The following is a 230,686-nucleotide window of genomic DNA, read 5'->3' as shown; positions in this document are numbered from 1 at the left end:
TTGAACATTCCCGAAAATCCGCTGTGTTCGGTTATGGCATACAGCATACCGCCTGTCAGTATGCCTACAAAAAGCGATGAATAGACCTCTTTGGTCATCAGCGCAAGTCCGATGGCAACGATGGGCGGAAGCAGTGACCAAAGGGAGCCCACCGCATCGCTGATGGGTGCTTGTACCATACATAATATGACAAACACCACAACGATCAGCGCAAAACTGATCTTACTGACGTATTTGTTTTTCATATGAAATTTGTCCTTCCTTTGAATTTTAGGGCAGAGGGTATCTGCCGATCGTTATACTTTTTAATTATAGCACTTTTGTAAGCGCTATAATATTTTATTTTTTAAACTTTTTCTTGCTTTTAGTCAAATTTTATGGTTCCTCAAAACTGGAAGCTTTTGGTTGCTTGCTTTTATATTATTATAGCGCACTTTTGCTTGGTTTTCAATGGCTTTTGCCAATCCGGGATAATGCTGGGGCATATTATATAGTCATCTGCATTTTTTTGAAAATAAAAAGAGCCGCATTTCTGCGGCGGATAAATCAATTCGATTTTAAGTTTATAGTATCCGTATATGACAGACGCTCATCTCCGTTTTTTCTGGTGTGAAGAAATAAATGTATAGAAATTATTATCAGGTTAATGTACATCAATTCGATTCATAAATGATTAATTGTTTGGTTGTTATGTACAGATGAATAAATGCATATCATGCAACTTGGGAGAAAATAGCATCAGGTTTACAAAAATGGATAAAAATTTTATAAAAGTGAAAAAACTATTGATTTTTCTGATAATATGATATATAATATATAATATATCAATCTAGCATATGTAAAAAATAAGATATTATGTATAGTTAATTGATTGATACAGAGGGGTGTTATAATGAAAATCGCAGTTTGTGATGACGAAAAAGTGTATCGGAATGAGATCATAGAGTTACTTAATATATATTCAACGGAGAATAATATTATTCTTGATATAACCGAATTTGATGACGGTGGGAAGCTGGTGACTTCCAAGACTGTTTTTGATATGATCTTTCTTGATCATCAGATGAATGATCTGAACGGATTGGATACCATAAAAAGTATCAGGCAAAAAAATATAGAGACAAAAGTGGTTTTTGTAAGCAGTTATTCTGAGATAGTTTTTGACAGCATGAAGTATAATGCGTTCCGGTTCATAGTAAAGCCTGTTAGCAAGGAAAAGCTTTATGAAGCTATGGATTCTGCTTTGGAGATAAGCAGCAGCGAACGCAAGCTTATAGTCAAGGACGATATGTATAACGAGAGCATAGTGGTCTACGAAAAAGACGTTATATATGCGCAGGCGGACAATGTTTATACCTATATAATAACTAAAAAAGGCTCGTACAGATATCCGTATAATCTTTCGGCTCTTGAAGAGGAACTGGATTCGGGCGGATTTTTCAGGACGAACAGATCGTATATAGTAAATCTTGAACACATAAATTCATACGATAAGACGGGTATAATCTTATCAAACGGACATAAGGCGGTGATATCAAGAGGAAAATACAAAGATTTCAATAATTGTTATCTGAACTATTTAAAGAGATCAACTTCGAGATGATGGTGTGATACATAGTGGATAATTATTTATTGAAAGTATTATTAGGGGAGTGTAAAAATGGGTACCATATTGAGAAGTTTATACATAGTTTTTATAATTGCCGTGCAAATACTGTATTATGTTAATATACATGGAACAGTCAAGTTGCTTTCGGACAATAAAAATTTTAAGAAGATAAGCTATGTTTTGGCGGTAACGAATATTGTTTTGCAGGCAGTCGTGCTGGTTTTCTTTAGAAATTTTGAATTGATAGTAACAAGGAGCGGAATATTTTTTATTATTTTAGCTGTGTTTCTGTCGCACAGAACACAGCTTTTGAAAATAGTGTATGTATCGTTGCTTTATTTTTCAGTTGAAGCTTGTCCGTGTGCAACGATAAATCTTTTGGCAAATCTTGTTGTTCCTGCTGATCATCAGTTATTAAGTGGACAAATTGTCTATTTTATTTATAATCTTACGTATTATATTGTACTTACTAAAATAATGATACCAAGAAAGGAAGATCTTAAACTTAGTCTGGAGTTTATAAACAGAAAGACATATCTTTTCATTCTTGCGTACGCGACGGTCCTTTCATTTATGGTAGCTTACATAAGCGTTGCTTCATGGGACAATACTGATATAGATACGGTTTTTTGTTATCTTAGGATATTTGTTATCCCGATCTGTATACTATCATTCTTTATCATAACAATGCTTATAATGAACAGTATGTCCAAATTCTACTATAAAAGGTCTGCCGAACTTCTGGATAAACAGCTGGATATGCAGGCTAGGTATTATGAAAAGATCGATGAGATGACTACTGATATCAGGAAGTTCAGGCACGATTACAAAAATCATATGCATTGTCTGAAGTCATTGCTGGGCAATCAGAAGGTAGATGACGCACTGAAATATCTGGATTCCATATCCAGCAATCCGACGATGAACAAAACATCTTTCAAAAGCGGCAATACCATCGCTGATGCAATACTCAATGATAAGGCAGCTATAGCAGCGCAGGAGAATTTCAGGCTGAATTTCTCGGGCGTGATCTCGGAAAATGTATCGGCATTCGATATATGCACCATACTTTCAAATGCACTGGATAATTCCCTGGAAGCCTGCCGCAGGTTAAAGCAGGGCGAAGAAAGATACATAGATGTAAACTGTGTGCTTAAAAATGATATGCAGATGATATGTATATCAAATCCGTCAGATACCGAAAATCCCGATCTGAAAACTTCAAAGGAAAACAAGAATGAGCATGGATTCGGTCTTTATAATATAAGGAAGACCGTTGACGCACTGGATGGAACGGTGAATATCTCGCAGACCTCACCTGTGTTCGTTCTTGATGTAATGTTCAGGATAAAAATGCCGGAAACGGCGTGAAATCAATAATTTTACAGCAAACAGCAGTATGCAGAAGTACTGCTGTTTTTTTATTTTTCGACCCAAATTACCATTCACAAAAAAAAACGGGGGCTTTACAAGAGATTTGTTGTTTTATCCTGTATGATACGCTATACTATGACTGTACCAAGACGAAGGGAGGTAAACAAAATGTGGGAACGCATTTGGGGCAAGGGTGGCGGTCACTAATAACCGATAACATGAAACAATGTAAATTATAATTAATGGAGCTTTTAAATATGAGGAAATTTACTAAGAACCTGCTGTTCCTGCAGAATAGGGAACAGGTAATAGTCGGTAACAAATGCGAATGCACTTTTCTGAAAATGAGCAGAGAGTGCTATGATATACTCAATGGCTTTGTTAACAAAGGTATAGGAAAGCATGAGTATGAAAACATCTTTGAAGATAAAGACGACAAGGAGTATTTCAGCGAGCTTCATGACAAGCTGGTGGAGAAAAAGATACTTGTTGATGAGAACGACAAGGAACTCCTTACAGATTTTGATATACAGTGGGAGGTAACGAACCAGTGCAATCTGCACTGCAAGCACTGCATAGCAGATGCGGTTACCACCAAGACGCTGATAGCTGACAGAGATGAGATCTATGCTATAGCCGATAAGATACTCGGTGTTAAGCCAAGACTGATAACTGTCACGGGCGGTGAGCCCATGGTACTGCCGTTCTTTTTTGAACTCAGCGAATACCTGAGAAAGAATACTGACGGCGAAATGAACCTGATGACCAACGGCACTTACATCAACGAAGAGAACGCAGCGAGGATAAAGGAACTCTATGATGCGGTCTTCATAAGCGTTGACGGTTCGGACGAAAAGTCCTGCAGTGAGATAAGAGGCGCGGGAGTTTTCGCAAAGGTAATGAATGCCATCAGGTGCCTGAAGGCGGTGGGAGTTAAGAATATTTCCCTCTCCTTCGTACTTACAGCACAGAACAGAGAGCATGAAAAGCCTTTCCTGAAGCTGTGCAAAGAGCTGGAAGTCAGCCCCATGGTCAGGACCTTCTCTCCGGTAGGAAGAGGCAAGGATCATAAGGACTGGTACATTCAGGACGAATCGGTTGAGGACAACGATCCTGTTGATCCCGAGTTTGTCAAGAAGACCAGAGAGAACCAGCCTTACATCGAGTTTGGTGCCTGCGGCGGACGCTACGGTTCCTTTACAGTGAATTCCAAGGGAAATATGTTCCTGTGCGCACCTTATGAATGTTCCGAGAAACCTATCGGAAATATCCTTGAGGTAGATGATATAAGAAAGTATTTCTACGAAGAGGAATTCAGAAAAACAGAAAGCTATCTGAACTTTGAGAAGAAAATGCCCGAAAACTTTAAGAGATGTAAGGAGTGCAGCGTAAAGTACTTCTGCTGGCATTGTCCTTTCCTGTTCGAGCAGTCGCTGAAAAACGAGAAGTCGTTTGATAACTACTGCAAGCTCAGGAAAAAAGAGATCGGCTTTTCGCTTTGGGGTGAGATCTGATGCACGTTGTATTTTGGACTACGAATGACTGCAACCTGAACTGCAGCTACTGCTACAACAGGATAGGCAATAATATAAAGAAAGAATATATGACAAAAGAGATCGCAGATGCAGCGATAGATATGCTGACAAAACTGGATTGCTGGGAAACTGCAGATGAGATCGCAGTACAGTTCCACGGCGGTGAACCTCTGATGAACTGCGATATAATAGAGTATATCATGGAGCGTTTTGAAGCTCTGGTGCCTGCATCAAAGCTATACTACGGTATGACTACCAACGGTACGCTCTATGACGAAAGAAGAAAAAAGATAATCAATAAAATAAACGAACTTTCCCTGAGCCTTGACGGCAAGGCGGAGATACATGACCTGAACAGAAAGTTCATAAACGGCAAGGGTTCATTTGAGCAGGTCATGGCAACAGCAAAGGATATCAGCAATAAAAAAGATGTCCGGCTGAGAATGACTGTTACAAGAGATACTATCGGTGATCTTTGCGATACGGTCTGCTATTTCCTGGAGGAGGGTTTCAGACGGATAATACCCGTGCTGGATATGTATGACTCTCACTGGAAGGACGAGGACGAGCCGATAATATTCGAGCAGTTCCGTAAGATAAAAGAGTATATAGAAGAAAAAGAGTATGGAGATGCCGTTATCTCGTACGTTACCGAGTCGGAATTTGTCCGCAAGGCTAAATGTACGGGCGGTGTGGAAAGCTTCCACTTCCTGCCTGACGGCAGTATCTACCCGTGTTCGCTTACTGTCGGTGACAAAGACTGGTATCTGGGCAACGTGAGCACAGGGCTTGACAAAGCTAAGGTAGAGGAGCTCCAGATGATAAATAACAAGGAAACATCAAGCTGCAGCGGCTGTGAGATGTATCACTACTGCGCAAGCTCAAGATGTAAACTTATAAATAAAAAGATAACAGGCGATTATTATACTGCCAGCAGTATAGCTTGTTTATGCAGCAGACTTGAATACGAGTTTGCTTAACAACTGATATTTATACGCCGAAGCAGTCGATTTAGGAGGATTTAATTATGGAAATCAAGAAGATCGACAATAAGGTAAAGCTCAACGACCAGAATGTTAAGGCTGAGAGAGACGAGTACGCTTGTCACCACGACTGCATCGAGTACTACTATTCCGGAAGCACAGGCGCTAAGGGTTGCCGCAGAGGAAGCACTGTGACCGCTAAGACAACCCGCGCTTGGTAATTTTAGATCTTTTGAATACAAAATCATAAGAAAACTATACGCACTAATACATTTTACATTTAAATTAGGAGGATTTTTACTATGGAAATCAAGAAGATCAATGACAAGGTTAAGCTGAACGAAGAGAACGTAAAGGCAGAGAGAGACGAGTACGCTTGCCACCACGACTGCATCGAGTACTACTATTCCGGAAGCACAGGCGCTAAGGGCTGCACCAGAAGAAGCACTATAACCGCTAAGACGACCCGCGCTTGGTAATCTTAGATCTTTGAATACAGAATCATAAGAATACTATTCTAAAAATTCATAAGAATAATATACGTACCAATACGATCTACTACTAGTATCAAACAGGTAATAATATAAAAAACAGGAGGATTTTACCATGGAAATCAAAAAGATCAATGACAAGATTAAGCTGAACGAAGAGAATGTAAAGGCAGAGAGAGACGAGTACGCTTGCCACCACGACTGCATCGAGTACTACTATACCGGCAGCACAGGTGCTAAGGGATGCCGCAGAGGAAGCACTGTTTCAGCTAAGACAACACGTGCTTGGTAATAAGCAGTCTGACTTAATGATGCGATAATATCGTATTATAGCAGCAACAAGGTTACACTACAGTTTTACTACTCTGACACAGCAATGAAGTAATAACAACATAATCAGAATTCACAAACCGAAAAACAACAATTTAAACAAGACTGCTTCGGTGTATTAAATATAAATATGGTTGCAAACCAATACCCAATTTTATGATAAGGAGATGTTTTTATGAAGGTACAGAAGGTAACCGAGAAGATCAAGCTCGGGCAGGAAAATGTAAAGGCTGAAAGCAAAGACTGTCTGCATGACTGTGCAGAGCTGCAGTATATCGGCAAAACTTCGACCAAGGGCTGCACTAAACGTACAGTATATACAGCAAAATACACTAATTTGTTTTAATGCTGAACAGTGAAACGGAGAAAATATCATGGTGATCAAGAAGATCAAAGACAAGATAAAGCTAAGGGAAACGGTCAAGGCTGAAAGAATGGACCTTCAGGCTGATTTTATGCAGGACTGTGCTGAACAGACTTATGCGGGCTATACCGCCAGGACAGGCTGCAGAAGAAGAATGAATTACAGCGCAAAGCTGTATTCAAGACTGTAAACCTAACACAATTATCAGATAATCTCTACAGGAGGGAAAAAGCATGAACATAAAGAAGCTTCTGAACAAAGTGTTCGTTAAAGAGAATGTCAAGGCAGAAGGCATCTTTTCGGATTTCAACTATGATTATGTCGGATTTGATTCTTGCAATAAGACAAACAAGATCAATCATAGTAAAAAGATCACAGGGAAAAATACCAAGAAAATTTGATTTGAGATTAAATAAGGATCCGGTGTATCAATATGAGAAAAGTTAAAGTTGCGATCATTGACAGCGGGATCGACTACAACATAGTTAATGACGATGTCAGAAACTGCATAAAGACCGGATATTTAGTTCATGATGATGAAGCCAATACTGTTCAGGAGGTGTCACCTTCCAAACTGTCTGATTTCAACGGGCATGGTACGGTATGCGCTTCCATAGTAAACAGGATAGCACCGGAAGCGGAAATAATTCCTGTTTGTATACTGGGTCAGAACGGCCGATGCACTCCGGGCAAACTGGTAGCTGCGCTGGAACTGGCCAAACGGCTCGATGTCCAGATCATCAATATGAGTCTCAGCTCAAATGATCTATTTATACGGCATAAACTGAAAAAGCTGACAAAGGAGCTTGAAGCGCAGGGAAAGATCTGTGTAGCTTCAAAGTCCAATGACAGGCATATAAGTTTTCCGGCAGATTTTAAAAACGTTATAGGTGTTGTAGGCAGAATCGACGTTTTTAACGATGGTTTTGAATACGACAGTCAGAAGAAGATACAGGTAACAGCCAGCGGCGCTACGGAACTTATGGAATTCCATATGCCCGGTGCGAACTTCTTCAGAGGCAACAGCAGAGCGGCAGCGATATTCTCGGGCGTTCTTGCAGATGCTTACGCAAAAGGAAAGTTCAACACAAAGGCAGAGGCGGAAGAGTACATGAGATCTGAGTCCTGGTGCAATGAAAAGTTTTACAGGTCTCCCGAAGACGATGTGAGCGATGAAAAGATCGTTGACAGGATACTGGGTATGGTCAAGAAGATGATATCCGAAGAGAAGATACGTGTGAAGCTTGTATCTGATCTTGAACTGGAGTATACCAATTCTACCATCTATGATTATTACAAGATAATCTATATGCTCGAAAATGAATTTTCGTGCAGAATATTCGGCAAAGTCCCTGTTTACAGGGTATATTTTCAGAAAGTAAATTATCTCGGCAAACTGGTAAAGGAAGCACTCAATGAATAATGAAATAAGGAAACTGCTCAGGATATGGAAACTTGACAGAATGAAGAAAGGTGTTTTCTTTACCCTGATGCTGATCTCGGTGTTCTTATCGATAGCCGTGCCAATGGTATTCGTTGACTTCGTAGATGTGGTCACGAAAGCGGCATCGATAAGCTCACTGATAAAATTGATAACGATCTATTTTATACTTAACATTACGCAGATGTTCGTTGAATTCGCATTTGATTACTATTCATCTGTAAAGGAATTCGAGTTCGCACAGCATCTGAAACTGACAGCGCTGGACAGACTTTTCAAGAAGGACGGAAAGTTCTTTGCAAATGAAAAGACAGGCGATCTGATGACGGTAGTAAATGATGATGCGGCAAAGCTGGCATCGTTCATATACAAGGCGTACAAGGTGATCGTTTCACTGGTCCAGGCGATAGGCATAATGGGCGTTATGTTCTATTATGATGTGAAACTCACGCTGCTGCTGATAGTTATGATACCCATAACACTTGCGGCACAGCAGAAGTTCGGTAATAAGCTCAGGTATCTGGCGCTTGAAAACAGAAGAGATTACGGAGAGCAGAATGCTCTGACAGAGGAGTTCATATCCAATGCACCTGCAATGATAACATACGGTTTCCGCAGGAGCTTTCTTAACAAGTATGAACTGGCAGCAGATGTGCTGAAAAGGAGCTTCAAAAAGCTCACACTTACAAATGGTTTTTCAAATCAGGCGATAGATATGATATCTACCATCAGCCTGATAGCGATAACTGCATTCGGCGGTTATCAGGTCTTTCAAAAGCAGATCTCGATGGGTGTTATGGTAATATTCCTGCAGTACTGCACAAGGTTCATTGCACCGTTTGAGAACCTTGTATTCATGAAAGTAAGCTTAAATATGGTCGTTCCTTCGCTTAACAATGTAGATGAAGTTCTGGGCGGAGAAATGGGCGCAGATGATTCGGAAGGCAAGCAGATAGTTGAGATCGACAATATCAAGATCGAAAATCTGACATTCGGATACACCCGCGGAAAGAACATTCTTAACGGGCTGGATCTGGATTTTGAGAAGAACAAAAAATATTTGATTTGCGGAAAAAGCGGTGCAGGCAAGACTACTATATTCAATCTGATACTTGGATTGTGGCGGGCATCGTCGGGTAATATCTATATCAACGACGATGAGATAGGCGATATAGATCTGGAGTCCTTCAGGGACAGGATCTCGCTGGTGTCGCAGAAAACATTCTTCCTGCATGATACGATATACAATAATCTTACTAACGGAAGAGATATCCCCGAGGAAAAGGTATGGGAGGCACTCCGGTGCGTTGAGCTTGACGATTTTGTCAGGGGCATGGAAAACGGACTGCATACCATGCTGGGTGATGACGGTATGACTATGTCGGGCGGACAGCGTCAGAGACTGGCGATAGCCCGTTCGATGCTGAAAAGATCAGATGTGGTCATATTCGATGAGCCGACTTCGGCACTGGATAAGAATACCGAGAAGATAATTGCACGTTCTATAATGGGTATAAAGGATAAAATAATAATCATCGTATCCCACAGCAATTGTTTTTCGGATCAGGTGGATCAGATATACAAGATTGGATAATATTCGATTTACGTGCGTAAATACGCTGTTATTTGGTTGACTTTATCAATAGTATGTGCTATGATATATAATGTCTGCCATGACATGATACAATATATGATAAGGAACGGTGATAGTAATGGTAATTCAAACTCACGATCTGTGTAAGTATTACGGTGACGAAAGCAACCTGGTGAAGGCTCTGGATAAGGTGAACCTGAGCGTTGACAAGGGTGAGCTCATAGGCATAATCGGCAAGTCCGGCAGCGGTAAGTCAACGCTGCTGAATATGCTGGGAGCCCTTGATCATCCCACAGGAGGAAGCATCGTTATCGGAGGAGAGGATATCTCCAAAATGAACGATGAGCAGCTGACAAAGATGCGCCGCTCAAAGATCGGCTTCATTTTTCAGAACTATAATCTGATACCCGTACTGAATGTATACGAAAACATAGTTCTTCCCATACAGCTTGACGGAAAGAAGCCAAATAACAAGTATATCGACACTATACTCGATGCGCTGGAGATCTCACACAAGAAAAATTCTCTGCCTTCCTCCATGTCGGGCGGACAGCAGCAGAGAGTTGCCATAGCAAGAGCCCTGGCAAACAAGCCTGAGATAGTTCTGGCAGATGAGCCTACGGGAAATCTTGATGAAGCTATGGGTGCAGAGGTAGTGGATATGCTCAAATTCATGAATAAGGAGTTTGACCAGACTATCATCGTTGTAACTCACGATCAGGAAGTTGCATCTCAGATGAAGAGAGTAATTAGAGTTGTTGACGGGAGAGTGCAGTAAATGATTAGAAAACTAGCATTCAGATCACTTCTTGCGGAGAAGTTCAGATGTGTCTGTACGATAATCGCAATGATACTGACAGCACTTCTGTTCTCCACATTGTTCACCACGGCAGCGGGACTGAACAGTGCCAATGATTACTACGAATTCAAAAAGCTCGGCACAACAGCACACGTTGTTGTCAAGGAATGGGATAAAGATTTTAATAAGGTAGATGCCATAAGAGAAAACGTGAATGTTGATAAAGTCGGCTGCCGCAGATTCTTTGGCTATGCTGTAAATTCTGAACTGAACTATAATGTTGAGATAAGCTTTATGGACGAGGCTGAATCAAGCCTTGATTTTTACACCCCTACAGGCGGTAAAATGCCGGCTGAGGTAAACGAGGTCGCGATGGATACAACCACCATGGCGGCTCTCGGTATACCTCAGAAAGTTGGTGCACCTGTTGATATCGACATGGAAGTTAACGGCGAGACCGTTACCGAAAGTTTTGTACTGGCGGGCTGGTTCGATATCAACAAGGCTTACCCCGTAAAGGTAGGTCAGATAATGACATCGGAAAAGTACGGCGATGTCTGGGACGGCAAATTTGAAAGCGGCACTGTTTACGGAAAGTGCGACATAGCAATACTGCTGAAGGACGCATATGATATCGAGGGTCAGACCGAGGAGATCTTCAATGAAGCAGGTCTTGAGTTTTCTCAGGATATGATCTCGGTAAACCCCGGTTATAATGTAAGCAGTGAGGCGATGTCATCTGAGACATTGATGACACTGGTAGTCGGTATACTTGTTATCGTTCTTATCTGTTACCTTATCATCAACAATATTTTCTATATTTCAGCCAGAAAAGATGCAAAGCAGTTCGGCAGACTGAAAACCATCGGTATGTCCAACAAGCATCTGGCTGCTTTTGTAAGATTCCAGGCTTTCATAATGCTCAGTGTAGCGATCCCTCTCGGAATAGTCGGAGGATACTTCATGGGACGGCTTATCCTGCCTGCTATCCTGAGACAGACGGCTTATGATTCTGTAGCAGATGATACAGTTATTTCAGGCGGAACTATAGCCCTGATACTTGCAGCGGCAGCATTGTTCGTTGTAATAACTACACTGATAAGCATAAACGGTCCTATAAGAATGATAAAGAAGCTTTCGCCGATCGAATCATCAAGGATCGAGCTTAAAGGCTACAAGAGCACCAGAAAGTCCAATGACGGAAGTAAGGCCCATAAGTTTGCAAGATATAATATCCTTCGCAACAAGAAGAGTCTTGCGATGCTGCTGGTCAGCATATCTCTTCCTATCCTGCTGGTCATAGTATCTTATGATGCTTTCAGCAGTTTCGATATGGATAAGTACCTGTCTACAATGCTGGTGACCGATTATACTTTTGCAACATCAGATTATTACAAGAATGATTATGTCGATACCGATAATAACGTCAGGGCACTTGACAGGCAAATAGTTGATGAGATCCAGAACAGCGGATTTGTTGAGGACGGCTCGATCGTGTACGGTGATATCGCCAACGATTATGCAAGCGTTAAGGAGATAAATCTCCCCGAGGGTGAGGAATACGTACTTGACCTTTACGGAACAAAAGAATTTGCCCTTGATGAGTCACTTATCATTGAGGATAATATTGACATGGAAGCATTCAATAACGGTACAGGCATCGTTGAGGGCTGCTGGCTGACTTCAGATGGTGATATATACCCCGGTACAAGCCAGTTTGCGACCGGCGATACTGTAACGATCACAAGCAATGACGGAACGGAGCGAAGCTACACTGTACTTGGTCATATAAATGTGGCGCTCGGTGCATTGAAGACAGGCATAACAAGAGGTTCATTTGCCTGCGAGCTTTATATGAATCCTGAACAGTACGAAAGCATAACAGGCAACCGGAACATAATGTCCTACGAATTCAACGTAAAGAAAGGCATGGAAAAGGATGCGGAAAAATTCATCAAGAGCATGACTGCGGCTGACAACTCTTTAAATTATCAGTCTAAATATTCTCTTGCCGATGATTTTGCCTCAATGAAGCTTCTGGTAAAACTGATATGCACTCTGCTGTGCGTAGTGCTTACATTTATTGCGATAATGAACCTTATCAATGTGTTCGTATCAAGTATAATGGTAAGAGAAAAGGAGATAGCTACACTGAAGAGCATAGGCATGACAAGAGGTCAGCTGAGAAAGATGCTCCTCTGGGAGATATTCTACTACAATGGTATAGCATTTGTAATAGCTGCTGTGCTTTCGCTGATATTCTCGCCTACAGTATTAAAAAGCATATTCAACGAATTCCCGTTCCTGACATTCCGTGTGAACTGGACTTCGTATCCTGCGATAATACTGGTTATAATGTTCGTTGGTATCATGACTGTGCTTTTGGTTGAGAAAAAGGTATCAAAAATGAATATCCCCGAAGAATTAAAGACCGCATAACATATTCTACCCCCTATACTGTATAAACCTCCGAAGCAGTGAATGACAGAAAGTACACCGCTTCGGAGGTTTTCATTTTTCAGGAATCCGACATGATAAAACGCCCTGTACGTATCTATCGTACAGGACGTTTTCGATATTCCGCGGTCAGATGCCGGGGAACTGTATTTTCTTGTATTTTTCCAGCTTTTCAGCAACGGTGGCACGCTTCTGGGGATCCATGAAGAATCCGCCCTGGGTATCTGCGATCTCGTCACAGTGAACGCCGCGTCCCTCCTCAGAGGTACGGTCGCGCTCCAGACCGTTTGCTGCGATAACGAACTTCCACTTGCCGTCATCGGTCTTGACCAGATCACCGCCTGCGCCGCATACTGCGCACTCGATAGGATACTGGAGACCTTTCCACTGGGGTTCACCCAGACACAGGCAGTTGCTGTGGCAGTTGGGGCACCAGCCTGCATCAGGCTCGCCCAGCCACTTGCGCTCTGCGGCAGGGGTGTTCAGTGACTTCATGATATTTGCACCGATCTCTCTTGCGCGGGCAAGCTTTTCCTCGTGCAGAAGTACCTGTGCGGGAGCGGGCACCATTGTTGCCATGTACATATCAATGATCTTGAAGCTGTTGGAGAAAGTAGATGCCTGCATACACTCCAGAGCCATAGACTGCCATGAACGAGTGGAACCGCCCACTGCGATCAGTGCGCCGATACGGTCGCGGGGCTTGATAGCGCCTATCTTGGTCAGGAATGCGGTCTCATAAGCGAGGTTGCGGTGCATAAATTTCAAAAACAGTGAAGACGGCATCAGTGCATAGGTAGGTGCCGAGAAAATAACAGCATCCTGATCCAGCAGTACTTCCATGATCTTCTTCTTGTCGTCCTTGTTATCAAGAGAACAGCCTGTATGCTTGCCCATCGACATACCCATTGTACATGATGTGCAGCCTGTGCAGTCCAGCAGGTCGTAGTCCTTGAGGTTGATCATCGAAACTTCTGCGCCCTGTTCCTGACAGACAAGCAGTGCTTCCTTGGTCAGGATCTCGCAGTTGCTGTCCTTGCGTCCTGCGGTTACGCCCATTACTTTAAAAGCCATAGTTTACTCCTTTATTAATAGTTTTCCGGTTGTGCAGATCTTTCTGTCTGCGGTAGTTATAGTATACAGCAGCTCTCAGCAAATGTCAAGAGGTCACGGCAGTAGCTGCACTGATTTATAACATTATAGTAATTATTTAAACGTATTGATAAAATCATTGGAAGACGTTATAATTCAATCACATTAAAGTCTTTTACCGAGCGCGTACTGTGGTCGGCAAACTTTTAATATGGAGGTATCATATGAAAAAACAGATCTGTAAAAAAGTTATGGCGGGAGGCCTTGCCTTTATGATGTTTTTCGGGGGACTTTCCGTGCTGCCGGCTGCTAATATTTTCAAGATCAATGCCATAAATGCAGAAGCGGCAAAAGAGCCTTATGAGTATATGAAGCTTGATTATACACCGCCAACCATCACCTACAAAAAGGGCGAGGGCTGTGTAAAGCTTGAATGGAACGAGATAGAGGGTGCAGAACGCTACGGCGTTGCACTTTATATGGAAGATATGGGTGGTATCTGGATGATCATAACTATGAAGACCAAACCTTCCTTCGTGCTGAACAGGCTGACTCCCGGTAAAAAGTACCGTGTTGCTGTTTATTCGATGTTCGATAGCGAATGGATTCTGGATACTTCCAACGCCATCACCGTTACTCCAAATCCCCCACACGGCTATCCCGAAGTTACTTCGATAGAATACAATGAGAAGTACCATCAGTTCAGACTCAACTGGAAAAAAGTCGAAAAGGCTGAACAGTACGGCATAGCAGTAAAGATAGCGGGCAAGTGGAAAGTTCAGGCATACACCGATACCACCAACATAAACAGCCGTGCTTTTACAGTCACCGTTAAATAACGGATAATATAACAAATTAAGCAGAAGGATCGGGTGTTGCGTTTGCAGCACCCGATTTTCGTCATATCCTGGGGCTGCTGTGGTGAGAGATATAGTCACAGGAGAACGCCTTTCTTCTGTAAAGTATATTAAAAATTTAACTTGCATTCATGTTAAAAAATTAAACTTGACAAAAAGCAATTCTTATGTTATAATATTTAACAATGATATATGCATAGCTCGACGGTTAATGGTAAAATTTGGTGTAAAATACTATAAAGCCGCAGATTCGGCAGCTGGTGTGCTGCAAGCCTGCACTATATCAGAACAGGAAGATCAGTTCAAAACAGAATGATCGTTTCTGTAAGGTGGTGTTATACTAAAGTATTACTAAATCAGATTGGAGGAATTTGAAATGTCAAAATCAAAAATGATAGGAAAGAAATTCTTATCAGTACTGTCATCAACAGCGATGGCAGCGTCATGTCTGGCTCTTGTTCCTGCAGCTCCTGCGCTTACTGTTGAAGCGGCTGATACAAGCAGCTACATTTTCTATGATACTTTTGAGAGCGGAACAGATAACTGGTCTGCAAGAGGCAGCTGTACAGCAGCTACAAGCACATCTGCAAAGTATATGGGCTCCAGATCGCTGAGCCTTTCGGGAAGAAGCGCTGCATGGAACGGCGGACAGAAATCGCTCAGTTCAAGCACTTTCGTACCAGGCAACAGCTACGCTTTCAGCGCCTGCTTCACAAACATTACGGGTTCTGACCCTACCGAGTTCAAGCTCACACTTCAGTATAACCTGAACGGCACTGCAAACTATGACAAGATCGCTCAGGCGGCAGCAAACCGCGGCGAGTTCGTTCAGCTCTACAATGCTAATTATACTATCCCCTCAGGCGCAGAAGACCTTGTTCTTGTTGTTGAGACCACAGAGGAGACCTGCGATTTCTATGTCGATGAGATCATTGCTGCCCCCGCAGGAACAAAGATCGACGGACCCAAGTCTAATGCAGTTATCCCAAGAGGTGCAAGAAGAGGTGACATTGACCTTGACGGCAGTATCACTGTATTTGACCTTATCGAACTCAAGAGAGGCATGAGCAGAGGTATCGACAACGAAACTGCAAAGAAGAATGCTGATATCGACCAGAGCGGCGCTATAGATGATAAGGACGTAAGCGCTCTCGAATCCTTTATTAAGGGTGAGATAACAGAGTTCCCTGTGGCTGAACCCGAGAAGAAGCCCTACAATTACAACGGATATCTTCAGTATAAAGAAGCTCCCGGCTACTATTTCAGACAGCCTTCAAATCACGGTACGGTTGTAAAGGAATACTACAACGGCATCAACGGCAACAACGTGATGAACGTTTATCTGCCTTACGGCTATGACAAGTCGAAGAAATACAATGTCTTCTATCTGATGCACGGCGGCGGAGAAAATGAGAACACCTGCTTCAACGATACTTCCATCGAGATCGACCTTATGCTGGATAATATGATCGCAAACGGCGATATCGAACCCATGATCGTTGTAACTCCTAACTTCAACAAGGCTCCCAGTGCTGATGGCGTATGGGATGAAATGCGCAGAAGCATAATACCTTTTGTTGAAGGCAAGTATTCGACTTATGCAAACGGCAATACCAGCATCGACAGCCTGAGAGCTTCCAGATACCACCGTGCATACGGCGGATTCTCAATGGGCGGCGGTTCAACATGGGCAAACTTCAATAACAACCTGGATATCATCGCATACTTCATGCCTCTGTCAGGTCACTGCTGGGACGGTGCAGGAAAAGTACTGAGTGCGGCAAGAAATTCAGGATTCAAGCAGAATGAGTATTTTGTTCTTGCGGCAACAGGTACCAAGGATATCGCATACGGCAACATGGTTCCAATGATAAACGAACTGAAGAAGAACACAGATGTATTTACTTACACAAGTGACTTCTCAAAGGGTAATCTGTACTTCCTCGAAGCTCCCAACAATACTCACTGGTGGGGTTATGTAAGACACTACATCTATGATGCACTGCCTTACTTCTTCCATGAAGGACAGTAAAAAGTCCAGTGATCTGAACCGATCTGCAAAAAACGTACAATGACAAAAGAGACCTCCTGTGGTTTGAAAGAGACCACAGGAGGTTTTTATATTGAAAATACCCGTCAATTTATGATTTTTTTATGAAGAATATACCATTCACTCCGATTTACTGACAGTTCATTCCGATTCGATTGCTGACTATGACCTTGTGTGCTATACTGCAAGTACAGTCAAACAACGAAATGAAAAAACAAAATTCAGTAACGGCTGCGCAGCCAATTCGGACGATAAGTTCGATCAGAAAAAGTAAAAAAATCTGAATTCTGTCAACGGCATTTCGGTCTGAATCAAAGTAATTTAAAATCGAAAGGAATTAAACAAAATGAAAAACACAACATTTACAAGCGCAAAGAAGAAGGTCATCACAACTCTGACAGCAGCAAGCTGCATTCTCTCGGTATCCGCTCCTGCACTGGGCAGCACCGCGATCGGCAATGCGATCTTTGGCAATTCGATCGTAGCAAGCGCAGCAAGTGCAGGGACAGTTGTTGATGCAAAGAACGGCAACGCAGATCTGGTACCCGGAAGATTCTACAAATCTCCTAATCAGAATTATGTACTCGTGTTCCAGGGCGACGGAAATCTGGTTGTATATCACTACAACAAGTCAACCGGTAAGGCATACTCACCTACATGGAGCTCTCAGACCGAGAACAGAGGCGGTACAAAGTGCGTTCTTCAGGGCGACGGTAACTTTGTTATCTATAGAAAAGACGGAAAGGCTATCTGGAATACCAGAACCAACGGCAAAAAGGGTGCATATCTTACATTCAGCGATGATGGCGAGATAAGAGTGGTTTCCAGAAATGCTAATTATGCTACCACATGGTCAAGCAGAAATAACCACGGTTACGCTATCGAGGTCGCTGACAGACCGTTTATCTGGCCTGTTCCTGATTGCAAGGCGATTTCCTCAGCATTCAATGACGGCAGAAATCATGGTGCGATCGATATTGCGGCAGCGTCAGGTACATCTGTTAAAGCAGCTGCAGGAGGAACTGTACAGACCTATTACGGCTATAACGGCGGTGCTGGTAATTACGTTGTGATCACTCATAATATTAACGGAGCAACTTACCTGACTGTTTATATGCATTTAAGCAGCATCACTGTTGCCAACGGTGCAACCGTTTCCGCGGGAACAGAAATCGGTAAAGTTGGAAGCACCGGCAACAGCACCGGTCCTCACCTCGATTTTTCGATCCGTGAAGGCAGTTACTATGGTACAAGACTTGATCCCGGCTACTACACCAACCTTCCCGCCGGTCTTTACAACTGCACAAACTGTGCGAATTACGTAAACGAGATCAATGCAAACAGGAATAAATCATATACACTGTCCTCGCACACACATTCTAATTATTAATTTCGGTCACACACATACAGTGCAGCAGAAGAAAATCTATCTTTAAAACAAATACTAAATGCCCCGAAGCGACAAAATACTTCGGGGCATTACTTTTATATCCTGTAAAACTCAGCAACTTTATGTTTTAAGTATGGTGTTTGTTTTTTTGATTCTCTTATACATTATCGGATACGATCATGCATGAAAAATCTAACTGATTCAAGCAATTGTGATTATTCCATATCTTCACTCGCTGTAATAAATATACAATAATAATTTTTTATATTATTGACAATTGACAAATAATTAAGCGAGTATGTCAAAAATATTGACAGTAGAATTTGCGCGTGTTATAATATATTATATTTTATTGATATAATATTATATCAAACTTTATTGGTCGGGAGGGCATAATTATGCAGATGAAAAAAATTTTAGCAGTAGTGATGTCGCTTTGTATGACAGCAGGAGTTGTAAGCTATGGTGCGCCTGTTATCACACAGACTATCACAGCACAGGCAGAAGCTGCTGCTGAGGCAGATTGTTATTCTTTTAATCAAACAACAGGATTGCTGACTCTCAAAGGCGAGATAGACCGTGGCGCTTTACGGACTTTTAACACTAAATATGGTAAACAGGTAACATCTGTTATAGCTGAAGCCGGCACAGTTTTTCCGGAAGACAGTTCTGAGCTGTTGAGGGGTTATTACAATTGTACTTCTATGGACATTTCAAATGTTGATACAAGCAATGTTACAAATATGGACGCTATGTTCAATTGCTGTTATAACCTGACCTCACTTGATGTTAGTTCATTTGATACAAGCAACGTAACAGATATGAGCTATATGTTCTCTTATTGCGAAAAACTTAAAATACTCGATGTAAGTAACTTTGATACAAGCAATGTTACTGATATGTATGGTATGTTCCGTGGCTGTTATGACCTGACCTCACTTGATGTAAGTAACTTTGATACGAGCAATGTCACGAATATGCCAGTTATGTTCGGTGAATGTTATTCATTAAAATCGCTTAATGTCAGCGGTTTTAATACAAGCAATGTTACAGATATGGGTGCAATGTTCTATGACTGTAAAAAGCTGGAAACACTTGATTTAAGTGGATTTGATACAAGCAGTGTTACATTTATGTCTGGTATGTTCCAAGGCTGTTATGATCTGACCTCACTTGATATAAGCAGTTTTGATACAAGTAAAGTCACCGTCATGGGCGATATGTTCAGCGATTGTACCAGCCTGACAACTCTTGATCTGAGCAACTTTGATATAAGCAATGTTAAAGATACGTATGATATGTTTTCCTCTTGTGATAATCTTAAAACACTTATCCTCGGTACATATTGTGAAGGTATATTAAAAAAAGCCCATCTCCCCAATGGCGATGGCTGGGTAAACGCTAAAGAACCCAAAACTATAATCAGCGGTGACGGTGAATATGCAGTCATCGAAAACAAAGGTAAGAATACCTACAAGCGCTTACCTTTCAAGATTACTTACCCCACAAACATCAATGTTGAATACAGTGAGAAATACCGTCAGGTGAGATTTACATGGGATAAGGTAGAAGGTGCTGACAAATACGGCATAGCTGTATATCTTGCAGGCAAGTGGAAAGTTCAGGCACAGAACATAACTGATACAGTCTACACTTCTCCCAAGAATCTCACAACCGGCATTACCTATAAAGTAGCTATCGCCGCAAGAGTAAACGGAAAATGGGACACTGCAAACGCTATCAATAATGCTGTGACCTGTACCATAGGCTCCTATGTTAAACCTGACAGAGAGGTCATATATGGTTCGGACTTATATGTTATTGCCGATGAGATCACTATGTATCTCGGACCAGATACAAGCTACGGTAAAGTTACAACGATCCCCGGAAGAACTTACCTTAAGGAACTCGGCGATATGAAAAATAACAATAACTGGGCATTTACAAAGTATAATGGACAGTACGGCTGGGTGCAGATCGTGAATGAATCGGGCGAAAAACAGATCCGAATTTCATATTCATATCCTATAGTTGCTAAGCCAGTTATCTACCTCTATCCCGAAAATGAGACAGACGTCCATGTTGAGGTCGAGCTGACCGAAGCAGATCTTGCCACTACCTATCCTAAGTATAACAACGGCTGGGATGTAGTCGCTAAGCCAGACGGATCACTTGTGAACAAGGCTGACGGCTCTCATCACAGATACCTGTTCTGGGACGCTGTAAACTGCCGTACAGAATTTGATTTTTCAAAGGGATTCTGTGTAGCGGGCAGTGATACCGAGAATTTCCTCAAAGAAAAACTCAGCTATATGGGTCTGACCGAAGATGAGATGAATGAGTTCATCGTATATTGGCTACCCAAAATGGAGCATAACAAGTATAATCTCATTTCCTTCCAGAGTGATAAATATACAGATTCCGCAAAGCTTAACATCACCCCTGAACCCGACAGTATGCTGCGCGTATTCATGACATATACATCTCTTGAAGATGCTGTGGACATTGAACCGCAGGAGCTTTCCACATTTGAAAGAAAAGGCTTCACAGTTGTTGAATGGGGCGGTTCCGAAGTAAAATAAGAGAGTAAATAATAGAGTTTTTTCAGGGCTGTGTCAGCCGTGTGAGAGATCATAATCTCATGCGGCTGTTCACAGTCCATGTTTTTTATTTCGGTACTTCGTGAGATTAATGATTATGCCCCTATTTTTTATTCGCAGTCAAATTATACATTAATATGGTCTTCTAATATGAATAAGCAACGAATGATTAAGAAAATATATCAAAATTATTGACATTGATAATTATCTGTGCTATCATATCTTGGGAAATATTGATATATATTACCATTTTCAACATGATAATTCAGGAGGTCATTAAAATGCAGGTAAAAAAATATTTAGCAGTAATAATGTCACTATGTATGGTAGCAGGTGTTGTCAGCTATGGTGCACCTATCATCACACAAAGTATAACAGCAGAGGCAGCAGAGGCTGATGCAAGCTGTTATTCATTCGATGAAACAACAGGTGTACTTACATTAAAAGGCAATGTTGATGGTGATTTGTTAAGGGGATTCAGCAATAGTTTTAAGCGAAAGGTAAAATCCATTGTAGCTGAAAAAGGAACGGTTTTCCCCGAAGACAGCAGCAGGTTGTTATATCATTATTCTAATTGTACTTCTATCGACCTTTCAAATGCAGATACAAGCAGGGTCACAAATATGAGTGGTATATTTAGTTACTGTTCTTATTTGACAGAACTAGACATAAGCAGCTTTGATACAAGCAAAGTTACAAATATGAGTGAAATGTTCATTAGCTGTTATAATTTATCTGCAATTGATGTTAGTGGATTTGATACAAGCAAAGTTACAGATATGAGTGAAATGTTCAGTGGCTGTAATAATTTGTCTGCAATTGATGTTAGTGGATTTGATACGAGCAATGTCACTAATATGAGTTATATGTTCAATTGTTGTACGAGTTTTACTACACTTGATATTAAAGGATTTGATACTTGCAAAGTCACTGATATGAGTGGAATGTTTTTAGGTTGCTCCAATCTTACAACAATTGATGTAAGTGGATTTGATACGAGCAATGTCACTAATATGAGTAGTATGTTCAATAATTGTGTGAATTTTACTACACTTGATATTACGGGATTTGATACTAGCAAAGTCACTGATATGAGTAAAATGTTCTGGGCTTGCTCTAATCTTACAGCAATTGATGTAAGTGGATTTGATACTGGCAAAGTTACAGATATGAGTGAAATGTTCAGTGACTGTAATAATTTGTCTGCAGTTGATGTTAGTGGATTTGATACGAGCAATGTCATTAAGATGAGTTCTATGTTCTATAATTGTTTGAGTTTTACTACACTTGATATTAAGGGGTTTGATACAAGCAAAGTTACAGATATTAGTGGAATGTTCAATGGCTGTAATAATTTGTCTACAATTGATGTTAGTGGATTTAACACAAGCAAAGTTAAACATATGACTGCATTGTTTCAGGGCTGTTCCGGATTGACAACACTTGATGTAAGCAACTTTGATACAAGCAATGTAATGTATATGACTGCTATGTTCGAGGGTTGTTCTAAACTTAGAACGCTTGATTTAAGCAATTTTGATACAAGAAACCTCGTTGCTGTTGAATTGATGTTCAAAGACTGTACTAACCTGACCTCATTAAATCTGAGTGGATGGGTCACAAGCAATGTTGAGGATTCTTTGGGCGCAACAGCTATGACGGGTATGTTCTGGGGCTGTACCAGCCTTACTGAACTTGATCTGAGTAGTTTTGATACAAGCAATATCAAAGGTTATGGTATGGGTTATACCTTTGCTGATTGTATTAATTTGAGAACAATTACTCTCGGTGAAAATTTCAAAAACATAAAAGATACCGTCAAACTCCCCAACGGTGAAGGCTGGGTAAATACTAATGATCCCAGAACTGTTATAAGCGGTAACGGAGAATTTGCGGTTATCAAAAACAACGGCAAGAACACCTACAAGCGCTTACCTATCTATGAAGAAACAAAGATCACATACCCCACAAACATCAAAGTCGAATACAGTGAAAAATATCATCAGGTAAGATTTACATGGGATAAAGTAGAGGGTGCTGACAGGTACGGCATAGCAGTATATCTGGCAGGCAAGTGGAGAGTACAGGCACAGAACATCACCGGTACTACATACACTTCTCCCAAGAACCTTACTCCCGGAAAGTCCTACAGAGTCGCTATCGCTGCAAGAGTAAACGGCAAGTGGGATACTGCAAATGCTATCAAGCATTCAGGTGTTGTTACTATAAAGTGATAAACTTAAACTGATATGATTTGATATATGCAAAACGGATAGACCGTCTTTATATGGCGGCTATCCGTTTTTATATGGATGCTCTATAGATGATTAAGAAAATATGTCTGAAATATTGACAAAAATATTATTGAGTGCTATAATATATATCTGTGGAAATTTATAATATGCAATGTAATATATTTAGGAGGGCATAATTTATGCAGATAAAAAAAGTTTTAGCAGTAGTAATGTCACTTTGTATGGCGGCAGGCGCAGTAAGCTATGGTGCGCCGGTCATCTCACAGAGTATAACAGCACAGGCAGCTGATGCCGAGTCAGATTGCTGCACTCTTGATGAGAAAACAGGTGTGCTTACGCTCAGGGGTCAGGTCAACGCTTCAGATGTAAGTAAATATGGCAATACTAAGAAGGTAAAATCTGTTATAGCCGAAGAGAGAACGGTTTTCCCCGAAGACTGCGGCGGTCTGTTTAAAGAATTTAAAGTTTGTACTTATATGGATCTATCGAAAGTAGATACAAGTAATGTTACAAATATGAACAGTATGTTCGACTTTTGTACCGAATTGGAACACCTTGATATCAGCGGTTTCGATACTAGCAAAGTTACGAATATGTGTGGTATGTTCTCGCAGTGTACTAATCTTACATCTCTTGACGTAAGTGGATTTGATACAAGTAACGTTACGAATATGGCTGCTATGTTCCGTTGGTGTTGTAATGTGAAATCACTTGATGTAAGTGGATTTGATACAAGTAATGTCACAGACATGGGCGGCATGTTTTCGACCTGCAGAGAATTGAAATCACTTGATGTGACAGGATTTGATACAAGAAAGGTTACGAAAATGTACGATATGTTCTTAGCTTGTATCGGATTAACATCACTTGATGTAAGCAGTTTTGATACAAGCAATGTCGATAACATGTCACAAATGTTCAGCGCATGTAATGGTCTGACCAAGCTTGATGTGAGCGGATTTGATACAAGTAATGTCGAGGATATGGGTAATATGTTCTGTAATTGTCCAGCTTTAACTTCACTTGATCTGAGTAATTTTGATACAAGAAATGTTGATAATATGCATAGCATGTTCGGTAAATGTTCCGGTTTGACCGAGCTTGATCTTAGCGTTTTTGATACAAGCAAAGTTAAAAATATGGACTTTATGTTCTCCGGCTGTTCAGGTCTGAAAACACTTGATCTGAGTAATTTCGACACAAGCAATGTTTACGTAGGCAACTTTAGCTTCAGCAGAATGACATCTATGTTTGATAGTTGTTCTGAACTGAACACCATTATTCTTGGTGAGAAGTATGCCATCATTCCTGCAGTAGCTAAACTCCCCAAGGGTGATGGATGGGTAAACACAAAATCTCCTTCAACCATTATCAGCGGTGACGAAAAGTTTGCCTCTATCGTAAACGAAGGCAAGAACACCTACAAGCAGTATGCAGCGATTACATATCCTACAAACATAAAAGTCGCATACAGTGAAAAATATCACCAGGTAAGATTTACATGGGATAAGGTAGATGGCGCTGACAGATATGGTATAGCTGTATATCTGGCAGGAAAGTGGAGAATACAGACACAGAACATTACCGACACTACCTACACTTCACCCAAGAACCTTACTCCCGGTAAGACCTATAAAGTAGCTATCGCTGCAAGAGTGAATGGCAAATGGGATACAAAAAACGCTATCAAAAATGCTGTTACTGTTACTATAAAGTAATTGACCGAAATTGCTTCAATTAATAAATGCAAAACGGATAGACCGTCTTTATATGGCGGCTATCCGTTTTTATTTGCAGTCAAAATATAACATTAATATATTTTATGGCTATCCCGCTGACACACCTGACTTAACAGCGAACGAAGGAATATAATGAGAGTATGGCAGTTATCTTTTCCCCCGCCTGCGGCGGGGGAAAAGATAACGTCAACATAATATATCCCTGTCGATACAGCATTTTAAGTGGTGTGGTAAAGGGATAGTCAGAATATATTTTGCTATTATGGATAAACAACGAACGATCAAAAAAATATGAAGATATCGATGATCTGTCAATAAAAAATAGAAAAGGCAAGCTGCAAACTTGCCTTTTAAATATCACTTCTTTTTCTTGATAAGATGGATTACATATATGATACTTATGATAATGATTATGGGTAAGAGAATCTTTAGGATCATTGAAAGCGTAAATACAAGAATCTTTAAAATTGACGAAGCCGCAAGCACCATGACGATTGCTGACACTACCTTAACGGCTTTACTTTTGCTCGCTGCAAAAAAGAAAAGTGCAACAAGAAATACGCCTATTAATACAGGAACATTAAATATAATCGCTAACATGATAATTTTTCCTCCTTTCTTTTTATTGTTCTTTTTAATTTTATACATTATACCACAAACAAATGATAAATGTCAATACGCAGAAAATACGATAAACGGTGATTATCATTGTCTGATGTATTCTCTTGATTTAAGTGGTTTTGATACATGCAATGATTATGATATCAGGGGAAAGGTAGATCATTAACTGCCTCAATACTCTGGAACAGCTGATACAGAACTTGCGTGATGTAATTTAAACTAATAAAAGCGTCTTCTGTGATATTCCGCAGAAGACGCTTTGGTCTGTATTATTTAGTATATTGATCTCGGGTTGAAAGTATGGCTGAAATACTTTTTAAAACATCATTGAATTTATCCGCGTGGCAATTCACGGTCGAATGCTGCTAAGTAATCCTGCCAGTCAACTTTGCCGTCGAAGTTTGCATCTGCGAGAACAAGATCGATGGAGTCGATATCTCCGTTGCAGTAATACCAGATGAGGTCGGCATCGTCAACGTTGATCTTACCGTCAAGGTTTACATCGCCTACCGAATAGAGGCATTCGGGCTTTTCAGCAGGAACAGTGTATTTGTAGCGGCTTGTAGGAGCATCGATAGACCATGATGTATGACCTCCGGAGCATTTTCTGATATCGGTGTCTGATATAAGGAAATGATCATAACCTATGGCTTTGTCGGGATAATCCAGATCATCATGGGTTGCATCAACATGGAAATAATGATCGCCTACTCTGACTATGCACCATGCGTGTGTTGCGCTATTCACATAATACGCCTCTACACCTGCTTCATTAAGGAGAAGTGTAAGAGCCCTTGCATATCCGTCACATACTGTTGAATCCTTTAAAAATGCGGATGCGTCTACATGATTAGTATGTGAAGGGTCCGGAACATTCTTACCGTTTTTCACGGTATATGCATATGTGACCTTATTGCAGAGCCAGTCATGAAGAGTTTTTATTTTCTCCATATCGGACATATCATCGTTTACATTAGTAGATACAACGTACTTTATCTCTGCATTGAGGAAGTCGTTGAAGAAGCCGATCTCGCTGTCGTCAATGGCATCAAAATTTTCAATTATCACACTTCTGTACTTTTCAACAAACTCAGGCTCGGCAGAATTTTCGTTATCAATAACGACAGCCTCATTGTTTACTGTACGAAGTTCCTTACAATCTGCAAACACTCTTACATTGAATAGTTTTGTCAGGATATCAAGGTCGGAAACATTGATATTCTCCAGTGCAGCACAGTTCTGGAAGCAGTTGGATCCAAACTTAGTATCTGTATTACAATTGAGATCTGCCGATATGATGCCTGTACAATCTCTGAATGCATATGAGCCGATCTTTTTAACTGATTCGGGGATCGATATAGACCCCAGCTTTTCACAGCCTGCAAATGCTGAGATACCTATTTCAGCAACAGAGTCTGAAAATGTTACTTCTTCAAGATCTTTACAGTTTTTAAATGCAGAGTTGCATATCGTAACAGTAGAATCAGAGCAGGGTACATTTTTGAGACTTGTACAATCCAGGAAAGCGCTGTCTTTTATTGTAACAAGAGATCCGGGAGTATTTATCTCTGCAAGGTTTGTACAGTTTCTGAAAGCGTACTTTTCGATAGTTGTCAAGTCATCGGGAAGTACAATGGAGCATAGGTTTGTGCAGTTATCAAATGCGCTGATGGGAAGTGTGTTTAAACCTGAATAGAGTGTTACCTCTTTGAGGTCTGTACAGTTTCTGCAAATACCTTCTCCCATATTTTTGACATCTCTCATGTTTATGGAAGTCAGTGCTGAACCATCAAAGGCATAAGATTCAATTGTATCCACCGAAAGAGGCAGTGCTATCGATTTAAGATTTATTGTTCTTGCAAAAGCGCCGCTCTTGATATTGGTTACGCCAAGGGGGATCGCCACCGATTCCAGATTTGAAGCATTGCCGAAACAGTAAGAAGGTATGCTCTGTATACCTCTGGGGATCTTGACGGATTTTACGGCAGTATTATTGAAGAACAGCTTTTCGCCAAGTTCGGTGATGGAATAGCCGTCTATTCCCTGGGGGATACTGATCTCTGCATCTTTGCCGTTATATTTCACAAGCTTTGCAGTGTGGTCACCAGTGATCTCATATTCCCAGTCACCGTAAACAGTTGCAGCGCTTGCTGAAATTGAATTTGATAAAATTAACTTGCCTATCACGCTTGGCTCAGATGCAATTGCACCAGAAGATACGAGCGAAAGTGCCATTATGGATGCAACTATCCTTTTAGATTTCATGTTTATATTCACGGTTAATATTCTCCTTAATAAATAGTGTTTGTCGCGACAATATTAAGTTTAGCACACCCGGAAATGAAAGTCAACCTATCAAAATGTCGTTTTGCATCAGCAGAATGGGGTTTTTACCGAAATTGTCCGATTGCTGAGCTTCTGATAATTTTTTGCGAATTGTGTAATTCATAAAATTATAAGTGTTAAAATTGTGCAATTAATATAATTAAAAATCACAATAAAGTTATACTTTCACATCTTGATGAAAATGTTCAATTCGATAATTTATCAAATAAATTCAACAGAAGCTAAGGTACAGATAGGTATTTTAGGGAACAGCGGAATCACGTTAAAATGAGAAAGGCTTCTGCAAAATAATGCAGAAGCCTGTTGTATTTTTGTATCAATGATATATCATTTGCGCAGCATGATCTGCTATCATCAGCGGCTGAATGATACGGGCTCATAAACAGGATTATCTTCGGTGATAAGCACTACCTGCTGACCTGCTGTTCTGAGCTCAAATGGAACGTACCAAAGTCCGCCGTTGTCATCGAGGAAGTTGTACTTTTCAACGCCGTCCCTGATCTCGATACGAATATTGCCCGATGAAGTTCTGCCGTCATTATATTTGAAGGTATATGTGCTGTCGTTATTTACAACAAGTGTGAAATCCATCGTGGGGTCATTTGGGAGCCATTCGCCTGCTATCTTGTCGATAGCGCCAGAAGAACTTGCGGTGGAGGGCGAACGTCCGAAGGATACCGCACCTTCAAGAGCGTTTGAGGGGCTGTAGAGCTGCTGGTCCTCGCCTTCGCCGATAACACAGAATGAGTACCACAGACCTCCGTCATCGCAGAAATCATAGTAATTATCATCATACGCATTCACAGTAACATTACCGCTTACCGAGCTTCCGCCCTGGAAAGTTACTATGTATGTTCCGTCATCGTTTACCGTGATGGTCCTGCCTATTGCCATATCCTCTTCAAACCATGTGCCCAGAATAGCTGAAAAGTCTGCGTGATCGATTTCAACATTTTCGGGATCGCCGATATTTCTTGCAAAGCGTATAGTCTCGTATACCGAATTTTCCTCGGTCTGCAAGAAGTCTGTGCCTGCGACGGGAGCATATACAAAGGGAACATACCAGAGCCCTTTTTCACTGTCGTTGAAAGAGTATTTCTTGGTGCCGTTCTCGGTGTTTACCGATATCGTGCCCGAAGCGATAAGACTGCCTGTATCGGACTTGACTTCAAAGCCTGCATCGCTGTTTATAGTAAGGAAGCGTGTGGCCGCTCCGCCATATTCAGCCCATTCGCCTACTATTTCGGATACGTCAACCGCAGAAACTTTTTTGTTTTCTGTCTTATCATCTTTCTTATCGGACTTGCTGTCAGTATCGCTGTTGATTTCGGAACTTTCTGTAGTGTTTTCAGCCTGAGAGCTTGTTTCTTCTGCTGATGAGGTCTCTGAAACTGTGGACTTTTCGGTAGTACTTCCGTTATTTACCTTATCCTTGTCATTTACCGCACCGCATCCTGCGAGTGTTACGATCAAACTCATCATTGCTATAACGATCATCTGCTTTTTCATAGTTGTATTCCTCCCAAAAATAAATAGTAATTATTTGATATACGGGGTTCTCTGTTCCCCTGTTGACAATGTCATTATAGCATAAAAATCTGCGGCGTGCTACATAATTACAGAATTGTAATCCAATTACAATTTTGTAATTCAGGACATCATCTGCAATCAGAATATTACCCGCCTCAGAACGTATTCTCCGTCGGAGGTCGAAGCTATCTCATAGGTGCTCATGTCGTCCATTTGGATATGCTTTTTCAGTCGGGATATATTTACTCTTATAGTATTGCGGCTGTCTTCGACATCACAGCCGTATATGGTTTTATAAATGTCATGGTAGCTGATGCGTGAACCGATGCGCGATGCCAGAAGATAGAGTATCTGTAATTCGCGCTGAGGTATTGAAAACTCGTTGCCGTCAAGAGTGACAGTGCCCGAGAACAGGTCTATAGAAAGATAGGGGAGTTCTATCTTCGGGTGCTGAGAAGTCTGTGCCTGATCTCTGCGCAGCCTTGCTTCTATACGGGCTTTCAGTACATTCAGGTCATAGGGTTTGGTGATATAGTCATCTCCGCCGCTGCGAAATCCCATTACTATGCTTTCGTTATCATCGCGGGCAGTCAGGAATATTACAGGTGCCTGAGTCTTCTGACGAAGTATTTTGCAGAAGTCCATTCCGTCGCCGTCGGGCAGCATCATATCCAGCAGAACAAGGTCGGGGACACATTCCTCCAGCATGAAAGATGCCGACTTGACCGAGTCCGCACAGTGTACGGTATAGCCCTCCTTTTCTAGAAAAGATTGATTTATTTGCATTATATCGCTGTCGTCTTCAACCAGTAAAATATGTGACATTTAAAAGACCTCCTTGGCAATTACAATTTCGTAATAATAGTTGAAATCTCAGAGAGATATGGTATAATGGATATACCAAAAGGGGGGTATCTCATGAAGAAAGAAATATCCAAAAGCCATTCGCTGAAACGTCGGCTTCTTATTGCGCTGATAACCTGTCTGCTGACAGTCATGATAATATGTACCGCCTTGTTTGAGGCGGTTTACCGCCGTACCACCGATACGGTAGATGATCATTTCGGAAAACTCACCGATATAGCATATGATGAGGTAACAGACACACTATGCGCTGATGACCTTGAATGTATGAGGGGAATTCTGAACTGCTACTGTCGTGAGATGAGTTACGAAATGAATCAGGGATTCGGCGGTGTGACGGAAGATGATATTTCCACCTATCTCGCCACCAGAGCCGGATCGTATTTTGATGATATATATATTACAAAGGATATTTTCTTCGTTATAGATAACGATGGCATCACAGCGGTAGATCTCTTTGACGGACGCCATGGCACTGATGCCGATACGGTGGTGAAGAATGCCTTTGAAACTTTTGAAAAAACCGAATGTGACGATCTGGACGGACTCAGCTTTGAAGAATACCTGTTATCCAACAAAGACCTTGCAGATGCCCGATACACAAAGGAAGGCGATGGATATATAATAGTATGGAAAAATATGTCCGAATTTTCAGGGCACAGTCAATGCGTAGGTCTGTTATCCAATGCCTGCGTCCACTGGAAAGGTCAGATGAAGTCTGCGTCCGATATGGAGATAGGAGAACTTCACGATAATATGGATCTGCTGTTCAGAAAATACACCATCGTGATGCTTTCTGCGGTGGGGGGAGTGCTTGTGTTATTTATCATCATAGCCGCTGTGCTTTCCAAAAAGCTTTCTGATCCTGTTGTGAGCGAACATGATATGCTGGTGGAGATAAACGAGATGAAGACCACATTTCTCTCCGATGCTTCTCACGAACTGAAGACACCGCTGGCGGCTATGTCGGGATACGCACAGAATGCGGAGTATGATCTTGAAAACGGCAGTACCGATGCTGTAAAGGAAAAGCTCAAACGCATATCCTCTGAAGCAAACAGAATGGCGCTGATGGTCACACAGATACTTGACGCTACTCGCATAGAGGAAGGCAGGCTTGTGCTGGACCCCTCTCCCTGCGATCTTGATGCGCTGGTACGCGAAACGGTGGAAACGTATTTCGTGGTACTCAACAAGAACAACAACCGCCTTGCACTGAGGATACCTCTTGACCTGCCAAAAGTTCAGGCTGACAGTGCCCGTATGCAGAGAGTGTTCGTGAACCTGATATCAAATTCCCTGAAACATACCCATAACGGCACGATCCTTATCAGAGCCGAAGAAGAGGGAAGTGAGATTAAGGTGACCGTAAAAGATACGGGCTGCGGTATATCGGAAGAAGACCTGCCTCATATCTGGGAGAGATACTACAAAGGCAAACATTCGGAAACGGGTACGGGTCTTGGACTGTTTATATGCAGATTCATCGTTGAGTCTCACGGCGGCAAGATATGGGTCGAAAGTGAAGTCGGAAAAGGTACATCATTTATGCTGACTTTGCCTGTCAGTCCCGGTCAGACTGTTTGACAGATCTATTTTTTATATAGTCATCAGCCTGTTTGAGAAATTCTTTTTCATGTTCCATTATTTTGAGAGCATCTTCAAGCCGCAGACTTATCAAAGCTCTGACCTCATTTGGTCGTACCACACGTGGTTTTTGACCTGAATATTTTGCCAGAAAATATATTACCTGCTTGGTCACTCCGGGTTTTTCCGCGGGATCATATTGTTCGCTCACTCTGAAAGCAGTAAACAGCTCAACTTCAAGATCCGTCTCTTCTCTGATCTCACGAAGTGCCGTTTCTTCTTCGGTCTCTTCATTTTCCATATGCCCTTTGGGAAAGCTGTGAGAACCGCTTATCTCCTCTACAATAAGATATTCTATTTCTTCATTCTCTATTGTATAAACTATTGCTCCGCAGGATTTTTCAAGCACCATATTTTCGCCCCGATATATTCCGAACTATTTTGTAGCAACACAAATGAAAAAGTTTTTAATAATTATAACATAAAGTAAATATTTTATCAAGTACTATTCGCCCGGCAAAGAGATGGTCATTGCAGTTCGAGCATATTACATTGTCAGGTGAATAAAAGGCGGTGCTATCTGATAAAGCTGATGCTAAAATGAAAGCCGTGCAGACGAACGCAGTCTGCACGGCTTTTTCTTCATGTTTTTTTATGCTGAATATACCATTCACTCCGATTTACTGACAGTTCATTCCGAATCAATTGCTGATGTTGACCTTGTGTGCTATACTGCAAGTACAGTCAAACAACGAAATGAAAAAACAAAATTCAGTAACGGCTGCGCAGCCATTTCGGACGATAAGTTCGATCAGAAAAAGTAAAAAAATCTGAATTATGTCAAAGGCATTTCGGTATGATCAAAAGAAATTCAAAATTGAAAGGAATTAAACAAAATGAAAAACACAACATTTACAAGCGCAAAGAAGAAGGTTATCACAACTCTGACAGCAGCAAGCTGTATTCTCTCAGTATCCGCTCCTGCACTGGGCAGCACCACGATAGGCAATGCGATCTTTGGAAATTCGATCGTAGCTAGTGCGTTAGCATATAATGAGATCAAGACAGAAATCCCGGTAGGATCTCGAGTAATGATTTGGCCGCTTCCTACAAGCAATAATACAATCACAGGTTGTTTTTCTGATAGTCGTCAGCACGGTGCAATAGATATCTCTGCTGCAAAAGGTACATCGGTATATGCTGTTGCAGATGGTACAGTTGTTGACTGCAAATATGGTAATGGCTATGGTAACCGTATCGTAATTAAGCATAATATTAATGGAAATACTATCTACACGCAGTATTCCCATCTTAGTTCAATCAAAGTTAGTTTAAACCAGACAGTAAAACAAAAAGATATAATCGGCTTGACCGGTGATACTGATTCCCCCGGAAGTTACCATCTCGATTTCCAGGTTAAACGTGTAGCTGGATTCCCGGGCCCAAGCGAGCGTATGTCCAGAAACATTGACCCATGTAAGGTACTTCAGCTGCCTTCCACTCTGAAGGATGGTGCTACTACCAATTATCAGGAAGTTAAAGAATATATCCAAGATATGACACACAACGATCGTTGTCCTAACCAGTTCAGAAAATTTCAGCCCGGTTCGTTACAGAGAACACTTCAGTGTGAACTGAGTCCGCACAAACTTGGTCGTCGCGACGGCGATGCATGGCATGCTAATGTTAGTATGGCGGAGGGCTGGATGGTATACGGTCCTTATGAAAAGTATTCCACTGGTCAGAAAGCAGTAGTTTTCAGACTTAAAACCGATTTCAATACAGATAAAGTTTATACAAATCTGAATAATAGGTTTATGGACGAGGTTGTATGTACAATTCAAGTTGCTGATAATTCAAATAACGGAAAAGAACTTGCAAAAATGGATATTCGCCGAAGCGATTTCTTCCAGTCAGAGACATGGCAGGATTTCAATATTTACTTCAACAACACTAATTCCAGTCACAAACTTGAATTCCGTATTTACTATCATAAAAAAGCTGCAATCTGGGCTGACAAAGTTGACCTTCGTCAGATTTAATACGGTACAGTGATCTAAATCATACATAATAAACGCAGATCTGTCATACAAACAGATTTGCGTTTTTTATATGACAACAACTTTGATCTTGTTATGCCTACATATGCATGCCTGTTCCTTTGTCAGGAGACGCAGAAGGTTTGACGGATACTTTAAAACAAAAATTAAATGCCCTGAAGCGATAAAATACTTCGGGGTATTACATTTATATCTGGTAAAACTCAGCAACTTTATGTTTGAAGTATGGTGTTTGTTTTTTGATACTCTTATACATTATCGGATACGATCATGCATGAAAAATCTAACTGATTGATGATCAAAAAATGCTTTGACCAAAATATACAATAATAATATTTTCTCTTATAGACAATTGACAAATGATTAAGCGAATATGTCAAAAATATTGACAATAGAATTTGTGCGTGTTATAATATTCTATATTATATTGATCGGGAGGGCATAATTATGCAGATGAAAAAAATTTTAGCAGTAGTGATGTCGCTTTGTATGACAGCAGGTGTTGTAAGCTATGGTGCGCCTGTTATCACACAGACTATCACAGCACAGGCAGAAGCTGCTGCCGAGGCAGAGTGTTATTCTTTTGATGAAGAAACAGGTGTGCTTACACTTAGCGGCGAAGTTGACGGTAATGCTTTACGTGGATTAGATCATAGTTACAAATTTAATGTAAGATCCATTGTAGCTGAAAAAGGAACTGTTTTACCGGAAGACAGTCACTGTCTGTTTATGGACTTTATTAATTGTACTTCCATAGACCTTTCAAATGCGGATACCAGCAATGTTAAAAATATGTCTGATATGTTTGTGTTTTGTGAAAGTTTGAATGAACTTGATCTTAGCAATTTTAACACATACAATGTTACATATATGAACGGTATGTTCTACGACTGTGAAAGCTTGACTTCGCTTGACCTGAGCAGTTTTTATACAAGAAAAGTCACATATATGAACAATATGTTCAGTGGCTGTAAAGGTTTGACCACGCTTGATATAAGCAATTTTAATACAAGTAACGTCACAAGTATGAGAAATATGTTCAGTGATTGTACCAACCTGACAACTCTTGACCTGAGCAATTTTGATACAAGCATAGTTAGAGATATGAGCGGAATGTTCGAGGGTTGTTCAGGCTTTACCTCACTTGATGTAAGAGGTTTTGATACAAAAAATGTTAGGTATTTATATTCCATGTTTGAGGGTTGTTCAAGTTTGATATCGATCGATCTAAGCGGATTTGACACAAGCAATATCACAGATATCAGCCGGATGTTCAAGGATTGTTTTGAACTTAAAACGATTGATATAAGCACTTTTGATACAAGTAAGGTCACTGATATGGACAAACTGTTCGATAATTGTACCGAGCTAAAAACCCTTTCTCTGGGTGAAAATTTCAAGAACATAAGAAATAACGCAAAGCTTCCCAACGGCGAAGGCTGGGTAAATTCTAATGATCCCGAAACTGTTGTAAGCGGTATCGGTGGATATGCAGTTATAGAAAACAGTGGCAAGAACACCTACAAGCGCTTACCTATCGAAGAAGAAACATACCCCACAAGCATCAAGGTTGAATACAGCGAGAAATACCATCAGGTGAGATTTAAATGGAACAAAGTTGAAGGTGCAGACAGATACGGTATAGCTGTATATCTTGCAGGCAAGTGGAAAGTTCAGGCACAGAACATAACTGATACTGTTTACACTTCTCCCAAGAATCTCACCACAGGCATGACCTACAAAGTAGCTATTGCTGCAAGAGTGAACGGCAAATGGGATACTGCAAACGCTATCAAAAATGCTGTGACCTGTACCATCAAAAATTCCTATGTCAAGCCTGACAGAGAAGTCAAATATAGTCCGGACTTATATGTTATCGCCGATGAGATCACTATGTATCTCGGACCCGATACAAGCTACGGTAAAGTTACAACGATCCCCGGAAAAACTTACCTTCAGGAACTCGGCGTTATGAATAATAACAATAATTGGGCATTTACAGAGTATAAGGGAAAGTGCGGCTGGGTACAGGTCGTGAATGAATTTGGCGAAAGACAGATCCAAATTAGATCTCAATATGTTGCTAAGCCTGTTATCTACCTCTATCCCGAAAATGAGACAGACGTTCATGTTGAAGTCGAGCTAACTGAGGCAGATCTTTCTACTACCTATCCTAAGTACAACAACGGATGGGATGTAGTTGCTAAGCCTGACGGTTCACTTGTGAACAAGGCTGACGGCACTCATCACAGATACCTGTTCTGGGATGCTGTAAACTGCCGTACAGAATTTGATTTTTCAAAGGGATTCTGTGTAGCGGGCAGTGATACCGAGAATTTCCTCAAAGAAAAACTCAGCTATATGGGTCTGACCGAAGATGAGATGAATGAGTTCATCGTATATTGGCTACCCAAAATGGAGCATAACAAGTATAATCTCATTTCCTTCCAGAGTGATAAATATACAGATTCCGCAAAGCTTAACATCACCCCTGAACCCGACAGTATGCTGCGCGTATTCATGACATATACATCTCTTGAAGATGCTGTGGACATTGAACCGCAGGAGCTTTCCACATTTGAAAGAAAAGGCTTCACAGTTGTTGAATGGGGCGGTTCCGAAGTAAAATAAGAGTGTTATATTAATCAATATTGAAATTGCTGCTTTGCGAACCTCGCAAAAGCATATATCAAACTTTTACTTGTTCCCAAAGTGCAATTTCTTATATCGTTTACTATACATGATGCATTTTTTAACGGCTGTGTCAGCCGTGTGAGAGATCATAATCTCATGCGGCTGTTCGCTTGTTGGATGGCTATCCGTTTTTGGGGGTGTGGGAATTTATACACTCACTATCTATCCGTCATAACAAGTAATGCAGAATACGTAGTTCTCTATAAGAATATGAACATTGGCAAAATCTTAAATATGGCTTTTCAGATGTTATTTAATGTGATATGTTCAACTATAAATTAAACTAATGGTTAATCGCGCAAAAACATTTAGCATTAAAAAGTGCCTAAATGCCCACCTGAACAGACAGCAAAAAAGTCTCTGAATGCCCGATTTTTCATGTGCTTTTGAAGTAAGATAAAAATTGCCGTGCAGGTCGTGATGACTTGCGCGGCTTTATGTATCCGCCCGCTTGGGGCGGGGTAGATCAGTTCCTGCTGCCTGTCTTGTAGGCATCGATCATCTTCTTGCTGATGGGTCCTGAACGACGTGCATACCTTTCCCCAGTGCGGACATAGGTGATGTCCTCGGAAAGCCCTGTTTTCAGCTTTATTTCGAGTTTCATGCTGTTTTTGTTCGTGGGAACTACGTCTATCCTGTCGATGATCGTGCGGGCAAGTTCGTCAACTTGTTCCTTTGTCATATCTCCTTCTGGACAGTACATAGTATTAAAATATTCTTCTATTTTTTTAAGCTCAGAAACATAGTCAACTTTCTCAGCGGCTGATTTTTCAAGCTCGGAGATGTCCTCTTCCAGCTGAGATATCAGCACGTTGGCATTGTCATTGCGCTTTTTGAATTCATCGCGGCTGATAGCGTCCTCGGTGTAAAGGTCAAGGAGTTTTTCACGCTTGGCTTTTTCCTTTTCAAGCTGAACTTTCAGCTCGTTTATCTGCTTCACGGTGTTCTTCTCGGCATTGGTCTCTTTGTAGATCTTCAGGAAGTCTGCCACATATTCTTCGATATGCTCAGCCACCAGTTTGAAATGATCGGAGAGCATCAGGTAAAGGTCTTTTTCCATGATTGAGAATGATGAACATGACTTCGCACCCGAGCGCTTTTTCTCAGAGCATATCCACTGATATACAGGTTCGCCCTTTTCCACCGAGTTTGAATAACTTGTCCGCCAGTAGGGGACATTGTGAGCCCTGCACCATATCAGTCCCGTGAACACGCTTTTATCCTTGAAAGAACGAGTTCGGCTTTTTATCGCCTGACTTCTCTCACGAAGAATAACGTTGCACTTTTCCCATATCTCTTCGCTGACGATGGCAGGCACGACCTCACCCGTTTCATCCTTGTACATCACCCATTCATCCTCAGGCAGAAAGCGCTGTTCCCTTGTGCGGTAGTCCGTGACTTTTACCTTGTTGCCGCAGTACCAGCCCTTGTATTTCGGGTTGGATATTATGCCCGTTATCGTGTTGTGGTGTATCTCTGTGCCGTTTCGTCCGCGGTAGCCTTTATCATAAAGCAGTTTCTGTATCTTTCGCGAGCTGTACTTTCCTGTGGAGTAAAGCTCAAATATCAGCCTGACCATTTCAGCTTCTTTTTCGTTGATGACCAGCTTGCAGTCGTCCTTGTCATAACCGAATATCCTGTTGTTGCCCAGAACATTTCCGCTCTCGATTGACCGCTTGTGTCCCCAGCGCACTCTCTCACTCAGCTTGCGGACTTCGTCTGCCGCTATACTTGACATTATCGTAAGGCGAAGTTCAGAGTCAGTGTCGATAGTGCAGATGTTGTCATTCTGGAAGAATACGCCCACGCCTGCCCGCAGAAGTTCGCGGGTATAGGTTAGGCTGTCAACGGTATTTCTGGCAAAACGGCTGACTTCCTTAGTCAGCACAAGGTCGAAGACCCCTGCCTTGCCGTCCTCTATCATGCGCATAAAGTTCGCACGGTTTTCAGCAGATTCGCCGCGCACACGGTCAACATAGCCCTCAACATAAGTCCAGTGAGGGTTGTTCTTTATCATGTCGGTGAAGAAGTTTATCTGGTTCTCGATAGAGTTTTCCTGCTCATCGCGGGTGGTTGAAACTCGCGCATAGAAAGTTACTTTTATATCCAGGTCAAAGATGGTCTTGCGCTCCATCTTCATTTTGTTTGCAGCGGAATAAATATCCATTGTATCACCTCGGTAAATTTAAAAAATAATGATTTATCCGTACCAATATTATTTTAGCACAGACTTGCAAAAAAGTCAAGACTTGTATTATACCGGTCTTTATGATATAATACACAGTAATAAGGACGGTGGAGAATATGAAAGAAAATGAACTGATCTTGTTCGAGACCCCGGATCATTGTGTTACACTTAATGTGAATATGGACGGAGAAACGGTGTGGCTGTCCCTCGAACAGCTTACCGAACTTTTCGGACGTGATAAATCAACGATATCAAGGCACATTAAAAATGTTTTTAACGAAGGTGAGCTTGAACGAGATGCAACTGTTGCAAAATTTGCAACAGTTCAAACCGAGGGTGAACGTGAGGTTTCGAGAGATATCGAATACTATAATCTCGACGTGATAATCTCCGTAGGCTACCGTGTAAAATCCAAGCGGGGCGTTGAATTCCGCAAATGGGCGAACAAGGTGCTGAAGGATTACATAATGCGTGGCTATGCTGTAAACAATAAGCGTATAGAACAGATAGGTGAGGTCATACGCATTATGAAACGTGCAGAAAATCAGCTGGATGCAAAGCAGGTGCTGTCTGTTATCGAGAAGTTCAACAAGGCACTCGATCTGCTTGATGATTACGATCACCAGACATTGAAGAAGCCCTCGGGCAACAAAGCGGTGTATGTTCTCGGTTATGATGAGTGCAGAAAGGTCATAAACGAGATGAAGTTTGCATCAGACAGCGAGCTCTTCGGCAACGAAAAGGACGATTCATTCAAGGGAAGTATTGCCAATATCTATCAGGAATTTGCGGGAGTTGAGATATATCCCACCCTTGAAGAAAAAGCGGCGAACCTGCTGTACTTTGTCACCAAGAACCATTCCTTTTCCGATGGAAACAAGCGTATAGCCGCAGCAATGTTTTTGTATTTTCTAGACAAGAACCATGCATTATTTCTGGACGATGAAAAAACGGAAAAGGCTATATCCGATCAGACGCTTGCAGCTCTCACCATAATGATAGCCGAATCCAAGCCCTCGGAAAAGGAAATGATGATAAACGTTGTAATGAACTGCATGGTAAAATGATCTCAGTACCGCACATCAAAAACAGAATCATCATAGTAAAATGACCGCCGGATAACAGCGGTCATTTTCTTTTATGCTTTCAGCTTGCCGATCGCTTCCACCATGCGGCTGCACCGCTCAATGTCGATCATACCCTCCTTGTACAGCAGGTTAGCCCATGCTTCAAGAGTCTGCTTTTTCAGTGCAAGCTCAGCTTTTTTGTCTTTCTTTTCTCTCATATCACCGACTCCTTTTCTAGTATTATTGGAAAGGGTGTCAGTTTTATTCGATGTATTTTCGTTCCTTTTGTTCTCGTAGTTTGTATTCAAATCATTTTCTCCTTTCGGTTTGAAAGGAGGTGAAGTGCTGTTTCGGCTGGTGGCAATTCCGCTGAATCAGCTCCTGCCGTCAAGGCATTACGGCAGGTATGCACGGAGATGATATTTTAGTGCAAAATATAAGGAGTTTTATCTGCCGAAGCTGGCAAAACTTCGGATCATGATTTCGGGTCAGCAGTAACATTTTCACCCGGACAAGGCGAACTACCGGGAGTATTTTTAGCGTCGATGTTCTGCTTGACCTGCTCGTTTTTGAGTTTATCCCGCTCAGCCTGATCGTGTTTCAGCTGCTCGATAAAACCTCGGTTTCGGTTGTCGTTCATTATCCTGTCGAACTTTTTGATGAAATCTTCGGAAGAAAGTGAGTACCCGAAAAGTGACATTACGTGCTCGTAGATCTTGTTCTTTTCTTTTTGCTTGATCTCTTCAAGCTCAGCATTGATCTCTTTTTCGAGCTTTTCATAGGCTTTGTAGGTCGGCTTCATATCTTCAAGGTTCTTGTCGATACGAGCTTTCAGCTTGTTGCGCTTCTCCATCTTTTCTTCGAGTGTGATCTTTTTAGACATAGCATCTTCCTTTCATTCTGAACTTTTGGTCGGTACGGTGTTCGGAAAATCTGCCCGAACAGCAGGTACTAAAACATAGAAATCACCCCTTGACCGAAGTACGATCATATCATTTTTTAATTTTGGTATTACTCATTATCATGGCATTAAGTAACATCTGCTGAATATTACGCGGATTTCATATATTTACGTTTGCATTAGAGTATTGTTAAGGGTCACGGGTCCCCCTTAACAGCCGGATCGCGGTGGGAGGAATGCGATCTGGAAGAAAGTGGTAAAGTATGCACCTCTTTCTATACTTGCTTTGCAAATAGCAAATACTGCCAGCAGATTATACCTATAAACAGCTGCTTTCGGAACAATATGATACACCAAAACGCTTCTGCCGATCAGGCGTGAACTCGGCGTAATATTCTTGGTTAAAATATTTGCATCATGATGCTGAAGATTACCGAACTGTTGTTCGATGATTAAATTATATCATATCGAACATAAGTTTGTCAATAGAGCGAAAGAACATTTGTTTGAGAATCTAAAAAAGCGCATTTCGGACTTTTGGGTTTCGTTGATTTTATCAATTTTGATAAGCGCGCGAACAAAAAAGGATTATGATTAAAAATAAGTCCTGCACATGGGCTGCAGTGAATTGTGGCATAGAGTAACAGCTACTATGCAGGAAAATTCATTCCTGCACAGCAGCTGTTATACTTTATTTATTACATCTTCGAGATATCCCTCAGAGCACTATATCACACGAACACCTTGCTCAGCTGGTACATTATCTCGCTGAAATATCTGTCACTGAGCTCATTAATGGTAATGCTCTCATTACCAGGAAGTTTGTAGAAATAGAGTCCTTCTATGGTAACATCATCTTCTTTGTTCCTGTATATCTCAACACTCATGCCCGAATTCATCAGACTCGCCTTTATGCCATTGTTTCTCGCAAAAATATCCTCACGTAGAAATTCATCGATCATTGCGCCGTCACCTGCAGTACCCTTGCTCCAGCCTATTTTGCTCATTGCACCTGCAAGCTCGATTGTCTTCATTACCCGACCATTGAAACGTTCAATACATTCACTGCTTTTTTCCTCGTCTGTCGGCTTGAATATGTTCCTGCCGAGCTGCGGGAACGGCTGTATGATATCGTAGTCTTTGAGCTGCTGCTTCCATGCTGAAAGTTCCTCATCAGTGAGTTCAACAGGGTGAACGAGCCCTATCTTTGCATTTTCGGGTATGGTGAATTCTTCGTCATCAACGGTAGTGAAGCTGCCGTCATCAAGATATCGGAAGCACTTTTCAAGTTTATCATCTTTATAAGTTCCCCAGATAAGACCAATTGCAAAACGGTGCATTATAGGATTTGCAACGAAAAGCTTTTTCCAGTTCTGAGAAGACCAGCTGCGTGCGGTGCGCATGGTATCTTCCAGTCGCACTAGCTGTGCCGCAACTAAGGTTTTCATCTGCTTTTTCATGGCTGTAAATTCCTTGTATGCGTCATCTGCAAGAGATTTTTCGTCGTCAGCTGTCGGCTTCGGAATGGTTTTTAGTTTCTTTTCGTCACAGTATATCTCGAGTTCAAGTTTAGGAGAGATATACACCTTGAAACGCCTGCTGCCGTAGTCAAAAGTGCGGCACATATTCTCATCGAAGTCCAGGTCGGGTATCATAAGGTCAGCAAATTCTTCCTTGCTTATGCCCAGCTTTTCTGCAGCACATAACAAAGCGTCCGCAGATGCCTTGCGTATCGAATTGAACCTGTGCTTGCGGGACATTTTTTCAACTTTCATGATATACTCGCTGCTGCCATTTAGGGTTATCGCATGGGGTATCTCCTTGGCGAGAGCGCCCTTCTGCCACAGTGGCCAAAAATCCATAAGCTCGTCAAATATTATAAGTGCCTGTTTGCCACCGTAAACGCTTGCAAAATATAGAACCCATTTGTATTTCGCCTGAGCCAACAGTGTAGGGGAATACTCATATTCCAGTTCCTCAAAAGCCTCCAGCCACTGAGGTTTTACCTCCGGTGGGGTAATAAGCCACCTGTTCAGGACTTCATTCGCGAGATTGCAAACGTCATTGGGTACAAGTTCGGATACTATGATATCTGCATTCGGGTCTTTCAATCCCACGGAATTTGCAAAGCACAGCATGAGGGCTTTTAGATAGCTTTCGTCTGCAACCGTGCCGTTCTTTTTGTGTACAGGCGAAAGGGGTTCTTTAAATAACCAGTCCAACTTCGAAGTCTTCTTACCCTTGGTCATTTCTTTTACTATGTCCTCGGCAGAAACCTTTTCATTGGAGCTGTCATCTCCCGATACCACCGCAAGCATACTGCCTATACGTGCTTTCAGCTTGTCGGTCTTCTCGGTGGAAAGTGCTTTTTTTAGCTCAGGGATATATGCCTTTGCGCCTTGCCTTTCGATCAGGGTAAGTGCGAGATCTCTTGCCGATGATTTTTTAGATTTAAGCAGGGTTTTTATTTCATCAGTCCAGTCGGGGTGATTGGTGATGATATCGGATACGGTATCGCGTACAGATTTTGCTGTATCTTCCGCCAGTGCAACTATCTGCCTGCGGTACTTGTTTTCGTCTTTCCTGAAAAGTGCCAGTGCGATACCCTTAGCCGCCGATGTGCATTTTGTGATATCTGCGGAAGCTATCTCGTCTATATGGGCAGAAAAGCAGTTTATGTAATCTTCCACCGCTGAATTGTAATGCTCCGAAATATTTCCGCAAATATCAAGTGCCTGAGCGATATTCGCACCCACAGCCAATAATTTGTCTGCTATACCTGTGATATCTCTGCCGCTGTATCCTGTCACTTTATACAGATGATTGCTGTATCTACCGATACTACTGCCAAGTACTGCGATACAGCGTATAATGAAATCGTCCTCGCCAAATATATCGAAATATTTACATTTTGCCGGAGCATCATATCCCAGTTTTGTACCTTTAATTATTGCCCATACCTTATCAAATGAGATCTCACCATTGAGATAGGCTTTGATCTTGTCCTTTTCCTTATAGCATGAAGCTGCAACATCGGCTGTTTTTTCCCTTGCGATGTTCCTTATCTCATCATCGTTTATGCTCTCATCAGGCTTCACCGCTTTCAGGGCAATATTCATCGTCATCATATTCTCAACACCTTGCTGTTCCAGCATTAGTTTTTTGAATGGTCCGGTCTGCATTTTTGCGGCGGAATGCATAGGTATTTCGGGATCACGATGGAGCGTCAGTAAGTTATTGAGTATCTCCTTGTTGAATGTACCATCAACCGCAAAAAGCGCATCAAATGCCCGATAGGGATTTTTATTATATTCCCAGATGCAGTTGTAAATGGCACTTGCTTTTTCAGAGGCATATTTGTTGAAATGTGCCTTTATATGTTCATCGAAAAAGATAGCAGGCGCAAGTGCCGTAAGAAGATATACATCGTCCTTTGCAATATCACTATTCATTATATCATTGATCACGGCTATCGCCCTCTGCGCTTCATCGGAAATCTTTTCGCCCTCGGGCAGCGGCATATATTCCAGAGCGTTTGCGCACAGCATCAGCTTTATGGCATAAGCATTTTCCGAAGTCAGTTCAGCCGCTTTAATATACATTTCGGGCTCCTTCGGGAAATCATCGCGGATAAATCCCCTATGGTAATAAAACGCCGAAAAGTGTACCGAAAATGACCTTGCCTCAGCCTCATCGCCCCAGACCTCTTTCATGGTTTCTATTGCCATACTTCTGAAACTTGAATCATTTATGGTTGTCATATCCCATTTCAGCGGCATTGTCAACCTATGAGCCTCACAATCGAGCAGCCTGTAGCTTAGGAGTATGATCCTGCGGTAAAGTTCCTCGCTGCCAAGAGGTATCACATCTTGCCTGAAAGCATGACGATAGTCACCTATATCATTATCCCCTATATCTATATCCTGCACCGTCAGTGAATCCAAAATAGACATATCACGTTCCTTGCTGATATCCAGCCATTCAAGCGCAGTTGCAGTTATATCCCTGCCAAAACCCGATCTCAGCATTCTCTGTTCAAGATTTGGAAACTTCATCGCCATTTGTATCAATTCCTTTCATTTGGTAACATGATCTGTATTGCTAATGAGTGAGATGATTTTCAATATATGCCGTCACAGAACGACCTGAATCATATTTTCTGAATTAATGATTTTTTCCATATAAACCAATTATATCATTTTTCAGCACATAAGTCAATTTTTACCTTGATATGTAGCCTTTTCGCAATATCCCTCATAGAATTATATGATATTATGATCTGATGTTTCATTAACATAGTTTATGCCGCTTTCAAGATACTGTACTATTTGTATATTTCATATGCCCTAACATGGAGTTGAAGGTTATTGACCTCAACATCGGTTCATTCGCAAAATTACATATTTGTACTTCTCGCCGAGATGTGATAATAGCTGAATGCACAATTGTCAGAAGATATTTTTGTGTGATTTTTTTCTTTCAAAAAGGGAAAAGTCCGAAAATAGTTACCACAAACTTAGAAATGTGTGATATAATAGGAGAAACAAATCGTATTTGAAAAGGGGTGTCGGTATGATAAATCTGTTTTCAGATGAGTTTATTGCAGGCATAGCATGTTCAAAGGAAAGAAAACTGTGTTTGGATAGAAGAACAATATTAAGTGTACATCTTCAGCTTTATGCAGGTGATATAAGAACACCCTTTTCTGTCAGTTCAAGGCGTGAGATATATGGTGCGTATTTTGAAGAACTTGTTGATAGTGTGGCGGAAAGTATCCGCAGACTGAAAAAGGCATTAAAGGAAGACAACAGCGTGTGTATCTGGTATTCCGAAAAGGAAGCTGATGAATATCTTGCTATGCTGGCTTTTGTCGAGTGGCTGACTGATAAAGGGGCTGTTATCTACCTTTGTGATTACACAGAGGCTTGCCCTGATATGTATACAAATTGCGATTGTGAATTTCTGTTTCGTCCCGAAATGCATCTGCTGACGAATGAAGAAAGAAGCAAATATCTCGCTGAACTTGAACGTCTGAAAAAGGAGAATACCAAACTCAGAATGTATTCAAATGGCAGGATCGTGAGTCTGCCTGAGGATAGCTACGATGAACGGATACTCGAAGTTATAGGCGATAAAGAAATGCAGACAATAATGGTCTATCCCGAACTTTGGGACGAAATGCCGCTTATGCTGACATTTATTCTGTATAGGATACGCTGCATGATAGCATCGGGTGTGCTTGAAGTTGTCAAGGACGGAAAGATCGAAAGCGGTATGTATGGCACAGGCGATGATTTCGGAAAAACGATAGTCAGGAAAAAGCGAAAGGAGTAAAAACCATGAAAGTATACATTCAATCAAAACCAAACGGTATCCCTCACAGCCATAATTTCTACAGTGCCTACGAAGGCTTTTTTCAGATGGGCTTTGAGATAGTACCGTTTTCAAAACAGTCAGAACTGAAAAACAGCAATAAAGAAGATATCATCGTGGGGTATGTAAACAATGTCCGCGACCGTTTGTACGATATCGGTATTATAACCCCCGAGATAGATCATCCCGAGTCTATAAAGAAATATCTGGGTAGGAAGATATGGACTTCGACGATAAACACCATCAACACTCACCCCGAACTTTGGCCTGTTTTCGTGAAGCCTGTTGAGGATAAAAAGTTCACGGGAGTTGTGGTCAGAAGTCCGAAAGACCTTATCGGCTGCGGCACATATGGCACAGATGTCCCAGTGACTTGCAGCGAGATACTTGATCTTCGTGCGGAATGGCGCGTGTTCGTTAGGTACGGGAATATACTGGATGTGCGCAGGTACAAGGGCGACTGGCGGCTGCATTACGACCCTGCGGTGATAGAAAATGCGATCAAAGAATTCACAGATGCCCCTGCGGGATATGCGATTGACTTCGGTGTGACAGCGGACGGAAAGACTGTTCTCATCGAAGTGAATGACGGCTATTCGCTGGGAAGCTACGGTCTGATGGAGAACTATTATGCCAAACTCCTCTCCGCCCGCTGGGCTGAACTTACGGGGACGGATGACGAGTGTGCGTTTGATTTGAAGTGAAAAAGGAGCTAATACCATGCTCGACAACTTCGACCTTTACATACGCTCCCTCAGCATCGACTGGGGTTCGATCTATGAAAACAGCTACCTGCGTAAGATACCGTCTATTGCTGCGCTTACCGAACTCGAATTCCACAATGCCGTGACATTTTTTGTGGGCGAAAACGGCAGCGGTAAGTCAACTTTGCTGGAAGCTATCGCTGTGGGTTATGGGTTCAATCCCGAGGGCGGTACCAAGAATTACAACTTTTCGACTTTTGATTCGCACTCGGAACTTTGCGATGCGCTGACGCTTTCAAAGGGATATAAGAAAGCAAACTGGGGATATTTTCTGCGGGCGGAGAGCTTCTACAATGTTGCTACTGCTGAGGAGGAGTATGGCAGGCTGAGTAAATATCCTCAGCATTTCCACGAACATTCCCACGGCGAGAGCTTTTTGCAGCTGGCACAGACGAACTTCAAGCCAAACGGGCTGTATATCCTGGACGAGCCCGAAGCTGCCCTATCTCCCCAAAGACAGCTGACGCTTCTGCTGGAGATAGCCCGCTGTGTTAATGAGGGCTCGCAGTTTATCATAGCGACCCACTCGCCGATACTGCTGGGTTTTCCCGATGTGGAGATACTGAATTTTGACGATGAACTGCGTCCGTGCAGATATGAGGACACCGAGAGCTATATCATAACTAAGATGTTCGTGAATGACAGGGGGAGGGTTTTAAGGCAGCTGATGGAATGAAAGAAATCACAGGGATAACAAATTATAGTGTAGATTAGAACAGTAATAAATAAAAATAGGTATGCATTTTAGATGTGGATCAGGCATGAAAAATCTGACCGATGATACCGGAATGAATCCTTTGACCAAAATATACATTAATATGATCTTCTAATATAGATAAGTAACGAATGATTAAGAAATTGTATCGCAATTATTGACATTAATAATGATGTGTGCTATCATATCTTTGGAAAACATTGATATATTGCCGTTTCGGCACTAGAATTCAGGAGGACATAAATATGAAGTTAAAAAAAGTTTTAGCAGTAGTGATGTCACTTTGTATGGTGGCAGGAACTGTCAGTTATGGTGCGCCTGTTATAACACAGAGCATAACTGCGCAGGCAGCCGATTCAGCAACAAACGGTTTTTCATTTAACCAAACAACAGGCAGGCTTACGCTTAGCGGTACGGTTGATGGTGATGTTTTGCGTAAATTTAACAATAAGTATGGCTATCGTGTTAAATCTGTCACAGCTGAAAAAGGAACAGTTCTTCCTGAAGACAGCAAAAATCTTTTTTATAATTATACAAATTGTACTTCTATCGACCTTTCAAATGCGGATACAAGTAATGTTAAAAATATGAGCGGTATGTTCTTTTATTGTTCTAGCCTAACTAAACTTGATGTAAGCGGATTTGATACAAGCAGGGTTACAAATATGAGTGATATGTTCAGTGGCTGTAACGAATTGACATCACTTGATGTAAGCAAATTTAACACAAGCAAAGTTACAGATATGAGTTTCATGTTTGGCTGTTTCAAATTGACTTCACTTGATGTTACTGCATTTGATACAAGCAGGGTTACAAATATGTATGCTATGTTCAGTTGCTGTAAAAGCTTGACATCGCTTGATTTAAGTGGTTTTGATACGAGCAGAGTTACAACTATGGGCAATATGTTCCATTACTGTGAAAGCTTGACATCGCTTGATTTAAGTAGTTTTGATACAAGTAAAGTCACAGATATGTACCAAATGTTTGGTAAGTGTTCAAAACTAACCACACTAAATTTAAGCTCTTTTGATACAAGCAATGTTAAAAATATTAGTTATATGTTTTATGGCTGCGGTGAATTGACATCACTTGATTTAAGTGGTTTTGATACAAGCAAGGTTACAGAAAAGTCTGATTTGTACTGTTCTAGTTGTATGTTTAGTTCTTGTAATAAACTGGAGTCCCTTACTCTTGGTGAGAATTTCAAAAATGTTCTCAAAAAAGCACAACTTCCCAACAGCAAAGTCTGGGTAAATATGAAAGCTCCTACAAGAATAGTAAGCGGTGACGATAAATTTGCAGTTATCAAAAATAACGGAAAGAATACCTATATAACCTATACTCCCACCTATCCTACCAACATCAAAGTCGAATACAGCCAAGACTATAACCTGAAATCTCACCAGGTAAGATTCTCATGGAAAGAAGTCGAAGGCGCTGACAGATACGCTATAGCTGTATATCTCGCCGGCAAGTGGAAGGTTCAGGATAAGGGCATTACCGATACTTCTTACACTACTCCCAAAAGCATGACCCCCGACACGACTTACAAAGTTGCTATCGCCGCCAGAGTTGACGGAAAATGGGATACAGCAAATGCTATCAAAAATGCTGTGACTGTTACTATAAAGTGATAGCTTTCTAGGCAAAATATTTTTAAATATCAAAACGGATAGACCGTCATTATCTGGCGGCTATCCGTTTTTGTTGTTTAATGAATTGTGCGGCTTTATGTATGACGCGGGGAGGTATACGCTTACATTCCGAAATCTAATGAAGTATAATAAGCTTCAAGCAAAACCATGCAGTAAATTGGATACTCCAATTTGATAAATGTAGTTTATTGGAGTACATAAGACAGTGGCTAAGTGTATTCTTGCGCATTTTGGGTGTATGATCGAGAAAAAAAGGCAATATTGCTATTGACAGCTAAATAATTGTATGCTACAATAACCGAGATAGTTAAATATATTAATATATTTAACTTGGTTAATTAAGGAGGGCATAATTATGCAGATCAAAAAATTTTTAGCAGTAGTAATGTCATTATGTATGGTAGCGGGAACCGTCAGTTATGGTGCGCCTGTTATAACACAAAGTATTACAGCACAGGCAGATGAACTTGAGACTGATTGTTATTCTTTTGATGAAGAAACAGGTGTACTTATGCTCAGGGGTGAGGTATACGGTACAGTTTTAGGTGAATTTAAATTTAAATATGGATACGGAAATAAAGTAAAATCCATTGTAGCTGAAGATGGTACGATCTTACCTGGAAATAGCAGTAGTCTCTTTTCAGGTTTTAATAATTGTATTTCAATTGACCTTTCAAAAGCTGATGCAAGCCGCGTTGGAACTATGAATACAATGTTCTCCGGCTGTAAAAGTTTGACTACACTCGATCTTAGCGGTTTGGATACCAGCAACGTTTCTGATATGAGCTGGATGTTCTATGAATGTGCAAGTCTGACCTCACTTGATCTGAGTGGGTTCAATACCGGCAAAGTCGGAACTATGGAGAGTATGTTCTATGAATGTAACAATCTGACTACACTTGATATAAGCGGATTTGATACAAGAAATGTTATAACTATGGAAAAAATGTTCAGCGGCTGTTCTAAACTGACATCGCTGGATGTAAGTGGATTTAAAACAACAAGTCTTGTATATATGAACAGTATGTTTAATGAGTGTTCCAGCCTGACTGCACTCGATATGGGTGGTTTTAATACAAGCTATGTTAAGGATATGACTAAGATCTTCAATGGATGCTCTAATCTTACCTCACTTAATGTAAGCAGTTTTGATGGAAGCAGTTCCAAGAATATGTATAGCATGTTCAATGGATGTTCCAAATTGACTAAGATCGATCTGAGTAACTTTACTACAAATAATCCCGGTAATATGACGTATATGTTTGCTGACTGCAGCAGTTTGACCGAACTTGATCTGGGTAAATTCAGCATAAGCAGCATAACTTCTATCGGTGAAATGTTCCTTAATTGTAATAGCCTGAAAAAGCTTACTCTTGGCGAGAATTTTGAAAAAGTAAAAGAAATAGCTGATCTGCCTAACGGAGACGGCTGGGTAAACGTAAACGACCCCTCAACTGTAGTAAGCGGCGACTATAAGATCGCAGTTATAGTAAACGAAGGCAAGAACACCTACAAGCGCTTACCTATCGAAGAAGAAACAAAGATCACCTACCCCACAAACATAAAAGTTGAATACAGCGAGAAATATCATCAGGTAAGATTCACCTGGGATAAGGTCGATGGTGCTGACAGATACGGCATAGCTGTATACTTGGCTGGCAAGTGGAGAGTACAGGCTCAGAATATAACCGACACAGTATATACTTCACCCAAAAACCTTACTCCCGGCAAGGCATACAAAGTAGCAATTGCGGCAAGAGTGAACGGCGAATGGGACACAGCAAACGCTATCAAAAATGCTGTGAATGTTATTATAAAGTGATAGGCTGAAATTGGTTTAATTTGATATACACAAATGGGGTGCTGCGGTTGCAACACCCCATTAAAATTTCACTTCTTTTTCCTGATAAGATGGACTACATATATGATAATTATTATGGGTAAGAGAATCCCTTATCCTATAAAATTACACTACTCTCAAACTAGCCACCAAATCCGCTTGTTAGGGAGTGAGTTTTACTACCCTATAAAATTACACTACTCTCAAACACTGAATTAAAATTTTTAAGTCTGTAATTTGTTTTATGGTTATCCCCTTAACACACCACAAGTAAGATCACTGCACCAAAGCAGCCAAAAGCCTTAAATACGCACTGTTTCCCAGCTTACGACGGTTGAATTTGTAACAAGTATTCGGCAGCATATAACGCTGTGTGGATCTTTTCGTTTCCGTGGTTAGTTCCCATGATCATTGCTTTGAAGTTTGATATAACTTTATGCATCCAATTCAGCTGACCACTTGTCGGATCATATGTCTCAAAAACATGGAAGTATTTCTGTGCCAGCGGTTTCTTGTAACTTCGAGCATTATCACTCTCGATCTTCGAGCCTGCGCGGATATTATCCCTGGCAAATCTACCCACAGTTATGCCCTTTAAATTCGGCACATCGCTCATTTTAACGTACTCGGGATTTCCTGCTGCGTTCTTCGATAAAGCTACGATCATCTTGACTTTTTCAGTACCTCTGCCGCGCTTTTTACCGTGAGTCGGAGCACCGAGATACGTGTCATCAAGTTCAACGATCCCGTTGAGCAAATAGCGTTCTTCACAGCATTTCATAGCTTTTCTGATGCGATGAAGGATGTACCAGGCTGTCTTGTAGGTCACACCTAAAGACCTCATCAGCGTAACAGCAGAAGCGCTTCATTTGTTGCTCATAATGAGGAATGCGGTGACTATCCACAGTCTGAGCGGAATATGTGTTCTGTGCATAAAAGTTCCGTTTGTGGCGGATATATCTGCTTTACAGAACTTGCAGCGCAGCAGATGGCGTGACCTTATCCTGCGGTACTCAGAGCCACCGCAAAACGGGCAGGCAAAGCCCTTTTCAAAGCGGATATCAAGCAGAAAACCCTTACAAAAACTTTCATCTGCGAACTTTGAGTATATCCCATCAAGTGTGATCTCAGGTTTCGGAAATCTTTTTGACATAGCGACAGTTCCCTTCGGTTTCTGTCACTATTATACTATATTTTCCAATTTTTGAGGTCTGTTTATTTGGACAGCATTGTAAATTATCTGTAGTGTATTAAAGGGATAACCATGACTAAAAATGGTTATCCCCCAAGTACATATAGTTTCGATATAAAACCAATTAATTTGGTGTGTTGGCGGGATAACCATAAAAAGCAATATTCGACTTTATCGGATAATTTCATACGGATTAGCTATGCATCGCGAGATCAGTACGCACTGTTAGCCGCCGAATCCATTCGGTACGCTTTGGGTGATATACCGCACTTGCGCAGAAATACTCTGCTGAAATAGCTGCTGTCGGTATAACCGCACCGCCCAGCGATTTCCGCCACAGACAGCTCTGTCTCGCGTAACAGACGGCAGGCGGTATGTAAACGCAGTTTTGTTATGTACTGCATCGGACGGCAGCCTGTCGCTTCCTTGAACAACCTCAGAAACTGACGTTCTGAATAATGAGTAAGCGCAGCAAGTTCGGTAATGGTCATTTCTTCCTGAAAATTTCGTTCGATATACGCAAGGGCAGGCGCAAGCTTTACAATGCCTGCGTCGTTTTCGATGCGGTTCGTATCATACATTCGTGAAAGCTCGACAACAAGTCGGATAAATCCCGCGCGAACCATTGTCTGCCAACCTGCCGCCCTGACGGTATATTCGGTATGAAGTGCCGCGATCATTTCCTCTATATTAAGCTGTTCATCGGGGAGCAGTTTAAGATAGCTCGTAAAGCCTTTGGTTCTTGACTGCTGTGGTTCAAGAACGAACAGAGCCTGAAACCCGGGCGCACCTGCTATGTCAAAAGAACTTAGATCAAGGAACCTCTTGCGGAACATTATGTTGCATATGTGAAAATCCTGCGGATCATCATAGCCGTGTTCGATATCCTCGGCGATGACGAAAACGCTTCCTTTCTGAATAGGATATTTCTCACCGTCAACGATATGCACGGCACTCCCCGACAGTACGATCACCAGTTCGATATAGGAATCGTGGGCGTGCAGATAAAGGGGCTCGTCATGTTCTCCGTACTGTATAAAAAACGGAAAATTTTCATCTTGCGTAAAAGCTTCCAAGGGCATACGAAACATAAATATCACCTGATTTTCACTTAAAAGTCTCGTGTCGGTTTTGTCCTGTTTTGTGGCAGTAATTTACTTGAAATCGGATAAGATAGGTGCTATTATTACTATAACATAGTTCATAACAAAAATCAACTGTAATGCAATTGTTGTTTATGGTTCTTACTCTGACACATCGCATTATACAACCGTTTAATGGGTATTAATAGTTAATGTTATTAGTATACAGAATATAGCGGTGTGCTGAAGGAATATACATATCTGTAAGGAAGAAGAAAACGGAGGGTCTACAATGAAAAGCAAACTGACAGCAGCTTTTCTGTCATGCGTGATGGTATGCAGCATGGCAGGAAACATTCAGGCAAGTGCTCTGCCGAGTAAAAACGGCACGATGCGAAATGTATCGACAGCGGAGATCGTGGGTGAAATGGGTATCGGCATCAATCTCGGAAACACGATGGAAGCTTGCGGTGACTGGATCGAAGAAGTAGATACAAAATGGGGCGACGGTGTACTCGAACCAAAGGAATATGAGACCGCATGGGGCAGCCCGATCATTACAAAGGAAATGATTGAGGGCATGGCAAACGAGGGTTTCGGAGTTGTACGTGTTCCCGTGGCTTGGTCAAATATGATGGATAAGAGCACCTATACTATCTCCCCTGCTTATACTGCCCGTGTAAAGCAGATAGTTGACTGGGTGATTGACGCAGATATGTATTGCATAATCAATATCCATTATGACAACGGATGGGTAAACAATTTCCCCTATGATGAAGAAGGCTCCATGAAACGTTATGAGACTATGTGGAAGCAGATCGCTTATGCATTCAAGGATTATGACGATCATCTTATATTTGAGTCGCAGAACGAGGAACTTGGCTGGGAGTCTATCTGGAACCCCTGGAGCGGGACGCAGTCGCAGAAAGAAAAGTCCTATGCGCTGTGCAACCGCATAAATCAGAAATTTGTAGATGTCATCCGTGCGTCTGGCGGCAATAATCCCAAGCGCCATCTGCTAATTTCGGGATATAATACCGGTATTGACCGAACCTGTGATTCGCTGTTCCGGATGCCTTACGACCCTGTGAACCGTATGGCGATATCGGTGCATTATTATACACCTGTGGGCTTTGCTATTCTTGAAGACAAGGACGAATCCTGGGCAAAGGCGCGTTCAACATGGGGTACAGACGAGGACTACCGTGAACTTAATGCCAACATGGACATGATGAAGACTAATTTTACAGACAAGGGTATCCCTGTGATAATCGGCGAGTACGGCTGTCCCACTAAGGGAAAGGAAACAGAGTCGGTCGTTCGTTTCCTGAGTGCTGTATGCAAAGCTGCATATGACCGTCAGATGTGTCCCGTCCTCTGGGCAACACCGAAGGGCGAAAATGATGGTGAATACGGCGGTCACTATGACAGAAACGCCTGCAGGATCAGTAACCCCGATCTAAAAAAAGCCTTTGACGAGATCACAGGTTTTAACGGCAAAACTCCCGTTGACCCATCTGCTGACTATCCCGTTGTCAGCAAAGTTGAATACAGCGAGAAATATCATCAGATCAGAATTACATGGTCGCCTGTTGAGGGTGCTTCAAATTACGGCATAGCAGTATATCTTGCAGGAAAATGGAGGGTACAGACTCAGAACATCCCTGCTTCTGCTACAAGCTATACAACGCCTAAGAATCTAACTCCCGGAAAGAGCTACAAGGTAGCTGTTGCAGCTAAGGCAGGCAGTGTATGGACTGCAAATGAAGCTATCAGGCACGCTTTGACAGTCACCGTTAAGTAACCGGCATATCAGCATACCTCAAAATTTTCAATACTATACTATTATAAAAGATCTAATCAGAATAGGTATCGCTTTCTTTTCTTCATAGGCGATTCCTTCTCTCAAACAATACTCTCCGACAAATATCCATCTGTCGGAGAGTATTGTTTTTATTGTAGTAAACGACATACTATATTATCGAACTAATAAAGAACAGTACACCCCCGAACGCTTTTGAAACCGCACGGCTGTATGTTTTACTACCCTATAAAATTACACTACTCTCAAACAGCAGGTGATGTTGTTCAGGTGGGCGGAGAGTTTTACTACCCTATAAAATTACACTACTCTCAAACTGATGTGGCGTACATCATACGCTCCAAGTTGTTTTACTACCCTATAAAATTACACTACTCTCAAACCGTCGCCATGTATATCTTCGGCTGCGCGCTGTTTTACTACCCTATAAAATTACACTACTCTCAAACTACTGTTCTGAGCCGAGTACTCTGTGGTGGGTTTTACTACCCTATAAAATTACACTACTCTCAAACCTCAAATCTGAGATAATGACACTACTCATTAGTGTAATTTTATGGGTTTATACTTTTATTATACTACCGATTTCATTGAAAGTCAACAAATTTATATAACACACATATCTTCATCTATTATGATTACCTTTTCTGTATCAAGACGCGAATATTCTTTGTTTTCGATGCATATCAGGTTGATCTTATGCAGCAGAACACTTTTGAAAAGCTGCTCGATTTTTTCATCAGTAATATAGCTTCTCATATTTACAGTGACAAATACCTTCGTACCTTTAAGCTTTTCTGAGATCAGCATATACTCCATTATTTTTTCAGGCAGAGTCATCTCTCTGTCATTCAACCTGACATTAAATGCTTTAAGTATCCCGTTGATATCATCGGGAAAGTCAAATATAAGATCATCGTCTGCTGAGTGCGTGTAAAGCCTTTCCCGAACAAAGCGTTGAAATACACCTTTGCGGCGTGACCTTCCCGGTTTGTGACATCGGCATATTTCATATTACTTATATAATCCGCCAGCATAGCTGATTCGTTGTTGTGACCTGATTCAAGAAGAAGCTCTGATTGTTTTCTTATTTTTTCAGCAACTATCTTCGTCCAAACACTGCTCTTAATTTCATCATTCCACCTTATCTGTTCTCTAAGCTTTGCAGAAGTGTCATGACTGCCATAGTACGATACGAGTTCGCACGAAGGATCACGTTTCTCGTCGCAAAATATGACCTTTATCTTTTTTTCTGAAAGTGCAGCTATAAGACAGCCTGTTATAGAAACAGCAGTATTCTCGATGATGAGGACAGCGATCTCATCAAGATGTATCTTTTTGACATCATCTTCACACCTCACCACGAGATACCCTGTTTTAAGATCCATTTTTGCTCTTTTGGTTATGACTACAGTTCTCCAGCTCATAAGTCAAGCAGATTTTCAGATTTCTTTTCAAATAGACCGGTCGGTGATTGATCTATGATATTTATTGATTTTCTGCCAGATATTTTTGTAATATCTGAATTGATTGTAATTACACCTGCCTGTCCGCTTTCGCCTAGCAATTTAAGATCACATCCGGTAGAGCGCCCTGTTTTAAGAAGCTTTATCATATTAATCAAAAGCAAGACCTGCTCCGTCAAAGATAATTTTATGAATACATCTCTTTTAGCGGAGATCTTTTTTTCGATTTTTGAAAGGAAAAGGTTATACGGCTTGTTTTTCATCTTATCTACTAATGTATCAAAAAGTGAGATGTTGCTTTCGTGAGAGATCCCACTGTATACACTCGGTTCAAATTTTTTGCCCTTTTCACTTTTCTCTAAGTATGCAGAGATTTTCTTTACATAATTATAACTCGTTGGATCTATTATAAGCGATTCAGCCGAAGATACTACAATTTGTCTTCCTTTATTTGATTTCTGGACGATATTGCATCGGAAACCATCGATCTCCAACAATGTATTGATTTTAAGAATACGCTGTTTTAGAGGGAATGACACCATATCTTCGGTAATGTTTTTTGATAGGATATCTGACAGCTGTTCGGCTACGTACTTGCAGGCAAATGAAAGATCATCTTCGATTGCTTTAATTACCATCAGCTCTATAGGAACAATTACAATAGATCCGCCGAGACATTTAACCAGTGAAAAATAAGCAGCAGATGTATTGTTATAGCCGCCATACTTCACAGCGACCAAATCCTGCTTTCTCGGGACAAGACCTTCCTTTTTACGTTCGGGCATCTGGTTGAACAATCCACCCTTGCGTTTATAGGTATAACGTACATATCTTATGCTATTTTTTGCCATCATCTTTTTGACAGTATCAAAGGAGTTTGACGGATCCCATGCGACTTCGCCGTTTCTCTCAATCTTTTTTGATATGAGGGTCGTCAGTTTGATAGAATAATTTCTTTCCTTGCTAACGAAATTCCGTGGATCTTTTGTAAAACGTGTATTGTAAATATTGCCCATCACAATATTAAGATATGCATCCTTAGCATGATGAAGATCGTTGACTTCACGACATTTGAGCATATCCATTTCCTGTCTGAATTCAGACACAAGCCCTGCTTTTACATAAACTATATCTGTCTCAGGCAGAAGTTCTTTCAAAACAGCTGCAACTGCCTTGGTGGACTGTCTTGTTTCAACTAACTGCCGAGCAATAAAACCGGATAACTCATCTTCTGTGAAAGCGGTATTCCTCATTAATCTGTTAAACTTTTTATCGCCCATCATTTTCTTTTCATGCAGGCTTTTCCAGAATGGTGACATCTTTTTGCGTATCTCGGGATCAATAGGATATCTATCACCCTTTGAACCGTTGGCATTTGAATCAACAAGGACCTTGTTTTCAAGACTGTCATCCTTTATCTTAGCCTGCGGCCAGATATGGTCTATATTCCATTTCTGGTTGTCTTCAAGCTCTTCGAAGCTTATAGTTTTACCCGTGTAGGCACACTTGCCTAGCTGCATAAAATAAAGGAAATACTTTTCACTGCGCAGTTTGCCGTCCTCACAGTTATCAAGACGGTTTTGAAGCGCATCACGATCATTTGCGTCGATTTCGGCAAGAAAGGCATTAAGCTGTTCTCTTCTGGAAATTGTACGTTTTCCCTTGGGAGTTTCACCTTCGCCTCTTGCCATCTCAATAAAGACCTTGTCAGGAGATCTTTTCAGGATCGCTTTAAGTTCATTTACAATATCAAGGGTACGAGTAACAGAACATCGAACAGCAGGAGCAAGATAAATTTCTTTCAAGCGCTCATCTAAACTCTTTTTATTTTCAGGCTGATCATAATAATCACAGTTATATGATTCAAGTGAATCCGAATATTTGTATTTAGAACTTAGCAGCTGCATCAGATTATCATTCGTTTCCCAAAGCCTTGATATGATATTGCTTTCGCTTAACATCTCGCCACTGTCAGGGTCAACATCATACAATTCCTCCAGAAATCTCCTTGACAGTCTTCCGTAGTCTTTGTATTTCAGCTTGGATAAATAGGATATATCATCGTTGCTGAGCTGAACGAAATTTTCTTTCAACCATTTTTTCAGACGCTTGGTATCAGTTGTAACAGTTATACGCTCTATTATTCTTTCAGCATCATTTTCAGAAATGATTCCTTGCTCAAGTATTCTTTTAAAATCATGATACGAGCTGAGAGAAGACTTTACATTATCATCTATGCCCGTTATCTCGATTTTGCCTGAGAATTCTCCAATAGACATTAAATACTCAGCGATACGTTTCTTGGTTACCTTAGCCCTTGAAGACACAAACTTATCCTGATACAGTTTTTGCTTTATTTCTACTGAAATAGGCTCACCATTAACTTTGATATTATTGATCTCATTCAGTACGTTGAATTTGGAATAAAGCAGGGAATATTTAGGTAAAACATCTTCACCTGCCATGTAAGTTCATTTGCAGGTCATTTTGCGGATAAATTTATTCTCTGATGCATCTTCATCGATCATCTCACTGAAATTCCAAGGATATATTTTGCCATCTTTTTTTCTTATCATCCATGCAAATCTGCTCTTCTTCTCATTCACTAAAGGACCCACATAATACGGAACTTTGAATTCCATTATAGACAGAATTTTATCCGCTACAGTTCCATAGCTGTCGCTCTTGTTCAAGAACGGTAGGTATTTGCTTGCGTTTTCAAGTATTTTTTTGAGTTCGGCATAATAAAGCTGATAGGGTATAACGCGGTTGTCGGTCGTTACCTGTTTAGGGCACAGATCCGCGTTTTCGCATTTTTTGTATAAGTCATCATAACATTCTTTATCTTCATCAGCAGAAACGATCTTATCAAGATACTTTTTAATGAATTTACAAAAAGCAGTTTGGCTCTTTCTATCATTTGATGAATCATTTTTACTAAAATTTACACTTACTTTTTCATCAGAAACATTTTTCCGGTTGTATACATATGAAGCATAATTGGCTTTATCTGATGCGTAGCGGAATATTTCATTATAATCATTTCTGTTCAAATATTTTTTAACTAAGTATTTTAATGATTTCAGATCAGCTTTATGCTGTTCGTAAATCTCGACCTTGGACTTAGATATCATCTTATGCCCGTTTAAAATATCCACAAGCAGAAACCAGTCATACATAGCTTTGACTTTGACCAAAAGTTCAAGATGCAGTTCATCTATCTGTCCGGTAAGCATTTCAAGTGTATCTGATAGATCAGTGTTCTTTACGCAAATTGAATTCTTTTCAAGATCTTTATACTCTTCTTTGCAGAACATATCAGAAAGCTTGACGATCCCGCCGCTTATGAAAGAAACAAGTTTATCATACGCAATTACATCACCCTCATCAGCTTTGGGTGCTTTTTTACCAAACAACAGCTGTTCGATCTCTTTTGTTTTCTCTTTGACCGAAATATGTTTTTTAAGTATTTCAGACATTCCTGCAGCATCTTTATCAAATGCGGGGACATCGCATAGCTCCGACAGTGCAGTATAATAACCATCATAGATATCTTCAAATTCGGTTATTTTATCTATGTTGTCCTTGCTTACAGAAAACAGGAAGTGACCTCTGTGCGCAAGAATATATGCGCAGGCATAATAAACCAGCCTGATGTCATGCGGAGAATCATTAGTCATAAGCTCGCATATCAGGTGATGTATTGTTGGGTATTCTTTGAAATATTCTTTATCTCCGTAGTTTTTATCATCAAAGAAGATATTATGTTCTCTATGTTCGGAATCTTCGGGTAAAAGGGCACTTTCTTTGAGTCTCATAAAAAATATGGGATCCGTTTTCAGTATATCAGCGGCAAATAATTCCTGTAAGAGACAAACACGCTGCTTACGTCTGTCAAGTCTGCGACGAGCTGTTCTGAATGAGCGCCTTATAGATGACAATGATTGCTGTGATTTCTGAGATTTCTCAAAAAGGTTAACGCCCCACATAAGATTGCTTTTAAACTTTTTGAGCGTGTAGTTCGCATCTGTAACCGCCCAACCCACGGAATTTGTTCCTATATCAAGTCCCAGATATATTTTTCCATTTGCCACTTGACAAATCTCCCTTTTTGTGATAGTATAAATACATAGGAATTACTACCCTATAAAATTACACTACGAGTTCAAATAAAGAATTATCCAAATCGTTCGACGCAAGTCGTTCGCACAAGTGTTGTGCATTTATCCTTGTCTTTGACAAGGATTTTTTCTTTATATGGTAAAAAAATTATATCACATTATTTGTGCAAAGTCAAAATATTTCGATTGAATATTAATTAAATTCGCGATTATAGTGACAATTAATGTCAACTGAGAGTATTAACAATAGTTTTTATCAATAAGGGAAATTAGTGACCGATAAAGCATCAGCTTAAGTGCATATATTATGCACATCAAAAAAGAGATCCTGACGGAATGTTGATGATCCAGTCAGGGTCTCTTTTTAGTTTTCTACGCTTTATCCATCAATCATAAAGAGTTATGGATAAAACGTAATTTTCTATAAGAATATGAATATCAGCAAATTTACTAATGTGACATTTAGAATGTTATTTGATGTAATATATTTTACAATAAGGCAAATAATAAGTTAATTGCATAAAAACATTTAGCATTAAAAAGTGCCTAAATGCCAACTTGAACGGACAGTGAAAAAGTCTCTGAATGCCCGATCTTTCGGGCATTTTTACGTGTAAAAGACCATTGTTGTTCTGTGCTCATCATATTGACCATCTGACCACCAACGGAACCTGCTTCTCTGGAGGTGAGATCGCCGTTGTAGCCCTGCTTCAGGTCTACACCTACCTCGTTTGCTGCCTCCATCTTGAACTTGTTGAGAGTTTCTCTACCCTGCTGAGTTGTTACACCTTTCATTTTGTTTCTCCTTTTGTTTTATTCGGGCTTGCGATAATATTGTACACCGATACAGTCGTGATATTACAGGGAATTTTTGGTGTGTTGAATTTTAAAATATCGACCGAAAAAAATAAATCTGACTATCCCTTTACCACACTACTTAAAATGCCGGAATAATAGGTATATATTATGCTGACGTTATCTTTCCGCGCCGCAGGCGGTGGAAAAGATAACCGCCAAACTCTCATTATATTCCTTTGATCGATTTTAAGTCAGGTGTGTCAGCGGGATAACCATATAAAAAATAAATACCCGTCATGCCAAAAAGCTGACGGGTATTGCTATGCAAAAGAAAAACGTCTTACAGATTTCTGTAAGACGTTTCTGGTGGGAGAAGATGGATTCGAACCATCGAAGCTAGAAGCAACAGATTTACAGTCTGCCCCCTTTGGCCGCTCGGGAATTCTCCCATTTATTCACCCGGAATATTTCCCGAATGAATATAACTGGAGCTGGTGGACGGACTTGAACCCCCGACCTGCTGATTACAAATCAGCTGCTCTACCAACTGAGCTACACCAGCCAATCTTCATTAGCGGTATTCCGAGTTGTCGTCTCTCTCCTGACGACTTAATTATTATATCACAACTTTAGCTCGATGTCAATAGGATTTTTTAATGTTTTCAAATTATTCACATTTCGCTTTTTTGTGAAAATCGAGACGACAGGATTCGAACCTGCGGCATCTTGCTCCCAAAGCAAGCACTCTACCAAGCTGAGTTACGTCTCGTTCTGCGCTGTATTTCGTGCAGCTTTAATATTATATCACTCTATGGTGCGATTGTCAAGAGGTCAAAACGAAAATTTTCAGGCTTTTTATAATTCGGTAATGATTATAGCGCTTCTTTGAGCGTTTCTCTGACCTTTTCGATGTTGCTTGAAGTCAGTAGAGGGATAAGACTGTTGATCTCCTCGATGCTTTTATCCCACCACCTGAAAGCCAGCAGCAAGCTGATAAGTTCGTCATCGAAACGCTTGCGCAGTACCTTTGCGGGATCACCTGCCACGATGGTATATGGTTCAACATCGCTGCCCACAACGCTGTTTGCACCGATTATCGCTCCGTCGCCTATGTGTACCCCGGGGAGTATCACCGCGTTCTGACCAATCCATACATCGTTTCCGACCACGGTATCGCCTTTAAAGGGCAGGTCTTCTACGGCGGGAGGTGCCATATCCCAGCCTTCGAGGGTATAGAAGGGGAAGGTCGAAACAGCATTCATCTGATGGTTGGCGCCGTTCATGACGAATTCCACACCAGCCGCTATCTGGCAGAATTTGCCGATGATAAGCTTGTCCCCCAGCCACTCGTAATGGTGGGTGACATGGCTTTCAAAATCGCTGTCGGCAATGTAGGAAAAATCACCGACGATGATATTTTTTGAAGTGACCGCGGGTTTTATGTAGATCTCTTTATCGTAGCCCTTTATGGGGTGAAGTACATTTGGGTCGGGGATGATTCCGTTTTTCATGCGACCGCTCCTTTTGGTATTTATTCGCATTCCTCTCGCAGTGCTTTGGAAAGCGCTTGCATATCGTTGGCAGTACTGTTGTCGCCCGATGCCTGTTTGCCCTTGGCGCAGGCTTCAAGGCGAACTGCTTGCCTTTGCAGATATTCTCTGCCGTCGTCATCGTCAGCTTTTACTCTTCCGCAGAAAAGATATCTCAGGTCACAGGGATAGTCGGGCGTTTTGCCTGTGTACACCGCCTGCATGACGGAGTATACGAAACGTCCGCTGATACAGGGTTTTTCGGCTGTTACCTCGAATCCGTTTGAATAAAGCCATTGGCGGAGGGTGTCCCATTTTGTCATGGGCTGTAAAACAAGGTTTATGGCGGGCTCGGCTGATGTCAGCCACCGGCAGTCTTCAAGTATGCGTACTATCAGTTCGCCCCCCATGCCCGCGATGACTATATCCGTAAGCCCATCATTCGGGATTTTTTCAAGCCCGCAGGAAAGTATGGGCGTGACTTTGCTTTCAAGACCGTTCTCGGCGATATGCGCAGCGGCGCTTTCAAGGGGCTTCTCAGCCACGTCGCAGGCATAGGCTTTATCGCAGAGACCCTCAGCCGCCATATAGCAGGGGAGATATCCGTGGTCGGTGCCGATATCGGCGATAACACGCCCTTTGCACAGCGAAACACAGGTCAGCAGACGTTTATCCATCATCTTCCTCCTGAGTCAGCGCTTTGCCGTTTATGAATTTATTGTACATACGCTCTATCTTCACAGCTATCACAAGGGGGGGATATCCGCCTGATACGGTGAAGTGGGAATGAGCCTGATATTTCGGCTTTCTGTCGTCGAAACGCGCTTTCAGCTGTTCGCGGGTGGAACTTGCGGCAATGGGGCGGTGAGGGTCGTCCTTGATGCGGTCGTAGCAGACATCAAAATCGGTGTCGATAAAAACAGTCATTCCCGAATTTTTAGCGGTCTCGCCGTTCTTATCGGACAAAAGCGCGCCGCCGCCTGTTGCCACAACTCCGCCGATATTGCCGAAAGCCGCCAGTGCTTCGGTCTCTTTTTCTCTGAAATAGGGCTCGCCTTTCTGTGCGAATATCTCGGGGATAGTCATGCCCTCTTGTTCTTCGATATAGTCGTCAAGGTCGATACAGCGGCATTTCAGCCGTTTTGCAAGTATCTTTCCGACGGTGCTTTTACCGCAGCCCATAAAGCCGCACAAAAATATTGGTTTCATTATATGACCTCCCGGGGAATATATTTGATCAATGGGTGCCGCCGATATCAGAGCCTTCTGCCTGATCTTACGGTGACTTTTTCGCCGCTTTCGGGCGAAACGAAGCTTATCTCACTGCACATCAGTGCCTGTCCTTTTCTTTCCGAACAGTCGCCGCCGTACATCTCATCGCCTATCAGCGGCAGACCTATATGCGCCATATGCACCCGTATCTGGTGGGTACGTCCCGTTTCAAGCAGGAATTTGCACAGTGCACAGTTTTCACGTCTTTCAATGACATGCCAGCAGGTGGCGGAGTATTTGCCGTCCTCCCTGACACAGCGCAGTATCACGGATTCACGCTCTCTTGCGATGGGTGCGCATACCCGTCCGCCGCTGAGATTAGTGGGCGGTATCAGTCCGCAGTAGACCTTGCTTATACTGCCTGCCAGGGCGTTCGCGGCATAGCGCGTCTTCGCCACGCAGACACAGCCTGCGGTATCGCGGTCAAGGCGGTTAACGGTGCGGAATGTCAGTCCTTTGCAGCGGTGGGCGAAATAGTTGGCAAGGGTATCGCCGCGGTGGTTTATGGATTCGTGTACGGGCATATCCGCTGGTTTGTCAAATACTATAACGTCCCCGTCTTCATAAAGCACGGGGACTTCGAGCAGGGGATTAGGGTCGGGGACAGTCTGGGCTGGTTCGGTGACTGTTATCTTCTGTCCCGCAGAAACGGTCACTGTCACTCTCACCTTTTCGCCGTCAAGGCATATGCCCTGAGAGTTTTTCAGCCTTGTCAGCAGTCGGCGGGAAAAGCCCCTGCCACGCAGTATATCCTTTACCGTCGCGCCGTCTTCCTCCTGCGTGACGGTTAATGTTCTTACATATACTTCTTCCATCTTTTTATCATACCGGGGAGCTTATCCTGATTTCTTTCACCGAGAAGTTCGCGGACGAACATTGAATAGCTCACCTTGAAATAGGGATATATCGCCAGATATGGATACACCAGCAGCATGGCGGGGATAAACTTTATGAAATGCGCCATGAAGGAGATATAACGTCCGTGTTTGCCATCCATAAGCCTTATGGAAAGGTCGCAGGCGTCGTAGACGTTGGAACGGGGATTCAGCGCCATTATATATGGCGTAAGTGCCAGGGATATATAATAGCGTATCGCCAGAAACAGCCATACCGCTGTCATGCTGAGAGATGCCATCAGCGACAGCAGTGCTCCCGAGGTCAGCTCGCTGAGTCTTATGATCTGTACCCAGTAGTGGGCGCTGTATGCTGTTATAAACGCAGGTGTTATAGCTATCAGCTTTAGCATCAGCTGTATAAAAGACGCATAGAAAGAGTTGCTGTAATACTTCACGGAATGTGCCGCGACATATTTCCTTGTTTCTGTGAGATCGCTCCCCATGGCTATATCAAGGTAAAGCCTTCTTACCAGGTTGAAAAACGGCGATGCCAGCGTGAATTCAAACATGGACTTGCTTATCCAGAAAAGCCAGGTGGTCCCCCTTAATTCAAGCAGTTCTTTGATGCTGTACAGCCAGGTATATCCCACACTGCGCAGCAGAAGATAAAGCGTAGCTTCGCAGAGAAGTATCAGTGCTACTATCGAGAATTGGTAGATCATCAGCGATATGCTGTCGCCGCTGCGTCTTGCTATCCTGCGGGCGGCGAAGTGCCTTATCTCGGCGTTTGACAGGGGAGCGCCGTCATCGGCGGGTAAAACGGGAACATCTGCGATATCGTTTTCGATATCCATTACATTTGCAGTATCCAAATTATTCGCCTTCCTCTTCATCATAGAAGCTTCCGTAGTTTTCGTCGGGGTCGCGGTCGGGATATCTTCCCAGTACCTCAAATGCCTCCGATCTCTGCCACATGGAAGCGGTAACAAGCACTTCAAAACCCTCGCCGAAATCACAGGCATAATCCATGGGACGGCGCTTGGGTACACCGAAACAGCTGAGCATATTCATTATTATGCCACCGTGGGTTACTACTGCCGCGGATGTAAGACCCTCGTACATCATATCCGAAATGATGATCTTGATAGCTTCATAGCAGCGGTTCACCATATCTCTTGCGGATTCTCCTCCGGGAGGAGGATTGTCAAGTCCGCCCTTGATATACTGTTTATATTCGGGCGTATCCATAAGCTCCTCGGCTTTTTTGTTTTCAAACTTGCCGAAATCCATCTCGCGAAGTTCGGGAAGTTCGACGGTATAGCAGTTGGGATAAATTATACCCGCGGTCTGCTTGCATCGCTTTAAGGGCGATATATATACTTTCTGCGGATTGGGATAATCCAGCTTTTCAAGCTTGTCAAAAAGTTCCTGCGCACCCGCACTGCTCAGCGGCAGGTCGGTGGTGCCGATATATCTGCCGTCCTCGTTGGCTTCTGTAATGCCATGACGTATAAATGCTATCCTGTAACCCTTCATGGAAATTCTCCTTAAATAAATCTTTATTTTCACTTTACAAACAGTGAAAATTGTTGTATAATGGAAGTGCGGTCGGTTCGTATAATTTTACTATACTGACCGTTGTCACACTATTTGTCTTGATATACCAGACGCTGCGGCAGACAGATACTGTCTGTTTCCCTGATCGCGCTGGGTATTAAATTCTCGGGAGTAGGTCTTGGTATGAAAACAGACAAAACTCAGCAGTATCTTCAGCAGGTCGGCGAAAGGCTCAGAGGAGCGCGTCTGCTGATGGGTATAACGCAAAAGCAGGCTGCGGAAGCAACGGGTATGTCGCAGTCGTTTTTGTCCTTGGTCGAACGCGGACGCAAAAGTGTCTGTACGGCGCAGATCATATCACTTATAAGGTACTACAAGGTGCCTTACGAGATGATATTCGGCAGCGAGGAGAATGACTATAATCTCAGTGATTTTCCAAAGGGCTGCAGCGCTGATATCTCATTTGAGCTGCTGAGTATGCTGGTGGGAAACGGCAACAGCGACAGGCTGCTGACGGGTACCAACAATTGTCTGAAACTTGTGATATATATGATCTTCAGGACGATATACCGTGAAAACCCTAAAAACAGCGAAAAGCTTTTCTCTATGGATTTTGATGATGCTCTTCAGCGGGCTAACTGCTTGCTTTCAGCGGCGCCCGGCAACATCTCCTCTTTCATACAGAAGAGCCGTGATGTCAAGGTCAACGGTTTTGAGATACCGACCGAAAAGAATCCCGAGCTAAGGGCATTCATCGCGGAATGCGAATTCATGCTCAGGAATGCAAAGGATTCAGGTCCGATAGAAGCACCGGACTAGATACACAGACATTATATCATATTATTTGGCAAAAGTAAAGACAAAGTGAGACAGTTCGGACAAATTTCTTCCACGGGTTAAGGAGTGATAATTTGAAAATCAGAGGTATTTTTCTCGAAAGGGAAAAGAACACCGACAGAAGCCTTACGATAGCGCTGCCGACTCCCGAAAGGGTAGCGGTGCCGCTTCCTGTTGGCTGTAAGGCAGCGGTAAAGGCGGGGCAGTGGGTGCTCCGCGGAAACAGTATATGTGACGGCGAAACGCCTGTTTATGCGTCTGTTTCAGGTAAAGTCGAAGAGATCAGAATGATCGCAGACCCTGATGGCAGCTATGAGGCTGTGGTCATCAAGGCTGATGAAAATCAGAAGGACGCGGCTGTAAAGTTACCGCGTGCTGAAGACAGAGAGAGCTTCATAGCGGCTGTAAAGGCTTCGGGCAGCCCTGCGGGCAACAAGCTCGAAAAGGCAAAGGATGCTGATATACTGATAATCAACGGCATCGAAAGTGAGCAGTATCTTACTGCTGAAAACAGGTGTATGCTTGATGACGGCGAGCTGATAACCGCGGGCATAGCGCTGAACGAAAAGCTTATGGGCATCGAAAAAGCTTATATAGCGGTGGCATCGGACTGCAAAGAGGCTTTAGCGGCAATGGAAAAGGTGGCTGTAAAGGCACCAAATACCACATTAGTAAAACTCAGGGGCGATCATCCCGGCGGATCAGACCTGATGCTTGTAAACAATGTCACGGGACGTGATATCAAGCCGGCGGAAACAGCGGCGGATAAAAATGTTCTGATACTGCTGCCGTCGGAGGTCGCTTTCATAGCATCGTACTTTGAAACCGGTATGCCGTTTGTGGAGAGAAGGGTGACAGTTGACGGGGATCTGGTAAAGACTCCCTGTATAATGAAAGCTCCCATTGGCACTCCGCTTTCGGATTTACTTGCATTTGCTGATGCTAATACCAAGCCTGCTGAAAAGCTGATAATCGGCGGTATGATGACAGGAAGATCGGTGACGGATACGGAACTGCCGCTTGGAGCTGAAGACAGCGCAGTACTGATATTTATGAAGCCTATCGATGCGGGCAAAGGTTCGCTCAAAGTCTCAAACAAAGCTACAAACTGTATAAAATGCGGCAGATGCGCACAGGCTTGTCCTGTAAAGCTGATGCCCATGAGGATAGAAAAAGCTCTTAAAAAGAGGAACAAGGCGGCACTTGAAAGACTGCGTCCCGATCTATGCATCGGCTGCGGTTCGTGTACGTATGTATGTCCTGCAAAGCGCGAACTGAATGAGGTCATGCGACAGGCTGCGGAGGTATTCGGCGGCAAGGGAGGTGAACAGTCATGACGGATTTCAGACCTGAGGTGGCGGATTTCAAAAAGCTTTCCGCGCCTTATATCAAAGATGATGCTTCGGTATCGAAGATAATGACACATATGCTGATAGGACTGATGCCTTCACTGGTGCTTTCGGGTATACTCTTCGGAGGAAGGGCACTGATGCTGACAGCGTTCTGTATACTTACATCTATGCTGTGGGAATGGCTGTTCTGCTTTATTACAAAAAAGAAGAGCAGCACGGAAGATCTTTCTGCTGCGGTAACAGGCGTGATCTTCGCTTTCATGCTGCCGTCGAACTTCCCCTTTTGGTGGGCGGCAGTCGGCACGCTTATGGCGATAGTCGTGTTCAAGCAGCTTTTTGGCGGACTGGGCAGGAATATTTTAAATCCTGCGGTGGCATCAAGGCTTGTATGCTGGCTGCTGTTCCGCTCAGACTTCAGTAAATATCTTGAGCCCGATGTAAATTCGGCAGATATCGAAACCTTCGGCGAGATATCGTTGCTGTCCGGTGCTGATGCCTACGGCGATATGTTCCTCGGCAGAGTATGCGGAGGTCTTGGTGAGGTATCTGTATTGGCACTGCTGACAGGTGCGTTCTATCTGCTTTCAACAAGGGTGATATCTCTTTATGAGCCTATCGCTTTTCTGGGAACGGTATTTATCTTCTCGTCAGTTGCGGGCAAGGACGGTGTCTACCAGATACTTGCAGGCGGAACAGTGCTTGCAGCGTTCTTCCTTTGCTGTGACACCGTGACTACTCCTGTCACTGCACTTGGCAAGATAATATTCGGTGTGCTTGCGGGCGGACTGACCTGTGTGTTCAGATTCTTTGCCGGTATGCATCAGGAGAGTATGCTGATAGCTATACTTATATGCAATGTTCTGACGATAGTTATCGACAGAGTAACAGAGACCAGACCCGATAAACAGTAAAACTAAAGAAATACCGACCTGCACGATGCGGGTCGGTATTTTTATGTTATGAGATCCTGTGGATTTTTGCGTAAGTTTTCAACATCAAGTCAAATCGCTCGTTGAAAAAATGGTGTCCAATGCAGAGGCGTTACAGACTGTCGAGGAAATCTTTGACATACGTCTTATAACTTTCGGGGTCGATGAGTACAGACTCTGCATGACCTGCGCCTGTTATAAGATGTACCTCGCTCCTGCCCTTGGTGCGGGCTGCCATATCCTCTGAATTTTTCGGCAGTATAAAGCTGTCATCGGCGCCGTGGATAAAGAGTATTGGCACTTCGTTATCGTCAAGAGAGTCTACGGGGCGCATATCTTTAAGCGCATAGCCGTACCTTACCCTTGCGCCTATATCGGCAAGATCAACGAGGAAAACAGGCACATGATATTGCTTGTACGCCCCGCGCAGTACGTTGTCGATATCCGAAAATCCGCAGTCGGCAACGGCGAAATCAACCTCGGGGTGATATTTCATGGAAGTTACGGTGGAAGCCGCCCCCAGAGATTCACCGTGGAGACCCAGCCGGGATATATTGCTGTACCGTGAGCGGGTATCCTTTACAAGCTCGGAGATATCCTTGCCCTCACGTATGCCGTAGGTGGTGAATGTTGGCTCGTTCTCGCCGTGGCCGCGCAGGTCGTAGATGATACAGTTGTATCCAAGCTCGAGGTACATGGGTACGTATTTGAGCGACCCCATGCGGTTGTCGGTGTAGCCGTGGGACAGCAGCATATACTTATCCGTAGGAGTAGGGTTTTTCAGGAACTGTACGTGGAGTTCGTAGCCGTCGAAACTTTTGACGGTATAATCGGTCTTTTCAAGGCTTTCGTAGAATGAGGTGTCATAGTGTTCGGACTGCCACTGCATAGCTTCATCGATGGTCTGTCTTTTGCCTGTCATTACGAACGAAGCAAGCCAGAGCATCAGCGCGAATACCAGCAGAGGTACAGCGGCGGCTATTATTATCAGCAGTTTTCGTAATTTTTTGTTCATTGTACCGACCTCCTTTGTATTTTGATATCGTTTTGCACAGTGATACTGCGAAAAACGGCACACGGAGAGCGTATCTCCGCGTGCCGATGTATAAGCCTTTTGAACTTTTGCGGTTCACAGATTGAGTATCGTGACCGCTGTGAATATCAGCAGTACTGCGGCGATAATGAGTATGATGCCTGTCCTTTGTAGACGCTTTGTGCGTTCTGCCCTATCATGTTTTATCTTTTCAAGCTGAGTTGCTGCGTGTTCTTCTGCCTGTTTCATAAGGTCATTATTATCGGTCGAACTCATTATCATCACCCCGTTCCTGCGGTCTTGTTGATCTGATGACTATACAAGTAGCTTTTTGCCCTTTACGTGCGCGGCTATCTTAATGACATCGGAAGTATTTACCGAACCGTCGCCGTTGACATCTGCTCTCTTTTTCTGTTCGGGATTGAGCATTCTTCTGCCCTTTACATGTGCGGCGGTCAGGGTGACATCGGTGGTATTTATATAACCGTCGCCGTTGACATCGCCCAGTCTGTAACCTGTTTTTTTAGTCTGTTTTATCTTTACATAATCCGCCTTTTCATAGGAGCTGTCATAGATCGTATCAGTACCCACCGTAGCAGGCATCGGTTCGGTGATCATGCTGTCAGTAAGGCTGAATCCTCCGCCTGTGAAGGCTATCGCCTGCTCTTTACCTGTTGCTGTGATATCCGAGTTGACAACTTCTATCGTGCCTGTGGGCGAGCCTATGCCAATTTTGCCGTTAGCAGAGACCCGAATGTTATCGAAGGTCAGTTTGCAGCGTTCATTGCGTATGCAGGACTCATTATTTGTGCCTATGGTCAGTGAGCCGTCACCTGTTATGACGGTGTCGCCGTAAAGGACGATATATCCGGGTATCTCGATGTTGTTGACGAAATCTATGGTGAAATCGGGAACCATACTGTATATCAGTTCCTCGTCGGGGTCGTGTTTGATACTTCCCGATACGCCAAGCACCCTGTGGTCGGGGTCATAGTAGAATTTTCCGTTGCCCAGGATATCATCGTGGTTATCGGCTGTTACCAGTGTGCTGTCTATCCAGAGATCGTAGGAGGGGATTATCCGGACATTCTTGGCGTATGTGTCGGTATCGTGCTCGAATATCCCTCCTCCGCCGTATAATACGTCAGTAGGTTTTGTTATGACGCATTTGAAAAGCGATACGAAGTCGAAGCCCTGCACTGCCGATTCTGTGCCGCGGACAGTGAGGAAAGAATTGTTCACGTTAATATCTTTTGTACCTGATTCATAGCCGATGATGGCGTATATACCGCTGATATCAACATTGGCATTTTCGATGGTCAGGGAAGATTCGTGATGTACCGATATAGCGTAGTATGAATCGTAGCATTCAAGCGATAGTTTGCCTGCACCGGTTATTGTCGTATCAGCATAAAAAGCGAAGTTTCCCTTTAAATTTGAATCTCCGATAACGTTTACGGTAAGTCCGTCTATCTCGCTGTCTATGATGGGTGTGTTCTTTTCGCCGTAATCACCGTTTATGATCAGTGTTTGCGTACTCGGTTCATACCTGAAAACGCCGTTTCCGAGTATGTCCCTGCAGTTTGCCGAATTGACCCGAACATAATCTATTATAAGGTCATAGACGGCCGCTGCGTCAGCTTTCAGTACAACTGCGGGAAGTCCCGAAAATGCGTAGGCTAACATTATTACAGCTGTTGAAAAAGAGACTATCCGCTTCTTTAAAATACTCATATCAGACACTCCTTTTTGGATCGTTCATAAATTTACTATATCGTTTACTTTGATTTTTTCAACGTCTGATCTATGGAAAATTATGTTTACAAATATTTTAACATATTTTTGAATAAATGTCAATAATATTTGTGCGTTTTGTTTTTGCCTGCAGAAAGCCGACAGAAAAAATGGTTTTAAAAACATTTTGTCAGGAAATATATGGCAAAATCATTAGTGAATATGGTATAAAATTAAATTATTTCCGCTTAACGAACTAATGTTTTCGTAAACGTTTAAGTTTCGTTGTAAAGTTGTTCAAAACAGGGGGGGTGAAATTATTAAAATGTGCAAAAATAATTAAAAGCACTTGAATAATCATACCAAGTGTGATATAATGATTGCTATATGAGGTCACAAGAGGGTAAATGCGCCCTCTGACGCAAAGTGAGGAGAGTAAGAAGTGAATAAGATCGACTTGAATTATACGTTCAAGGGCAAAGACTGCGTAAAGATGCAGTCGGGGAAATACACCGCTGTTATCGCCCCTTCAGTGGGTTCTTCGGTGTTGAGATTCAGAGATGACGAAAACGATTTGGAAATATTCAAATTCCGTAAATTCATACCAATGAAAACGATTGAGGAACAGCGCGAGATATGGGGTCTGCCCACGCTTTATCTTCCTAACCGCTTTGATAAGGGCGTTATCAAGACTTCCGATGCTGTTTACGAACTGCCGATAAATGAACCCCTGTTTGATAATTTCATCCACGGCTGGGTACATAAGCGCGAACATGAGATAGAATGTTATACCGAAGAAAACGGCAAATGCGTTCTGATAACCTCCTATGTTTTCGATAAGAATGACGAGATGTATCAGTACTTCCCGCTGGATTTCAAGATATCCTACACATTCACCCTCTCTCCCGAAGGGCTGAGACAGGATATATATCTTACTTCAAATGCTGATAAGGCTCTGCCTGTTTCGATATGCACTCACACTTGTATAAATGCTCCGCTGAAAGACGGCGGAGATGAGGCTGATCTGAGACTCTGTGTTCCTGTGGGCGAAAAATGCGAGCTGAACAGGAGATGTCTGCCTACCGAGAAGCTGCTGTCTCTGGCAGACTGGGACAAGGAGTACAAGAACGGCGAGAAAGTGCCAGTAGGTCAGCCCCTGGACAACGATATGTACACAGCTGTGATGAACAGCTACAAAAACAAGCCTTTCAACGGCGTCATCGTAAAGGATACTAAGAGCGGTCATACTCTGCTAAATGAAGTATCCGAGGAATTCAGGTTCTGGAATATGTGGAACGACAGCGGCGACAAGGGTTATTTCTGCCCCGAGCCCATGACTGCCATGATAAACTCCGCGAACCTTTCGCTTGATGATGACATCACAGGTTACTGTGAGCTGAAAAAAGGCGAAACGTTCAAATGCTGGCAGAGGTTCTATACCGAGTAAAAAAGCTTTTTACGGCAGCAGCTGCGGCAGTTTTTGCGCTGTCGGCATCAGGATGTGAGTGGGACGATGCGGAGATACCTGACACGATATCTTCGGCAGATGCAGATAAAGTGACCACGGACGATGAGATACTTACGGATGAGGAGATCTTCACGGAAGAGGGATCACAAACGCACGAAAAGGACGACGTGATAGCTATCGCGAAAGCTGTTTTTGAAAAATGGCTGGAAGTCCTTGCGGAGGGTAAATGCGATGCCGCCGATGAGATGTTATCCGAAAACCTGAGATATGTTTCACCGAGGTCAAGGCTGTTCAATGAATACTATCCCGGCAAGGCGCAGACAGAATACTACGCCCCTGCCATAGTATCCGTAAATGACGGCTTGACAAGTGTCACACTGCGGGTAAAGGTATCCCCCGAAACTCTGCCATTCGGCAAGGTTAATGCTGAGGTCACGGTCGTGATAACGGCTGATGACATAGGTAAGATCGACAAAGTTCGTGAGATAGGCGCAGATGCCGCTGACGAAAAAACGCTCTACCGCAACGCCTATATCGCTTATGAAGCGGCTGCAGAGGTCTTTGATGAACTCGATCCTGTGCCGTCAGAGGGTATGCACCATATGGGTGAAGGCTCTGACCTGACGGCGGCTGTCAGAAAAAAGATGCGTCCTACCGGTGCTGAAAGTTTCAGCATTGCGGTGCGGGACAAAAAATTAATGTATGTATGCTGGAGCAGCGGGTCATATTCACAGATATACCCGAAACCACAGCGAGAATGATATCATAGGATCTGTCCCCATGGGGCGGTGACTTAGTATAAAAATAATGGAAAGGTGGAAAAACCAATGAAATTCGGAAAATTCGACGACGTGAACAAGGAATACGTCATCACCGAACCAAGAACTCCTTACCCTTGGATAAACTATCTGGGCTCTCAGGCGTTCTTCTCCCTCATATCCAACACAGCAGGCGGATACAGCTTCTACAAGGACGCAAGACTGAGAAGGATCACACGTTACCGTTACAACAACGTGCCGATCGATATGGGCGGCAGATATTTCTATATCAACGATAACGGTACTGTATGGAACCCCGGCTGGTCACCTGTAAAGACCGAACTTGATGCTTACACCTGCCGTCACGGTATGGGCTACACTATCATCAAGGGTGAAAAGAACGGTCTGGAGGCTGAGGTTACATTCTTCGTACCTAACAACTACAACGGTGAGGTACAGAAGGTCGTTCTGACCAACAAGAGCGGCGCTGAAAAGTCTTTTAAGCTGTTCTCTTTTGCAGAGTGGTGTCTGTGGGACGCTCAGGATGACTGCACAAACTTCCAGAGAAACTTCTCAACAGGCCGTGTAGAGGTAGACGGCTCTGTTATCTATCATAAGACCGAGTACAGAGACAGACGCGATCACTACGCTTTCTACTCTGTAAACGACAGCATCGACGGCTACGATACCGACCGTGATTCTTTCATCGGTCTGTACAACGGCTTCAATGATCCTCAGGCCGTAATGGCAGGCAAGGCTACCGATTCCTTTGCTGACGGCTGGTCGCCTATCGCTTCTCACTACAAGGAGATCACCCTTGCAGCTGGCGAGAGCAAGACACTGATATTCGTTCTGGGTTATGTTGAGATGCCCGCAGATCAGAAGTTCGAGGCTGACGGCAAGACCATCAACAAGGTTAAGGCAAAGGCTATGATCGAGCAGTTCAACACTCCCGAAAAGGTTGACGCTGGTCTGGCTGAGCTGAAGGCTTCATGGGATGCTCTTCTCGGCATACTCAACGTTAATACTCCCGATGACAAGGTTGACCGTATGGTCAACATCTGGAACCAGTATCAGTGCATGGTCACATTCAACCTTTCACGTTCTGCTTCCTACTTCGAGTCAGGTATCGGCAGAGGCATGGGCTTCCGTGATTCCAACCAGGACGTTCTGGGCTTCGTTCACCAGATACCCGACAGAGCAAGAGAGCGTATCATCGATATCGCTTCCACTCAGCTTCCTGACGGCGGCTGCTATCACCAGTATCAGCCCCTCACCAAGAAGGGCAACTCCGATATCGGCGGCGACTTCTCCGATGACCCGCTGTGGATGATCCTTTCTGTTTCCGCATACATCAAGGAGACAGGCGACTGGGGCATCCTCGATGAGATGGTTCCTTACGATAACGATGAATCCAAGGCACAGCCTATGCTGGATCACCTGAAGGTTTCCTTCTACCACATCGTAAACAACCTTGGTCCTCACGGTCTGCCTCTCGCAATGCGTGCTGACTGGAACGACTGCATCAACCTGTCCTGCTACTCCGATACTCCCGGTGAGAGCTTCCAGACTTATACCAATCCAAAGTTCGCAGCTGAGGGCGGTTATTCCAAGGTAGCTGAGTCTGTAATGGTTGCAACTCTGTTCACATATGCAGGTCCTAACTACGTATCTATCCTCAAGCATCTGGGCAAGGACGACGAAGCTGCCGCAGCTCAGGCTGAGATCGACAAGATGAAGAAGTGCGTTATGGAATCTGCTTGGGACGGCAACTGGTTCCTCAGAGCTTATGACGCTAACGGCGAGAAGATGGGCTCCAAGGAGTGCGAAGAGGGTCAGATATTCATCGAGCCCCAGGGCTTCGCTATCATGTCCGAGATCGGTAAGGAGCAGGGTGCTGACAAGAAGACTCTTGCTGCTATCGATGAAAGACTCAACACCAAGTTCGGTCTTGTACTCAACAACCCCGCATTCTCCAAGTACTATATCCAGTACGGTGAGATCTCCACATATCCCGGCGGATACAAGGAGAACGCAGGTATCTTCACACACAACAACGCATGGATAATCTGTGCTGCTGCTTACGCAGGTGAGGGTGATCAGGCATTCAAGTACTATTCCGAGATCGCTCCTGCTTTCACTGAGGAGACTTCTGATATCCACAAGACCGAGCCTTACGTATACGGTCAGATGATCGGCGGTAAGGACGCTGGTTCCGATATCGGCAGACCCGGCAAGAACTTCGGTCAGGGCAAGAACTCTTGGCTGACAGGTACAGCTGCATGGAATATGGTTGCTATTTCTCAGTACATCCTCGGTGTACAGCCTGACTTCGATGGTCTGAAGATCGATCCTTCCATTCCTTCGGCTTGGGACGGCTTCAATATCACCAGAAAGTTCCGCGGCAACACCTACAACATCACCGTTAAGAACCCCGATCACGTATGCAAGGGTATCAAGTCGGTAACTGTTGACGGTACTAAGATCAACGGCAACGTAATGCCTGTATTCGAGGCTGATACTACTCACGAAGTTGAAGTAGTAATGGGCTGATCCCAATAACATAAGAAAAAGAGCGGTTTTGTGCCGCTCTTTTTTTGTGGGCAATAGCAGAGAAAGTGATAAGATATGCCAAGGAAACAAAGCGCGCGGTCAAGCCTCGCGCCAGCAGGCTTGCGGAGAGCTCGAGAGGCAGAGCCTCTCGGTCAAGGCGCAAAAGCGACGCGGCAACAGTGCTTCAAATAAAGAAGCTTACTTCCGACCACACGGCGCGGGCAATCCCAAAAATTTTGAGCGTGAGCAAAAACTTTAACACAAGCACAAACTACGTGCGTAAAAATTGCCCGCGCCCGCCGTCAAACAGCGAAGCGCCTTTGACGGCTCGACCCGAACGAAGTGAGGGGCGACTAATCCGCAGTACGTTCTAAAAAGCAAGTACGCATTTAATGGACGTGCTGAGAATACCCCGTTCTTATCAGAGGGACTGCGGTTGACAATGTCGCCCCTTGCGGGTCGAAAAATCGGATTCGCTTCGCTGTCCGATTTCATGCGCGGGCATTATTCACGCATACCAAATGATACGGTCGTATACTTTGGTACACGCTCATATGTTCTGGCATGCCCGCGCATTGTTCGGTATGAGTTCGTATCGCTCTTGTAGTATGTCGTACATTTTGGTATTGCTCCTTGGTGATTGAGGGCTCTGCCCTCAAACTCCCGCAAGCTTTTCGCGAAAAGCTTGACCAAATGTTCACTAGCGATAAAGCGCTAATAACGCCTATGCGGCCTTTTTGCGTCTGTCGAAATCTCTGCCGTCAAGGACAATCCTCGACTTTACAACATTGAATCTGAAAATGATCTCGATCTCCTGCATCCTGTGACCGCTGGATTTATCGGGTTCATGGACTATTATCCTTTCGATCATTTCACGCAGGTTCTTTGGCGTCAGCTCGTCGATGTGCTTTATCTTCTTGACAAGCTCGATGAAATCATGTATATCCGAGCATTTCTGCTCCTTATCCTCGATGAATTTGGTAAGCTCTGCGACTTTCACTTTAAGCTGTTCCTGCTCATTCTCATAGTTCTTCGACATCACTTCAAATCGTGCATCGCTGATTTTACCCGAAACGTTATCCTCGTAAAGCCTTGTAAAAAGCCTGTCCAGTTCGGATATTCGCTTTTCGGATTTTGTTAGCACCTTTTTTGCTGACTTTACCTCGCTCAGATACTCGGCATTTCTGCTGTCAATAGTTGTGCTAACAAACTCTTCTTCGTTCTTGGTGACTGTGTCGAGAATGCTGTTCATCTCAGCAAGAACGACCTGTTCAAGCACCACCGTCCTTATATAATGCGCGGAGCAAACTTTGCTGTCATACGAATAACTTCCGCATTTGAAATGCTCGGTGCTTTTGCCCTCTTTCGAGTGTCGGCAGATGTACATCAGCTTGCCGCAGTCGGCACAATAAACGATGCCCGAAAATGGGTTTATTTGATTAGTCTTCTGCTTGCGCCTTCTGTTTTGGCGTATTTCCTGAACTACGTCAAAATCCTGTTGGCTGATTATCGGTTCATGGGTGTTCTCGAAAATCATTCGGTCTTCCACGGGATTTGTCAGCGTTTTGTGGCACTTGTAGGACTTCTGTCTGGTCTTGAAGTTGACCGTTTTGCCCAGATATTCCTGCCTTTCCAGTATGCCCACCACCGATTTGCAGTTCCAGCGGTAAGGCTTTTCGCAGGTGATCTGACCGGTTGATTTCAGCTCGTTGTAGGCTGTCGGTCTGAGAATTTGCTCGTCTGTCAGGATATTTGCGATTTTACTCGGACCGTATCCCTCGATGCACAAGTGAAATATCTTCCTGACAATAGGTGCAGTTTCCTCATCGATCACCCATTGATCTTTGTCCTGTTCGGACTTTTTGTAACCGTAAGGTGCGATCGGAGAAAGCGGTTTGCCCGACATTCCTTTCGCCTTAAATACTGCTTTGATTTTCTTAGAAGTGTCACGAGCATAAAAGTCATTAAACACGTTGCGGAACACCATCATGTCATTTTCGGATTTCTGCGTGTCCACATTGTCATTGATGGCTATGTAGCGCACGTTATGGTCAGGGAAAATCATTTCAATATATTGACCTGTGATCAGATAATCTCGACCCAAACGGCTCAAATCCTTAGTTATTACCGTGCCTATTTTTCCATTCTCCATATCTCTGACCATTCGCTGAAAATCGGGTCTGTCGAAGTTAGTCCCCGACCAGCCATCATCGACATAGAACTCGGTGTTATAGAAACCATTTTTCTTTGCAAAGTCCAAAAGAATGGACTTCTGATTTGTTATACTGTTGCTCTCGCCCTGCAAATCGTCATCATTGCTGAGGCGGCAATACAATGCTGTGATCTTGTCTTTCATTCATTCCTCTCTTTCCGACGATCACAGCGGATCATGTATATTATAGCACAAACGTTCGTGGTTGTCAATACCAAATGTGCAATGACCCGCTGTTCCTTCGGTTATTTATGCCGTTATGACGACATCGCTTTGCATATCTCTTTTGTTACCAAACGCTGGAGCAGATCTTCCAGTGATTCCCCGCATTCGAGGTCGAAGTACGTTTTGACGATATAGGTCGTGTGACCGATCTTGTACTCCCTCACCGAATTCAGCTCGTAGCGTGGGTTCTTCTGTTCTTCTTTTGTAAATGTTGTTTTCAAATTCATTCTCCTCTCGTTTAAGGAGAAGATGTTTTTGAAGTGGATAAGTTTTCCTGCCGTAAGGAGTGACGGCAGGTATTTGAAGATTTTACAAATAATTTTCGGGGCTGATGAGACCCCTGTTATTTCCCGAAACACTGTCAGCAAAAGCGTTCACGGTCTACTCCTGCCGACAGCGGTTAATTGTGCATAGGTATCACCAGACCTTTCCTTTACTCTTTTATTTACGCTGATTCGCTGCCTGCATCTGAATGAACGACTTCGTCCGCAGGTGCAGTTTCAGTTTTTTTCTTCAATATTGTCGCTGTCATCAGCGAGGACAGATTCAGCTGCCTCACCATTTTCTTCAATGGACTGTTCTTCCTGATTTTTAGCCTTAGCCGCTTCCTGTTCATGCCTGTACTTAGCTATTACTTCATCGATAAACTCCACACAGTCCTCATGCATGAACATGAAATCGATGATCTCACTATACTTGTCCAGCGGCAGAGCGATACTCATTTTACTTCTGAACTTTTTGCCGACCGCTTGATCAGTCACAATTTCGGCTTTTTCCAGTTCGTCGGCAATCTCAGCATCGAGCTTCTTTTTCGCTGCCCGCATGGTTTTCATTTTATTTTGCAGCCGCGACATCTCATCTTCATACTCTTTTGATTTCTCGATCTTTTCTTCTGTTGTCAGCTTCTTGTTACTCAATGGCATTCTCCTTTCCCAGAGGGCAATTCTGCCCCTGCTGCATACGCAGCTATTCGCATACGCGAAAGTTTGACATGGCGGTTAGTTTTGCGTTTTTATCCCTCGATCGCCATTATCCACCATAACCCCGTAGGGCGCACTTATACAAACTCTTCGAGTTTGAAGTGCGCCAAAGAGGGAAAACTCCCTCTCTGGACTCTCCCTTATGCAAGCGATACCGCTTTAGTGCCATACAGCACGTGTTTGAATATGCAGCTATAATTACCGCTTCGGCTTTTTGGACGGTGCAGATTTCTGTTGCGTATTGCTCCGGTCGTCCCTTTCAGGGTTCTGTTTCCGAAACTGGGTAAAGCAGACCAATAGCCTTTTCCTTTTCGGTCTTCGGTATGAACAATTCGTACTTGTCCTTATTGTAGAAAATAAACTCACACGGCACACCTCGCTCCTGCAAGTATTTCTCATATTTTTCCAGCACAGGCATTTTGTCATGTATCGCGAAAGCATCTGACACTCTGCACCCTATATTTGCTTCGATATAGTCAATCGTCTCCTGTTTATGCTCAGCGCGAATAGCCTGCATCTCTTTTTCAAGCTCAGCGATCTCAGTTTCAAGATTGCGCTTGCGTATCCTACGGTTCTTGTTGCCCTTATCGGTCTTGAAGCCCTTGCGCTCAACGGCACAGACCTCTACACCTAGATGTATCTGCGGTATTCGATCTATGCCCTGATCCTTGTAACTTCGGTGATCGACCCGAGCGTCCGAAACGAAATATAATTTGTGGTTACACCAATCCGCCCAACGCTCCCGCCACTCCAACAAAAGCTTACGGTCATTCCACGCTCGTTCCTTTTGTGTGAAACCGGACTTGTCAACCTTACGGGTGGTCAGCAGAATATGCACATGAGGATTCCCGTCGTCCTTGTCGTGAATGGCAAAATCACAGCACATTCCCTTGCTGACAAAACACTGCTCGCAGAACTGTCTGACCAGATCAATCTGGTCTTCTCTTGACAACTCTCGTGGCAAAGCAGCGTTGATGCTCCGAGCAGTTTGGGAATTCTTTCGCTTTTCCGCGCACTCGGCAGCGTTCCATAGTTTGGTTCTGTTGCTGTATTCGGGCGGAGCATTTGCAGGCAGCAATACCTCCTTGTGGACAACTTCGTGTTTATTACGGTAGTCGTGGATCTTGCCGTCACGCTCATTCTTTATCTTTTCACCTGCTATGTACGCAGCACTTGCCACGCATGACCCTCCACTTGTTCGAGTGACCATTTTGACGTTGAAATGATATATTGCTGGTATCAGTCCTCCTTTCGGTTTGGATCAATCTCGATATGTACATACGTTCGATTGTATAATAGATTATAGCACGGATGTTCTGATTTGTCAATAGTTTTTTGGAACATTTGTTTGAGATTTACAATTTCAATTCTGTATGAATGCTACTAATTAGGAGCCGATATTATCGTTCTTGTGGTATAACAAAAGTGCAGCAGATTAGACTCTGCTGCACTTGCATTTCCATGTAAAAAAGACTTGCTTTGTTAAATCACTGTAAACTGTCTGAAATTATCTTTCCATCGCTTATCTCTATTATCCTATCACACTGATGTGCTACATTTATGTCATGTGTCACAATGATAATTGTTTTACCTTGGCTGTGCAACTGTCTAAACAAGTCCATTATTTCAGCGGAGGTTTTTGTATCAAGGGCTCCTGTAGGTTCATCAGCAAGGATAACTGAGGGGTCATTAACTATCGCCCTTGCAATGGCTACTCGTTGCTTTTGACCTCCAGAGATTTTGTTGCAATTCTTTTTCGCTAATTCTTCGATACCTACCGACTTTAATGCCTGCAAAGCCTTTTCTTTTTTCTTTACATCCTTTTTCCTGAGAAAATTAAGGGGAATCATAACATTTTCAAGAGCAGTAAAATCTTCTACGAGCGCAAAGTCTTGCATAACCATTCCAATTTTCTCATTACGTATCTTTGCGTATTTTCTTTCAGGCAAGTTTTTTACAACAATTCCATCGATTTTGTATTCGCCGCTCTGATAGTTGTCGATGCAGGCGAGAATGTGCAGCAACGTTGATTTTCCTGCACCCGATTTACCGATTATCGCCACAAGTTCTCCATCGTGTATTTCACAGGAAACTTCGTGTAATGCCTCGAATGCGTTATTCTTCCGTGGATTGTATATCTTGGTTATATTATTGAGCTCGATCATAAAAAATCAATCCTTTCCGTATCTGACGCTGAATGCACAAAGCATTGTCGAAAACAACATGATTAGCGCAGTAAGTACAAATATAATAATTACTGCACCAAAGTTGATATGAACATAATCTGACAAAGAGTACCATGATGATATCGTGTTCTCGGATATACCATTCTTTCGTGCCGCAGCAATTACACTGCGATATTTTATCACACCCGATGATATATATATGCCAAATGCCAATATCATAGCGGTTGTAGATATAAACAACGAGTACAGCATCTGAATAACTACCTCTTTGCCTTTTTCCATGCCACAGTAATAGTATATCTGATATTTCCTGTTCATGTACTGCATCTGAAATATCGATATTGCGATTATGGAGAATATCGAAAAAATGCCTGCTGCGAGAGTGGGAATTAAAGAATTACTGAACTCATTGCGTTCTAGATCTACAGTGTTACTGTATATCCTTTCCATGTCAACACCGGCCATTCGCTTCTTTGCTAGATAATCTTCTATCTCGTCATACTGCTTTTCACCAATTTTGTCCTCAAGATGTGCTATTACATAGGTGTGATCAAGTTTTTTTTCTGTAACTCCATAAGCTTTATAACACTCTTCCATATCCTCCTTCAACGCTATAAGCGTATTTTCCTCATATCTTCCGATCATATCGTACAGATTAAAACTGTCAAGCCAAGTACAGGTGTTTGTCATATCAAGCGAAGCGTCACCATAATCAAGAATACCTATAATTCTAGCTTTGTATCCATTGTCTACTATGTTATATTTGATTTCATCGTTAGCATCATCAAATGATAATTCGTAATCATATATCGGTAATATGTCATTCAGTTTGTATCTCGTATTATCAGCTACGACCACATCTATCATTTTGTCAGTGCTTTGTGCGTTGTCGAGCCATTTCCCTTGATTAACATCATAGTTAATCAGCTTACTGAGTTCGCTATCAACTGCAACTACACTGCCAGACTCATCTGGGTCATTAGTTGTGATAAAGGGCGTTGTTTCCATGTACAACGTGTCTTTAAGATATGGCATATCAGAAATATCGTCAGAATTTATTTTTTCGAAATTGGCATCGGGATTACCAAGGTCTTTCCACGCTTTATCAGTAGCGGTGACAATGTTATCTCCATTTTGTAGATACTCTGTTCTTAGTGCATCAAATTGTTCAAACAACTCGTCTTCTTTAAAATCATTTTCGAAATTATCGTTAACGGTTCGGGTTACATACACCAAATTTTCAGAATTCATTTTTCTGAATACTTTTCCTGCATAGCCGAATCTGCTGATATTATCAGACATTACAAGTATCAAGTACACCGACAGTGCCATCTGAGCAACGGCAACAATAAAAAGAACTTTGTGACATTTTATCTGCTTTTGTACAAAAAAGTTATAGCTCATTGTATTTCTCCCATTACTCTAGTCTCTTGCTGTTTGCAATCATTTTTACTGGTGATGTTTTACCTTTAATTACCGAAAAAAAGCCGAATACCATTAGCATTACGATCAGCAGGCAGAAATAGCATATCACATACGTTTCCATCCTGACCTTTAATGCGAACGCAGGCTGATACTTATAGAACAGTGTTTTGTTAAGTGAAAAGAATATCACAGAAGAAACAAGATAGCACAGTGTAAAAAGAATCATCATCTCGTAAATACATATCTTCGCTATGTCAGAATTTTTAGCACCGCATATCTTGAATATAGCAAATTTCTTCTCTCTCATGTTGAAAACAAAGCTATAAATGCTACACAGCGTCAGTATTACAAGCAGCATCATTCCTATCATCAGAATATTATCGCTTGTAAGTGTTTTTTCATTTGTTAGCATTGCGGAATACGAACCTTCCATTGCTGCGCTCTCGATTGAATACTCCGGAAATAGTTTCTCGAGCTTTTTTATAGCTTCAGAAGTTAGGGAAAGATAGTTTTTTTGATCTAATCCACTAAGCATTATAGCTGCTTTATCTGGGACAAGTGAATTACTGACAGCACTTCTGAACGGTATAACCCCGAATGAAAGATTATCGCTTGAATCATATTCACCTTTGATCCTATACTTTATCCCTTGTATCAATATATCAGAAACAATTTTAGAACCTGAAAATATGCACACATTTTCGCCGTTTTCTATCTCTTTTTCGGTTAGTCCTTCGCCGTCATATATCTTGGTGTTAATTATAGCAATCTTGTCTTTTTCACTATTTGGATCAGGATATGCCATGAAGCAGAATGATTCATCTTTCATTAGCATATCCATTTCGTCTTCATCAAAATCACCATTGATGGCATTGAGAGTATATACAAAATCATATTCATCTATACCGATTTTATCAGCATTTTCATCTAACTTTTTAATAAAAGAATCATAGTCAAAATCGCTGTCTGCCGACTCTTCACCGATATTGATATATACCGCCGCATCTTTGAGAGTGGATAGGTCGACCACGCTTACCATGCTCGACTCAAACTGTGCATAAACATACAGTCCGAAAAACGATGTTATTATTAGAGCAATAGTAAAGAATAAAAATATCCCCTTTTTTTCCTTTGCAAATGATATTATATTTTTTAAAATATAGTTTAACATACTTTTCACTCACGTTCTTAAAAAATATAGTCGGCAAAATGCCGACTATAACTGCAAAAATAATTAATTATATCAGAAAGAAGTTTTTTATCTGATGATTCAGATTAACTACAACGCATAATTCTGTGTATTATGCCGTTACAGTTATTTGCTCCTTTAACGTTATTTTATTTTTTTTCTCCTCTTGTAATCTTGAGATCGGCTCTGTTGGAAAATGGACAAGTTTTCTTGTTGCTGATATAAGTATATCCTCTCATGTTAACCCAATCCATCTTCTTGCTTTTGACCTTTTTTTCATAATTAAAATGGTTGCCTGTCTGCTTTATAGTCACTTCTCTTTCGTCAGATCCGTTTTTGCCGCTTTTAGAGTCATAAGTTCTTCCATTTATTCTGTATGCACTTTTGAGAGTGAAATAATTATCATATTGAGAACCATGAAGATAACCATCTACAATGTTGGTCTTATCAAAATAAGCCCAATAAAAACGCAAAGAAATATGGTCACCACCGCTACCTTTTTCTACAGAAATATCACCTTCAGTTGCACTTTTATTTATGTAAAGTTCATCATCATAATCTGCCGATGCAGTCATAGAAAAGATAGATGTCATCATTACTACAGCAACACTAAATGCTGTGATTCTTTTTTTGATATTCATTATAATTTCCTCCGTTGTTTTGCTATAGTTTTAGAATGTTATAAACTGGTGATTTCTTTCAACACCAGCATGAAAATTAAATGAAGCACTTCATTGATTAATAGTATAGCGAATTACAGATTAATTGTCAAGCTAATATTAAATTAAATTTCGAGAATTGTTAAATTATCACGCGATTTTCTGGTAAAATCGAGTCGAGTTATACGATGTTTATAAATAGTAGAAATTTTTACCAAGAAAACAAAGTATTAATTATTTTAATCACAGCCGCTAATTAGCCTTGTGTTTTAGGTTACATCTAAACAGCCACACCCGAAGATGTGGCTGTTGATCCGCTGTATATCGTCTGTATCAATTATTTTGGTATGGATAGATTACTTCTTTAGCGCTAGTCAGATAAAGCTCTTCTCCTTGGCATTCTATCCACCGTTCATTTTTCTCCCAATTGATTCCGCGATATCCGACAAAAAAAGCTTGCAATTGATTTTATTATGTGCTATAATAGTATAGTGACATTCTTGACAGGAGGTCTTTTTTATGGAGAAAGAGAAGTTTTATATAACAACAGCTATTGCGTATGCGTCCAAGAAGCCGCATATCGGCAATACTTACGAGGTAGTATTCACTGATGCTATCGCTCGTTTCAAGAGAATGCAGGGCTATGATGTGTTCTTCCTTACAGGTACGGACGAGCATGGTATGAAGATAGAGGGTCTTGCTAAGGAAGAGGGTATCTCTCCCAAGGAGCACGTTGACAAAGTAGCAGGCGAGATAAAGGATATCTGCAAGTGCATGAATATCTCTTATGATGGCTTTATCAGGACTACCGACGAACAGCACGAAAAGGTCGTTCAGAAGATATTCAACAAGCTTTATGAGCAGGGCGATATCTACAAGGGTTCTTACGAGGGTATGTACTGTGTGCCCTGCGAGAGCTTCTGGACACAGTCACAGCTGGTTGACGGCAAATGTCCTGACTGCGGACGCGAAGTAAAGCCCGCACATGAGGAAGCATACTTCCTGAAGCTTTCCAAGTATCAGAAGTGGCTGGAAGACTATATCGAGACACACCCCGATTTCATCGTTCCCGAGAGCCGCAAGAAGGAGATGCTCAACAACTTCATCAAGCCCGGTCTTCAGGATCTCTGTGTTTCGAGAACGACTTTCACATGGTCGATACCCGTTACATTCGACCCCAAGCACGTTATCTACGTATGGATAGATGCGCTTTCAAACTACATCACAGCACTGGGATATGACCCTGACGGCAGCAGCGAGCAGTTCAAGAAGTACTGGCCCTGCGACTGCCACGTTATCGGCAAGGATATAATGAGATTCCATTCTATCTACTGGCCTATCATGCTCCATGCGCTGGGTGTTGAGATACCCAAGAAGCTCTTCGGTCACAACTGGATACTCTTCGGCGAGGACAAGATGAGCAAGTCCAAGGGCAATGTTATCTATGCCGATGAAGTTGTTGATACCTTCGGTGTTGACGGCGCAAGATACTATCTGCTGAGCGAGATGGGTCTTAACGGTGACGGTTCCATAACTTATGAATCACTGATAGAGAGATACAATTCCGACCTGGCTAATACTCTGGGCAACCTGGTAAACAGAACTGTTGCCATGACCAAGAAGTATTTCGGCGGTGAGATACGTCAGCCTGAGGTGAAAGAGCCTGTTGATGACGAGCTTATCGCACTGGCAGAAGAAACTCCCAAAAAGGTGGCTGAACTTATCGACCAGTACCGTATGGCTGACGCTATGGAAGCTATCATGACACTGGCAAGACGTGCAAACAAGTACATCGATGAGACTGAGCCGTGGGTACTGGGCAAGGACGAAGCCAAGTTCGGCAGACTTTCCACAGTTCTCTACAACCTGCTTGAAACTATCAGATTCCTGGGCGTTATCCTTGAAGCATTCATGCCCGAGACCAGCGAGAAGATACTGGCTGAGGTTGGCACAGATGTCAAGGGTCTTGACAGCCTGACAAAGTTCGGCGGACTGAAAGCAGGCGGAAACGTAGGCGAGCCTGTTCCGCTGTTTGCAAGAATAGACGCTGCAAAGTTCATGGAAGAAGCTCAGGCTAAGATGGCTGCACAGGCAGCGGCTGCTGCGGCTGAGGAAGCTGCTGATGCTTTCGAGCCTGTTCCTCTTGCAGAGCAGATAACCATTGAGGATTTTGCAAAGGTAGAGCTGAGAGTGGCAGAGGTCAAGGAGTGTGAAAAGGTCAAGAAGTCCAAGAAGCTTCTTTGCTTGCAGCTTGATGACGGCTTCGGCGGCAGACAGGTAGTCAGCGGCATAGCTGCATGGTACAAGCCCGAAGACCTCATCGGCAAGAAAGTCATCATCGTGGCTAACCTGAAGCCTGTAACATTCTGCGGTGTTGAATCCAACGGCATGATCTGCGCGGCAGACGCTCCCGATGGTTCTGCAAGGGTTATATTCCCCGACCAGACATTGCCTAACGGTGCTAAGCTGAGATAAATGGGCGGATTTTCGCTGATATTGGTGCTCTTTGTTTTGGGCGCAGCTGTGTTTGGTATCATACTGTTCGGTCTCGGTACGTTTGCGGCTGGTCATTTTGCGGGAAAGTCCCAAAAGAACCGAAAGCTCGGAGTGGCACTCAGGATAATCAGTTATTTCCTGCTTATACCGATTATTGCATTTGGTATAATAATGTTTATTACGTCAAAACTGGTATAAAATCAGGGGCATTCGTGCCCCTGAATATGCGTCCGTAGCTCAGCTGGATAGAGCGTCAGACTCCGACTCTGAAGGCCGCAGGTTCGACTCCTGTCGGGCGCGCTGAAAATCAAAAGCCTGTTTGCGAAAAGTATGCAGACAGGCATTTTTGTTTAAAAGATAAAGGTGTGCCCCCGCGGACACACCTTATTTTTTTATCATAACGCCCTCGGAAGCCGATCTTCCATTTTACTGCATTTACTGCACAGGTAGTACGAACACTTTAATAAATCGTTTTTTCTATATATTGGAAATATACTGTGATTTTTACGATTATTTCTCTATCCGTGCATTATTTGCGGAATAATAAAAAAATAGGGCTGAAACGAAGCCTTTTTCAGGCATTTAATTTACTGACAAACTGTGTCAGTAAATTTCAGGATATTCAGTAAAATGTTTAGCACACTAAAGCACTGATTTCAGGGTCGCCCTTACTGCACCCTTGCCTGCCAGCATACTGTCGAGATAGGCTGTTATCTTCTCCGCAAGACCTGCTTTCACAAGGTCGGTGCCGAAGAGAGTGCTGTTCGTCAGGATACTGCGTACTTTATCAGCATCGCAGGTGCTTCCGTACCATTCGGGGCGGACGGTCTTCTGCATCTCTTCAAGCATGGGGTCGGCACTGAGGGGCATAGCTTCGCCGTTGTCGTCAATACCTGTGAGATATCTCAGCCATGCGGCTATCACAAGGGGTATCAGCCTCAGTTCTCCCGAAGTACCCTTTTCGGCATAGGCTTTTATCGTTTCGCCAAAGCGTATAGCCAGCTTCTGACTGGTATCGGTGGCTATCCTCTGGGGTGTATCTGGCAGATTGCCGTTGGGCAGTCTTTCTTCAAGAACTTCTTTGAGGAAATCCTCGGGTCGGATTATCCCTGGGTCAACCACAACAGGCAAGCCCTCATCATAACCCAGACGGTATACCAGTTCTCTCAGGTCAGCATCTGCCATCTCCTCAGCTATCTTCTTATGTCCCAGCAGACAGCCGAAAACAGCCAGTGCAGTGTGCAGAGGGTTCAGGCAGGTCATGACCTTCATCTTCTCGGCACGGTCAACGGTCTCGCGGTCAGTGAGGTATACACCAGCCTTTTCAAGGGGCGGTCTGCCGTTGGGAAAATCGTCCTCAATGACCAGATACTGTGGCATTTCAGCATTCACGAAAGGCGCTATGAACGTTCCGCGTTCAGTCTGTACAGGGTGCATATCCTCGATGCCCATAGCGGTGAGTTCATCACATACACCGCTGTCAGGACGTGGAGTTATCTTGTCTATCATCGACCATGGGAAGCTTACCTTGCCGCTTTCGAGATAAGCGATGAAGTCCTCGCCCACCAGATCATTCTCAGCCCATGCCTTTGCCGTGAACATAACGCCCTCACGAAGCTTGTCACCGTTTCGGCTGCAATTATCCATGCTGATCAGTGCTATGGGCTTAGCACCCGCCTTGAACCTTGCATATAGCATAGCCGCTATCATCGACATGGCAGAATTCAACTGACCCTCGGGACCCGCTTTGATATCCTCTTTCACAAAGGGGAATACCTCGCCGTTCATATCCTTTACGGCATAGCCCTTTTCGGTTATGGTGAAAGATATCATCTGCAAAGAATCGTTCTCAGCGTACTTTTTCAGCTGTGCAAAGCCTTCGCCCTTAGCGCACAGCGCACCGCCTATACTGCCTATCACCCGCAGATATCTGTCACCCTGCGCCCTCAGACCTACCAGCAGTACAAGGTCATCAAAGGGGTCGTATATCTTCTCGATAGTCTCGGCATCAAAGCTGTCCACAGCCAGTATGCCGCTGTCAGCTTCGCCCGAATCAAGAAGTTCGTCCTGCAAACAGGCTATGTATCCGCGGAAGATGTTTCCTGCGCCGAAGTGTATCCACCTCGGAGAATCCATGGTCTTCTGCTTTACAGCTTTTGTATCGTATGCAGGCATTTTAAAGCCTTTTTCAGCCCATGCCTGTTTATTATTAACTATGCTTTCCGTTGATAGCTTCATGATTATCTCCTCATCTCTGTACCTGTGCCGAACCGCCGCCGAATGCCAGCGACTTTACTTCGTCCACACTCATGATATTGCAGTCGCCCTCCACCGAGAGTTTAAGACAGCTTGCCGCAGCAGCAAAATCCACTGCCGACTGTGTATCCATGCCCTCTCCCAGAGCGTATATCAGCCCCGCAGAGAAGCTGTCACCGCCGCCAACGCGGTCAACTATCAGCGAACGGTATTCACGGCTATAACAGTGCTTCTCGCCGTCATACAACAGTGCCGCCCACTTGTTTTCGTCCGATGAAAGGGTAGTCCTCAGGGTTATGGCAACTTTCTTGAAGCCGAAGCGTTCTTTAAGCTTTTCAGCCACCGCCTTGTAGGCTTCGTAGTCGCTGTCATCACGGGCATTTGTGGGTATGCCGAAAAGTTCCTCAGCCTGATCTCTGCCGCCTATATAGATATCGGTGTATCCAAGTATCTCCGCCATGACCTTTCCAGCGGTGTCCTTATCCCACAGCTTACGGCGGAAGTTGATATCACAGCTGACAGTTATACCCAGCTTTTTCGCAGTCTTTACAGATTCAAGTGATGCCTTTGCACACTCGGCTGAAAGGGCAGGAGTTATGCCCGTGATGTGGAACCAGTCCGCCCCGGAAAGCAGTCTTTCCCAGTCAAATTCACAAGCCGTAGCCGCCGCTACCGATGAACTCGCCCTGTCATATATCACCTTTGATGGACGCTGTGCCGCTCCTTTTTCCAGATAGTACATACCTATCCTGTCACCGCCCCGCAGTACATCAGAGGTATCAACACCGTACTGACGCAGGGTGTTTATCGCCGCCTGACCTATCTCGTGGTCGGGCAGTTTAGTCACGAATTTAGAATCATACCCGAACTGTGCAAGGGATATGGCAGTGTTGGCTTCACCGCCGCCGTATACGGCATCAAAGCTGTCTGCCTGCAAAAATCTTGCGTGTCCCGGCGGTGAAAGTCTCAGCAGTATCTCGCCGAAAGTCACAAATTTCATGACATCACCCCCGCACTATGCGCATACCTGCGCCCTCGATACTCACAAGACCCTTTTCGTCATAAACGGCTGTGCTTTCATCAAACTTAACTCCTCGACGGGACATATGATACACCGCTCTTTCTGGGCGCTTTGAAGCAAGAACGTTCACACCGTTATCGGTCTTTATAAAGCTGAGGGAGAGCATTTTCTCCACTGCCGCTTCGGCCTCTTTCCTGACCCATTCAAAGTCACCTGCCGCTATCTTAGCGCCGTTCACCATGAAGCTTCCGCCGCAGGCGATTATCTCAGGCGAATCCAGATATGCACCGATATTCTTCGTATTCAGCCCACCTGTGGGCATGAACTTTACTCCGCGGAAAGGTGCCGCCATAGCCTTTATCATGGCAAGCCCCCCCGCCTGTTCAGCAGGGAAGAACTTGACCTCTGTAAGCCCCATAGCCACAGCCTTTCCGACCTCCGTAGGTGTAGCGCACCCGGGCAGAACAGGAACTTTTCTTTCAAGGCAGAACTTCACCACCTCTTCATCGAAATTCGGTGAAACTATGAACCTCGCACCTGCCTCCAGTGCGTCCTCAGCCTGACCCACCGTCAGCACAGTGCCTGCACCGACTATCATCTCGGGGCAAGCTTTGCACATCGCCGCGATAGCATCCTTTGCCGCCGCCGTCCTGAAAGTAACCTCAGCTGCAGGAAGACCGCCCTCGCACAGTGCCTTTGCCAGCGGCACGGCTTTGTTGGCGTCCTCTATAACCACCACAGGGATTATGCCTATCTTACTAAGTTCTTCAACTATCTTATCCATTGTCTGTTACCTCTATATCATCAGAGTTTTATTTCTCCTGCTATTATCTTTGCTATGAAGTCCTCAAAGCTGTCTGCCACAGTTTCCGCTTCCTCGAATTCAGGCTCACAGCCGTACACTACTCTGCCGTTCTCCGTGTTTATGGCGTAGTAGGAATATCCGTCCTTCACCGACTGCACAACAGGTATATGCCTGTTCCAGAATTCGGTAACTGCACTGTCGCCGTCGCACCATTCAAGGCTCATAAGCTCAAATTCGTTCCACCTGAATCCGTTCTCATGCCGTCTGAAATCCCATGGGGTCACGAACCACACTGTTGCATCATTATTCTCGCAGACCTCCAGAGGTCTGATGAACTGCAACCAGTTTTCGGGGATAGCGTATCTTTCCGTCACGAAGTCGGGCAGGTCGGTGCTGTCCTTGGCAGGGAAAATATTCCAGCCGTTCTTTTTCGCCCATTCCTTGAATTTATTCAGCATACCGATACCTCACTCAATGTCAAAAAACTTCACCGCATTCTCATAGCTGACTTTTCTGACTATGTCCCCAAGGATATCCTCATCGAAATAAAGCTCGCCGTCAGCGCATAGCCTGCCTATGAATGCGCAGAGTATACGCCTGAAATATTCGTGCCTTGTGTAGGAAAGCATACAGCGGGAATCCGTCAGCATACCGATGAAATTGCCCAGCACACCCTGTTCGCACAAGCTCCGCAGATGCTCTTTCATGCCGCCCATATTGTCATTGAACCACCATGCCGCACCGTGCTGTACCTTGCCGCACACGCCCTCATCGTTGAAGCACTTTGCCAGTACATCAAGGGCTGTGTTCATTGAGGGGTCAAGGCTGTAAAGCACTGTCTTCGGCAGGCTGTCGGTCTTGTCAAGCTCGTTGAGGAAAGCCGCAAGGCTCTCGATTGGGGCATCGCTGTGTATGCGGTCGAATCCCGTATCTCTGCCGATGGCTTCAAACATACGGCTGTTGGAATTTCTCGCCACCCCGAAATGCAGCTGCATCACCCAGCTGTGACGGCGGTACTCTCTGCCGAGGAACAGCATGACTTCGGTTATATAGCCCAGCCTTTCTTCTTCGCTGACAGCTTCACCACTCATACCTTTATTAAAGATGCGCTCGCATTCATCCGCATCGGTTGGTATGCAGGGGAACATCACCGTACTTTGGTCACTGCTTCGGCAGCCCATCTCAGCAAAGTAGTCTATACGCTGTGAAAGCGCCTTTTTAAGGCTTTCAAAGCTGTTTATCCCAACACCCGAAGCTTCACCCAGATTACGTACATAGTCAGCAAAGCCACTGTCCTCTATAAGCAGTATCTTGTCGGGTCGGAATGTGGGTATCACCCTGCACCCAAGTTCCTTGTCCTCAGCTATGACCTTATGCCAGCACAGGTCGTCGCATGGGTCATCGGTGGTGCCTATTACTTTTACTTTCGACATACGTATTATCTTCTTAGCGGAAAGCTCACCGCTTTTAAGCTTAGCGTTGCAGATATCATATATCTCGTCCACATTCTTCTCGCATATGGGAAGATCACAGTCAAAGTACCTCTGCAATTCCAGATGGCTCCAGTGATACAGCGGACTTCCCACCGCCTGTGAAAGCGTCCTGCACCACAGCCTGAAACGCTCACGGCTGTCCTCTTTGCCTGTTATGTACTTCTCAGCTATACCGCACTGACGCATCAGCCGCCACTTGTAGTGGTCGCCCCCAAGCCAGAGTTCGGTTATACTGTCGTAATTCCTGTCCTCAGCTATATCCTTAGGGTCGATGTGGCAGTGGTAGTCGATTATAGGCATATCCTCTGCATATTTATGGAAAAGTATCTGTGCTTCTTCCGTGTCCAGCAGAAAATCCTTGTCCATAAAGGGTCGTTTTGTGTTATCCATATTTTACCTTTCTGTAACTGTAAAAACAGTAACATTCACTATGTCAAGGGTGTCCCCCATTTCTGCGGAACACCCATTGTTCTTATTATCAGCTTATCAGCTCTGCTGACCTTTCAGCTTGTCCAGCATATCCCATACACCAAGTATGTACATGATGCCCAGCGCCCTGTCATACAAACCGTAGCCGGGACGGCATTTTTCGTCCCAGATGTGTCTGCCGTGGTCAGGTCGGATATAGCCATCAAAACCGCCGTCGTGGTAGGCTTTGATGATATCCAGTATGCCAACATCGCCGTCACAGTCGCGGTGGGAAGTCTCGCTGAAATCGCCGTTGTCAAAGTGCTTGACGTTGCGTATGTGGGCAAAGGCTATCCTGTCACAGTGCTTTTTAACGATATCAGCCACATTGTTCTCGGGATTTGAACCCAGCGAACCCGAGCAAAGGGTCAGGCAGTTGTATGGGTCATCTACCATGGTCAGAAAACGCTCCACCGCCGCTTCATCTGTCAGCAGGCGGGGCAGCCCGAAGATATCCCAGGGTGGGTCATCGGGGTGTATAGCCATTTTGATGTCGCACTCGTGACAAACAGGCATAAGCTCTTCAAGAAAGTATTTCAGGTTCTCCCAGAGCTTTTCCTTGTCAACGTCCTTATAAAGGTCAAAAAGCTGTTTCAGATTCGCCAGCCTTTCAGGCTCCCAGCCGGGCATGGTGTAGCCCTTTGTCTCTTTGAGGATGTATGCCGCCATCTCCTCGGGGTCTTGCTTTATCTTGCTTTTCTCATAGTAAAGCGCAGTTGAACCGTCAGGCAGAGGATGGAAAAGATCTGTCCTCGTCCAGTCGAAAACAGGCATAAAGTTGTAGCAGACAACCTTTACACCGAATTCGCTGAGATTGCGGAGCGTCTGCTTGTAGTTTTCTATGTAGATATCGCGGTTTGCCCCAGCGGTCTTTATATCATCGTGAACGTTTACCGATTCCACAACGCTCATGCCGAAACCGTACTTGTCCAGCTCGTCCTTGACAGCCTGTATCTCGGACTTTTCCCAGACTTCGCCCGGCTGCTTTTCGTGCAGTGCCCAGACTATCTCACGGACACCCGGTATCTGACGTATCTGCGAGAGCGTGATACTGTCGTTTCCCGTACCGTACCAGCGGAATGACATTTTCATGTGCTTGCCTCCTGTCATTAAATAATTCACCTATATTATACTACTCTGCCCATGTGAAAACAAGTAAAGTATAGCTATCCCGATAACCGTTCCGACAACGTTTAAGTGCTTGCTTTTGCGGAATTTTGCGAGGATACAGACATTCTCAAAAGCTTACCGATTATTGCGGTTTTCAGAATGAACAAAAAAGTGAAACTAAGCGATCCTGCGTAAACTGCCAAAGAAGGGAGCTTTTGGTCAAGCTTTTCGCGAAAAGCTTGCGGGATGAGCACACAGTCAACAAAGCTGACTGTTAGAGGCAGAGCCCTCAACTCAAGGCGCTAAACCAACGTGACAACCGTGCTGTAAATAGCACAGCAAACTACCCGCCCTGTCAAAAAGGCGTGGCAATACCAAATACTCCGAGCGTATGCGATCGTATGCCACCGCACAAACTATCTGCGTGAATATATTGCCGCGCCCGTCATCGGACAGCGTAAGCGTTTCCGATGACTTGACCCGAGGAACGAGGGGCGACAACTCGCAAACTTCCGACCATAGCAAATATCCGACTGCTCCAGCAACCCTCGATTTATCATAGCATTATTACCCGAAATAAATTTCAGCCCCCTATAAGCTCCTCAACTCTTCCAGCGTCATATTCTTCTGAAAAGCCAGGTTTATCCCCTCAGCAATATATCCCGCCGCTGATTCCACAAGCTTGTCTATGCTTCCCGGGGTGACGGTCATTCGTTCGCTGCCCTCGGGTGCGGGTCTGCCGAATATCATCTCGGCGGCAGATGCAAGGTCTACCACCATTGGCACGCCGATGGCTATGCAGGTAACGCCGAGCGTGGCGCGTGAAAGTTCTTTTCTGGAGTTTTCAACTCCGCTTCCGGGGGATATGCCCGTGTCGCAAAGCTGTATCGTCCGTCCGAGATGGTCAAGCTCCCAGCAGGCAAGAGCGTCAACAGCTATCACAAGGTCGGGGCGGACAGCTTCGCACAGGGCTTTGATCTGTTCGGTAGATTCTATCCCCGTCTGCCCGAGAACTCCTGTTTCAATAGCCGATACCTCGGTGAGTTCGTTGGTGTCCAGCTCATGGGCAAGACGCTTTATGTGCCTTGTGGCGAAAATCCTGTCCACCGTAAGAGGTCCCAGCGCATCAGCGGTAAGATGTCGGTTACCAAGACCTGCCACAAGTATGCGCTCGCATCCGACCGCAAGGCTTCGCAGAGTTTCGGCTATGGTCTGTATGCGGTCGTCGCGGCAGGTACAGTAGTTCTCAAAAGTGCTGTCCATCGCTTTCAGCGTGATATACCGCCCCTTTGGACGGCAAAGCTCTCTGGCGGCGGCAGAAGTCTCTATCGTGATGTCTGCGATCTCAAGCTGTGATCCCGACAGGATATCTATCTTGTGGCTTACGCCCTCAATGTCACGGCTTAGTGACAGCCTGCGTGCAGCCTCGACCGCCAGATCAGTGCGTGGATCTTTCATTTCAATACCTTCTTTCTGATGCTGTAAATGATAATTTACCACACGTACTGCGGGCTTTATTGAGGAAGACCCTTTTGAAAAAGGGTCCTCCTCAAACTCCTCCCCGAAAACTTTTAACTCTTTTTGGCAGGGGGCAGATATCTTTATAAAATTCACTTAGTACGGTCACTAACTGCACTTTATAGAAATAGCTGCCCACTGCCAAAAAGAAATAGAAGTCTTTGGAAAGGAGTCCAGCATGACTTCGTGATGCTTGGGAATAACCTTTCTTCAGAAAGGTTTTCCCCAGTAGAACCCACAGTATGTAGGATAAATTATCGTATGCAGCATCACACAGGGGTGGATTTAAACAATATGTACAAATAAAGTTCCGAAAATTTGCGGAATTTTTTTTGAAAACCCCTTGCAATTGGGAGAGAAATGTGTTAAACTATTTTAGTAAGCTTGCCAAATCTGTTATCCGCATTTCCTCTCAGTCTGCGGATAGCTTATCCTGATAAGCGAGATTTTATACATTGAGGGAGGTGTCCATAATGCCTAACATTAAGTCTGCAAAGAAGAGAGTTAAGGTCATCGAGAAGAAGACCCTGAGAAACAAGGCTATCAAGTCCGATCTTAAGACTGCTCTGAAGAAGGCTGATGCTGCTGTTGCTAACAATGCTGCTGATAAGGAGCAGGTAGTTAGAACCGCTATCAAGAAGGTCGATATGGCTTGCACAAAGGGTATTCTGCACAAGAATAACGCTGCAAGAAAGAAGTCTCAGCTTGCTAAGAAGCTCGGCTAAGATCGTTTTTAATAACGGATATGACCCGGTGACGTTTGTCATCGGGTCTTTTTGTATGCCATGCGCGTTTTGCTGAATAAGTACGGGATCAATTACTTTAGTTATGCGCGTTTTGTATGAAAATAATTTGTTCATAAAATAGCTGTATAAATCATGACAGAAAAGCAGTATAATTAAATAGCAGGCTGATAGTTAGCAAGCTAATCATAAGGAGGCGAATAATTAGTGAAAGAAGAAATACAGAAAGAAGTCCTAAAAACCTCCAAGTATGTTCACCAGAAGATAGGTTGCATAATCAATTCAGAGCTCGCCCATAACGATATAACCGCCGCCCAGAGCCATGTGCTTATGTTTATAATGTGCCATGAGCCGCCTGTTTATCCATCGGATATACAGCGGGTGATGCATATATCGGGTGCGACTGTATCGGGGCTGGTAAAAAAGCTGAGAGCGAAGGGATATCTCACGCTGGAGGGCTGCGATACCGATGAACGCAGGCGCGGTCTGATAGCCACAGAAAAGGCTGCGGCACACAAGGCTGAGATAGAGAGCTGTATGAGCCGTATCGAAAACAGAGCTTTCAAGGGGTTTGAGGAAGAAGAGCTTGAAACTCTTAACCGTCTGCTGTCGCGAATGGCAGATAATCTAAAAGACGCTGAAAAGGAGGGGCAGGATAAATGAAGAAGATCCTAGCTCAGATAAAGCAGTATAAAAAGGACACTATCCTCACACCTTTTTATGCCATGCTTGAGGTCGTTATGGAAGTGCTTCTACCCTACATAACGGCGAAGATAATAGATGAGGGTATAGAAAAGAGCGACATGAAGGCTGTGGCATTATTCGGCGGCGCGATGCTGGCGGCGGCTATTGTCAGCCTGTTGGCGGGCATGATGTCGGGTGTACACGGTGCAAGGGCATCTACGGGATTTGCCTGTAATCTCAGGGAGGAGATCTACCGCAAGATACAGACCTTCTCCTTTGCGAATATCGACAAGTTCTCCACTGCGGGTCTTGTTACCAGAATGACCACAGATGTCACCAATATACAGAACGCTTTCCAGATGTGCATACGCATCGCGGTAAGAGCACCTTTCATGCTGATAAGCAGCCTTATAATGAGCTTTATCGTAAGCCCCAAGATGAGCAGCCTGTTCCTGATAGCCCTGCTGTTCCTTGCTATAGCACTGGGTTCTGTTGTGGCATTTGCCATGAAGACATTCAGCGCGGCTTTCCAGAAGTACGATGAACTCAACGCAAAGGTTCAGGAAAATGTTTCCGCTATAAGAGTTGTAAAGGCTTATGTCCGTGAGGATTACGAAAAGGATAAGTTCCGCAAGGCATCGGGCAACCTTTATAATATGTTCGTAAAGGCTGAGAGCATCGTAGCCCTCAACAATCCATTCATGATGCTGGTAAGCTATTCGGCTATCATCGCCATAAGCTGGTTCGGCGCACATATGGTAGTCGGCGGCAGCCTTACCACAGGCGAACTCACCAGCCTGTTCTCGTATATATTCAGCGCATTTATCTCGCTGATGATACTTTCATTCATATTTGTCATGATCTCCATGTCCACCGCCAGCATAAAGCGTATCAGCGAGGTTCTGGACGAAGAGCCCGACCTCTCCGACAAGGCTGACACCATCAAGGAGATGAAGGACGGTTCCATCGACTTCGAGCACGTTGATTTTGCGTACTTCAAGGGCGAAAACAAGGAAGTCCTCCACGATATCGACCTGCATATCAAATCGGGCGAGACCATAGGCATTATCGGACCTACAGGTTCGGGCAAGACCTCTCTTGTTAACCTTATAAGCAGACTTTACGACGTTACTTCGGGTTCTGTAAAGGTAGGCGGCGTTGATGTAAGGGATTACGATATGGAATTCCTGAGAGACAATGTTTCGGTGGTACTACAGAAGAACGTGCTGTTCTCGGGTTCTATCATTGAAAACCTCCGCTGGGGCAATGAGAATGCCACCGAAGAGGAATGTATTGAAGCCTGCAAGTCGGCTTGCGCAGATGAATTCATCGAGCGTATGCCCGATAAGTATAACTCTCATATCGAGCGCGGCGGCGCTAACGTATCAGGCGGACAGAAGCAGAGACTCTGTATCGCAAGAGCCCTGATGAAGAGCCCCAAGGTGCTTATCCTTGATGATTCCACCAGTGCAGTTGATACTGCTACCGATGCAAAGATAAAACAGGCTTTTGCCGAGAGGATACCCGGCACTACAAAGATAATTATCGCACAGCGTATATCCAGCGTTGAAAAGGCTGACAGGATACTCGTTATCGAAGAAGGCAGGATAACAGGCATCGGCACTCACGAAGAACTGCTGAAGACCAGCGAGACCTACGCTGATATTTACAGTTCACAGGCATGCGGCGGAGGAGACTTCGACAGACCCGAGAACGCTCAGGGCAAAGCCGTCAGCACAGGAAAGGAGGGAGAGTAATGCCAAGATTCGATAAGACCGCACCCCGTCCGCAGATGAGCAAGGACACATTCAAGGTGCTGGGCAGAGTAATCAAATTCATGTTCAGGGATTACAAGATACATTTCTTTATCGTAGTTGTTTGCATCATCGTGCAGGCTATTGCTACACTTGTAGGTATGACCTACATGAAGACCCTGATAGATGATTACATCTCTCCCATGCTGAAAGCAAAGAAAGCCGCTGAGGACGCAGGAACAGCCTACATCGCGGATTATTCCAGCCTTGCGGCATCCCTTGGCAAGCTTGCAGCTCTCTACGTTGTGGGACTTATATGCTCCTATGCCTACAACAGGATAATGGTAAACGTGGGTCAGGGCACTCTGCGTAATTTCAGAAATGAGCTTTTCGATAACATGGAAAGCTTGCCCATCAAGTATTTTGATACTCATGCCCACGGCGATATAATGTCCGTTTATACAAACGACGTTGATACTCTCCGTCAGTTCATCGGACAGAGCATACCTCAGCTGATAAACTCGACTGTATCATTTCTGTCTACCCTCACAGCGATGATAGTGCTGAACATCCCTCTGACCATCATCTCCATATTCATGGCTTTCGTAATGATGTTGACTACCAAGAACATCTCCATGAAGTCGGGCAAGTTCTTCGGCGCACAGCAGAAAGACCTTGGTGAGGTAAACGGCTTCATCGAGGAAATGCTGGACGGTCAGAAAGTCGTAAAGGTATTCTGCCACGAGGAAAAAGCCAAAGAGGATTTTGGCAAGCTAAACGACAGGCTTCGCGACAGCGCATTCAACGCAAACAAGTTCGCAAATATCCTCATGCCTATCAATGCAAATATAGGCAACCTGAGTTATGTTCTCTGCGCACTTATCGGTGCGTTTATGATGATAAAGGGCTGGGGTGGAGTTGAACTGGGTACCATTGCAACTTTCCTCGGTCTGAACAAGAACTTCACAATGCCTATCACCCAGATAAGCCAGCAGATGACCTTTGTAATAATGGCATCGGCAGGCGCAGGCAGAGTTATGGATCTGCTTGACCAGACTCCCGAGACCGATGAGGGCTATGTTGAGTTCGTAAATGCTAAATTTGACAGCAACGGCGATCTCAAGGAATGTGCAGAGCGTACAGGCACTTGGGCTTGGAAGCACCCTCACAAGGAGGACGGCACTGTTACCTACACCCAGATGAAGGGCGAGATAGTATTCGACGGCGTGGATTTTGGCTACAACGACGATAAGATAGTTCTTCACGATGTAAAGCTGTTTGCTAAGCCGGGTCAGAAGATAGCCTTTGTAGGCTCGACAGGCGCAGGCAAGACCACCATCACCAACCTTATAAATCGCTTCTACGATATCCAGGACGGTAAGATAAGGTATGACGGCATAAATATCTCCAAAATCAAAAAGCCCGCACTGAGAAAAACTCTCGGCATAGTTCTGCAGGATACACACCTGTTCACAGGTACTGTAATGGATAATATTCGATACGGAAATCTCGATGCTACCGATGAAGAGTGTATCGCGGCGGCCAGGCTTGCAAATGCTTCGGGCTTTATCGAAAAGCTTGAGCACGGATACGATACAGTATTAAAGGGTGACGGCGGAAACCTCAGCCAGGGACAGCGACAGCTTCTTGCCATAGCGCGTGCCGCAGTCGGCGACCCGCCTGTGCTTATCCTCGATGAGGCGACTTCCTCCATCGATACCCGCACAGAAAAGCTGGTCCAGACAGGTATGGACGCTCTCATGAATGGAAGAACAACTTTCGTTATCGCCCACAGACTTTCAACCGTCAAGAATTCCGATTGCATAATGGTTCTTGAACAGGGCAGGATAATCGAGCGCGGCACACACGATGAACTGCTTGAAAAGAAAGGCAAGTACTTCCAGCTCTACACAGGAAGCTTCGCAGAAAACTGATATATGTTTATCCTGCGGACACACCATTCTATGCAACCGATTGACAGGTAATATAAATAGTTGGCGGCATTCTCCTCCCTCGCCGCAGGCGGGGGGAGAATACCAATCAAATAAATATTAATCATTATATCGGCGTATGAAGTGGTGTGCTAAAGGGATAGTCATAAAACAAAAGCGCAGTATGTTTTTGATGACATACTGCGCTTTCTATATTGGAGATGTTTACTTCGCATCGGCTGTGACCGGTGCGTCTTCGGTGTTGTCAGGTGATTTTGAATAGAGGTATTTCAGGAAGACAGGTGTTACTATGCTGCTTACGATTATCAGCAGTATAACAGCCGTTGAGTAATCCGCAGGGATAACGCCCATGCTGAGACCCTTGTTTGTGATGATGAGGGCGACCTCGCCGCGGGTCATCATGCCTGCGCCTATCTTGATGCAGTCAATGGTCTTGAACTTGAAGCACTTTGCTGAAAGTCCGCAGCCCACAAGCTTTGAGAGCATTGCAACAGCCACGAATGCCAGTGAGAACAGTATTATCTCGCTGTTCATGCCGTCGAAGTTGGTTTTAAGACCTATGCAAACGAAGAATATCGGGGCGAAAAACATATATCCGTTCACGCTTACCTTGCGGTCGATATAATCCGCATCGCGGACGTTGCAGAGTATTATGCCTGCGATATACGCGCCTGTGATATCTGCGATACCGAAGAATTCTTCAGCCACATAAGCCAGTATAAAGCAAAGGCTGAGGGCGATGATGGGTATACGCCTTGTATGGGGATATTTTTCGTCCCAAACCTTGAATATCTTGTATATCACTATGCCAAGTATAAGGGATGCCGCAAGGAATCCAACGACTTTCAGGGAAACTACGCTTATCTTGCTTGATGGGTCTTTCAGGCTGAGTACGAAAGTGAGTACCACTATGCCGATGATATCATCGATTATGGCGGCGGAAAGTATGGTCTGTCCCACGCGGCCTTTAAGTACGCCCATTTCTTTGAGGGCTTCCACCGTTATGCCCACAGATGTCGCCGTCATTATACAGCCGATGAACAGTGCCTTGAAAAAATTCTCACTGCCGAAACCGTCAAATCCGTAGAAAGCTGTATACAGTGCCGCGCCGCACACCAGCGGTACAAAAACGCCCACACAGGCTAGTATACAGGCGATGAATCCCGATTTTTTCAGCTCCTGTAAATTGGTTTCCAGTCCTGCTGAGAACATTATCAGTATAACACCGATTTCTGAGAGAATGCTCAGATTATCCGATGGCTGCAGGATATTCAGCACGCACGGTCCGATTATCACACCTGCGATTATCTCACCGACTACCATAGGCGCCTTGATCTTTCTTGCCAGCAGCCCCATGAATTTCGCACTCATCATTATGATGGCGAGATCCATAAGAATTTCATATGGTTCCAAATTATTACCCCCTAAAAAGCGCAAATATTCTCCCCTGTCCGCAAACAGGGGAGAATCGATCTACCGTAAATATTATAGCATACTTTTTATTTAAATGTGTCAATATTTATAAGAAAATTTGTTAAGTAAAATTAACTTAAAAGCTTCTTTCCCTTGATGTGTGCTGCCAGTTTTGTAAAGTCGGTAATATTTATTTTTTTGTCCTTGTTGATATCTGCGATAGATGGGTCGGGAAGAAGCTTCTTTCCCTTGATATGAGCCCCAAGCTTTGTAAGGTCGGTGATATTTACCCGACCATCGCCGTTGATATCGCCAATAAGTTTGACCGACGGATCAGTGTAGCCTGTCATTTCGGCTTTGTGCATATCAATATCCAATCTCAGTAAAAGTTTGTCAACATGGTCTAATGTCAGATCTTCACGATATATTTTTTCACGATAAGCGTACCCGCTAAAAGGTTTGGTCTCGATCGTAAGGGCAGGTGATTTTGCGAAATTTATGTTACCGTTATATTCTGTTATCGTGCTAAAATTATTCCCAACGTATTCGGGCTTTATATCACAGTTAAACTGGATAGCGCATCTAAGATCTGTCATTGCAGACTTCTTGCTTATACCTGAATTTGTGGGATATTTAGGGGTAACATATCCCACGATGCTGTAAAAATCAGCGGGGTCTTTGCCTGCATCGGAGATCATTTTTTTAACTTTTTCAGCAGAGATTTCGGCATTGTATGTAAAATTTTCATACGTTCCCTCTTTTGTCGTATATTGGATATTATTTACAGCGATCTCCGTGCCGTCCTTGAGCTTTAATGCAAATGATGGCTTAAATGATGTGAGCATAGCTTTTTTGTGCGCTTCGGTAGGCTTATATACCTTTGCGTTCGCATAATCTATAATGAAAAAGAAATCCATAAAATCATATGTTTCTGCGACGGAGCTTGCCTCATCAAATGTCTTGGTCGTACCTATCCCCTGCATCACCAAGCTTTGTTTGGAAGCCGTATACTCAAATTCAGGGTGTGCTGAAAATTTGTATACTATACTTACATCAAGCATATAGTCTTTGCTGTAGTTGGTGTTTTTTCCGTTCTTGACATTCACTCTGTACTCAACGTGGTCTATGTCCTCATATTCTTTTCCCATATCCGAAAGCATTTTTTCTGCTTCATCACGTGTCAGAGTCTTTTGGTATTGATCATAGTATGAAGTTCTGCCCTTTTTCAGCTCATGATTGAAGTCAATGTCGAGCTTCTTCTCGGTGCCATCTTTGAATACCATGACCGTATCAAAGGTCACGCTGAGCTCCCTTGCCGCAACCTCGCTTTCGCTCTCATTCCAGTTATCCGGATCATCGGATATGGGGACTATCGGCAGTTCAACGCCGCTGCTGTCCGCCGATACTCCGACCCCCGGCAATGCTGCCAATGCAAAGCCTGATGCAAGTACAACTGCTGCTGCGAATGCTGTTATCTTTTTCATAGTATCTACCTCCGTTTCCTGTAAATTTAAACGATTCTTGTTATTTTGAATGAGAGGATACCTTTATCGGGTATCCTCTCAGCCATTAAACTTCTGCTATTACTTCGACCTCGACAAGAACGTCCTTGGGGAGTTCCTTTACCGCTACGCAGGAACGAGCGGGCTTGGAAGTGAAATACTCGCCGTAAACGCCGTTGAATGCTGCAAAGTCGCTCATGTTCTTCAGGAAGCATACTGTCTTTACAGCCTTGTCTATGGAAGTTCCCGCAGCTTTCAGTACCTCGCTGAGGTTCTTGCATACCTGATGTGTCTGCTCCTCTATGGTAGCTGCCTCAACATTGCCTGTTGCGGGGTTTATTGCTATCTGTCCCGAGGTGAACACCAGTCCGCCTACTACCTTTGCCTGAGAATAAGGTCCGATCGCATCGGGTGCTGTTTTGGTATAAACTGTCTCTGCCATAATTGATTACTCCTTTTGAATATGGTTATTTATGATCACGGCTGCTGCCGTGTTATATCTATATAGTATAAAGCTTCTTTACCGTCTCTTTTTCTCTTGATACAAAATCTGTCTGAACGAACCCTGTTCCTTTCAGCGCACTCCGTATCATAGATTTGGTCAGGTCGGGGACATCGTCCCTTTCTGTGGCTTCATAAGCGTCTATCCATACAGCTTCGCTGTTCTCCTCGTTATCCGGGCGAGCTTCGCCGCTTATATAACTTGCGGTGAAAACGCTGTACCAGTCCTTTTCGCTGAACCTTATGCCTATGAGCTTTTCAGCCTTGACCGTAACTCCTGTTTCTTCAAGAACTTCTCTTTCGCAGGCAGCATCGGGAAGTTCACCTTTACGTATATAACCGCCGGGGATTATCAGCAGACCTTTGCCTGCGCCGTAGGTGTGCCTTACCAGCAGAACTTTGCCGTCCTTTAGGACAACAGCCGACGCGGATTTGCCCCAGTCGTTTTCCTTTTCGCTTTCTGTGCTCATATTACTTGTTTACTATCTTGAAGCCCTTTGCGGTAAGAGCTGCACGGATATCGCGGATATGGTTGTAATCTCTTGTTTCGAGTACAAGTCTCAGCAGGCATTCTGTGATATCGCTGTCCTCGCTGGCTCTCTCGTGGTGGATAGATACAACGTTCGCGCCGAGGTCGGCAATAGTTGCGGAAACGTCTTTCAGCTGACCGGGCTTGTCTTCCAGCTGAATGGTGAGCGTATCGGAACGTCCCGATTTCAGCAGACCTCTCTTGATAACACGGGAGAGTATGGTAACATCGATATTGCCGCCAGAAACCAGACATACAACGTTCTTTCCCTTGATATCGGGTATCTTGTTGAACATAACAGCTGCAACTGAAACAGCGCCTGCACCCTCTGCGATGAGCTTCTGCTTCTCGATAAGGTGCAGTATAGCCGAGCTTACCTCGTCATCGGTAACTGTAACTATGCCGTCAACGTACTGCTTGCAGTATTCAAATGTATTAGCACCGGGCTCTTTTACCTGAATGCCGTCAGCGATGGTGTGAACGCTGTCAAGGCGGAGTATCTTGTCCTCAGCGATTGACTTCACCATTGAGGGCGCGCCCTCAGCCTGAACACCGTATACCTTTACGCGGGGATTCAGCTGCTTTACTGCGAAAGCAACACCCGAGATAAGTCCGCCGCCGCCAACGGGAACAACTATAACGTTGGCATTTGCTACCTGATTGAGTATCTCAAGTCCGATAGTGCCCTGACCTGCGATAACATTTTCATCATCGAATGGGTGTATGAAAGTGTAGCCGCACTCGTCGCGCTGACGTATAGCCTCAGCATAAGCGTCATCGTATACACCGGGAACAAGGCATATCTCAGCACCATAGCTTCTTGTAGCCTCGACCTTTGAAATAGGCGCACCATCAGGCAGGCAGATTATGGAACGGATACCGTTCTTGGCAGCAGCAAGCGCAACGCCCTGAGCGTGGTTGCCCGCAGAACAAGCAATAACACCGTGAGATTTCTCTTCATCGGAAAGCTGGGATATCCTGTAATAAGCACCTCTTACCTTGAATGAACCTGTGATCTGGAGATTTTCCGTTTTAAGGAAAACGTTGCAGTCAGGGTTTACCTGAGGAGCAGCGATACAGGCGGTAGGTCTGATGACCTCCTTTAATACATTTGATGCGTCGAACACTTTATCGAGTGTAAGCATGGTGATTGACCTCTTTTCAAATAATACTAAGTTTCCGTAAAAACCTTTAAATTATATTATATCACTAAGATATTGGATTGTCAATATTCTGTGAACACGAAAAAGCGGATATTTCGGGATAGGCAAATGCTGAAAAAACATAATATGATCGTTCTCTGAACTTTTGCAGGTAAAACAGGAGAAAAGATGATAAGCTTCTGATATAATATCTTCCTCAACGCGGTGGAGACATTTTATGTTGTTAAAATATACAAAAATGGTATAAATTAGCCTCTGTAATTTTATGGGAGTTAGTCTTGACAAAATGCACTTAATGTGCAATAATATATTAAAGACTATTGTCTGACGTTAACAATTGAAACGAATATAAATTAAGGAGGAATACCCTAATGAAAAAGTTTGTTTGCACTATTTGCGGTTATATCTACGAAGGTGACGCTGCTCCCGAGAAATGTCCTCAGTGTAATGCTCCCGCTTCCAAATTCGATGAGCTGAAGGAAGCTGCTGAGCTGGTATGGGCTGATGAGCACAGAGTAGGCGTGGCTCAGGGTCTTGATCCCGAGATAGTTGCCGGTCTTAAAGAGAATTTCAACGGCGAATGTTCTGAGGTAGGTATGTATCTTGCAATGGCAAGAGTAGCTTACAGAGAGGGTTATCCCGAGGTTGGCCTTTACTATGAGAAGGCTGCATGGGAAGAGGCTGAGCACGCTGCTAAGTTTGCAGAACTGCTTGGTGAAGTTGTAACACCTTCCACCAAGAAGAACCTTGAAATGAGATATATGGCTGAAAACGGTGCCTGCGAGGGCAAGATGAAGCTGGCTAAGAAGGCTAAGGAACTCGGCTATGATGCTGTCCATGACACAGTTCATGAAATGGCTAAGGACGAAGCAAGACACGGCTGCGGCTTCAAGGGTCTGTACGACAGATACTTCAAGTAATATATCTGTACAGACATAAAAGCACGATATTTCATGCCGCCCATCATGGCGGATATTGTGAATATGTATTTTATTGTGATGCCCGAACGTAATGGTTCGGGCATTTTTTTGTCTGTATATACTAATTTTCATAAAAAACTGTGTATTTATGCAATAATTTACAAATTAATAATTGAATTTTTGCGGCGGTATGCTATAATGTATCTGTATACAAAAAATTTGATAGGTCATATAAAAAATGTAATGTGTTCAGAAGCGTTTGCATTTTGATATATGGTTATCCCGCTGACACAACTGACTTAACAGCGGACAAAGGAATATAATGAGAGTACGGCGGTCATCTTTTCACCGTCGATACGTCATTTTAAGTGGTGTGGTAAAGGGATAGTCAGATTTTGATATATTGACCGTTATTGAAGATAGAGGTACGTACATTGGAAAAAGATGGTAAGAGAAAGCTGAAGCACTCTGTGCGCACGATGATGATAATAATGCTCATCGTCATGGCGGCGGTAGGTGCAGCATGCCTTAGCTATGAGAGCTATGTGCATTATGATAAACAGCTTGAATACGAAGCCGAGCTGCTAAGAAATTCCGCTGAACAGTCAGCATCTATGCTGGATATGCATTTCAAAAAGCTGGAAGATGCCAGCGTTATAGTGCTTGCCGATGAGGGGCTCATGAGCTTTGACGCGGCTAATTTCTCTACGGGCACGGAGTATGATAATTCACAAAGGCTGGCTGAACTCAAAAAAACCGTGACCGATCTCAGCATTATCGATAACTACTGCGATTTCACGCTGATATATCGCAACGATGCCGCTGCAGGGATACTTTCGGATGGCACCAGAGAGCTGATGTGCGATAACGAGAACAAGGTATATCCTTTCCTTAAAAGGCTGCTGGGCGAAAACCGCAGGGTCTGGGTGGCAGGGATCAACGATGATCAGGGAAAGGTCTACTACATAAGCCAGGCGAACGACAATGTGCTGTTCCTGGGAAGCTTTTACACCGAGGAACTCAGATACCTTATAACAAGTGCTGAGCGTATTAAGGATTCACAGCTTATGCTTATGGACGGTGATAAGAATGTCATTACCATAAGCAACACCAAAAAGGAATTCGATATAGACCAGACGAGCAGCGACAGCTGTGTTGTTATCTCAGATACAACTATACAGACAGAAAAAATGCTGAAAAACGGCTGGAATATCGTGCTGCTGAAAGACATGTCGGGGGCATACGAGTTTTATAAAAAACTGGAGCTTGAAACGGCAATAGCACTTATGCTGATGCTGATACTGACGCTGACTCTGCTGGTTATAAACGTCAAGAATGAGCCTGCATTCGGTTCTGTGGCTTCTATGACACCGGAGGTGGATATGTTGACTGGTATCATAAATGCCGAAGAAGCCGAGAATATCATCGCTGATAAGCTGGAGACCTGTGTTTCGGGTGCAACGATGATGCTGGCGATCGCAAGGATAACAAATCTTGATAAGATACGTGCGGCTTACGGCGCATCGGGATACAACGGCGCTATAATCAAGTCTTACCGCGGTCTTGCGGAGTTCCTGAAGACCGATTCTCCCGAATCCAAGAATATCCTCGGACGTACAGGCGAGGGCGAGTTCCTGATAATGGCTGACTATACTCAGTACGATCTTTTCAAGGCAAATGACGCCCTCAAACAGGGTCTTATCGACATGAGTGAGGCTTTGAATTCAGTATACCTGGCGAATGAGGACGATATACATATCTGTGTGGGCGCATCGGTATATCCCCACAACAGTACTGACTATGACGAGCTTTATCTGATGGCTGAAAAGGCGCTTCAGGAAGCAATAGACGATGACGAGAAAAGCTACGCTATCTATAAAAAGGAAAAGAGCACGCACAAATGATGGAGCATATTTTTAAAAGATCTGCAGCGGTGCTGACTGCGGCTGTCATGCTGGTGCTTTGCGGCTGTCACGAAAGGACCCTGAAAGAGGAAGATGAACCTGTTGAGATCAGCTTCTCCTGGTGGGGCACCGATGACAGGAACGAAAGAACGCTGAACGGTCTGCATATTTTTACCGAGCAGAGCGGAATAAATGTACGTCCGAAGTACGCGGAATTCACAGGATACAAATCGCAGATTGATGTTCAGATGTATTCCGGTACACAGTCTGACGTTATGCAGCTGAATTACGACTGGCTGTATGAATATACCAAGGACGGCAATGAGTTTTATGAATTGACCGATCTGGCGGATATAGACCTGTCTACTTATCCTGAGGGTTCCCTCAGCTGCGGTATGGTGGACGGCAAGCTGGAAGCTGTGCCCTATGGCTTCAATGCAGTCACATTCATATACAATAAAACACTTTACGACAGCTATGGTCTGGATATCCCCAAAAACTGGGACGACCTTTTTGCGGCTGCTGCGGTGATGCGCAGAGATAATATCTATCCGATATCGCTGACAGAGAAGTTCTACTGGATGACAGCCTGCGCTTATATGGAGCAGACTACGGGCCACAAGACCTTTGACGAAGATGGAAGACCCGCGCTCACTCAGGAAGATCTTGAAGTCATGCTGAGATTTAGCACCAGGATAGTGGATGAAAAGGTTTCAAAGCTTGGCAGTGAATATGACAGGCGCGATTTCGCCATGATGAAGAACGCTGGCACCGTATCATGGGCTTCTGATCCGGGCTACTTCGAGGACGCTATAAACGATATGAAGATGGAACTGGCGATAGGTCCTTTCCTGACGACGGACAGCTATCTTAGCTACGGCTGGTACGAAAAGCCCACGGGTCTGTACGTGATAAGACAGGATACTGCTAATCCCGAGGAAGCAGGCAAGCTTGTCAATTATCTGATAAACAGTTCGGATATGGCGATCTCTCTTGAAATGACAAAGGGTACTCCCATAAGCAGTGCGGCTGCTGAAGCGCTTGAAGCCAGAGGTCTGCTGAAAGGCGTTGAGTATGAGGCTAACCGCCAGATGATGAATGACCCGATGATACAGCCCATGTGTCCCACCATGGAAAACACCGATCTGATCAATATTTACATGACAGCTGTTTACAATATACATTACAAGAATGCAAATCTTGAAAGAGAAGCCAAGCTTGCTCTGGACAAGATAGACAGGCTTGGATTATGACAATATGATATATGATAAAAGCGGGCGGTCACAGTGTGGCTGTCCGTTGTTTTTGTCATCGTAAGAAATACCACAATTTATGAAAAATAATCAACAACCATACGACTTGTAATCATCAATTTGATGTGGTATAATAAGTTGTAAGTACAATTTGGAGGCGAGTTATATGGAAGATCTCCATGAATGCTGGATGACCATGCCCGATGAGGATCTGGCTGACATATACCGCAAAAGGCTGAGGGAACAAAAGCGAATGGCACGGATGACCTTTATTCCGCTGCTGCCTGCGCTGGTGATATATGGATTTATCGGCTGGACGAGCTTTCTGACATATGAGCAATCGGGATTTGTCCCCGGATCTATGAACTTTACTGTGGGCAGGGCGTTCTATTATATCGGTTTTGCAATCAGCGGCGCGATGATAAGCACTGCGACCATCAAACGCCGCTGGCTCATATTTATCCCCACAGTTCTTACACTGCCCTTCGTTATCTTTCTGTTCAACGAATTATCGGCGGAGATATTCCTGATGCTGTGTTATCTGCTGTATGTATATTTCAGACTTGGCAACGTGCTGTCTGACCTTGACCTGCTGAGAAGCCTGCCGAGGTTTCCCTTTGATAAGCACAGCGCCGACCGTGATCTGCGGATAATGAATTCAAAGGACGCGGAAAGATACATTGATCTGGCATCGGGAAAAGCCGTAGCTACGGGCTATGAGAGCATATTCACCGATAAGGTGGAACTTCCGAAAAACTCAGGACATTAATTTAAACGTACAAAATCATATCATAAAGGAGAATCGACATGACAACTAAAGAAATCATCGAACAGGGTAAAGCATATCTGGGTATCGAATTCGGCTCGACACGTATAAAAGCCTGCCTGGTGGACGAAAATCTTGTACCCGTAGCAGGCGGCTCCCACAGTTGGGAAAATAAGCTTGAAAACGGCGTGTGGACATATTCAAGAGAGGATATCATCAACGGTTTGCAGGATTGCTATGCTGACCTCAGAAAAGATGTTGCAGACAAATTCGGTGTTGAACTGACAACTTTCAGCGGAATGGGTATCTCAGCCATGATGCACGGATATCTTGCATTTGACAAGAATGACCAGCTTCTTGTGCCTTTCAGGACATGGAGAAACACCATCACAGGCGAAGCAGCCGCTGAACTCACACAGCTTTTCGGCTTCAATATCCCCGAAAGATGGAGCATCGCACACCTTTATCAGGCTATACTGAACGGCGAGCCTCACGTTAAGGATATCGCTAGCTTCAATACTCTTGCAGGCTTTGTACACTACCTGCTGACAGGCGAAAGAGAGCTGGGCATAGGCGACGCTTCGGGTATGTTCCCCGTGCGTGACGGCGGTTATGACAAGGATATGCTGGCTAAATTCCGCGCCCTTGACAAGGTAAAGGCTTTCGGCTGGGATATCGCTGATATCCTCCCCGCTGTACATTCTGCGGCTGAGGGCAGTACAGCCAAACTTACCGAAGCAGGCGCAAAGCTTCTCGACCCCTCAGGAAACCTTAAAGCAGGTGTGCCTTTCTGTCCTCCCGAGGGCGATGCAGGCACAGGCATGGCGGCAACAAATGCAGTCCGCGAGGGCACAGGAAACGTATCCGCGGGTACTTCCATATTCTCCATGATAGTGCTTGAAAAGCCCATGAAAGGTCATTATCCTCAGATAGACGTTGTCACCACCCCCGATGGCGCAGATGTTGCCATGGTTCACTGCAACAACTGCTGCGGTGAACTTGATAAGTGGGTGAATATGTTTATAGAATTCTCCAAGCTGGCAGGTAACCCCGTTGATGTTTCTATAGCTTACGAAGTGCTCTATAAGAACGCTCTCAACGGCGCTCCCGATTGCGGAGGCGTGGTTTCATATAATACTATTTCCGGTGAGCCTGTTGTTGGACTTGCAAATGGCAAGCCCGCATACTTCCGTCAGCCCGACAGTGCTATGTCACTGGCTGATTTCTTCCGCGCAGAGCTCTATGGCGCTATGGCGGCGCTGAAAGCGGGCAACGATATCCTCTTTGAAAAAGAGGGCGTTCAGCCCAAGAGCATCACAGGTCACGGCGGACTTTTCAAGGTCAAGGGCGTGGCTCAGCAAATGCTCGCAGATGCCCTTAACAGCGATGTAAGCGTAATGTCCACCGCAGGCGAGGGCGGCGCATGGGGCATGGCTCTGCTGGCGGCTTTCGGTATCGAAAAGCAGGGCGAAACTCTGGCTGACTGGCTTGAAAAGCGTGCTTTCGCGGGCATGGAGAAGTCCACACTTTCACCCGATGCCGCAGGTAATGCAGGCTGGAAGAAGTATATGGAAAACTACTCCGCAGGTCTGGCAGGTGCTAAGGCTTTCGGCGAGATATAAATATTTAAAGGCTCAGACGAAATGAGCAGGCGAGAAACTATCATATCGTTCATAAAAAAGGAATACAGCGTGTTGCCCGAATACCTCTTTGAGGGCGATTTCGACACCGCTGTTTTCCGTCATAACGATACCAAAAAATGGTTCGGCATAATCATGAAAGTCAAGCGCAGTACCCTTGGTATCAAGGGCGAAGGCACAGTCGATGTTATGAACGTCAAGTGCGACCCGCTTTTGGTGGATATACTGGTACAGCGGGAGAGCTTTCTGCGGGCGTATCACATGAACAAGCGGCTGTGGGTGAGCATACTCATCGACAGCGAAATAGATGACGGCGAGATATTCGGGCTCATCGAGCAGAGCTTTCAGCTGACGGATAAAAAGCCGAAAAAGAAAAAGCAATGAGTAAAGATACATACAGTTCCCTGACGGATGTTTTCGTCAGGGAAAGCATTGAAATACTGGGCGATGACCTTGTGGGGATATATCTCCACGGCTCGGCGGTGATGGGGTGTTTCAATCCCGAAAAAAGCGATATCGACCTTATAGTGGTTGTCAGTGATACAATAACCGATGATATAAAACGGCGATTCATGAAAATGATTGTTGCCCTGAATGAAAAAGCCCCTGCCAAGGGTATCGAGATGAGCATAGTAAAAGCAGGTGTGTGCAGAACTTTCGTCTATCCCACGCCCTTTGAACTGCATTTTTCTTCGGGTACTCTGGGCTGGTACAAATCTGACCCCGAGGGCTATATCCAAAACATGAAAGGCGAGGATAAAGACCTTGCGGCGCATTTCACCATAATCACCCGCCGCGGCAAGACACTCTGCGGCAAACCAATAGAGGAAGTTTTTGGCGAGGTCGACAGGGTGCACTATCTCGACAGCATCTGGTGTGATATCGAAAATGCCGAGGCTGACATATGTGATGACCCCATGTATATTGTACTGAACCTCACAAGGGTGTTGGCATATTGCCGTGATGGGCTGATACTCTCTAAAAAAGAGGGCGGAGAATGGGGAATGGAGAATATCCACAAAAAATATCGCGGGCTGATATGTTCAGCCCTTGAAGAATATTCATCTGCCAAAGCAGGTGAATATGACAGCGCTTTAGCAAAAGAGTATGCAGGATATATGCTCGGCGAAATAACCCCGTATCTTCGGGCAGAAGAAAGGTGCGCGACATGGAGATAACTTACAGAAAACTTGAAGAAAAAGACCTAGACACCTTTATCACCATGCGTATAACACAGCTTCGCGAGGAGGGCGCAACTGAGGATATCGACCTGCGCCCCAACCTTGCCGACTACTACAAAAGGCATATGGCAGACGGAACTTTCGTTTCGTGGCTGGCGCTGGACGGTGATAGGATAATCGGCACAAGCGGAATGTCCATAGTTGAGAAACCGCCCTATTTCAGCTGTCCTTCGGGCAAACTGGGACTGCTTTCCAGTATGTTCACCGACCCCGATCACCGCAGGCAGGGCATAGCGAAAAAACTGCTGTCACTGGTAGTTGAAGAAGCAAGAAAAGCAGGCTGCGGTGCGGTACACATTACCGCATCTGATATGGGCGTGCTTTTGTATACCGATTTCGGATTCAAAAAGAATGGCAATTTTATGTGCTATAATTTTTAATATGGTTATCCCGCTGACACACCTGACTTAACATTGATCAAAGGAATATAATGAGAGTTTGGCGGTTATTTTTTCCCCGCCGCAGGCGGGGAAAAAATAACGTCAGCATAATATATCCCTGTCGATCCGGCATTTTAAGTGGTGTGGTAAAGGGATAATCAGAATTTTTAATAGTATAACAGGAGGAAAGATCATGTTAGAAGAACTTAAACAGAAGGTGCTGGAAGCAAATCTGCTTCTGCCCAAGTACGGACTTGTAAAATTCACCTGGGGCAACGTTTCCGAGATAGACCGTGCCAGCGGACTCGTAGTTATAAAGCCCTCGGGTGTTGAATATGATGGAATGAAAGCGGAAGATATGGTGGTAGTTGACCTTGACGGAAATGTTGTTGAGGGTCATTACAAGCCATCCAGTGATACACCCACACATCTGGAACTTTACAAGGCATTTTCCGAGGTAGGCGGAATAGTACATACCCACTCGAAGTGGGCGGCAAGCTTTGCACAGGCAGGAAAGGGCGTTATCCCTTACGGTACAACACAGGGCGACTATTTCTACGGCGAGATACCCTGCACCAGAAAGATGACCCCCGAGGAGATAGCAGGGGAGTACGAGAAAGAAACAGGCACGGTCATCATCGAACGTTTCAAGGGCATTGACCCCATGAGCATACCCGCAGTGCTTGTACACAGCCACGGACCGTTCACCTGGGGCAAGGACGCATTTGATGCTGTACACAATTCTGTTGTACTTGAAGAAGCTGCCTTCATGAATTTCCATACAGTTATGCTGAACCCCGGTATTGCGCCGATACAGCAGGAGCTTCTTGATAAGCACTATCTGCGTAAGCACGGAAAGAACGCATACTACGGACAGAATTGATTTAATTCATAATTCACAATTCATAATTCATAATTGTTGGCAGGGACATGAGTTTGCCGGGCTTAGGATAGAATGGTGGTAAGTACAGGATACTATGACGCAGACTAAGTGAGGTAAGTGCAACAAAGCGGTGTGCGAAATAAAGCGCGGTGTATGCGACTGTGTCGGCATATGCCTCGCGCTAGCAGGCTTGCGGGAGCCACAGTCAGCAAAGCTGACTGTTAGAGGCAGAGCCTCTCGGTCAAGGTGCAAAAGCGACGCGGTAACTGTGCTGTAAATGGTACAACAAGCTACCGACCCAAAGGGGCGCGGCACGCGGTCGACGCAGTCACCGCTACAAAAATACGAGCGTGGACAATCAAACGTCCACGCTCAAACTATCGGCGTAAATTATTGCCGCGCCTGAAATCGGACGGCGATAGCCACAGCCGACGCAGTCGCTGTTAGTTGATTTCTCGACCCGTCAGGGGCGATAAATGTCCCCACACAAACCCGTCAAAGGAGGGGCGCCCCTGTCCTTCGCAGTACGATCATGAAAACACAAATGTTCCACGTGGAACATTTGTTTGAAAATAAAAAGCGTATGCGACAGGATACGACCATATACAATCGTATACCACGGTATACGAGCGTATACGACCGTATCCCGCCGTATGCGATCGTATGATAACGCAGACCAAAAGCCCCCGCAGGAAGACATTTACAAATAGTGTAAATTACTCAAAGATATCTGTAATCTAAGTGGGTATTTGTGATAAGTCGAAAAATGTCGGGGGCGGTATTGACAAAATCTTATTAATGATTTATACTTAAATATGTACATCTATGTTCAAATTTTATAATTTGAAACGAGTATACTATATATGAAGAGCAGGAGGATAAAGCTATGAAATTTTGTGCCAAATGCGGTGCACAGATGGAAGACGGAATGAAGTTCTGCGGCGTTTGCGGAGCAGTAGTTTCCGATGGTACCGCAACACAGTCTGCACCTGACCAGCAGTACGGTCAGACACAGCAGTACAACCCGCAGGCAGCAGCTGCTGCACCCAAGCAGCCCAACCCGACTATCCAGAAGATCGTGGGTAAGGTGAAAAAGAACCCCTTGATCGCCGTGATCCCCTTAGTTGCGATAGCGGCAATTATCGCACTGATATGCATCATTGCAAGTGTGACAAAGTATCAGAAGATCGATGCAAAGGATCTGTTCAGATTTGAATATGAGGGTCTGAACGAGCATGGTACTGTAAAGGGAGTACTCAATGCATATCCCGACGAATTGTATAAACTTAATGATATAACTCTTTCGACGAGCAAGGATATGAAGCATCTCAACAGTGATCTTTCTATACTGGAAGATTACGATGAGGAAGATCTTGCGGAATTAACAGGCGGCGAGAAGGTATCACCTTATCTGTCTATCGATGCCAATGAACTGAAAAAGGTATGGACAAAGGCGAAAAAGCCTGCAGATCTGGTTTCCATGAGAAAGGCTCTGCTCCAGAAGAATTCCAAGGATAATTATGTTATCAAAGCAAAGTTCGATAAGGAAAAGGATCTGAAGAACGGCGACAAGATCAAGGTAACAGTTGACTATGACGCTGAGGCTCTGAAAAAGGCAAATATCAAGCTCACAAACACTGAGTTTGAGATCGAGGTAAAGAACCTTGAAGACGGCGTTGAGTTTGATCCTTTCGACAGCAAGTATGTCAAGGTCGAGTTCTCCGGTATCGACGGTGACGGCAGGCTGAAGATCGATACAACTGCTGATTCTATCGAAGGTATGTCTATATACTATAGCGCTGATCGTTCCAGCGGTCTGAAGAACGGCGATAAGGTTAAGGTAACCTGTGAGATCTATTCCGGCAGATCTGAGAAGTCGGGCGATGCTATTTTATATGAGGCTAACGGCAAGTACTATGTCATCAAGAATGAGGATGCACTTACCAAGGAATATGAGGTATCAGGTCTTACCGAGCTGAAGGAGATCGATCCTTTCGAGAACATCAAGTTCGAGTACAGAGGCGGCGCACCTTTCCTGACCATATACGATGTTGATAATGACGATATGGGCGAGCTGATAATAGACAATGTTGACTTCAATATCGATAACGGTTCCAACCTGAAGGTCGGTGACAAGTTCAAGGTAAAGGCTTATGCTTACAGCAGTCTTAAGGAAGATGGCTACAAGCTCAAGGGTGAAGTTGATTCCAACGGTTATTATGTAAAGGAATTCACAGTTGATGATACAATGCCTGCATATGTAACAGCAGCTAATGGTTCTGAAGCTTATGCAAGTGCTGATCTCAAGGATCTGATCGCTGACGAGGAAAGTGAAGTCAGGGAGCATCTTCAGGATGCAAGATCCTCCTGGCTGTCCAATGCAACTAACGTTAAGTTCGAGGGTACTGTTGAGAAGGTTGACAGCCTGACACTGAAAGACGTTTATGTTGCTTTCTCCAACAAGAACAATTACAGCAATATCAGCGGCTATGTAAACAGAGTATACGGTGTATACGAAGTAAAGGTTAAAACAGATGATGAAGAGAAGCCTTCTGCAACATTCTTTGTTGCTATTTACATCAATGACGTTCTCTACGCTGACGGCAAGTATTACAAGAATGAAAGCTATAGCAGCACCGGATATAACTACTACGGTACTATGGCAGACTTCAACAAGCAGGTCGGCGACAAGGAAGGCTACACACTTACCAAGTGCGGTGCTGGTTCCGGCACAGTAGAGAAGCCTGACGATTCCAAGCCCGAAGAGACTACCACGACCACTACTGCAAAGCCTGAGAAGGACGACAGCAAGGAAGAAAAGGCTGACGACTCCAAGGCTGAGGAGAAGAAGGACGAGGAAAAGGAAGACAAGAAGGATAAGGAAAAGGAAACTGAGAAGGCAGATGAAAAGCCTGCTGAAGAAGAGGAAAAGGCTTCCTGATCTGAATAATTACAGCCCCTTGGTGCTTTATGGCACTGAGGGGCTTTTGTTTTACAAGGACATTGGGTTAATCTCGGTGGGCAAATAGAAAGAGCGTGGACGATCAAAAGTCCACGCTCGATTTTAGTTATTGCTGTATATTGGTTTGTTCTGTCAAGGGCTCAGGAATAGTCAACAACGTCTATCCAGCGCATGAGAAGATCCTTTTCTTCTTCTCTGCCCTTGATAAGCTGTGCGGCTGCAACTATCGGGAGCCATGCCTGTACATACTGCTTGGATGTACCGCTCTTCAGACAATACTTGTCGAGGTATGAATCTGCCAGATCGGGATTGTTCAGGCAGAACAGCAGATAAGTTCTTGCTACGTCAGCGGAAGCATTGCCCTGTCTTGCTGCAGACCAGTTGATGACATAGGTGCCCTCATCGTTGATGATGACATTCTTGGGGGCAAAATTGCCGTGGCAGAGCTTAATGTGCTTGGGCATAGAATCCAGTCTTGTGAGAAGCTCGTACTTCTTGATCTCGTCGATTGCCGCAAGCGACTTTATCTGACGCGCCATCTTGTCTTTCAGCTTGGAAAGCAGTGGCATATACTGGGCGTGTATCTCACACTGGATATCGATGAACTGGTTGAGGTATGTGTCCATCTTGTCGGGATTTTCGTCCATAAGTTGCTGGAGGGTCTTGCCCTTGATAAAATCAAAGGAAATAGCCCATTTGCCGTCTATCACAGATACCTCATGGAGTATGGGGGTCTTGATGAAGGAGTTTACCATTGTGGTCTCACATCTTGCGTGAGTAAGTGCAGCATAAAGGCATTTCTCCTTATATTCAGGCTTATTGTAAATATTTATGGACTTTCCGTCACATTCGTAGATGTCATAGATGTCGCCGTGAGCGATGAAATTTTTCAGTTCCATAGAAACTCTCCTTTTCAAAAAAAGTATCGCCGTACTGTTTTGGGTATCGGTGAGTACTTAAACAATTAGCTGTCTTTGTACTGTTTATATTATACTACGATTTGATTTAAATTTCAAGGGGTTTTCGTTATTATCACAAACATTTAGAAAATGTTAATAATTACAATGCTATATATTCATAAGTGAGTGCTGCGTATAGCGAGTTTCTATAAATTGGTTTATGCGGCGTTGTGCATATTATCCATATGGTTATAGATATGCTCTATATAGAAAAATGGAAGTACTGATTTTGGGTACATGGTCTTATAGGAGTTTTTGCTGTTAAGAAAGATCATGATTGGTTGGGGTGGTCGGATTTTTTTGGGGGACGGTAGTTTGCGGGTTTTCGCCCCTCGTTCCTCGGGGCGAGCTGTCAAAGGTGCTTCGCTGTTTGACAGCGGGCGCGGCAGTATTTTTACGCGGATAGTATGAGCGTATGCATACGGTCGCATACGCTCGTAATTAGATTATTGCCGCGCCTTTTTGACAGGGGCGGGAAGTTTGCTTTTCTCTTACAGCTTGCTATGCATTTTGGTTTCGCGCCTTGACCGAGAGGCTCTGCCTCTAACAGTCAGCTTTGCTGACTGTGGCTCCCCGCAAGCCTGCTGGCGCGAGGCATATGCCGACGCAGTCGCATAAACCGCGCGCTTTGATTCGCGGCTTAGTTTGTTTTGTGTGCTGGTTTGCTGCCGCGAAATCCGCCAACGTTGACAAATTTACTTCTGCATGATACAATATAAGAACGATACCTTTAAGGGGGCAGCAAAATGAAGAAGGCACTGATCCCCGTGCTTGCGGCGGCACTTATGCTGAACGGGTGCGGGTTAAGCGATATAAAAGAAGCTATCAGCGAGAAAGTAGACGAAAAGATAGAAGAGCATTCCATTGAGAAAGGCTCGTATACTCAGGAACAGGTCAATGAAAAGATCTATAAGGAACTGGCTGAGTGCAAGCGAAAGATAGTATTTGACGGAGTTGTCAGCACCGAGATGGTGCAGAATGCGGTTTACGGCGCCAGGTATGACCGCCCCGATGTTTTCTGGACAGGCGGTTTCACGGTAAGCACGGATTATTCCACGACTACCCTTGAATGTGAAAGTGTTCACGACCTTGATGAAAAGGCTCTGGCTGAAATGAAAGCGGATATGGACAGTTCTCTTGATAAGGTAGTAAAGGAAGCAAGCAGTGGCGCTGCGGACTTTGACAAGCTGCTGATTCTTCATGACAAGCTTATTGAGATCTGCGATTATGATTACGATGCAGCAAAAGCTTCGGATTCGGAAGATATCGGATTTGCTGGGTCTTCATACGGCTGTCTTGTGGAACACAAGGCAGTATGCGAGGGCTATGCTCAGGCATTTTCTCTGGCGGCGCGGAAGATGGGCTTTGAATGCGGCATGGTCTGCGGAATGGCAAGGAATGAAAAGCACGCATGGAACTATGTCAAGATAGACGGCGAATACTACTGGTTAGATGTGACCTGGGACGAGAATGCGACCGAGAGCGAATCGGCTTATGTGCCCATGCACAAGTATTTCATGCTTGATGACAGCAGATTCATGAAAGGCAGGACTGTTGAGGAAGACGTGCCTTTTGTGCCTGTGTGCAGTTCGATGGATGAGAATTACTATGTAAAGAACGGGCTGTACCTTGAAAGCTACAGTTTCGATCAGGTGAATTCGCTGATGAACGCACAAGCCGGTAAGGGCGGTATTGACATGATGTTCGCGGACAGGGACAGCTATGATGAAGCCCTTGACGATCTTATGGAAAATGGCAATATCTGGAATACAGATGTGATGAAGGGCGGAGTTGACAATGCTCCCTATTTTGCCGATCCCGAGCTGTTCATACTGACCATAAGCATTGAATAAGCGTAAAACGGCGGAAATAAGGCTATTGACAAATCCGCCCGCGATGTGATATAATACAATGAGCAACAGTACACACCCCGACTTCGAGAAAGTCGGGGATTTTGTGCTTGCATATATTTGTGAAAAGCGCGAACGGATATGCCCGCATAGGCACGTATAAAGAGGAATGCGGGGGAGTCCATGCGCAAGTCTGGATATGTAAAAACGAACATTAATATATATCAGATAACAGGAGTAAGAATATGGATATTTTTGAAAAGCTGAAACAGCTCTCCGCACAGCGCGGGGAAACAGGTACAAAACCCGAGTATATCATCGTGGGGCTGGGAAACCCCGGGATACAGTATGAGGGCACAAGACACAACGCGGGATTTATAACCATTGAGGCACTGGAGAAAAAGCTGGGATTTTCATGCGACAGGCACAAGTTCAAGGCTAAGGTGGGCAATACCGTGATTGGCGGCAAAAGCTGTCTTGTAATGAAGCCTGAGACCTTTATGAACCTAAGCGGTGATGCGGTGTCGGAAGCTATGGATTTCTACAAGATACCACTTGAAAATGTCATCGTGATATTCGATGATATCTCCCTTGATGTGGGTCAGATGAGGATAAGGAGAAAAGGCTCGGCAGGTGGACACAACGGCATCAAGAGCATAATCGCCCAGTGTGACGGTGAAAACTTCCCGAGGATAAAGCTGGGTGTGGGCAAAAAGCCTAATCCCGCTTATGACCTTGCAAAATGGGTGCTCTCGAAATTCAGCGAAGAGGACAGGAAAAATCTGGACGATGCCGCTGAAAAGGCTTGCATTGCGCTGGAGCTTATGGTGCAGGGTAAGACGGATGAAGCTATGAACAAATTCAATGCGTAGTTTTTAGGGTATGATGTGATGAATATTTTTTTTGAAACAGCAAGCCGTCTTGACCATTACAAGGATATCAAAAACTGCCTGCTGAAAGGCTATACCCCTGCGGCTGTGACGGGTGTTTCGGGTATACACAAGGCTATGCTGACGGCGGCGCTGTCATCGCTGGGCAAGTGCCTGCTGATATGTGCCGATGAAGCTGATGCCACCAAAATGACGGCAGATATCAACGAGATGGCAGGGGAGCAGATAGCCTGCGTTTATCCTGCCAAGGATATGAACTTTGCTTATATGGAGGGAATATCCCGCGAATACGAGCACAGACGTATAGCGGCGCTCTCGGATATAGTTTCGGGCAATTGCAGGATAATGGCGGCAAGTATGGAAGCCTGTCTGCAAGGCACCATACCCCCGGCGGCGCTAAGGGAGAACACTTTCGTTATTGAAAACGGCAGTGAGCTTGATGCGGAAGAGCTTTCGAGAAAACTGCTTGCGGCGGGCTATACACGAACAGACCAGGTAGAGGGTGCGGCGCAGTTTTCTGTCAGGGGTTCGATAATAGATATATTCCCTGTTCAGGATAAACAGCCTGTGCGTATCGAGCTTTGGGGCGACGAAGTGGATATGATGGCGTATTTCGATGTTGAATCCCAGAGACGTTCCGATCCGCTTGATAAGGTGACTATCGCACCTGCGCTGGAGATAATCTTCCCCGATAGCGCCGAGCAGGTAAGGCGTATGGAAGAACTGGCAAGATCTGCGAGGGGCAAGCTTATCGACAAGATAAGAGAGCATATCCAAAAGGATATCGACCTCATCGAGAGCGGCATAATGCTCACTGACCTTGATAAATACTATTCCCTTGCGTACAGCGAAACGGCTACCGTTTTCGACTACTTCGGCGGGGGCTTTTGTGCTGTCTCGGAATACAACAACTGCATCGAAAAGGGCAGGGCGGCACTGGCACAGATGGCGGAAGACCTGAAGATACTCTACACTGAGGGCATACTTTTCAAGCGGCTGGAGGGCTTTTGCCTTGAGATGGGTCAGGCGGAGAGCAGGATAGTCAACATGAAGACTATCTTTATGGATACTTTCATGCGCTCGCTGAACAGTGTTAAGCTCAAAAAGCTGATAAATACCGACTGCCGTCAGACTTCTGCGTGGGGCGGAAGCATGGTGGCATTGCAGGAAGAATTGCAGACTCTCTGCGATAACGGCTACTGCACGGTGGTGCTGGCAGGTTCGGAGAAGACGGTGCCTATCATAGTAAAAGACCTGAAAGATTCGGGGATAAACGCTGTGCAGATGGGTGAGGATTTCGAGATAAAGCCGGGAGTGGTATATGTGCGCACGGGCAGTCTTTCGGCGGGATATGATTATCCCACCATCGGCTGTGCGCTGATAACACAGATGAAAGCCCTGTCTTCAAAGCGCAAAAAGCCCAAGCACAAGGCGGGCGAGGAGATAAAGGCGCTTTCTGACATACATTCAGGCGACCTTGTGGTACATTCCATGTACGGCATAGGAAAATTCATGGGCATAAAGAACATCGAAACAGGTGGTGTGAAAAAAGATTACATTACCATCAGCTACGCGGGCACGGACGTGCTTTATGTGCCTGTTACTCAGCTTGACCTTGTATCAAGGTATGTGGGTCCCGGCGATGACGGCGGTGTGAAGCTGAACAAGCTGAATTCCACCGAATGGACACGCACCAGGAACAAGGTGCGTGCGGCGGTCAAGGATATGGCTGAGGAGCTTACAAAGCTGTACGCACAGCGCCAGATGGCAAAGGGATATTCCTTTGAGCCCGATGATGACTGGCAGAGGGATTTTGAGGAGAGATTCGACTATCAGGAGACCGATGACCAGCTGAGGGCGATAAACGAGATAAAGGGCGATATGGAGAAGCACACCCCGATGGACAGACTTCTCTGCGGTGATGTTGGCTTCGGTAAGACGGAAGTTGCGCTGAGAGCGGCTTTCAAGTGCGTTGTAAACGGAAAGCAGTGTGCTATACTGGCACCCACCACGGTACTTGCATGGCAGCACTATCAGACGGCGATTAAGCGTTTTGAGCATTTCGCGGTGAAAGTGGAACTGCTGTCAAGATTCCGCAAGCCCAAGGAACAGGCGGCTATCGTCCGCGAACTTAAAAGGGGTACTGTTGACCTGATAATCGGTACTCACAGGCTGGTATCAAAGGACGTTGAGTTCAAGGACTTGGGTCTTGCCATAATAGATGAGGAACAGCGTTTCGGTGTGGCACACAAGGAGAAATTCAAGGAGAACCACCCCGGGGTGGATATACTGACCCTTTCGGCGACACCTATACCGAGAACGCTGAACATGGCTCTCAGCGGCATAAGGGATATGTCAGTTATCGAAGAACCGCCTATGGACAGACACCCGATACAGACCTACGTTATCGAGCATAATGACGGTGTTATACTGCAAGCCATAAGCAAGGAGTTAAGGCGCGGCGGACAGGTATACTATATACACAACAGGATAGATACCATACTCAGGACGGTTGACCGTCTGCAAAAGAGCTTGCCCGATGCAAGGATAGCCTATGCCCACGGACAGATGGACGAAAAAGAGCTTTCGGAGATCTGGCGGCAGGTGGTTGAGCATGAGGTGGATATACTTGTCTGCACCACGCTGATAGAAACGGGCATAGATGTTCCTAACGTGAATACGCTGATAATCGAGGATGCTGACAGGCTGGGACTTTCACAGCTGCACCAGCTGAGAGGGCGCGTGGGACGTTCAAACAGGCGAGCTTTTGCTTACTTCACATTCAGGCGCGGCAAGGTGCTTAACGAGACTGCCAGCAAGAGATTGCAGGCAATAAGGGAGTTCACCCAGTTCGGTTCGGGCTTCCATATAGCTATGAGGGATCTGGAGATACGCGGCGCGGGAAGTATTCTTTCGGCAAAGCAGCACGGTCATATGGAGGCTGTTGGATACGATATGTACCTGCGACTTCTCAACGAAGCTATAGCCGAGCAGAGGGGCGAGGAGATACCACATTCGCCTGAGGACTGCCTTGTGGATATCGCGATAAATGCTTATATCCCTGACGGCTACATTGAAAATGCGGCGCAGAGAGTTGATGCGTACCGCAAGATAGCTTCAATAGCAACGGAAGAGGATTCCCGCGATGTTCTTGACGAACTGATAGACCGTTACGGAGAACCGCCGAAATCGGTGCTTGGTCTGGTGCAGATAGCACTGCTGAGAAACAGGGCTTCAAGGCTGGGCATAAAGGAAATAAAGCAGATGGGTCCGAAGATGCAGTTCTATATCACTACATTGGAGCCAAGGCAGATAGCGGCGCTGGCAGGAAAATACAAGAGCCGTGTGCGCTTCGTGGACGAGCTGAAACCGTATTTCGCGGTGACGGCGGCAAAACAGCAGAAGTCTGCGGAGCTTATGCAGGAAGTCATCGAGACTATAAACCTTCGCTGAATACAGTATCATCATGGTTTATAAGGGGAGACCCGTTAAGATAGGAGAATAGATTTGAAAAAAGATTTCGTAAGGGGTATGTCCCACGGTGTACCGATAATGCTGGGGTATCTGTCGGTATCCTTTGGATTCGGCATAATGGCGGTCAGCAATGGGCTAAGTGCGCTTTGCGCTTCGCTGATATCCCTGACCAACGTTACAAGCGCGGGACAGGCGGCAGGCGTTGACATCATCGCAGCAGGGGGAACTCTGCTGGAGATGGTGCTGGTGCAGATAACCATAAATCTGAGGTATTCGCTGATGGCGCTGTCACTTTCACAGAAACTGGACAAGAAATTCACGACACCACACAGACTTGCGGCGAGCTACGGCATAACAGATGAGATATTTGCGGTGTGTGCCGCACAGGAAGCTCCGCTGACACCTGCATATATGTACGGCATGATATTCGTGGCTGTGCTGGGCTGGGTAAGCGGCACGGCTATGGGTGCGGCGGCAGGTCAGCTTCTTCCTGCGGCTGTATCGAGCGCTATGGGACTGGTGCTGTATGGTATGTTCATAGCGATAGTGATACCACCCTGCAAAAAGGAAAAAGGCGTGCTGGCGGTATCGCTGGCGGCAGTGGTGATAAGTCTGCTGTTCAAGTATGTTTTCACTGCGGTATCAGGCGGATTTGCAATGATAATATGCGCGGTGGCGGCATCACTGGCGGGAGCGTGGCTTTTCCCTGTAAAAGATGCGCAGGAGGGGAAAGAATGAGTGTAGCGATATATGTAGCGGTGATGTCAGGTGTTACCTACCTTATACGCATGGTACCCTTTACATTTTTCAGGAAGAAGATCACTTCAAAATTCTGGCTGAGTTTTCTGCATTACATACCCTATGCGGTGCTCAGCGCCATGACTATGCCCGCCATATTCTACAGCACGGGCAGTACAGTCACTGCCGCGGCGGGAACGATAGTCGCGCTGGTGATGGCTTATTTTGAGCTTCCGCTGATAGCGGTGGCGCTTGGCGCTTCGGCGGCGGCGTTCATAGCGGGGCTTATCATTTAAAAGAAGAAACAACGAGTTGAGGACAAAAGGAGAAGGCTTTGGATACCAACGATAAAAGATCATTTTTTGAAAAACAATATCTCAGGCTGTATAAAAAGCTTTATTACAGCGCACTGGCGGTGCTTTGCAGTGAAGCGGATGCGGGAGAAGCTGTCCGTGAGGGCGTGCTTGCGACCTATGCTGTATACAGCGGAAACTGTACGACTAAAGAGTTCGATGTAAGGATATTTTCTGCGCTGGCTGAAACTGCCGAGAAATTCCGCAGGAACAAGGGATTCTCGCGCGACGAAGAAGTTGTGAAAGCCAATACGCCGCAGCTGCTGGTGGAACTTGAAAAGATATCCCACAAGGAAAGACTTTGCCTTGCGCTGAGAGGTATAGCAGGTCTTTCAGCGGCGGATATCGTGGATATTACAGGGATGCAGCCCCATAAAGTGAAGGCAGATATCTCTATGGGCAGGGACAGGCTTAAAAACATCGGTCTGAAAGGTTTCAGGCGCGGCGTGCTGATAAAGGGGCAGGAAGAAATGTTTCCGATACCCGAAAAGCTTCGACCGGAGAACATCGGTGATATGCTGGATAACGGCAGTATGGCGATAACATCGGCGGCGATAGATGCTGCAAACAAGGAACAGCGAACTTTCAGAAAGCGCAGTGATCTCCCGAAGATAGCCGCGGCTGCCGCTGTCGTTATAGCTGTGGGCGGAATGGGCTTTATGCTTCGGGGTGGAATATCTCTCCCGAAAACAAAGAAAGCGGAAAAGGTCATCTCTCATGCGGAAGATGAGAGGGACGATATAGATTTCGCAGGTCTGAGGCGAGGTTCGTATAAATCACTGCATACATATTTAATTGAAAGCCACGACAAAAACTGGGAATATTCAAGCTATATATCGGATACGAGATATATAAGCAGCAATGATTATTCGGAAGAACAGGTCTTTAGCGATTTGAGTAGATTTTATGTAAATTCTTACATCTACGGAGATATAAAACTGCTTACAGACAGCGATCCTGCTGAGGCTGACAGCCGGGAAAAAAGCAAGCTTAAAACATTTTTGCAGGAAGATGACAAGGTGTTCAAAGCAGGATTTACAAGCATAAACACCTGCAAACTTGAAAAGGGCAATGCGGTATTTTCAAAAAATGATCTGATGGACAGCACATATATCAGGCAGGAACTTGCTGAAAATCAGGTGTTCAAGGAAAATGGCACCAAGTACGGACCATACATCGTGGGTATGAAGCTGCATGGCAACTATCTGATAGCGGCGTATAATTTCCATATGCCCGAAATCGTAGACGACAAAAATATCTATCAGGAGTACTGTGGGGTATGCGTTTTTGACAAGAACAGCGAAGAGCTTCTTTATGAGTACGAACAGCCGGGCATAATGGGTAAACTCTGTGTTGACGATAATGGCAGGATAACTGTTATAAGTCAGTATAATATGGGCAAAAAGGCTGCTGAAGCTGAGGCGTACAATTCGGGCAGACCTGCTTTTCTTCCCGATGTTTATGAAAACGGTGAAGCATCGCTGATATCAGAGGACGATATATATATTTCTTCCTTTGCTGAGAGTTCTAAGCTTACGGTAATGAGCAGCATTGATATCTCGGGAGATATGATGTGTACCGACAAGATGGTGATGACTGCTGAGCTTTTCGGCATGGTGGAAAACAGCAGCGATATGATACTGAAGCCGTCATGCGATGATAGTGAGGTGGACTCAGGACAGCTGATGCGTATAGATTACTCGGCGGGACTGGAGGTAAAAGCTGTTGGTAATATCCCGAGCGATACGGGATTATCTTTCGGTATTATTTCGGATTATACGTCATATTACATCAATAATGGTTCGAATGAATTGATTATAGAAAACGGGATACTATATATTGTCAACGGCAGTGGTGTAATGTTTTTTGATGAGGAACTGAACTATCTTGGAGAGTACGTGCGTTCGGTATTCCTCGATGAACTGCCCGACGACGTTGAGCCTTGGGGCGTGGATTGGCATACTGCGGTTGTTGAAGGCTCGACTGTATATTTTGCGGATATCATCGAAGATCTGGACCGTGACGATGAAGATGTGCTGATACTTGAATCGGTGGATCTGAGTGATATAAACTCTCCTAAAGCTATCAGTTACAAAGAGGATACGCTTTCGGCGCCTGCGTCATGGGCAGGATATGGATATAACGGTGCTGTGGAAGACGGCAGGTTGCTTCATATGCTGGTATCAGGCGAATCGGAAGATAACATGAACTGTGCGATACAGCTTGTTAGCCTTCGTCCCGAAGATGTTGCCGAGGGTAAGGCGGGGCGCAGGGTATATGATATGAAACAAAACGGAGAAGCAGTTATCCCGAGTTTCGATGATGTTAAATATGCAGAGGAGTTACCTTTGCACAAGCCCGGAGTGATATCTCAGCTGAAAGACCTGCCGTTCGATAATGATTATTCTTCGTTTTATCAGATAAACGGAAAATATATGTGTATGGCAATTGAGAGCATGGTCAACTGTGATGCCAAAGAGATATCCGAGGACGAATACATGGACTTGTTGAACGTTGACGAAACCGGTGAGTTCGATAAAGTCGAAGTAAAGTATGATGACAATGATGAGCCGAAATACTATTATTACAACAGCATAACCTCAAGTCTGAGCTATATCCTGATAGAAGTTCAGGGTGACGAGCTGAAGCAGATATATACAACACCGACTGAAACTGTTGAGCTGGAGGGATTTTATGCTCATCCCTCTGAGGATACAGAGGGTTTTGCGGTGTACGATAACTATCTGTATATCTTTGATTCTAAAAACTCAGCCGTTGGATATAATATTGCGGGTGAGAAAAAGTAAATAGTCTGATATTTTAGCACGTTCGCAGTCTGCGGGCGTGCTTGATTTTTGGGGCGGGGTGTAGTATAATATCATAAAACAGATATACAGACAGATACATGAGGAGACAATAAGATGGAAAAAAGAGGTAAATTTGAGATCAAGCAGCTGATTGCTGTTTTGGCGGCAGGACTTATATTTTTCAGCCCGATGCTGATAGGTTATATATATGACCGCAGACACCCTGTTACTACTCTGACGGGACATGATGCGCTTGTACAGATACACGGATATCTAGGGTGCACGCTGTTACAGTTGCTGGCGATGCCTTTCGCTTCCGCACTCAGCGGATTTGTGGGCTCGGTCATATACAGGGCGGGTGAAGAGGAGTACAAGGGCAAGCGTATATGGTCGCCTGTTGCGGTGGTCATCCTTACTGTACTTGGGACAGTAACCATGCTGTTCATACCTAAAGTTTCGGGGCTCGATCTACAGCAGGAACTGAAGGGCTATAATGGGATGTCCGTTATGCGGATAGCTCAGCTTTATAACGCCTGCGGCGAGGATATGGAAAGCGGCGCTGTCCGCAAGATAGAGATAGATAATGCTGAAACGGACTATGAAATCTTCACATACCGAAAAGCGTCGGGTTCAAAAGGCGGACATAAGATGGGATACAGCAGTCAGTATTCGCTGAACGGCGATGGTGAGACTGTGGCGCAGATATCGAAAAGTGACAGCAGACGCATGGAACTGCTGTTCCTTACCCGCAGCAGGCACAGTGTGGAGATCTACGAAAACAGTGGATTTATTGCCTCATTTGATGGGTATGATACGCTGCCCTCGGACTTTTCGGATATGTTCACCCTTGAACGGGACGGCGACTATATCCGCATGAACGTGCTTGAAAACGAGAAACTTGCAGATAATATCGTTCTTGTTCTGGAGCGTGACGGGGAAGAGCGAAGAACGCCCGCAGGCCGCAGTGAGTATTATTTCCCGGAAACGATGAAAGGGTACAGCTGCCGCATAGCGCTTTATCGGGGCGGGGAATATCTCACGCTGAGCAATACGGTATATATCTGATATAAGGAGGTACAGCATGAGAGGGTAGAGCGTGCGGCTGAGGAAAAGTTCGGTGATGTTCCTTCGCTGGCAATGCTTGGGCAGGGGCTGCGGATTTGAGGATTCCCTTATTCAGCCTGTGAGGCTGGTGCTTGACGCAGCCGCGGAGAATATGCCGCCGGCACAAGATGATGGGGTGACCTGTGCGGCGATAATCTTATATGGTATATCAAAGGCGGTGCTTCCTGTGTGGACACCGCCTTAAACGTTTGCGGATAATAGTTTATAGGATGCTTTTGTGCATAATGACGAAAAGAGTGTTGAAAACCTTTGGGGTAATTGGGAATATGAGATTGTTTGTGGGCGGTTTGTCACTAGTGGGGTGTATTTCTACGAAAATTTTATATGGGGTCGATATTGTAATAATTAACTTCGTTAACAAAATACGCTGTAACCGTTTTTTAGTTTTTGGCAAAAAATGTAAGTTTTAACTGTACATTGATTTACACATTAAATCGATAAAGCGACAAAAGTTCTGTATTTTGTGTGAACTTTTAGGAAAACTTATTGACGAGTACCAGTTATTGTGGTACAATAGGACTATAGAAATGGCCCTTGCGGCAGTTCTGAAGGCGAACGGCGTAATAATTTTGTAATTATATGTATGTTTGCTAACTAAATATCCGAAAATTTAATGAGTCAAACACCCAGATATAGTGGTTGATTCGAGTTAATAAAAAATTTACAAGTTACAGAAAAATTACAAAGTCCTCTCTAAAAGTTACAAAATGCGACATTAGGTTACAAGTATACAGTCCCGAGTACAATAAAATTCCCTGCTTCTTTGAGAATTCGGGAAAAATACCAATTGCAATTTTTTTCATTATGCAGTATAATGTTCATAGTGGTAAAAAGTGCGATTTGGTGTCAAAGTTTTACCAAATCGCGGCAGATATGTCCGTGAGGGGGTGAGCGCTTGGCTTTAAAGACCTTGATGGGTACTTATAATCAGAGCATGGACGTCAAGGGACGCATGAGTTTCCCTGCAAAGTTTCGTGAGATCATCGGCGAGCGCTTCATCGTTACGAGAGGTATCGACCACTGTCTGCTGGTATTCTCTCCCGAGGATTTCGACAGGCTCAACGAAAAGTTCCGTGAGATGCCGCTGGCATCGGGACGGGATATCATAAGGTTCTTCACGGGCAGCGCCATTGAAGCTGAAGCGGACAAGCAGGGCAGGATACTGGTGCCTCAGCCGCTGAGAGACTGGGCTGGACTGGAAAAAGAAGTTATCGTGATGGGACTGACCGACCGCTGTGAGATCTGGGATAAATGCAAGTGGGAGGAACGCAGTGCAAAGCTGGATGATGAAGCGCTGCTGACAGCTCTTGAAGGAGTTGGGATATAAATGGAATTCAAACATGTCTCTGTTTTGCTCAACGAGTGCATCGAGGGACTTGATATAAAGCCTGATGGGATCTACTGCGACGGTACTGCGGGCGGCGCGGGACATTCGCGGGAGATAGCCAAAAGGCTGACCACGGGAAGACTCATCGCCGTTGACAGAGATCCGGAGGCGGTGGCTGTTGCGACGGAAAGATTGTCGGGACTGCCTGCGACTGTTGTTCACGGAAATTATTCCGAACTGGACGAGATATTCGCAAGGCTCGGTCTTGAGGGCGCTGACGGCATACTGATGGATCTTGGAGTATCCTCCTATCAGCTGGATAACGCGGAACGTGGTTTTTCGTATCACGCGGACGCTCCGCTGGATATGAGGATGAGCAGTGAAGGACTTTCGGCACGGGATGTTGTAAACGGTTACGACGAACGTACGCTGGCGAGGATAATATTCGAGTACGGTGAGGAGAAATTCTCGCGGAATATCGCAAAGAAGATAGTTCAGGTCAGGGAAGAAAAACCGATAGAGACCACGCTGGAGCTTGCCGAGGTGATAAAATCGGCTGTACCCCAGAAGGTCAGAAGAGAGAAAAATCCCTGTAAGAAGACATTTCAGGCCATAAGGATAGAGGTAAATGCGGAGCTGGAACATCTTAGCGCCGCACTGGACAAGGCTTTTGATTTGCTGAACGTGGGCGGAAGGCTTTGCATAATCACTTTCCATTCGCTGGAAGACAGGCTCGTTAAACAAAGATTCAAGAGCTTTTGTCAGGGTTGTATATGCCCGCCTGATTTTCCCGTATGCGTTTGCGGGAGAACTCCGAGAGGAAAGCTCATAACAAAGAAACCAATAGAACCGACAGATACAGAGAACGAAGAAAACAAACGCGCACACAGCGCGAAACTCAGGATAATAGAGAAGATAAAGAATGACCCGCAGTGACGGGAAAAGAAAAAGAGAGACAGACAAAAAAGGAAGCTTGTGTAAAAATTTTTCTGTGCGCTTTTGGGGCGCGTATAGAGGTGTATCATAAATGACAAAATATAACGATCACAGCAATCTGGCTCATGAATTTGAACTGCCATACCTGGATAATCCCGAACACGGCAGGACGGCTGTACATGAAGAAAAGAAAAAGCCTAAGGCTATCCCTGCTGCTCCCGCAATGAGCATCGGTGCGAAGCTGGCTTGGGCTATACTGATAATCATAGCTATTTCTCTGATGGGAAGCCTTATCTACGGCAAGGTGGAGATATCCAGACTTTACAGCGAAAGGGCAGGTCTGGAAAAGCAGCTCGATCAGCTGCAGAACGAGAATGTAAGTATGCAGTCTGAGATAGCTGAGAGAATGAACATGACCAAGGTCGAGGAATATGCAAGGAACGAACTGGGTCTGCAAAAGCTTGATAAATCTCAGATAGAGTATATAGAGATCGAAACACCATCAGTAGCTGAGGTGAAGGGCGGCGATAAGGAAGACGCTCTCACACGCTTCAAGCGCTGGATCGATCACGCTTCGGAATATCTGAGGCACTAAATCATATATTATATAAGAAAGTTAAGCACAGATAAATTGTACTTAGCTTTCTTGTTCTATTTTCAAATAGGTTTTATCTCTCTTTGTTCAGGGGATAAAACGCATTTATCGGGACGGAGGTTAAGTGATGACCGATAAACCAAGTCTTAAAATGAAAACAAGGCTCACCATATGGCTGTGCCTGCCTGTACTGCTTTTGCTGATATACATGATATGGGGCATATGGAAAGTATCCATAAAGGAAGGTGCAAAGTGGAAAGAGCTGGCTAATTCACAGCAGCTGAAATCCACGGTGGTGCCTGCTTCAAGAGGTTCTATGTACGATGCTAAGGGCAATGTTCTTGCCCAGAGCGCTACGGTGTACAGGATATATGTTGACCCCATAATGCTGAAACAGCAGTGCGATGCAAGGGACAAACGTATCGAAGAACTGAAAGCCGCGATAAAGGAAGAGGACAGTACAGAGAAAGTACTCAAGTACAAGGAAGAACTTGATAACGCAAAGACAAGCACCGAGACTTTCGATGAGCTTGTGGAATTTCTGGCGCTGAAGCTGAAGATGGACACAGGCGATGTAAGGAGCAAGCTTGGTGATATCACAAGTCAGTACATCATACTTGGCGAGGGTATCGAGAAGACTCTCCGCGATGAGATAGAAGCAAAGCTCACTGAGCTGAAAATAGACGGCGTAAGAGGCGAAGAACAGACAAAGCGTGTTTATCCTCAGGAATCTCTGGCTGCCCATGTGCTGGGTTATACGGATTTCGAGGATAACGGTATATACGGCCTTGAAGCTTATTACGATGATTATCTCAAAGGCGTTGACGGCAGAGTAGTTACCGCAAAGGACAAGGACGGAAACGATATACCCTACCGTTACAAGCAGAGCTATGATGTTCAGAACGGCAACGACCTCAATCTGAACATTGATATCAATATCCAGTATATGCTGGAAAAAGGCTTGCAGAAGGCTTATGAAGAGAATCAGCCTACTGACAGAGTCTGCGGCATAATCATGAACCCCAAGACAGGACAGGTATATGCCGAGGCTACGGCGTTCAGCTATGACCCTAACGAGCCTTCGCTGATATCCGATAAGCAGGTGGCTGCAAAGCTGGCGGGTATGAAGAATACTCCCGAATATGAAACTGAAAGACAGAACGCATGGAGTTTGCAGTGGAAGGACAAGTGTGTTTCGGAACTGTATTTCCCAGGTTCTGTATTCAAGATAATCACAGGTGCATCGGCACTTGAAGAAAAGGCTATATCGCTGGAAGATACCTTCACCTGCGGCGGTCATATAACCGTAGAGGACAGAGATATCTCCTGTTGGACAACAGGAGACCACGGCACGCAGAATCTGGCGGCGGCTATGGCGAACTCATGCAACCCTGCTTTCGTGCAGATAGGTCTTAAACTGGGTGCTGATAACTTTGTAAAATACTTCGACGGATTCGGCTATAACGAGCTTACAGGCATCGACCTGCCCGGCGAGGTAAATTCCTATAATATACATCAGCTCAACTGGCTGGGTCCCGTTGAACTGGCTACATCTGCTTTCGGACAGACAAACAAGGTAACACCGATACAGATGATAACAGCAGTATCGGCGGCAGTAAACGGCGGATATGTTGTTACACCGAGAGTAGTAAGCAGCATAACCGACCAGAACGGAAACGTTGTAAAGAGAAACGAGAGGGAAGTCAAGAGACAGATAATCTCGGAAGAGACCTCTGCTTCCATGAGAGAGATACTCAAGGGCGTTGTTGAGACTAACAAGAGCTCAAACTGCTATATACCCGGTTACAGCATAGGCGGTAAGTCGGGTACATCACAGAAGCTTGACGAAAATGCAAAGGGCGATACCTACGTTGGTTCTTACTGCGCATTTGCTCCTGCGGAAGACCCCGAGATAATCATGCTGGTACTGGTGGATCACCCCACAGGCGAACAGTTCTACGGAAGTATGGTGGCTGCGCCTATCTGTCAGGAAGTGCTCAGCGAGGTACTGCCTTACATTGGTATGTTCCCGAACTACACCGAAGAGGAACTGGAAAGCGTATCCATCAATGTTCCCAACGTTCAGTACTATACTGTTGAAGAGGCTACAAAGACACTGGAAGAACTTGGATTTGTAGTTAAGATAAAGGGCGAGGGCGATACAGTCCTGAGACAGATGCCCGCAAGCGTTAAGATCGAGCATGGCGGTTCTGTTGTGCTGTATACCGATCAGAGAACAGAGATCGAAAAGGTCACTGTGCCCAGTATACAGGGTCTTACAAGAAGTCAGGCAAAGGCAACTCTGGAAACCTACGGTCTGAACCTGATAGCAGAGGGTTCTGCGGCGGCTGAGGAAGTAAGCTACGCGCTGGGCGACCAGACCTATGAGCCCGGAACCAGCGTACCGCTCGGTACAGCTGTAACGGTAACATTCGCAACTATGGAGGTAGCTTCGCAGTAAGGCTGACTGTAAAATTTTTTAAGGGATGAATATGAATGAGATTATATGAACTAATAAACGAAGTGGCAGAGACAACTCTGCCCGATATGGAAATAACAGGGCTGACCTCTGATACCAGAGGAAAAGTCACCGAGGGCAGCATTTTCGTGTGCATAAAGGGCAAGACCTTTGATGGACACGATGCGGCAAAGCAGATGCTTGAAAAGGGCTGTGCGGCGGTTGTCTGCGAGAGAGACCTTGGCCTTGAAAAGCAGATAATCGTTGAGGACACAAGAGCAGCTTTCCCGAGACTGTGCGCAGCGTGGTTCCGCCACCCCGAGAGAGAGCTTGAACTCATCGGTGTTACTGGCACTAACGGAAAGACTACCATCACCACGGTGATAAAGAAAGTTCTCAGTGGCTTTGGCTGTAAGGTGGGTCTTATTGGCACCTGCCAGAACGAGATAGGCGATGAGATAATCCCCACAGCAAGGACAACTCCCGAGCCTTATGACCTGTTCGAGCTGTTCAGAAAAATGGCGGATGCAGGCTGCAAGTATACCGTTATGGAGGTATCCTCTCAGGGACTTGAACAGAAGAGAGTTCAGGGCTGTCATTTCAGAGTGGGTGTATTCACGAACCTTACTCAGGATCACCTTGATGTACACGGCACCATGGAGAACTACTATCAGGCAAAGAAGATGCTGTTCGATATATGCGATACAGCGATAATCAATATCGATGACAAGTACGGCAAAAGGTATACAAATGAGATACCCTGTCCCTATAAGACATATTCCGTAAGCGGCAGTGCTGATTACCGTGCCGAGGATATCATGCTTGGTACTGACGGCGTTAAGTACGTGTTCTGCGACGGCAAGGTGAAGAAGAATGTAAGCTTCAATATGCCCGGACTTTTCAATGTATCCAATTCTCTGGCTGTAATTGCTTGTATGGAAGAAATTGGATATACACCCTGCAAAACAATAGCAGGATTTGAGAAGATACAGGGTGTCCGCGGCAGAGCGGAGATAATCCCCACAGGCAGGGATTTCACTGTTATCTGCGATTACGCTCACACTCCCGATGCGCTTATAAACGTGCTTTCGGCTATAAAGGAGAGCGCTAAGGGCAAGGTGAAGTGCCTTTTCGGCTGCGGCGGAAACCGCGACCGTACAAAGCGTGCGCCTATGGCGGCAGCTGCGGCTGAACACGCTGATTTTCTGATAGTTACATCGGATAACCCCAGGGATGAAGACCCCGATGATATAATAAATGACGTACTCAAAGGACTTGAGGGCAAGGATACTCCCTATGTCCGCATGACTGACAGGCGCGAGGCTATCCACTGGGCGATAAAGAATGCCGAAAAGGACGATATCATCGTGCTGGCGGGCAAGGGTCACGAGGATTACCAGATACTTGCAGGCGGAGTGAAGATACACTTCGATGAGCGTGAGGTAGTCGCTGAGGCGCTGAAGGAACTTTGATAATTAACCTGACCCGAGGGTACGGGTCGAGCAAAGGGTGGTAAAGCAATGGAAAAATTAATGCTTTCAGAGATAATACAGGCTGTAAGAGGAAGCTATGGCTTTCCTGCCGATGTTGAGGTAAAGGATATCTCTACCGATACAAGAACTATAACAGAGGGCTCGCTGTTCATAGCGCTGAAAGGTGCTAACTTCGACGGGCACGATTTTGCCGCACAGGCTATGGAGCTTGGTGCCATAGCTGTGGTTACGGAAAGACCCGTTGATGGTGCAAGATGCCTTATCGTGGATTCCACGGCGCAGGCGCTGCTGGATGCGGCATCATATTACCGCAGTAAATTCGATATACCGCTGGTGGGCATAACAGGCAGCGTGGGAAAGACCACCACCAAGGAAATGATATACAGCGTGCTTTCCCGCAGTTTCAAGACACTTAAAACCGAAGCTAATCACAATAATGAAGTGGGTATGCCGAAAACACTGCTGGAGCTTGATGATTCTCATCAGGCGGCAGTAATTGAGATGGGCATGAACCACAAGGGTGAGATCTCGAGAATGTCCACAAGCTGCAAGCCTACTATCTGCGTTATAACGAATATCGGCGTTTCCCATATCGAGAATCTCGGTTCTCAGGAGGGCATACTCAAGGCTAAGATGGAGATACTTGACGGCGCTTCTGCTGATGCACCGCTGATACTCTGCCGCGATGACAGACTTCTCGCAAAGGCTGAGATATACGGCGGCAGAAAAGTATGGTACTACTCGGTATCCAAAAAGGACTGCGATGTTTATGCTTCAGATATTGCTGCTGACAGCAAGGGCATAAGCTTCACTATACATTATAATAGAGAAAAGCTCAATGCAAGGATAAATTGTCTGGGCGAACACAATGTCAAGAATGCGCTGGCAGCTTTCTGTGCGGGTGCGGCGGCAGGTATGGAGAATGAGGATATCATCGCAGGACTTGCCGATTTCAGACCCGAGGGCATGAGACAGAATATTATCAGCGAGAATGGCATGACCTTCGTGCTTGACTGCTACAATGCAGCTCCCGATTCCATGAAAGCGAGCCTTTCTGTGCTGAGCCAGATATCCGTCCGCGGCAGACGTTTCGCTGTGCTTGGGGATATGCTGGAGCTTGGAAAGGGCGCGGCTAGATATCACCGTACTGTGGGCGAGTATGTCAAGGCTTCCAAGACAGATGTACTGCTGTGCTTCGGCAAGAATTCGGCGTACTATATCGAGGGTGCTTGCGACAAGGGCTTCGATCGTGATAATACTGCGCATTTTGAAACCCACGAGGAGCTTGTGGAGTATCTGAAAGCAAATCTCAAAGAGGGCGATGCTGTGCTGTTCAAGGGCAGCCGCGGCATGAAGCTTGAGGAAGTTTACGAGGCGATAAAACAGGCGTGAAGCTTTCGTTTATAATATTTGCCCTGCAGCTTGCTGTGGGCGGACTGCTGGGGCGGCTTTTCATTCCCGTGTTCAGAAAGATGAAAACAGGGAAGCTGGAAATATATATCGGCGACCGATTTAAGCAGGATGGCTCCGAGCCTAGGGGCGGCGGAGCACTGATGCTGTTTTGCTTTGTAACAGCCTGCTTTGCGGCTGCTGCCGCTGAGGGTTTCAATGCCGATGAGATAAGGGCAGCGGCTTTCACGGCGATATTCGCCGCGGTGTTGACTGCTGTGGGACTTATGGAAGACTACGACCGCGATGTACGCGGCGGGATAGGCATGAAAAGCAGATACAGGGTGACGATAAAGCTGCTGCTTTGCGGCGGCTATACCGCGCTGATGGGGCTTTTCGGGTACAGCTGCAAGCTGGTGCTTTTGCCTTTCAGATGGGGGTATGTTGACCTCGGGTGGGCTAATATACCGCTTAATGCGCTGCTGATGACAGTTATTATCACGGCGGCGGAGATATGTGATTGCCAGAAAGGTATACACGAAACAGGCGTGGACGGTCTTTGTCCCATGACGATGTTCGTGAGCTTTCTGGGACTTTTTGCGGCTTTCGGAGACGGCAGCCGCGAGGTGGTCAGAGTGATATGCCTTTGTGCGGCGGGAAGCTGTGCAGGGTATCTGATATGGGGGGCTAAGCCATCAAAACTGTTCCTTGGGCAGTCGGGAGGGCTGTTCCTTGGGAGCATGATGTGCGGCATACTGATGCTTTCGGGTCTGCACGGGGCAGTGCTGCTTGCTATGGCAGTGCCTGTTATCGAGCTTGCTTCGCATTTATTGCAGCGGGCGGTATTCAAAAGAAATAAAAAGCTGCTGTTCAAAGGCGCGACGCTTCACGAGCATTTACGCAATATCGGGTGGAGCGAGTATCGCATCATCGCGGTCTATGCGGCGGTGCAGGCAGTGTTCTGCGCAGGCACGGCGGCTTACAGTATATATGAATCGAGGCTGGTGATAAGCTAGCCTTGTCAAGAAATTGAGCGGAGGTACAGCATTAATGGCTGATAAGGGTATACACCGCGACCGTGACGGCGGTCTTACACTGAACAATCACCTGATACGGCAACCCGTGGCGCAGGCGAGAAAAAAGCTTAACTTCAATTTCAGATCGATAAACAAGGGCGTGGATATCCCATTTCTGCTGCTGATCCTGGTGCTTCTGGGATTCGGCGTGCTGATGATGTTCTCGGCTTCCTATGCCTGGGGCATAAACGATATGGGAGACGGATATTTCTACGCCAAAAAGCAGCTTACATTCGCGGGTCTCGGTCTTGTGGGTATGCTGGTGGTATCTGTGCTGGATTATCATTTTTTCCAGAACACGGCTGTATGTTACATATTCTTTGGCGTTATGTACGCCATGTGTCTGTACGCGGCATTCTTCGGTTCGTCAACTGCGGATGCCAGCCGATGGATAAATCTGGGATTCGTGCAGTTCCAGCCATCGGAGCTTCTTAAAGTTGCATTTATAATAATATTCGCCTACATAATGGCGGTAAACTTCCCTAAATTCAATAACTGGAAGTACTGCGTTATCCCTTTCACTGTGATAATGGGTATAACGGTCATCGTGCTGGGTCTTCAGCGACATCTTTCTGCGGTGCTGATAATAGGCGTTATCGGTGTCAGCATGATGTTTGTAAGCGGTATGCCCGCCAAGACTTTCTGGAAGTTCATAGGCGTTCTGGCGGCAGTGGCTGTGCTGTGTCTGGCAATATTGCTGCTGGCAGGCAAATTCTCCTACATTCAGGAGAGAATTGACGGCTGGCGCAACCCCGAGGCTGATATACAGAACAACACATGGCAGACCTATAATTCACTGGTAGCTATCGGCTCGGGTGGCTGGTTCGGACTGGGGTTCGGTGAATCAAGACAGAAATTCCTGTATCTGCCCGAAGCGCAGAACGACTTCGTATTTGCCATAATCTGCGAGGAACTGGGATTTGTGGGCGCGCTTGTAGTAGTGGTACTGTTCGTTATCTTCGTGCTGAGAGGATTCTACATCGCCGCAAATGCCAAGGACAGATTCGGTATGCTGGTGGCTGCTGGCATCACGATACAGATAGGTTTGCAGGCTTTCCTGAATATCATGGTTGCTTCAAACTCCTTCCCGAACACGGGTATATCTCTGCCGTTCTTCAGTTACGGCGGTACGGCGCTGATAATACAGTTGGCTGAGATGGGCATACTGCTCAGCATCTCACGTCAGGGACACATCAAAAAATGATAAGAAAACAGCGCCTTCGGCATTTTTAGCTGTGGCGCGGTTTTGTGTTTTGGTTAACTGTTAACTGAAAAATGTTGCTTTGTTAACAATATTTTAGTATAATTGAAATGATAAGAAGTCTGCTTTGATTTTCAAAGGAGTGACAGCCGTGCTTGCATTGAAGCTGATATTTCTGATACTCGGGACAGCGTTCACGGCTTTTGGCGGACTCATCTTATTCTTTATGAAATACTCCTTGATAAACGGCTTTTCAGCCGCACAGAAGTCGGGGAGAAAAGACAAGGACTACGCTGAAAAAGTTGGACGTGCCGAGTTTGTTATCGGTATCGTGTTGCTTGGGGCGGGTATCGTCCTAGTGGTATTTGTATGAATATATTATTAATTTAATTATAAAAGAGGTATCTGCTGTATGCTTAGAGTACTGCTTGCAGGCGGCGGCACAGCGGGTCATGTGAACCCCGCGCTGGCTATTGCCGAGATAATAAAAGAAAACTACCCCGATGCGGAGATATGCTTCGCAGGAAACCCCGATAAGCTTGAAGCAAAGCTTGTCCCAAAGGCGGGATACAAGTTTGAACCGCTGAAAATAGAGGGTTTTCAGAGAAAGATAAATGCTGAGAATATCAAAAGGAACTTCCGTGCAGCCGTGTATCTGGCTAAGTCGGGAAGCAGATGCAAAGAGATCATAAAGGGATTCAAGCCCGATCTCGTTATAGGCACGGGGGGCTACGTCAGCGGACCTGTGGTAAGGGCGGCAGCCAATATGGGCATCAGGACTGCCATACATGAACAGAACGCTTTCGCAGGCGTTACAAACAAGATACTTTCAAAAAAAGTCGATGTCGTTATGATGACAGTCGAGGAATCAAGGAAGAATTTCCCCGACGCTAAGAAATGCGTGGTGACGGGTCTGCCCGTAAGGGGAGGATTCGGCAGGCTGACAAAGGCTGAGGCACGCAAAAAACTGGGTATCCCCGAGGACGCACAGGTAGTGCTTTCGGCGGGAGGAAGTCTGGGTTCAAAAGTACTGAACGAGAACATAATGAAACTCTTTAAATGGTATCAGCGTGAGGGCAGGGAGGTATACCATATACACTCCTACGGTACCTATAAGGATTATGAGAATTATATCGCTGACTGCGAAAAGCAGGGCATAAAGATCAAAGGCAACGATCACCTTATAGTTGACAGCTATGTTGATATGCCCAAGGCTATGGCTGCCTGTGACCTTATTATCACCAGATGCGGTGCTGCGTCACTGGCTGAGATAGAAGCTATGGGCAGATGTTCGATACTTATACCCTCGCCCTGGGTAGCGGAGAACCATCAGTATCACAATGGTATGGTACTCCAGAATGCGGGCGCGGGATTGGTTATCGAAGAAAAAGATCTTACGGAAGAAAAGTTCGTGGGTGCAGTGAGAGATTATCTCGATGACCCCGCAAAGCTGAAGGATTGTTCAGAAAAGGCAGCGGCACTCCATATTAAGGATACAAAGGAGCGCATAATGAACTGCCTCAGACCCCTCATAGGGAAGAAATAATGGTTGGTAAATGATTAAAGATATGGTTGACAGGTAAAAGAACCGGATATATAGAATCGGATATGATGTGAGGAATGATACAATTTGGCAATTGACAGAACTATACAGACAAAGCGTTCGGGTTCGGGTGTAACGATGGACAGCTTGAAAGTTCCTGAGAATATTAATGATAAGCTCGGTCACAATGCCTACAGGGGTTCAAAAACGAATGCCGCTGCCGAAGAGATATTCTCTGGAAACAGGTATTCGAAGCAGACCCGTTTTGGTGCTGCCGATAACAGGTATGAGGGCTCTGAACGCAGAGCGAGAGTCAGGCGCGATGATCCCATAGATTACAGTGACAGCTTTATACCAAAGCCTGATCCGAATAAAAAAGCTCCCGACCTGCTTCATCAGGGCGTAAAGGTCGGCTCGGCGTATGTTGAGAGAAAAAAGGTGATAATCTGGATAACCGTGGCGCTGGTACTGCTTATCAGTGCACTTCTTTTCCTGCCGCCGCTGATGAACAGTACAACTCAGGAAACAACGGTGGATCACGACAGGAACATCTTCCAGAAGATGGGCATGACCGAGTTCAAGACATATGCGCTGTCGAATTATTCGGTGTACAGTCAGGAGGCTTTTTCCTCTGAGAAAAACGAGAACTACCGTGTTATCGAAATGACTGTACATGTGCAGAACTCTTCGCCTTTTCAGGTTACAATACCGCAGTATAAGGCGCTTTATGTTCCGACAAGGTACGAGGACAAGGTGTGCTATGTGTCCTCAGCTAAACGTACTTCCAACAAGGACGGCGAGGGCAAAGTAGTTGGCGATGTTATTGACGGTTTTCAGGGCAAGGACGTTACTGTAGAGCTTATGATAAACGTTTCGAATATGACCGAAGAACAGCTGGACGAGTGCGTTACGGGCATGGTTCTTTCAACCGTGGGTGCAAAGAAGAAGATTGCAAAGAATGTATACGTTCCTTGCTTGCCTGCTGTGCTGTTCGTATCGAATGCTGTTACAGTACAGCTTGACCCGTAGATATCAGGTAACATATAACAAGTTTCGCGCATAAAATAAGCTATACTTCAATAAAAGGGGCGTAGCTTTATGCAGAGACTTATCATAAATGGCGGAAAACGGCTGTGCGGCGAGATAAGGGTGCAGGGTGCCAAAAACAGTGCACTGCCGCTGCTTGCAGGGTGTCTGCTGGCGGATGGCAGGACGGTGCTTAGGCGATGTCCCGAGCTGACGGACGTTTTTGCCGCTTGCAGGATACTTAACGAACTGGGCTGCAAATGCAGCTTCAGGAAAGATACCGCGGTGACCGACTCTGTCGGTGCCGATGGTTACAGGATAACAGAGGAGCTTATGCGTGAGATGCGCAGTTCCATTGTTTTTCTGGGGGCGGTACTGGGTAAGACCGGCAGATGTGAACTGAGTTATCCCGGTGGCTGTGAACTAGGTCCCAGACCGATAGATATGCATCTGGCTGCGCTCAAACAGCTGGGTGTCAGGATATGCGAGGAGCATGGCAGGATAAGCTGCACTTGTCCCAAGGGGATAAGGGGCGCGGTGATCGACCTGCCTTTCCCATCAGTGGGGGCTACCGAGAATATCATGCTGGCGGCGGCGTGTGCCGAGGGTGATACTGTCATCCGAAACGCGGCGCGTGAGCCTGAGATAGCAGACCTTGCGAGTTTTCTGAACCGCTGCGGCGCTGACATCAGGGGCGCAGGGTGCAGTACGCTGAGGATATGCGGCGTGAAGAAGCTGCATGGCTGTGAATACGAAGTAATGCCCGACAGGATAGCGGCGGCTACTTATATGGCTGCAGCGGCATCGACAGGCGGTGAGCTCGGAATTATCGGTATAAAGTGCGATGACGTTCAGGCGGTGACGGCGGTGTTTGAAGAAATGGGCGCCGCGGTTTACTGTACAAACGACAGGATATTCATAAGCTGTGTAAAACCGCTGAAAGCCGTGCGGATGATACGGACGATGCCTTATCCCGGTTTTCCGACAGACGCACAGGCTTTGGTGATGGCGGCGCTGACTACGGCGCGGGGCAGCAGTATGATAGTAGAAAATATATTTGAAAGCAGATTTCGCCATGTGGACGAATTGGTGCGCATGGGGGCTGATATAAAAGTATCGGGCAGAACAGCTGTGATACAGGGCGTAAAAAAGCTCTGCGGCGCAAATGTAAGGGCGCATGACCTTCGCGGCGGCGCGGCGCTGACAGTTGCCGCACTGGGTGCCGAGGGTACTTCCTCGGTGGAGGGTGTGTGCTATATCGACAGGGGCTACGAACTTATCGAGAGCGTACTCGGGTCGGTGGGCGCTGATGTACGCAGAGAGTTCTGACGAAAAAATGTGTAAAATTTTGGGAACGGCATAAACGCGATATGCCGTAATTATCAGACAGAGGAAAGAAATAAAATGAGTGTTGATTTTGAAAATGAACCTGTGCCTGCGATGACGCCGAGAAGGGTCGGGCGCAAGCTTGACCTGCGTATGCTTTATGCGCTGGCGGCAGTCGCAGCGGCAGTGGTGGTACTTATTCTCTGCATGACGATATTTTTTAACGTCAGCAGTGTTGAGGTGAGGGGCGTTAGCCTTTATTCCGATGATCAGATCATAAACGTTGGCGGTATTTACGAAGATATGAATCTTGTCAGAACGGATACCGCAAGGGCTGAAAAGCGCCTGATGGATAATCTGGTCTACATAGACGAGGTGAAGGTGTCGAAGTCCTACCCTTCAACTGTGGTCATTGACTGCAAGGAAGCTGTAAAAGCGGCGGATATCGAGTTTGAGGGCGGATACTATGTGCTGAGTACTTCCGGCAGGATACTTGAAGCGAACAATCCTACACCTACAGGTGGTATACCGATAATTACGGGTTTCAAGTTCTATACCGCACAGGATCTTATCGACAAGGGCAATGAGCTCACTGATGAAGAGATATTTGCTTACCGTGCTGCGGGTGCAGAGCTTAGGTCGGAAGATAATTACAGCGACAAGATAATCAACGACCTTATTGCGGAACTTATCGAGCAGGGTTATGAAAACGTGAAGACTATTGATATATCTTCCCGCGCGAATATCATGCTGAATATTGACAACAGGCTGGATATCAAGCTGGGAAGCTCGGCAGATATCGGCTACAAGCTCAGCTATTTCAAGGCTGTGATGGGCAAGCTGGCTGATAACTACGAGGGCACCCTCATCTATAACGGTTCTGAGAACGGCGTTTCGGCTATACCAAAGGATAAGTACCTCGGCAAGCCCACATTCGCGAAAGACCCCGAAAAAACCGATGCGGACAGCAGTTCTTCTGAGGAAACAAATCCCGAAGACGGTAGTGTGAACGACACCGGTGACGACAGCAGTCAGGCTGAAAATAACGGCTTGGACAACGGCGGTCAGACGGACAACGGTTACGACGGCGGATATGATAACGGCGGCTGGACGGATAATACCTGGGACAACGGACAGTATTACGACAACGGAGGCTGGGCTGACAATAACTGGGATAACGGACAGTACTACGATAACGGCGGCGGTTATGACTATACCTACGATGGCGGAGGGTATGGTTGGTGATGTAATCAATTAATAAAAAATTAACCAATATAATGGCATTAAATTGTCAAAATCCTTTACAATTCGGGAAATTTGTGATATAGTATTAATGTATCTAATTATGTTCTTCGGGTCGTATCATATAAAGACAGAAGAAATATAAGGTTAATAATGACCCGTAAGGATATGTGAAAATATTTTGGGAGGATGTTTACTATGAGTTACGAATTTGTAGAAGAGCCCCTTGTTGGCGCAAGCATTAAAGTCATCGGCGTCGGCGGCGGCGGCGGAAACGCACTTAATGGCATTGCAGCGGCAGGTATCCAGGGCAATGTTGAGTACATAGCTGTAAATACCGATATACAGGCACTTAAAAAATCACAGGCAGACAGACAGATACAGATCGGCGCTAAGCTGACTCACGGTCTGGGTGCAGGTGCAAAGCCCGAGATCGGTGAGGCTTCCGCACAGGAGAGCCAGGACGAGATAGCTGAGGCTATCAAGGACGCTGATATGGTATTTATCACCGCAGGTATGGGCGGCGGTACCGGTACAGGTGCAGCTCCCGTAGTTGCTGAGATAGCTCAGAGCCTTGAAAAGCTGACTATAGCTGTTGTTACCAAGCCTTTCAAGTTCGAGGGCGTAAAGAAGATGCAGAGAGCTGAAAGCGGTATCGAGCAGCTGGTTAAGCACGTTGATGCTCTGATCGTTATACCCAACCAGAACCTCATCACCAGCGATATGAGACTGACCATGAAGCAGTCCTACCAGATCGCCGATGAAGTGCTGAAGACAGACGTTATCGCTATTGCTGAGATAATCACAAGACATGATGAGATAAACGTTGACTTCGCCGATGTTACAACCATCCTGAAGGGTGCGGGCAGAGCTCACATCGCTATCGGCCACGGCGAGGGCAAGGATAAGGTACAGGATATCGTTGATCAGGTTATCGCTTCCAAGATACTTGAGACTTCTATCAGAGGCGCTAGAAGACTGATCGTTAATGTTAATATGTCCGAAGATCTGCTTATCAGCGATATGGACGAGCTGACCGCAGCTATCGCAGATGCAGCTGATGACGGCGCAGAGATCATCTTCGGTAACGGTACAAATCCCGAGACCAAGGACTGCATGGACGTTACTGTTATCGCTGCTGACTTTGTTGACGGTATCCCTTCCGCTGCCAGCTATCAGGAAGCTGCTGCTCTTCAGCAGTCTCAGGTACAGGCTGTTCAGGCTGTACAGCAGGTATCTCCCGCTCCTACCGCTCAGACATTCTCTTTCCAGAGAACTGAGGAGGATAAGAAGGCTGACGCTGAGGCTATGTACAGAGCAGGCGTTAAGGCTGCAGACAAGACTGATATCTACGACGATATCTTCAACGTTTTCAAGAATAAGTGATCCATACTCAAAGACGAGTCAGTCGGCTCGTCTTTGCTTGACTGAATTTGTTCAGATGTTCTGAATTAAGTTCAGCAAAAACTACAATAAACTGAACCGGTTTTCATGCGCTCGGCGGCGGGTGAAAATTGCTTGATTTCTATAAATGTCGGCATAAATCGGACGGAAATATGCACAAAAACGACTGTGAATATTGTGTAGATTACTGAATTTTCATGTTTATGCTCAAATCGTCAAAATAAGTGGTTGAAATAATCTTTTATTTATAGTATAATAAAGTGGTATTAAGATTATTGATTATTATCTTTTAGCAAACATATATATTCAGGAGGGAATTAAAATGGCTAGTAATGGTTATTTGAGAACAGTAAGAGTCGGCGGCTTCGATAAGCAGGACGTTCTGCAGTATGTTGATGAGCTGACTTCTAAGATCTATCAGCTGGAGACTAAGGTCAAGGATCAGGAAGAGCAGATAGACCAGCTTGCTCAGGGCGGCAGCGACTCTAAGGGTGACGACGAGGCCAAGAAGGAACTCGAAGCTAAGGTAGAGGAAGCTAAGCAGAAGATAGCTGAGCTGATGGCATCTACTGATACCATGAAAGTCAGAATTGCCGACTATGAGCAGCAGATCGCTGATAAGGACGCAGAGCTCGAGGAGAAGAACGCCGAGATCGAGACACTGAAGGACAAGGTAGCAGAGGCAGAGCAGAAGGCTAGCCAGGCTGCTAACAGCGGTTCTCAGCAGGCATTCGATATGGGTCAGATCTTCGTACAGGCTCAGCAGACCGCAAATATGGCTATCGAGAAAGCAAGAGCAGACGCTAAGCAGATCACTGATGAGGCTGAAGCTCAGGCTAACCAGGCTATCGATGACGCTAACGCACAGGCTGAGGCTACTGTTACCAAGGCTAATGCAGAGGCTGAGCAGACCCTCAGCGCAGCTAAGGCAAGCGCAGAGGCTACCAAGGCTGAGGCTAAGAAAGAGGCAGATCAGGTTACAGGTGCTGCTTACTCCGAGGCTTCCAGAGTTAAGAAGGAAGCAGAGGCTGAGGCTGAAAGAGTTGTCAGCGAGGCTAAGGAGAAGGCTGCAGCTATCAAGAACGATACTGTTGAGATCAGAACAGCTGTTAAGGAGCAGTTCACAAACCTCAGCGACACAGTTCAGAAGCTGGTTACTTCCCTCAACGATCTGTACGGCAGCAGCATAGGTGCTGTTAATACCGCCAGAGATCTTATCGATGACGGTCTGGATATAGTTTCCGACGAAGAAGAAAATAATGGCTGATCTTAGAAAATTTCGCACCGAGGAGCTTAAAGCCAGAAGCGGAGAGCTCCGTTGCGGTGATAAGATACTGGTCACAGGCACTGTCTATACAGCCAGAGATGCGGCACATAAAAGGTTCGCGGCATTGCTCGATGAGGGCAAGGAGCTGCCGATACCCCTTGAGGGCGCTGTGATATACTACGCAGGCCCTACACCCGCACCCGAGGGCAGACCCATAGGTTCATGCGGACCTACTACTTCGGGAAGAATGGACAGGTTTGCACCGAGACTCCTTGATCTGGGTCTGGGCGGAATGATCGGTAAGGGCGAAAGATCGCAGGAGGTAAGAGATGCCGTTGTCAGGAACAAGGCTGTATACCTGTGTGCAGTAGGCGGTGCAGGTGCGCTGGCTTGCAACTGCATAAAGTCCTGTGAAGTTATCGCTTTTGAGGATCTTGGCTGTGAGTCCGTTAAAAAGCTCTATGTTGAGGATTTTCCTCTTATCGTGGCAGACGACTGCTACGGCGGAGATATTTTTTCCAGTGGCAGAGCTGAATACTGCAAAGCAGAATAATGATATATCGCGCGGCATCGGGAACGATCGCCGCGCTTTTTGTATAGTTGTACAAAATAGTGTTGGGAAGTTTGTACATTATCACACCAAAAATATCGGGGCGGCTGTACGTATATAAAGTGTAAGACAAAAGAAAGGCGACAACAAAGCGCCGAAAAAAACAGGAGGAAACAAAAATGAAAAACACATACTTAAAGAGAACTATATGTACTGCACTTGCAGGACTGATGATGGCGCTGACCGCCTGCGGAAACGTAACAGAGGATAGAGAATCCCCGGCATCGAAAAAGACCGAGCCTGATACAGCATCTTCAGTGGCAGAGCCCGATAACGGCGATAAGCCTGCCGAGTCTGAAATATCGCTGACAGTAAAGCCTTTGTCTTCGGTAACTCTTGAAAACAGCGATGAAATGCCCGACGACGATTTCAATGCTTCCTACCGCAATTACGCGGCTGAATTCTTCAAGACAGCCTGCGCAGAGGACATCAAGGCGGGCAACAATGTTATGATATCACCTGAGAGCGTTATGATGGCTCTTGGAATGACTGCCAACGGCGCAAAGGGTGAGACCCTTTCGGAGATGGAAAAAGCTCTTGGAGGTCAGGGTATCGACGTTGTGAACAAGGCTATGCAGTACCGCATGACAAAGTTCATGAACAGTGAAGACATAAGCTTCAATGTGGCGAATTCCGTATGGGTTCGTGATGATGCAGACCGTATCAAGATGAAGCAGTCTTTCTGCGACAAGGTAAAGTCGGTATACAACGCTGACAGCTTCCTTGCGCCCTTTGATGATACTACGTGCAATGATATAAACGGCTGGGTAAACAATAACACAAACGGGATGATACCAAACATTCTCGACGAGATACCATATGATGCGGTGGCATACCTTATAAATGCGATGGCATTTGAGGGCGAATGGGCTTCGCCTTATGCAGAACATCAGGTGAATGATGATCAGACTTTCACCAACAGCAAGGGCGAGGAAGAAAAGGTGACTATGCTGTACTCCGAGGAAGGCGGTTATTTCGAGGATGAGGACACAACGGGCTTCCTGAAATATTACAAGGGATATGATTACGCTTTCATGGCTATGCTGCCTGCTGAGGGTACTGACATGGCTGATTATGTGGCAGGTCTTGACGGCGAAAAGCTGAAGAATCTGTGGCAGACTTCCAGCGGAAAAGTAAATGCTTGCATACCCGAATTCACCTATGATTACGGCAAGGAACTCAGCGATGACCTGAAAGCCATGGGTATGACCATGCCTTTCGGTGATGGTGCTGATTTCTCTGAAATGGCTGAGACAGGCACAGGTTCGCTTTACATAGACAAAGTTATCCACAAGACCCATATTGAGCTTGACCGCAACGGCACAAAGGCTGCTGCTGCAACGGTAGTTGAAATGGTCGATGAGGCTTGTATTGAGATAGAGGATCCCAAGGAAGTATATCTGAACAGACCTTTTGTTTATGCGATAATCGACACCGAGAGCGGTACACCTGTTTTCATGGGTGCTGTAAATACTGTTAACGGCTGATAGACGGCATTGGAATATATTCTCCCTGATGATAGTTTTGCCCCGAAGCATTTTAGTGTGCTTCGGGGCATTGTATTTTTTATAAGAAATCGGGGTTTGATGGGGTAGTCAGATATCTGGTTTAGGCGCTAGTTTGCGAGTCTTCGCCCCTCGTTCCTCGGGTCGAGCTGTCGGATAACAGCGACTGCGTCGGCTGTGGCTTCGCTGTTTGACAGCGGGCGCGGCAATATTTTTACGGACATAGAAAGAGCGTGGACGTTTGATTGTCCACGCTCGGATTTTTGTAGCGGTGACTGCGTCGAACGTGTCCGCCCGAGGACCTTTTCGCGAAAAGCTCTCTTCCTTGGCAGTTTCCGTGAGGTTGCTTTTAGTCTTCTCCCAGCTTCAGCGCTTTGGAAATATTTATCCTGCCTATAAGTCTGCCGAGGACAAGGAAGCCTACCAGCAGCATAACTGCTATTACTGTATAAAGCTTAATATAATCTCCGCGCTGTGGTATCACCGCAAATTCGGGCACACGGCTGCTTACATCGAGTACACTCTGGAAAAGCGGTACAAAGAGTTCGCTTGTGATACCGCCTATGAATATCGCCGCAAGTATGGCTACCCCCGAAACAAGTATCTGCTCATACACTATCATGGATATTATCTCGCGGTACTTCATACCCATAGCCCGCAGTATGCCGAACTGCAAAGTTCTGCTTTTTATTGAAAGTATCCAGTATATGAGGAATCCGATTATGCACATTATCATAATGGTGATGAATCCCAATGTCAGCGCGCCGTTCATGCCCTGCAGCATGGGGTCGTTCTTTTTTGCTATGATATCCTGCTTGGTGGAAGTCATGCCAGTGGTACGGATATGGGCTTCTTCTACGGAATCATAGAACTCCTGCACCGATGCATCGTCATCAAGGTCTATCCATACCTGATAGGGCTCCATATTGGTCTGAACGTTGACGTAGTCGAAATTCATAACAGCGAAGTCCATGTAACTGCCGTCTTTTGCTTCGGCATAGGGGTCAAGGCTTGGCCAGTAGTCCACAAAGGCCAGCACCGTCACATCAAAGGGTTCATTAGCACCCCACTCGCATTCCACCGTATCACCAAGTTCAAGGCCGTAATCCTTGAAAGAGGATGAGAGTATCACACCCGGGGCGTACTCCGCAAGGGCTTCAAGGTAGTTGTTTATATGCGTCGGCAGAAGTCTCTGCTGGAAGTTTACCACCTCGGCGAACTTAGCAGGCTGGACTGTCATCAGGCGGACATTCCTGTCGATGTTCGAGGACTTTGTATTCATATCCTGGTCGAGAAGTTCCTCGCGCTTTTTCTCCGTGGATTTTTCAGCTTTGCGCTTTACTACGTTCATCTTGCTGCTTTTGATGGTAACGCCGTCCCGCCTGAATACCTTGGCGGCAGTTTTCACGCCTGTGAGTTTTTCAAACCTTTCAAAGAGAGGTTCGTTATAAGTCACAACAGTGGCGGTATCGTCGTCATCTTCGGATCCCGTAGTTTTTCCCGAACTGCTGCCGCCCATGTTCGCAGATCGTCCTGCATTTTTACGTGCGGCTTCGGTCTTGCTGGAATACCATTCCTCGGTAAGCACGATATCCGCGCCGTTTGCGTATTCAACTGTTTCTTCCGCATTGCGGTTCAGGGCTCGCGCCGTGTTGGCAAAGAACACGCCAAGAGATACCGTCAGCACAAGGAACAGCATGAGGAACCTTTCTCTTCCTGTTGCCGACCTGCCTATATTGTTCAGCGAAACATACTGGGCAGGCGACCAGAATCTTTTGCCCGCCCTGCCTATCAGCCTGATGAACAGGGGATATACCCTTATGAGGAAAAGCCCAAGACCCAGTATAAAAGCTGTGGAAGTCACAAACATCAGGGGGTTGATAGTAGCTGTTGTGTCCGTTACACCCAGTTCAAGCAGTTTCGCCTGAGTGCGTTTGTAGTAATACAGCCATGCAAATGAACCGCCTGCAAGTATCACATCAAGCCCGACTTTCTCCCAGAGTGCCAGCTTTTTCGCCTTGGCTTTTGACTGCTTGTGTTCAACGATGGTAGTCCTTGTTGCGGGGATTATGGGCACAAGGGTAGTCAAGAAGAAGACCAGCACTGCCGCCGCCGCATACAGAAATGCTTCGGGAGTTAGTTTCACAGGCATGGCGCGGCGGTTAACAAATTCAAGGAAACCGTTAGAAGCGCCAAGTATCCTGCAAAGCCCCAGACCCGCGAAAGGTCCTGCAATGGCGGTGATAATGCCCAGCACCATTGATTCCAGAGCGTATATCCCCAGCACCTGACGGTTGCTGGCACCTCGGCTTTTGAACACCGCTATCTCGTTCTTTTCCTGCTCGATATTCAGCTTTGATACCATGAACAGGTAGAAGATTATCATGAGTATCACAGGTATCTGCAGCAGCCACAAAAGCAGTGTCAGCTGATTTGAACGCTTAGCGTAATCGGTTAGGATATCCTTTGCGGGTATCGCGAAGCCGATGCTGTTTTTCTTGAAAGTCTCTTTCTGGGCGTTGTATTTGCTGTTGATGGTCTTTAATCCCGCGATGTCAAGCTTGGTATAGTCGATGAAATAGTTGTAGTTGACCTTGGCGATATTTATGGCACCTGTTGGTATCATCTCGTTAAGCATGGTATCGTAGTCGGTGAAAACTGCGGCAGTATAAGCTTCGTCTATGCCCTCAGCCCAGAACGGGTCGTTCTCGTCCGCTACATCGATAAGCCCAACTATCTCTATCTTCACAGAACCCAGGTCGTCCATGACATTCGCTATCTCATAAACGGTATCAAGGGCGAGACCGTTGGTCTTCAGGGATTTTTCCGTAGCCATGCACTCGAACACGCCGTCTGAGCGCCTGCCTTTTTCCATCATTCTTCCCGAAACAGCGGTGGAATGTTCGCATATATCCGACATACCCCCAAGGGTCAGTCTTGCAGGTTCTCCACTGTTCTCCAGTGAGAATGACTTGCAGTAAAGGTATGAGTCCTGTATCACCTTTTTGCTGCCCGCGCAGGGCAGGTCAAGTTCGGCAAACTGCTTGTCTGTCAGGGAGGTATATTCTTCCAGCGTCTGTAACTGCGCATCGGTCTTCATGCCGCTTTTAAAAACGCGGGAGGTGTTGTAAGACCCGGGATATATCATATACTCTTCCTGAAAAGCTTCCATATCCTTTATCAGCATACGCTGAAGAGAAGCGTTCATATATATAGGTATGGTACTCATCATGGCAGAGGCTATAATAAAGCCTATCAGCAGACAGAAGACCATCCATTTCGTATTTCGCATCTTGCGAAGCAGAAGTGTAAACATCAGGTTATTGCTCCTCGCTTTTTATTTAAGCACCAGTTCATCGCCCTCTTCAATGCCTGAGATTATCTCGGACTGAGAGCCTGTTGACAGACCTACCTCCACGGGTACAGCCACCTTTTCGCCGTTTTTCAGCACGTATACCACCTTTTCGCCGTCCACCTTTTTGATGAGGTTGTTGGATATGACAATGGCATTCTCCGCCTTATCCAGCACGAGTATGACATCTGCCAGCTGACCCAGCGCATCAGGTGGGATATCTCCATCAAAGCGGACGTAGATATAATCCGATTCGTAGCTGATGCCTGTCTTGTCCTCTTTATCGTGGCTGGCTTTTACTTCTTCCTGATATTCCGCAAGGGCAGAGGGGTTCATGAAAACAACGCCGTCGTAGTAATTCTCATTTATGCGTATCTGCACCTTTGTGTCGATATCGAATTTGGTCATATCCTCGGGCTTTACTGCGATATACAGCGCAGTTGTGTCGATAACAGTGGCAACTGTCTGCCCCGAACTTACAGTGTCTCCCTCTCGTACATCGGCAAGCTGAGATACCACGCCGTCAATGGGGGAGCGCAGTACAGCGCCCTCTTTTTTCGTGCGGAGCTTGTTAAGCTCACGCTCTATCAGCTGTACATCAACATAAGCCGAATCTATCTGCGCCTGAGTTCCGCCGTTTTCCCAGATCATATCCACATTCAGCTTGGCTTTTTGCAGATATAGCTCCTTTTCGGCTATCTGGTCGTCAAGGTCGGAGGTATCTATCTCGCAGATGGGGTCGTCCTTTTTCACTTTATCACCTGCACGGACATTGAATTCAAGTATGACACCGCTCTGCTTTTCATAGCTGAGGTCGTACTGTCTTTCCGCGGTTACGGTACCCGTGCTGACTATCTTTTTCTCGATATCCTTGCGCTTTGCCGTGACCGTGGTGTAGCTGACCTCGCTGGCTTTTACCGCAGGGGGTATAGCCGCTTCCTCCTCATCTGGCAGAAGATAACAGCCCGATGTCATAAAAACCGCCGCCGTGCACATCAGCGCGGGCAAAGTGCGGCAGAATATCCTTTTTATATTTACAAGACCATTCATCATGTGTTCCTCCGAAAGTCTTTATATGTCATTTACTATAAATAGTCGCATAACAATTATTGCATACTACCTAATTATAACATTTTTGGGAAATTTATGCTATATGCAACAGGACAAAATTAAACTGATATTTTCAGCACTATGCACAAGGCGGTTATATGATATTCGCATATCTTGAATGATGAAACTTACAGCTGTCGGCGGGGGATGCAGGCGGGTCTGTTTGGAAAACAGGGCAGGGGAACGGAAGAAAAATATAAGAAAATTAATCTCGGAATATCTTTACTTTTGCAAAATTGTGTGCTATAATACAAGTATCAGAGGGATAGCCGGAAACGGCATGAAAGGATATTATCGTAAACGACATATATTTCAGGACATTCATCGCTCACAGCCACAAAAATCACAGCGTCTGCGAGCGATGAATGTAGAAATCAATATGTCGTTTACTATAAAATATGAAAGGAAAGATCATATGAAAAAGAAACTTGCACTCATTCTTTCGCTGATGGTCTGCGGGGCGGCTTTTGCAGGCTGTGGCGGGGGTTCTTCTAAGGTCGATTCCAAAACGACAGAAAACACCTCCAAGGCAGATACTTCCGCAAGCGGAGATACCTCGACCGATGAACCCGCCGAAAAATCAGCTTCGGAGAAACTTCTGGCTGAGTACCCAGTAAACGATGGCGCTTACGATTTCACACAGGGCGCTACCGAGAATATGCTGGCAAGATCACTGCTGAACCGCGGGGATACTTCACGCCTTGCGGCAAAGATACAGCGTGCGGTCGATGACCCCAAGGCAGTAACAAACATCTGCTATCTCGGCGATTCCATAACCGCAGGGTCGGGAGCTTCGGGCTCGGCAAAGCAGTACACGAACCTCATCACCGCATGGTGGGAGGAAAACCTCAGCCTGTACGTGCTGGGTACTAATGCGGGCATAGGCGCAACGGATTCATACCTCGCCGTGCACAGGGCTTACCGCGATGTCCCACAAGATTCGGATATCATTTTTATAGAATTTATCAACGATCAGGATAACGAACTTTATCAGGCGACCATGGACAGCCTTGTAAGGTACTGTCTTGCCCTTGAAAATCAGCCCGCGGTCATTCTTATTGAGCCTTCCACCGAGGGCGGCGGTTCTCCGCAGGGTTCTCACCTGAAAGTCGCTGAGACCTATGATCTGCCAATGATATCTTATCACGATGCAATAATTCCCGAGATAGATGCGGGCAATTTCCAGTGGAAAGATACTTCAAACGACAATGTTCACCCCAACGATGCGGGTCACGCTGTAATGGCACAGTGCGTGCTGAACCTCTTTGATCAGGTGAAGGGCGACCTTGAAAACGAAAGCAAGGAAGTTACTACCTTTGACCCTGCGGCAGTAGTATCCCCCACAGGTGACAGATTCGCAGGGGCTACTCTTGGTTCAGCCGATACCCCCGAGCTGGTAGAAGTGGTCGATGAGGGAACTTTCACTGAAAAAGCGCAGTTCGGCAGCTTCAACGGCGGCTGGGGCTCAAAGACAGGCGGTTCGGCTGTTTTCAAGATAAAGTGTAAGAATCTGGGTATACTCTATAATAAAAATGTCAACGGTACTTTTGGTTCGATCGCTGTAAAGGTTGACGACAATGCGGCAGTCATCGTTGACGGAGATTTTTCCGGGGGCTGGGGCAGTTATCCAAAGTCTGATGAGATATTCTCTTCAGATGAAACAGCGGAGCATACTGTCACAGTAGAATTTATCAACGGTGATACCAACCCTGATTTTGAGATACTTAATTGGCTGATAAGCTGAATTAAAACACCCCGAAGCGGTTCTCTATCGCTTCGGGGTGATAATTTTATTTACCATTTACCACATTCTGTGGTTCGCCGTTTATCCATGCTTTCAGGTTTGCGGATACTACTTCAAGCAGACGTATCCTTGTCTGTTTGGGTGCCCATGCGATATGGGGAGTTATTGTCGCGTTCTTTGCGTTTCTCAAAGGACAATCCTCGCGCATAGGTTCAAAGGTCAGGGCATCTATTCCTGCGCCTGCGATGACTTCGTTATTAAGCGCATCTGCAAGGTCATGCTCGTTGACGACTCCGCCTCTTGCTGTATTGACAAAATACGCGGTGGGCTTCATTTTTTCAAGAGCTTCTTTGTTTATCATTTCCTTGGTCTGCTCGTTCAGCGGACAGTGCATAGTAACTACATCGCTTGTTCTGAGCAGTTCATCAAGGCTGACAGCCTTTGCGCCCTCGCCCACTTTTTCGGGAGAGCGTGTATAGGTCACAACTTCCATGCCGAAAACTCTTGCTATCTCAGCCACGCGCCTGCCTATGCTGCCGTAGCCGATAATGCCTATCCTCATGCCTTTCAGCTCGTAGGTAGGTATATAGAAGTAGGTGAACAGCTTGTAGTTCACCCAGTCGCCGTTATCCACGGTATCGGCATAGGCTCTTATTTTATTGAAGTGATTGAGTATCAGCGCGAAGGTATGCTGTGCCACCGAATCCGTAGAATATGCGGGCACGTTGCACACGGAAGCGCCGTGCTTATCGGCGGCTTTGAGGTCAACGTTATTGTAGCCCGTGGCGAAAAGTCCCACATATTTAAGGTTGGGGCATTTGCTGAATACCTCTTCGGTGATAAGGCACTTATTGCATATCACTGCATCGGCATCGCCTATCTTATCAGCTACTTCATCGTTGGGGGTGAAGCCGTAGACCTCGCTTTCGCCAAGGGAGGTTATGCCATCAAGGCTCACATCTCCGCCGCGGGAAACTGTTTCGCTGTCAAGGATAACTATTTTCATATATCAGTCCTCAAAAGCGTTATCAACAGCGTCGCCGTTCTGCTTGGGGGCTTTTTTCTTTTCCTTTTCGGCAGCTTTCTGATCTCTGCTGTACTTTATTGAGAAAACAGCAGCGCCCAGCAGCAGTACTACCTCTGCGATGAACAGGAAAGTCAGGGCAGGCTTGGAAGTATTTATCTGGGTGATAAAAGTTAGGTCGCAGGCAAGCAGCAGCAGCAGATGCTGTATAGTCTTCTGCTTAATAAGGTATATACCATATACTATGGTAGCTGCGATGCAGAATCCCAGATGCATGGCAAAAGGGAAGGGTGTGAACACGTTCTGTGTTGCGGTTGTGGTCTCCGTTAATGACATCAACATTTCAAACATCTCCGTTTTCTAATTTTTTCTGAGTTCTACTCAGTATCTTTTGTTACTGTTGTTTTTCTTTCAGATCTTTCTGAGTTCGTCGCTGTAGCCTGCCTCGTTCATCTGCTGAACTGTTGCGGCTATATGGGCATCGCTGAGGAAGAGGGGTTTTTCATCGAATATCTTATCGCGGTAGTCATCGGCTACATATGCCGCGTACTTTGTGATAAGTTCTGCGGAACAGCCTGCTATATCCACAGGTGTGCCCTGCTTCACAAGCTTTGTGCACTCAGCATATTCCCCGCTTTTTACTGCAAGGCTGTTGAAGCGGTAAAGCTCCTGCCATTTCTGCTTTGTCATATCGTCATAGCCGTAGCCCAGTGTGCCGAGAAACTCGAATATCTTGGGCTGAACAGCTTCGTCCCAGGCTATATCAGACCAGCAGTGGAAAAGGTATCCGCGGAGGAAGTCTTTATTTTCAGCGAACTTTTCGGCGTTATCCGCGGCGAAAGCTTTAAGCTTTGCTTTCCATACATCGTAATCCTTATCGCGGATATGAGCCGTATATCTGACTTCCTCGCTTGCCTGCTCCTGACCGTAGTTCACGCAGTCGGGGGCGATGGCGCCCACCAGGAAATCTGCCTTATTTTTTACATTAAGACTGTCTGCCATTCTGTATGCCAGCAGCAGATGCACGGGTGATGACGGCATTTACTTACCCTCCAGTCCTTTAAGAGCCTTGAGCTCGTTCTTATCGATCTTGATATTGCCGTCCTTGAGGACTTCAACGTCTTCCTTCTTGACGGTGATGACGTTATCGGAGCGGTCTATCTTTACTCTCAGCTTGCCTGTCAGCAGATTGACTTCCTGAACAACGCCCTTGCCGTCGGTGGTCTTGACTATCGCGCCCACCTTGGGGGTATGTTTCAGCAGATCTTCGTAGCTGTCCTGCTCGTATTTAAGGCAGCACATAAGTCTGCCGCAGCAGCCGCTGATCTTGGTGGGGTTAAGGCTGAGTCCCTGCTCTTTTGCCATTTTAATGGAAACGGGCTGGAAATCACCTAAGAATCTTGAACAGCAGAATGGCTGTCCGCAGATGCCCAGACCGCCGAGCATTTTAGCTTCGTCACGCACGCCTATCTGTCTGAGCTCTATCCTTGTTCTGAAAACGCTTGCCAGATCTTTTACCAGCTCTCTGAAGTCAACTCTGTTTTCAGCGGTAAAATAGAAAAGCATTTTATTGTTGCTGAAAGTACATTCAACATCAATGAGATCCATATTCAGTTTATGGGCTTCGATCTTCTGTTTGCATATCTCAAAGGCTTCCTGCTCTCTCTGCTTATTGCGTTCTATCGTTTTGAGATCGCGTTCGTCAGCCTTTTTGATTATTGGCTTTATTGGGTTCTTGAAGCTTGTTTCATCTATCTCTCTGTCGGTCATAACGACCTCGCCGCATTCAACACCGCGGGAAGTTTCAACAATGACCTTATCACCGTTTTTCAGTTCGGTATCGCCCGGGTCGAAATAATATATTTTGCCAACGCTTTTGAAGCGCACACCGATTATCTTGAGCATATGTTTTCCTTTCTGTTTCAGCTTTTGATGAGCCAAACATACAAGCTCACCGTACATACTTTATTATTATAGCACATATCTCCCCAAAAGTAAAGAGATAGGGAAAATAAAAGTTATGTTATCCGCACACCAAAAAGTCTGACATCAGATACTGCCGGTCGGTACAGTATGACACGTGCCCTATGTGCCGTAGTCACAGACGGGCGCAGCCTGCCATCGTGCGTACCTAAACCATATATAGATGTTCCGTTTGCTTTTTGCGGGGGAGCTGTGCGAAAAACCTCTTTCACTATCAGTAAAAACAGCGGAAAAGTTGTACGTTTTTGTACAACTCTTGCAGAAATATGTCCGAGTAAAAAGAAAAAACATTTGTTTGCACAATATCAGAGTTGGCTTCATGTGCAGGGTGTACAAAAGGGGCGGGGTGGATAATATGGAAGATCATCGGGAAAACGGGAGCAGTCACGGGGTGTTAATTTAGTGTAATTTAGAGTGAGAGCATATCTATCAGGGGCGAATCTACCTCTTTTGCTGTTGGATATGGAAAAATATCCCATATAAAATTGTTTAAAACAAACAAAATTATAGTTTGATAATATTTTAAAATGACAAAAAGTGTGTCGCAAATGTAAACAAATCAAATCAGCCTTTTTAACCATGAGTGAATGTGTTATAATTAAGATGTAGAGTTATGACCTGTTTAACACATTGAACGGAGGTGAACTGCATGGTCACACTGCGAGGTAGATCTGTATACCGTGGTATCGCGAGAGGCATCATCAGCTTTTATCAGCGTGACCAAGTCAGCGTTACCAAGATAAAAATAAACGATCCCGAAAAAGAATGGGACAGATATATGAACGCCAAGGAGGGCGCTGTTGAAGAACTGCGTATCCTGCGTGCAAAGACTGCCGAGGAGATCGGTGAGACCGATGCGGCGATTTTCTATATACACGAGCTTATACTCAGCGACAGCCAGTACGAGCGTGGTGTGCGAGGTCTGATATTCGATGAAAGGCTGAACGCCGAATATGCGGTGGCTAAGACTTCCCAGATACTGGCTGATCTTATGCGTCAGGGCGATTCGGAGTATATCCGCGAGAGAAGCGCCGATGTTTATGATGCTTCGGAGAGGATAATAAGGCAATTACAGAATCTGTCAGCTAAGGAATTCGTGCTGGACGACATATCCATAATATGTGCGGAAGATCTTCTGCCCAGTGAGACGGCGACCCTTGACAAGACGAAAGTTGCGGCTTTCTGCACCATGGGCGGTTCGATAAATTCACATACTGCCATACTGGCAAGGACTATGAACATACCTGCGCTGATAGGTCTGGGCGATGTGAAGCTTGAAGATTTCGACGGACGGTTCGCGATAGTTGACGGCTATGACGGAGTTATCTACATCGAGCCCGACAACGAGACCCAGATGAAGCTGGCAAGGCGCGAGGAAGAGGAAGAGCGAAAGAGCGAGCTTCTTCAGAGGCTGAAGGGCAGGAAGAACGTCACCCGCGACGGCAGAGAGATAGAGGTATATGCCAACATCGGCGGTCTTGGGGATCTGGAATCTGCCATTGAGAACGATGCGGGTGGCATAGGTCTGCTGAGGTCGGAGTTCCTGTATCTGCAGAGGGATAGTTTTCCCGATGAGGAGGAGCTGTTCTACAATTACCGCAGAGTTGTTGAGGACATGAAAGGCAAGCGTGTTGTTATACGCACGCTGGATATCGGTGCGGACAAGACGGCTGACTATTTCTGTCTTGACAAGGAAGAGAATCCTGCTCTTGGAATGAGGGCGGTAAGGCTTTGTCTTCGCAGACAGGACATATTCAAGACACAGCTTAGGGCGCTGCTGAGGGCTTCGGCTTACGGCAAGCTTTCGATACTCATACCCATGATAATAGATGTAGACGAGGTCTTCCGCGTAAAGGACATCATGCACAAGGTAAAGGACGAGCTTCTGAGCAAGCACATACCTTTCGGCAACGATGTTGAGCTTGGTGTAATGATAGAGACTCCCGCGGCAGTGATGATAAGCGATCTTCTGGCGCGTGAGGTAGACTTTTTCAGCATAGGCACCAATGATCTTGAACAGTACACTTTGGCGATAGACAGGCAGAACCCCAACTACGAAAATGTTGTTCCGCCGAATCATCTGGCGGTGCTGAGAATGATAAAGCTTGTTGTTGACAACGCTCACAGCAAGGGCATAAAGGTATGTCTTTGCGGCGAGATGGGTGCTGACCTTTCGCTGACGGAGATACTATTGGATATGCAGCTGGATTCACTTTCCGTTGCGCCTCCGCAGATACTTCCCGTAAGGCGAATGATACGCAGTCTGAATCTCAGCGACAGGCGTCAGGTACACAGCAATATACAGAGGGTGCTGCATTACTGATTGCTGTGCTGACTTATATAAAAGGAATAAGCCATAGTATTTCCGGCGCGTGGTCGGATGTGCTATGGCTTTTTTTGATGACCGCCCGCTTTGATTAGCGGCATAATATGTTTAGTGCGCAGTTTTTTGCCGCGAAATTGGCTAATATTGACTGCACCGAACTTGTCCTGCCTAGGATCTTTTCGCGAAAACCCTGATCAAAAGCTATCTTTCTTACCGTTTTACGCGATTTTTGCTGTACATAATATCTTTACATTTTTATAAATATATGTTATAATATCAGCGGAGGAGATGGGTATGGCTAACATTCTTGATTATCTGGATTGGCGGGGCGATCTGCCATTTTCGGTATCGCCGTTCAATGCGGTGGACGCGCTGATACTTGCTGAACTGAGTTATTTTCCTGCTGAGGGGATAGTTCCCGAGGGTATGGACAAAACAGTCACAGTAGCTGAACTGAGGGACTGCTTCGATGGCAAAAAAGTTCCGCACGAGCTTAGGATAATCAGCTACGAGCAGGATATCGAGCTGGTGAACAAGCTGGCGGAATCACGCAGATTTGATGGTATGCGCTTATGCGGTTACGTGAATGATGTCGATCCTTCGCGGGACTTACAGTTTGCGGCGCTGACCTGCATTTTCGACAACTTTACCTTTGTGGCTTTCCGCGGCACGGACAGCACTCTGGCGGGGTGGAAAGAAGACCTGAATTTCAGCTTTATGCACGAAACGGCTTCGCAAAGCATGGCGGTGAAGTACCTGAGCGAGAATTTTTCGGAGGGCAAGGAGGTACTTGTTCTCGGGGGACATTCTAAGGGCGGAAATCTGGCGATATACGCGACGGCGTTCTGCGACAAGAGCATCAGGAAAAGAGTGCGGGCGATATTCGCATTTGACAGCCCGGGCTTCAATGAGGAAGTTGCGGCATCTAAGGAATATCTGGCTGTGACATCAAGGGTCATAAGCGTGATACCTCAGTCATCACTGGTGGGACAACTGCTTTCGGGACGGACACAAAACAGGATAGTTAAGAGCAGTGCCAGCGGATTGGCACAGCATATCGCCTACTCGTGGCAGGTAACGCGCTGCGGGTTTGATTATGCTGAGGAGCTTTCAAAGCTGGGTGTATTCGTCAACAAGACGATGACGGGCTGGATATCCTCACTGGACGAGAGTGACAGACACACTTTTGTGGATGCTGTATTCTCGGTGCTTGAGGCGGCTGAGGGTGAGACTTTCAACGAGCTGGGCAGCAACAAGAGGAAATCTTTGACGGCGATACTAAAAGCACTGAAAAGGCTTCCTCCCGAACAGCGAAGCGCTGCGAAAAAGGCGCTTTCACAGCTTGCATCTTACGGCAAGAAAGCTTTCATATCGGGGCTTGAAGAGGGTCTGGCGGACAAGGAACTGCCTAAGCTGCCAAACCCTGCAAAGAGTGCGGGAAAGCTTCTGACAACGCTGAAAAATTCCGAAGTGCAAGGCGATGGACAGTAAAGGAGACCCGATATGGAGATAAGAGAGTACACAAACTACAACAGTGACGAGATACTCAGGCTTTATTCAGCTGTGGGCTGGACGGCATATACAGCCGACCCCGAGGCACTGCGAGAGGGGTACGATAATTCTCTGCTTGTGCTGGCGGCTTATGAAAATGATGAACTGCTTGGCATAATAAGGGCTGTAGGTGATGGGGCAACGATAGTATTCATTCAGGATATACTTGTTTTTCCCGACAAACAGCGGCAGGGTACGGGCACAGCGCTTCTGAGAGCCATTCTTGAAAGATATCCGCACGTAAGACAGATAGAACTTGTAACAGACAACACCGAAAAGACCGTTGCATTCTACAAGTCGATGGGGATGCGTGAATTTTCCGAACTTGGCTGCTGCGGATTTATGAAGTGCTGAGATAACGATAACACAAAAAAGAGCCGATGCGAGAAGTTTGGTTCTTTTGTTTATAAGCGATCATTTAAATATCTCTTCCCTGACAGTTACCGCTGGATTGCAGAACAAAGGCGCTTCCGCATATGCGGAAGCGCCTTTGTTTGGTTGGAATGTGTTTATTTGGAGTGTAGTCAGTTAATTAAGAGTGATCTCGACTACCGAGCAAGCGGGAAGCTTTACGGTCAGCTTGCTGTTTTCAAGCTTGACATCGTAGGGCTTGATAACAACTTTCTCGGGATCGTCAAAGGTATTGCAGGCATGAACGTCCTCGGTGAGGATGTTTGCTGCTGCCTTCTTTGCATCGAAATTACAGATATCGCAGCTGAGCTCGGCATCTTCGTCGATGGAGCAGTTTGCGAGTGTTATAGTCATAACGCCGTCCTTTACGGAAGCGGAAGAAGATATCATGGGAACGTTCTTGCCCTCACAGCAGTTCTCGTTATCGGTATGGCAGTATACGCACTCAGCATCCTGATGAGCCTTGAACATATCGAAAACGTGGAAGGTAGGTGTCTTGATCATCTTCTCGCCCTCGGTGAGGATAATAGCCTGAAGAACGTTGACTACCTGAGCGATATTAGCCATGATAACGCGCTTGCAGTGGCGGTTGAAGATATTCAGCTGCATAGCTGCAACGATTGCGTCACGCATGGTGTTCTGCTGATAAAGGAATCCGGGGTTTGTGCCGGGCTCAACATTGAACCAGTTGCCCCACTCGTCCATGATAAGACCTATCTTGTTATCGGGGTCATAGCGGTTCATTACCTCGGTATGACGTGTCAGCATAACGTCAACGTAGTTAGCCAGGTTGAGTATGGTATAGTAATCATTGGAATCGAATTCGGTGGAAGAACCCTTGTCTATCCAGTCGGGAACGTTGTATGCGTGGAAAGAGATACCCTTTACCTGGTCGGTGTTGAGGTTCTTCATCAGCACCTGAGTCCAGTTATACCAATCCTCTCCGCCGCCTCCGGGACCGCAGGCTACCTTGAAGAGCTCGTTGCCGCTGTAATTCTTGCAGTAGCTCTGGTACTGTCTGTACTGGTCGAGGTAGTACTCGGGGCGCATATTTCCGCCGCAGCCCCAGTTCTCGTTGCCTATGCCGAAATATTTCAGTTTCCAGGGCTTCTCTCTGCCGTTCTTCTTTCTCAGTTCGGACATGGGAGAAATACCGTCAAAAGTCATATACTCTATCCATTCAGCCATTTCCTGAACGGTGCCGCTGCCTACGTTGCCTGCAATATAGGGTTCGCAGCCTACCAGTTCGCAGAGTTCCATAAATTCGTGGGTGCCGAAGCTGTTATCCTCAACAACGCCGCCCCAGTTGGTATTTACCATCTTTTTACGGGAGGACTTTTCGCCTATGCCGTCTTTCCAGTGGTACTCGTCGGCAAAGCATCCGCCGGGCCAGCGGAGAACAGGCATCTTTATCTGTTTGAAAGCTTCGATAACGTCTTTTCTGATACCGTGTATATTGGGTATTGATGAATCCTCGCCCACATAGATACCGCCGTATATACATCTTCCGAGATGTTCGGAGAAATGTCCGTATATCTCACGGTTGATGTGGCCTGTCTTGTCATTGGCGTTAACAAGCATCTTAAAATTTTTCATTTCGGTATACCTCCCGTAATCAGTATTAAGTAATATGCGCGAACGTCCGCGCCGCGTTTCACAGTAATTACAATATAACATATTGACAAACCAAATACAATGACGTATAATATTTTTGTACTTACTTATCCTATGATTTGTATTATCAGAGAAAGGGGGCGGCGATATTGTTCAGGCTACATAATATGGGATTGGATATGCATCACACGGCAGATTTTTCCATCGAACGTCCCAAGGGCTCGGGGGATTGCTTACTTATCATATTCAAAACAGACGCTCTGCTTACCACCGACGGCAGGGATACCACCGTATCACCCGACACAGCGATAATATACAGCGAAGGTACCCCCCAGTACTATCGGGCGATATGCGGCAGTTATGTGAACCATTTCCTGCATTTCGGCATGGAAGATGGCGATGCTGATGAGCGCCTGATATTCGACAGACTGCTTACGCCGAGACGTGTCAGTGATGCTGAGGATATACTGCGTATGCTCAGCCGCGAACAGCTTTCCAAATCGCCGAACAAGGACGAATATTCATCTATGCTGATAAAGCTTCTGCTTATGAAGATATCCGAGGAATCGGACGGTGTCAGCGATGCACAGCTGAACCCTCATGCGGAGATACTGGACGGTCTGCGGGCGGATATATATGCGAACCCCGGTCAGTTCACCTCGGTGGCGCAGTTGGCTGAGAGGGTCAGGGTGAGCCCGTCACATTTTCAGCAGCTTTACCGCAGCAGGTTCGGGGTGAGCTGTTATGAGGACCTGCTTTCGGCGAGGATACGGACTGCCCAGTACTATCTTTCATCTACTGCTCTGACAGTGCGTGAGATAGCAAATCTATGCGGGTATGAGAACGAGGTATGCTTCATGCACCGCTTCAAGGAGCGGACAGGTACAGCCCCGGGAGCCTACCGCAGGCTGATAAACGGTAAATGATATGGACAAGCTGAGATTTGAAAATGCGCGTAAAAAGCTTCTTGAAAGCCCGCAGAGCAAGGGTATCGGTACACTGGCGGAAAAGACAGTCCACGCGGTGCTGAAAGAGTATTACGGCGGCGGTGAGGAGAACAAGGAGATACCTCTGGGCGGATTTGTGGCAGACGCTGTATCGGAAGACGGAGTCATCGAGATACAGACAAGGGCGCTTTATCGGCTGGAGCGGAAACTGGAAGCACTTCTTCCGCTGTGCAGGGTGACGGTGGTCTACCCGATAGAGGACAGGAAATATCTTCTGGATATCGACCCTGACAGCGGCGAGCTTGTATCAAGGAGACTTTCGCCGAAGCGGGTGAAGATATGGCACGGCATTGCGGAACTTTACGGCATACGGAAATATCTGGGAAATGATAACCTTACGATAAGGTTCCCTGTGCTGACGGTCGAGGAAACACGTATCCGTGCGAAAGGGAAAAAACGCCGTGCGGACAAGATAGATAAGATACCTTTGGAGATGACTGCGGAAGTCGTGATAAGGAGAAAAGAGGATATGGCGAAGCTTCTGCCAGAGAATTTGTCCGATGGATTCACGGCGGCAGAGTTTGCCAAGCTTTGTCGGGTGAATAATGATACTGCGGGGAAATGCATACGTGTGCTTTCTGTTATGGGGATAATCACCGAGTGCGGAAAGCAGGGACGGTGCAAGCTATGGAGAAAGACAGAGGGGTAATTATAGTAAACGACATTGAAATTGCCGCTTTGAGAACTTTGCAAAAGCATATATCGAACTTTTACTCGTTCTCAGAGTGCAATTTCTAATGATATATACTATAGGTATACGCTTCGGTCGGGGAACTGACCGATAACTTATAACTGATAACACAAGGTCAAAGAACGGAGGAATGAAAATGAAAAGACTGATAAGTGCTGCAGCCGCGGTGATGGTCGTTCTGACAATGGCAGGCTGTTCAAGCGGGAACACCGATGATAAGGAGAAGAAGTCTTCTTCTGCGGAAAGTGCTGCTGAGAACAAGTCAGATAACAAGTCGGGGGACGAAGATAACGATGGCGGCAGTGATACTCAGGACTTGCCCGAAGTGACCCCTGCCGCGGGGATAGCTACTATCTCAATAGTAACTGACGATGCAGGCGAAGCGGATTCACTTGATTTTATCACAAAAACGGTATCAGGTCATATATCCGAGCTGATAGCTTCCTGGGACGATGATTACGTAATTCCTCCAGAGCCTGTTTATAAGGAATGCAGCATAACTCTGTACGATGAAAATGCCAAGGCGGTATCCGCGGGACTTCGCGGAAACGTCAAGGTACGCGGCAACTGGACTACCACATATGACAAGAAACCTCTGCGGATAAAATTCGATGAAAAGCAGAGTATGCTTGGTCTGAATGACGGCGCAGAGATGAAAAACTGGCTGCTTCTGGCGGAGTACAAGGACGGTTCCATGCTGAGAGACAAGGCATCTTTACAGATGGCGAGGGCGATACTCGGTAAAGACGGGCTTTATGCGGCTGACACTCAGCTGGTGGATGTTATCGTCAACGGTAAATACTGGGGCGTATATCTTCTTACGGAACAGCAGCAGGTAAATCCTGACAGGGTCAATATAACCGATCCCGAAAAGGACTATGCGGGCACGGATATCGGCTACTTTATGGAGTTCGACGGATATTTCTATAACGAGGACGATCTGCATCAGTTTTACATGGATTACAACAGGAATGCACCTCTGAAGCCCTATGACGGCAACGGCGGCAGCGGCAGGACTATGCAGGTGCTGGGCAGCGGAGACGAGGAAGACCCGAAAAAAGAAGTCGGCATAACGATAAAAAGCGATATCTATTCTGTGGAGCAGCATGATTTCATCGCCAATTACACCAACAATGTATACAACATAATGTACCGCGCGGCTTACGAAGGTGAGGCATGGGTATTTGATGATAACTACAAGACTATCTCCAGATCGGACAAGATAACTCCGCAGGAGGCTGTAGAAAAAGTTGTGAATGTGGATTCCCTGGCTGATATGTACATCATCAGCGAGCTGACTTGTGACGCTGATATCTACTGGTCGAGTTTCTATATGGACGCTGATTTCGGAGAAGGCGGCGACAAAAAGCTGACTTTTGAAGCGCCCTGGGATTTCGATTCCGGTCTCGGAAACAAGGACAGATGCGCAGACGGTACGGGATACTATGCGGCAAATATCGTGCCCGACGTTAACGGCGGTGCAAACGGCGGCGGTGAGTATGATACCATCAACCCATGGCTGGCAGTGCTTATGTATGAGGACTGGTTCAGGGATATCATCAGTGCGAAGTGGACTGCGGCTTATGATGCGGGTGTGTTCACAGAAACTCTGGATGCCATAGAGAGCGACAAGGCAAAGTACAAGGACGCTTTCGAGCGCAATTACTCACGCTGGGACAATCTTGTACATAATGAATCTTTCGCAGGCGAGCTGACAACTAAAGCCCGCAAGTGTAAAACTCAGGAAGAAGCGGCGGACTATCTGCATGAATGGCTTTCTGCGAGAGTAGATTTCATGAATGGTGAGTGGGGTTCATAAGTCACTCGTTTCGTACAAAACTTATACCAAAATATACGATCGTATAATTTGGTATCACTTGGTATCGGTTCGTAAACTTTGGTAAGCCCCCGAATCCTTTCGCACAAAGCGTTACAAGAAATGCCCCGCGGTGGCTTTACATTTGCGCTGAAATATGATACAATGGTAATATCGAACAAGTGGAACAATCTTCTTTACGAGGTAATTTAAAATGAGAAAAAGCGGAATACTTATGCATATATCCTCACTGCCGAATGACTACGGCATCGGCAAGATGGGCAAAGAGGCTTATGAGTTCGTGGATTTTCTTGCACGCTCAAAGCAGAGCTGCTGGCAGATACTGCCTGTTTCTCCCACAAGCTACGGTGATTCGCCCTATCAGAGCTTTTCGATACACGCGGGCAACCCTTATTTCATCGACCTTGAGACCCTTGAGAAGGACGGATATCTCAAGCCTGAGGAATACAAGGACATCAAGTGGAGCGAAGACAAGGGCTCTGTGGATTACGGCACTATTTACGAGAATATCTTCAATGTGCTGAAAGCCGCGCACAAGCGTTTCCGCAAAGACCCTGCTAAGGGATATGTGAAGTTCGTGCTGGAAAACAAAAACTGGATATACGATTACGGTCTGTTCATGGCGCTGAAATTCGCCCACGGCGGAAAGGCTTGGTACGAATGGGAAGAACCGCTGAAAATGCACAAGGGCAAGGCTGTAAAGCAGGCGGCTAAGGACTATGCCGATGATATCGACTTCTGGTGCTTTGTGCAGTACGAGTACTTCAAGCAGTGGAAGAAACTGAAAAAATACGCCAACGACAAAGGTATAAAGATAATCGGCGATATACCGATATACTGCGCTTACGACAGCGTTGAGGTATGGGCGACCCCTGAGTATTTCTACCTTGACAAGGAAAAGAAACCCATCGAAGTTGCGGGCTGTCCCCCCGATTGCTTTTCGGAGGATGGTCAGCTGTGGGGCAACCCCCTGTACCGCTGGGACTACATGGCTAAAGAAAAGTATGTCTGGTGGATCGAGCGTATACGCACGGCTTTCGAGATATACGACACGGTAAGGATAGACCATTTCCGCGGATTTGAAAGCTACTACTGCATACCCTACGGCGCACCGAATGCGAGAAAGGGTCACTGGAGCAAAGGACCTGATATGAAGCTTTTCAAGGCGGTCAACCGCAAGCTGGGTGAGCTGGATATAATCGCAGAGGATCTTGGATTCCTCACAAAAAAGGTAGTAAAAATGCTGGAAGCAGCAGGATATCCCGGAATGAAGATACTGGAATTCGCATTTGACGGCGACAGTTCAAACGGATATCTCCCTCACAACTACAGCACATCAAACAGCATATGCTACACAGGCACTCATGACAATGAGACTGCCCTTGGCTGGATAAAGAGCTGTGATAAAAAGACAGCGGATTTCTGCAAGAAGTATCTGAATGTCAAGAAAGACACAGACATACCATGGGCGCTGATAAGGCTGTGCTGGTCAAGCGTATGCGATACGGCGATAGCACAGATGCAGGATATTCTGGAGCTGGATTCCTCGGCAAGAATGAACACGCCTTCAACTGTTGGTACTAACTGGAAATGGCGTCTTGAAAGCGGAGAACTTCTCACCGACAAGCTGAGCGACAAGCTGGCAGAGCTGACGGAGCTTTACGGCAGAGCACTGCATGCGGAGAAGAAAAAAGACAAGGCGGGAGAATGATCCAAGCCTTGTAAATAATAATACGAACGTGGAAAGAGCGTATGCAACCTTATGCATACGCTCTGTTTTCGTGGTTTTTAGCTTATTTCTTCATAGAGTCTTATATACTCCTTGGCGGAGCGCTCCCAGCTGAAATCCTGCTTGAATGCGGTGGATACCAGTCGCTCCCAGCGCATTTTATCATCGTAGTATGCTCTTGCACGTACTGTTGCATCTAGCATATCCTGAGCATTGTAGGTCTTGAAGGTGAAGCCGTTGCCGTTTTCGCCCCCTGCGTCCCTGATGGTATCGCGGAGACCGCCTGTTTCACGGACTATTGGTATGGTGCCGTATCTCAGGGCTATCATCTGGGCAAGACCGCAGGGCTCGCTCTGGGAGGGCATCAGGAACATATCTGCGCCTGCATATACTTTTCTTGAAAGCTCGGGTACAAATCCAAGACGCAGACCTACTCTGTCGGGATAGCGGTAGTGCATCTCGGTGAAGAAGTCTTCGTATATCTTTTCGCCCGAACCAAGTATTGCGAACTTATAGCCGAGACGTATCATATCCTCAAAGACGTACTTTATGAGGTCAAGACCCTTATGGGAAACGAATCTTGTTACGATGCCGATGATAGGCTCTTTGCCCGATGCTATGCCGAGCTCGTCGCACAGGGCTTTTTTGCAGACCAGTTTGCCGAGTCTGTCATTAAGGCTGTAATTGCGGGCGAGATTCTTGTCGGTGGCGGGGTCATAGATGGTCTGGGATATGCCGTTTAAGATACCGCTGAGTTTATACTGGTGGTGTACAAGTTCTCTGTCGAGGGAGTGGGAATACCAGGGGTCGAGTATCTCCCATGCATAGCTGGGGGAAACTGTTGTCACGCGGTCGCTGACTTCGATGGCGGCTTTCATGAAGTTCACATCGCCGTCATAGCTGAGCATATCGGTATGATAGAGAGGTATGCCCATGAGGTCATTTATGAGTTCAAGACCGTACTGACCCTGATACTGGATATTGTGTATGGTGAATACAGTCTTGATATCCTCATAGCCCTGCTGGTAGCGGTAGAATATATCGTAATAAACGGGTACCAGTGCGGTCTGCCAGTCGTTGGCGTTGATGACTTCGGGTTTGAAGTCGATGAATTTCAGAAGTTCGAGAACGGCGCGGGAGAAGAATATATATCTTTCTGCATCATCGTAGAAGCCGTAGAGACCGTTTCTGGCGAAGTAGTATTCATTATCCAGCAGATAATAGGTCACGCCGTTTTCAACGCCTGTGAAAACTCCGCAGTACTGGTTGCGCCATGCAACGGGTACGGTAAAATTAGTTACGTAATTCAGTCTGTCTTTGAGTTCCTGACGGATGCTTCCGTAAAGGGGCAGCACCACGCGGCAGTCATTTCCGAGAGCGTTCAGGGCTGCGGGCAGGGAGCCTGCTACATCTGCGAGACCGCCCGATGCGGAATAGGGAAGTCCCTCGCTGGCTGTATAGAGTATCTTCATAGTATCACCCTCCTTTTGTGTAAGTGATAGGTAAGTCATAGTTTTGAGGTCTGCTTGGGGAGATTTGTTTTGTGCTGATATGTGTTTAAAACTTATTTGAGAAAGTATCAAACATTTCCGAAAACTCAGCTTTCTTTTCCTGCGGCATATCATTATACGAATCGATGATAAGCTTTTTCAAAGCAGGTGGAAATGAGTTTGTATGATAGTTATACATACTTAAAAGTATGGCTTCTGTCAGGCTGTATCCCATTGGTGTTTTCCTTTGGGTCATCATTGTGACTGTATGGGTATCATCGAAATCATAACAAGTTGACCATACACAAGCCTGAAGAAAATGGTCGCCTTTATTATTTATAAGTATATCCATGCCCATATCAAAAGCTTTTGCAGATGAACGCTTCATGAGTTCATCAAGTGCATAAGGCACGCCTTCAATATATGCCATATCTTCTATGAATTCAACTAGCTCATCATCGGATGACCGTTTCATAAGTTCTTCAAATGCTTCGCCTATCTTATCGAGAGCTTCTGTTTTCTCGATGATACCATATAGCTGAGCATTTGTATGATTCTTTAGTTCCATATCTTCACACATTTAAAATATTTTATGCTGCGAAATAACGCAGACACTCCCGCAAACCTGTTTTTATTAGCGAAAACGCACGGCACCGACCGACGGCGCCGTGCGGCACTTTCTTTTTTATTATGATTATCTTTCTGATGCACCGTTATATAATGGCGGGTCAGCTGAGATTTAGACTTTCGCGCCCTTGGATACGTACATCTGGTATTCGGCGGAGCTGGTGAGAACGTGCTTGGGGGCTACGGTAACGTCCTTATCGGTGATGACATAGTTCATCTGTGCGCCGTCGCCTACTACTGTGCCCTGTCCCAGTATGCAGTTCTTGATCTTTGCGCCCTTGCCGATCTTTACACCTCTGAACAGCACGCAGTTTTCAACTTCGCCCTCGATTATACAGCCGTCGGCAACGAGAGAATTCTTCACGATGCAGTTGAGGTCGTACTTTGCGGGAGCGTTATCGCTGACCTTGGTATAGATAGATCTCTTGGGAACGAAGAGCTTTCTTGCGTTCTCGGGATCGAGGATATCCATATTTGCCTTGAAGTATGTATCGGTGGAATTGAGCTTGCTGAAATAGTACTTATACTCATAAGCCATGATTTTCAGCTCACTGCATCTTTCCTGAAGTATATCTTTCTCGAAAGAAACTTTGCCCCTTGCTATGGCGTCCTTTATCATATCTACCATGAACTCCATGCTCATGACGAACATATTCAGGCTGCAGGTGCAGGTGCCGCTGAGTTCGGGCTGGATCAGCACGCTGGTTACCTGTCCTTCTTCATTTGTGTTCAGGACGGTAGCGGTCTTCAGGTCTTCGGTGGTATAAGGTCCTGTATGTGAAACTACGGTTATATCGGCACCTGTCTCGATGTGCTTTGCCACTATGGGCTTATAGTCGATATTGGTTATAACGTCGCAGTCAGTCAGTACCACATACTTTGCGGTGGAATGTGTGATGAAATTCATCGCGCCGTAGATAGCTTCTATCCTGCCTCTGTAAAGTGTGCTTTCAACATTGCCGAAAGGAGGAAGTATATAAAGTCCGCCTTTCTTTCTTGCCAGATCCCATTCTCTTGCGCTTCCCAGATGGTCAAGCAGTGACTGGTAATTGCTTTTTGTGATAACGCCTACCTCGCAAATGCCGCTGTTTACCATATTCGAGAGTGGAAAATCTATCAGGCGGTATCTTCCGCCGAACATTACAGAACCCATAGTCCTGTTCTTTGTCAAATCGCCGAGAGTCGTGTCGTGCATATTTGCGAATACAAGACCCAGTACATTACCCATATTAACTTCCATTTTACTCGGTCTCCCTTCTTACATATTTTCGTAGATTATCGCCTTTGGCACAACGTTGCTTCCGTCGGATATGGTCAGGTTATGACCTACAACGGCTACGCCCCAGCTGTCTTTATCCTCGATAGTCTCGGGTCTTGCGCCTATCTGGCAGTTTTCACCGATGACGGAGTTTTCACCTACGATGGCATACTCGACCTTAGCGCCTTTCTTTACAACAGCGCCGGGCATGAGTATTGAGTCATATATTACGGCGCCCTCTTCAACGATAACGCCGTCGGAGATCATAGAGAATTCGACTGAACCGTCAATGACACAGCCCTCTGTTACCATGCAGTTCTGTATCTGGGCATTTTTGCCGATACTCTGGGGAGGGAAAATGGGGTTTCTGGAATAGATCTTCCAGTTGGGGTCATAGAGGTCTATGGGGATATTTGGATTGATAAGATCCATATTTGCTTCCCAGAGGGACTCGATGGTTCCGACGTCCTTCCAGTAGCCGTCAAAGCGGTAAGCTACCAGCTTTTCGCCTGCTTCTCTCATATCGGGAATGATATTCTTGCCGAAGTCCTTGGAAGCGGTCTCGTCCTCTTCGTTGGCGATGAGGTAAGCTCTGAGCTTCTCCCATGTGAAGACGTATATACCCATGGAAGCCAGTGTGGATCTGGGTACCTTAGGCTTTTCTTCAAAGTCGATGATATTATCGTCATCGTCTGTTATCATGATGCCGAATCTGGAAGCCTCATGCTTGGGAACATCAAGCACGGCTATGGTAGCTGCTGCGCCCTTGGATTTGTGGAATTCCAGCATCTTGTTGTAGTCCATCTTGTAGATATGGTCACCTGAGAGTACTACTACGTACTCAGGATCGTATCTGTCGATGAAGCCGATATTCTGGTAGATAGCGTTTGCTGTACCCGAATACCAGTCAGCGCCCGTAGCCTTCTGATAAGGAGGCAGTACGTGGACACCGCCGTGAACGCGGTCAAGATCCCAGGGCTGACCGTTGCCTATGTACTCGTTAAGTACGAGAGGCTGGTACTGTGTGAGGACACCAACTGTGTCTATACCTGAATTTATGCAGTTAGACAGAGGAAAGTCGATGATACGGTATTTTGCGCCGAAAGGCACTGCGGGCTTTGCAACGTCCTGGGTCAGGGCGTAGAGTCTGCTGCCCTGGCCGCCCGCCAGAAGCATAGCCACACATTCTTTTTTGTTGAACATAAATTTTCACCCACCATATAATTTTTTCTATTGGTCTCTGTCCCGCTGTTATGATGGCGGGACAGTTTTATGCTTATTTATTCTTTTTCTGTTTCTTTGTCCGATTTTTTCTTATCGGAGCTGTGCTCTGCCTTTTTGGCAGATGTTTTTTTCTTTTCGCCGTCCTTTTTTACTTCAAAGTACAGGCAGGCGAAGGGCGGTATATCTATACATACCGACTGTTCAAAACCGTGCATGGGAACGTCCTCGGACTTTACCGTGCCGTTGGTCATGGGTGCGCCGTCGGGGGAGGCAGAGTTGAATACCTCGGTATACTTGCCCTTGTAAGGCACGCCGAAGCAGTAGCTCTTTCTCTCAACGGGGACGAAGTTGCAGAGCACGATGACTTCGTTTGCGTCCGCGTCGAAGCGGCGGAAGATTATGATGCTCTGGCGGAAATCGTCATTAGCTATCCAGCTGAATCCCGACCAGTCGAAGTCCTTCTGCCAGAACTGGGGATGGTCAAGGTAGAAGCGGTTCAGGCGCTTTGAGAAAGCATGGTAGTTGCGGTGGTTCTCGTATTCGTCAACTAAGAACCATTCAAGACCGTTCTCGTAGTCCCACTCGCGGAACTGAGCGAACTCGGTGCCCATGAACATCAGCTTCTTGCCGGGGTGAGCCATCATATATGCGTTGAACAGCTTGCACTGCTCGAACTTTTTATCAACATCGCCGCCGTACATCTTATTTACCAGCGACGCTTTGCCGTGTACTACTTCGTCATGGGATATGGGCAACACGAAATTCTCCGAGAAAGCATAGAAGAAGGAGAATGTCAGCATATCGTGATGGAATGCTCTGTCTATTGGGTCATAGCTCATATATTTGAGCATATCGTTCATCCAGCCCATGTTCCATTTGAAGTTGAAGCCCAGACCGCCGTCGGTGACGGGCTTGGTTACCATCGGCCATGCGGTGGATTCTTCGGCTATCATCAGTGCTGTGGGGCATCTGGAGAATACTGCTGTATTGAGGTCGCGCAGGAACTGCACTGCTTCAAGGTTCTCATGTCCGCCGTAGACATTGGGAGTCCATTCGCCGTCACGTCTGTCATAATCGAGGTAGAGCATGGAAGCTACCGCGTCAACGCGGAGACCGTCGATATGGTACTGTTCTATCCAGTAAAGGGCGTTGGAGATAAGGAAACTCTTTACTTCGCCCCTGCCGTAATCGAACACTCTTGTACCCCATGCGAGATGGTCGCGCTTTTTGGGGTCGGCATACTCATAGCTTGCGCCGCCGTCAAATTCAAACAGACCAGCTTCGTCGCGGGGAAAATGTGCGGGTACCCAGTCGAGTATGACGGATATGCCTGCCTGATGGAAAAGGTCGATCATCGCCATGAATTCATGGGGAGTGCCGAAACGGGAGGTAGGAGCGTAGTAGCCTATGCCCTGATATCCCCAGGAACCGTCAAATGGGAATTCAGCCAGGGGCATGAATTCGATATGAGTATATCCCATATCCTTGAGGTAGGGGATTATGGTTTTTGCGAATTTGGTGTAGGAATAGTACACGCCGTCATCACAGGATTTCCATGAGTTCAGGTGAACTTCGTAGATATTCATTGGGCAGTTGTAAACGTCCTTGGTCTGGCGTTCTTTCTGCCACTTTTCATCTTTCCACTTGTAGCCGTCGATATCGAATATCTTTGAGCCTGTCTGGGGCTTCAGCTCCATATGTGTGCCATAGGGGTCAGCTTTGCAGCGGCGTTTGCCGTCACAGCCTACAATACTGAATTTATATGTATCAAAGGTCTTTAAGCCGGGAACGAAAGCTTCCCAGACTTCGGACTTTTCAAGCTGCTGCATGGGTGTTGCGTTGTCGTTCCACTCATTGAAATCTCCGACCAGAGAAACAGCGCGTGCCTTGGCAGCCCATACTCTGAAATAATAACCGTCATTTCCGTCTTTTGTGCCTTTATGGCAGCCGAGAAAGCGGTAGGTCTCGTAGTTGGTGCCGTTATGGAAAAGGTATAGAGGTATCTCATATTCCTGAGGTATTTTATCCATGAAAACTCTTTCCTCCTTTTTAACAAGGCATAGCTATGCCTTTTTTATATATCTATTTTAACTCTTATTTAACAGTTTTGCAAGGGGTTTTGTAGATTTTTTCAAGTTCCTACATATTTTAAGTAGACGGTTTGTGCATATAGTATATGACGTTAATAAAAAATGTCGGATTTATACACTAAAAGGTACAAATGTATACATAATTAATCTTTACGCATACCTATCCTCACTGCGATTATTGTCAGGTCATCGGCTTTCGCACCCTGTCTTCTGTCGAGGACGATACTGCCCAGACGGTTGACAAGTTCGGTGATATCACAGTCGTTCGCTTCTGCGGCTGTCTGTGCTATCAGCTGTGCGGAGTCTTCGTCCGCACCGTCGGAATTCATTATGATGATATCGCCGTCGAAAAGCTTTATCTCGCTTTTATTCGGGGGACAATCAGACAATATGCCTGCGGGGAATGAGGTATCTCCCAGTGGCACAACTGCGCCGTCACGGCAGAGCCTGCTGTTCACTGCCCCCGCTTTAAGCAGGGAAGCCCGCCCTCCGCAGAGGTCGAGATGCAGGATATCCATGGTGGCGAAGCTTTCCTCCCAGCCCTTTACACGGAGCATCGAGGATACGAGCCTGTGTACTGTGGTCAGGGAAAGTCCCGATGTGAGAAGCTTGCGGCTCAGGCTGACGGTGAATGAAGAATCCAGTCTTGCGCGTTTGCCTGTGCCCATGCCGTCGGACAGGAGTATATATTTCTCACTGCCGCCCACATCGAATATATCGCAGGTATCTCCCGAATACTCGCCGCTGGCAGATGCCGAGAAAACTGCGGCTTCTGCTGTAAATAGGGGGAGTTCGGAGAAAGATATCCTTGTGATGCCGTTTTCGCCCGTGATATCGGGGAGAGCCATATCGCAGTCGAGTATAGAGGATACCGCGGCTGTGAGCCTTGCAACATCTCCTGAAAAACCGCCTTTGATAAAGGCATCGGCTTTTCGGCAGAGGTCTTCGTCGATATAGACACACACCTTTGCGCCCTTATATCCCATGACTGCCAGCTGTTCCCGCACGCTTTCGGAGAGCCCTGTATCTATGGACTGCACCCGTGACGAGCGGTAGGACAGGTCGGAGAGGATATCCTCCATTGAAAGGAGCTGGTCCGTAAGCATGGTACGGAGCTCTCTGATGCGGATATTCTCGGCTTTGTCCCGCAGGATATGCCTTTCTAGGTCGTTGAAAGCTTCGGCAAGAAGCCGGGGTCTGTCACAGCAGCAGACTTTCTGCCTTACCTGTTCATCGGTGACGGTATCACCGCAGTCGAGAATGTTTTGCAGAGAATCGAAGGCACTTTCGGTGCTTTCGTTTTTCTCGAAGCAAAGCCGGTAAGATGGGCAGTCGGTACACACGCAGCGCTTCACCTCGGAGGAGGCTGTGCGGGATGCGGTGTTTCTGTCCATAGTTACTGTGACCATGTCAAGGCGGCGCCTTATCTCACCGAGAGTTCTGCCTGCCATTGAAAGCCTGGCGGCGGTGGTATGACCGATGAGCTCGGGAGTGCTCCGGAAGCCCGATATGCGTTTGCCGAAACGCTTTATCTTATCTGCAGGAATGATAAGGAACAGGAGCGAGCCTGTTACGATATCTGCGAACATATGGTATGTATCGCCGTTTACCCCTACTGCCACAAGGCTTATCAGGGAAGTCATGAGAAAGCTCATGACGGCTGCAAGTCTGCCGAAGCGGACGAAAACGCCGCATATCAGGCCTGCTGTCGCCAGAAGCAGAGTGTTCCGCGCAAGGCTTGGGTCGCTGACCAGCACACCGCAGGCGGTAAGTGCGCCTATTACTGCGCCGCCGAAACTGCGATATCTTCTTGATGCTTGCAGGAGTATGAATGCGCCCAGTGTTCTGCCGGGGTTCAGGGTGAATATATTTACCGAGGCGAATATGCTCACCACCATTATGAAGAACATTCCCGCGAACATACCGTTCATGCCTGTGAGGTCGAATACTCCGCTGTGTTTGGCGTTATCCCGCACCGACATGGTGATGAATACGGTACAGCCTGCCAGCAGGGAATTTATCATGCGCATGGACGCAAGGTAGAGATCGCTCGGCATGGCGGCGGTAACTACGCAGGAGAACAGCATGAGCACTCCCGACACCACAAGTGAGCGGTAGACAGGTTCTTCCCGCCTGTCTTCAAAGGGGTCGATAAAGTGTATGGCTGTTATCACAAGCACGGAGCATATCTGCACTATGCCTGCTTCGAGACCGCGGTTCAACAGGAAAGCCAGCAGCGTCCCGAGGAAAACGGAAGGTGAGTAGTCACCTGCCAGAGATGCTGCTGCGCCGCACATGAAAGAGGGGAAGCCCAGCGTGACAGAAAGACCTGTCAGCAGACCGCCCGCAAAGGCAACTATGCGGCTTGTCCATTTACGTGCTTTCGTCGTTCTTTTTGATAACTGCTTTTTATCAGCAGGAACAACGGCGGTGGTTTTTAGATTAATAAGCATATTTCTCACGTCCCAAAAATAGAATATCTGAAAATATTCTATCATCGGTTACGCGGGAAAAATGTCGCATTTACGTGAGTTTTTTCAGTTCCTCGCTGAAACGCACAAGCTCTTCCATGGATAGCTGTTCGGGACGTACATTTGCTCCGAGACCGCTGTTTTCCACGGCGGCTGTGACTGTCTGCTTATCGGTGCCGAGACCTGCGGAAACGGAGTTCACCAGGGTCTTTCGGCGTTGAGAGAATGCCGCTCTCACCATTTTGAAGAAAAAGGCTTCATCGGTAACTCCCTCGGGGGTGGTATCGTTGATATCGAATCTTACAACGCAGCTGTTAACGTTGGGGGCGGGCATGAAGCTGCCGCGGGAGACGTTGAAGAGTATCTTTGGCTTTGAGAAGTAATTCACGGCTACGGTAACTGCGCCCATATCCCTTGTGCCTACGGGTGCACAGAGGCGGGTGCCTGCTTCTTTCTGCACCATTACGGTTACGGAACGTATCCGCAGACGCTGTTCGAGAAGCATCATGAGTATGGGTGAGGTTATATAGTATGGAAGATTCGCACATACAGCGACTTCCAGCCCGTCGAATTCTTCTTCGATGAGTTTGTGCAGATCGACTTTCATGACATCTGCATTGATTACCTTGACGTTGTCATGTTCCGCAAGGGTCTCTTCAAGCACGGGGATAAGGCGCTCATCTATCTCGATGGCGACCACCTTATCGGCACGCTTTGCAAGTTCGTTGGTAAGCACGCCTACGCCTGTGCCTATCTCTATCACACCGAAGCCCGGCTTGGCGTTGCCCATCTCGGCTATGCGGGGGCAAACCGAAGGGTTTACCAGAAAGTTCTGCCCCAGGGCTTTTGAAAATGTAAAGCCGTGGCGCTGCATGACGTCTTTTATAACGCCTATATTCGATAGATTATCCATTATTTTCTCCCCGTTTATCTTACAGTCCGCCTGCCCTTATCGGGTGACGGCTGATAATGTATTTCTTGCGTTTTATTTTCAGAATTCGACAGTAAACAAAGTAATTTGTTATTTAAGTTAATTTTCAGCTATAAAACGATAATATAATTTTAACATATAAGCGTCATTAAGTCAATAGGTATTAGCATTATTTATCGAATATGGGGCATACTTATGAACAGATGAATTAGGTCGGTTTTAAAGGGGATATTAAACCGACCGAAGGAGGATGGGTATGTATAATTTCGGGTTTTATGCAAACGAAGAGATGTCGGCGAGAATATGTGAAAGTGCGGAACAGCGCGGATTTTCGGGGGCTGACGGCGATGGAATACGTGCGGCACAGAGGTTCTGCAAGGGGCGAACAGGTGCTGATGCGGCGAGGGAGATGTCCGCGGGAAGCCTTGCAAACAGGGCTGCTGAGGTCTTTTATTAAAAGTGTGTTTTGTTATTTTACACAAGAAATCTTTTTATAACCTTAACAAATTCTATATGGAAAACTGTTGAAATTATCCCGAGAATATTGTACAATATTTATATGATATCGGGGGGACGACCCTCCCTAAAAGCCGCATGGCGCAGGACAGGAGTATCGTATGATGTATTCGGGGATATGTAAAGATTCAAAAGCTTTATATTCCATGGGCGGAGCGACCGATGGCTGCCGCTTTATATCATCACACTCTAAGTACACCTATGCGCACTGTAAAAGTAACAAGTATGACCAAATTTGAAACTGCAACGCAATAGCTGCAGTTTTTTTTGTTGAAGAAGGAGTTTGATGCTGATATGAAGAAAGTAGCAGTTATCATGGGTTCTGACAGCGATTTTCCTGTGGTATCAAAGGCTTGTGCCGAGCTGAAGGCTTACGGTGTGCCTTATGAATGTCATGTGATGAGCGCCCACAGGACACCTGCCCTTGCTGCTGATTTTGCGGACAAGGCTAAGGGTAACGGCTTCGGCGTTATAATATGTGCTGCGGGAATGGCTGCACATCTGGCGGGAGTTATCGCAGGACACACTACGCTGCCTGTTATCGGTATCCCCTGCAAGTCCAGCAATCTTGACGGTCTGGATGCTCTGCTGGCTACGGTACAGATGCCCAGCGGCATACCTGTTGCCACTGTCGCTATCGACGGTGCGAAGAATGCGGCTCTGCTGGCTATACAGATGCTGGCTCTCTCAGATGACGGCCTGGCTGCAAAGCTGGAAGCTGCAAAGGCTGAGATGATCGAGGGCGTAAAGGCTAAGGATGCTGCTTTGCAGGAAAAGCTGGCTTCACTGTGAGCAGATACAAGTTCCTGCTGTTCGATCTGGACGGAACGCTGATGGATACTGCACCGGGCATATTCAGCTCGGTGAGATACACCATGGAAAAGATGGGGCTTGAAGAACCTTCGAATATGAGACGGTTCTTAGGTCCTCCGCTGTTTCGGTCCATGAAGGAATTCTGCGGGCTGGACGATGAGCGGGCATGGGAAGCGGTGAGAATATATCGCGAGAAGTATCCTGTGGACGGGCTTTTCGATTCGGAAAAGTTTGACGGCGTTGAGGATATACTTAAAGACCTTGGGGACGCGGGATACGTCCTGGGAGTTGCAACCAGCAAGCCTGAGCCCTTTGCGAAGAGTCTTCTGGAGCATTTCGATATGGCGAAGTATTTCACATTTATCGGAGGTTCGGGAGTAGACGGCGCAAGGGACACCAAGCGCGAGGTCATCGAGTACACGCTGGAGAATCTTGGCGTTACGGACAGGGACAGCGTGCTTATGATAGGCGACAGGCTCCATGATATCCTTGGAGCCAAGGAATGCGGGCTTGACAGTATGTATGTGCTGTGGGGCTACGGCAGCAGGGAAGAAGCGGAAGAATGCGGGGCTCCAACGATAGTGGACACACCTGCGGACTGCCGCGATCATATACTTTCACAAAAATGATGAATAACGGATATTGCGGAAAAAAGGCGGATATCCGATAAAAATTAAGGTATCGGGAGATTTGATTTATGGGCGGATTTTTTGGCGCAGTGTCAGCTAACGACTGCATACAGGACGTTTTCTTCGGCACTGACTATCATTCACATCTGGGCACAAGAAGAGGCGGCATGACCGCTTATGCGCCTGAGATAGGTTTTCAGAGAAACATTCACAGCATTGAGAACTCACCTTTCAGAACAAAGTTCGAGAAAGACGTTGAATCCATGCGCGGCAAGGTCTGCATAGGCTGCATAAGCGATACTGACCCTCAGCCTATAATGGTAAGATCAACCATGGGTCATTATGCAATATGCTCCATAGGTGTTATACATAACGCAGAGGAGCTTTCAAATGAGTTGCTGATAAACGGCTGTGCAAACTTCGAGACCATGAGCAGCGGTGCTATCAATTCGGCAGGACTTATCGGTGCGCTGATAGCTCAGAAAGACAGCTTTGTTGACGGTATACGCTACGCTCAGGAGAAGATACAGGGCACTATGTCTCTGGTCATCATGACCGAGGATTCCATAATATGCGCAAGGGACAAGGCAGGCAAGCTGCCTATCATCATCGGTGAGAGGTCTGACGGCTACTGCTTCTCCTTTGAGGATTTCGCTTATCAGAAGCTGGGCTACAAGACCTGCCACGAGCTGAAAGCTGGCGAGATACTGAAGCTTACAAAGGACGGCTACGAGATACTCTCCGAGGGTACAGACGAAATGAGCATATGTACTTTCCTGTGGACATACTACGGTTATCCCAATGCCAACTACGAGGGCGTAAACGTTGAGGGCATGAGGATTCGCAACGGTATGATAATGGCGGAGAACGATATCAAGAACGGCAGACTGCCCGATGTTGACTACGTTTGCGGCGTGCCTGATTCGGGTACTCCCCACGCTATCGGCTATGCCAACAGGAGCGGTATCCCCTTTGCGAGACCCTTTATCAAGTACACTCCCACATGGCCAAGAAGCTTTATGCCTACAAATCAGTCCATGAGAAACAAGGTAGCTAAGATGAAGCTGATACCTGTTCACGAGTTCATCGAGGGCAAGAAGCTGCTGTTCGTTGATGACAGTATCGTAAGAGGCACACAGATGAGGGAGACAGTTGAATTCCTTTATGAGAACGGCGCTAAGGAAGTACATATGAGATCAGCCTGTCCCCCTATAATGTACGGCTGCAAGTACCTGAACTTCTCAAGAAGCACCTCTGAGCTGGAGCTCATCGCAAGGCAGATAATCGACGAAAACGAGGGTATCGAGGGTGTTAAGTACATCAGCGAATACAGCGATACCAACACTGAGAGAGGCAAGTATCTCAGAGATGAGATATGCCGCAGACTGAAGCTCACTTCGCTGGAATTCCAGTCTGTAGAGGGCACAGTAAGGGCTGTGGGCAGACCCGAGTGCGGTCTTTGCACATATTGCTGGAACGGCAAGGAATAACATTGGAAACAAGTTAAGTATATGACGTATATGACCGAAAGGAAGTATTTATGAACAAGAACAGTTATTCAAACAGCTACAAGGATGCAGGCGTTGACGTTACTGCAGGCTACAAGGCAGTAGAACTTATGAAGCAGTACGTAGGCAGAACGGTTACCAAGGGCGTTCTCGATGGTATCGGCGGCTTCGGCGGACTTTTCGAGCTGGATATCACAGGCATAAAGAAGCCTGTTCTGGTATCCGGCACTGACGGCGTAGGCACCAAGATCAAGATAGCTTTCCTGCTGGACAAGCATGACACCGTGGGCATCGACTGCGTTGCTATGTGCGTTAATGATATCATCTGCTGCGGCGCTAAGCCCCAGTTCTTCCTGGATTATATCGCCTGCGGAAGAAATATCCCCGAGAAGATAGCAAGCATAGTATCCGGTGTTGCTGAGGGCTGCGTTCAGGCAGGCTGCGCACTGGTTGGCGGTGAGACTGCGGAGCACCCCGGTCTTATGCCTGAGGAAGAGTACGATCTGGCAGGATTCTCTGTTGGCGTTGTTGACAAGGACAAGATACTTGATCCCACCACACAGAAGCCCGGCGATGTTATGATCGCTATAAAGTCCAGCGGTGTACACTCCAACGGTTTCTCACTGGTAAGAAAGGTATTCGATGTTAACGAGGAAAATCTGGCTAAGCACTATGACGAGCTGGGTACTACTCTGGGTGAAGCTCTGCTGACACCTACACGCATCTATGTTAAGGCTATCATGAGCCTGCTGGATGCTGTAAAGGTAAAGAGCATCTCTCACATCACAGGTGGCGGATTCTACGAGAATATCCCGAGAGCACTGCCTAAGGGCATTTCTGCTCAGATCAAGAGAAGCGATGTTCAGGTACTGCCTATATTCGACCTTATCGCAAAAACAGGCAATATCCCCGAGAGAGATATGTTCAACACCTTCAACATGGGCGTTGGTATGACTGTTGTTGTTGACAAGGCTGACGCTGATGCGGCTATCGCTGCAATAAAGGCTGCTGGCGAGGATGCTTATGTTCTCGGCGAGCTGGTCGAGAGCGACATGGGCGTTATCATCTGCTGATATAGCAAACGACATTGAGATCGCTTGTCGGACTCTTACTATAATAGTCTTTCGGCCACTCGGTACAGTTGTGCCGGGTGGCTTTTTTAAACAGGACGAAAACTCGGAGGTGTAATGACATGATAGAACTGAAAAGACAGGACAGCGAGGATTGGCCCTTTGTATTCGATACCGAACTTTGGGGCGAAAAACTTCATGTAGAAGTGAACATGGAGGACATCGATGTGACTGATGACACCGCATCGGAGATACTTCCCGAGGTGGAAAGGGCTGTGGCATTTGTCAACAGCCACAAGGCAGAGATAATCGCTGCACTGATAGATGACGGTGCGCTGGATCTTGCTGATGACTGGGCGGCTTCGGCGGAAGAAGACCCCGATGAGGAAAACTGCTACATAATGGAAGATGGTCAGAAAGTCAGGACACCAATAAGCGAGGAAGTATTCAGAGATATGCTGCATATCAACGAGGCTGGGCTGGAGTTCTATGATGATATCGAAGAGATAAGCAATATACAGCTTTATCTGACCTGTGACCCCGATATTTTTGCAGGCCATGCCTTTGATGTTCGCATAGACAGCGAGGGCAACATAGAGGTATGCGGTCTTTGCGGCTAGTAGTAAAAACACTATGAAAACGGTCATTTTCGGGAAGAAAAACATCGAAACAGTTATGCTTCTCCACGGCGGCGGGCTCTCATGGTGGGGGTATCGCCGAGCGGCGGAGATACTTGCGGAGCGTTATCAGGTGGTTTTGCCCATACTGGACGGTCACGCGGGCAGCGACAGGGATTTTACTTCCATCGAAGCCAATGCGGCTGAGATAATTGAGTTTATCGACAATGAACTGGGCGGCAGAGTGAAGCTTCTGGGCGGGCTTTCGCTTGGCGGACAGGTCACTCTGGAAATGCTGGCGCAGAGGGGAGATATCTGCGAAAATGCGGTCATCGAGAGTGCGCTTGTGATACCATCGCAGGTGACAGCGGCGCTTTTGCCCTCATCACTGAAAATGAGTTACGGTCTTATCAAAAAAGAGTGGTTCGCACGTAAACAGTTCGCTTCACTGAGGATACCCGATGAGCTTTTTGAGGATTATTTTCGCGACACCAAGGAGATAAGCCTGGAAAACATGACGGCTTTCCTGACTGCGAATCAGAAGTATGAGCTTAAAAGTTCGGTGAAAGAGACTTCTGCGCGGGTGTATGTTTTCGCGGGCGGCAGGGAGATAGGCTCGGTGAAGCGCTCGGCAGAGTTGATACACAGTTCTGTGAAAGATATTGCTATCGAGATACTTGACGGGCTGTATCATGGAGAATTCTCCATGAGATACGCGGAGAAGTATGCCGATAAGATAATGGATATCTGCGGAGGAAAATGACAGTGGATAAGTTTGATAGTCAGGTAACTGATTTTCTGATAAGGGCGAAAAAAGCCACATATGCGGGCAAGGGCGGCGAATCGGAAAGTTCCCGTCCTGCTTCCCATGATTTGCAGTACAGCGAGGGTGGGCTTACCTACATAGACACTTATCTCGGCGGAGAAAGATTTGCTGGCGAGGAAGCTTTGTGGCATGACGGTGAGCCTTTCTGGGCGATGAATTACGTCGGCAGGGTAACAGGCGAAAATTTCAGCGGAGATTTTCTGAAAGAGGCATTGCTGAGAGTTCGCGCAGATAAGCCATTCAGAGGACCCGAGCGTTTTGCGGACGGCGGGTATGTATACGAATGTGAAGTCAGCGGTGACACAAGCTGGTTTAGCGGACGTGAGATAATTTCCCTGAACGGCGTGCAGATATATGAATGTCTGTTCCACGGCGGAAGCATAAAGTGAGGAGGGCATTATGCCGTTTACAAAAATAAAGAAAAGGCTGGAGAGCGAGTTCCTTGCACCCTCACTGCGGGGGCGGGTGACTTACTTTGCCACATCTTACAGCAAATGTCCCGACCATGAGGGCAGGGCGGCGATTCGTGTTGACGGCGTTGAAGTCTTCAAGAGCGATTATTTTGAGCGCATGATGATACACTCACAGAAATATCATGAGCTTGAAGAAAGCGGCAAGGGGCTCCACGAAAGCTGGATGCAAGCCTTTGACGAAGCTGAAAAGGCTGGCGGATTTGATCATCATGTTTTTTACCGCGCCTTTGATATGTTCGCTTCACAGCCTATTGAGGAGAGTCTGAAAAGCGAGTATCCTCTGGTGAGGATATTTGCGATACTTGACAGGCGAACGGGTAAGCGCAGACTTTCTGCCATGGCAGAGGAAATGGAGTCCGCACCGCCGTATATAAAAGTATTCTACAAGCTGAGATGCGAAGCGGAGGGCTTATCGTGAAAGAATTCGACAACAGGAAGTCGCTGAAGACATTCTGGCACAGGCACGGGCATCAGATCATAGGTCTGTTGGTACTTGCGGTGGTGATAATTATCGGGATCATCGGTTACAGGGAGACTCACCCGAAAGCGCCGACATATAATGAGATGCTCGGCATAGATGATATGCATCTCAGCTACAAGGTCGATACCAAGGGATTTGACGGCGAAATGTTCATATACAGCGTGTATTTCAAAAAGGACGTGACCCAATCTGATACAGATGAGCTGAACAGCCGTATCAGCAAACTTACCGAGGATTACACCGAAGAAAATTACTATGGGTATATCACGCTTCTTGAACCCGACGGCAAAAAAGCCGAGATAATGCTTGATCTTGGCAACGCTGACGATGATCGAATGATAAAGGGCATACTTGAAGCTTTGGACGGCATGAAAGGCATTAAAAAAGTTGTTATAAACGAGGAAGCAGAATACTGATCGTGAAAGGAAGTATCATTATGAAAAATATAGTTGTACTGGTCTCCGGCGGCGGGACTAATTTGCAGGCGCTGATTGACGCACAGGAAAGAGGAGAGATAAAGGGCGGCAGGATAAGCTGTGTAATATCCTCAAAGGAGGGCGCTTACGCTCTTGAAAGGGCGGCTAAGGCGAGTATACCCTCTGTGGTACTGCCGAGGAAAGAGTATGCTGACAAGAAAGCCTACAGTCAGGCTATACTTGAAGAACTCAACAGGCAGAAAGCCGACCTCGTGGTGCTGGCAGGATTCATGATAATACTGGACGAGGTAGTCACAAAGGCTTATCCTTACAGGATAATCAATGTTCACCCTGCGCTGATACCCTCATTCTGCGGTGAGGGATTCTACGGGCTGAAAGTTCATGAAAAGGCTCTGGAATATGGTGTCAAGGTCAGCGGTGCGACTATACATTTCGTTAACGAAGAAGCCGATGCGGGCGCGATAATACTCCAGGGTGCTGTGGATATCGCCAACGATGAGACCCCCGAAAGCCTGCAGAAGAAGATAATGGAAAACGTGGAGTGGAAGCTTCTGCCCAAGGCAGTTTCGCTGTTCTGCGAGGACAGGATAACTATCCGCGACGGCAAGGCTTACGTGGACTAAGTGAACTATCTGAAAAAAATAGTGATAATTCTCCGCTATGACTTGCAATTGTCGGGAATTTCTGCTATAATATATAGTTGAGGTGGTGGGCGTACATCACCTTGGGTTAAAAATGGAAAAACACATACTGATAATTAATATGATATGAACGAAAAAATTAATAATAGGATAGCAGGTATATTACCGAAGAAGAAAAAGTATCTGATACTTATAGGGATATATTTACTGTGCTTAGTGATCACCACGGTGCTCAACCCATGGAGTATACAGGTGACATACAGACAATATTACGGGACTTGCACCCATTACTGGACGGAGTATTACGATCCTGTGGATAGCTTTTACACCGATTTGGTGGATATTAATGCTCCCAGCCAGCTGATAAAGGACGTGCCGCACTTGCGATTTATCGCACGACACCTGTTGACTCTGGGTATGGCAGATTTCTACACGGTCTACGGCTTTTCTAATGAAGTGGATGTCAGTGTTGTGTTTTATTCTTCTGAGATATCGACCGGGTACTGGCGCTTTTGGGGAACACTCTTCTTTCCTGTCATAATGATGCTGAAGGCTTTTATCATGAAACGGTGGTTTGCCAAAGAGAAGGACAGGGTAGAGCTCGGTGAGCCGAAAAAGCATAGATTCAAGCTTTTGTACTACCGTTCGGAGAACTTTGCGGCTGAGATAGTGGCGGACAATATCGCCTTTATTGTCACAGGAATACTGATCAGGGCGGCAAGCGAACTCAGCGAGCTTCGGCTGGGTCCTGAAGATCAGCTTTCAGGATCCGCCGGGACATTTTTCTGGGTAATGCGGGTATTATTTTTCCTGCCATGCTCTATTCCCTACAAGGTCATGGAAATTCTGGTGGAATTTTATCGCAATTTCACTTTCGGGTTGTTATGGTGTGCACCTAACAGCGGGCTTGTACCATGGCTGTTATTCCTGATAGTGATGCCGCTGCTGAGCCTGATCGCCATAGCGCTGCTGGAACTGTTTTTAAGGCTGGTGTGCAGGCTGTATGAGATGATCTTACTGGCATTGAGGAGAATATCCAATAAACGTACAAGGCTCGTTTATAAACATAATCAGTGATAAGCAAATACATTAAGGAGGTCAAAAAATATGAAAACACTTGACATTTATGAGGAACTGAAAGGCAATGCTTACCCCGGAAGAGGTATCGTTATCGGCAAGAGCGCTGACGGCAAGCACGCTGTTACCGCTTACTTCATCATGGGCAGAAGCGTGAACTCCAGAAACAGAGTTTTCACCGAGACCGAGGACGGCATCAAGACCGAGGCTGCCGATCCTTCAAAGCTTTCAGATCCCCATCTGATAATATATTCGCCTGTTAGGGTACTGGGCAACAAGACCATCGTTACCAACGGCGATCAGACCGATACTATATACGAGCTGATGGACAAGCAGCAGACTTTCGAGCAGAGCCTGCGCACCCGTGAGTATGAGGACGATGCTCCCAACTACACACCCAGGATCTCCGGTATCATGCACGTTGGCGACGGTCAGTACAACTATGCTATGAGCATACTGAAATCCGCTGACGGCAACCCCGACAGCGTTGAGAGATTCACTTTCACATACTCGACTCCCATAGCAGGTTTTGGTCATTTCATCCACACCTACATGGGTGACGGCAATCCTCTGCCCAGCTTTGAGGGTGAGCCCAAGAAGGTTACTATACCCAACGATATCGACGAGTTCACAAACGGTCTCTGGAACGCGCTGAACGAGGACAACAAGGTATCGCTGTTTGTAAGGTTTATCGATATTGAGACAGGCAAGGCTGTTTCAAAGATCGTAAACAAGTATTCAAAGTAATGGCACGCCGGCTGATAAGATATTTCTCTATAGCCCCCGGAAGCGAGTACACACTTGGTATGACTGAGGACGGCCGTTATGTTTTTGCAGGCAATATCGGCGGTACTCAGATGACCGAGCTTTATGACATAGGACGGGAGCGTTATGAGAAATTTACCGACCCCGCCAATAAAGGCAAGATACATGACATGATACAGGATGTGCATACCGAATGTCAGCGTATAGCTTTTCAGGGTTCCCGTGCGGAGCCTATGCCTGTGATGATACCCGAGCACAGAACTCTTGAAGAGCATATGGAGTATTTCCGTTTTATCAGTGAAAACCACGTAACAGGCGGCAGAGTTGAAGACGAGAGACTTATACTTGTCACCGATGACTGCGAGCGCTGTTTCGATCTGGACTAAGCTGATACCATGGAACTCAGAGCAATGAAATGCCCGAACTGTTCGGGCGATATAAAATATACTCCCGGCAAAGCCAAGGCGGTCTGCCCTTACTGCGATTCGCAGATACAGATAAGCATGACCGCCGAGGAGCGGGAGTTTGAAAGGTATACTTCAAGGCGAGCTCACAACAGGGACAAGTACTTCAAGGAGCTGAAAACATGGCGGGTGATATTTTATATCTCTCTGCCGCTGGCTGTTTTATCGGGGGTGCTGCTGAGTTTATCCGACAGCGCTTTTTTAGGGCTGCCTGCGATATTCTTTATATTTGCGGCATCGCCTGTGCTTCGTCTTGCGGCGCCCGATATCCCGAAAGATCTGGAAGGGGAGCTTTCCAAGAAAGAGAGACCCCTTAAAAAAGGTGCGCTTTACGGTATATTCATCGGGCTTGTACTGCTGGGCGGTGTTGTGACGGGCTTGATAAAAGATGACAGCAAGCCCGAGGAAGGTACGGCTTCAAGTTCGGCGGTATCTCAGGCTGATACAGCAGAATAAGTATCCTATGAGAGGAGAAAAATATGGAATACGTAGCTATGAAATGCCCGAACTGTGCGGGTGATATAAGGTATTCTGTGGGAAGTACCGAATGTGTATGTCCCTATTGTGATTCGCGCATCGCAGTGCAGAGGACTGCTGACGAACAGCGCCTTGCTGTATTGGAGGAAGAAAACAGGGGTCTTGATTACAGGGCTCATGTTGCCGAAGAACAGGAAAAGAAGCGCGCTGATTATGTCAAGAGCCTTAAAAGCTGGGACAGAACCAATTACATACTCATGGGACTGACTTTTGTGCTGGCGATAATCACTTTTGCTATCAATGATACTTCCAATGATGTAATGATGATATTTGGTCTGCCAATGTTCCTGATAACCATATTTGCCGCACCCATAAGGGCATCGGCTCTGCCTAAACGTCCCGAGGATATACAGAATGTTCGTGACCCCGGCGGAAAGGCAGGAAACACATTCAAGCTTTACGCGCTGTTTTTCGGTGCGATGATGATAGGTGTTATAATCGGAATGATAATTTCTCCCAACAAGGATAAGGACAAGACCGAGGAAACTTCCAGCGCTGTTGTAGCTCAGGCTGAGGAAACAGAAAGCGCAGATGAGTAATCTACTATGCAGATAACAGTTATAAAATGTCCGAACTGTTCGGGCGATATAACCTATGCCCCGGGTCAGCAGGTGACAAGATGTCCCTACTGTGATTCGGTGTTGAACATAAAGCCGGGACCTGATGCAGTCGCTCTTGAAAGAACCAAAAATAAATTCAAGGACATCGAGCATATCAGGGATGACTACGGCAAACGTGTACGGCACTGGAAAATAATCACTTATATCTATTACGGGCTGGTGTTGCTGCTGTCATTCATATCTTTAATGTTGGCAGACCGCTGCAGGAATCACTCAGATGGGTATAACCTTGGCAAGATAATACTGTTGATGGTATTTATTTTCTTTTTTGCAGTACCTCCGATCTTATCAAAAATGGTACCGACTCCCCCGAAAGAAGTCGCAGAGACGCTGAGGCTAAGATCAGGTCTGCTTGTTGCTATCAAAATAGCAATTACCGCATTTCTGTTTGCTTTGGCAGGTGGTTTGATAGCCGAATGCGTCATCGAATATATTGGACCATATCGTGCAGGCATGGGATAAAAAGCCTGGATAACAGGGGCTTTTGAAAAGGCTGAAAAAACAGAAAGTGAAGATGAGTAATATACTATGCAGATAACAGCTGTAAAATGTCCGAACTGTTCGGGCGATATAAAATATACCCCGGGTCAGGAGCTGACAAGATGCCCCTACTGTGATTCGGTGCTGAACATAAAGGCGGAATCTGATGCGGATGCCCTTGAAAGAACCAAAAATGAATTCAAGAACAGCGAGCATATCAGGTATGACTACGGCAAACGTCTTCAGCACTGGAAAAATACCACTTATCTCTACTACGGGCTGGTGTTTCTGCTGACAATATTTGCTTTTCTGTTTACAGTCATCTTCGAGAGTTCAGACGGGTATAAATTTGGCGAGATAATATTGTTTGTGGTATTAATATCCTTTATTGCAGTACCGGCGGTCTTATCAAAAAAGTTACCGACTCCTCCCAAAGTAGTCGAAAAGACGCTGAGTGTCAAAGCAGGATTACCTGTTGCTGTCAAAATGGCAATTACCGCACTTCTGTTTGCTTTGGCAGGTGCTTTCATATCAGTTTTACTCGATCATACTAATATTTTGTGATAGGCTGCAATAGTGTCCGAAAGTGAGGTATGATATGGAAAGAGAGTTCCCCAAGTTCAGGTATCACCCCGACCCCATAGGCACAGGGGCTTTCGAGAAAGCTGACGAAGCTAAGGTATGCGAATGCTGCGGTAAAGAGACTGAGTATTATTATCACAGTCCATTTTACAGCATAGATACAGTTGAATGTCTGTGCCCATGGTGCATAGCTGACGGCAGCGCCGCAAAGAAATTTGACGGCGAGTTTCAGGATGCCTACAGCTGTGAGGAGATAGATGATGGATCAAAGCTGGACGAACTGATACACCGCACTCCCGGATATCAGGGGTGGCAGCAGGAAGTCTGGCTGGCGCATTGTAATGACTACTGTGCTTTCGTGGGATACGTTGGCATGGAAGAACTTGAAAAAATGGGTCTGGCAGAAAGCCTTGAAGATATCTACCGCAAGGATGCGGCTATGTTCGATATCGATGTGATAAGAGAGAACATGGAAAATGAGAGCGGCTTGCAGGGCTACCTTTTCAGGTGCCTGCACTGCGGAAAGTATCAGCTTTATGCTGACTGTGACTGAACTTGTAGTTAAATATGAAACACAACAAATACGCACGCAACCGCAGGAAATTCCTGCTTATAAATATCTGCTTTTCAGCCGTTGTAGTGCTGCTGAGCCTGTTGGGTAACGACGGATTCGGTATACTGACGGCGACTGGCAGTCTGCTGTTTTGTTCGCCTTTATGGATCATATATTTTCTGGTGGTCTTCAAGATCAGAAAGCAGACAAGACGTTCAGATGCGCTGTATGGCGGCAATCTTGAAGAAGCTCTGGAAAACTGCACTGACTGTACAGAGGAGTACGCTCTGCTTGATAAGGGCATATTCAATTATTCTTCGTGCAGACTTTCGCTTTACAGCGATATATCCTGTCTGACACCGAGGAATTTCAATAATGCTCACCAGCTCTGGATATATGAGAATGGGGAAGCGGCTTCGGCTGTGACTTTTGGCAGCGAGGCGGAGCTAGATGGTTTTCTGGAAAAGATAAGATATATGTACCCCGAACTGACCATCTGGGAAAAAGAGGGTGTGCCTTCCCGCGAAGAACTGGACAGTATCGTACGCAGGGAATTTGGCGGAAAAGTTGCTGACCGTCTTGGAATTGCAAAGATGACAGACGGCGAGTATGCTGAACTCACTGAGGGAAAAGAAGTTGACGACTCCACAGGTACGCTTGTGGATAAGGATAAAGTAATATTTTAATCGGAGGTAATAACAATGGCAAATGAGATGCTTTTGAAGTACGGCTGCAACCCCAATCAGAAGCCGTCGAGAGTTTATATGGAGGACGGTAAGGATCTTCCTATCGAAGTTCTCAACGGCAAGCCCGGCTATATCAACCTGCTGGATGCTTTCAACGGCTGGCAGCTGGTAAAGGAGCTTAAAGCTGCTACGGGTATGTGCGCTGCTACTTCTTTCAAGCACGTATCTCCCGCAGGCGCTGCTATCGGCAGACCCCTGACAGAGACTGAGGCTAAGATATACTTCGTTGACGATCTGGGCGAGCTTTCTCCCCTGGCTTGCGCTTATGCAAGGGCAAGAGGTGCAGACAGAATGTCCAGCTACGGCGATTTCATCGCACTGTCCGATGTATGTGATGTTCCTACTGCCAAGATGATACAGAGAGAGGTATCCGACGGCGTTATCGCTCCCGGCTATACCGATGAAGCTTTGGAGATACTCAAGTCCAAGAGAAAGGGTACATACAATATCATCAAGATCGATGAGAACTATGTTCCCGCTGAGATCGAGCGCAAGCAGGTATTCGGTGTGACTTTCGAGCAGGGCAGAAACGAGCTGAAGATCGATAAGGCACTGCTTTCCAACGTTGTTACCGAGAACAAGGATATCCCCGATGACAAGCTGGAAGATCTGATGATCTCCCTTATCACACTGAAGTATACACAGTCCAACTCTGTATGCTACGTTAAGAACGGACAGGCAATCGGTATCGGTGCAGGTCAGCAGTCGAGAGTACACTGCACAAGACTTGCAGGCAGCAAGGCTGACAACTGGTGGCTGAGACAGAACCCCAAGGTAATGGCTCTGCCTTTCAAGGACGATATCCGCAGACCTGACCGCGACAACGCTATCGATGTTTATATCGGTGAAGAGTACGAGGACGTTCTGGCTGAGGGCGAGTGGCAGAGAATATTCAAGACCAAGCCCGAGCCTCTGACCCGCGAGGAGAAGAAGGAATGGCTGGCTAAGAATACTGATGTATGTCTCGGTTCCGATGCTTTCTTCCCCTTCGGCGACAATATCGAGAGAGCTAAGAAGTCAGGTGTGGCTTACATCGCTGAGCCCGGCGGATCTATCCGTGACGATAATGTTATAGACACCTGCAATAAGTACGGCATGGCTATGGCATTTACAGGTATCAGACTGTTCCATCACTAATGGATAAAAAGATACTAATTGCGGCGCTGTCGGCGGCGGTGATCCTCACCGCCTGCGGCAAAGCCACCGATGAAAAGTCGGGAGAAAGTGCCGCAGTAAAGGACAGCAGCAAGGCTGTTACCGTTGAGGAAAGCAGCAGTATAGCTGAGGACAGCAGTGAAGCAGAGGCAGAAAGCAGCGAAGCCGAGGAAAGCTCGGCAGCTGAGACTGAAGCCCCTGCCGAAAGCGCACCCGAGGTATCGAGTGCGGCTGAAACTGATTCTTCCAAAGCCGAAGAATCTGCACCCGCCGAACCTCAGATAGTCCACATGAACGGCACAGGCTACAGTTTTGATATTGACCTTGCAAAGTGGGTGGACGCTTCTGCCACCGCACAGATAAATGCAGTTGACGGTTCCACCGAGGGTATTGAGTATATCTTTGGCTGGCTTGGCGACAACAGTTCGACCTGTGTGCTGGCTTCAAATCAGACATCAAATGACATTTCACAGTATGATATCGACGAAGTAGCCCAGCAGTATATTGAAAAGGAGGCTCCTCCCGCAGGGCAGACCCTTATCGACTGGAGTACACTTGAGATCAACGGCAGAAACTGGATACGCAGAGAGTACACTCTCGATTCGTCTGCTTTCGGAGCTGAATCCAGGATATTGCAGTACACGGGCTTCAACGGATATACAGAACTGAATGTCTGCTTTACGATAACCGAAACTAGTGTAGCGGATATCGACAATGATCTGCGCGACCTTATGTGGTCGGTGCAGTTTGAATAGCGGCAAGACCGCACAGTAAGGAATTTATGCGCATGACGCATAGTAAGGAAAGTAAGTAACCGACATAAAGTTTTCCATACCGTCGCCGTTTTTTGTATTTTAAAAATGCATAAGCGGGGGAGATATGGGAGATCGTTATGCCGTTACAAATAAAATTTCAGCCGGAAAGTCCGGCGGCATGAATGGAGTAATGTAAAATGAAGAAGTTTAGTAAGGTAATGATCATCGTGGCTGCTTTTGCAGCAATGGCACTGTCTGCTTGTGGCAAGGCAGAGGAAAAGGCAAACGATTCCAAGCCCGCAGCACAGGCTGTAGTTTCTGATGACGTTGTTGTTACTGACGAAGAGACCACTGATGACGAGACTACTACCGAGGAAGAAACTGTGACCGAGGAAGAAACTATCGTTATCGCAGACTGATCCCGCATAAAGCGGTACGTTGGACGGCGGCAAGGGGTCGCCGGGAAAATAATGCGCATGGCGCATATATCTGGAAAGTAAAATTTAGCCGAAATATCGGCACATGAATGGAGTAATTTAAAATGAATAAGGTATTTACAAGAGTAATGATCATCGCTGCAGCTGTAGCTGCTATGTCTCTGACCGCTTGCGGTAAGAAGGAAGAGGAGAAGGCTAACGATTCCAAGCCTGCTGCTCAGGCTGTTGTTTCTGACGACGTTATCGTTACCGATGAGGAGACCACCGATGACGAGACTACTACCGAGGAAGAAACTGTGACCGCAGAGGAGACTCTCGAGGTCGAAGAGGTCGTTGAGGCTGAATAATCTCATAAAATTTTGACAGAAGTGTGGTTTGAAATGAAAAAGATCGCTATCGCTGCTCTGGCAGCAGTCATGGCTGTCGGTCTTGCTGCCTGCGGCGGCAAGGAAAGCAAGGACGGCTCGGGCAAAAAGGACAGTAACTCGGGGGGCGCAGCTCCTTCGGGCAATACTCCCGGCATAGTAGTTATTGACCCGAACGAGGGCAGTCCTGCGGCTGACGGAACTGTGGCTGCGGACAACTCGGAGGCGGGAGCTGACGATAAAACGGTAATTGAGATCAAAGACCCCGATAATGCGGATACAACTTCTTCGGCGGCGGAAAAGAAAAAGGAGACCAAGCCTGTCTTTACAGTAAAGGCGGACGACAAAAAGTGGGAGACCACTCAGGAATCCTCTTCTGCAATGTCGATAGTATACAAGGCAGATGATATCGCTGACGCAAAGGACAACTGCTCGATAATGATAAATTCCCGCGTGGTGGAAACTATGGCGGAAATGACTCTGAGCGAAGTCGCTGATGCGGTGATAGATTCCAAGGGTCTTAAAGATGATATCGAGATAACCGACCGCGGCGATACGAAGGTCGGGGGACACGCAGCTTATACTGTCAGCGGAGTATACTCCGTTGACGGCATATCCTTCGATCTGGATATCAGCATACTTGCTGAGGACACCAGTGTTCTTGAGGTGTGGGTGATATCCTACGATCAGTGTACCGCAGCAATGCGGGACAACTTCAATGAAGTGCTGAAGACCATACGTTTCTCAAAGACCTGATAAATTCAAAAGGAGTGTTTTAAATGAAAATACTTGTAGTCGGCGGCGGCGGACGCGAGCACGCTATAATCGCTAAGCTTGCGCAGTCCCCTAAAGCTGAAAAGATCTACTGCACCCCCGGCAACGGCGGCATATCGGCTATGGCTGAATGTTTTGACGTTGGTGCCACCGACATTGACGGTGTTGTTGCACTGGCTAAAAAGCTGGCTGTCGATCTTGTAGTAGTAGCGCCCGATGATCCGCTGGTACTGGGCATGGTCGATGCTTTGCAGGCTGAGGGCTTCAGGACCTTCGGACCTAAGAAGGCAGCGGCTATAATCGAGGGTTCAAAGGTATTCTCCAAGGAGCTGATGAAGAAGTACTCTATCCCCACTGCGGGCTACGAGGTATTCAATGACAGCGAATCTGCCATAGCTTACGTAAAGCAGCAGAACACTTATCCTGCTGTTATCAAGGCTGATGGTCTTGCACTGGGCAAGGGCGTTATACTTGCACAGAACGAGCAGGAAGCTGTTGAAGCTATCAAGGAAATGATCGACGGCAAGAAGTTCGGCGACAGCAGTACCACAATTGTTGTTGAGGAATACCTCACAGGTCCCGAGGTATCTGTACTCAGCTTTACCGACGGTAAGACTGTTGTTCCCATGATATCCTCCATGGATCACAAGAGAGCACTTGACAACGACGAGGGTCTGAACACAGGCGGAATGGGTACTGTTTCACCCAATCCTTACTACACCGAAGCCATCGCTAAGGAGTGCATGGAGAAGATCTTCCTGCCCACCATCAATGCCATGAATTCTGAGGGCAGAACTTTTGAGGGCTGTCTGTACTTCGGACTTATGCTCACTCCCAAGGGACCCAAGGTCATCGAATACAACTGCCGTTTCGGCGATCCCGAGACACAGGTGGTACTGCCTATGCTGAAGACCGATCTGGTTGACATCATGGAAGCTATCTACGATCATAAGCTGGGCGACCTGAACGTTGAGTGGTCGGAGGGCAGCTGCGCCTGCGTTATCATGGCAAGCGGCGGATATCCTCTGTCCTATCCCAAGGGCATCGAGATCAAGGGTCTTGACGCTAAGGGACAGGTGGACGGTGCACAGGTATTCCATGCAGGCACAAAGCTTGCTGACGGTAAGTTCCTCACCAGCGGCGGACGTGTTCTCGGCGTTACAGCAAAGGGTCTGACCCTGAATTCGGCTCTTGAAAAGGCTTATGAGGGCGTTGAGAAGATCAGCTTCGAGGGTGCGCACTTCCGTAAGGATATCGGACAGCGTGCATTAAAGGCTCTCGATAACGACCCTCTCCATCTCGGCTACAAGGACGATATGGAAGATTACATCGAAGAAAACGGCGTTTATCTGCGCCAGTAATGTATTCTTATAAAGCAAAAGGACTGCTGTGAGGCAGTCCTTTTTTTCATGACATTCAGTTCATTCGGTCGAGGATATACTCTTTGCGCAGTTTGAGAGCATCTTCGTCCATGCCTTTGGCGGAGAGTTCTGCGGCTTTGTCGAAATACTCACAGACTTTCTGCTTATCGCCGCGCTTTGCGGCACATCGCGCCATAAAAATGTAAGCGCCGACAACATCATCACTTTTATCGCTTTCAAGCAGTGGTGCTATAAGAGTTTCTGCTTCATCAATATCACCGTTTGCTATCGCACGGTTTATCTTAAAACATTTTATGGATACATTCATTAGATCATTTTTCTTCTTTTTGCTGTCAATGAACTTCATGGCATCGTTATAGTAGCTTTCAAGCTTATCTGTTTCGTTCAGATAACTGCAAGATGTGATACGAAAAGAATAGTATTCCATTATGCCCGTATCGGTGATGCTTGGGTCATCAAGTGTGGCTTTGCTGAATTTATCCAGTATATCCATTGCCTTGTTAAACTCTGATTTTTTCTGATAATAACCGGCAAGAACGACCACAAACGTATTTATAAAAGGTATCTTGATGCCGCTGGGCTCCATATTATTCAGATGCTCTTCCAGTTCTTTAATTGTTTCAGCGGATAAACTGCCATTTTTTGCTTTTGCTTCTGCTTCTATTCGGGTCATTAATTCATATTCTTTCTTGGTACTTTTCACTCCGCGGAATGTAGAAATACCGTGTACAATAATTGTTGCCAGCAGAGCTATGACCACAGTAAAAACAATACTATCTATGCCCCAAAAATACTTTGCCGCGAAATAGTAAATAATGCCAACGCACAGAATACGTATTATAGATGACATTAAATAACGGGGATATGATAATATAAATAGCTTTACAAAATATCTCATTTTATCTCCTCATCAAAAAGCGCGGAAAACCAAAGTCTTCCGCGCATGAATAATCAGTATCAGCGATCAGATAGCCGCAAATGCCTGCTTGAGGTCGTCGAGGATATCCTCAACATTTTCAAGACCAACGGAGAATCTTATCATGCCGCCGTCGATGCCTGCTGCTACCAGCTGTTCCTCAGTCAGCTGACGGTGAGTTGCGGAAGCGGGGTGCAGTACGCAGGTACGGATATCTGCAACGTGAACCTCGTTGGAAGCCAGTTTCAGGCTGTCCATGAACTTAACAGCAACAGGTCTGCCGCCCTTGATGGAGAAGCTGATTACGCCGGAAGCGCCCAGAGGCAGGTACTTCTGAACAAGAGGATAGTACTTGTTGCCCTCAAGACCGGGATAGAACACGCTCTCTACCTTGTCGTTGTTGTTGAGGTAATCAGCAACTATCTTTGCGTTCTCAACATACTGCTTCATGCGGACATGGAGAGTTTCCAGACCCAGATTCAGCAGGAAAGAGGAGTTAGCAGCGGGGTAGCAGCCGAAGTCTCTCATCAGCTGCATACGAGCCTTTACGATGAAAGGAGCAAAGGGGTACTTCTCGGTATAAACAGTGCCGTGATAGCTCTCGTCAGGCTCGGTCATGCAGGGGAACTTGCCGCTTGCTGCCCAGTCGAACTTGCCGCTGTCAACGATAACGCCGCCTACCTGAACAGCGTGACCGTCCATGTACTTGGATGTGGAGTGAATAACGATATCAGCGCCCCACTCGATAGGTCTGCAAAGTATAGGAGTAGCAAAGGTGTTGTCAACTATCAGCGGAACGCCGTTTGCGTGTGCAGCCTTTGCGAATTTCTCGATATCCAGTACAGTCAGTGAGGGGTTAGCGATGGTCTCGCCGAATACCAGCTTTGTGTTGGGCTTGAATGCAGCCATCAGCTCTTCCTCTGTGCAGTCGGGGTCTACCCAGATGCACTCGATGCCAAGTTTCTTCATGGTGATGCCGAACAGGTTGATAGTACCGCCGTAAATAGCTGTAGAGGCGATAAAGCTGTCACCGCTCTCGCAGATATTGAGTATAGAGCAGAGAGAAGCAGCCTGACCAGAAGAGGTACACATAGCAGCCACACCGCCCTCAAGAGCAGCTATCTTCTTTTCAACTGCGTCAGTAGTGGGGTTCTCAAAACGTCCGTAAATAAGGCTGAGGGTGGGGTCATCAAATACCGCAGCCACAGCATCGGTGGAGTCATAAACATAAGTAGTGCTCTGTACTATCGGCACAACTCTGGGTTCTCCGTTCTTGGGGGTATATCCCTCATGCAAACATTTAGTTTCGATCTTCATTAGTATCTGTCCTTTCAGTTATATTTATATGTCAAGCTGAATCCATTCAGCTTTATATCAAATTTTTCATTCACGTCATTAATCGCTTCAATACTGCTTTGGAGTTTCTCGACAGGGAAGTTGTCGAGCTCTAATCTACCCTCTATGCAGTTATCTTTGGGTGAACTTATCCAATCAGTTTCACCGAATGCTTCTTCGATATAGTCAGCCGCTTCATTGTACTGACTTGATGGTTCTGTGCACTGTATGCGCACTAATATACTTCCTGTGTCATAACTATAAGGTGAATTGCTGTTCTGTTCTTTATACACCGAAGTCGGCAGATCAGTCTTTGTGACTGTTATCCTGTTTTCGCCTTTCTCTGACAGCTGGGGCACAAAGCTGCTTTCGATATCTTGATTTATCCCATCAGCGTCGCTCTTTACTGTTAAAAAACGCAATAATATCATTCCATCGCTGCCCATGTATCTGATCGAAGCTTGGAAAGCATCATACTTTTTGAGTATAGCCTCATATTTTGCAGTATTGAAACTGTTGGGTTCTATACAGGCATTCACCAGTGAAATCCCTGCCGAAGCCATTTTTGACTCCGATGGTCTTTTCCAATCCTTGATCTCATCAGGGAGATCTGCTTTTGGTATTACTGCATAAAACCAGCGCTTCACATTGTCATCGGTCATGCCATCTTCTGTCTTTGTGATGTTCAGCATCACTTTTGTTCCGCTGATAAGCACGCGGTCGATAACATATTTGTCACCGCTGCTTCCTGCTCCTGTTTTTGCAAACAGGGTGTACTTGTCAAAGTCGATGTCGTCGAATTCAGGTACATCACCGCAGAAGCTTTTGAATATTTTGTATTCCTCTGTTGAATCAACCATGTAATCATATTTCATTATCAGACTACTGTACTGTACGTGACTGATTATTCCGGTGGACAATTTTTCGTCAGAGATTTCTGTCATACTGTCGGGAATATCCGGTGAAACATCTGAAGATACCTGCTCAGCAGTATCATTCACAGCAGAAGTCTCAGCTTTGCTTTCGGCTTTGCTGTCATTATTTGAAGCACCTGCACAGCCTGCAAGTGCTAATGCCAAAATCAACGGAAAGATCTTTTTCACATTATCACCTCGTCAAATAACTCAGATGTCACAGGTCGTATGGGATTTCGTGCCTTTCACCTGCAAAAACTATTATAATCCACCTTGCTCATGCTGACGGCGCTTTCCATAGCTATACGCGCCGCTTCGGTTATATCCATAGTCTTGCCCGCCGCGAATACTGCCTTTTGCAGGGCGATGCCGTATATGATGTGCAGTTCGCCGTCTGCGGCATACTTGCTTGCTATGCCGTTAAGGGGGAGCCACAGCTGTTTCAGGTAGATGCCCATATCATCGCCCACTTCGCAGGCGCGGGGCTTTCCGAAATTCTCGCCGCCCACGGTATAGGATATGTAGCGGAATATGTCATTGACATCGGGCAGCTTGCCGCCCTTCTGCTTGACAGCACCGCCTATCATTGACCATACCGAGTACTTCTCGTTCACGAGAGGTTCGTTTATGAGGTCGCCGAAATAGAATTTTCTGCCCTGCTTGTCGGTCATTATCGTGAACACCTTGTCCTCGGAAAGATCGTTCTTTTTCATGAACATCACGCGCACATCTTTCTGGCACGAATATCCTGCCAGCGCACCCACTGCGCATATCAGCGACTGCGGGTGTATCTCCGCCTGACCGCCCCGCATGGCATTTATAAGGCGTTCGAGTATCTCGTCTGCCGCTTTCTGATATTTAGTTATATCCATTTGATCACTCTCTGTAAGGGATTTTTTTGCGTAAGTATCCGACTGCCCGCCGTATGGCTGAAAAGTACAGCACCGCTGTCCCGAAGCCGCCTGCTATGCCTGTGACGAGCCGCCGCGGGTTCGTTGATTCTTTTAAGCCCAATGCCTGTAATACCCAGTCCGCCAGCATTACTTCACAGCAGCACAATGCCGCCCAAGGTGAGATACGCTTCTTTGCCGCAAAAAGTGCTAAGGTCTGCCCGATGAACACCCCTGTGCATCTTGCGCACACAGGGAACTGCCAGCGACCCAGAAAAAAGCTTCTGTCCGCCCGCTGGTGACAGCCGCACCGCGCACCACACTCCATGGTCTTCAGCCAGAGCCGTTCCTTTTTATCCTCGGTCATATCTTGAATTTCTTGTTGCAGCTGGGGCATACCCAGTATGCGCGGGTCTTTGTTTTGGTATCCATTCCGCAAAGACCGCAAAGCAGTCCGATGGGACCCATAAGTATATATCCGCAGATACCGCTGCAAATGCCGTAATCTCCGCCTGTTGTGGTGGTCTCGTTGATTATCTGGCAGTTGGGGTAGCCGCATTTCGGGCAGACCTTTCCGCCATAGTAACCGCTGTTATCATATCTGTTTCTCATTTTTGTTCTCCTGTTTTATATTCTCTTTATTCAACTTTTTCTACACCGCTTTGCTCTGTTTACACTGCCGAGTATCAGACATATCAGGTTGATGACTATACTTATGTCAGTGAGTATGAGAAAGCAGTCAAACATATTCACGGGTATATACTGTGAGTCGATCAGAATGAGCAGAAATGCGACCACTGCGGAAATATTCAGCACCACGGTGATGACAGCTAACATCTTTTTAGGACTTCCTGCGGGGCGGTGTTTTTTGTAAAGGCTCTTTATCCCGTGAATAATCCATACCAGGTCAAGCACTCCGCACATTGCAGATCCAAAAACAGTTACAGCAAGACCGAGATCTCCTGTAGGGAAAAGTATCATGCTCGCAAGGAATATCAGATGGAGCAATACCGTAAAGAGAATCCGCTTCTTTATTGAGAAGCTTTTGCGCACCGCCGGGCGTATCATCCATAACGTGTCTGTTACAGCACTTATGCCGCCGAAGAAAAGGAAAAATATATATTCTCCGATATCTCCGAGAAATCCGCCGTCGCTGTCTATTTTTGTCCCATAATATACGGCGGTGATATTCGCCGCTAAAGTGATTATCACGGCAAGTATTTTTCTCTTGCTAAGTAATCCGGAGCTAATTTGTGTATCGGCGTTTGTGTTTGATACTTCGCCGCCTCTGTCATATCTGCTCATTTTGTTATACTCTGTATTATGCCGATGTTCCCGCGAGGAAATATCCACCGCGGGTCATTGGCAGTTCAGTGTCAGATATATTGTTATACGTTGATCTCCGCAACATCATCGGAAACGCCGTTAGCATCGATGATGGGCTTTACAACGTTAGCTATGAACTCATCTACCTGCTGAGGGCATCTGCCGATGTAGTTCTCAGGCTTCATTATCTCAGCCAGCTCTTCTCTTGTTACCTTGAAGATGGGGTCAGCAGCTATCAGGTCAGCCAGATCATTGTCAAGACCGTCCTGCTTAACATGAGCACCTGCGATCATGGAGAGCTCTCTGATATGCTCGTGAAGCTCCTGTCTGTCACCGCCCTTTTCGCAAGCGTCCATTATGACATTCTCGGTAGCCATGAAAGGCAGTTCAGCCATAACTCTCTTGGTTATGATCTTGTCGTATACCACCAGACCGTTCTCAGGATCGGTAACGTTCAGCATGATGTTGAGTATAGCATCAACACCGAGGAATGCCTCAGCTACGGAGATACGCTTGTTTGCAGAGTCGTCCAGAGTTCTCTCGAACCACTGTGTACCAGCTGTGAATGCGGGGTTCAGTACATCGCACATAACGTATCTTGCCAGTGAGCAGATACGCTCATCTCTCATGGGGTTGCGCTTGTAAGCCATTGCGGAAGAACCTATCTGGGTCTTCTCGAAAGGCTCTTCGATCTCCTTGAAGGACTGGAGAAGTCTGATATCGTTGCCGAACTTCATAGCACTCTGAGAGATTGCAGCCAGTACCTGACATACAGCGAAGTCAACCTTTCTGGAATAGGTCTGACCCGATACGGGAACTACTGCATCAAAGCCCATTTCCTCAGCTATCAGCTTTTCAAGCTCCTTTACCTTGTCAGTATCACCGTGGAAAAGCTCCATGAAAGAAGCCTGTGTACCTGTTGTACCCTTGGAGCCCAGCAGCTTCAGTCTGCCAAGCTGGAAATCAAGGTCTTCCAAGTCCATTACCAGCTCGTTGCACCAGAGTGTTGCTCTCTTGCCCACGGTGGTCAGCTGTGCGGGCTGGAGGTGTGTGTAAGCCAGACAAGGCAGGCTCTTGTACTTGTCAGCAAACTTAGCCAGCTGGTCGATGACCTTAACGAGCTTTCTCTTTACGATGGTCAGTGCATCACGCATGATGATAACATCAGTGTTGTCGCCTACATAGCAGGAAGTAGCACCCATGTGGATGATACCCTTAGCGTTGGGGCAAACCTCACCGTAGGTATGTACGTGAGCCATTACATCGTGGCGGAATTTCTTCTCATACTCAGCAGCCTTGTCGTAATCAACATCGTTGATGTGAGCAGCAAGCTCATCTACCTGAGCCTGAGTAACGTTAAGACCAAGCTTCATCTCAGCCCTTGCAAGTGCTACCCAGAGTTTTCTCCAGGTGGTGAACTTTTTGTCAGCAGAGAAGATGTACTGCATCTCCTTGCTGGCATACCTTGTACAGAAGGGGGATTCATAGCTGTTAGTTGACATAGTCATTACCTCTTTCATATAATTTCGGGTGAAAACCGATCTTTTCCGCGATAACACCCATGCACGGCATGAAAAAAACAAGTCAGCGGGTGCATGAGGGCATCAGATAAATTTATTATAGCATACTATTTAATAAATGTAAAGATATAGACGGATAAAATATCGGAAATTGGGCGGAAACTGCAACGGAGGGGAGCATATCGCGGCAACAAATCTGCGCACCAGACAAACTATGCCGCGAATCAAAGCGCGCGGTCAAGCCTCGCGCTAGCAGGCTTGCGGGAGCGCGAGGGCAGAGCCCTCGCATCAAGGCACAAAGCCAAAATGTATAGCGAACTATAAGAGAACAGCAAACTTCCCGTCATGTCAAAAAGGCGCGGCAATAACCAAATTACGAGCGTGAACCAAACTTTGACATACGCACAAACATAGTCCGTAAAATATTGCCGCGCCCGGAATCAACGGCGGTACGCTCGTTGATTTTTCGACCCGAGGAACGAGGGGCGATAACTCGCAAACTATCGATAACAGCGAATCCACGACTAAACAAACAAATCTATACCGATGATATAAAAATCTGACTATCCCTTTACCACACCACTTAAAATGCCGGAATAACAGGTATATATTATGCTGACGTTATCTTTTCCCCCGCCGCAGGCGGGGGAAAAGATAACCGCCAAACGCTCATTATATTCCTTTGATCGTTTTTAAGTCAGGTATGTCAGCGGGATAACCCCCAAAAAATACTACCAAAAATATACGAAACAATACGACCGTATACCACTTCATACCAACGTATACGACCGTATACCAAAAATGCCGATAAAGATATAGACAAAGAAAAAGATAAGGATAAAGATGAAGAAGAGGATGAGGATAAAGATCACCCCCGCCCCCAAAACACAAAAATATCTGATAACAGCAAATAAAAATACCCGCAAAGACCACTGTCTCTGCGGGTAATAATATTTATCAGAAGCCGAGTATCTTCTTGAAGTCTGCCTTCAGAGCAGCTTCGGTCTTCTCAGCAGCGGCTCTTGTATCACCGATAGCGGTGTAGTAAGCCTTGATCTTGGGCTCTGTGCCGGAAGGTCTGATGATAACGCTTGCGCCCTGTTCAAGCTCGAATACCAGTACATCGGACTTGGGCAGAGTAAGAACAGTCTTTGCGCCTGTTGCGATATCTGTCTGCTCGGAAACCTTGTAGTCTGCAAAAACGGTGACTTTCAGTCCGCCGATTTCCTTGGGACCGTTTGTTCTCAGACCAGCCATGATCTCCTTCATCTTCTCCATGCCGCTTGCACCCTCGCACTGGAAGGATTCCTGGCTGTGGAGATAGTTGCCGTACTCATTGTAGAGGTTCTCTCTTGCCTGGAGCAGTGTGATGCCCTTTGTGCGGTAGAATGCTGCCATCTCGCATATCAGCATGGAAGCTACAACAGCGTCCTTATCTCTTACATAAGAACCTGCAAGATAACCGTAGCTCTCCTCGTAACCGAAGATGTATCTGTCAGCCTCGTTGTCCTTCTCTAAGAAGCCTATCTGCTCACCGATGAACTTGAAGCCTGTGAGGACGTTTCTCAGCTCAACGCCGTATTCCTCAGCTATCTTGCGGCAGATATCGGTGGTAACGATGGTCTTTACTGCAACTGGGTTCTTGGGCATGGTGCCGAGTGCTGTTCTCTCCTGGCAGATGTACTTCAGCAGCATAGCGCCTACTTCGTTGCCCGAGAACAGTACATAACTGCCGTCGGGAGCGGGAACTGCGATGCCTACACGGTCGCAGTCAGGGTCGGTAGCCAGCAGCAGATCGGGCTTTACGCTCTCGCAGAGTTCAAGGCCCTTAGCCAGTGCTTCCTTGATCTCAGGGTTCGGGAAAGGACAGGTGGGGAAATTGCCGTCGGGGTTCTCCTGCTCGGGAACTACTGTTACTTCCTTGATGCCGATCTTCTTGAGTATTGCTCTTACGGGCTTGTTGCCTGTGCCGTTGAGAGGTGTATATACTACCTTCAGACCGCTGTCAGCAACCAGATCGGTATGTATGCCCTGCTCAGCTACCTTGTCGAGATACTTATCGATAACGTCCTGACCGATATACTCGATCATGCCGCTCTTCAGACCCTCTTCAAAGTCGATGAACTTAGCACCGCCGAACATATCAACGGATTCGATCTTTTCGGTAACTACATTGGCAGCATCGATGGTCAGCTGGCAGCCGTCCTCGCCGTATACCTTATAGCCGTTGTACTTTGCGGGGTTATGGGATGCTGTTACCATAACACCTGCCTGACAGCCCAGTTCTCTAACTGCCCATGAAAGGCAGGGAGTGGGCATGAGCTCCTTGTAGATGTAAGCCTTGATGCCGTTTGCCGCCATAACAGCCGCAGTAGCCTTGGCAAATACGTCCGACTTTATTCTTGAATCGTAGGAGATAGCAACGCTTGCATTCTTGAATGTCTGGTTGACATAGTCAGCAAGACCCTGTGTTGCACGTCTGATAGTATAGATATTCAGTCTGTAGGAGCCTGCGCCTATTACTCCACGCAGTCCGCCTGTACCGAATTCAAGGTCTCTGTAAAAACGGTCGAGGATAGCTTCGTCATCGCCCTCAACGGACTTAAGTTCAGCTACGAGGTCGGGATCTTCCACAGCCTTTTCACACCAGAGCTTGTAGAGTTCAGTTTCTTTGCTCATTATTATCACCTCATCAGTTATTTCTTTCCACACCACGGAAAATCGATCATCTTTATCCTTGTAATGTGCAGAAGTATTCTGCACGTACATACTATATTATACCATAATAAAATAATTTTTCAAGGGGGATAGATTTTTTTTAACATTCATAAGCAATCAAACTAACGATTTTTGGATATTCAACAAAAATCTTTGGCTAAACAGCTTGATTATTGGAAACTTTTGTGGTATAATTACAGTAAACTTATTACGATATCAAGACCGAGGAGAGAACGAAATGTTTATAAGACAAATGAAGGCTTCAAACAGCGGCAGATTCTTCCTTGCGGCGGAATTTGAGAAAAAGGTGGCGGCTTTCGATGCATCTACTGGCGAAAAGCTTGGAGAGTACGAAACAAAGCTGGATTTCGGCGGTGACAGGCTGTGCATGACCGATAGCGGGAAGTATTTCGCGGCGGCAGCTTACGGCAGGTTCGGCATAACTCTCTACGAGGTGGAAAGCGGCAAAGCTCTCTGGAATACAAAAGAGGTCAAGAAGATACAGCGCTTATTTTTCAGTGCCGATGACAAGGTGCTTTACGCCATAAACGCTTCATCGGTGCTGTATACCATATCCCTTGAAGACGGCAGTATAATATCCACCGAAAAGGGCGTTGAAAAGCTGTTCCCCGACAGCGGGAATGAGATAAAGATGGATCACAAAGGACGGCTCACATGGGCGGGGGCAGTTGTCACATCCCCAAAAAGCCTGATGAGTTTCTGCTTTGGCGGCGGAAGGGTGTACAGCTCGGTGTTTCAGGGCGGACTGCGGTGCCATTCACTTGCGGGGGAAGAGCTCTGGACAGCTGAAAACGAGCCCGGCTCCCATTACACCGATATCAGCTATGTGGAAAAGCATGACAGCATAGCCTGCTTAGGCTACAGGTTCGCTGAAAGGGGCGAGCGCTCTGCATTTTTCCTTGATGTATACTCCGCTGAGACCGGTGAAAAATTATACAACCTTGATATTGACGTAGGCTGTGAGTTCGTGTTCACCGAAGGTGGCGAAAAGCTCATCAGCAGTACGGGAAATGTGGTGACTATCGGAAAAGATAGCTGTACTGTGGAAGAAAATGTTTATGAGGACTTTGATAAAAAGCGGGAAGAGGAATGACACGGCAAACAGATAGCATGGCAGCGCTCGCCTGATCATCAAAACCTTTAGGGAGGAATAAAAATGTCGGAACAGTACGTGCGGCAGTACACTAGGATAGACGAAGTCCGTGAGATCGTCGATACGCTTTTAAAACAGATAAAGGACGAGGAGCAGAAGCGCTGTGCGTATATCCACCTTTACGGTGTAGGTCTGATGGCGGCGACTATCGCTATTAAACAAGGCTATTCCCGTGAAATGGCAGAACTTGCGGAGACAGCGGGGATACTCCACGATCTTTACTGCTATATCTATCCAGATGAGGATACCGCAGACCATGCCCACAAATGTGCGGAGTATGCGATGAACGAGATACTTTCGGGTATCCGAGGTTTCAGCGATGAAGATAAACGGCTGATATACGGCGGTATATACAATCACAGTGACAAGGATGTGACAGGAGATTCATTTGATGAGATCATCAAAGATGCGGACGCATTGCAGCATTCTTTGCGCAACCCCTGTGAAGATCACTTCTTTCAAAAAGAAAGGACACAGCAGGCTCTCAGGAGACTGTTAAATAAATAATAAACTGTGAGGAGGTACAAACTATGTCAAACAGCGAATACATCACCGAGAAAAAATATTTCCCGTCCAGCGATACGGGAAAGAAGATATACTATGAGATATACACCAAAAAGGGCTTGCAGCCAAAGGCTGTTATACAGCTGGTTCACGGTATGTGCGAGTACGTGCGCCGCTACCGCGGTTTTGCAAGATGGCTGAACGATAACGGCTATCTGGTGGTGGGAAATGACCATCTGGGACACGGCATGACTGCCGCTAAGCTGGCTGAGGAAAAGGACGGTGTCATCGACCCTAACGAGAACGATGAAAGAGGTTTCATCAGCGAGCGCAAGGGCTGGCAGCACTGTCTGGCGGATATGCACCGCCTCACCAGAATAATGAAAAAGCAGTACCCCGACCTGCCTTACTTCATGTTCGCCCACAGCATGGGAAGTCTGCTGGGCAGGGCTTATGTAACTTCATATCCCGATGAACTGGACGGTGTTATTTTCAGCGGCACAGGTGCGCTGCTGGGTGTTGAACCTCAGCTGATGCTTTATTTGCAGGGCATAAGAAAAGTCAAGGGCAGCAGATTCAGACCGCCCCTTACAGATAAAGCCATGTTCGGAAAATACGGCATATACAATTCAAAATCGGGCGGCGACTGGCTCAACCGCGACGAGGAAGAACTGAAAAAATATTATGCCGACCCCTACTGCAATTTCAGCTTTACGGTGAACGGCTTTGAAAATCTGGTGGGTGTGAACTACTATGTCAACAGGAACAAGTGGTTCGAGGAATACCCGAAAGAACTGCCTACCTATATAATATCGGGCAGTAAAGACCCTGTGGGCGACTGCGGCAAGGGAGTGCTGAAAGTATACAACAAGCTCCGCCTTTACGACTGCGACGCTGAGATGAAGATATACAACGGCGCAAAGCACGAGCTCATTAATGAACTCAACAAAGAGGAGGTATACAGGGACGTACTGGATTTCTATGACGGTATAATGCCCGAAAAAGCAGAGGGCGAAAGCTGATGTATGCGCGGATAAACAGCCTTGGTCTGCTGGGGCTGAATGCTTTTCCCGTGACGGTGGAGATAGAGAGCTCCGAGGGGCTTGAATCCTTTGATATCGTGGGAATGGCTGATATCTCGGTAAAGGAGAGCCGCGAGAGGATACGCTCGGCTTTCCGAAGCAGCGGAATAAATTTCCCCGAAGCAAGGGTGCTTGTGAATCTCGCACCCGCCGATGTTAAAAAGACAGGGGCGGTGCATGACCTTGCCATAGCGGTATCTGTGCTGAGGATAATGGGGATATCCGACAACGAGTATATGCAGAAGTCGGTGTTCATAGGTGAAGTAGCGCTGAACGGCGAGATACGGGCGGTTCAGGGCGTTCTGCCCATGACCATAATTGCGAGAGAGAAGGGCATGGACAGGATATTTGTGCCTATCGATAATCTGCGTGAAGCATCTGTTGTTGAGGGCATTGACTGCATGGGCGTGGGTTCTCTTGGTGAGCTGGTATATCATCTGGCGGGCAAGGCGGAGATAGTTCCCGCACAGCCCTACAAGCCCGAAAAAGTCAGCTGTTACGGCAATCTGGACTTTGCCGATGTCTGCGGACAGAGCTTTGCAAAGCGGGCACTGGAAGTTGCGGCGGCAGGAGGTCACAACGTGCTGATGGTGGGTTCTCCAGGCTCGGGAAAATCCATGCTTTCAAAGCGTATGCCCTCGATACTGCCTGCCATGACCTTTGAGGAATCCATCGAGACCACGAAGATACATTCGGTGGCGGGGCATATCGATAAAAATGCACCGCTTATAACGGTGAGACCTTTCCGTGCGCCTCATCATACGGTGTCAACAGCGGGTCTTGCAGGTGGCGGGAGCATACCCAAGCCCGGTGAGATATCCCTTGCACACAACGGATTGCTGTTCCTTGATGAAATGGCTGAATTTTCACGCGCGTCGCTGGAGATACTGCGCCAGCCCATCGAAGACCAGCAGGTGACAATATCCCGCGCTTTCGGCACCATAACCTACCCCTGTTCCTTTATGCTGATAGGCGCCATGAATCCCTGTCCCTGTGGATATTTCGGGCACCCCACAAGAAAATGCATATGCTCACACAAGCAGGTGGTGAACTATCTCAACAAGATAAGCGGACCTCTGCTGGACAGATTTGATGTGCATATCGAAGTAGAACCCGTTGAGTACGGCGACCTGTCATCGCCCCAGAAAGAGGAATCCTCGGCGGCGATAAGAGAACGTGTGCAGAAAGCCAGAGATATCCAGACAGCGAGATTTGAGGGGACTTCCATCACCTGCAACGCGCGGATAACTCCCGACAGACTGCACGAATACTGTCAGATGACAGATGAAGCGCGGAATACTCTGGGAAAGGTGTTTGATAATCTGGGTCTTTCGGGACGTGCCTACGACAAGATGATGAAAGTGGCGCGGACGGTGGCTGATATGGACAACAGCGAAATGATAACCGAAGCCCACGTTATGCAGACGGTGATGTACAGAAGTCTTGACAGAAAGTACTGGAACGAGTAATAGCGCTGTTGCTAAATGAATAATGAAGAATGAATGGTGAATAATGAATAGTCAAGGTATCGCCTGCGGCGATGATCTTAAAGTCGTCTGTGAAGCGGAACCTTTGATTATTCATTATTCTTTTTTTTGTTTTAACGGAGCATTTTTTGTTGTGGATATCCCATAGATCCACACCGCATATTTTGTGCAAACAAATGTTTTTATATTTTACTCGGACATATTTCTGCAAGAGTTGTACAAAAACGTACAACTTTTCCGCCCAAAATGGGTGATGGTAAGAATACCTTTTTTATCGGTCGATGACCGTTTATATAAAGTCTTCCATGCGCACGACGCAGGCGGTCGCTTGCTGTAACTACGGTACAAAAAGCGGCGTGTGTACTGTATGGGGACACATCTTTGATACAGCATCTTGACAACAGAATAATATCAAAAGCTTGTGATTTACAGAAAATGGATATGTTAACAGAAAATTTACCGTATTTTGCATGAATTGTCATTGTAAAACTTTGAGGCTCGTAGTGTCAAGGTTTTTGTTAAAAGCGGCGAAAATGGGTCGGGTGGGGGTGCAGTCAATGAAAAAGCCTTGACATTGGATAAAGTCTGTGATATAATTTTATACTGTATCATAATGGAACATTACGCCTGTGAAAATGCCAAAAAGCGGTAAAAACAGGGCAAAGTTCCCGTTCGTGAAGTGCTTACTCACCCTGTGTCAAGAGGGTGAAAAACACGGTTTTACAAAACGTTCACAAAGTTATCGAAATAAATTAAGGAGTGATCGAGCCTATGGTTAATGTCAAGGACGTAAGACTTGGTAAGAATACCAGAAAAAGCTTTGCCAAGATCAACGAAGTCCTGGAAATGCCTAACCTCATCGAGGTGCAGAAGAACTCGTATCAGTGGTTTCTGGACGAGGGACTCAAGGAGGTTTTCAGAGATGTTTCGTCGATCACAGATTACAACGGTAATCTGGAGCTGACTTTCGTGGGATACCGCTTTGATGAAAATTCAAAGTACACGATCGCAGAGTGCAAGGCAAGAGATGCAACGTACGCTGTTCCCCTGAGAGTTACCGCAAGACTGAATAATCTCGAAACAGGAGAGATCAAGGAGTCAGAGGTCTTTATGGGTGAGTTCCCTAAGATGACCGACAGCGGTACCTTCGTTATCAACGGTGCAGAGCGTGTTATCGTATCTCAGCTGGTACGTTCTCCCGGTGTTTATTATGCCTTTGATAAGGACAAGACAGGTAAGGATCTGTTCAAGACCACCGTTATACCTAACAGAGGTGCATGGCTCGAGTATGAAATGGACTCGAACGATGTCGTTTATGTCCGTATAGATAAGAACAGAAAGATCCCGATAACCACATTTATCCGTGCTCTCGGCTTTGGTACAAATGAGGAGATCGAGGCTACTTTTGGTGTTGACGAGAGACTGACCCAGACCATAATGCAGAAGGATCAGACCGCTAACCGCGAGGAAGCTCTGCTGCAGGTATACCAGAAGCTCCGTCCGGGCGAGCCTCCCACGGTAGAGTCCTCTGAGACACATCTGAACAATCTGTTCTTCGATGCAAAGAGATATGACCTGTCGAGATTCGGCAGATACAAGTACAACAAGAAGCTGGGCGTAGGCTCAAGACTTGTTGGCCATAAGATCACAAGACCCATCGTAGCTCCCATGACAGGCGAAGTTCTGGCAGAAGAGGGCGACCTCATCAGCTACGAGAAGGCTATGGAGATCGAGACTGCGGGTGTTAAGGAAGCTTATGTTACCGTCGAGGTAAAGGAGTACGAGACTGCTCCCACAGGCGAGACCATCACCAGAATGGTGGACAAGGAAGTAAAGATCATAGGCAGCGGCATGGTTGATATGCAGGCTTATGTTGACTTTGATCCTGCTGAGTGCGGCATCAACGAGAAGGTAAGCTTTGCAGTACTCAAGGAGATACTGGAGAGCACCGACGATCCCGAGGAGCTGAAGGAAGAGATCAGGAACAGAGGCGATGACCTGGTTCCCAAGCACATCGTTATCGATGATATCGTAGCTACTATCTCCTACTTCCTCAATCTGTGCGACGGCGTTGGCGATGTTGATGATATCGACCACCTGGGCAACAGACGTATCCGTTCCGTAGGCGAGCTGCTGCAGAACCAGTTCCGCATCGGCTTCACCAGAATGGAAAGAGTTATCCGTGAGAGAATGAATATCCAGTCGCAGGACAGCGAGGTCATCACTCCTACTGCACTGATAAATATAAGACCCATCACTGCGGCTATCAGAGAGTTCTTCGGTTCATCTCCTCTGTCACAGTTCATGGATCAGAACAACCCCCTTGCTGAGCTGACTCACAAGAGAAGACTTTCCGCCCTGGGTCCCGGAGGTCTGTCGAGAGACAGAGCCGGATTCGAGGTTCGTGACGTTCACTATACACACTACGGCAGAATGTGCCCTATCGAGACTCCTGAAGGACCTAACATCGGTCTGATCTCCTATCTGGCATCATTCGCTAGAATAAACAAGTACGGCTTCATCGAGGCTCCTTACAGAAGAGTTGACAAGGAGACAGGCGTTGTTACCGACGAGGTAGTATATATGACTGCCGATGTCGAGGACAACTTCATGGTAGCTCAGGCAAACGAGCCCCTGACCGAAGACCACAAGTTCGCAAGACCTAAGGTAAACGGCAGATACAGAGATCAGATCCTTGAGATCGAGAACAGCAAGATCGACTTCATGGACGTATCTCCTAAGATGGTCGTTTCAGTCGCTACTGCTTGTATCCCGTTCCTGGAGAACGATGATGCGAACCGTGCGCTGATGGGATCGAACATGCAGAGGCAGGCTGTGCCGCTGCTTAAGACCGAATCTCCTATCGTTGGTACAGGTATGGAGTACAAGGCTTGTATCGACTCAGGTGTTGCAGTGGTATCCACCAAGGCAGGTGTGGTTGAGAGTGTTGACGCTGACAAGATCGTTATCCGCGAGGACGACGGCAATATGCACACCTACGAGCTGACCAAGTTCAAGAGATCCAACGCAGGTACCTGCACAAACCAGAGACCTATCGTTGACAAGGGCGAGCGCATCGAGGCTCACCAGATAATCGGTGACGGTCCCGCTACTTCCAACGGCGAGCTCTCACTGGGTAAGAACGCACTCATCGGCTTCATGACCTGGGAAGGTTACAACTACGAGGACGCCGTTCTGCTGAACGAGAACCTTGTAAAGCAGGATAAGTACACCTCTATCCACATCGAAGACCTGGAGACCGAAGCAAGAGATACCAAGCTTGGACCTGAGGAGATCACAAGAGATATCCCCAACGTGGGCGATGACGCTCTGAAGGATCTGGACGAGAACGGTATCATCAGAATTGGTGCTGAGGTTCGCTCGGGCGATATCCTCGTTGGTAAGGTAACACCTAAGGGCGAGACCGAGCTGACTGCCGAGGAAAGACTGCTGAGAGCCATCTTCGGTGAAAAGGCAAGAGAAGTAAGGGATAACTCCCTGAAGGTACCTCACGGCGAAGCAGGTACTATTATAGAAGTAAGAGTATTTACAAGGGATAACTGCGATGAGCTTTCTCCCGGAGTAAATATGCTGGTAAGATGCTACATCGCACAGAAGAGAAAGATCTCTGTCGGCGATAAGATGGCGGGTCGTCACGGTAACAAGGGTGTCGTTTCACGTATACTTCCTCAGGAGGATATGCCTTTCCTGGAAGACGGTACTCCTCTGGATATCTGTCTGAACCCCCTGGGCGTGCCTTCGCGTATGAATATCGGTCAGGTTCTTGAAGTTCATCTGGGTATGGCTGCAAAGGCACTTGGCTGGAAGATAATGACTCCTGTATTCGACGGCGCACACGAGGCTGATATCCGTGAGTGCTTCAAGATGGCTCAGCAGAACTATCTCGAGCACAAGGATGACGACTTCGAGATACACCCCATGGATGAGGTCATCAACCCCAGTGCACTGAGCATGAGCGAGGACGGTAAGTTCACCGTATACGACGGAAGAACAGGTGAGAAGTTCGATAACCGCGTTACTGTTGGTTATATGTACTACCTCAAGCTCCACCACCTCGTTGACGATAAGATACACGCACGTTCCGTTGGTCCTTACTCACTGGTAACACAGCAGCCTCTCGGCGGTAAGGCTCAGTTCGGCGGACAGCGTTTCGGTGAGATGGAAGTTTGGGCTCTGGAAGCTTACGGCGCAGCTTATACTCTTCAGGAGATACTGACCGTTAAGTCGGACGACCTGAACGGACGTGTCAAGACCTACGAGGCTATCGTTAAGGGTCAGAACGTTCCTAACCCCGGCGTGCCCGAGGCGTTCAAGGTACTTATCAAGGAACTGCAGTCCCTGTGCCTTGATATCAAGGTTCTCAACATCAATAACGAAGAGATCGACCTCAAGCAGAAGTTCGATGATGATGACGATCTCATTCCTACACACTACGCTGATGACAATACCAAGATGTCCGCTGAGAGCGAAGACTTCGGCGACGGTTTCGGCGCTGAGGACGAGGACGGTACTTCCGAACTCGAACACGGTGATCTTGACGATTACGGCAGCAGCGGCAGCGACGATTACGACTACGGCGACGGCGACGAGGGAGACGACGATTATCTCCACGACAGCTACACCGGTGACGTTGATGAGGACGATCTGTTTGAATAAAACAGGAAACGTTCATGTACGACAATAATTAATCATTGGTAAACAGGACAAGAGGCACAGGGTGTCTCTTGATCCGGTTTCAACTTCTAAATAAAGGAAGGGGTATCGCTGTTGGATTTTAATGTATTTGAATCAATAAAGATCGGACTGGCATCTCCCGAAAAGATCAGAGAATGGTCTTACGGTGAGGTAACAAGACCCGAAACCATAAACTACCGTACACAGAAACCAGAAAAGGACGGTCTGTTCTGCGAAAGGATATTCGGACCGCACAAGGACTGGGAGTGTCACTGCGGTAAGTATAAGAAGATACGCTTCAAGGGCAAGATATGCGAACGCTGCGGCGTTGAGGTAACAAGGGCTAAGGTAAGACGTGAGAGAATGGGTCACATCGAGCTGGCTGCACCTGTATCCCATATCTGGTATTTCAAGGGCACACCCTCCCGTATCGGACAGATGCTGGAGATCTCTCAGAAGAGACTTGAAGAAGTGCTCTATTTCACAAAGTATGTAGTTATCGACCCCGGCAACACCGATCTTGAAAAGGGCAAGCTGCTTACCGAGCAGGAGTATAACGATCTGCTGGTAAAGTATGACGAGAGCGATTTCAAGGCTGGCATGGGTGCTGAGGCTATCAAGCAGCTGCTGGAGGAGATCGACCTCGACAAGCTTTCCGAAGAACTGAAAGAGGAGCTGAAAGAGCTGCCCGCAGGTCAGAAGAAGATCAAGCTGCTGAAGAGACTTGAGATCGTTGAGGCATTCAGGGTATCAGGAAACAGACCTGAGTGGATGATACTGGACGTTGTTCCCGTTATCCCCCCCGATATCAGACCTATGGTTATGCTGGACGGCGGCAGATATGCTACCTCCGACCTGAACGACCTCTACAGAAGAGTTATAAACAGAAACAACCGTCTCAAGAGAATGCTGGAACTCGAAGCTCCCGATATCATCGTGAGAAACGAGAAGAGAATGCTCCAGGAGGCTGTTGACGCGCTGATAGACAACGGCAGACACGGCAGACCCGTTACCGGTCCGAACAACAGGGCATTCAAGTCCCTTTCGGATATGCTTAAAGGTAAGCAGGGACGTTTCCGTCAGAACCTGCTGGGTAAGCGTGTTGACTATTCCGGACGTTCCGTTATCGTCGTAGGCCCTGAGCTGAAGATGTATCAGTGCGGTCTGCCTAAGGAGATGGCTCTGGAGCTGTTCAAGCCCTTCGTTATGAAGAGACTTGTTGACACAAATCCTCAGATCAATATAAAGAGCGCAAGAAAAGCAGTCGAGAGAGCACGCCCCGAAGTTTGGGACGCTCTGGAGAACGTAATTCAGGGTCACCCTGTAATGCTGAACCGTGCGCCTACACTGCACAGACTGGGTATTCAGGCATTCGAGCCTATACTCGTTGAGGGCAGAGCTATCAAGCTGCACCCTCTGGTATGTACAGCGTTCAACGCCGACTTCGACGGCGACCAGATGGCTGTGCATCTGCCTATATCCGTTGAGGCACAGGCTGAGGCAAGATTCCTCATGCTGGCTGCCAACAACCTGCTGAAACCTTCCGACGGACGTCCTGTGGCAGTTCCTTCTCAGGATATGCTGCTGGGTTCCTACTACCTGACTCTCCAGAAGACAGGCGAGCCCGGTGAGGGCAAGGTGTTCAGAGATGTCAACGAGGCTATCATGGCTTATGATAACCACGATGTAACTCTCCACGCTGCCATCAAGGTAAGGATCACCCGTCAGATCGGCGAAAAGACCGTATCCAAGATCATCGATGCTACCGTCGGCAGACTTATCTTCAACTCCATCATTCCTCAGAATCTTGGCTATGTTGACAGAACAAGCTCCGAGAAGCAGTTCGACCTGGAAGTTAACTTCCTCGTTAAGAAGAAGCAGCTGGGCGACATCATCGACAGATGTATACAGAGACACGGTACTACAACTACCTCCGAAGTGCTTGATAACATAAAGGCACTGGGCTATAAGTACTCCACCAAGTCTGCCATCACCGTTGCGGTATGCGACGCTGATATCCCCGCTTCCAAGAAGGATATCCTTGCAGAAGCTGACGCACTGGTAGAAAAGGTAGATAAGCAGTACAAGAGAGGTTATATCTCCAGAGAAGAGAAGTCCAAGAAGTTCATCGAGATCTGGAACGCTGCTACCGACAAGGTAACAGATGCACTGAAGGCAAGCTACGACACCGAGCACAATCCTATCCATATGATGGCGGACTCCGGTGCCCGTGGTTCGATAAACCAGATAAGACAGCTCGCAGGTATGCGTGGTCTGATCGCCAATACATCGGGTTCTACCATCGAGATGCCTATCAGAGCTAACTACCGTGAAGGTCTTAACATACTGGAATACTTCATCTCCTCCCGAGGTGCTCGTAAGGGTCTGGCTGATACCGCTCTGCGTACCGCTGACTCGGGTTACCTGACAAGACGTCTTGTTGACGTTTCTCAGGACGTTATCATCAGACACAAGGATTGCGGCACTACCATCGGTATCGAGATATTCGATATCAAGAACGGCAACGAAATGATCGAGCCTCTCAGCGAGAGACTTGTGGGCAGATACCTTGTTGAATCCCTCAAGGATCCCAAGACAGGCGAGCTGATCTGCTCCAAGGATAAGCTGATAAGCGAGCATGACGCTGCCAAGATCGTCGCAGCACTGGAAGAAGAGGGCAAGACCTCTATCCAGATCAGATCGGTACTGCAGTGTAAGGCTAGAAACGGCGTCTGCGCTAAGTGCTACGGTGCAAACCTGGCTAACGGCAGCGTTGTTCAGGTCGGTGAAGCTGTCGGCGTTATCTCCGCACAGTCCATCGGTGAGCCCGGTACACAGCTGACCATGAGAACATTCCATACCGGTGGTATCGCATCGGCAGAAGATATCACACAGGGTCTTCCCCGTGTCGAGGAACTGTTCGAGTCCAGAAAGCCCAAGGGTGCAGCTATCATCTCCAAGATCGGCGGCGTAGTTCGCATCGAGGAGATCAAGAAGACAAAGCAGATCACCGTAACCGAGGATATCATTCCCGACGGACGCATCGAGCCCGCATTCGAGACCTATCCTATACCTTACGGCTACAAGATCAGGGTTAGAGACGGTCAGACAGTTATACCCGGTGAGCCTCTCACCGAGGGTTCCATCAACCCTGCTGATATACTGGCTGTTAACGGCGAAAAGGCTGTACAGAACTACATCATCACCGAAGTTCAGAAGGTTTACCGTCTGCAGGGTGTTGATATCAACGACAAGCATATCGAAGTTATCGTTCGCCAGATGATGAGAAAAGTCAAGATCGACGATCCGGGTTCAAGCTACAGACTCCCCGGCGAGCTGGTTGATAAGTACGAAGTTGACAGGATAAACGAAGAGATACAGCAGCAGATCGATGCTGGCGACGAGAGCGCAAGACTCATCACAACTCTGCCTGTTCTCCAGGGTATCACCAAGGCTTCAAGCTACTCCGACAGCTTCCTGTCCGCAGCGTCCTTCCAGGAGACTACAAAGGCTCTTACAGACGCAGCTATCAGGGGCAAGACCGATAAGCTCCAGGGTCTTAAGGAGAACGTCATCATCGGTAAGCTCATACCCGCAGGTACAGGTATGGACGTTTACAACAAGGTTGAGATCGTCAAGAACGAGAGCAGCGCACACACTGCGCCTGAGTCGTTCATCTGATAGGTACTCGGCTAAACTGTATAAAAAGTGCAGCTCTTTGATGAAAACTCAAAGAGCTGCTTTTGTATATCAGTCTGTCATGGGGATGATATTTTTCTCGATAAATTCAAGTCTGTCGAAGATACGCGGCTTGAAAGTTCCCGTCACACCGACGGAGATATTCTTATCCCTGTTTACATATATCATGTTTCCGCCATCACCGATAGCGGCGCAGACACCGTCGCCTTTGCGGGGAGTATACCATAGATATCCATAGTACATATTGCCGAAGGTCTTGGGGAGCTTCTGCATTGGGGAAGTTATCTCGTTTATGCGGGCTTCAGATATAATACGCTTGCCCTCGTATTCACCGCCGCTTAGCACCATCTGACCTATCCCGGCCATATCCCGAGCGGAGAGGGTAAGACCCCAGCCCGCGGTCACAGTGCCATGAGGGTCGGTGTACCACTCGTGTTTTCTGGGTGCTTTGTTCATCAGATAATCGAACTGGTCTTCCTTTGAACTGGCACCGTGAGATCTTATCTCCTGTATTCCAAGGGGTTTGAAAAGGTATTCGTTGGCGAATTCAAGGCAAGTCATTCCCGAGGCTTTTTCGATGACCCCCGAAAGTATCTGTATGCCGAGGGTGGCGTATTTGAACTCGCCTGTGATGCCCGAACGTCCGCCAAGCAGGTCGAGGGCGGCTTTCGTCCAGTCATCCGAGGTGCAGATTTTCGTCCACGGTTCGCTCCTGTATTTGTAAGGCGCAGTCATGGTCAGCAGATGTTTCAGCGTAACATCATAAATGGTCTTTTCGCCGCGCTTGACAGTGTAATCGGGAAAGAGATCCAGAACTTTGCAGTCAGCTCCCGAGATAAAGCCATTGTCTTCGGCGATGCCTTCAAGAAGTGCCATAATGCCCTTGGTCACGGACATAACGTGCATTGCATCGTCTTCTTTAAAGCCGCTTCGGCAGAAACTTAAAGCAGGTTCGCCGTCTTTAAATGCGTATATCTGGCAGATGTTGCTCTCGTTTCCTCTGCCGTTTTCGATCAGTTCACGAAGTCCCTTGTCGTTCATACTTAACCTCCCATAGTCGAATAGTTTTATCGGTAATAAAGAGTATATCAAAAACAATTTTTAATGTCAATCCAATAAAAAATTTTTTTCAGAGCCATGCAACATTTTGGTGGGTGCGTGCGTTTTATTATACAGAGAGGGAGGTGAGGCGCATGGCTGATATCCTTAGCGATTATGAAGAGTTATTGAAAGAGTACAGCGACATGGTCACGAGGCTGTGTGTTATGCACACGGGGGATATGTCCGATGCAGAGGACGTATACCAGAACGTGTTCTTCAAGCTGTACAAGGAACTGAAAAAAGGTGTTATCCCGAACCCGAAAGCATGGCTTCTTAGGGTGACGGTGAACGAGTGCAGGAGTTTGTGGCGGTATCGCCTGCGCAGGAACACCCTTAGTTTGGAAGAGGTGAGCGACATACCTGTTCAGCCTGCCGACAGTGAGATATGGCAGCTGGTGATGGAGCTTCCGCCGAAGTACAGAGATGTGATATACCTTTATTATTATGAAGAGCTTACAGCTGATGAGATAGCCGAGGTCACGAAGACAAGACCTTCCACCGTGCGCTCACAGCTGAAACGCGGCAGAGAAAAGCTGAAAGGTCAGCTTGAACAGGAAGGGAGCGGACGTTATGAAACAGATGAGATTTTTGGATAATGTCAGGACACCCGAGGACTGGCAGCGAAGGGCTCTTAAAGCGGCAGAGGCTGATGCCTTTAAGCCAAAGCTGAAAAAATGGCAGTCGGCGGGGATCGTTGCTGCAACAGCAGTGGCAGTTATCGGTATGGTGGTCGTGCCGCTGCTTAATGGATACAAAGGCACCGATACGTCCGTTGAACACACAGCCGCTGAAAGCAGTTGTGAGGACAGCATCTCCGAAGATATCAGCCTAAAAGACAAAAGAAATGACAGAAGTTCGGGGTCGTCTGCTGTAAAGAGTGAAAAGGATATCGAAGAACAGGCGAAAAACATAGCAGACTCGGTAGAAAAGATGGACGAGATGTATGGTCTGACTGAATCCGTGACGGTGCTTGACTGCGAAAGACTCAAGGACAGTGATACTATATACCTTGTGGCTGCAAGACAAACGTATCAGTTCGGAAATTTCGTATTCTGCACCGAGCTGCCGCTGTACGGCGATGTGCTTACGGGAAACAAGGAGCTTCCCGAGTTCGGTGACATGGTCGTGCTGGGATTTGATGAACTGAATGGCGAGGAGTGCCTTGATACGAATGTCAATATGAAAGTAAACGGCAGGAAATACTTTGCGGTACAGCCCCGCGGTACACTGACCTGCAAGGGCTATACAGATCTAGGCAGATGGACAGACGGTTTCTTCGGCGATGTACTGCATTCGGCACAGGCTGCGGCAAGGGTCACGGAGGATACAATTGACGATACTGTTAAGTATCTTGTCAGGGGAACTTATAAAAATATAGAACAAGTCAAGCCCGATATCGAGAGCAGCATCTCATGGAACGGAAAAGACACAGACCTTAAAGGCGAGATAATGACGACGATATTCGATGAAGCCTACGTAAGGGGCGGAGCAACATCTCAGCTTTATGTGGTTAAGATAGTTAAGAACGACGGCAGTCATCTGTGGGCGGACGCGTATTTCGACAGCGTAACAAAGGACTGTACGCTGCATATAGACAGGATAACAGGCACGCTGAAAACAAAGTGCGATACTGATATCGAGCTGCTGAATGCAAGGCTGGTTTCCGACAGCACACGCGAGGATACCGTATATCTGCTGATAAACGCCATTGATACCGAAAGGACGGGAAATATCAGGGGCAAGCTTGAAATTGAGGTCGTGCTGAACGATGAAACGAAAAGAGATACCCAAGTCAGCGAGGATACGGTCATTCAAAGTGCAGCTGCCGAAAACGGAGATTATGACTTCACGGTTGAACCCTGCGGCGACGTTGTTGTGAGAAATATCGATGATAACGGAAATGAACGCACACAGTTCCTGTACACCTTTGAACTTACCGCATCGGAAAAAGCAGATTTTGACGAGATAAAAAATGTCAATTTCTACGAGGATTACAAAACGCCTGAGATATCGTCTGTTGAGATAAACAGTAATTATGAGTATGTTGTGAAGTCCGAAGACGAGCGCGTTTGCTACCTCTGTACTGCAAACTACGAGGTGTACAGTGGCGGAAAGCTTCTGCTGATGTACGGAGTGGAGTTCAATGAAAAGGTTTCAGAGCCGCCCGATGGCATGACATTCCTCTTCGGCAAAAAGAACGGTGATGATGTAGTATGGGAGAGCAGGGTCGAATTTACGGACAGTGATACAGCGGAGAACCGGAAAAACAACAGCTCAGGAAGGCTGACGGTGAGCAACAGGAATGTTGACTATAAGGCAGCATCGAATAACGAGCCTGCGGAAAACAACAAATAGGGAGCGGCACGCGGTCGACGCAGTCACCGCTAACAAACAAACGAGCGTGGACAGATCGAACGTCCACGCTCTTTCTTTTGGCGGATAATATTGCCGCGTCCGCTATCGGACAGCATCAGCCACAACCGGCGCTGTCACTGTTATCCGATGGCTCGACACGAGGAACGAGGGACGAAAGCTTGCAGGGCAAAGTCCGATTTGAGAGTGTCGCAGTACATCAGAACTGCAAGTGCTTATGACTTCTATATGAGTACCGACCGAATAGAACAGAGCGTTTTGTGTGAAGTGTAAAAAATATTTTAAACTGCTTGACATATCGGGAAAAGTAATGTATAATAGTCGAGTACGCTGACAATAGGGTCAGTGTAACTATTTGATGAAAGGAGAGAAACCATGCCAACCTTTAACCAGTTAGTAAGAAAGGGCAGAAACGTACTTGCAGACAAGTCTACAGCTCCTGCACTTCAGAAGGGCTTCAATGCCAAGAAGAAGAGAGTAATCGATCAGAGCTGTCCTCAGAAGAGAGGCGTATGCACAGTTGTTAGAACAGCTACTCCTAAGAAGCCTAACTCCGCAATGAGAAAGGTAGCCAGAGTAAAGCTGACCAATGGCTACGAGGTAACTGCATACATCCCCGGCATCGGTCATAACCTTCAGGAGCACTCTGTTGTTCTTATCAGAGGCGGAAGAGTTAAGGACCTCCCTGGTGTAAGATACCACATCATCCGCGGTACTCTTGATGCACAGGGCGTTGCTAAGAGAATGCAGGCTAGATCCAAGTACGGCGCTAAGAAGCCTAAGGCAGGCGCTGCTAAGTAAGCTTAATATAAGCTTGCGGAAACTACGGGAATTATCCCGCTCAAAATTTATGGAACAACTCATTGCCGCGTAAAAGCGGAGACCACAGTTTTTGTGGAGTGATTGATATATATCGGTAACTCTGCATGGAACTGACGGGGCTGTGACGGGTCGCAAGGTCTGGTCACAGAGCGAGTACCTATGAATTCATTATTTGTGAAGGAGGGAATTAAAGTGCCAAGAAGAGGTAGAGTTACCAAGAGAGACGTACTCCAGGATCCTGTATACAACAGCAAGCTGGTTACACGTCTGGTAAACAACATCATGCTCGACGGTAAGAAGGGTGTTGCCCAGAAGATCGTTTACGGAGCATTCGAGATCGTAGAGGAAAAGACAGGCCGTCCTGCTCTCGAAGTATTCGAGGAGGCTATGAACAATATCATGCCTGAGCTGGAGGTAAAGGCTCGCCGTGTCGGCGGTGCTACCTATCAGGTCCCCATGGAGGTTAGACCTGACAGACGTCAGACACTCGGTCTGAGATGGATCACTAAGTATTCTCGTGAAAGACACGAGGATACAATGAAGGAAAAGCTCGCAGCTGAGATCCTCGACGCTCTTAACGGTGTGGGCGGTTCATGCAAGAAGCGTGACGACACACACAAGATGGCTGAAGCTAACAAGGCTTTCGCTCATTACAGATGGTAAGAGTATAGAGGAGGATATATCATGGCTAGAGAAACTAAGCTCCAGGATTACCGCAATATCGGTATCATGGCACACATCGACGCCGGTAAGACAACTACTACTGAGCGTATCCTGTTCTATACCGGTGTTAACTATAAGATCGGTGAAACACACGACGGTGCATCTACAATGGACTGGATGGCACAGGAGAAGGAGAGAGGTATCACTATCACCTCTGCTGCTACTACTTGCTACTGGAAGGGTCACAGACTCAACATTATAGATACTCCCGGCCACGTTGACTTCACCGTTGAAGTTGAAAGATCTCTGAGAGTCCTCGACGGCTCCGTTACCGTTCTTTGTGCAAAGGGCGGCGTTGAGCCCCAGACCGAGACTGTTTGGAGACAGGCTGACAACTATAAGGTACCTCGTATGGTATACGTCAACAAGATGGATATCATGGGTGCTGACTTCTATAACGTACTGAATATGCTCCACGAGAGACTTCAGTGCAACGCCGTTCCGATCCAGCTGCCTATCGGCGCTGAGGAAGATTTCAAGGGTATCATCGACCTGCTTGAAATGAAGGCTTATATCTATTACGATGATCTGGGCAAGGATATCAGATGCGAGGACATCCCCGCTGATATGCAGGAGAAGGCAGAGCAGTACAGAGCTGACCTGATCGAGCACCTTGCTGAGGTAGATGATGACCTCGCAGAGAAGTTCTTCGCTGATGAGGAGATCACTATCGATGAGATGAAGAAGGTAATCAGACGTTCTACCATCGACAACACAATGGTTCCTGTTACTTGCGGTACTTCCTACAAGAACAAGGGCGTTCAGAAGCTGCTCGATGCTATCGTTGACTATATGCCTTCTCCTATCGACGTTCCTCACATCAAGGGTACAAACCCTGATACAGGTGAGGAGTGCGAAAGAATTTCCGGCGATGATCAGCCTTTCGCTGCTCTCGCATTCAAGATCGCTACTGACCCCTTCGTTGGTAAGCTGGCATACTTCAGAGTATACTCCGGCGTACTGAGCGCTGGTTCTACCGTTTACAACTCCACCAAGGACAAGGACGAGAGAATCGGACGTATCGTTCAGATGCACTCCAACGACAGAAAGGATATCGATACCATCTACGCTGGTGATATCGGTGCAGCTATCGGTCTGAAGAATACTACAACAGGTGATACTCTCTGCGACGAGAAGAACCCTGTTATTCTGGAATCCATGGAATTCCCTGAGCCTGTTATCCAGCTGGCTATCGAGCCTAAGACTAAGGCAGGTCAGGAGAAGATGGGTATCGCGCTGGCTAAGCTGGCAGAAGAAGACCCCACATTCAGAACTTATACTTCTGAAGAGACAGGTCAGACCATTATCGCAGGTATGGGTGAGCTCCACCTGGAGATCATCGTTGACAGACTGCTGAGAGAGTTCAAGGTTGAGGCTAACGTAGGTGCTCCTCAGGTATCCTATAAGGAGACCATCACTAAGGAAGCTAACGTTGACTACAAGTACGCTAAGCAGTCAGGTGGTAAGGGTCAGTACGGTCACGTTAAGATCAATGTATTCCCCAACGAGAGCGGTGCAGGCTACGAGTTCGTAAACAAGGTAGTCGGCGGTTCTATCCCCAAGGAGTACATCCCTGCTGTTGACGCAGGTATCAAGGGCGCTATGGAGAGCGGCGTACTCGCTGGCTTCCAGGTTGTTGACTGCAAGGTTGAGCTGTATGACGGTTCTTACCACGAAGTTGACTCCTCTGAAATGGCGTTCAAGATCGCAGGTTCTATGGCATTCAAGGAGGCTATGAAGAAGGCTTCTCCTATAATCCTTGAGCCTATCATGAAGGTATCCGTAATAGCTCCCGATGATTATCTGGGTACTGTTATCGGCGACCTGAACTCCAGACGTGGTCAGATCCTCGGTCAGGAGCAGAGAACAGGTGCTGTTCAGGTTGACGCTCTTGTTCCTC

Annotated in this window: 190 protein-coding genes, 4 tRNA genes, 3 pseudogenes and 1 CRISPR repeat array (2 of these 198 running past the window's edge); of the genes and pseudogenes, 124 read left to right on the top strand and 73 right to left on the bottom strand. The window is 45.9% G+C overall.

The features are described from left to right. Window positions 1-245 carry the beginning of a Na+/H+ antiporter NhaC family protein gene (locus tag BMY75_RS05400; RefSeq protein WP_139199721.1) on the bottom strand. 1,393 nt of this gene lie to the left of the window's left edge, so 245 of the gene's 1,638 nt are visible here — the first part of the coding sequence; the start codon lies at window positions 243-245; its stop codon lies off the left edge, out of view. A gap of 647 nt (window positions 246-892) precedes the next feature. Here BMY75_RS05400 and BMY75_RS05395 point away from each other — a divergent pair. From BMY75_RS05395 to BMY75_RS05355, 14 genes are all read left to right on the top strand, one after another. Continuing rightward, window positions 893-1,603, top strand: a complete 711-nt coding sequence (locus tag BMY75_RS05395) for a LytR/AlgR family response regulator transcription factor (protein ID WP_074830822.1) — start codon at window positions 893-895, stop codon at window positions 1,601-1,603. A gap of 702 nt (window positions 1,604-2,305) precedes the next feature. Then, window positions 2,306-2,980: a sensor histidine kinase gene (locus tag BMY75_RS17930; protein ID WP_207646261.1), complete on the top strand. Its 675-nt coding sequence runs from the start codon at window positions 2,306-2,308 to the stop codon at window positions 2,978-2,980. Window positions 2,981-3,240: 260 nt separating this feature from the next. Then, on the top strand, window positions 3,241-4,497 hold the full coding sequence (locus BMY75_RS05385) for a radical SAM protein (protein ID WP_074830818.1): 1,257 nt from the start codon (window positions 3,241-3,243) through the stop codon (window positions 4,495-4,497). Then, entirely contained in the window at window positions 4,497-5,498 is a 1,002-nt protein-coding gene (locus BMY75_RS05380; protein ID WP_074830816.1) for a radical SAM/SPASM domain-containing protein, read from the top strand. The genes BMY75_RS05385 and BMY75_RS05380 overlap by 1 nt, the downstream gene beginning before the upstream one ends. A gap of 47 nt (window positions 5,499-5,545) precedes the next feature. Then, the gene (locus BMY75_RS17925; RefSeq protein ID WP_170844257.1) at window positions 5,546-5,722 is read left to right on the top strand and encodes a hypothetical protein; all 177 of its coding nucleotides are present in this window, start codon (window positions 5,546-5,548) and stop codon (window positions 5,720-5,722) included. An 81-nt stretch (window positions 5,723-5,803) separates the two neighbouring features. After that, window positions 5,804-5,980 carry a hypothetical protein gene (locus tag BMY75_RS17920; protein ID WP_170844256.1) on the top strand — a complete coding sequence of 59 codons (177 nt, stop codon included), beginning with the start codon at window positions 5,804-5,806 and terminating at the stop codon, window positions 5,978-5,980. 127 nt (window positions 5,981-6,107) lie between these two features. Continuing rightward, window positions 6,108-6,284 (top strand): hypothetical protein, encoded by a 177-nt coding sequence (locus BMY75_RS17915; RefSeq protein WP_170844255.1) that lies wholly within the window; start codon window positions 6,108-6,110, stop codon window positions 6,282-6,284. Between the two features lie 213 nt (window positions 6,285-6,497). Then, window positions 6,498-6,668, top strand: a complete 171-nt coding sequence (locus BMY75_RS17910) for a hypothetical protein (RefSeq protein ID WP_170844254.1) — start codon at window positions 6,498-6,500, stop codon at window positions 6,666-6,668. Window positions 6,669-6,696: 28 nt separating this feature from the next. Further along, a complete protein-coding gene (locus BMY75_RS05375; protein WP_074830814.1) occupies window positions 6,697-6,876 on the top strand; it encodes a hypothetical protein in 180 nt (59 codons plus the stop codon). 43 nt (window positions 6,877-6,919) lie between these two features. Continuing rightward, window positions 6,920-7,087, top strand: a complete 168-nt coding sequence (locus BMY75_RS17905) for a hypothetical protein (protein WP_170844253.1) — start codon at window positions 6,920-6,922, stop codon at window positions 7,085-7,087. A 32-nt stretch (window positions 7,088-7,119) separates the two neighbouring features. Then, a complete protein-coding gene (locus BMY75_RS05370) occupies window positions 7,120-8,109 on the top strand; it encodes a S8 family serine peptidase (protein WP_074830812.1) in 990 nt (329 codons plus the stop codon). Beyond that, window positions 8,102-9,721 carry an ABC transporter ATP-binding protein gene (locus BMY75_RS05365; RefSeq protein WP_074830810.1) on the top strand — a complete coding sequence of 540 codons (1,620 nt, stop codon included), beginning with the start codon at window positions 8,102-8,104 and terminating at the stop codon, window positions 9,719-9,721. Before BMY75_RS05370 ends, BMY75_RS05365 begins: the two co-directional genes overlap by 8 nt. Window positions 9,722-9,839: 118 nt before the next feature. Then, window positions 9,840-10,499 (top strand): ABC transporter ATP-binding protein, encoded by a 660-nt coding sequence (locus BMY75_RS05360; protein ID WP_024858006.1) that lies wholly within the window; start codon window positions 9,840-9,842, stop codon window positions 10,497-10,499. Next, on the top strand, window positions 10,500-12,959 hold the full coding sequence (locus tag BMY75_RS05355) for an ABC transporter permease (RefSeq protein WP_074830808.1): 2,460 nt from the start codon (window positions 10,500-10,502) through the stop codon (window positions 12,957-12,959). Between the two features lie 147 nt (window positions 12,960-13,106). Here BMY75_RS05355 and BMY75_RS05350 read toward each other — a convergent pair whose 3' ends face one another. Continuing rightward, a complete protein-coding gene (locus tag BMY75_RS05350; protein ID WP_074830806.1) occupies window positions 13,107-14,051 on the bottom strand; it encodes a flavodoxin family protein in 945 nt (314 codons plus the stop codon). A 242-nt stretch (window positions 14,052-14,293) separates the two neighbouring features. Here BMY75_RS05350 and BMY75_RS05345 point away from each other — a divergent pair, with 242 nt between their 5' ends. The 7 genes from BMY75_RS05345 (at window position 14,294) to BMY75_RS17895 (ending at window position 25,747) form a co-directional block, all read left to right on the top strand. Beyond that, window positions 14,294-14,908, top strand: coding sequence for a fibronectin type III domain-containing protein (locus BMY75_RS05345; RefSeq protein WP_074830804.1), 615 nt, complete (start codon window positions 14,294-14,296; stop codon window positions 14,906-14,908). Between the two features lie 394 nt (window positions 14,909-15,302). Beyond that, window positions 15,303-16,958 carry a carbohydrate binding domain-containing protein gene (locus tag BMY75_RS05340; RefSeq protein WP_074830801.1) on the top strand — a complete coding sequence of 552 codons (1,656 nt, stop codon included), beginning with the start codon at window positions 15,303-15,305 and terminating at the stop codon, window positions 16,956-16,958. A 364-nt stretch (window positions 16,959-17,322) separates the two neighbouring features. Continuing rightward, the gene (locus tag BMY75_RS17460) at window positions 17,323-18,366 is read left to right on the top strand and encodes a peptidoglycan DD-metalloendopeptidase family protein (RefSeq protein ID WP_081350451.1); all 1,044 of its coding nucleotides are present in this window, start codon (window positions 17,323-17,325) and stop codon (window positions 18,364-18,366) included. 398 nt (window positions 18,367-18,764) lie between these two features. Continuing rightward, window positions 18,765-20,948 (top strand): BspA family leucine-rich repeat surface protein, encoded by a 2,184-nt coding sequence (locus BMY75_RS05325; RefSeq protein ID WP_074830798.1) that lies wholly within the window; start codon window positions 18,765-18,767, stop codon window positions 20,946-20,948. 299 nt (window positions 20,949-21,247) lie between these two features. Beyond that, window positions 21,248-23,200, top strand: coding sequence for a BspA family leucine-rich repeat surface protein (locus tag BMY75_RS05320; protein WP_081350450.1), 1,953 nt, complete (start codon window positions 21,248-21,250; stop codon window positions 23,198-23,200). A gap of 200 nt (window positions 23,201-23,400) precedes the next feature. Beyond that, complete coding sequence (locus tag BMY75_RS05315; protein WP_074830792.1) at window positions 23,401-24,939, top strand: BspA family leucine-rich repeat surface protein; 1,539 nt, start codon at window positions 23,401-23,403, stop codon at window positions 24,937-24,939. A 433-nt stretch (window positions 24,940-25,372) separates the two neighbouring features. Further along, window positions 25,373-25,747 carry a hypothetical protein gene (locus tag BMY75_RS17895; RefSeq protein WP_207646260.1) on the top strand — a complete coding sequence of 125 codons (375 nt, stop codon included), beginning with the start codon at window positions 25,373-25,375 and terminating at the stop codon, window positions 25,745-25,747. 167 nt (window positions 25,748-25,914) lie between these two features. On the opposite strand, the gene BMY75_RS05305 is transcribed toward BMY75_RS17895, so the two are convergent. The 3 genes from BMY75_RS05305 to BMY75_RS05295 form a co-directional block, all read right to left on the bottom strand. Then, window positions 25,915-27,858 (bottom strand): leucine-rich repeat protein, encoded by a 1,944-nt coding sequence (locus BMY75_RS05305; protein WP_074830786.1) that lies wholly within the window; start codon window positions 27,856-27,858, stop codon window positions 25,915-25,917. A gap of 423 nt (window positions 27,859-28,281) precedes the next feature. Continuing rightward, window positions 28,282-29,436: an LptM family lipoprotein gene (locus BMY75_RS05300; RefSeq protein ID WP_074830783.1), complete on the bottom strand. Its 1,155-nt coding sequence runs from the start codon at window positions 29,434-29,436 to the stop codon at window positions 28,282-28,284. 159 nt (window positions 29,437-29,595) lie between these two features. Then, window positions 29,596-30,282 carry a response regulator transcription factor gene (locus BMY75_RS05295; RefSeq protein ID WP_074830779.1) on the bottom strand — a complete coding sequence of 229 codons (687 nt, stop codon included), beginning with the start codon at window positions 30,280-30,282 and terminating at the stop codon, window positions 29,596-29,598. 93 nt (window positions 30,283-30,375) lie between these two features. Between BMY75_RS05295 and BMY75_RS05290 the strand changes: the two genes are divergently transcribed. Further along, on the top strand, window positions 30,376-31,908 hold the full coding sequence (locus BMY75_RS05290) for a sensor histidine kinase (RefSeq protein ID WP_074830776.1): 1,533 nt from the start codon (window positions 30,376-30,378) through the stop codon (window positions 31,906-31,908). On the opposite strand, the gene BMY75_RS05285 is transcribed toward BMY75_RS05290, so the two are convergent. Further along, window positions 31,886-32,320 carry an NUDIX domain-containing protein gene (locus BMY75_RS05285; RefSeq protein WP_074830773.1) on the bottom strand — a complete coding sequence of 145 codons (435 nt, stop codon included), beginning with the start codon at window positions 32,318-32,320 and terminating at the stop codon, window positions 31,886-31,888. The genes BMY75_RS05290 and BMY75_RS05285 overlap by 23 nt on opposite strands. 484 nt (window positions 32,321-32,804) lie before the next feature. On the opposite strand from BMY75_RS05285, the gene BMY75_RS05275 reads away from it, so the two are divergent. Continuing rightward, window positions 32,805-33,950 (top strand): M23 family metallopeptidase, encoded by a 1,146-nt coding sequence (locus BMY75_RS05275; protein WP_074830767.1) that lies wholly within the window; start codon window positions 32,805-32,807, stop codon window positions 33,948-33,950. Between the two features lie 465 nt (window positions 33,951-34,415). Further along, window positions 34,416-36,599 carry a BspA family leucine-rich repeat surface protein gene (locus BMY75_RS05270; protein WP_074830764.1) on the top strand — a complete coding sequence of 728 codons (2,184 nt, stop codon included), beginning with the start codon at window positions 34,416-34,418 and terminating at the stop codon, window positions 36,597-36,599. A 529-nt stretch (window positions 36,600-37,128) separates the two neighbouring features. On the opposite strand, the gene BMY75_RS05265 is transcribed toward BMY75_RS05270, so the two are convergent. Further along, complete coding sequence (locus BMY75_RS05265) at window positions 37,129-38,829, bottom strand: recombinase family protein (RefSeq protein ID WP_074830761.1); 1,701 nt, start codon at window positions 38,827-38,829, stop codon at window positions 37,129-37,131. A 137-nt stretch (window positions 38,830-38,966) separates the two neighbouring features. Between BMY75_RS05265 and rhuM the strand changes: the two genes are divergently transcribed. Then, window positions 38,967-39,917, top strand: coding sequence for a virulence protein RhuM/Fic/DOC family protein (gene rhuM, locus BMY75_RS05260; protein ID WP_242940170.1), 951 nt, complete (start codon window positions 38,967-38,969; stop codon window positions 39,915-39,917). Window positions 39,918-39,988: 71 nt separating this feature from the next. On the opposite strand, the gene BMY75_RS17890 is transcribed toward rhuM, so the two are convergent. The 3 genes from BMY75_RS17890 to BMY75_RS05245 all read right to left on the bottom strand — a co-directional run bounded on the left by BMY75_RS17890 (window position 39,989) and on the right by BMY75_RS05245 (window position 44,879). Continuing rightward, on the bottom strand, window positions 39,989-40,135 hold the full coding sequence (locus BMY75_RS17890) for a hypothetical protein (protein ID WP_170844250.1): 147 nt from the start codon (window positions 40,133-40,135) through the stop codon (window positions 39,989-39,991). A 257-nt stretch (window positions 40,136-40,392) separates the two neighbouring features. Further along, complete coding sequence (locus tag BMY75_RS05250; protein WP_074830755.1) at window positions 40,393-40,800, bottom strand: coiled-coil domain-containing protein; 408 nt, start codon at window positions 40,798-40,800, stop codon at window positions 40,393-40,395. Window positions 40,801-41,549: 749 nt separating this feature from the next. Further along, window positions 41,550-44,879 carry a DUF4132 domain-containing protein gene (locus BMY75_RS05245; RefSeq protein WP_074830752.1) on the bottom strand — a complete coding sequence of 1,110 codons (3,330 nt, stop codon included), beginning with the start codon at window positions 44,877-44,879 and terminating at the stop codon, window positions 41,550-41,552. Window positions 44,880-45,456: 577 nt separating this feature from the next. On the opposite strand from BMY75_RS05245, the gene BMY75_RS05240 reads away from it, so the two are divergent. The 5 genes from BMY75_RS05240 to BMY75_RS05220 all read left to right on the top strand — a co-directional run bounded on the left by BMY75_RS05240 (window position 45,457) and on the right by BMY75_RS05220 (window position 51,150). Continuing rightward, a complete protein-coding gene (locus BMY75_RS05240) occupies window positions 45,457-46,152 on the top strand; it encodes a DUF3658 domain-containing protein (protein WP_207646259.1) in 696 nt (231 codons plus the stop codon). A 5-nt stretch (window positions 46,153-46,157) separates the two neighbouring features. Beyond that, window positions 46,158-46,895, top strand: a complete 738-nt coding sequence (locus BMY75_RS05235; protein WP_074830746.1) for an ATP-grasp domain-containing protein — start codon at window positions 46,158-46,160, stop codon at window positions 46,893-46,895. Between the two features lie 16 nt (window positions 46,896-46,911). Next, a complete protein-coding gene (locus BMY75_RS05230; RefSeq protein ID WP_074830743.1) occupies window positions 46,912-47,631 on the top strand; it encodes an AAA family ATPase in 720 nt (239 codons plus the stop codon). A 284-nt stretch (window positions 47,632-47,915) separates the two neighbouring features. Then, window positions 47,916-49,307 carry a BspA family leucine-rich repeat surface protein gene (locus tag BMY75_RS05225; protein ID WP_074830739.1) on the top strand — a complete coding sequence of 464 codons (1,392 nt, stop codon included), beginning with the start codon at window positions 47,916-47,918 and terminating at the stop codon, window positions 49,305-49,307. Between the two features lie 376 nt (window positions 49,308-49,683). Beyond that, window positions 49,684-51,150, top strand: a complete 1,467-nt coding sequence (locus BMY75_RS05220; RefSeq protein ID WP_074830736.1) for a BspA family leucine-rich repeat surface protein — start codon at window positions 49,684-49,686, stop codon at window positions 51,148-51,150. A gap of 294 nt (window positions 51,151-51,444) precedes the next feature. Here the strand turns inward: BMY75_RS05220 and BMY75_RS18785 are convergent. Further along, window positions 51,445-52,321, bottom strand: a pseudogene (locus BMY75_RS18785) (IS1595 family transposase). Between the two features lie 251 nt (window positions 52,322-52,572). Further along, complete coding sequence (locus BMY75_RS05210; protein ID WP_207646258.1) at window positions 52,573-53,436, bottom strand: AraC family transcriptional regulator; 864 nt, start codon at window positions 53,434-53,436, stop codon at window positions 52,573-52,575. Window positions 53,437-53,734: 298 nt separating this feature from the next. Between BMY75_RS05210 and BMY75_RS05205 the strand changes: the two genes are divergently transcribed. Then, complete coding sequence (locus tag BMY75_RS05205) at window positions 53,735-55,246, top strand: cellulase family glycosylhydrolase (protein ID WP_074830730.1); 1,512 nt, start codon at window positions 53,735-53,737, stop codon at window positions 55,244-55,246. A 233-nt stretch (window positions 55,247-55,479) separates the two neighbouring features. Beyond that, a CRISPR array of direct repeats spans window positions 55,480-55,779; the repeat unit is 36 nt; unit sequence GTTTTACTACCCTATAAAATTACACTACTCTCAAAC. Between the two features lie 91 nt (window positions 55,780-55,870). Here the strand turns inward: BMY75_RS05205 and csn2 are convergent. The 13 genes and pseudogenes from csn2 to BMY75_RS05140 form a co-directional block, all read right to left on the bottom strand. Then, window positions 55,871-56,143 carry a type II-A CRISPR-associated protein Csn2 gene (csn2, locus tag BMY75_RS05200; protein WP_242940179.1) on the bottom strand — a complete coding sequence of 91 codons (273 nt, stop codon included), beginning with the start codon at window positions 56,141-56,143 and terminating at the stop codon, window positions 55,871-55,873. After that, window positions 56,116-56,691 carry a type II CRISPR-associated endonuclease Cas1 gene (cas1, locus tag BMY75_RS05195; protein ID WP_074830724.1) on the bottom strand — a complete coding sequence of 192 codons (576 nt, stop codon included), beginning with the start codon at window positions 56,689-56,691 and terminating at the stop codon, window positions 56,116-56,118. The genes csn2 and cas1 overlap by 28 nt, the downstream gene beginning before the upstream one ends. Further along, window positions 56,688-60,824 (bottom strand): annotated as a pseudogene (gene cas9, locus BMY75_RS18385) (type II CRISPR RNA-guided endonuclease Cas9). Before cas9 ends, cas1 begins: the two are co-directional and overlap by 4 nt. 666 nt (window positions 60,825-61,490) lie before the next feature. Continuing rightward, window positions 61,491-61,646 (bottom strand): annotated as a pseudogene (locus BMY75_RS18780) (alpha/beta-type small acid-soluble spore protein); the annotation flags it as partial. A gap of 367 nt (window positions 61,647-62,013) precedes the next feature. Next, window positions 62,014-62,098: transfer RNA gene (locus BMY75_RS05180), tRNA-Tyr, on the bottom strand. A 37-nt stretch (window positions 62,099-62,135) separates the two neighbouring features. After that, window positions 62,136-62,211 (bottom strand) — tRNA-Thr (locus BMY75_RS05175). Window positions 62,212-62,344: 133 nt separating this feature from the next. After that, window positions 62,345-62,418: transfer RNA gene (locus BMY75_RS05170), tRNA-Pro, on the bottom strand. A 103-nt stretch (window positions 62,419-62,521) separates the two neighbouring features. Next, window positions 62,522-63,160, bottom strand: coding sequence for a CatB-related O-acetyltransferase (locus BMY75_RS05165; RefSeq protein ID WP_074830718.1), 639 nt, complete (start codon window positions 63,158-63,160; stop codon window positions 62,522-62,524). A 20-nt stretch (window positions 63,161-63,180) separates the two neighbouring features. Further along, window positions 63,181-63,855, bottom strand: a complete 675-nt coding sequence (locus tag BMY75_RS05160; protein WP_074830715.1) for a tRNA (adenine(22)-N(1))-methyltransferase — start codon at window positions 63,853-63,855, stop codon at window positions 63,181-63,183. Beyond that, complete coding sequence (locus BMY75_RS05155; protein ID WP_074830712.1) at window positions 63,848-64,387, bottom strand: shikimate kinase; 540 nt, start codon at window positions 64,385-64,387, stop codon at window positions 63,848-63,850. The genes BMY75_RS05160 and BMY75_RS05155 overlap by 8 nt, the downstream gene beginning before the upstream one ends. 47 nt (window positions 64,388-64,434) lie before the next feature. Continuing rightward, window positions 64,435-65,265: an RluA family pseudouridine synthase gene (locus BMY75_RS05150; RefSeq protein ID WP_074830709.1), complete on the bottom strand. Its 831-nt coding sequence runs from the start codon at window positions 65,263-65,265 to the stop codon at window positions 64,435-64,437. Further along, entirely contained in the window at window positions 65,247-66,182 is a 936-nt protein-coding gene (locus BMY75_RS05145; protein WP_242940167.1) for a DUF975 family protein, read from the bottom strand. The genes BMY75_RS05150 and BMY75_RS05145 overlap by 19 nt, the downstream gene beginning before the upstream one ends. Next, a complete protein-coding gene (locus BMY75_RS05140; protein ID WP_074830703.1) occupies window positions 66,160-66,822 on the bottom strand; it encodes a histidine phosphatase family protein in 663 nt (220 codons plus the stop codon). The genes BMY75_RS05145 and BMY75_RS05140 overlap by 23 nt, the downstream gene beginning before the upstream one ends. A gap of 204 nt (window positions 66,823-67,026) precedes the next feature. Between BMY75_RS05140 and BMY75_RS05135 the strand changes: the two genes are divergently transcribed. From BMY75_RS05135 to BMY75_RS05125, 3 genes are all read left to right on the top strand, one after another. Beyond that, window positions 67,027-67,662 carry a helix-turn-helix domain-containing protein gene (locus tag BMY75_RS05135; protein ID WP_074830700.1) on the top strand — a complete coding sequence of 212 codons (636 nt, stop codon included), beginning with the start codon at window positions 67,027-67,029 and terminating at the stop codon, window positions 67,660-67,662. A 92-nt stretch (window positions 67,663-67,754) separates the two neighbouring features. Next, entirely contained in the window at window positions 67,755-69,017 is a 1,263-nt protein-coding gene (locus BMY75_RS05130; protein WP_074830697.1) for a 4Fe-4S dicluster domain-containing protein, read from the top strand. Beyond that, complete coding sequence (locus BMY75_RS05125; RefSeq protein WP_074830695.1) at window positions 69,014-69,943, top strand: RnfABCDGE type electron transport complex subunit D; 930 nt, start codon at window positions 69,014-69,016, stop codon at window positions 69,941-69,943. Before BMY75_RS05130 ends, BMY75_RS05125 begins: the two co-directional genes overlap by 4 nt. Window positions 69,944-70,073: 130 nt before the next feature. Here BMY75_RS05125 and BMY75_RS05120 read toward each other — a convergent pair whose 3' ends face one another. From BMY75_RS05120 to BMY75_RS05110, 3 genes are all read right to left on the bottom strand, one after another. After that, complete coding sequence (locus BMY75_RS05120) at window positions 70,074-70,976, bottom strand: alpha/beta hydrolase (RefSeq protein ID WP_074830692.1); 903 nt, start codon at window positions 70,974-70,976, stop codon at window positions 70,074-70,076. Window positions 70,977-71,090: 114 nt separating this feature from the next. Continuing rightward, the gene (locus tag BMY75_RS05115) at window positions 71,091-71,270 is read right to left on the bottom strand and encodes a hypothetical protein (protein WP_139199716.1); all 180 of its coding nucleotides are present in this window, start codon (window positions 71,268-71,270) and stop codon (window positions 71,091-71,093) included. A 39-nt stretch (window positions 71,271-71,309) separates the two neighbouring features. Continuing rightward, window positions 71,310-72,728, bottom strand: coding sequence for a dockerin type I repeat-containing protein (locus BMY75_RS05110; RefSeq protein ID WP_074830686.1), 1,419 nt, complete (start codon window positions 72,726-72,728; stop codon window positions 71,310-71,312). 442 nt (window positions 72,729-73,170) lie between these two features. Between BMY75_RS05110 and BMY75_RS05105 the strand changes: the two genes are divergently transcribed. From BMY75_RS05105 to BMY75_RS05095, 3 genes are all read left to right on the top strand, one after another. Then, on the top strand, window positions 73,171-74,175 hold the full coding sequence (locus BMY75_RS05105) for an aldose 1-epimerase (RefSeq protein ID WP_074830683.1): 1,005 nt from the start codon (window positions 73,171-73,173) through the stop codon (window positions 74,173-74,175). Then, window positions 74,148-74,957, top strand: coding sequence for a hypothetical protein (locus BMY75_RS05100; protein WP_074830681.1), 810 nt, complete (start codon window positions 74,148-74,150; stop codon window positions 74,955-74,957). Before BMY75_RS05105 ends, BMY75_RS05100 begins: the two co-directional genes overlap by 28 nt. Before the next feature lie 66 nt (window positions 74,958-75,023). Continuing rightward, the gene (locus tag BMY75_RS05095; protein WP_074830678.1) at window positions 75,024-77,507 is read left to right on the top strand and encodes a glycoside hydrolase family 94 protein; all 2,484 of its coding nucleotides are present in this window, start codon (window positions 75,024-75,026) and stop codon (window positions 77,505-77,507) included. 724 nt (window positions 77,508-78,231) lie between these two features. Here the strand turns inward: BMY75_RS05095 and BMY75_RS05090 are convergent. From BMY75_RS05090 to BMY75_RS05055, 8 genes are all read right to left on the bottom strand, one after another. Further along, window positions 78,232-79,863, bottom strand: a complete 1,632-nt coding sequence (locus tag BMY75_RS05090; protein ID WP_074830676.1) for a recombinase family protein — start codon at window positions 79,861-79,863, stop codon at window positions 78,232-78,234. A gap of 113 nt (window positions 79,864-79,976) precedes the next feature. After that, the gene (locus tag BMY75_RS05085; protein WP_074830673.1) at window positions 79,977-80,165 is read right to left on the bottom strand and encodes a transposon-encoded TnpW family protein; all 189 of its coding nucleotides are present in this window, start codon (window positions 80,163-80,165) and stop codon (window positions 79,977-79,979) included. A gap of 279 nt (window positions 80,166-80,444) precedes the next feature. Next, window positions 80,445-80,861 (bottom strand): hypothetical protein, encoded by a 417-nt coding sequence (locus BMY75_RS05080; protein WP_074830671.1) that lies wholly within the window; start codon window positions 80,859-80,861, stop codon window positions 80,445-80,447. Between the two features lie 322 nt (window positions 80,862-81,183). Then, window positions 81,184-82,155: a MobQ family relaxase gene (mobQ, locus tag BMY75_RS05075; protein ID WP_278289156.1), complete on the bottom strand. Its 972-nt coding sequence runs from the start codon at window positions 82,153-82,155 to the stop codon at window positions 81,184-81,186. A gap of 256 nt (window positions 82,156-82,411) precedes the next feature. Continuing rightward, on the bottom strand, window positions 82,412-83,089 hold the full coding sequence (locus tag BMY75_RS05070) for an ABC transporter ATP-binding protein (RefSeq protein ID WP_074830665.1): 678 nt from the start codon (window positions 83,087-83,089) through the stop codon (window positions 82,412-82,414). Window positions 83,090-83,095: 6 nt separating this feature from the next. Then, complete coding sequence (locus BMY75_RS05065) at window positions 83,096-84,514, bottom strand: hypothetical protein (protein ID WP_074830662.1); 1,419 nt, start codon at window positions 84,512-84,514, stop codon at window positions 83,096-83,098. 13 nt (window positions 84,515-84,527) lie between these two features. Beyond that, the gene (locus tag BMY75_RS05060; protein WP_074830659.1) at window positions 84,528-85,706 is read right to left on the bottom strand and encodes an FtsX-like permease family protein; all 1,179 of its coding nucleotides are present in this window, start codon (window positions 85,704-85,706) and stop codon (window positions 84,528-84,530) included. A 167-nt stretch (window positions 85,707-85,873) separates the two neighbouring features. Continuing rightward, window positions 85,874-86,365: a hypothetical protein gene (locus BMY75_RS05055; RefSeq protein ID WP_074830657.1), complete on the bottom strand. Its 492-nt coding sequence runs from the start codon at window positions 86,363-86,365 to the stop codon at window positions 85,874-85,876. Window positions 86,366-86,902: 537 nt separating this feature from the next. Here BMY75_RS05055 and metG point away from each other — a divergent pair. The 3 genes from metG (at window position 86,903) to BMY75_RS05040 (ending at window position 89,179) form a co-directional block, all read left to right on the top strand. Continuing rightward, window positions 86,903-88,858, top strand: coding sequence for a methionine--tRNA ligase (gene metG, locus BMY75_RS05050; protein ID WP_074830654.1), 1,956 nt, complete (start codon window positions 86,903-86,905; stop codon window positions 88,856-88,858). Continuing rightward, window positions 88,859-89,077 (top strand): hypothetical protein, encoded by a 219-nt coding sequence (locus BMY75_RS18215; protein ID WP_074830652.1) that lies wholly within the window; start codon window positions 88,859-88,861, stop codon window positions 89,075-89,077. A gap of 28 nt (window positions 89,078-89,105) precedes the next feature. Continuing rightward, window positions 89,106-89,179: transfer RNA gene (locus tag BMY75_RS05040), tRNA-Arg, on the top strand. Between the two features lie 342 nt (window positions 89,180-89,521). Here the strand turns inward: BMY75_RS05040 and BMY75_RS05035 are convergent. From BMY75_RS05035 to gpr, 7 genes are all read right to left on the bottom strand, one after another. Further along, a complete protein-coding gene (locus BMY75_RS05035) occupies window positions 89,522-91,117 on the bottom strand; it encodes a mannitol dehydrogenase family protein (protein WP_074830649.1) in 1,596 nt (531 codons plus the stop codon). Window positions 91,118-91,127: 10 nt separating this feature from the next. Beyond that, a complete protein-coding gene (locus tag BMY75_RS05030) occupies window positions 91,128-92,135 on the bottom strand; it encodes a sugar kinase (protein WP_074830647.1) in 1,008 nt (335 codons plus the stop codon). 4 nt (window positions 92,136-92,139) lie between these two features. Next, window positions 92,140-92,940 (bottom strand): bifunctional 4-hydroxy-2-oxoglutarate aldolase/2-dehydro-3-deoxy-phosphogluconate aldolase, encoded by an 801-nt coding sequence (locus BMY75_RS05025; protein WP_074830644.1) that lies wholly within the window; start codon window positions 92,938-92,940, stop codon window positions 92,140-92,142. Between the two features lie 20 nt (window positions 92,941-92,960). After that, window positions 92,961-93,419 carry a hypothetical protein gene (locus tag BMY75_RS05020; protein ID WP_074830641.1) on the bottom strand — a complete coding sequence of 153 codons (459 nt, stop codon included), beginning with the start codon at window positions 93,417-93,419 and terminating at the stop codon, window positions 92,961-92,963. Between the two features lie 9 nt (window positions 93,420-93,428). Next, a complete protein-coding gene (gene uxaC, locus BMY75_RS05015) occupies window positions 93,429-94,844 on the bottom strand; it encodes a glucuronate isomerase (protein WP_074830639.1) in 1,416 nt (471 codons plus the stop codon). A 96-nt stretch (window positions 94,845-94,940) separates the two neighbouring features. Next, window positions 94,941-96,014, bottom strand: coding sequence for a mannonate dehydratase (gene uxuA / locus BMY75_RS05010; protein ID WP_074830637.1), 1,074 nt, complete (start codon window positions 96,012-96,014; stop codon window positions 94,941-94,943). 609 nt (window positions 96,015-96,623) lie between these two features. Next, window positions 96,624-97,490: a GPR endopeptidase gene (gene gpr, locus BMY75_RS05005; protein WP_074830634.1), complete on the bottom strand. Its 867-nt coding sequence runs from the start codon at window positions 97,488-97,490 to the stop codon at window positions 96,624-96,626. 533 nt (window positions 97,491-98,023) lie between these two features. Here gpr and rpsT point away from each other — a divergent pair. The 4 genes from rpsT to BMY75_RS04985 all read left to right on the top strand — a co-directional run bounded on the left by rpsT (window position 98,024) and on the right by BMY75_RS04985 (window position 102,665). Further along, window positions 98,024-98,275 (top strand): 30S ribosomal protein S20, encoded by a 252-nt coding sequence (rpsT, locus tag BMY75_RS05000; RefSeq protein WP_013496991.1) that lies wholly within the window; start codon window positions 98,024-98,026, stop codon window positions 98,273-98,275. A 225-nt stretch (window positions 98,276-98,500) separates the two neighbouring features. Then, window positions 98,501-98,956, top strand: coding sequence for a MarR family winged helix-turn-helix transcriptional regulator (locus BMY75_RS04995; RefSeq protein WP_074830631.1), 456 nt, complete (start codon window positions 98,501-98,503; stop codon window positions 98,954-98,956). Beyond that, entirely contained in the window at window positions 98,953-100,734 is a 1,782-nt protein-coding gene (locus tag BMY75_RS04990; RefSeq protein WP_074830629.1) for an ABC transporter ATP-binding protein, read from the top strand. The genes BMY75_RS04995 and BMY75_RS04990 overlap by 4 nt, the downstream gene beginning before the upstream one ends. After that, window positions 100,734-102,665 (top strand): ABC transporter ATP-binding protein, encoded by a 1,932-nt coding sequence (locus BMY75_RS04985; protein ID WP_074830627.1) that lies wholly within the window; start codon window positions 100,734-100,736, stop codon window positions 102,663-102,665. The genes BMY75_RS04990 and BMY75_RS04985 overlap by 1 nt, the downstream gene beginning before the upstream one ends. Window positions 102,666-102,887: 222 nt before the next feature. Here BMY75_RS04985 and BMY75_RS04980 read toward each other — a convergent pair whose 3' ends face one another. The 5 genes from BMY75_RS04980 to ilvA all read right to left on the bottom strand — a co-directional run bounded on the left by BMY75_RS04980 (window position 102,888) and on the right by ilvA (window position 107,773). Next, on the bottom strand, window positions 102,888-104,096 hold the full coding sequence (locus BMY75_RS04980; RefSeq protein WP_074830624.1) for a cation:proton antiporter: 1,209 nt from the start codon (window positions 104,094-104,096) through the stop codon (window positions 102,888-102,890). Between the two features lie 131 nt (window positions 104,097-104,227). Continuing rightward, window positions 104,228-105,580, bottom strand: coding sequence for a dockerin type I repeat-containing protein (locus tag BMY75_RS17445; RefSeq protein ID WP_081350443.1), 1,353 nt, complete (start codon window positions 105,578-105,580; stop codon window positions 104,228-104,230). An 85-nt stretch (window positions 105,581-105,665) separates the two neighbouring features. After that, window positions 105,666-106,040: a Rid family detoxifying hydrolase gene (locus tag BMY75_RS04970; RefSeq protein ID WP_013499610.1), complete on the bottom strand. Its 375-nt coding sequence runs from the start codon at window positions 106,038-106,040 to the stop codon at window positions 105,666-105,668. Window positions 106,041-106,098: 58 nt separating this feature from the next. Further along, a complete protein-coding gene (locus BMY75_RS04965; protein ID WP_074830622.1) occupies window positions 106,099-106,569 on the bottom strand; it encodes an NUDIX domain-containing protein in 471 nt (156 codons plus the stop codon). Window position 106,570: 1 nt separating this feature from the next. After that, on the bottom strand, window positions 106,571-107,773 hold the full coding sequence (gene ilvA, locus BMY75_RS04960; protein WP_074830620.1) for a threonine ammonia-lyase: 1,203 nt from the start codon (window positions 107,771-107,773) through the stop codon (window positions 106,571-106,573). 389 nt (window positions 107,774-108,162) lie between these two features. On the opposite strand from ilvA, the gene BMY75_RS04955 reads away from it, so the two are divergent. The 10 genes from BMY75_RS04955 to BMY75_RS04910 all read left to right on the top strand — a co-directional run bounded on the left by BMY75_RS04955 (window position 108,163) and on the right by BMY75_RS04910 (window position 119,719). Further along, window positions 108,163-108,711, top strand: a complete 549-nt coding sequence (locus tag BMY75_RS04955) for an NADH peroxidase (RefSeq protein ID WP_074830617.1) — start codon at window positions 108,163-108,165, stop codon at window positions 108,709-108,711. Window positions 108,712-109,145: 434 nt separating this feature from the next. Beyond that, window positions 109,146-110,615 carry a diguanylate cyclase domain-containing protein gene (locus BMY75_RS04950; protein WP_074830615.1) on the top strand — a complete coding sequence of 490 codons (1,470 nt, stop codon included), beginning with the start codon at window positions 109,146-109,148 and terminating at the stop codon, window positions 110,613-110,615. After that, window positions 110,612-111,868: an ABC transporter substrate-binding protein gene (locus BMY75_RS04945; RefSeq protein ID WP_074830612.1), complete on the top strand. Its 1,257-nt coding sequence runs from the start codon at window positions 110,612-110,614 to the stop codon at window positions 111,866-111,868. Before BMY75_RS04950 ends, BMY75_RS04945 begins: the two co-directional genes overlap by 4 nt. A 166-nt stretch (window positions 111,869-112,034) precedes the next feature. Continuing rightward, complete coding sequence (locus tag BMY75_RS04940; protein WP_074830610.1) at window positions 112,035-112,637, top strand: hypothetical protein; 603 nt, start codon at window positions 112,035-112,037, stop codon at window positions 112,635-112,637. A gap of 38 nt (window positions 112,638-112,675) precedes the next feature. Next, window positions 112,676-114,256 (top strand): xylulokinase, encoded by a 1,581-nt coding sequence (locus BMY75_RS04935; protein WP_074830608.1) that lies wholly within the window; start codon window positions 112,676-112,678, stop codon window positions 114,254-114,256. 21 nt (window positions 114,257-114,277) lie between these two features. Further along, on the top strand, window positions 114,278-114,658 hold the full coding sequence (locus tag BMY75_RS04930) for an MmcQ/YjbR family DNA-binding protein (protein WP_074830606.1): 381 nt from the start codon (window positions 114,278-114,280) through the stop codon (window positions 114,656-114,658). Next, window positions 114,655-115,452: an aminoglycoside adenylyltransferase domain-containing protein gene (locus tag BMY75_RS04925; RefSeq protein WP_074830604.1), complete on the top strand. Its 798-nt coding sequence runs from the start codon at window positions 114,655-114,657 to the stop codon at window positions 115,450-115,452. Before BMY75_RS04930 ends, BMY75_RS04925 begins: the two co-directional genes overlap by 4 nt. After that, window positions 115,443-115,895 carry a GNAT family N-acetyltransferase gene (locus BMY75_RS04920; RefSeq protein WP_074830602.1) on the top strand — a complete coding sequence of 151 codons (453 nt, stop codon included), beginning with the start codon at window positions 115,443-115,445 and terminating at the stop codon, window positions 115,893-115,895. Before BMY75_RS04925 ends, BMY75_RS04920 begins: the two co-directional genes overlap by 10 nt. 193 nt (window positions 115,896-116,088) lie before the next feature. Continuing rightward, the gene (gene araD / locus BMY75_RS04915) at window positions 116,089-116,778 is read left to right on the top strand and encodes an L-ribulose-5-phosphate 4-epimerase (protein WP_074830599.1); all 690 of its coding nucleotides are present in this window, start codon (window positions 116,089-116,091) and stop codon (window positions 116,776-116,778) included. A gap of 886 nt (window positions 116,779-117,664) precedes the next feature. Next, a complete protein-coding gene (locus BMY75_RS04910) occupies window positions 117,665-119,719 on the top strand; it encodes a zinc ribbon domain-containing protein (protein WP_074830596.1) in 2,055 nt (684 codons plus the stop codon). 161 nt (window positions 119,720-119,880) lie between these two features. On the opposite strand, the gene BMY75_RS04905 is transcribed toward BMY75_RS04910, so the two are convergent. Then, a complete protein-coding gene (locus BMY75_RS04905; RefSeq protein WP_074830593.1) occupies window positions 119,881-120,639 on the bottom strand; it encodes a phosphotransferase family protein in 759 nt (252 codons plus the stop codon). An 806-nt stretch (window positions 120,640-121,445) separates the two neighbouring features. On the opposite strand from BMY75_RS04905, the gene BMY75_RS04900 reads away from it, so the two are divergent. From BMY75_RS04900 to BMY75_RS04780, 25 genes are all read left to right on the top strand, one after another. Next, entirely contained in the window at window positions 121,446-122,552 is a 1,107-nt protein-coding gene (locus tag BMY75_RS04900) for a transglutaminase domain-containing protein (RefSeq protein ID WP_074830590.1), read from the top strand. Between the two features lie 242 nt (window positions 122,553-122,794). Continuing rightward, entirely contained in the window at window positions 122,795-123,421 is a 627-nt protein-coding gene (gene pth, locus BMY75_RS04895; RefSeq protein WP_074830587.1) for an aminoacyl-tRNA hydrolase, read from the top strand. A gap of 18 nt (window positions 123,422-123,439) precedes the next feature. Further along, entirely contained in the window at window positions 123,440-126,892 is a 3,453-nt protein-coding gene (gene mfd, locus BMY75_RS04890) for a transcription-repair coupling factor (RefSeq protein WP_074830584.1), read from the top strand. Window positions 126,893-126,946: 54 nt separating this feature from the next. Further along, entirely contained in the window at window positions 126,947-127,651 is a 705-nt protein-coding gene (locus BMY75_RS04885) for an AzlC family ABC transporter permease (RefSeq protein ID WP_074830581.1), read from the top strand. Further along, complete coding sequence (locus tag BMY75_RS04880; RefSeq protein ID WP_074830578.1) at window positions 127,648-127,947, top strand: AzlD domain-containing protein; 300 nt, start codon at window positions 127,648-127,650, stop codon at window positions 127,945-127,947. Before BMY75_RS04885 ends, BMY75_RS04880 begins: the two co-directional genes overlap by 4 nt. 38 nt (window positions 127,948-127,985) lie before the next feature. After that, complete coding sequence (locus tag BMY75_RS04875; protein ID WP_074830575.1) at window positions 127,986-130,811, top strand: sigma-70 family RNA polymerase sigma factor; 2,826 nt, start codon at window positions 127,986-127,988, stop codon at window positions 130,809-130,811. A 114-nt stretch (window positions 130,812-130,925) separates the two neighbouring features. Next, complete coding sequence (locus BMY75_RS04870; RefSeq protein WP_074830571.1) at window positions 130,926-131,876, top strand: hypothetical protein; 951 nt, start codon at window positions 130,926-130,928, stop codon at window positions 131,874-131,876. A 31-nt stretch (window positions 131,877-131,907) separates the two neighbouring features. Beyond that, on the top strand, window positions 131,908-132,120 hold the full coding sequence (locus tag BMY75_RS04865) for a hypothetical protein (RefSeq protein WP_139199712.1): 213 nt from the start codon (window positions 131,908-131,910) through the stop codon (window positions 132,118-132,120). Window positions 132,121-132,831: 711 nt separating this feature from the next. After that, window positions 132,832-133,263, top strand: a complete 432-nt coding sequence (gene mraZ, locus BMY75_RS04860) for a division/cell wall cluster transcriptional repressor MraZ (RefSeq protein WP_242940166.1) — start codon at window positions 132,832-132,834, stop codon at window positions 133,261-133,263. Beyond that, window positions 133,264-134,199 (top strand): 16S rRNA (cytosine(1402)-N(4))-methyltransferase RsmH, encoded by a 936-nt coding sequence (gene rsmH, locus BMY75_RS04855; RefSeq protein WP_074830565.1) that lies wholly within the window; start codon window positions 133,264-133,266, stop codon window positions 134,197-134,199. Window positions 134,200-134,290: 91 nt separating this feature from the next. Next, a complete protein-coding gene (locus BMY75_RS04850) occupies window positions 134,291-134,794 on the top strand; it encodes a septum formation initiator family protein (RefSeq protein ID WP_074830562.1) in 504 nt (167 codons plus the stop codon). A gap of 127 nt (window positions 134,795-134,921) precedes the next feature. Beyond that, window positions 134,922-137,255, top strand: a complete 2,334-nt coding sequence (locus BMY75_RS04845) for a penicillin-binding transpeptidase domain-containing protein (RefSeq protein WP_074830559.1) — start codon at window positions 134,922-134,924, stop codon at window positions 137,253-137,255. Window positions 137,256-137,290: 35 nt separating this feature from the next. Next, entirely contained in the window at window positions 137,291-138,724 is a 1,434-nt protein-coding gene (locus tag BMY75_RS04840) for a UDP-N-acetylmuramoyl-L-alanyl-D-glutamate--2,6-diaminopimelate ligase (protein ID WP_074830556.1), read from the top strand. A 48-nt stretch (window positions 138,725-138,772) separates the two neighbouring features. Then, a complete protein-coding gene (locus tag BMY75_RS04835) occupies window positions 138,773-140,137 on the top strand; it encodes a UDP-N-acetylmuramoyl-tripeptide--D-alanyl-D-alanine ligase (RefSeq protein ID WP_074830553.1) in 1,365 nt (454 codons plus the stop codon). After that, complete coding sequence (locus BMY75_RS04830) at window positions 140,134-141,150, top strand: glycosyltransferase family 4 protein (protein WP_074830550.1); 1,017 nt, start codon at window positions 140,134-140,136, stop codon at window positions 141,148-141,150. The genes BMY75_RS04835 and BMY75_RS04830 overlap by 4 nt, the downstream gene beginning before the upstream one ends. A 34-nt stretch (window positions 141,151-141,184) precedes the next feature. Continuing rightward, on the top strand, window positions 141,185-142,414 hold the full coding sequence (locus BMY75_RS04825; protein ID WP_081350442.1) for an FtsW/RodA/SpoVE family cell cycle protein: 1,230 nt from the start codon (window positions 141,185-141,187) through the stop codon (window positions 142,412-142,414). Window positions 142,415-142,562: 148 nt separating this feature from the next. Then, the gene (locus BMY75_RS04820; RefSeq protein WP_074830547.1) at window positions 142,563-142,784 is read left to right on the top strand and encodes a DUF3784 domain-containing protein; all 222 of its coding nucleotides are present in this window, start codon (window positions 142,563-142,565) and stop codon (window positions 142,782-142,784) included. A 39-nt stretch (window positions 142,785-142,823) separates the two neighbouring features. Continuing rightward, window positions 142,824-143,957: an undecaprenyldiphospho-muramoylpentapeptide beta-N-acetylglucosaminyltransferase gene (gene murG, locus BMY75_RS04815; protein WP_074830544.1), complete on the top strand. Its 1,134-nt coding sequence runs from the start codon at window positions 142,824-142,826 to the stop codon at window positions 143,955-143,957. An 84-nt stretch (window positions 143,958-144,041) separates the two neighbouring features. Further along, on the top strand, window positions 144,042-144,983 hold the full coding sequence (locus tag BMY75_RS04810) for a hypothetical protein (protein ID WP_074830541.1): 942 nt from the start codon (window positions 144,042-144,044) through the stop codon (window positions 144,981-144,983). Between the two features lie 69 nt (window positions 144,984-145,052). Further along, window positions 145,053-146,309, top strand: a complete 1,257-nt coding sequence (gene murA / locus BMY75_RS04805) for a UDP-N-acetylglucosamine 1-carboxyvinyltransferase (RefSeq protein ID WP_074830538.1) — start codon at window positions 145,053-145,055, stop codon at window positions 146,307-146,309. Window positions 146,310-146,384: 75 nt separating this feature from the next. Then, on the top strand, window positions 146,385-147,551 hold the full coding sequence (locus BMY75_RS04800; protein WP_074830535.1) for a cell division protein FtsQ/DivIB: 1,167 nt from the start codon (window positions 146,385-146,387) through the stop codon (window positions 147,549-147,551). A gap of 195 nt (window positions 147,552-147,746) precedes the next feature. Continuing rightward, the gene (gene ftsZ, locus BMY75_RS04795) at window positions 147,747-148,934 is read left to right on the top strand and encodes a cell division protein FtsZ (RefSeq protein WP_074830532.1); all 1,188 of its coding nucleotides are present in this window, start codon (window positions 147,747-147,749) and stop codon (window positions 148,932-148,934) included. A gap of 340 nt (window positions 148,935-149,274) precedes the next feature. Next, window positions 149,275-150,219 (top strand): coiled-coil domain-containing protein, encoded by a 945-nt coding sequence (locus BMY75_RS04790; protein ID WP_074830529.1) that lies wholly within the window; start codon window positions 149,275-149,277, stop codon window positions 150,217-150,219. After that, window positions 150,212-150,772: a FumA C-terminus/TtdB family hydratase beta subunit gene (locus BMY75_RS04785; RefSeq protein ID WP_074830526.1), complete on the top strand. Its 561-nt coding sequence runs from the start codon at window positions 150,212-150,214 to the stop codon at window positions 150,770-150,772. Before BMY75_RS04790 ends, BMY75_RS04785 begins: the two co-directional genes overlap by 8 nt. Window positions 150,773-150,948: 176 nt before the next feature. Continuing rightward, window positions 150,949-152,316: a serpin family protein gene (locus tag BMY75_RS04780; RefSeq protein ID WP_074830523.1), complete on the top strand. Its 1,368-nt coding sequence runs from the start codon at window positions 150,949-150,951 to the stop codon at window positions 152,314-152,316. Between the two features lie 367 nt (window positions 152,317-152,683). Here the strand turns inward: BMY75_RS04780 and BMY75_RS04775 are convergent, their stop codons facing one another. After that, complete coding sequence (locus BMY75_RS04775) at window positions 152,684-155,650, bottom strand: ABC transporter permease (protein WP_074830520.1); 2,967 nt, start codon at window positions 155,648-155,650, stop codon at window positions 152,684-152,686. A gap of 21 nt (window positions 155,651-155,671) precedes the next feature. After that, a complete protein-coding gene (locus tag BMY75_RS04770; RefSeq protein ID WP_074830517.1) occupies window positions 155,672-156,739 on the bottom strand; it encodes an efflux RND transporter periplasmic adaptor subunit in 1,068 nt (355 codons plus the stop codon). 472 nt (window positions 156,740-157,211) lie between these two features. Here BMY75_RS04770 and BMY75_RS04765 point away from each other — a divergent pair, with 472 nt between their 5' ends. Then, window positions 157,212-158,540, top strand: coding sequence for an SGNH/GDSL hydrolase family protein (locus tag BMY75_RS04765; RefSeq protein WP_074830514.1), 1,329 nt, complete (start codon window positions 157,212-157,214; stop codon window positions 158,538-158,540). 46 nt (window positions 158,541-158,586) lie between these two features. Here the strand turns inward: BMY75_RS04765 and BMY75_RS04760 are convergent, their stop codons facing one another. The 4 genes from BMY75_RS04760 to BMY75_RS04745 form a co-directional block, all read right to left on the bottom strand. Continuing rightward, window positions 158,587-159,546, bottom strand: coding sequence for a D-2-hydroxyacid dehydrogenase (locus BMY75_RS04760; RefSeq protein ID WP_074830512.1), 960 nt, complete (start codon window positions 159,544-159,546; stop codon window positions 158,587-158,589). A gap of 3 nt (window positions 159,547-159,549) precedes the next feature. Beyond that, window positions 159,550-159,906 carry a hypothetical protein gene (locus BMY75_RS04755; RefSeq protein ID WP_074830509.1) on the bottom strand — a complete coding sequence of 119 codons (357 nt, stop codon included), beginning with the start codon at window positions 159,904-159,906 and terminating at the stop codon, window positions 159,550-159,552. Window positions 159,907-159,975: 69 nt separating this feature from the next. Continuing rightward, window positions 159,976-160,605, bottom strand: coding sequence for a hypothetical protein (locus BMY75_RS04750; RefSeq protein ID WP_074830507.1), 630 nt, complete (start codon window positions 160,603-160,605; stop codon window positions 159,976-159,978). Further along, entirely contained in the window at window positions 160,606-161,469 is an 864-nt protein-coding gene (locus BMY75_RS04745; protein ID WP_074831082.1) for a PSP1 domain-containing protein, read from the bottom strand. A 727-nt stretch (window positions 161,470-162,196) separates the two neighbouring features. Between BMY75_RS04745 and ptsP the strand changes: the two genes are divergently transcribed. The 3 genes from ptsP to BMY75_RS04730 all read left to right on the top strand — a co-directional run bounded on the left by ptsP (window position 162,197) and on the right by BMY75_RS04730 (window position 165,778). Further along, window positions 162,197-163,870, top strand: coding sequence for a phosphoenolpyruvate--protein phosphotransferase (gene ptsP / locus BMY75_RS04740; RefSeq protein WP_074830504.1), 1,674 nt, complete (start codon window positions 162,197-162,199; stop codon window positions 163,868-163,870). 297 nt (window positions 163,871-164,167) lie between these two features. Then, window positions 164,168-165,364, top strand: a complete 1,197-nt coding sequence (locus BMY75_RS04735) for an Mbeg1-like protein (RefSeq protein ID WP_074830502.1) — start codon at window positions 164,168-164,170, stop codon at window positions 165,362-165,364. Between the two features lie 12 nt (window positions 165,365-165,376). Then, a complete protein-coding gene (locus tag BMY75_RS04730; protein ID WP_074830499.1) occupies window positions 165,377-165,778 on the top strand; it encodes a GNAT family N-acetyltransferase in 402 nt (133 codons plus the stop codon). Window positions 165,779-165,952: 174 nt separating this feature from the next. Here the strand turns inward: BMY75_RS04730 and BMY75_RS04725 are convergent, their stop codons facing one another. Further along, complete coding sequence (locus BMY75_RS04725) at window positions 165,953-167,431, bottom strand: alpha-N-arabinofuranosidase (RefSeq protein WP_074830497.1); 1,479 nt, start codon at window positions 167,429-167,431, stop codon at window positions 165,953-165,955. Between the two features lie 167 nt (window positions 167,432-167,598). On the opposite strand from BMY75_RS04725, the gene BMY75_RS04720 reads away from it, so the two are divergent. The 4 genes from BMY75_RS04720 to malQ all read left to right on the top strand — a co-directional run bounded on the left by BMY75_RS04720 (window position 167,599) and on the right by malQ (window position 172,695). Continuing rightward, entirely contained in the window at window positions 167,599-168,375 is a 777-nt protein-coding gene (locus BMY75_RS04720) for a helix-turn-helix transcriptional regulator (protein ID WP_242940165.1), read from the top strand. 1 nt (window position 168,376) lies between these two features. Then, window positions 168,377-169,105, top strand: coding sequence for a DUF8091 domain-containing protein (locus tag BMY75_RS04715; protein WP_074830494.1), 729 nt, complete (start codon window positions 168,377-168,379; stop codon window positions 169,103-169,105). Window positions 169,106-169,283: 178 nt separating this feature from the next. Further along, window positions 169,284-170,966 carry a CotH kinase family protein gene (locus BMY75_RS04710; protein WP_074830491.1) on the top strand — a complete coding sequence of 561 codons (1,683 nt, stop codon included), beginning with the start codon at window positions 169,284-169,286 and terminating at the stop codon, window positions 170,964-170,966. A 211-nt stretch (window positions 170,967-171,177) separates the two neighbouring features. Next, window positions 171,178-172,695 (top strand): 4-alpha-glucanotransferase, encoded by a 1,518-nt coding sequence (gene malQ, locus BMY75_RS04705; RefSeq protein WP_074830488.1) that lies wholly within the window; start codon window positions 171,178-171,180, stop codon window positions 172,693-172,695. A 77-nt stretch (window positions 172,696-172,772) separates the two neighbouring features. Here malQ and BMY75_RS04700 read toward each other — a convergent pair whose 3' ends face one another. The 7 genes from BMY75_RS04700 to rsmA all read right to left on the bottom strand — a co-directional run bounded on the left by BMY75_RS04700 (window position 172,773) and on the right by rsmA (window position 182,786). After that, a complete protein-coding gene (locus BMY75_RS04700; RefSeq protein ID WP_074830485.1) occupies window positions 172,773-174,185 on the bottom strand; it encodes a glycogen synthase in 1,413 nt (470 codons plus the stop codon). A gap of 85 nt (window positions 174,186-174,270) precedes the next feature. Further along, window positions 174,271-174,771, bottom strand: coding sequence for a hypothetical protein (locus BMY75_RS04695; protein WP_139199710.1), 501 nt, complete (start codon window positions 174,769-174,771; stop codon window positions 174,271-174,273). A 171-nt stretch (window positions 174,772-174,942) separates the two neighbouring features. Continuing rightward, window positions 174,943-176,070 (bottom strand): glucose-1-phosphate adenylyltransferase subunit GlgD, encoded by a 1,128-nt coding sequence (gene glgD, locus BMY75_RS04690; protein ID WP_074830479.1) that lies wholly within the window; start codon window positions 176,068-176,070, stop codon window positions 174,943-174,945. A gap of 18 nt (window positions 176,071-176,088) precedes the next feature. Continuing rightward, window positions 176,089-177,291: a glucose-1-phosphate adenylyltransferase gene (locus BMY75_RS04685; RefSeq protein ID WP_074830476.1), complete on the bottom strand. Its 1,203-nt coding sequence runs from the start codon at window positions 177,289-177,291 to the stop codon at window positions 176,089-176,091. 77 nt (window positions 177,292-177,368) lie between these two features. Continuing rightward, the gene (gene glgB, locus BMY75_RS04680; protein ID WP_074830473.1) at window positions 177,369-179,342 is read right to left on the bottom strand and encodes a 1,4-alpha-glucan branching protein GlgB; all 1,974 of its coding nucleotides are present in this window, start codon (window positions 179,340-179,342) and stop codon (window positions 177,369-177,371) included. A 203-nt stretch (window positions 179,343-179,545) separates the two neighbouring features. After that, window positions 179,546-181,855, bottom strand: coding sequence for a SpoIIE family protein phosphatase (locus BMY75_RS04675; RefSeq protein ID WP_074830471.1), 2,310 nt, complete (start codon window positions 181,853-181,855; stop codon window positions 179,546-179,548). Between the two features lie 70 nt (window positions 181,856-181,925). Next, the gene (gene rsmA / locus BMY75_RS04670) at window positions 181,926-182,786 is read right to left on the bottom strand and encodes a 16S rRNA (adenine(1518)-N(6)/adenine(1519)-N(6))-dimethyltransferase RsmA (RefSeq protein WP_074830469.1); all 861 of its coding nucleotides are present in this window, start codon (window positions 182,784-182,786) and stop codon (window positions 181,926-181,928) included. Between the two features lie 274 nt (window positions 182,787-183,060). Here rsmA and BMY75_RS04665 point away from each other — a divergent pair, with 274 nt between their 5' ends. From BMY75_RS04665 to purD, 26 genes are all read left to right on the top strand, one after another. Continuing rightward, window positions 183,061-183,261 carry a hypothetical protein gene (locus BMY75_RS04665; protein WP_074830466.1) on the top strand — a complete coding sequence of 67 codons (201 nt, stop codon included), beginning with the start codon at window positions 183,061-183,063 and terminating at the stop codon, window positions 183,259-183,261. Window positions 183,262-183,614: 353 nt separating this feature from the next. Next, the gene (gene purE, locus BMY75_RS04660) at window positions 183,615-184,112 is read left to right on the top strand and encodes a 5-(carboxyamino)imidazole ribonucleotide mutase (protein ID WP_074830462.1); all 498 of its coding nucleotides are present in this window, start codon (window positions 183,615-183,617) and stop codon (window positions 184,110-184,112) included. Next, the gene (locus BMY75_RS04655) at window positions 184,109-184,762 is read left to right on the top strand and encodes an HAD-IA family hydrolase (RefSeq protein WP_074830458.1); all 654 of its coding nucleotides are present in this window, start codon (window positions 184,109-184,111) and stop codon (window positions 184,760-184,762) included. Before purE ends, BMY75_RS04655 begins: the two co-directional genes overlap by 4 nt. 68 nt (window positions 184,763-184,830) lie before the next feature. Then, window positions 184,831-186,252, top strand: a complete 1,422-nt coding sequence (locus tag BMY75_RS04650) for an amidophosphoribosyltransferase (RefSeq protein WP_074830455.1) — start codon at window positions 184,831-184,833, stop codon at window positions 186,250-186,252. Between the two features lie 50 nt (window positions 186,253-186,302). Then, window positions 186,303-187,343 (top strand): phosphoribosylformylglycinamidine cyclo-ligase, encoded by a 1,041-nt coding sequence (purM, locus tag BMY75_RS04645; protein WP_074830451.1) that lies wholly within the window; start codon window positions 186,303-186,305, stop codon window positions 187,341-187,343. 119 nt (window positions 187,344-187,462) lie between these two features. After that, complete coding sequence (locus tag BMY75_RS04640) at window positions 187,463-187,960, top strand: DUF2262 domain-containing protein (RefSeq protein WP_074830449.1); 498 nt, start codon at window positions 187,463-187,465, stop codon at window positions 187,958-187,960. Window positions 187,961-187,973: 13 nt separating this feature from the next. After that, window positions 187,974-188,720, top strand: coding sequence for an alpha/beta fold hydrolase (locus tag BMY75_RS04635; protein ID WP_074830446.1), 747 nt, complete (start codon window positions 187,974-187,976; stop codon window positions 188,718-188,720). Continuing rightward, a complete protein-coding gene (locus tag BMY75_RS04630; protein ID WP_074830443.1) occupies window positions 188,717-189,172 on the top strand; it encodes a DUF5680 domain-containing protein in 456 nt (151 codons plus the stop codon). The genes BMY75_RS04635 and BMY75_RS04630 overlap by 4 nt, the downstream gene beginning before the upstream one ends. Window positions 189,173-189,182: 10 nt before the next feature. Next, complete coding sequence (locus tag BMY75_RS04625) at window positions 189,183-189,674, top strand: SF0329 family protein (RefSeq protein WP_074830440.1); 492 nt, start codon at window positions 189,183-189,185, stop codon at window positions 189,672-189,674. Beyond that, window positions 189,671-190,153, top strand: a complete 483-nt coding sequence (locus tag BMY75_RS04620; protein ID WP_074830437.1) for a hypothetical protein — start codon at window positions 189,671-189,673, stop codon at window positions 190,151-190,153. The genes BMY75_RS04625 and BMY75_RS04620 overlap by 4 nt, the downstream gene beginning before the upstream one ends. Before the next feature lie 20 nt (window positions 190,154-190,173). Then, window positions 190,174-190,797 carry a phosphoribosylglycinamide formyltransferase gene (gene purN, locus BMY75_RS04615; protein ID WP_074830434.1) on the top strand — a complete coding sequence of 208 codons (624 nt, stop codon included), beginning with the start codon at window positions 190,174-190,176 and terminating at the stop codon, window positions 190,795-190,797. A 144-nt stretch (window positions 190,798-190,941) separates the two neighbouring features. Next, on the top strand, window positions 190,942-191,892 hold the full coding sequence (locus BMY75_RS04610) for a hypothetical protein (protein ID WP_074830432.1): 951 nt from the start codon (window positions 190,942-190,944) through the stop codon (window positions 191,890-191,892). Window positions 191,893-191,922: 30 nt separating this feature from the next. Continuing rightward, the gene (locus BMY75_RS04605; RefSeq protein ID WP_074830430.1) at window positions 191,923-192,639 is read left to right on the top strand and encodes an IMP cyclohydrolase; all 717 of its coding nucleotides are present in this window, start codon (window positions 191,923-191,925) and stop codon (window positions 192,637-192,639) included. After that, window positions 192,639-193,043, top strand: a complete 405-nt coding sequence (locus tag BMY75_RS04600; RefSeq protein WP_074830427.1) for a hypothetical protein — start codon at window positions 192,639-192,641, stop codon at window positions 193,041-193,043. Before BMY75_RS04605 ends, BMY75_RS04600 begins: the two co-directional genes overlap by 1 nt. Before the next feature lie 9 nt (window positions 193,044-193,052). Further along, a complete protein-coding gene (locus BMY75_RS04595) occupies window positions 193,053-193,577 on the top strand; it encodes a TFIIB-type zinc ribbon-containing protein (RefSeq protein ID WP_139199708.1) in 525 nt (174 codons plus the stop codon). A gap of 23 nt (window positions 193,578-193,600) precedes the next feature. After that, window positions 193,601-194,197 carry a TFIIB-type zinc ribbon-containing protein gene (locus BMY75_RS04590; RefSeq protein ID WP_074830422.1) on the top strand — a complete coding sequence of 199 codons (597 nt, stop codon included), beginning with the start codon at window positions 193,601-193,603 and terminating at the stop codon, window positions 194,195-194,197. A gap of 6 nt (window positions 194,198-194,203) precedes the next feature. Further along, window positions 194,204-194,740 carry a TFIIB-type zinc ribbon-containing protein gene (locus BMY75_RS04585; protein ID WP_074830420.1) on the top strand — a complete coding sequence of 179 codons (537 nt, stop codon included), beginning with the start codon at window positions 194,204-194,206 and terminating at the stop codon, window positions 194,738-194,740. A gap of 66 nt (window positions 194,741-194,806) precedes the next feature. Next, window positions 194,807-195,322: a TFIIB-type zinc ribbon-containing protein gene (locus BMY75_RS04580; protein ID WP_074830417.1), complete on the top strand. Its 516-nt coding sequence runs from the start codon at window positions 194,807-194,809 to the stop codon at window positions 195,320-195,322. A 34-nt stretch (window positions 195,323-195,356) separates the two neighbouring features. Continuing rightward, window positions 195,357-195,893 (top strand): CbrC family protein, encoded by a 537-nt coding sequence (locus tag BMY75_RS04575; RefSeq protein WP_074830415.1) that lies wholly within the window; start codon window positions 195,357-195,359, stop codon window positions 195,891-195,893. 14 nt (window positions 195,894-195,907) lie between these two features. Then, on the top strand, window positions 195,908-196,579 hold the full coding sequence (locus BMY75_RS04570) for a hypothetical protein (RefSeq protein ID WP_074830412.1): 672 nt from the start codon (window positions 195,908-195,910) through the stop codon (window positions 196,577-196,579). A 15-nt stretch (window positions 196,580-196,594) separates the two neighbouring features. Then, a complete protein-coding gene (locus tag BMY75_RS04565) occupies window positions 196,595-197,776 on the top strand; it encodes a phosphoribosylaminoimidazolecarboxamide formyltransferase (protein ID WP_074830410.1) in 1,182 nt (393 codons plus the stop codon). Continuing rightward, window positions 197,776-198,549: a hypothetical protein gene (locus BMY75_RS04560; protein ID WP_074830407.1), complete on the top strand. Its 774-nt coding sequence runs from the start codon at window positions 197,776-197,778 to the stop codon at window positions 198,547-198,549. Before BMY75_RS04565 ends, BMY75_RS04560 begins: the two co-directional genes overlap by 1 nt. A 197-nt stretch (window positions 198,550-198,746) precedes the next feature. After that, the gene (locus tag BMY75_RS04555; RefSeq protein WP_074830404.1) at window positions 198,747-198,968 is read left to right on the top strand and encodes a hypothetical protein; all 222 of its coding nucleotides are present in this window, start codon (window positions 198,747-198,749) and stop codon (window positions 198,966-198,968) included. Between the two features lie 122 nt (window positions 198,969-199,090). After that, on the top strand, window positions 199,091-199,333 hold the full coding sequence (locus BMY75_RS04550; RefSeq protein WP_074830399.1) for a hypothetical protein: 243 nt from the start codon (window positions 199,091-199,093) through the stop codon (window positions 199,331-199,333). A 33-nt stretch (window positions 199,334-199,366) separates the two neighbouring features. Further along, on the top strand, window positions 199,367-200,107 hold the full coding sequence (locus tag BMY75_RS04545) for a hypothetical protein (RefSeq protein WP_074830394.1): 741 nt from the start codon (window positions 199,367-199,369) through the stop codon (window positions 200,105-200,107). A gap of 23 nt (window positions 200,108-200,130) precedes the next feature. Next, the gene (purD, locus tag BMY75_RS04540; protein WP_074830390.1) at window positions 200,131-201,486 is read left to right on the top strand and encodes a phosphoribosylamine--glycine ligase; all 1,356 of its coding nucleotides are present in this window, start codon (window positions 200,131-200,133) and stop codon (window positions 201,484-201,486) included. A 55-nt stretch (window positions 201,487-201,541) separates the two neighbouring features. Here the strand turns inward: purD and BMY75_RS04535 are convergent, their stop codons facing one another. The 9 genes from BMY75_RS04535 to BMY75_RS04495 form a co-directional block, all read right to left on the bottom strand. After that, the gene (locus BMY75_RS04535; RefSeq protein WP_139199706.1) at window positions 201,542-202,357 is read right to left on the bottom strand and encodes a tetratricopeptide repeat protein; all 816 of its coding nucleotides are present in this window, start codon (window positions 202,355-202,357) and stop codon (window positions 201,542-201,544) included. 114 nt (window positions 202,358-202,471) lie between these two features. Beyond that, window positions 202,472-203,740, bottom strand: coding sequence for an O-acetylhomoserine aminocarboxypropyltransferase/cysteine synthase family protein (locus BMY75_RS04530; RefSeq protein ID WP_074830382.1), 1,269 nt, complete (start codon window positions 203,738-203,740; stop codon window positions 202,472-202,474). A gap of 14 nt (window positions 203,741-203,754) precedes the next feature. Further along, the gene (locus tag BMY75_RS04525) at window positions 203,755-204,837 is read right to left on the bottom strand and encodes a hypothetical protein (protein WP_139199704.1); all 1,083 of its coding nucleotides are present in this window, start codon (window positions 204,835-204,837) and stop codon (window positions 203,755-203,757) included. A gap of 80 nt (window positions 204,838-204,917) precedes the next feature. After that, window positions 204,918-205,544 (bottom strand): hypothetical protein, encoded by a 627-nt coding sequence (locus tag BMY75_RS04520; RefSeq protein ID WP_074830374.1) that lies wholly within the window; start codon window positions 205,542-205,544, stop codon window positions 204,918-204,920. 4 nt (window positions 205,545-205,548) lie between these two features. Next, complete coding sequence (locus BMY75_RS04515; protein ID WP_074830370.1) at window positions 205,549-205,929, bottom strand: DUF2085 domain-containing protein; 381 nt, start codon at window positions 205,927-205,929, stop codon at window positions 205,549-205,551. Then, entirely contained in the window at window positions 205,926-206,174 is a 249-nt protein-coding gene (locus BMY75_RS04510; protein WP_074830366.1) for a hypothetical protein, read from the bottom strand. Before BMY75_RS04510 ends, BMY75_RS04515 begins: the two co-directional genes overlap by 4 nt. A 30-nt stretch (window positions 206,175-206,204) precedes the next feature. After that, window positions 206,205-206,867, bottom strand: coding sequence for a hypothetical protein (locus BMY75_RS04505; RefSeq protein WP_074830361.1), 663 nt, complete (start codon window positions 206,865-206,867; stop codon window positions 206,205-206,207). Between the two features lie 83 nt (window positions 206,868-206,950). After that, on the bottom strand, window positions 206,951-208,390 hold the full coding sequence (gene purB / locus BMY75_RS04500) for an adenylosuccinate lyase (RefSeq protein WP_074830358.1): 1,440 nt from the start codon (window positions 208,388-208,390) through the stop codon (window positions 206,951-206,953). 975 nt (window positions 208,391-209,365) lie between these two features. Continuing rightward, window positions 209,366-211,087: a phospho-sugar mutase gene (locus BMY75_RS04495; protein WP_074830355.1), complete on the bottom strand. Its 1,722-nt coding sequence runs from the start codon at window positions 211,085-211,087 to the stop codon at window positions 209,366-209,368. 277 nt (window positions 211,088-211,364) lie between these two features. Between BMY75_RS04495 and BMY75_RS04490 the strand changes: the two genes are divergently transcribed. The 6 genes from BMY75_RS04490 (at window position 211,365) to rpoC (ending at window position 223,749) form a co-directional block, all read left to right on the top strand. Continuing rightward, the gene (locus tag BMY75_RS04490) at window positions 211,365-212,240 is read left to right on the top strand and encodes an outer membrane protein assembly factor BamB family protein (RefSeq protein ID WP_074830351.1); all 876 of its coding nucleotides are present in this window, start codon (window positions 211,365-211,367) and stop codon (window positions 212,238-212,240) included. A 63-nt stretch (window positions 212,241-212,303) separates the two neighbouring features. Continuing rightward, window positions 212,304-212,807 carry an HD domain-containing protein gene (locus BMY75_RS04485; RefSeq protein WP_074830347.1) on the top strand — a complete coding sequence of 168 codons (504 nt, stop codon included), beginning with the start codon at window positions 212,304-212,306 and terminating at the stop codon, window positions 212,805-212,807. A gap of 23 nt (window positions 212,808-212,830) precedes the next feature. Further along, entirely contained in the window at window positions 212,831-213,826 is a 996-nt protein-coding gene (locus BMY75_RS04480) for an alpha/beta fold hydrolase (protein ID WP_074830344.1), read from the top strand. Next, entirely contained in the window at window positions 213,826-215,355 is a 1,530-nt protein-coding gene (locus BMY75_RS04475; protein ID WP_074830340.1) for a YifB family Mg chelatase-like AAA ATPase, read from the top strand. Before BMY75_RS04480 ends, BMY75_RS04475 begins: the two co-directional genes overlap by 1 nt. A gap of 789 nt (window positions 215,356-216,144) precedes the next feature. After that, window positions 216,145-220,050, top strand: a complete 3,906-nt coding sequence (rpoB, locus tag BMY75_RS04470; RefSeq protein ID WP_074830337.1) for a DNA-directed RNA polymerase subunit beta — start codon at window positions 216,145-216,147, stop codon at window positions 220,048-220,050. A gap of 111 nt (window positions 220,051-220,161) precedes the next feature. Then, window positions 220,162-223,749 carry a DNA-directed RNA polymerase subunit beta' gene (gene rpoC, locus BMY75_RS04465; RefSeq protein WP_074830333.1) on the top strand — a complete coding sequence of 1,196 codons (3,588 nt, stop codon included), beginning with the start codon at window positions 220,162-220,164 and terminating at the stop codon, window positions 223,747-223,749. Between the two features lie 69 nt (window positions 223,750-223,818). Here rpoC and BMY75_RS04460 read toward each other — a convergent pair whose 3' ends face one another. Continuing rightward, window positions 223,819-224,808 (bottom strand): serine hydrolase domain-containing protein, encoded by a 990-nt coding sequence (locus tag BMY75_RS04460; protein ID WP_074830330.1) that lies wholly within the window; start codon window positions 224,806-224,808, stop codon window positions 223,819-223,821. Between the two features lie 152 nt (window positions 224,809-224,960). Here BMY75_RS04460 and BMY75_RS04455 point away from each other — a divergent pair, with 152 nt between their 5' ends. The 5 genes from BMY75_RS04455 to fusA form a co-directional block, all read left to right on the top strand. Continuing rightward, window positions 224,961-225,464 carry an RNA polymerase sigma factor gene (locus tag BMY75_RS04455; RefSeq protein WP_074830326.1) on the top strand — a complete coding sequence of 168 codons (504 nt, stop codon included), beginning with the start codon at window positions 224,961-224,963 and terminating at the stop codon, window positions 225,462-225,464. Then, window positions 225,439-227,223, top strand: a complete 1,785-nt coding sequence (locus BMY75_RS04450; protein ID WP_074830324.1) for a hypothetical protein — start codon at window positions 225,439-225,441, stop codon at window positions 227,221-227,223. The genes BMY75_RS04455 and BMY75_RS04450 overlap by 26 nt, the downstream gene beginning before the upstream one ends. A 393-nt stretch (window positions 227,224-227,616) precedes the next feature. Continuing rightward, the gene (rpsL, locus tag BMY75_RS04445; protein ID WP_002852924.1) at window positions 227,617-228,042 is read left to right on the top strand and encodes a 30S ribosomal protein S12; all 426 of its coding nucleotides are present in this window, start codon (window positions 227,617-227,619) and stop codon (window positions 228,040-228,042) included. A gap of 213 nt (window positions 228,043-228,255) precedes the next feature. Further along, window positions 228,256-228,726: a 30S ribosomal protein S7 gene (gene rpsG, locus BMY75_RS04440; RefSeq protein WP_002853108.1), complete on the top strand. Its 471-nt coding sequence runs from the start codon at window positions 228,256-228,258 to the stop codon at window positions 228,724-228,726. Between the two features lie 21 nt (window positions 228,727-228,747). Continuing rightward, window positions 228,748-230,686, top strand: the 5' portion of a protein-coding gene (fusA, locus tag BMY75_RS04435) for an elongation factor G (RefSeq protein ID WP_074830318.1). The gene runs 140 nt beyond the window's last position; the window shows 1,939 of its 2,079 coding nt (coding positions 1-1,939); it begins with the start codon at window positions 228,748-228,750; the stop codon falls past the right edge of the window.

The organism is Hominimerdicola alba (assembly GCF_900109655.1).
Taxonomy (GTDB): Bacteria; Bacillota; Clostridia; order Oscillospirales; family Ruminococcaceae; genus Hominimerdicola; species Hominimerdicola alba_B.
The sequence above is the reverse complement of the archived record's forward strand: the minus strand, read 5'-3'. Positions and strand labels throughout refer to the sequence as shown.

Coding starts and splice junctions, on each gene's coding strand:
- BMY75_RS05395 (WP_074830822.1), top strand. CDS start 893: ATGAAAATCGCAGTTTGTGATGACGAAAAAGTGTATCGGAATGAGATC.
- BMY75_RS17930 (WP_207646261.1), top strand. CDS start 2,306: ATGAACAGTATGTCCAAATTCTACTATAAAAGGTCTGCCGAACTTCTG.
- BMY75_RS05385 (WP_074830818.1), top strand. CDS start 3,241: ATGAGGAAATTTACTAAGAACCTGCTGTTCCTGCAGAATAGGGAACAG.
- BMY75_RS05380 (WP_074830816.1), top strand. CDS start 4,497: ATGCACGTTGTATTTTGGACTACGAATGACTGCAACCTGAACTGCAGC.
- BMY75_RS17925 (WP_170844257.1), top strand. CDS start 5,546: ATGGAAATCAAGAAGATCGACAATAAGGTAAAGCTCAACGACCAGAAT.
- BMY75_RS17920 (WP_170844256.1), top strand. CDS start 5,804: ATGGAAATCAAGAAGATCAATGACAAGGTTAAGCTGAACGAAGAGAAC.
- BMY75_RS17915 (WP_170844255.1), top strand. CDS start 6,108: ATGGAAATCAAAAAGATCAATGACAAGATTAAGCTGAACGAAGAGAAT.
- BMY75_RS17910 (WP_170844254.1), top strand. CDS start 6,498: ATGAAGGTACAGAAGGTAACCGAGAAGATCAAGCTCGGGCAGGAAAAT.
- BMY75_RS05375 (WP_074830814.1), top strand. CDS start 6,697: ATGGTGATCAAGAAGATCAAAGACAAGATAAAGCTAAGGGAAACGGTC.
- BMY75_RS17905 (WP_170844253.1), top strand. CDS start 6,920: ATGAACATAAAGAAGCTTCTGAACAAAGTGTTCGTTAAAGAGAATGTC.
- BMY75_RS05370 (WP_074830812.1), top strand. CDS start 7,120: ATGAGAAAAGTTAAAGTTGCGATCATTGACAGCGGGATCGACTACAAC.
- BMY75_RS05365 (WP_074830810.1), top strand. CDS start 8,102: ATGAATAATGAAATAAGGAAACTGCTCAGGATATGGAAACTTGACAGA.
- BMY75_RS05360 (WP_024858006.1), top strand. CDS start 9,840: ATGGTAATTCAAACTCACGATCTGTGTAAGTATTACGGTGACGAAAGC.
- BMY75_RS05355 (WP_074830808.1), top strand. CDS start 10,500: ATGATTAGAAAACTAGCATTCAGATCACTTCTTGCGGAGAAGTTCAGA.
- BMY75_RS05350 (WP_074830806.1), bottom strand. CDS start 14,051: ATGGCTTTTAAAGTAATGGGCGTAACCGCAGGACGCAAGGACAGCAAC.
- BMY75_RS05345 (WP_074830804.1), top strand. CDS start 14,294: ATGAAAAAACAGATCTGTAAAAAAGTTATGGCGGGAGGCCTTGCCTTT.
- BMY75_RS05340 (WP_074830801.1), top strand. CDS start 15,303: ATGTCAAAATCAAAAATGATAGGAAAGAAATTCTTATCAGTACTGTCA.
- BMY75_RS17460 (WP_081350451.1), top strand. CDS start 17,323: ATGAAAAACACAACATTTACAAGCGCAAAGAAGAAGGTCATCACAACT.
- BMY75_RS05325 (WP_074830798.1), top strand. CDS start 18,765: ATGCAGATGAAAAAAATTTTAGCAGTAGTGATGTCGCTTTGTATGACA.
- BMY75_RS05320 (WP_081350450.1), top strand. CDS start 21,248: ATGCAGGTAAAAAAATATTTAGCAGTAATAATGTCACTATGTATGGTA.
- BMY75_RS05315 (WP_074830792.1), top strand. CDS start 23,401: ATGCAGATAAAAAAAGTTTTAGCAGTAGTAATGTCACTTTGTATGGCG.
- BMY75_RS17895 (WP_207646260.1), top strand. CDS start 25,373: ATGGGTAAGAGAATCTTTAGGATCATTGAAAGCGTAAATACAAGAATC.
- BMY75_RS05300 (WP_074830783.1), bottom strand. CDS start 29,436: ATGAAAAAGCAGATGATCGTTATAGCAATGATGAGTTTGATCGTAACA.
- BMY75_RS05295 (WP_074830779.1), bottom strand. CDS start 30,282: ATGTCACATATTTTACTGGTTGAAGACGACAGCGATATAATGCAAATA.
- BMY75_RS05290 (WP_074830776.1), top strand. CDS start 30,376: ATGAAGAAAGAAATATCCAAAAGCCATTCGCTGAAACGTCGGCTTCTT.
- BMY75_RS05285 (WP_074830773.1), bottom strand. CDS start 32,320: ATGGTGCTTGAAAAATCCTGCGGAGCAATAGTTTATACAATAGAGAAT.
- BMY75_RS05275 (WP_074830767.1), top strand. CDS start 32,805: ATGAAAAACACAACATTTACAAGCGCAAAGAAGAAGGTTATCACAACT.
- BMY75_RS05270 (WP_074830764.1), top strand. CDS start 34,416: ATGCAGATGAAAAAAATTTTAGCAGTAGTGATGTCGCTTTGTATGACA.
- BMY75_RS05265 (WP_074830761.1), bottom strand. CDS start 38,829: ATGGATATTTATTCCGCTGCAAACAAAATGAAGATGGAGCGCAAGACC.
- rhuM (WP_242940170.1), top strand. CDS start 38,967: ATGAAAGAAAATGAACTGATCTTGTTCGAGACCCCGGATCATTGTGTT.
- BMY75_RS17890 (WP_170844250.1), bottom strand. CDS start 40,135: ATGAGAGAAAAGAAAGACAAAAAAGCTGAGCTTGCACTGAAAAAGCAG.
- BMY75_RS05250 (WP_074830755.1), bottom strand. CDS start 40,800: ATGTCTAAAAAGATCACACTCGAAGAAAAGATGGAGAAGCGCAACAAG.
- BMY75_RS05245 (WP_074830752.1), bottom strand. CDS start 44,879: ATGGCGATGAAGTTTCCAAATCTTGAACAGAGAATGCTGAGATCGGGT.
- BMY75_RS05235 (WP_074830746.1), top strand. CDS start 46,158: ATGAAAGTATACATTCAATCAAAACCAAACGGTATCCCTCACAGCCAT.
- BMY75_RS05230 (WP_074830743.1), top strand. CDS start 46,912: ATGCTCGACAACTTCGACCTTTACATACGCTCCCTCAGCATCGACTGG.
- BMY75_RS05225 (WP_074830739.1), top strand. CDS start 47,916: ATGAAGTTAAAAAAAGTTTTAGCAGTAGTGATGTCACTTTGTATGGTG.
- BMY75_RS05220 (WP_074830736.1), top strand. CDS start 49,684: ATGCAGATCAAAAAATTTTTAGCAGTAGTAATGTCATTATGTATGGTA.
- BMY75_RS05205 (WP_074830730.1), top strand. CDS start 53,735: ATGAAAAGCAAACTGACAGCAGCTTTTCTGTCATGCGTGATGGTATGC.
- cas1 (WP_074830724.1), bottom strand. CDS start 56,691: ATGAGCTGGAGAACTGTAGTCATAACCAAAAGAGCAAAAATGGATCTT.
- BMY75_RS05165 (WP_074830718.1), bottom strand. CDS start 63,160: ATGAAAAACGGAATCATCCCCGACCCAAATGTACTTCACCCCATAAAG.
- BMY75_RS05160 (WP_074830715.1), bottom strand. CDS start 63,855: ATGGATAAACGTCTGCTGACCTGTGTTTCGCTGTGCAAAGGGCGTGTT.
- BMY75_RS05155 (WP_074830712.1), bottom strand. CDS start 64,387: ATGAAACCAATATTTTTGTGCGGCTTTATGGGCTGCGGTAAAAGCACC.
- BMY75_RS05150 (WP_074830709.1), bottom strand. CDS start 65,265: ATGGAAGAAGTATATGTAAGAACATTAACCGTCACGCAGGAGGAAGAC.
- BMY75_RS05145 (WP_242940167.1), bottom strand. CDS start 66,182: ATGATGAAGAGGAAGGCGAATAATTTGGATACTGCAAATGTAATGGAT.
- BMY75_RS05140 (WP_074830703.1), bottom strand. CDS start 66,822: ATGAAGGGTTACAGGATAGCATTTATACGTCATGGCATTACAGAAGCC.
- BMY75_RS05135 (WP_074830700.1), top strand. CDS start 67,027: ATGAAAACAGACAAAACTCAGCAGTATCTTCAGCAGGTCGGCGAAAGG.
- BMY75_RS05125 (WP_074830695.1), top strand. CDS start 69,014: ATGACGGATTTCAGACCTGAGGTGGCGGATTTCAAAAAGCTTTCCGCG.
- BMY75_RS05120 (WP_074830692.1), bottom strand. CDS start 70,976: ATGAACAAAAAATTACGAAAACTGCTGATAATAATAGCCGCCGCTGTA.
- BMY75_RS05115 (WP_139199716.1), bottom strand. CDS start 71,270: ATGAGTTCGACCGATAATAATGACCTTATGAAACAGGCAGAAGAACAC.
- BMY75_RS05110 (WP_074830686.1), bottom strand. CDS start 72,728: ATGAGTATTTTAAAGAAGCGGATAGTCTCTTTTTCAACAGCTGTAATA.
- BMY75_RS05100 (WP_074830681.1), top strand. CDS start 74,148: ATGCTGGCAGAGGTTCTATACCGAGTAAAAAAGCTTTTTACGGCAGCA.
- BMY75_RS05095 (WP_074830678.1), top strand. CDS start 75,024: ATGAAATTCGGAAAATTCGACGACGTGAACAAGGAATACGTCATCACC.
- BMY75_RS05090 (WP_074830676.1), bottom strand. CDS start 79,863: ATGAAAGACAAGATCACAGCATTGTATTGCCGCCTCAGCAATGATGAC.
- BMY75_RS05070 (WP_074830665.1), bottom strand. CDS start 83,089: ATGATCGAGCTCAATAATATAACCAAGATATACAATCCACGGAAGAAT.
- BMY75_RS05065 (WP_074830662.1), bottom strand. CDS start 84,514: ATGAGCTATAACTTTTTTGTACAAAAGCAGATAAAATGTCACAAAGTT.
- BMY75_RS05060 (WP_074830659.1), bottom strand. CDS start 85,706: ATGTTAAACTATATTTTAAAAAATATAATATCATTTGCAAAGGAAAAA.
- BMY75_RS05055 (WP_074830657.1), bottom strand. CDS start 86,365: ATGAATATCAAAAAAAGAATCACAGCATTTAGTGTTGCTGTAGTAATG.
- metG (WP_074830654.1), top strand. CDS start 86,903: ATGGAGAAAGAGAAGTTTTATATAACAACAGCTATTGCGTATGCGTCC.
- BMY75_RS18215 (WP_074830652.1), top strand. CDS start 88,859: ATGGGCGGATTTTCGCTGATATTGGTGCTCTTTGTTTTGGGCGCAGCT.
- BMY75_RS05035 (WP_074830649.1), bottom strand. CDS start 91,117: ATGAAGCTATCAACGGAAAGCATAGTTAATAATAAACAGGCATGGGCT.
- BMY75_RS05030 (WP_074830647.1), bottom strand. CDS start 92,135: ATGAAATTTGTGACTTTCGGCGAGATACTGCTGAGACTTTCACCGCCG.
- BMY75_RS05025 (WP_074830644.1), bottom strand. CDS start 92,940: ATGGATAAGATAGTTGAAGAACTTAGTAAGATAGGCATAATCCCTGTG.
- BMY75_RS05020 (WP_074830641.1), bottom strand. CDS start 93,419: ATGCTGAATAAATTCAAGGAATGGGCGAAAAAGAACGGCTGGAATATT.
- uxaC (WP_074830639.1), bottom strand. CDS start 94,844: ATGGATAACACAAAACGACCCTTTATGGACAAGGATTTTCTGCTGGAC.
- uxuA (WP_074830637.1), bottom strand. CDS start 96,014: ATGAAAATGTCATTCCGCTGGTACGGTACGGGAAACGACAGTATCACG.
- gpr (WP_074830634.1), bottom strand. CDS start 97,490: ATGAAAGATCCACGCACTGATCTGGCGGTCGAGGCTGCACGCAGGCTG.
- rpsT (WP_013496991.1), top strand. CDS start 98,024: ATGCCTAACATTAAGTCTGCAAAGAAGAGAGTTAAGGTCATCGAGAAG.
- BMY75_RS04990 (WP_074830629.1), top strand. CDS start 98,953: ATGAAGAAGATCCTAGCTCAGATAAAGCAGTATAAAAAGGACACTATC.
- BMY75_RS04985 (WP_074830627.1), top strand. CDS start 100,734: ATGCCAAGATTCGATAAGACCGCACCCCGTCCGCAGATGAGCAAGGAC.
- BMY75_RS17445 (WP_081350443.1), bottom strand. CDS start 105,580: ATGAAAAAGATAACAGCATTCGCAGCAGCAGTTGTACTTGCATCAGGC.
- BMY75_RS04970 (WP_013499610.1), bottom strand. CDS start 106,040: ATGGCAGAGACAGTTTATACCAAAACAGCACCCGATGCGATCGGACCT.
- BMY75_RS04965 (WP_074830622.1), bottom strand. CDS start 106,569: ATGAGCACAGAAAGCGAAAAGGAAAACGACTGGGGCAAATCCGCGTCG.
- ilvA (WP_074830620.1), bottom strand. CDS start 107,773: ATGCTTACACTCGATAAAGTGTTCGACGCATCAAATGTATTAAAGGAG.
- BMY75_RS04955 (WP_074830617.1), top strand. CDS start 108,163: ATGAAAAAGTTTGTTTGCACTATTTGCGGTTATATCTACGAAGGTGAC.
- BMY75_RS04945 (WP_074830612.1), top strand. CDS start 110,612: ATGATGGAGCATATTTTTAAAAGATCTGCAGCGGTGCTGACTGCGGCT.
- BMY75_RS04940 (WP_074830610.1), top strand. CDS start 112,035: ATGGAAGATCTCCATGAATGCTGGATGACCATGCCCGATGAGGATCTG.
- BMY75_RS04935 (WP_074830608.1), top strand. CDS start 112,676: ATGACAACTAAAGAAATCATCGAACAGGGTAAAGCATATCTGGGTATC.
- BMY75_RS04930 (WP_074830606.1), top strand. CDS start 114,278: ATGAGCAGGCGAGAAACTATCATATCGTTCATAAAAAAGGAATACAGC.
- BMY75_RS04925 (WP_074830604.1), top strand. CDS start 114,655: ATGAGTAAAGATACATACAGTTCCCTGACGGATGTTTTCGTCAGGGAA.
- BMY75_RS04920 (WP_074830602.1), top strand. CDS start 115,443: ATGGAGATAACTTACAGAAAACTTGAAGAAAAAGACCTAGACACCTTT.
- araD (WP_074830599.1), top strand. CDS start 116,089: ATGTTAGAAGAACTTAAACAGAAGGTGCTGGAAGCAAATCTGCTTCTG.
- BMY75_RS04910 (WP_074830596.1), top strand. CDS start 117,665: ATGAAATTTTGTGCCAAATGCGGTGCACAGATGGAAGACGGAATGAAG.
- BMY75_RS04905 (WP_074830593.1), bottom strand. CDS start 120,639: ATGGAACTGAAAAATTTCATCGCTCACGGCGACATCTATGACATCTAC.
- BMY75_RS04900 (WP_074830590.1), top strand. CDS start 121,446: ATGAAGAAGGCACTGATCCCCGTGCTTGCGGCGGCACTTATGCTGAAC.
- pth (WP_074830587.1), top strand. CDS start 122,795: ATGGATATTTTTGAAAAGCTGAAACAGCTCTCCGCACAGCGCGGGGAA.
- mfd (WP_074830584.1), top strand. CDS start 123,440: ATGAATATTTTTTTTGAAACAGCAAGCCGTCTTGACCATTACAAGGAT.
- BMY75_RS04880 (WP_074830578.1), top strand. CDS start 127,648: ATGAGTGTAGCGATATATGTAGCGGTGATGTCAGGTGTTACCTACCTT.
- BMY75_RS04870 (WP_074830571.1), top strand. CDS start 130,926: ATGGAAAAAAGAGGTAAATTTGAGATCAAGCAGCTGATTGCTGTTTTG.
- rsmH (WP_074830565.1), top strand. CDS start 133,264: ATGGAATTCAAACATGTCTCTGTTTTGCTCAACGAGTGCATCGAGGGA.
- BMY75_RS04850 (WP_074830562.1), top strand. CDS start 134,291: ATGACAAAATATAACGATCACAGCAATCTGGCTCATGAATTTGAACTG.
- BMY75_RS04845 (WP_074830559.1), top strand. CDS start 134,922: ATGACCGATAAACCAAGTCTTAAAATGAAAACAAGGCTCACCATATGG.
- BMY75_RS04840 (WP_074830556.1), top strand. CDS start 137,291: ATGAGATTATATGAACTAATAAACGAAGTGGCAGAGACAACTCTGCCC.
- BMY75_RS04835 (WP_074830553.1), top strand. CDS start 138,773: ATGGAAAAATTAATGCTTTCAGAGATAATACAGGCTGTAAGAGGAAGC.
- BMY75_RS04825 (WP_081350442.1), top strand. CDS start 141,185: ATGGCTGATAAGGGTATACACCGCGACCGTGACGGCGGTCTTACACTG.
- murG (WP_074830544.1), top strand. CDS start 142,824: ATGCTTAGAGTACTGCTTGCAGGCGGCGGCACAGCGGGTCATGTGAAC.
- murA (WP_074830538.1), top strand. CDS start 145,053: ATGCAGAGACTTATCATAAATGGCGGAAAACGGCTGTGCGGCGAGATA.
- BMY75_RS04800 (WP_074830535.1), top strand. CDS start 146,385: ATGAGTGTTGATTTTGAAAATGAACCTGTGCCTGCGATGACGCCGAGA.
- ftsZ (WP_074830532.1), top strand. CDS start 147,747: ATGAGTTACGAATTTGTAGAAGAGCCCCTTGTTGGCGCAAGCATTAAA.
- BMY75_RS04790 (WP_074830529.1), top strand. CDS start 149,275: ATGGCTAGTAATGGTTATTTGAGAACAGTAAGAGTCGGCGGCTTCGAT.
- BMY75_RS04785 (WP_074830526.1), top strand. CDS start 150,212: ATGGCTGATCTTAGAAAATTTCGCACCGAGGAGCTTAAAGCCAGAAGC.
- BMY75_RS04780 (WP_074830523.1), top strand. CDS start 150,949: ATGAAAAACACATACTTAAAGAGAACTATATGTACTGCACTTGCAGGA.
- BMY75_RS04775 (WP_074830520.1), bottom strand. CDS start 155,650: ATGTTTACACTTCTGCTTCGCAAGATGCGAAATACGAAATGGATGGTC.
- BMY75_RS04770 (WP_074830517.1), bottom strand. CDS start 156,739: ATGATGAATGGTCTTGTAAATATAAAAAGGATATTCTGCCGCACTTTG.
- BMY75_RS04765 (WP_074830514.1), top strand. CDS start 157,212: ATGAAAAAGAAACTTGCACTCATTCTTTCGCTGATGGTCTGCGGGGCG.
- BMY75_RS04760 (WP_074830512.1), bottom strand. CDS start 159,546: ATGAAAATAGTTATCCTTGACAGCGAAACAGTTTCCCGCGGCGGAGAT.
- BMY75_RS04755 (WP_074830509.1), bottom strand. CDS start 159,906: ATGTTGATGTCATTAACGGAGACCACAACCGCAACACAGAACGTGTTC.
- BMY75_RS04750 (WP_074830507.1), bottom strand. CDS start 160,605: ATGCCGTCATCACCCGTGCATCTGCTGCTGGCATACAGAATGGCAGAC.
- BMY75_RS04745 (WP_074831082.1), bottom strand. CDS start 161,469: ATGCTCAAGATAATCGGTGTGCGCTTCAAAAGCGTTGGCAAAATATAT.
- ptsP (WP_074830504.1), top strand. CDS start 162,197: ATGGTCACACTGCGAGGTAGATCTGTATACCGTGGTATCGCGAGAGGC.
- BMY75_RS04735 (WP_074830502.1), top strand. CDS start 164,168: ATGGCTAACATTCTTGATTATCTGGATTGGCGGGGCGATCTGCCATTT.
- BMY75_RS04730 (WP_074830499.1), top strand. CDS start 165,377: ATGGAGATAAGAGAGTACACAAACTACAACAGTGACGAGATACTCAGG.
- BMY75_RS04725 (WP_074830497.1), bottom strand. CDS start 167,431: ATGAAAAATTTTAAGATGCTTGTTAACGCCAATGACAAGACAGGCCAC.
- BMY75_RS04715 (WP_074830494.1), top strand. CDS start 168,377: ATGGACAAGCTGAGATTTGAAAATGCGCGTAAAAAGCTTCTTGAAAGC.
- BMY75_RS04710 (WP_074830491.1), top strand. CDS start 169,284: ATGAAAAGACTGATAAGTGCTGCAGCCGCGGTGATGGTCGTTCTGACA.
- malQ (WP_074830488.1), top strand. CDS start 171,178: ATGAGAAAAAGCGGAATACTTATGCATATATCCTCACTGCCGAATGAC.
- BMY75_RS04700 (WP_074830485.1), bottom strand. CDS start 174,185: ATGAAGATACTCTATACAGCCAGCGAGGGACTTCCCTATTCCGCATCG.
- BMY75_RS04695 (WP_139199710.1), bottom strand. CDS start 174,771: ATGGAACTAAAGAATCATACAAATGCTCAGCTATATGGTATCATCGAG.
- glgD (WP_074830479.1), bottom strand. CDS start 176,070: ATGGAAGTTAATATGGGTAATGTACTGGGTCTTGTATTCGCAAATATG.
- BMY75_RS04685 (WP_074830476.1), bottom strand. CDS start 177,291: ATGTTCAACAAAAAAGAATGTGTGGCTATGCTTCTGGCGGGCGGCCAG.
- glgB (WP_074830473.1), bottom strand. CDS start 179,342: ATGGATAAAATACCTCAGGAATATGAGATACCTCTATACCTTTTCCAT.
- BMY75_RS04675 (WP_074830471.1), bottom strand. CDS start 181,855: ATGCTTATTAATCTAAAAACCACCGCCGTTGTTCCTGCTGATAAAAAG.
- rsmA (WP_074830469.1), bottom strand. CDS start 182,786: ATGGATAATCTATCGAATATAGGCGTTATAAAAGACGTCATGCAGCGC.
- BMY75_RS04665 (WP_074830466.1), top strand. CDS start 183,061: ATGTATAATTTCGGGTTTTATGCAAACGAAGAGATGTCGGCGAGAATA.
- purE (WP_074830462.1), top strand. CDS start 183,615: ATGAAGAAAGTAGCAGTTATCATGGGTTCTGACAGCGATTTTCCTGTG.
- BMY75_RS04650 (WP_074830455.1), top strand. CDS start 184,831: ATGGGCGGATTTTTTGGCGCAGTGTCAGCTAACGACTGCATACAGGAC.
- purM (WP_074830451.1), top strand. CDS start 186,303: ATGAACAAGAACAGTTATTCAAACAGCTACAAGGATGCAGGCGTTGAC.
- BMY75_RS04640 (WP_074830449.1), top strand. CDS start 187,463: ATGATAGAACTGAAAAGACAGGACAGCGAGGATTGGCCCTTTGTATTC.
- BMY75_RS04635 (WP_074830446.1), top strand. CDS start 187,974: ATGAAAACGGTCATTTTCGGGAAGAAAAACATCGAAACAGTTATGCTT.
- BMY75_RS04630 (WP_074830443.1), top strand. CDS start 188,717: ATGACAGTGGATAAGTTTGATAGTCAGGTAACTGATTTTCTGATAAGG.
- BMY75_RS04625 (WP_074830440.1), top strand. CDS start 189,183: ATGCCGTTTACAAAAATAAAGAAAAGGCTGGAGAGCGAGTTCCTTGCA.
- purN (WP_074830434.1), top strand. CDS start 190,174: ATGAAAAATATAGTTGTACTGGTCTCCGGCGGCGGGACTAATTTGCAG.
- BMY75_RS04610 (WP_074830432.1), top strand. CDS start 190,942: ATGAACGAAAAAATTAATAATAGGATAGCAGGTATATTACCGAAGAAG.
- BMY75_RS04605 (WP_074830430.1), top strand. CDS start 191,923: ATGAAAACACTTGACATTTATGAGGAACTGAAAGGCAATGCTTACCCC.
- BMY75_RS04600 (WP_074830427.1), top strand. CDS start 192,639: ATGGCACGCCGGCTGATAAGATATTTCTCTATAGCCCCCGGAAGCGAG.
- BMY75_RS04595 (WP_139199708.1), top strand. CDS start 193,053: ATGGAACTCAGAGCAATGAAATGCCCGAACTGTTCGGGCGATATAAAA.
- BMY75_RS04590 (WP_074830422.1), top strand. CDS start 193,601: ATGGAATACGTAGCTATGAAATGCCCGAACTGTGCGGGTGATATAAGG.
- BMY75_RS04585 (WP_074830420.1), top strand. CDS start 194,204: ATGCAGATAACAGTTATAAAATGTCCGAACTGTTCGGGCGATATAACC.
- BMY75_RS04580 (WP_074830417.1), top strand. CDS start 194,807: ATGCAGATAACAGCTGTAAAATGTCCGAACTGTTCGGGCGATATAAAA.
- BMY75_RS04575 (WP_074830415.1), top strand. CDS start 195,357: ATGGAAAGAGAGTTCCCCAAGTTCAGGTATCACCCCGACCCCATAGGC.
- BMY75_RS04570 (WP_074830412.1), top strand. CDS start 195,908: ATGAAACACAACAAATACGCACGCAACCGCAGGAAATTCCTGCTTATA.
- BMY75_RS04565 (WP_074830410.1), top strand. CDS start 196,595: ATGGCAAATGAGATGCTTTTGAAGTACGGCTGCAACCCCAATCAGAAG.
- BMY75_RS04560 (WP_074830407.1), top strand. CDS start 197,776: ATGGATAAAAAGATACTAATTGCGGCGCTGTCGGCGGCGGTGATCCTC.
- BMY75_RS04555 (WP_074830404.1), top strand. CDS start 198,747: ATGAAGAAGTTTAGTAAGGTAATGATCATCGTGGCTGCTTTTGCAGCA.
- BMY75_RS04550 (WP_074830399.1), top strand. CDS start 199,091: ATGAATAAGGTATTTACAAGAGTAATGATCATCGCTGCAGCTGTAGCT.
- BMY75_RS04545 (WP_074830394.1), top strand. CDS start 199,367: ATGAAAAAGATCGCTATCGCTGCTCTGGCAGCAGTCATGGCTGTCGGT.
- purD (WP_074830390.1), top strand. CDS start 200,131: ATGAAAATACTTGTAGTCGGCGGCGGCGGACGCGAGCACGCTATAATC.
- BMY75_RS04535 (WP_139199706.1), bottom strand. CDS start 202,357: ATGTCATCTATAATACGTATTCTGTGCGTTGGCATTATTTACTATTTC.
- BMY75_RS04530 (WP_074830382.1), bottom strand. CDS start 203,740: ATGAAGATCGAAACTAAATGTTTGCATGAGGGATATACCCCCAAGAAC.
- BMY75_RS04520 (WP_074830374.1), bottom strand. CDS start 205,544: ATGGATATAACTAAATATCAGAAAGCGGCAGACGAGATACTCGAACGC.
- BMY75_RS04515 (WP_074830370.1), bottom strand. CDS start 205,929: ATGACCGAGGATAAAAAGGAACGGCTCTGGCTGAAGACCATGGAGTGT.
- BMY75_RS04510 (WP_074830366.1), bottom strand. CDS start 206,174: ATGAGAAACAGATATGATAACAGCGGTTACTATGGCGGAAAGGTCTGC.
- BMY75_RS04505 (WP_074830361.1), bottom strand. CDS start 206,867: ATGAGCAGATATGACAGAGGCGGCGAAGTATCAAACACAAACGCCGAT.
- purB (WP_074830358.1), bottom strand. CDS start 208,390: ATGTCAACTAACAGCTATGAATCCCCCTTCTGTACAAGGTATGCCAGC.
- BMY75_RS04495 (WP_074830355.1), bottom strand. CDS start 211,087: ATGAGCAAAGAAACTGAACTCTACAAGCTCTGGTGTGAAAAGGCTGTG.
- BMY75_RS04490 (WP_074830351.1), top strand. CDS start 211,365: ATGTTTATAAGACAAATGAAGGCTTCAAACAGCGGCAGATTCTTCCTT.
- BMY75_RS04485 (WP_074830347.1), top strand. CDS start 212,304: ATGTCGGAACAGTACGTGCGGCAGTACACTAGGATAGACGAAGTCCGT.
- BMY75_RS04480 (WP_074830344.1), top strand. CDS start 212,831: ATGTCAAACAGCGAATACATCACCGAGAAAAAATATTTCCCGTCCAGC.
- BMY75_RS04475 (WP_074830340.1), top strand. CDS start 213,826: ATGTATGCGCGGATAAACAGCCTTGGTCTGCTGGGGCTGAATGCTTTT.
- rpoB (WP_074830337.1), top strand. CDS start 216,145: ATGGTTAATGTCAAGGACGTAAGACTTGGTAAGAATACCAGAAAAAGC.
- BMY75_RS04460 (WP_074830330.1), bottom strand. CDS start 224,808: ATGAACGACAAGGGACTTCGTGAACTGATCGAAAACGGCAGAGGAAAC.
- BMY75_RS04455 (WP_074830326.1), top strand. CDS start 224,961: ATGGCTGATATCCTTAGCGATTATGAAGAGTTATTGAAAGAGTACAGC.
- BMY75_RS04450 (WP_074830324.1), top strand. CDS start 225,439: ATGAAACAGATGAGATTTTTGGATAATGTCAGGACACCCGAGGACTGG.
- rpsL (WP_002852924.1), top strand. CDS start 227,617: ATGCCAACCTTTAACCAGTTAGTAAGAAAGGGCAGAAACGTACTTGCA.